The following is a 213614-nucleotide window of genomic DNA, read 5'->3' on the forward strand; positions in this document are numbered from 1 at the left end:
GAGTCGCGCAGCGAACAGACGGAGGCGAGCGGTGCCATCGCCGAGCGGCTCGCCATCCAGCCGGGCGACCGCGTGATGTGCACGAAGTACGTGTTCCGGGACGCGGGTGACGCGATGATGCTCTCCACCTCCTGGGAGCCGCTCGCCGTGACCGGCCGCACCCCCGTCATGCTTCCCGAGGAGGGGCCGCTCGGCGGCATGGGCGTCGTCGAGCGCATGGCGGCCATCGACGTGGTCGTGGACAACGTCACGGAGGAGGTCGGTGCCCGCCCCGGCCTCGCGGAGGAGCTGATGGCGCTGGGCGGTGTCCCCGGTCATGTGGTGCTGGTGATCCAGCGGACCTACTACGCCTCGGGCCGCCCGGTGGAAACGGCGGACGTGGTGGTGCCGGCGGACCGGTACCGGGTGGCGTATCACCTGCCGGTGAAGTAGCGGGACCGGGGCCTTCCTCCCCGGGAGTGGAGCGAGGCCGATCCTCCCTTCAACGACGCCTCGTCATAACGGACTTGTGCCGCATCTGCCGTCAAGGGCCGAGGCTTGAGGGTCAGGGCTGTGCGCGCGGTTGCAATCCGGCCGTTCTCCCGTCCGCCGTCCCGGTCGCCCTCTGCTCATCTGCGTGCGCCGGGGGCGTACTGAACGGTGCGTTCGACGGCGTGCGCCCCCTTCGGCATGGCCGGTTGCGTATCTCTTTGTGAAAAGTCGTATTCGCTGCGTGAAGGTTAGGCGTAGGCTCGGGCATATGCGCAGCGCGGTTTCCTTGGTGGGCGGGGCGGCGCGAGGGCCGGGGACAGGAAGTGGAGGGGCGCGATGAACGACAACACGGTCACTCTTCCCTGGCTCGTCATACGGCAGGACGACAACGGCAACCGCTACCGCGTGGGCAGGTACGCGACCCGAGCCGAGGCGCAGAAGATCGTGGACAGCCTCGACGACCGAGCCCACAAACAGCTCTACTGGGTCGAACGCGTCGGGCATCACGGAGGCAAGTGAGGGGGCCCGGACCCGGTGTGTGATCCGTCGTGTGCTCCCGTAGGCTCCGGCGCATGACGCAACCGATCGTGGTGGTCGGAGCGGCCGTGCTGAGCGGTGGCCGCCTCCTGGCCGCCCGCCGCAGTGCGCCCCCGGAGCTCGCCGGACGCTGGGAGCTGCCCGGCGGCAAGGTGGAACCCGGCGAGGCCCCCGAGCACGCGCTCGCGCGCGAGCTGCTCGAGGAGCTCGGCGTGACGGCCCAGCCCGTCGAGCGCGTACCGGGGGAGTGGCCCCTGAAGCCGGGATACGTCCTGCGGGTCTGGACCGTACGCCTCCTCGCCGGCACCCCCGAGCCCCTGGAGGACCACGACCGGCTGCGCTGGCTGACTCCCGATGAGATCTGGGACGTGGACTGGCTCGAGCAGGACGTTCCGGCGGTCAAGGCGCTGCTGGCCCTGGTGAAGCGGCTGTGACTCCTTTCCGGCGCCGTCCGGCTCGTTCCCGGCCGGGGAAGCCCGGTGGACGGCAGGGAATCCGACCGAGGCAGCCGAGCGGAATATACGGAATCCGACCGATCCGCGTGGAATGTACGGGATTCGGGCGAGTCGGCCGTGTGAAATGCATGGAATCGGTAAAAGCTGTGCGTGCGTTGTGAGCGGGGCTCGTGAGATCGCGTGCTGGATCACGCGTACGTCCCCCACCTCCGACGTGCGGGAAACGCGCCCATCGACGCTCCGGATCATGGTCCGGCTGCCTGGGTGAGACCTGGGGGCGGCGTGGCGCATGGTGTTCCAGGGGCTGGCGTCCCATACGCCGTTCGTGCCACAGTGCGCCCCAGTGCGCGGTAAGGCGCCATCGATATCGGGTATGTGCCCATTAACCCCACGAAACCAGACGTGGGTGGGCTTCTGGCCTGGGAAGTGATCGGCGTGCTCGACACCCAAGGCGAAAGCGCCGAGTGGACGTTCCCCGCTGACCCCGGTGCGGTCCGGACTGCCCGTGCCGTCGTCCGGGGCCAGCTGCGCAACTGGGGGCTCGAGGAGGTCGGGGACGTCACCGCACTGCTGGTCAGCGAGCTCGTGACCAACGCCCTGCGGCATGCCACGGGTCCCATCGGCGTCCGGCTCGTCCGCCCCGCGGGGCCCGCCACCTGTCTGCTCGTCGAGGTGTCCGACCCGAGTCCCGCCCCACCTCGTAAGCGCACCGCCCACTCCGAGGACGAGGACGGCCGTGGGCTCCAGTTGGTCGCCCACTCCTCGCGCCGCTGGGGGACCCGGCCGGCGAACTCCGGGAAGACGGTCTGGTTCGAGCTGGCGCTTCCCGGCTGACTGCGACTTCCCGGCTCGGCGACTTCGCGGCTCCGCAGCTCGGCGACTTCGCGGCTCCGCAGCTCGGCGACTTCGCGGCTCCGCAGCTCGGCGACTTCGCGACTCCCCGCCTCTGCTGCTCCGTCTTTCCTGGTCCGTGGCTCCGCGACTGCGCGGTTCATGGCGGAGACCCCGACGGGGCACGGCTCATGGGGGGCGCACGGTGACCGAATGGATCACGCCAGGGGTAACGGAAGCAGTCTTTGGTTCGACCGGGCATCACCTGGTTAGAAGACTGGGAGTATGACCCGGCCGGTCCGAAACACATCGGGACCGTGCTGTGATCGTGAACACCGTGTTGTGCGGCACCGTAGTGCTGGATACTGCGGGCAGCCGCCCCCGGTGACGGGTGCCGGACGCGGTGAGCTGGAGGGGACGGTTCGCGTGAGCGAGATACCAGCGAAGGCCACGGAGTCCGAGGACCCGTCGGGCGGCGCGAGGGCTGAGGCCGCGGTCGATTCCGACGCGGCCACCGACCCGCGTGATGCGGCGAGCGGCATGATGTGGCAGAGCAGTCCGCCCGGCTCCATCTACGACTACATCAAGGTCGCCTCGTTCTCCCTCGGCCCCGACGGGCACGTCGACCAGTGGAGCCTTCGCGCCGAACAGCTCTTCGGCCTCAGCGCCGAGCGGGCCGTGGGCATGGACCCCATCGAGGTGTTCGTCGCCCCGGAGTTGCGCGAGCGCGGCCAGCGCAAGATGGCCGAAATCCTCGACGGCCGGGAGTGGACGGGCGTCATTCCCTTCCGCAGGCCCGATGCCGAGCGGACCGACGGGCTCGCCGAGGTCTATGTGATGCCCACCACGACGGAGGACGGCGAACGGGCCGCCGTGTGCATCATCGTCGACGTCCGCACGCTGCGTAGCATCGAGACCGACCTCGCCGCCTCGCAGGCGATATTCGGTCAATCTCCTTTCGGCTTCCTGCTGATCGACGCCGACCTGCGGGTACGGCGCGCCAACCAGCGGTTCGCCTCCACGTTCGGCGGTACCCCCGACGACCACCGTGGCCGTTCGGTCCACGACTATCTGCAGTCCCCGGAGGCGGAACGCGTCGCCGCGACGCTGCGGCGCGTCCTGGAGACCGGCGAGTCGATCACGGACATGCACGTCACGGGCTTCATCCCCGACTGCGACGAGCGCAAGCACTGGTCCGTCAACCTCTACCGCGTGCACAGCGGCAGCGGCCGTCCCATCGGCATCGCGTGGCTGGGAACCGACATCACCTCCCGGCGCGCCGCCGCCCGCGAGGCTGCCGCCGCCCGCCGCAACCTCGCCCTCCTGAACGAGGCCGGCGCGCGCATAGGCAACTCGCTCGACCTGGAGACCACCGCGCGCGAACTCCTCGACGTGGTCGTCCCCGGCTTCTGCGACCTCGCCACCGTCGACCTCTACCAGGGACTCCTGGTCGGCGACGAGACCCCGCCGGGCCTGGCCGACGGCAGCGCCGAACTGCGCCGCGTCGCGTTCGCCAGCGCGATCTCGGACGCGCCCTTCGCCGGCGGACCCACGCCCGTCGCCGTGGGCGCCGTCCACCATTTCTCCTTCAACTCGCCCTGTGCGGACGCCCTGCGCACCGCCCGGCCCCGGCACATCCCCGCGGAGGACGGAGGCCTGATCCAGTCCACGCTCGCGGTGCCGATGGTCGCGCACGACACCGTGGTCGGCCTCGCCCAGTTCTCCCGGGCGAAGGGCAGCGAGCCGTTCGGGGAGCGCGACCGCGCGCTCGCCGTGGAACTGGCCGCGCGCGCCGCGGTCTGCATCGACAACGCGCGCCTGTACCGCCGCGAACACGAACGTGCGCTGATACTGCAACGATCCCTGCTGCCGCCGGGCGACCCGGAGGCCTCCGGCCTGGACATCGCCTGCCGCTATCTGCCGGGCAACGCGGCCACGGGGCGGCCGAGCGAGGTCGGCGGCGACTGGTTCGACGTCATCGAACTGCCCGGCCACCGCACGGCGTTGGTCGTGGGCGACGTCATGGGCCGGGGTCTGCGGGCCGCTGTCGCCATGGGTGAACTCCGCACGGCTGTACGGACGCTGGCGCAGCTCGACCTCGAACCGGCCGAAGTCCTCGCGCAATTGGACGAGATCGCGCGCGGCCTCGGTGCCCCCGGCGGCGTCCAGCAGGCCACCCGCGCCGCCCGTCGCCCCCGCGAGGCGGACCTGTCCGAGGTCTACCTCGCGACCTGTGTGTACGCGGTCTACGACTCGGTGACGCGTCGCTGCACCTTCGCCAACGCGGGGCATCTGCCGCCGGTGCTCGTCGAGCCGGGGGAGTCCGCGCTGATGCTGGACGTGCCGCCCGGGATGCCGCTCGGCGTGGGCGGGGAGCCGTTCGAGGAGGTGGAGGTCGAACTGCCGGAGGGCGCGCTGCTGGCGCTCTACACGGACGGCCTCGTCGAGTCCCGCGACCATCCCCTGGACGAGGGCCTGCAGGCGTTCGTCGGGGCGCTCACCGACCCCTCCCGGCCGCTGGAGGACGTCTGCGACCACGTGCTCAACACCCTCGACACCCACCATGGCGAGGACGACATCGCGTTGCTGATGGCACGTGTGCAGGGCCTCCCGGCCGGGTCCGTCGGCGACTGGACGCTGCCGCGCGAGCCGCGGAGCGTGGGCCGGGCCCGGGAGTTCGCGCGCGGCCAACTGCTCGCCTGGGATCTGGAACCGCTGGTGGACACGGCGGAGCTGCTGGTCAGCGAGCTGGTGACCAATGCCCTGCGGTACGGCGAGGGCGAGATCAGATTGCGGCTGCTGCTCGACCGGACGCTGGTGTGCGAGGTGTGGGACTCGGGGCTGGTCCAGCCGCGCCGCCGCCGCGCCCGGGACACGGACGAGGGAGGCCGCGGGCTGCAACTGGTCGGGCTGCTCTCCGCTGCCTGGGGGTCCCGCCGTACGCCGCGCGGCAAGACGGTGTGGTTCGAACTGCCGTTGCCCGGTGGGGAGAACGGGATCGCGGACCCGGCGGAAGCGTTGCTCAGCCTGTTCTAGCCGGGGGCTCCGGGCCCGCGCCCCGCGGTTCCTCCTGGGGCGGGCCCTGTCCCCGGGCCGGCCGGAACAGCCCGCCGCCGTCCCGCCGCCCCCGTGTGCCCGGTCCGCCGTAGCTCGCGGGGCCGCCGTCGCCCGGGTACCCGGGCGGGTCGCCGTGTCGGTGCGGGGCGTTCAGCAGGATGCCGCCGAGTACGGCGCCCCCCGTCCGCAGACCGTCGCCGTACGGCGTCCCGTACGCCCGTACGTCCCGCTCCGCGAGCTGCCGGGCCTGCCGGGCGAGCGCGTCGGCCTCCCGGGCGTCGGCGAGGGCCTCGGCCGGCGCCGGGACCGGGGCCGCGTCCGTGTTCTCGGCCTCGCGCAGCTGCCGCTCCGCCTCCGCGAGCCGCGTCCTGGCCTCACAGCCGACGGCTCCGCGGTGCGCCGTCACATACTCCGCGGTGGCACCGACGGTGCTGCGGGCGACGAGAACGGCCCGTTCGAGCCGCCGGAGCACACGCGGCCCGTCCGCCTCGTGCCACACCGCCCGGTCCAGCCCCACGGCCACCTGCTCGATCCGCCGCAGAGCGCCCACCGGATCACTCCGCCCGCCGATGCCCGCGGCAGTCGTCCCGCCGTCCTCCGATGCGCCCGCTCCTGCCCTCGTGTCCTCCTCCGTCCTCGTGTCCTCCGTCGCGCCGGTGGCCGCGGCAGCCGTCACGCCGTCGTCCGTCCCAGCGTCGTCCGTTCCGCCCGCTCCTGCCCTCGTGTCCTCCTCCGTGCCCGTGTCCTCCTCCGTGCCCGTGTCCTCCTCCGTGCCCGTGTCCTCCTCCGTCCCCTCGCCGCCCGTCTCCTTCCGTACCTGAGCCACCACCGACTCCCCGTAGGCGATCCGGCCCCGCAGATCTGCGCGGGCGGCCTCGGTGTCCAGCGGTTCACGGGCCTGTGCCAGGCCGGTCTCCGCGTCGGTCAAGGCCGCGGGGAGGTGGTCCGTCGCCGTGGCGAGGGCCGAGGCGAGGCGGGCGATGCCGGTGACGAGGAGCTCCGCCTGGCCGACGGCGGCCTCCGCTGCACGCAGCTGGACCACCGCGCCCGCCGTTTCGTCGCCGTCGACGGCCTGGCGTGCCCGGTTGAGACAGGTCGTGGCGAAGACCAGCCGGTCCCTGGCCTGCTCGTCATGGCCCGCCACCGGCAGATAAGCCGCCAGGGCGTACCGCGCGCGCAGCCCGGCGAGCGTGCCGTCCGCGTCCGCGACCCGTGCCGCCACCTCCCGGAACCGCGCCTCGGCACGCTCCACCGCGTCCCGCACCGTCTGCTCCAGCGCCCGTGCCTGGTCGAATCCGGCCGCCTCGGTGTCCAGCCGTCGCCCGGCCGCCCCGCACCGCGCCGCGACCTCCTCCAGCAGCACCCGTCGGCCGCCCTCCCCGTCGTCCAGCCGCTGCCTGATCCGGAACGCCGCCGCCAGCTCCGACGCGGCGAACTCCACGGCCTCCGCGTACTCCCGGACCGCCGCATCACCCAACTGTCCCGCAGCCCAGCCCAGTTCGTCCCGGCTCGTGCGCACGCAGTCGTCGGTCACGACGAGCAACCCCCTGGCCCGTCGGTCGAGTTCGTCCAGCGGGACGACCGTGGGCGCGCCGCCCGGAGTCGTGCGCGTGGTCACGCGTATCCTGCGCCGCACCGACGCGTACGCCGCCACGGCCACGGCGGCGACCACGGCGACCAGCGGCAGCACCAGGTCGCCGGTGGACGTCTGGCCGTGCCCGGCCGCCACCGCCGCCGCGACCGCCGGTACCAGCACCGCCCCGGCCGCGGCGGGGCCCCTCCGCACGGCTCGGTACGCGGCGGCCCGGTGCGGCCGGTCTGGACGGTGGGGCGGCGTCACATTTGGGAGCGTATGGCCGATGACACGGCCCCGCGACCGGTGAGCACCCGATACGGCATGCCTGCCGGTGGATCCACAGGAGAGGATGCATCTGCTCGTCCCCCGGGTCGGTGCCATGATCAACGCAGCACACGACGGAGGGTCTCCATGCACGTCATCTCGCTGGCCGCCGTGTCGGCGGTCCGGCGCGTCGGCCGCACCCCCGCACGACGCGTGCCCGGGCACCCCTCGCTCAGCCTCCCGGAGGACGTCTGCTGATCTTCGACCCCAGCCAGACCAGCGGGTCGTACTTGCGGTCGATCGCCCGTTCCTTCAACGGGATCAGCGCGTTGTCCGTGATCTTGATGTTCTCGGGGCACACCTCCGTGCAGCACTTGGTGATGTTGCAGTAGCCGAGGCCGTGGTCGTCCTGGGCGGTGCGTTTGCGGTCCAGGCCCGTCTCCTGCGCCGCGTCCAGGGGGTGCATGTCCAGTTCCGCCACCCGCATCAGGAACCGCGGACCCGCGAACACCTGCTTGTTCTCGTCGTGATCGCGCACGACATGGCAGGTGTTCTGGCACAGGAAGCACTCGATGCACTTGCGGAACTCCTGCGAGCGGTCCACGTCCTCCTGCTGCATGCGGTACTCGCCGGGGCCCAGGCCGGGCGGCGGCACGAAGGACGGGATCTCGCGTGCCTTGCGGTAGTTGAAGCCCACGTCCGTCACCAGATCCCGGATCACCGGGAAGGTCCGCAGGGGCGTCACCGTGATGGTCTCGTCCCGGCCGAACACCGACATCCGCGTCATGCACATCAGCCGCGGCCGCCCGTTGATCTCCGCCGAGCACGAACCGCACTTTCCGGCCTTGCAGTTCCAGCGCACGGCGAGGTCGGGCGCCTGCGTGGCCTGCAGACGGTGGATGATGTCCAGCACCACCTCGCCGTCGTTGACCTCGACCTTGAAGTCCTCGAGGCCGCCGCCTCCCACATCGCCCCGCCACACCTGGAAGCGGGCCTCGTAGCTGCTCACTCGTACAGCTCCTCTTCGGCCAGGTACTTGACCAGCTCCTCCTTCTCGAAGAGGGCGAGCAGGTCGGGGCGGATGGGTTCGGTGGTCTCCCGGCCGAGGGTGATCTGGCCGCGGACCGGGTCGGTCGCCGCGAGGCCGCCGGTGGGATCGGTGAGTCGGCACAGCAGATTGATCCGGCGCCATGCCCGGTCCATCGTCGGGTAGTCCTCGCGGGTGTGCCCGCCGCGTGACTCCGTGCGCTCCAGCGCGGCCCGCGCCACGCACTCGCTGACCAGCAGCATGTTCCGCAGGTCCAGGGCGAGGTGCCAGCCCGGGTTGAACTGCCGGTGCCCCTCGACGCCCGCCCGGCGCGCCCGTACCCGCAGCTCGGCCAGCTTCTTCAGCGCCTGCTGCATCTCCGGCTCACGGCGGATGATGCCCACCAGGTCGTTCATGGTCTGCTGGAGTTCCTGGTGGAGGGTGTACGGGTTCTCCGGCGGGTGGCTCTGCTCCTCGCCGTCCTCGCCGGGCGCCGGGCCCTCGGCCGAGAACGGGCGCAGGGCCTCCGCGGCCGCCGTGTCGACCTGGATGTCGTCCACCAGGGGGCGCTCGGCCAGGCCCGTCGCGTACTCGGCCGCGTGCAGCCCTGCCCGCCGTCCGAACACCAGCAGGTCGGAGAGCGAGTTGCCGCCCAGCCGGTTGGATCCGTGCATGCCGCCGGCCACCTCTCCGGCCGCGTACAGACCCGTGGCACCGCGGGCCGCCGCGGTGTCCGAGTCGACCGCGATGCCGCCCATCACGTAGTGGCAGGTCGGTCCGACCTCCATCGGCTCGGCGGTGATGTCCACGTCCGCCAGCTCCTTGAACTGGTGGTACATGGACGGCAGCCGGCGCCGGATGACCTCGGCCGGCATACGCGTGGACACGTCGAGGAAGACACCGCCGTGCGGGGAGCCACGGCCCGCCTTCACCTCGGCGTTGATCGCGCGCGCGACCTCGTCACGGGGGAGGAGCTCGGGCGGGCGCCGGTTGTTGTCCGGGTCGTCGTACCAGCGGTCGGCCTCCTCCTCCGACTGCGCGTACTTCTCCTTGAAGACGTCGGGGATGTAGTCGAACATGAACCGCTCGTCCTCGGAGTTCCTGAGGACACCGCCGTCGCCGCGCACCGACTCGGTGACGAGGATGCCCTTCACCGACGGCGGCCAGACCATGCCCGTAGGGTGGAACTGGACGAACTCCATGTTCAGCAGCGGAGCGCCGGCGAGCAGGGCCAGCGCGTGCCCGTCACCCGTGTACTCCCACGAGTTCGACGTCACCTTGAAGGACTTGCCGATGCCGCCGGTCGCGATCACGACCGCGGGCGCTTCGAGGACGAAGAACCGGCCGGTCTCGCGCTCGTACGCGAACACCCCCGACACCCGGTCCCGTTCCTTCAGGACCCGGGTGACGGTGCACTCCTGGAAGACCTTCAGCCGGGACTCGTACTCCCCGGTCTCCTTCTCGTCCTCCTGCTGGAGCGCGACCACCTTCTGCTGGAGCGTGCGGATCAGCTCGAGGCCCGTACGGTCGCCGACGTGCGCGAGGCGCGGGTACTCGTGGCCGCCGAAGTTGCGCTGCGAGATGCGCCCGTCCTTCGTACGGTCGAAGAGGGCGCCCCAGGTCTCCAGCTCCCAGACGCGGTCGGGCGCCTCGCGCGCGTGCAGCTCGGCCATCCGCCACTGGTTGAGGAACTTCCCGCCCCGCATGGTGTCCCGGAAGTGCACCTGCCAGTTGTCGTGCGGGTTGGCGTTGCCCATCGCCGCCGCGATGCCGCCCTCCGCCATCACCGTGTGCGCCTTGCCGAACAGCGACTTGCAGATCACGGCAGTTCGGGCACCCCGCTCGCGCGCCTCGATGGCGGCCCGCAGCCCGGCGCCCCCGGCGCCGACCACGACGACGTCCCACTCCTGTCGCTCCACCACGGTCATCAGAAGAACCTCGGATCGTCGAAGGCGCCGGACGCCACCAGGTACACGTAGAAGTCGGCGAGGGCCACGCTGAACAGCGACGCCCAGGCCAGCTGCATGTGGCGGGCGTTGAGTCTGCTGACGAACTGCCATGCCCGGTAGCGCACGGGATGCCTGGAGAAGTGCTTGAGCCGGCCGGCCACGATGTGCCGGCATGAGTGGCAGGAGATGGTGTACGCCCAGATCAGCACGATGTTCACCAGGAAGACCAGGGTGCCCAGACCCATGTGGCCCCAGTGGTAGTGCCGGTCGCGGAAGGCGAGCACGGTGTCGTAGGTGAGGACGCCCGCCACGAGGAGGGCCGCGTAGAAGAAATACCGGTGGATGTTCTGAAGGATCAGCGGGAAGCGGGTCTCGCCGGTGTACTTGCGGTGGGGCTCCGCCACCGCGCAGGCCGGGGGCGACAGCCAGAAACCGCGGTAGTAGGCCTTCCGGTAGTAGTAGCAGGTCAGCCGGAAGCCCAGCGGGAAGATCAGGATGATGATCGCCGGGGAGACGGCCCACCAGCTGCCGAAGAGGTCGGCGTTCGGGCCCGCGTGCATCCTTCTGCAGTTCTCCGCCAGACAGGGCGAGTAGAACGGCGAGACGTACGGCGCCGCGTAGTAGTCCGCGTTCGCGAAGGCACGCCACGTCGAGTACACGACGAAGGCCAGCAGTCCGGCCGCGGTGGCGGCCGGGGCCAGCCACCAGCGGTCGGTTCGCAGATGGGGGGCGGCGATCGCGGCGCGCGCACCGGTCCGCGCGCCGCCGGGAGGATGGGGTTCTGTGTCGGGAGGTTCCGTACCAGTGGCCAAGGAAAGCGCACCTCTCTGTCGTCGGCTCGTCCGCCTCCGGGACCTTCGGGGGTCAGGGGGCGTGCCGGTCGCGGGCGCCGAGACCCTCGTCGTCCGAGTCCGTCCACAGGCTGTTGTCGTACGGCGTGTCGGAGATCGTGACGAGCTCCGGCCGCCGGGTCGAGGCGGGAACGGCCGCCTCACGCAGCAGCGCCACGCTCTCACGCAGATGGTCGGCGTCGGTGCGGACACGGCGTATGTCGAGCCCGCCGCTGCCCATCTGCTGCTCCAGGCGTCCGACGGACCGGTACAGGTCGTCGAGGCACCGCTGAACTGACGTCAGTTCGTCGTATACGGACATGACGTGACCTCACTTCCACGGGCCCCAGGCCCAAGGTGGCAACGTTCACGCGCCTGCGAGTGTTGCGCGTCACACCTGCCGGTGTGAAGGGACATGCAGGGATTGGCCGACGCGTGTCGGTGTGTGCGGGTGCGTATTCGAATTCCCCGCCCCGGGGGCCGGGGCCGGTTGCGCCGCACGGGTGGCGTTCTCAGAGTCCGTCGCCGTGTCGTCGCATACCGCTGAAGTCCTTCCTCTTCAGTGGGCTCATACATTCCGATCAGCTCCAAATACCGACAAACCTGATCATAACCCCCCCGCCGATCCGCGGAGCGGCCCCCCGGAGGTAGACGTGATGTCCCATGACGGCGTCGGACCACGCGCGGTGCTGCGCTCGGTCGCATTCCTCACCGCGGGAACCCTCGCGGTGACCGCGCTCGCCGCCTGCAGCTCCGAAGAGAAGACCAGCAAACCGGTAGCCGCGCAGGACATCGCCCCGGCCGCCCGCACCCTCGTCGCCGACGGCGGCACCCTGCACTGGGCCGTCGACGCCGTGCCCGAGACCCTGAACACCTTCCAGGCCGACGCCGACGCCGCGACCACGCGTATCGCCGGCGCCGTGCTGCCCTCGATGTTCCGGCTCGACGCCAACGGCCGGCCGCAGCGCAACCCGGACTACCTGGAGTCCGCCAAAGTGGTGTCGACCGAGCCCAAACAGGTGGTCGTCTACCGCCTCAACCAGCAGGCCGTCTGGAGCGACGGCCGGGAGATCGGCGCCGACGACTTCGCCGCGCAGTGGCGCGCCCTCTCCGGCAGGTACAGCGCGTACTGGACCGCGCGCAACGCCGGCTACGACCGCATCGAGAAGGTCGAGCGCGGCGCGAACAACCTCGAGGTCAAGGTCACCTTCGGCAAGCCGTATGCCGACTGGAGGTCACTGTTCACGCCGCTGTACCCGAAGGACGTCACGGGCACCCCGGGCGGCTTCAACGACGCGGCGCGGCGCGGGCTGAAGGTCACGGCCGGCCCGTTCTCGCTCCAGCAGGTCGACCACAAGGAGGGCACCGTCACCCTCACCCGCAGTCCGCGCTGGTGGGGCCGTCCCGCCAAGCTCTCCGGGATCGTCCTCGTGGCCGTGCCGCGCGACCAGCGGGCCGGCGCGCTCGCCGCCGGGAAGATCGACATGGCGGAGGTCGACCCGGAGGAGGCCGGGCTGGTCACGCGCGCCGTCCGCGACAGGGGAGGCGTCCCCTTGCAGGGCGCCTCCGCCGACGCGGCGCAGGGCAGCTCGGCCGGCGCCCAGGGCGCGGCCGAGGGGCAGGCACTGAACGACTTCGTGATCCGCAAGTCTCTGGAACCCGCCTATACGCAGCTCGCCCTGAACGGCTCGAAGGGGCCGCTCGCCGACGAGCGCGTGCGCGGGGCCGTGGCCCGCGCCCTCGACCGCACCGAGCTGGCCGGGCTGGTCCTCAAGCCGTTCGGGCTGCCCGCCGTGCCGGTCGGCAGCCACCTGGCGCTCTCCGGCCAGGACGCGTACGCCGACGACAGCGGTGCACTCGGCAAACAGGACACCGCCCATGCACAGGCGCTGCTGAGCGAGGCGGGCTGGGTGCCCGGCGGACCGGTCAAGGAACAGAGGAAGGGCGCCGCCGGGCCCCAGAACCGGGAGCGGGCCGACGGGAACGGCTCGGGCGACGACGGTACGTACATCGTCGGCCAGGACAACAAGGCGGCCGCGCAGAAGGACCCCAGGGACCATTCGAACAAGCACAACGGACAGCTCACCGACGAGCACGCGGGCAAGCACATCGACGGCGAGGTCCAGCAGGAGCGCGGCCGGCCGGGCGGGGCGCCCGGTGCGTACGCGCCCAAGGGCACCGCCGCCCCGGCGGGTGCCGCGGCCAGGCCGCTGGCCAAGGACGGCAAACCGCTGCTGCTGCGGTTCGTGGTGCCCTCCGGGCCCGGCTCGCAGTCCCTGCGGACCGTCGCCGACCGCGTCTCCCGCATGCTGGAGAAGGTCGGGATCCGCACGGAGATCACCAAGGTCCCCGACGACAGCTTCTTCAAGGACCACATCGCGTCCGGGGCCTACGACCTGGCGCTGTACTCGTGGCCCGCGTCCGCGTTCCCCGCGACCGACGCCCGGCCGATCTTCGCCAAGCCGGTACCGGCCGCGGACGGCTCGCTGAGCGTCGGGCAGAACTACACGAGGGTCGGTACCGACCAGGTGGACCAGCTCTTCGACCAGGCGCTCGCCACGCTGGACGAGGACGAGGAGCGGGACCTGGTGCGCAAGGCGGACTCCCGTATCTGGGCCGCCGCGGCCTCGATCCCCCTCTATCAGCGCCCCCAGCTCACGGCCACCCGCACCGACCTGGCCAACGTGGGCTCGTTCGGCTTCCAGACCCCGGTCTACGAGGACATGGGGTTCCTGAAGAAGGGCGCACACCCCTCGGCTCGTCCGTCGTCGTAGGCGGAGCACCTGCTACAGCGCCTGGTACGCCCCAGCGGCGGCGCCCGGGATGTCGTAGCCGGAGAGTGCCTGGTGAGCGGGGTTGACCTGTACCGGGCAAGCTTGACCGGCGGCCTCCCTTTACCATGGGACGAGGCCGAGGCGTGTTCAGCCCGGCAGGCCGGCGCAGCGATCGCGCAGGCCGTCCTCACCACTCCGGGAGTACGCCACATCATGGCCACGCGCCACGACATCCGCAACGTCGCCATCGTCGCCCACGTCGACCACGGCAAGACGACCATCGTCGACGGCATGCTGAAGCAGGCGGGTGCCTTCGCCGCCCACCAGCTCGAGCAGGTCGACGACCGCGTCATGGACTCCAACGACCTGGAGCGTGAGAAGGGCATCACCATCCTCGCCAAGAACACCGCGGTGAAGTACCACCCGAAGGACGGCGGGGACCCGATCACCATCAACATCATCGACACCCCCGGCCACGCCGACTTCGGCGGCGAGGTCGAGCGCGGTCTGTCGATGGTCGACGGCGTCGTCCTGCTCGTCGATGCCTCCGAGGGCCCGCTCCCGCAGACCCGCTTCGTGCTCCGCAAGGCTCTCCAGGCCCGGCTGCCCGTCATCCTGTGCATCAACAAGACGGACCGGCCCGACGCGCGTATCGACGAGGTCGTGAACGAGGCGTACGACCTGTTCCTGGATCTCGACGCCGACGAGGACCAGATCGAGTTCCCGATCGTCTACGCCTGCGGTCGCGACGGCATCGCCTCCCTCACCAAGCCCGAGGACGGCACGGTCCCGGCCGACAGCGACAGCCTGGAGCCGTTCTTCTCCACGATCCTGGAGCACATCCCGGCCCCGACCTACGACGAGGGCGGCCCGCTCCAGGCGCACGTCACCAACCTGGACGCCGACAACTTCCTCGGCCGTATCGCGCTGCTCCGCGTCGAGCAGGGCGAGCTGCGCAAGGGCCAGACGGTCGCCTGGATCAAGCGCGACGGGTCGGTCAGCAACGTGCGCATCAGCGAGCTGATGATGACCGAGGCCCTCACCCGCAAGCCCGCCGAGAAGGCCGGCCCGGGTGACATCTGCGCCGTCGCCGGCATCCCCGACATCATGATCGGCGAGACCCTCGCGGACACCGAGAACCCGGTCGCGCTTCCGCTGATCACGGTCGACGAGCCCGCGATTTCCATGGTCATCGGCACCAACACCTCGCCGCTGGTGGGCAGGGGCGGCACCGGCAAGGGCGCCAACGTGAAGGCCACGGTCAAGGACCGCAAGGTCACCGCCCGCCAGGTCAAGGACCGCCTCGACCGCGAGCTGGTCGGCAACGTCAGCCTCCGCGTGCTGGACACCGAACGCCCGGACGCGTGGGAGGTCCAGGGCCGCGGCGAGCTGGCGCTGGCCATCCTGGTCGAGCAGATGCGCCGCGAGGGCTACGAGCTGACCGTCGGCAAGCCGCAGGTCGTCACCAAGGAGATCGACGGCAAGGTCCACGAACCCTTCGAGCGGATGACGATCGACGTGCCCGAGGAGCACATGGGCGCCGTCACCCAGCTCATGGGTGTCCGCAAGGGCCGCATGGACAACATGTCCAACCACGGTTCCGGCTGGGTCCGCATGGAGTTCGTGGTCCCCTCCCGCGGTCTCATCGGCTTCCGCACCGAGTTCCTGACCCAGACTCGCGGTACGGGCATCGGCCACTCCATCCACGAGGGCTTCGAGCCCTGGGCCGGCCCGCTCCAGACCCGTAACAACGGCTCCCTGGTGGCCGACCGCTCCGGCTCCGTCACGGCGTTCGCGATGACGAACCTCCAGGAGCGCGGCGTGCTCTTCGTCGAGCCGGGCACAGAGGTGTACGAGGGCATGATCGTCGGCGAGAACTCCCGCTCCGACGACATGGACGTCAACATCACCAAGGAGAAGAAGCTCACCAACATCCGGTCGGCCACGGCGGACATCGCAGAGTCCATCGTGCCGCCGCGCAAGCTGTCGCTCGAGCAGTCCCTGGAGTTCTGCCGTGACGACGAGTGCGTCGAGGTGACCCCGGAAGCCGTCCGTATCCGTAAGGTCGTCCTCGACCAGCGCGAGCGGGCCCGCGCCGCCAGCCGCGCCAAGCACGGCTGATCCAGGCGCTTTCACCGCGCACGGCCCGGGCGGCCCCGTCATGACGGGGCCGCCCGGGCCTTCGCATGTCCGCGTACGGCGCACCGCGTGACCGTTGTGGCGGGGCGTCCACGCGTGTGGGCGGCGTAGATCTAGCCGTTTCGTACGCTGCCCGCAACTGGTTTTTCGGCTCACCTGTCCGAAATGCGGAACCTGTCGACCGATACTCGTGTAATGCGTCCGCTTTGCAGCTTCTACCACAAATTGCTAATCCACATTTTGGGAAGAACTTCGGACGGGCTGTGATGGAACCGAGACCAAAAGACGGTGGTCGGCATCTGGCTCATGGCAGATAGTTGGGCGCAACGCTCGGGTCAATGGGTCAGACGCTGCGATGGCAGCGACGACTCGCGAGCACCAGTGGGGTGTTTGACCCTCCGTCAGGGGTGTCGGAGGGCCAGGCGTTCACCCCTCCTGTCCGTGCACTGGTTGAGTCAAGGAGACGGCCATGATGCCAACTACGCGTGTTCATCTGCGACTTGTCGCGTCCTGCCATCGATAGGCAGTCGTCTTTCCCGATCCGCATGGTCCAAGCCGTGGCCCGCCCGTACCCCCGTGGCGGCCGGCGGCTCGGCGTACCCATGAATTGGACGCATCATGACGAGTCCTCTCGAGACCGAGGGCGGCGGCACACCGCTCGTCGTGGACGACGAGAAGGAACCAGCGAGAGAGCCCGACACCGCACAGCTGGAGGGCCGGTCGCCCGGCCGGCTGATGTGGATCCGCTTCAAGCGCGACCGCACCGGAGTGATCTCCGCCTATGTCGTCGGTCTCTTCTTCCTGATCGGGCTGCTCGCCCCGCTGATCTCCAAGCTGTACGGAAAGAGCCCGTACACGGTGTACGCGGACGAGCGCCCCGAACTGTTCGACAGCGCAGGCGTACCTGTCCAGCCCAACGGCGGGATGAGCGGTGAGTTCTGGTTCGGACTCGAGCCCGGCAACGGGTACGACGTCTTCACCAAGCTCATCTACGGCATCCGCACCTCGCTGATGATCTCCCTCGTGGTCACCCTCGCGGTGGTCCTCACCGGCATCCTGCTGGGAGTCTCGGCGGGCTACCTCGGTGGCAGGGCCGACTTCGCCATCGGCCGGTTGATCGACTTCCTGCTCGCCATCCCGTCGCAGCTGTTCTTCATCGCGAGCATGCCGGTCGTGGTCTCCCTCTTCGTCAGCCCTCGGGACGAGACACCGACCTACGTTCGTGTGGTCGCGCTGATTCTGGTCCAGTGGGTGCTCGGCTGGATGAGTCTCGGCCGGATCCTGCGCGGGACCACGCTGGCGCTCAGGGAACGGGAGTTCATCGAGGCGGCCCGGGTGAGCGGTGCGTCGCCGTGGCGCATCATCCGCAGGGAGATACTCCCGAACGTGGTGACGCCGCTGCTGGTGCAGGCCACCTATCTGCTCCCCGGCTTCGTGACGATCGAGGCGGGCCTGTCGTACCTCGGCGTCGGAATCGTCGAACCGACGCCCGACTGGGGGCAGATGTTCTCCAAGGCGTCGACGGAGCTGGTGCTCCAGAACGACATCACCTACATGTTCTTCCCCGGCGTCTCGATGATCCTCTTCGTCGTCGCGTTCAACCTGCTCGGGGACTCGGTCAGGGACGCCTTCGACCCCAAGACGGCGCGCTGAACCGAAGGCCGTGGGCGCCCTCGCCCGGGTTCCGGACGGATCGCCACGGCAAGGTCCAGGCAGCTCCACGTACATCCGCGCACCTTCGGCAACTCCTCAACCGTCAGCAACTCCAACTCCTTTCAGATCCACGGGCATTTGAAACGCACTGGTGACACACAGAAGATAGGAAACTGAGTGATGAGAAGAGGCGGACTCCAGACATACGCCGCAATCTCGGTGCTCGCGGCCGGAGCTCTCGTGCTCACCGGTTGCAGCAAGGGCGGCAGCGGCAGCGGCGACAACGGCGAGCAGGACAATGCGAACGCCAAGCGCCAGCAGGCCTCCATCAAGTTCGGTGGCGCGGCGGACTCCACCGGCCCCGCCGCCCCGGTTCCCGGCGCCAAGAGCGGCGGCACGATGGAGGTGCTGCAGCGCGACAGCTACGCCCATCTCGACCCGGCGCAGATCTACGTCAACGACCAGGGGTCGCTGGCGCAGCTGATCCACAGAGGCCTCACCGGCTACAAGGCGACCAGCGACGACGGCAGCAAGCACGAGGTCGTCGGCGACCTTGCCACCGACTCCGGTACGACGACGGACGGCGGCAAGACCTGGAAGTACACCCTCAAGGACGGCATCAAGTTCCAGGACGGCACGCCGATCACGTCCAAGGACATCCGCCAGACCTTCGAGCGCCTCTTTGCGCCTTTCATCAACCAGGGCCCGACGTACATCCAGCAGTGGCTGGCCGGGACCAACGGCGCCGACTACCGCAAGTTGCTGAAGGACGGCCCGTACAAGGGCCAGCATCTGCCGAACAGCGTCCTGGAGACTCCGGACGGGAAAACGGTCGTCTTCCACTTCAACAAGCCGCGCCCCGACCTGCCGTACGCCCTGGCCATGGCGGGCTACGCGGTGGCGCAGGCGAAGGGCGACACCAAGGAGAAGTACGACAAGGCACCGGTGGCGACGGGCCCCTACGAGATCCAGTCGTTCAAGTCGGGCAAGTCGATGGTTCTGGTCAAGAACCCCAACTGGGACCCGAAGACGGACCCGATCCGCCACCAGTACGTGGACCAGTTCAACATCACCTTCAACCAGCAGTTCGAGGCGTCCACCAAGGCGCTCCTGGCGGACAGCGGCGCAGACCAGACCGGCGTCAGCTTCAACAACCAGGTCGACGCGGGCAACCTCTCCAAGGTCCTGGCCGACCCCAAGCTGAAGGCCCGGACGATCTCCGGCTTCCAGCCGTTCGTCGGCCAGATGAACATCAACATGAGCAAGCCCGAGATGAAGGACATCAGGGTCCGCGAGGCCATCGCCTACGCCTTGCCGATCACGCCGTTCGTGCGTGCCTTCGGCGGCAGCGCGGCGATGGAGATCGCCGGCGGCCTGATCAGCCCGACCGTCAGCGGCTACGACCCCGCCTTCGACCCGTACGGAAAGAAGAAGAAGCCCGCCGGTGACCCGGACAAGGCCAGGAAGCTGCTGCAGGAGGCCGGCAAGCTCGGCATGAAGCTGACCTTCGGCCACACCAGCACCCCCGAGGGCCAGCAGTACTCCACCGCCATGGCGGCGGGCCTGCAGAAGGCCGGCTTCAACGTCCAGCGCCAGGAGATCCCGGCCGAGACGTACTACGACCAGGTCAGCAAGCTCAACAACAACTACGACATCTTCCACACCGCGTGGGGCGCCGACTGGCCGTCCGCCTCGACCGTGCTCCCGCCGCTGTACGACGGCCGGCTGATCGCCGACGGCGCGCAGAACTACTCGCAGGTCAACGACTCGCACGTGAACAGCGAGATCGACCGCATCAACACCATCACCGACCCGGCGAAGGCCGCGGCCGCGTGGGAGAGCCTCGACAAGTACCTGCTCACGAAGGTCGTGAACGAGGTTCCGACCGGCTACTACAAGCAGGTCCAGATCGCCGGTTCCAAGGTCGGCGGCCTGGTCTACGACGACGTGATCGGCGGCGTCGACCCGCGCCGACTGTACGTCAAGTAACCCCGTCCCCCCGGTATCCGGTGCGTCCGTCGTCCCCCCGGCCGCACCGGCTACCGCCGGGCCCGCTGACGCCTGAGAGCTGCCCCTTCATGCTACGCTTCCTCATCCGCCGGACACTCGGCGCCGTCGTCATCCTCTTCCTGCTGAGCATCGTCACGTTCCTGCTGTTCTTCGGGATGCCGCGGGATCCGGGGCTGCTGATGTGCGGCAAGACGTGCACACCGGCCAACCTCGCGAACATCCACCATGTGCTCGGCCTCGACAAGCCGGTCCCCGAGCAGTACTGGATCTTCCTGCACAACCTGGTGCTCGGCAGCAACGGCTTCGAGCAGGGCCCGTGCCCGGCCCCCTGCTTCGGGTACTCGTACCACACCAACGAGCTGGTCTGGTCCACCCTGATGGACCGTCTGCCGACCACCGTCTCGCTGACCCTCGGCGCCTCGATCTGCTTCCTGCTGGTGGGCCTCGGCACCGGAATGCTCGCCGCCTGGAAGCGCGGCACGCTGATCGACAAGACGGTCACGGCGGGCTCGATGGTGCTCAGTTCGATGCAGATCTACTTCCTCGGACCGCTGGCTCTGGCGGCGCTCGTCTACCAGACCCACCTGTTCGGCAAGCCCTCCTACAACAACTTCACCGGCAACCCGGTCGCCTGGTTCACCGGACTCCTCATTCCCTGGGTGGTGCTGTCCACGATCTTCGCCGCGCAGTACACGCGTATGGCGCGCTCTTCGATGATCGAGCAGCTCCAGGAGGAGCATGTGCGCACCGCCCGCGCCAAGGGCATGTCCCGCCAGTACGTCTTCTTCCGCTACGCCTGGCGCGGTTCGCTGATCCCGCTCGTGACCATCTTCGGCATCGACCTCGGGTCCCTGCTCGGCGGCGCGGTCATCACCGAGTACACCTTCGGCCTGCCGGGGCTCGGCCAGCTCGCGGTGCAGTCGGTCTTCTTCAGCGACCTGCCGCTGCTGCTCGGCGTGATGCTGTTCTCCGCCGCCGTGATCCTGCTGTTCAACATCATCGTGGATGCCTGCTACGCGTTCATCGACCCGCGTGTGCGGCTCGCCTAGGAGCACTCGTGACCACTGTGACCAAGGAATCCGGCGCTCCTGCCCCCGCCGCGGAGGACGCCTTCCTCTCGGTGCGGGACCTGCACGTCAGCTTCCGGACGGAGGACGGCGTCGTCCGGGCCGTGGACGGGCTCTCCTTCGACCTCCGGCGGGGCCGGACCCTCGGCATCGTCGGGGAGTCGGGCTCGGGCAAGTCGGTGACCAACCTGACCATCCTCGGGCTGCACAACCCGATGTTCACCACGGTCGAAGGCGAGATCGTGCTGGACGGCCAGGAGCTGATCACGGCCCGGGAGCCCGAGCTCGAGAAGCTGCGCGGCAACAAGGTCGCGATGATCTTCCAGGACCCGCTGACCGCCCTGTCGCCGTACTACACGGTGGGCCGGCAGATCGCGGAGCCGTTCATGAAGCACACCGGGGCCTCGAAGAAGGCGGCCTGGGAGCGGGCGGTGGAGATGCTCGGCAAGGTCGGCATCCCCCACCCCAAGGAGCGGGCGAAGGACTATCCGCACCAGTTCTCCGGCGGTATGCGCCAGCGCGCGATGATCGCCATGGCACTGGTCTGCGACCCCGATCTGCTGATCGCCGACGAGCCGACCACGGCCCTGGACGTGACCGTCCAGGCCCAGATCCTCGATCTCCTCAAGGACCTCCAGCAGGAGTTCGGATCGGCGATCGTCTTCATCACGCACGACCTCGGTGTCATCGCCGACATGGCCGACGACATCATGGTGATGTACGCAGGCTCGGCGGTGGAGCGCGGTACGGTCGACGAGGTGCTGAGGTCGCCGCAACACCCTTACACCTGGGGCCTGTTGAACTCCATGCCGCGCCTCGACTCGGATCTCGGCACCCCGCTCACGCCGATTCCGGGGACGCCGCCGTCCCTGCTGACCCCGCCGTCCGGCTGCCGGTTCCATCCCCGGTGCGGCTTCCGGGGGGAGGTGGGTGGTACCCGGTGCGTGGACGAGCAGCCGCTGCTGCCACTCGGCCGCGGCGGGGCCTGTCACCTCACGGCCGAGCAGAAGCGGACCATCTTCATCGAGCAGATCAAGCCCCGGTTGCGGTAGGGAGAACACCGTCATGAAGGAAGAGGTCGTGGACGTCACGAAGGACGAGGCCACCCTGCCCGCTCCGCGCGACGCGGCCGCGGACGGGCCGGGGGAGCCGCTGCTGGTGGTGGAGCAGCTGGTCAAGCACTTCCCGGTCAAGGGCGGCTTTCCGATCCGGCGCACGATCGGCGCGGTACAGGCCGTGGACGGCATCGACCTGACCGTGCGCGTGGGCGAGAGCTTCGGTCTGGTCGGCGAGTCGGGCTGCGGCAAGTCGACGACGGGCCGGCTGATCACCAGGCTCCTGGAGCCGACCGGCGGCAAGATCTCCTACCGCGGCCAGGACATCACCCACGCGTCCCGTAAGCAGCTGGCGCCGATCAGGTCCGAGATCCAGATGATCTTCCAGGATCCGTACTCGTCGCTGAACCCGCGCCAGACGGTCGGAAAGATCATCTCCGGTCCCATGGAGATCAACGGGATCCAGCCGAGCGGCGGCCGGGAGGAGCGGGTCCGCGAACTGCTGGAGATCGTGGGTCTCAACCCCGAGCACTACAACCGCTTCCCGCACGAGTTCTCCGGCGGCCAGCGCCAGCGCATCGGAGTCGCCCGGGCCCTGGCCCTGGAACCCAAGCTGATCGTCGCCGACGAACCCGTCTCCGCCCTGGACGTCTCCATCCAGGCACAGGTCGTCAACCTGCTCCAGAAGGTGCAGAAGGAACTGGGCATCGCATTCCTGTTCATCGCCCACGACCTCGCCGTGGTACGCCACTTCTCGCACCGCGTCGCCGTGATGTACCTCGGCAAGATCATCGAGGTGGGCGACCGGGACTCGATCTACACGCGCCCGCGTCACCCCTACACCCATGCCCTGCTGTCCGCCGTGCCCGAGGTGAACCTGGACGGCACCGATGAGGCGCAGCGTGAGCGGATCCGCCTCGCGGGCGACGTGCCGTCGCCGATCTCACCCCCCTCGGGCTGTCGCTTCCGCACCCGGTGCTGGAAGGCACAGGACAAGTGCGCCACGCAGGAACCGCCGCTGGTGCAGATCTCCGGCAACCGGCCAGGTCATTTGACGGCCTGTCACTTCCCCGAGGAGCCCACCGTCGAGGCGCGGGAGGAGGACATCGTCCTGGACCCGGCGCTGGCGGCTCTCGAGGACACGCAGCCGAAGACGGGTGGTGCCGGGGACTGACTAACCGGAGGCTCGTGCCACGGTGACGATCTCGGGGCTGGCGGGGTGAGCGGACCTCGCCCCCAGTCCCCGTACTGCTCGACGGCCGCAAGCCCCGCCCCGGTCAGGAAGCGGGCCAGTGCGTCCGGCCCGAGGAACCGCAGGGTGCTGCGGCTCACCCGCGGCCGGGCCCAGCCGGTACCGTCGAAGGTCTCGGTGAACGTCACCCGGTCCCCGACCACCGGTTTCTCGGCCTCGTGCCGGACGCGTACGTACTCGCCGTTGCCGAACGGCACCTCGCGCACCCGGTCCGCGGTCCATGACTCCCAGGCGCGGGCACCCGGGTTCCGGGTGTCGAACACGAACCGTCCGCCGTCGGCGAGAGCCTCCCTCACGGCGACAAGACAGACCCTCAACTCCTCATCGGTCACCAGCACCTGAAAGGCGTGCCCGGTCATCACGACGAGGTCGAAGTCGCCCTGCCAGGACTGCGAGCGCAGATCGCCGAGCACCCACTCGACGCCGGGAGCGCGCCCGCGAGCCTGCACGAGCATCGCGGCGGCGGGGTCGAGCCCGCACAGCCGCCCGGGATGGCCCCGCTCCCGGGCCCGCGCGAGCAGGGCACCTGTTCCGCATCCGACGTCCAGCACCCGTCGCGCGGACATCACAAGTCCCAGATAGAAGTCATCACTTGGGCCCCACGGGTGGAAAGCGTCGTACAACCCGGCGAGGGTGGTATCGGAGAAGGCGCGGTCGACCATCGCGGCAGTCTTTCAGGTCCGGGCCGAGGCCGGGCGGACTGTATGCGACCTTTGTCGAAGGTGACCGTGACATGGCCGTGTTCGGTCCTTGTCCGGCCTTAACCGTTGGACTTCCGGCGGGCGGCCGAGGATGCTCCGATGCGATGACACGAACCGACACGCCTCCCGCCCGGGACGAGCGCACACAGCTGACCACCTTCCTGGACTACGTACGCGCGACCGCCCGCGCCAAGTGCGAGCAGGTCTCGCCCGAGAACGCCCGCAGGGCACCCCTGCCCGGCTCTCCGCTGATGACACTGTGCGGACTGGTCAACCACCTGCGCTGGGTCGAGTACTTCTGGTTCCAGGTGATGTTCCTCGGAGAGGAGGACGAGGGACCGTGGACGGACGAGGACCCCGATCGCGAGATGCGGATCGCGGTCGACGTCCCGCTCACCGACCTGCTCCGGGAGTACGAGGAACAGAGCGCCCGCCACCGGGGGTTGGTGGCCGAACACGACCTGGACGCCCTCGCCAGGCGCGCCAGGCGCGACGGCAGTCACCCCGACCTGCGCTGGATCCTTCTCCATCTGATCGAGGAGACGGCCCGCCACAACGGCCACCTGGACATCATGCGCGAACTCGTCGACGGCACTACGGGAGTGTGAGCGGGGCCGGTACGGAGAGACGGCCCCGCTCCACCCGGTCATCCACCGCAGGCCGCCCCGGGACTGCGGCCGTGCGCAGGAGGTGGACAGGGCCCTGGCCCTCGGCGCGCGGCTGCTCGGGGACCCACCCGCCCGGACGGTGGCTGCAGGGTCGTCCTCGCCGACCCCGAGGGCACCGAGTGCTGTGTGGCGCGGGGGGAGTCCGGTCGCCCCGGCACAGGGAGAAGGCCCGCACCCGGAGGGCACGGGCCTTTTTCCCCGGGAACCGGACGTTCGGGCTCGGGTCAATGGGCCGGTGACAGTCCGCTCCGGCGGCTGCGGCCGACGAAAAGGGGTGTGTCAGGCCGCCGCCTCGGGGTCCTTGGCGGCGCGCGGAGCCGGAACGGTCTCCTGCGTCTCCGGGTAGTGGCACGCCGTCAGATGGCCCGGCTTGTTGCCCTCGACCTGTACGAGCGGCGGCATCTCCGTGGCGCACTTCTCCGTCGCCTTCCAGCAGCGGGTGCGGAAGCGGCAGCCCGACGGCGGGTTCAGCGGGGAGGGCACGTCACCGGTCAGCCGGATGCGCTCGCGGGCCGGGGCATCCTCCTCCGCCGTGGCCTCGGGCACGGCGGACAGCAGTGCCCGGGTGTAGGGATGGCGGGGGTTGCCGTACAGGTCGTCGCGGTCGGCGACCTCGACGATCTTGCCGAGGTACATCACGGCGACGCGGTGCGAGAAGTGGCGTACCACGGCGAGGTCGTGGGCGATGAAGACGAACGCGATACCGAGGTCCTTCTGCACCTTCTGGAGCAGGTTGACGACCTGTGCCTGGATGGAGACGTCCAGGGCGGAGACGGGTTCGTCGGCGACGATCAGCTTGGGTTCCAGGGCCAGGGCCCGGGCGACTCCGATGCGCTGGCGCTGGCCGCCGGAGAACTCGTGCGGGAAGCGGTTGTAGTGCTCGGGGTTGAGGCCCACGATCTCCAGCAGTTCGCGGACCCGCTTCTCCCGGCCGCCGCTCGGCTGGATCCCGTTGATCTCCATGGGACCGGAGATGATCTTTCCGACCGTCTGGCGCGGGTTCAGCGACGCATACGGGTCCTGGAAGATCATCTGGATCTCGGAGCGGATCGGTACGAGGTCCTTGCGGCCGGCGTGGGTGATGTCCTGGCCGCGGTAGGAGATCTTGCCGCCGGTCGGCTCGAGTAGGCGGGTGATCAGCCGGCCCGTCGTCGACTTGCCGCAGCCCGACTCGCCGACCAGACCCAGGCTCTCGCCCTCGGACACCTGGAAGTCGAGTCCGTCGACCGCCTGCACGGCGCCGATCGTGCGCCGGATCGGGAAGCCGCCCTTGACCGGGAAGTGCTTGGTCAGACCGGTGACGTCCAGGAGGGGGGTGGTGTTGCTCATGGTGGTGAAGTCCCGTCTCTTGTACGTCAGTGGGTCCGGGCCGCGGTGAAGCCGTCGAAGATCTCGCGCTTCTGCTCCGGGGTCAGGTGGCACGCCGAGCCCCGTCCGTCCACGATCTCCAGTGTGGGCCGCTCGGTCGAGCAGAGCCCGCCGGCGACCTTCTCCGCGAAGGCGCACCGGGGGTGGAACCGGCAGCCGGACGGCGGGTTGAGGAGAGAGGGCGGCGAGCCGGGGATGGGGGACAGCGGCACATCGACCGGGCCGTCCAGGCTCGGCATGGAACTCAGCAGACCGAGCGTGTACGGGTGCTGCGGCGTCCGCAGCACCTCCTTCTTGGTGCCCCGCTCCACGCACCGGCCGCCGTACATCACCAGCACGTCGTCCGCGATGTCCGCGATGACGCCGAGGTCGTGCGTGATGAAGATGATCGCCGTGCCGAACTCCTGCTGGAGGTCCTTCAGCAGGTCCATGATCTGGGCCTGGACCGTCACGTCGAGCGCGGTCGTCGGCTCGTCCGCGATCAGCAGCTCCGGGTCGCAGACCAGCGCCATCGCGATCATCGCGCGCTGGCGCATACCGCCGGAGAACTGGTGCGGGTAGTCGTCCACACGGATGTCCGGCTGCGGGATGCCGACCCGGCGCAGCATCTCGACCGCACGCTCCCGCGCCTCCTTCTTGGAGGCGCCGGTGTGCTTGCGGTACGTCTCGCCGATCTGCGCGCCGATCGTGTGGTACGGCGACAGCGACGCCAGCGCGTCCTGGAAGATCATCGACATCGTGTTGCCGCGCAGCTCTTCCAGCTCGCGCTCGGTGGCGGTGATCAGCTCCTTGCCGTCGAGCAGGATCTCGCCGTCGAGTGCGGTGTTCCTGCGGTCGTGCAGGCCCAGGATCGCCATGTTGGTGACGGACTTGCCGGAGCCGGACTCGCCCACGATGCCGAGGGTCTTGCCCTTCTCCAGGTCGAAGGAGAGCCCGTCGACGGCCTTGACGACGCCGTCCTCGGTGGAGAAGTGGACGCGCAGGTCGCGGACGGAGAGGAAGGGGGTGCTCATGGTCTCTCTCCTTACGCGAGGCGAACGCGCGGGTCGATGAGGGCGTACACGGAGTCGACGATGATGTTGAAGACGACGATCGCCGCCGCGGCCACCAGGACGACGCCGAGCAGCATCGGCAGGTCGTTGGTGCTGACCGCCTTCACGGAGAGCAGACCGAGGCCCTGCAGGCTGAAGGTCGACTCGGTGATGATGGCACCGCCGAGCAGTGTGCCGAGGTCGAGGCCGAAGATGGTGACGATCGGGCCCATCGCGCCGCGCCAGGCGAAGCGGAAGAATACCGTCCGGCGGGAGAGGCCCTTGGCGCGGGCCGTGCGGACGTAGTCCTCGCTGAGCGTCTCGACCATCTGGGAGCGCGTCATACGGGTGTAGTTGGCGGTGAAGATCAGGGACAGCACCAGCCACGGCACCAGCAGACCCGCCGCCCACTTGGCCGGGTCCTCCGTGAACGGCGTGTAGTTCGCGCGGTCCAGCAGGTGCAACTGGTCGACCAGCAGGTAGGTGGCGAAGATGCCGACGACGTAGATCTGCATCGAGGAGGCGATCAGCGAGGCGGAGCTCGCGACCTTGTCCAGCGTCTTGCCCTGCTTGACGGCGGCCAGCATGCCGGTGCCGATACCGAAGATCAGGAAGACCACGGAGCTGCCGATGGCAAGCGAGATCGTGGTCGGGAAGCGGTCCAGGATGGTGGACAGCACCGGCTCGCGGTTCTGGAACGAATAACCGAGGCACGGCGCCGGGCAGTGCCCGAACGAGGTGTACTCACGCCCCACGAACAGGCCCTTGAGCCATTCCCAGTACTGCACGGGGAGCGGGTCGGCGATCCCCAGGTTCTTCCGCACCAGGGCCAGTGTCTCCGGGGTGCAGACCTTGCCGCACGCGATGCGGGCGGGGTCGCGCGGGGCGGCGTAGAACAGGACGAACACCAGGGCGCTGATGATCAGCATGATCACAGCGGCGCCGAGGGTCCGGCGGACAAGGAAGCGGAACATGGCAGTTGGGTTTTCCTGACGGATGCCGTAGGGGGTGAGAAGGCGGGGCGGCACCGGGGCCGCCCCGCCAGGAGGCCGTACGTCAGGCCTTCACGAAGGTCTTGTACAGCAGGGTCGCGGAGAAGTTCGGGTCGAACTGGGCACCGCCGACCTTCGAGCCGAACAGGTAGAAGCGGCGCTGGAAGGTCTCCGGGATGATCGGAGCCACTTCCTGCATGATCCGCTTGTCCAGGGCGGCCCAGGCCTTGCCCGCCTCCTGCTGGTCCGAGATGACGGCGTTCTTCTTGATCGCGTCGTTGATCCAGCTGATGTTGGTCTGCGAGACGTTGTTCTGGCCGTTGCCGATGGCCCCGCCGTCGAACAGCGGCTGGATCATCGTGAAGGCGGTCGGCCAGTCCGGGGACCAGCCGCCCCACATCACGTCGAAGCTGTTGTTGATCTGCTGGATCTGGTCGTAGTACGACGTCGAGTCGACCGGCTTGATGATCGGGGTGAAGCCGGCCGCCTTCAGCGCGTTCTCGATGACGACCTTGGTCTTGAGATAGGTCGGGTCCTGCGGGAAGGCATAGACGATCTTCATGCCCTCCTTGCCGGCCTCCTTCAGCAGCGCCTTGGCCTTGTCCGGGTCGCCCTGCGGCTTGGTCAGCTTGCCGTAGAGGTCGTACTTCTCGTACCCGATGATGTCGGGGCTGAGGATCGAGGTCGCGAAGTCACCGGCGGACGGACCGCCGTAGATCTGCCGGATCTGCTGCAGCGGCCAGGCGTGGATGAGCGCCTGACGGACCTTCAGGTCGGTGACGCGCTTGGTGTTGATCCAGTAGTAGTAGGAGCCGGTGAGCAGGCCGTTGAAGCTGCGCTTCTTCAGCTGCGGGTCGGTGAGCACCTTCTGGATGCGCTCGGCCGGGACGCCCTTGTAGATCGACACCGCGTACTGGTCGTTGCCCTGGTCCGCGATGAGACGGTCGGTGCCGGCCAACGTCTCGACGCCGAAGTCGAACTCGAAGCCGTCCGGGTAGGCGTTGCGGATCGAGTCGGTCGCCGGGTCCCAGTACTTGTTGCGGACCAGGACCATCGACTTGTCGGTGGTGTGGGCCTTGATCTTGTACGGACCGCAGGCCACCGGCTGCTTGTCGTACTTCTCCTTGGTGTCGAGCTTCACCGGCACGGCGGCGTAGGAGTGCATCGCCACCGTGAAGTTGAAGTCCGGCTTGGGCTCCGCCAGGTTGAAGGTGATCGTCTTCTTCGCCTTGTCGGTGACGATCGAGTCCAGGTGCTTGCCGCCGTACGGACCCGGGTAGGCGTCACGCCACTTGCCGCCCTTGCCGGTCAGCGCCGCCTGGGCGTAGGTGGCGCCCTCGGTGATGAACGGGGCCCAGGCGCGCTCGAAGCCGTGACGCACGTCGTCGACGGTCAGCTCGCTGCCGTCCTCCCACTTCAGACCGTCCTTCAGGGTGAAGGTCCAGGTCTTGTTGCCGTTGGAGGCGGTGCCGGTGTCGGTGGCCAGGTCGCCGACGAGCTTCTGCTTGCCGGAGGAGTCGATCTTGTAGCCGGTGAGGCTGCGGTGCAGAAGCAGCGCGACCGTCGAGTTGTACGCGAAGTAGATGCGCTGCGGGTCGAGGTGCGAGAAGTCGTCGGGCGCGATGCCGTAGATCGTGCCGCCCTTCTTCGCGCCCGGGATCTCCGGGGCGGGGCCGGTCGAGTCGGCTTTGGAGCCGACGGTGACCTTGGCACCCGTGTACTCGGTGGCGCCCGCGTTCGGGGTGCCGTTGCCGCCGCCCGCGTTACCGCTGCTGCACGCGGAGAGCAGCGTCGAGCCTGCGGCCGCGACAGTGGTGGCGATGACGAAGTTTCTGCGGGAAAGAGACATGGCTGACCCGTTCGTAGTGGAGGAGGGAGGTGGCGGATCCCCGGCCGGGCCCCGTCGCCCTGGCCGGGAGGAGAACTCAGCGCTTGGTCTTCGGGTCCAGTGCGTCACGGACCGAATCACCGAGGAGGTTGAAGGCCACGACGAAGATCACCATCGAGAGGCCCGGGAAGAGCATGAAGGTGATGTCGTCCTGGTAGTACTTGGCGCCGTTCTGGATCATCACGCCCCAGTCGGGGGTGGGGTCCTGAAGGCCGACGCCGAGGAAGGCGAGTGCCGCCTCGGTCGTGACGTAGGTCGGGAGCAGGAGCGTCGCCTGGATGAGGATCGGAGTCCAGAGGTTCGGCAGCAGCTCCTTGAAGATGATGCGCGCCGGGGACGCGCCGGTCACTTTGGCCGCCTCCACGAACTCGCGCTCCCGCAGGGCGAGTACCTCGCCGCGCAGCAGACGGGCGATGGAGGCCCAGCCGAAGGCGGTCATCACGAGGATGAGGCTGGTGACAGTGAGCCAGACCGGGGTGTTCTCCTCCGGCGACACGAAGATCGCCAGTACGACCGGCCAGAAGGCGATGAAGAACAGGGTCTGCGGGAAGGCCAGCAGGATGTCGATCACTCGCCCGACGAGGTAGTCCGTCTTGCCGCCCAGGTAGCCGGCGGTGATGCCGACCACGACGCCGAGCAGGGTCGTCAGCAGGGCGGCGGCGGCCGCGATCAGCAGCGAGTTGCGGATGCCGTAGAAGAGGAAGGTGAAGACGTCCCGCCCGAGCTGCGGTTCGATGCCGAACCAGAAGTCGGAGCTGATGCCGCCGTTGGGCTTCACCGGGAAGTTGAACTCGTTCAGCAGGCCCGGCGTGTTCATCCCGTACGTCGTGTACGGGTCCTTGCCGTACAGCTTGGCGATCAGCGGCGCTGCGATACCGAGGACGAAGAAGAGGACCACCACGTACGCGGATATGACGCCCGTCCGGTCCCGCTTGAAACGGCTCCAGGCGAGCCGTCCCGGCGAACGGCTCTCATTGCCTTTGGGGGCCGAGGACTTCGCCGGTGTCGCGCTGTCTTCGTCGGTCACCTCGAGAGGGGCGGCCGGGGAAGGGGTTGGGGGGGTCATGATGCTCCGGGCCTTGTGGGTCAAGGCTCCGCAGGGCGCTCCCTACGGGCTACGCCGGACTTTTTCAACGCAATTCATTCACGGTCAATAAATTCTCGGTCTACTTGGGCTTCTCTTTGCTTTCTTTGCCCGTGCTTGATCATTCTGTAGCTACGCGGGTAGCGCGTTGTGATCGTTCCGTGTCCTTGGCTGGATCAACAGGGCAAAACTGGCAATGAGTTCGATATACGGACAGGAGTGTGTCGAAATGTGCACATCGAGGGCACTCTAGCCAACGGTTCGGCATCGATGGGCGAAGATCCGTTGCTTTGCCCGGTCAAGATCCGTTTCCGGGTCCGATGAGGCGATGCCTCCGGTTGCCTGCCATCCGAATGATGTCTTGATCAAGCGGTGGCGTGAATGAGCGGTATTTCGGCCAAACACTGATATTGACCGATAACAAATAGCGTCCCGACGCCGAGCGGACCGCGCATTCCGAGGAGGCACGCCATGCGGGGAGCCAGGCACGCCGGATGGGCGGCGGCCGCGGCCGCGGGGGCCCTCGCGGCGGCGGCCTGCGGTGGGGGCGCGGCCGGTCCCGGCCCCGGAGTGCTCAGTTCCTCCTGGGGCGACCCGCAGAACCCGCTGGAACCGTCCAACACCAATGAGGTCCAGGGCGGCAAGGTCCTCGACATGATCTTCCGCGGGCTGAAGCGCTACAACCCCAGGACCGGCGCGGCCGAGAACATGCTCGCCGAAAGGATCGAGACCCCGGACTCGCGGAACTTCACCATCACGGTCAAGGACGGCTGGACGTTCAGCAACGGGGAGGCGGTGACCGCCCGGTCCTTCGTCGACGCCTGGAACTACGGCGCGAGTCTGAAGAACAACCAGAAGAACGCCTACTTCTTCGGATACATCCAGGGGTACGACAAGGTCCACCCGGAGACCGGCGCCCAGACCGCCGACACCCTCTCCGGGCTCAGGGTGACCGGCCCCCGTACCTTCACCGTCCGGCTCAACCAGAAGTTCTCGACGTTCCCCGACACCCTCGGCTACGTGGCCTTCTCCCCGCTGCCCAGGGCCTTCTTCGACCACCACACGGACTGGGTGAAGAAGCCGGTCGGCAACGGCCCGTACCTGGTGAGGTCCTACACCAGGGGCTTCCAGATGTCCCTCAGGAAGTGGGAGGGCTACCCCGGCGCGGACAGGGCCCGGAACAACGGAGTTGACCTGAAGGTCTACACCGACACCAACACCGCCTACACCGATCTGCTGGCCGGCAACCTCGACCTCGTCGACGACGTGCCCGCCCCGCAACTCAAGTTCGTCAAGGCCGACCTGGACGGCCGGTACATCAACGCCCCGGCCGGAATCATCCAGACCCTCGCCTTCCCGTACTACGACCCGAGGTGGGACAAGCCCGGGCTGGAGAAGGTCCGCACGGGCCTGTCCATGGCAATCAACCGGGACCAGATCACCGACACGATCTTCCACCGCACGCGCACCCCCGCCAGCGACTGGACCTCTCCGGTCCTCGGCACGGACGGCGGCTTCAAGGCGGGGTTGTGCGGCGCCGCCTGCACCTACGACCCCGGCCGGGCCAAGAAGCTGGTCCAGGAGGGCGGCGGGCTGCCCGGCGGCCAGGTCAGGATCACCTACAACGCGGACACGGGCTCGCACCGGGAATGGGTCGACGCCCTGTGCAACTCCATCAACAACGCCCTCGGCAACGACAAGGCCTGCGTCGGCAACCCGGTCGGCACATTCGCCGACTTCCGCAACCAGATCGGCCAGCACAAGATGCAGGGCCCGTTCCGGGCCGGCTGGCAGATGGACTACCCGCTCATCCAGAACTTCCTGCAGCCGCTTTACTACACCAACGCCTCCTCAAACGACGGCAAGTGGTCCAACAAGGGCTTCGACAAGCTCATCGACCGGGCGAACGCCGAGAGCGACAGGGTGCGGGCCGTGCGGCTGTTCCAGCAGGCCGAGGCGGTCGTGCGGGACAACATGGCCGCCATCCCGCTCTGGTACCAGAACGGCAGTGCGGGCTACACGCAGCGCCTGTCGCATGTGGCGCTCAACCCGTTCAGCGTCCCCGTCTACAACGAGATCAGGGTCGGCTGAGCCACCGGCTGCCCGCTACCCCCGGAGGCCCCATGGGACGGTACGTCGCCCGGCGTCTGCTGCAGATGATCCCGGTCTTCGTCGGCGCCACCCTGCTGATCTTCCTGATGGTGAACGTCATGGGCGACCCCATCGCGGGCCTGTGCGGCGAGCGGAGCTGCGACCCCGCCACGGCCGCCCAGCTGCGTCGGGAGTTCGGCCTCGACAAGCCCCTGTGGCAGCAATACGCGACCTACATGGGCAACGTCTTCACCGGTGACTTCGGCACCGCCTTCAACGGGCAGAAGGTCACCGAGCTGATGGCGACGGCCTTCCCCGTCACCATCCGGCTGACCGTCGTCGCGATCCTCTTCGAGATCGTCATCGGCATCGTGCTCGGTGTGGTCACCGGTCTGCGCCGCGGACGGCCCGTCGACACCGGGGTCCTGCTGCTCACCCTCGTCGTGATCTCGGTGCCGACCTTCGTCACCGGTCTGCTGCTCCAGCTGCTGCTCGGCGTCCAGTGGGACTGGATCAGACCGTCGGTCTCCCCGGACGCCACCTTCGGCGAGCTGATCGTGCCGGGCCTCGTCCTCGCGTCCGTCTCCCTCGCCTACGTCACCCGGCTGACCCGGACCACCATCGCCGAGAACAAGCGGTCCGACTACGTCCGCACCGCCCTCGCCAAGGGGCTCCCGCGCCGCCGTGTGATCACCCGGCATCTGCTGCGCAACTCGCTCATCCCCGTCGTCACCTTCATCGGCACCGACATCGGCGCCCTCATGGGAGGCGCGATCGTCACCGAGCGGATCTTCAACATCCACGGTGTCGGCTACCAGCTCTACCAGGGCATCCTCCGGCACAACACCCAGACGGTGGTCGGCTTCGTGACCGTCCTCGTCCTGGTCTTCCTGGTCGCCAACCTGCTCGTCGACCTCCTGTACGCCGTACTCGACCCGAGGATCCGCTATGCCTGAGCAGCCGCCGTACGAGCCCGAGGGCGCCGTCGCCGGGACCGGCATGGGCGGCGCCATGGACCTCGCCGCGAGCGAGGCGAGCACCCTGCAGAGGGCACCGGGCGGCCCCGTGGGGACCGGCCCGGCGGGCAGACCGCGCAGCCTGTGGTCCGACGCCTTGCGGGACCTGTGCCGCAACCCCGTCTTCATCATCTCCGGGCTGGTGATCCTCTTCCTCGTCGTCATCTCGATCCGGCCGTCCCTGATCACCTCCGGCAACCCCCTCACCTGCGAGCTGTCCAAGGCCCTGGAAGGCTCCCAGCCGGGCCATCCCTTCGGGTTCGACGGCCAGGGCTGCGACGTGTACACGCGGACCGTCTACGGCGCCCGAACGTCGGTCACGGTCGGCGTCTGTGCCACGCTCGGCGTCGCGCTCCTCGGCTCGGTCCTGGGCGGGCTCGCCGGCTTCTTCGGCGGAGGGTGGGACTCGATCCTGTCCCGGCTCACCGACGTCTTCTTCGCCATCCCGGTCGTGCTGGGCGGTCTGGTCCTCCTTTCCGTGGTGACCAGCAATACGGTCTGGCCGGTCGTCGGGTTCATCGTGCTGCTGGGGTGGCCGCAGATCTGCCGTATCGCCCGCGGCTCGGTCATCTCCGCCAAACAGCACGACTACGTCCAGGCCGCCCGCGCCCTCGGCGCCTCCAACTCCCGCATCCTGCTACGGCACATTGCCCCCAACGCCGTCGCGCCGGTGATCGTCGTGGCGACCATCGCGCTCGGCACCTACATCGCGCTGGAGGCGACCTTGTCGTACCTCGGTGTCGGGCTGAAGCCGCCGAGCGTCTCCTGGGGGATCGACATCTCCGCCGCCTCCCCGTACATCCGCAACGCCCCGCACGCGTTGCTGTGGCCCGCAGGTGCCCTCGCGATCACCGTGCTCGCGTTCATCATGCTCGGCGACGCGGTGCGCGACGCCCTCGACCCGAAGCTGAGGTGACGGCGGTGCTGCTCGAAGTGCGCGACCTGCACGTGGAGTTCCGGATGCGGGACGGGGTGGCCAAGGCCGTCAACGGGGTCGGTTTCGCGGTGGACGCGGGCGAGACGCTCGCCGTTCTCGGCGAGTCCGGCTCCGGAAAGTCGGTCACCGCACAGGCCGTCATGGGGATCCTCGACACACCGCCCGCCAGGATCACCGGCGGTGAGGTCCTCTTCCGGGGGCAGGACCTGCTCACCCTGAAGGAAGAGGAGCGGCGCAGGGTCCGCGGCGCCGGGATGGCCATGATCTTCCAGGACGCCCTGTCCGCCCTCAACCCCGTGCTCTCCGTGGGCGACCAGCTCGGCGAGATGTTCGTCGTGCACCGGGGAATGTCCAAGAAGGACGCCCGCGCCCGGGCCGTCGACCTGATGGACCGGGTACGGATCCCGGCCGCCGCGCAACGCGTGCGCGACTATCCGCACCAGTTCTCCGGCGGTATGCGCCAGCGCATCATGATCGCCATGGCGCTGGCGCTGGAGCCCGCGCTGATCATCGCGGACGAGCCCACCACCGCCCTGGACGTCACTGTCCAGGCCCAGGTCATGGATCTGCTCGCCGACCTCAGGCGCGAGTACCGCATGGGCCTCATCCTCATCACCCACGACCTCGGCGTCGTCGCGGACGTCGCCGACCGGATCGCCGTCATGTACGCGGGCCGGATCGTCGAGTCCGCACCCGTGCACGACATCTACAAGGCGCCCGCCCACCCGTACACCAGAGCCCTGCTCGACTCCATCCCCCGCCTCGACCACAGGGGCCGGCAGCTCTACGCCATCAAGGGCCTGCCGCCGAACCTCATGAACATCCCGCCGGGCTGCGCCTTCCACCCCCGCTGCCCGATGGCCCGGGACGTGTGCCGGACCGACGTACCGCCGCTCTACGAGGTCGTCGACGAAGGGGTGAGCGAGCGGGTGAGCGCGTGCCACTTCTGGAGGGAGTGCCTGCATGGCCGGTCCTGAGCCGATTCTGGAGGTGAGCGGGCTGGTGAAGCACTACCCGCTCACCCGGGGCATCCTCTTCAAGAAGCAGATCGGCGCGGTCAAGGCGGTCGACGGCGTCGACTTCGTCCTTGCCCGGGGCGAGACCCTCGGCATCGTCGGCGAGTCCGGCTGCGGCAAGTCCACGCTCGCCAGGCTGCTGGTCAACCTGGAGAAGCCGACCGCCGGTTCGATCCGGTTCAAGGGCGAGGACATCACCAGACTCTCCGGGCGGGCCCTCAAGTCCGTACGCCGCAACATCCAGATGGTGTTCCAGGACCCGTACACCTCCCTGAACCCCCGCATGACCGTGGGCGACATCGTCGGTGAGCCGTACGACATCCACCCCGAGGCAGCGCCCAAGGGCGAGCGGCGCCGCCGGGTGCAGGAGCTGCTCGACGTGGTGGGGCTCGACCCCGAGTACATCAACCGCTATCCGCACCAGTTCTCCGGTGGCCAGCGCCAGCGCATCGGCATCGCCCGGGGGCTGGCGCTGCGCCCCGAGATCATCGTCGCCGACGAGCCGGTCTCCGCGCTCGACGTGTCGGTGCAGGCCCAGGTGATCAACCTGCTGGCGAGTCTCCAGGACGAGTTCGGACTGTCGTACGTCTTCATCGCGCACGATCTGTCGATCGTGCGGCACATCTCCGACCGGGTCGGGGTGATGTATCTCGGGCGGATCGTGGAGATCGGCAGCGACGAGGAGATCTACGACCATCCCACGCACCCCTACACCCAGGCGCTGCTCTCGGCGGTGCCCGAGCCCGACCCGGAGGCGCGGGAGCGCAGGGAGCGGATCATCCTGAGCGGTGACGTGCCGTCACCCACGGACATCCCCTCCGGCTGCCGCTTCCGCACGCGCTGCTGGAAGGCCCGGGAGCGGTGCGCCCTGGAGGTACCGCCGCTCGCGGTTCCCGAGGAGTTCCGTCGGACGGCGGGGCCGGCCGCCCACGACTCGGCGTGCCACTTCGCGGAGGAGAGGAGCGTGGTGCCGGCCGAGAGTCCGCCGCTTCCGGGGGAGGAGCCGCGCGAGGAGCGAGCATAAGTACACAAATGCGCACGAACTTCGTTAACACGCAGGCAACTTGACCGACGCGATTCCGATATACGGACGCAGCAGAGTGAACAGCGTACGGCCGTGCGGGTGCCGTAAACGGGCCGGGGTGCGCCATGTCACTCCGGCCCGTTGCCGCGGGGTCAGCCCAGTTTCAGGGCACGCCGGAGGAAGTCCCGCTGGAGCAGCAGCAGGTTCTCGGCGACCGTTTCCTGGGGGGTCATGTGGGTCACCCCGGACAGGGGCAGCACCTCGTGCGGGCGGCCCGCGCCCAACAGGGCGGAGGACAGGCGCAGGGAGTGGGCCACCACCACGTTGTCGTCCGCGAGGCCATGGATGATCATCATCGGGCGGGCCGGTTCCACGGCGTCCACCAGGCCCGCGTCGTCGATCAGCGAGTTGCGCCGGTAGATCTCGGGCCGCTGGTCCGGATGCCCCAGATAGCGTTCCTCGTAGTGGGTGTCGTACAGCCGCAGATCGGTCACCGGCGCGCCGACCACGGCCGCGTGGAAGACGTCCGGGCGGCGCAGCACCGCGAGCCCGGCCAGATAGCCGCCGAAGGACCAGCCGCGGATCGCGACCCGGGTCAGATCGAGCGGGAAGTCGCCGGCCAGCGCGTGCAGCGCCTCGACCTGGTCCTGGAGCACGACCTCGGCCAGCTCGTCCTTCACGGCCTTCTCCCAGGCGGGGGAGCGGCCCGGGGTGCCCCGCCCGTCCGCGACGATCACGGCGAAGCCCTGGTCGGCGAACCACTGCGAGGTCAGATGCGCGTTGTGCGCGGCCACCACGCGCTGTCCGTGCGGGCCGCCGTAGGGGTCCATGAGGACGGGAAGCGAGGCCTCACCGGAGTAGTCCGTAGGCAAAAGCACGGCGCATGGGATTCGTCGTGCGCCCCCCTGCGTGAGCGTCACGCGCGGGGACATACCGGGATCTTCGGTATATGAGGTTACGGTCGCCACCTTCCCCCGGCCTCCGGACGGGGTTACCTCCATGCCTTCGCGCAGTACCTGTACCTGGGCGCCCGGACGGTCGAGAACCGAGGAGGCGAGTACGGTCAGGCCTCCGGCGCGCACCGCCGAGTGCACCCCGGGCTCCTTGGACACGCGCTCCACGCCGAGTTCGTTGACGCGGTACACATGGACTTCGCCCACCTCCGGCTCTGCGGCCCCCTCGCCCGCCGATGCCGACACCAGCACGTCGTCGTCCGACACGTCGAGTACCGCGCGGACGTGCAACTGCGGGCCCGTCAACGGCCGTTCACCCACGGCGAGCACCCGCGCGCCGCCCTCGTCGGCGATCCGCACCAGCTGCCCGGAGGGGCTCCAGCACGGCACCCCGGGGAAAAGTTCAAGCCAATCAGGATCTTCATCCGCGTGCACCATCCGGGTGGCCCCCGTGTCCGGATCCACGGCCAGGAAAAGCTGGCTGCACTGGTCGCGCGCCTGCACCAGAAGCAGCGGCGCAGCCGCCGCTGACCAGTGCACACGCGCCACATACGGGTAGGTCGCACGGTCCCAGACGACCTCCGTGCGCCTCCCGTCGAGGCCCAGCACGAACAGGCGCACGTCGGCGTTGTCGGTGCCCGCCGCCGGATAGGCGATGCGCTGCGGCTCCTGCTCCGGCCGTGCCGGATCGGAGATCCACCACCGGCGCACCGGCGTATCGTCCACGCGCGCCACGAGCAGCCTGTCGGACTCCGGGGACCACCAGAAGCCCCGCGAACGCCCCATCTCCTCCGCCGCGATGAACTCGGCCAGTCCGTAGGTGACCGACCCCGGCTCCGCCACGGGCTCCGGTTCCGCGAGCGCCCGGTCGCCCTCGCCCTCGGCACCGACCACCCGCAGGGCGCCCCTGGCGACGTAAGCGATGTGCCGCCCGTCGGGGGACGGGCGGGGGTCGATCACCGGTCCGGGCACGGGCAGTTCGCGTGCCGTGCCCGCGCGCAGCTCCGCCGTGAAAAGCCGCCCCGACAAGGCGAAAGACGCCAACTCCACGGCCGTGTCGGTGGCATAGCCGACGATGCCGGCACCGCCCTCGCGACTGCGTTCCCGTCGGGCGCGCTCCTCGGGCGGCAGGTGCTCGGCGGCGCCCCCGAGCAGCGTGCCCGGATCGGCCGCCGGGCGTTCGGTGCCGTCCGCCGTGTCGAGGACCCACAACCGGTGTGCGCGGTCCGTACCTGATGTCGAACGCAGGAACACGACGCGGGAACCGTCGGGCGCGACGGTGAACGCGCGCGGCGCACCGAGCGTGAACCGCTGGGTCCGCGCGTGCCGTCGTGGGAAGGAAGCAGCCTCGGTCGTCATGCCCCGACCATATTGGCCATGCGCCCCCTTGTGCGGCCGTGCGCCGACCGATGCGCGCGCCCGGATAGTTATGATCACTAGCGCATAGTGGGTATGAACCCGCTGGCGTCCAGGTGGATTTATCTGTGTGGACATCTCCGCCCGGATCCGTAGCCCCCATAGTCCGACCCCCGCGCCCCTGTGGATCTTTGGAGGTGAGCCGCCGTGGCACTCTCGATTTCGGCGGTGGTGCTGCTGGCGATCATCGTCTTCCTTCTGATCAAGAAGTCAGGGCTGAAGGCCGCCCACGCGATCGTGTGCATGCTGCTCGGGTTCTACCTCGCCTCGTCCACGGTCGCCCCGACGATCCACGACCTGACGACCAACATCGCGGGGATGATCGGGAGCATCAAGTTCTGACCTCCCTGACCTCGGCCTGGTAGGACGCGCGGCACCGGTCGCCTCGTAGGGTGGGTTCCATGACGGATCTGCCCGACCGGCGTCTGCTCCTGGTGCACGCGCACCCGGACGACGAGTCGATCAACAACGGCGCGACCATGGCCAGGTATGCGGCCGAGGGCGCCCGCGTGACGCTGGTGACCTGCACGCTCGGCGAGGAGGGCGAGGTCGTCCCGCCCGCGCTCGCGCATCTCGCGCCCGACCGCGAGGACGCGCTCGGCCCGCACCGCGCCGGCGAACTGGCCGCAGCCATGGCCGAGCTCGGCGTCACCGACCACCGCTTCCTCGGTGGCCCCGGCCGCTACCGCGACTCCGGGATGATGGGCGTCGAGCAGAACCACCGGCCCGGTGCCTTCTGGTCCGCCGGCCTCGACGAGGCTGCCGCCCACTTGGTCGCGGTCGTCCGGGAGGTACGCCCGCAGGTCCTCGTCGCCTACGACCCCAACGGCGGCTACGGCCACCCGGACCACATCCAGGCCCACCGCGTTGCCATGCGCGCCGCCGAACTGGCCGCCGAGCCGGACTTCCGGCCCGGCCTGGGCGCGCCCTGGAAGATCGCCAAGATCTACTGGAACCGGGTGCCGCGCTCCGTCGCCGAGACCGCGTTCGCGCAGCTCGGCGAGGCGCTCGACAAGACCCCCTTCGCCAAGGCCGCGTCCGTCGACGACGTCCCCGGCGTGGTCGACGACCCGTTGATCACCACGGAGATCGACGGCACCGCGTTCGCCGCCGCCAAGGCCGCCGCGATGCGGGCCCACGCCACGCAGATCGAGGTCGCCGAACCGTGGTTCGCGCTGTCCAACGCACTGGCGCAGCCCCTGTTCACCACCGAGTACTACGAATTGGTGCGCAGCGAGACGGGCATTTCCCCGGCCGGAGGCCGAGGGAGCACCGAGGCCCGGGAGACTGACCTGTTCCAAGGAGTGGCGCCATGACATCGACGGGCAAGCAGCCGAATGCGCTGGCACAGCCGCTGGAACCGCCCTCGGCCGGCCGGATCACCGCCTACCTGGGCCTCTTCGTGCTGGGCGCGGTGGTCGGTGTGGCGGGCGGCCTCGTGCAATCCGGCTGGTTCCCTGGCGGATTGCTGCTCGCACTCGCGGGCGCGGCCGGACTCTTCCTCGGCGGTGCGCAGGCCACGGGCGCCCGCGCGGGGGCCATCGCGCCCGCCGCCGGGTGGATGGTCGCGGTCGTCGTGCTCACCTCCAGCCGCCCCGAGGGGGACTTCCTCTTCGGCGCGGGCGTAGGCTCGTACCTCTTCCTGTTCGGTGGAATGGGCTGTGCTGTGATCTGCGCCACCCTTGCGCGGGGGCGGAGGCCAGGCGGCCCGGGTGCCCGACTTGGCAAGTGACGTACCACTTCGCCTCCGGGGGTCACGGGCGTGTCCCCCGGGAACCGCGGTGCCCTGGTGGGGGTCCCGTGGGGGTTTCCGTTGCGGGGGCCGTCTGCGGGCCACGGGCGGCCAGTATGGTGGTGCGCGCCGCCGAGCCTCCCCCAAGCTCTCGGCTTTGCTCGAGCAGGGGGACCCCCCACCTGTTGAGGTCGAAGCAGGCGGTGGAGCCAACCGGGAGAACCTGCCTTGAGTCGAGAAACTGACAGTTCGTCCGCCGGACCCAACGGTCGTGGCGGAGCCGCGTACCCGTCGGGGACGCCGCCGTACGGGACCCCCATGGCTTCCGAGGACGGTGTCGCCGCGAGCCGTTCGGCCGCGCAGCCCGAGGAACGCAGGACCGAGACCACGCTGACGACCCGGATCCGGATCAACATCCCCGGATCCCGGCCGATTCCGCCGGTCGTCGTGCGTACGCCCGTCGCGGACGCCGACCCCGCGGACGAATCGGACGCCGACACCGAGACGACGAGCACCATGAGCGCGCTCGGCACCGCCGAGGCGCCCGTGGAGCCCTCCGCGCCTGCCGAGGAGAAGTCGAGCGACTGGTTCGCGCCCCGCAAGCCCGCGGCGGGCAAGGGCCCGCAGGGCACCGGGTCGACCAATGGGGCCGGTCTGCCCGGCGGTTCTGGCATACAAGGAGCCAATGGGGCGTCGGGAGCGGGCGCGCGGGGTGCAAACGGCGCATCGAGCGCGCCGGGTGGCCCCGGCGCAGGCGGCGCGCGGACAGGTGGTCCGGGCGCGAACGGAATGGGTGGTGCACGCCCTGGTGCTTCCGGTGCGCCGGGCGTCCCCGGCGCACGGTCCGGAGGGAGCACGGGCGCCGTGGGTCCGCTCGGCGCACACCCCGGCGGGACGAAGGGCCAGGGGCTCCCGGGTGCCACCGGCGCGGGCCCCGTGGCACCGGGGCACGGCGGAGGCACCGGCTCCTTCGACGTGTCCGACGCGGTGGCGGCCAGCACCGCCTCCTTCCCGGTCATCGGCACCGAGGACGGCGACGAACCCCGCCGCGACGATCTGCCCTACTTCTCCGACAGCCGGGTCGGCCCGTCCGGGCCCACCGGCGGCCCGGTCACGGGCGACGGGCCGGTCATCCCGCCCGTGGGCCCCACCCCGGGCGTTCCCGGCCAGGGTGTCCCCGGTAGGAGCCCCGGCGGCCCCCGTGTCCCGGGTGCTCCCGGCACCGGTCCGGGCGGCCCCCTGGGTCCCGGCGCGCCCGGGGCCGCCATGGGCCAGGGCCTTCCCGGTGGCGGCCTCAGCGACGACACCGCGATCCTCACCCCGCAGAAGCCCGCCCCCGAGCCGGGCGCGCAGAGCTTCGGCGGTCCCGGCGACAACGTCTCCGGACACACCCTGACGAGCGGTATCCCGGTTGTTCCGCCGGGTGCGCAGAACGGGCCGTTCGGGATGGGCTCCCCCGCCGACGGACCGGGGCCGCACACGCCCCCGAAGCTGCCCGATCCGCCCAAGGCACAGAGTTCCACGGGCGCGAAGCCGGCCCGGAAGAAGGGCCGCAGCAAGCTGGTGCTCGTGGTCGGCGGCCTGTTCGCCGTCGCCGGTGTCGCCTACGGCGCCGGGCTGCTGATGAACCACTCCGACGTGCCCAAGGGCACCACCGTGCTCGGCGTCGACATCGGTGGCGGCACGCGCGACGAGGCGATCCAGAAGCTCGACGCCGCGCTGGGCAGCCGTTCGCACAAGCCGCTCCAGCTGTCGGTGGACGGCAGGACGCTCTCCCTCAGCCCCGACCAGTCGGGTCTCCAGCTCGACAGCAAGGCCACCGTCGCCGCTGCCGCGCAGAGCGACTACAACCCGGTGTCGGTGATCGGCTCGCTGTTCGGCGGGCACCGCGTCGTCCAGCCCGTGATGCCCGTCGACGAGGAGAAGCTGCAGGCCGCCCTCCAGCGCGCCGCGGGCGGCGCCGGTTCGATGACCGAGGGCACGATCAAGTTCGAGTCCGGCAAGGCCGTCGCCGTGTACGGCAAGACGGGCAAGGGCGCCGACGTCGCCGGTTCCACCAACGCCATCGAGCAGGCCTACCGCACCCAGGTCGAGACCGGTGCCGCCACCCCCGTGGCGGTGCCCACGACCACCCGGCAGCCCACGGTCTCGAACGCCGAGGTCGACCGGATGATGAAGGAGTTCGCCGAGCCCGCGATGTCGGCCCTCGTCACCGTGCGGACGGACGCCACGCACAGCGTGTCGTTCAGCCCGGCGCGCTCGATCTACAAGTTCCTGAGCGTCCAGGCGGTGAACGGGAAGCTGGTCGAGCACTACGACCTTGCCGTCCTGAAGCAGCTGTACGGAAGCGCCTTCGACGGGGTCACGATCGCCAAGGGCGACGGCAGCAAGAAGCCGGTGAGCCCGCAGGACGTCGCGTCCGCGCTCGGGCAGGCGCTGCGCGGCAAGACGGCCGCCCAGCGCGTCGTCACGATCTCGACGAATCCCCAGTGATCCGTACCGGCAATCCGTAGAGGCATGGCACAGGCACCCGGCAGGAGCCCGGTGCCTGTGCCATGCGCGCGGGCGCTGCCGCCCCCGCCGTATGACATCTGTCATGCAGGATCGGCGACATGCGGCACTGACCGGCGATGTCCCGCGCCGCGACGATGGATGCATGACGACAACAGTGGCGGCCACCGGTTCGGTGGTCGGGTTCGAGCAGGTGACGAAGACCTACGGTGACGTCCGGGCCGTGGACGGGCTGACGCTCGCACTGCATCCGGGCGAGACCGTGGCCCTGCTGGGCCCCAACGGCGCGGGCAAGTCGACCACGCTGGACCTTCTCCTCGGGCTCAAGCACGCGGACAGCGGCTCGGTCCGGGTGTTCGGGACCAGCCCGCGCGAGGCCATCGTCGCCGGGCGCGTGGGCGCCATGCTCCAGAGCGGCGGCCTGATGGAGGAGGTCACGGTCGCCGAGCTGGTCGGGCTCGCCTGTCATCTGCACCCGAAGCCGCACAAGGTGACCGATGTGCTCGCCCGCGCGGGCATCTCGGGGATCGCCGACCGCAAGGTCAACAAGCTCTCCGGGGGCCAGGCACAGCGCGTCCGCTTCGCCCTGGCCACGGCCGGCGCCAGCGATCTGATCGTGCTCGACGAGCCGACCACCGGCATGGACGTCTCGGCCCGCCAGGCCTTCTGGGCCACCATGCGCGAACAGGCCGACCAGGGGCGTACGGTCCTGTTCGCCACGCACTACCTCGAAGAGGCCGATGCGATCGCGGACCGTGTGCTCGTCCTGCACCGGGGGCGGCTCCTTGCCGACGGCACCGCCGCCGAGATCAAGGCGAAGGCCGGCGCGCGTCGCGTCTCCTTCGAGCTGGAGGGCTCGATCGACGACGCCCCGCTGCGCGCGCTGCCCTTCCTGACATCGATAGACATTTCCGGACAGACCGTCCGTATGCAGACCTCAGACGCCGACGCGACCGTTCACGCCCTGTACGGACTCGGCGTCTACCCCCGCAACCTCGAAGTCGCCGGGCTCGGGCTGGAGCAGGCGTTCGTCGCGATCACCGAGGCCGAGGAGGCCAAGCAGTCATGAACAGCCTGATCAAGCTGGAGCTCACCCGCGCCCTGCGCAACCGCAAGTTCCTGTTCTTCTCCGTGATCTACCCCTCGGCCCTGTTCCTGCTCATCTCGAGCACCAACGGCAGCACTGCCAAGGTCCCCGGAAGCGGCCTGACCCTCCCCACGTACATGATGGTCTCCATGGCGTCCTTCGGCGCCCTGACCGCCGTCCTGATGGGCAACAGCGAGCGCATCGCCAAGGAGCGCGAGAACGGCTGGGTACGGCAACTGCGGCTGACCACCCTGCCCGGCCGCGGCTACGTCCTGGCAAAGACCGCCAGCGCCGCCGTCGTCAGCCTGCCGTCCATCGTCGTCGTCTTCGTGGTCGCCGCCGCCCTGAAGGACGTACGGCTGGACGCCTGGCAGTGGCTCGCCCTCACCGGCGCCATTTGGGCCGGCAGCCTCGTCTTCGCCGCGCTCGGCGTCGCCATCGGCTACCTCGCCACCGGAGACGCGGTCCGTCCGATCACCATGATCACCTACTTCGGCCTGTCCATCCTGGGCGGCCTGTGGTGGCCGTCGGCGGTCTTCCCCGCCTGGCTGCAGGACATCGCCAAGTGGCTGCCCACGCACGCGTACTCTGCCCTCGGGCAGGCCATCGAACAGAGCCAGGCCCCGCACGCGAAGGACATCGCCATCCTCGTCGTCTTCTTCGCCCTGTTCGCGGGCGGCGCGGCATGGCTGTACCGGAAGGACACGCTGAAGGCGTGAGCGCCATGACGCAGGACCTGCGGTCCGACGAGGCCCGGATGGAGCGGCTGATGCGCATGGGCCAGTCGCCCCGCAACCGGCGCGAACTGCTGCGCAAGACCCTGTGGATCGGCGTCTGGCTCGTCTTCCTCAGCTCGCCGGTGCACGACCTGGCCTCCGGCAACCACACAACCGCGGGCACCATGGCCGGCTCGCTGGGCCTCGCGGCCTTCGTAGGGGTCTATCTCACGCTGGTCTTCCGGAACATGGGCAGGCCGCTGACCGGGAGGTTCGTCGGCGTCCTCCTCGTCGTCCTCGCCGCGCTCGCCGCCCTGCTGTGCTTCACGCTCGGCTCTTCCTGGACCGGCCTCTTCGTCTACGTCGCCGTCGCGTGCGGGGCGACCCTCCCGCTGCGGTTGGCCTACTGGGCGATCCCGGCGACGGCCGCCGAGATGCTGCTCGTCGGGCTGCACGTCGGCGAGGAGGAGCCGCGGAACCTGGTCCTGCTCGTGCTGCTCATCGGGTACGCGATGACGGGTGTCGGGCAACTGGTGCGCACGACGGTCGAGTTGCGCAAGGCCCGAGCGACCGTCGCGCAGCTCGCCGCCAACGAGGAGCGGCTGCGCATGGCCCGCGACCTGCACGACCTGCTCGGCCACTCGCTCTCCCTCATCACGCTGAAGAGCGAGCTCGCCGGCCGTATGCTCCCCGACCACCCCGACAAGGCGGCCCAGCAGGTCGCCGACATCGAACAGGTCAGCCGTCAGGCCCTCGTCGATGTGCGCGAGGCGGTCACCGGCTACCGCCGTCCGCGCCTGGCCGCCGAACTCGCGGGCACCCAGGTCGCCTTGACGGCGGCCGGGGTCACCGCGGACGTGCCCGCCGAGCCGGACCTCACGGACGTCCCGGAAGAGAGTGAGTCCGCCCTCGCCTGGGCGCTGCGCGAGGCGGTCACCAACGTCGTACGGCACAGCGGCGCGGGGCGCTGCACGGTGGAGGTGATCCGGCGACAGACCCTCGACGGGCCGATGCTGGAACTCTGCGTCGAGGACGACGGCTCGGGCGGCTCGGGCAAGGGCCCCGGCAACGGTCTGACGGGTCTGACCGAGCGACTGGAGAAGGCCGGCGGGACACTGGAGGCGGGTCGTGTGAAGCACGGCTTCCGGCTGGTCGCGCGCGTGCCTGTCGATGCCGCGGTGGACATAGGATCCGGGGCATGAGCCGCACGATCAAGGTCCTGCTCGCCGAGGACCAGTCGATGGTCCGGGAGGCGCTGGCCGCCCTGCTCGGCCTCGAGGAGGACATCGAGGTCGTCGCCCAGGTCGCCCGGGGAGACGCGGTGCTGTCGGCGGCGCGCGACCACGGGGTGGACGTGGCGCTGCTGGACATCGAGATGCCCGGTGCCACCGGGATCGAGGCGGCGGCCGAGCTGCACCGGGAGCTCCCGGCGCTCAAGGTGGTCGTCCTCACCACGTTCGGACGTCCCGGTTATCTGCGTTCCGCGATGGAGGCGGGTGCCGACGCGTTCCTGGTGAAGGATGCGCCGGCCTCCCAACTGGCCGAGGCGATACGGAAGGTGCTCGCGGGGGAGCGCGTCATCGACCCCTCGCTGGCGGCGGCCGCCCTGGCCGACGGCGCCAACCCGCTGACCGACCGGGAACGGGAGGTCCTGCGCGCTGCGGCGGACGGGTCGACCAACGCGGAACTGGCCGCGGCCCTGCATCTGTCCCAGGGCACGGTCCGCAACTACCTCTCCACGGCCATCCAGAAACTGGCCGTACGGAACAGGGCGGAGGCGGTCCGGATCGCAAGGGAAAAGGGCTGGTTGTGACCGCCCGGGGGGCGCGCCCGTAAGGGGGCTGCGACATGTCGCAGCCACGCCGCGTGGGCGCCGGCAACGGCGACGGATCCGCCTCCCGCGCAACGACCGGACTTCCCTTGGCGCGTGGGCGGATGGTCAGTTGAGCAGGGCTCGAGCCGCCCGGGCCTGCCGCCGCACGGCTTCCGCGGCCGTCTCGTCAACAGCGGAGACCAGCTCGGCATACGCGTCGAGCTCCGCAGCCCCCTGAACGAACTCCCCCCGTTGCACCAGGAGCTGCGCCCGCTCATAGCGCAATCGCGCCGAATGCGACGGCAGCAACAGCGACAGCTCGACCGCCCACAGGGCCACATCCGACCGCTCCGGCCGGGCGGCGGCCCACGCACGGACGTTGTTCAGCACCCGCAGCACCACGTCCAGCGGGTCCGCGGGCGCGAGCATCGACGGGTCGAGCGGTGCCCCCGTGGCCCCGGCCACCAGCATCTCGGCGTCACCGCCGGTCAGCACGCGACCCCCGTCGAAGGGGTCGGCCAGCACCTGGACGTCCGGCGGCCCGAACCCCACGACGAAATGTCCGGGCAGTGCGACGCCGTACACATGCGCCCCGGCCCTGCGGGCCACCTCCATCCACACCACCGACAGCAGGATCGGCAGCCCGCGACGGCGCCGCAGCACCTCGTGCAGCAGCGAGGACTCAAGGCGCTCGTAGTCCGCGGCCTGGCCGCGGAAACCGCAGCGCACGCCGAGGACGTCGGCCAGCGCCGCGGCCCAGGACCGCGGCTCGCCCGGCGCGTACGGCAGCTGCCCGGCAAGCCGGTCCAGCTCGATCTGCGCGGCGTCCATCCCGGCGTCGTCCAGCGTGCCGTCCGCCGCCGCGCCCACGAGCAGACAGAGGGCGGCAAGATCGGGTCGCGCGGAGCGGGCCTCGTCGCCGAACCGGCGCCGCACCTCGGCGGCCCGCTCCGGCTCCGGGGGACAGGGGTCACGCATGGCAGCCACGGAACCTCTCACACCATCGGGCCGGGCCCCGCGGCGGCCGGGCCGCCCGCGTCCGGTCCACGGGAGCCCTCCGGCTCCCGGTAGTGGTGGTATGCATGATGCGCCCCGAATCCGAGCCGCGCGTACAGGCCCCGCCCCTCCGCGTTGCCGGTCTCCACCTGCAGCCAGGCCGCGGAGGCGCCCTCGTCGAGGGCCTGCCGGGCCAGGGCCGCCATCACTGCGGTGGCCAGGCCCTGCCTGCGCCGCTCCGGATCGACCTCGACCGCCGCGAAACCGGCCCAGCGTCCGTCCACCACACACCGTCCGATCGCCGCCGGCGGCGCACCCTGCGCGCCCGGCACCGTCGCGAACCACACCGACGGGCCGCTGCCCAGCACCCTCAGCGCCACCTCGCTCAGCCCCTTGCGCTGGTAGCGGGCGAGCCATGCCTCGTCGGCGGCGCGCGAGAGCACGACCTCGGGCACCTCGCGGTCCGCCACCGGCGCCAGTGCGCCGGTCCACAGCTCGGCGGTCACCTCCCGCCGCCAGCCGCGGGCCTCCAGCTGGGCGCACAGCAGCTCCTGTGTGCCCTCTGCCCCGGTCGCGAGCTGAAGGTACGCGGGCAGCTCACGGTCCGCGTACCAACGTCGTACGACCGTCAGCGCCTCGTCCAGGGGCAGCCCCGGGTCGCCGAGCGGCAGGACCGAATTGGCCCGGCGCGTGAATCCGGCGGCGGCGCGCAGTTCCCACTCGCCGAGCCGCTCCCGCTCGACCGGCTGCCAGGCCCGGGCAGAGATCCGCGCCAGCTCCTCGTACGAGGCCGAGGGACCCCGCCGGCGGGCCGGGGCGGCGGGAACCACCCTGCCCGCGACCAGCGAGGATTCCGCGATCCGGACGCTCTGCCCGTCGCGCCGTGTGATCAGCAGCACACCGTTGTCCCATGATGTGAGAACGCCGACCGTATCGGTGAACTTCTCACCCTCGGCGGCATGTTCGTTCCACCGCCGTACTGATACGCGTTTTCCCACGTCAGCGGCGGTGATACGGACCTCCAGCCGTCCGCCCGCAGAGATTTCCACAGGTCGGTTCACCCCTCCTGTTCGGATCGTGCCCAGGAACGGAGATACTAGGTGCGGGCATCGACGACGCCGCGCTCCCGCGCGCCAGGCGGCGGAGCCTGAGGAGGCCCGCCAGCGCCCTACCGAGGAGGAACGACAGCGTGACCTACGTCATCGCAGAGCCTTGTGTCGACGTCAAGGACAAGGCGTGCATCGAGGAGTGCCCGGTCGACTGCATCTACGAGGGCCAGCGGTCCTTGTACATCCACCCGGACGAATGCGTCGACTGTGGAGCCTGTGAGCCGGTGTGCCCGGTCGAGGCCATCTTCTACGAGGATGACACTCCCGAGGAGTGGAAGGACTACTACAAGGCGAACGTCGAGTTCTTCGACGAGCTCGGCTCGCCCGGTGGCGCCAGCAAGCTGGGGCTGATCGAGCGCGACCACCCCTTCATCGCGGCGCTGCCCCCGATGAACCAGTAAGCGGCCCGCACATCCCTGCCGCCTCGGTCCCGTACGGTGCTCCCGCGCCGCACGGGACCGCGGCGTTTGGCGCCCGTACGCTCGTAGAGGGCGTCCGTCGTACCAGAAGAGGGCGTCCGTCGTACCAGAAAGTGAGCGCGATCCCGTGTCCGCAGTCTCCGACCCCTCTCCCGTCGCCCGTAGCCACCCTTCCGGGGAGTCGCTGCGCGACCGCCTGCCCGTCTTCCCCTGGGACAAGCTGGAGCCGTACAAGAAGACGGCCGCCGCGCACCCGGGAGGGATCGTCGACCTGTCCGTCGGCACCCCCGTCGACGCGGTCCCCGAGCTGATCCAGAAGGCGCTCGTCGCGGCGGCGGACTCCCCGGGCTATCCGACCGTCTGGGGCACGCCCGAGCTGCGGGACGCGATCACGGGATGGGCGGAGCGCCGCCTCGGCGCCCGCGGCCTGACCCACCGCCACGTACTGCCGGTCGTGGGCTCCAAGGAACTCGTCGCCTGGCTCCCGACCCAGCTGGGCCTCGGCCCCGGCGACCGGGTCGCCTACCCGCGCCTGGCCTACCCGACGTACGAGGTCGGCGCGCGCCTGGCCCGCGCGGACCACGAGGTCTACGCGGTGACACCGGGCGCTGACGTGCCGGGCCCGACGGAGCTGGACCCGGCGAACCTGAAGCTCCTGTGGCTCAACTCGCCGTCGAACCCGACGGGCCAGGTCCTCGGCAAGGACGAGCTGACGAGGATCGTCGCGTGGGCCCGGGAGCACGGCGTCCTGGTGTTCTCCGACGAGTGCTACCTCGAGCTCGGCTGGGAGGCCGACCCCGTCTCGGTCCTGCACCCGGACGTGTGCGGCGGCTCGTACGAAGGCATCGTCGCGGTCCACTCCCTGTCCAAGCGGTCGAACCTGGCGGGCTACCGGGCGGCGTTCCTCGTAGGCGACCCCGCGGTCCTGGGCCCGCTCCTGGAGATCCGCAAGCACGGCGGCATGATGACGTCGGCGCCGACGCAGGCGGCCGTGGTGGCCGCCCTGGGCGACGACACCCACGTCCGCGAGCAGCGCGAGCGCTACGCGGCCCGGCGCACGGCCCTGCGCGACGCCCTCGTGCGGCACGGCTTCCGCATCGAGCACAGCGAGGCGAGCCTGTACCTGTGGGCGACCCGTGACGAGTCCTGCTGGGAGACGGTGTCCCAGCTCGCCGCACGGGGCATCCTGGTTGCCCCCGGCGACTTCTACGGCCCGGCGGGCGAGAAGTTCGTGCGAGTGGCGCTGACGGCGACGGACGAGCGGGTCCGGGCGGCGGTGGAGCGCCTCGGCTAGGCGGTGTCCGACACCGCCTGGAGGCGCATCGAGCCCCGGTACACGCGGACGGAGGGGTCTCGGGCATTCCCTGGACCCCTCCGCCGTTGCGAGCCCGAGGCTCAGCCGCCCAGCGGCAGCCCCGGCAGCGACTGTCCCGGCAGCCCCGTCTTCGCCGTCTGACCGACCAGGCCGCCGGCCTGCCCCGTAGCGTCCCCGGCCGCCTTCTGCGCGACCGGCGTCGTGGTCCCGACGACCCTGCCGCCGGTCTTGGTCGCGGTCGGCACGGCCTTCTTGACCGCGGTGCTTCCGGTGTTGACCGCCTGGCCGCCGGTGTCACGCGCGACCCCGGTGACCTTCTGGGCCGCACCGTCGGCCTTGTGGGCCGCGCCGTCGACGGTCGTGCCGGCCTGTGCGCCGTCCAGCGCGGTCACCCCACCGAGGTTCGGGGTGGCCGACAGGTCGGTCGTCGCCGCGCTGGCGGAGCCGGCCGCACCGACCACGGGCGCCGCTCCCGCTGCGATCAGCAGCGCGGCACGGGCGATCCGGCGGGTCAGGGGGAGGGACATGATGCTCCTTAGACGGGAGAGAACGGTGAAGTGTCCGACCGTGCCCGCAAGTTCGGCCGCTCGGCGAGCGACCGGCCGCCCACGTCCGACAGGCTGTCGGCCGACGCGGCTGTTGATCGTTCGGGCTCGGACGCAGTGACTACCGCTCGAAGTCCGCGAAGGTTGCGGTGGTCCTCCGTAAAGAGTTGGCAATGTGTCGCATTATCGGTTGGGGATGAAATCGGGCAAACAGTAGTCGGCCGGAAAGCCTGCCGAATCCTTACAGCCCTTTGTCCTCAAGGGATTCCGGGTGTGCGGGAGTGGTTGCCCGAAAACGTGCGCGCCCCGTCGACGAGGCGCGCCGCGCATTACCCCGAAGGGTGAGGATCCGTACTGTTGCCCGGGCTATTCCCCGGTGACAATGCGGACTTCGGCGGTCGGAGACTTCCCGTCGGCGCCACCGGTCGTACGCCATTCGCTCGCAAAGCCTCCATGCGACCATTCATGGCCCGCGAAGGAAACGCGCGCGATGTGCAGCGCCGACGAGTTGGCCACCGCCCAGTGCGCCAGCTCCCAGCCGCGCTGACTGACGGTGCCCGAGGCCGTGGACCTCCGCGGCACCGGGATCGTCACCGCGTTCGCGGCCGGTGCCGCCATGGCCGTGGCGGTGGGCGACGGCGAAGGCCACGCCGTGCCCACCTCCTCGCCCGCCGTCTGCAGAACGTCGCGTCCGAAGTCCCGTACGAGCGCGGCCCGCACGGCGTCCGGGCCGCCGGTGCCGGTCTGGGCCGGGCGCCCCTGACAGGTCAGTGTGGCCTCCGTGCGCCCGGTGAGCGCTGCGGCGAGCAGTTCGGCGTCCGGCTCGTGCTTCGCGTACGCCTCCGGATAGCCGCTGCGCTGCACGCGCTGCGCGGCGACCGTCAGCGGCAGCTGGGCGTAGTCGGGCACCTTGGCCAGATGCTCGTAGAACACCCCCGCCGCGTACGTCGGGTCCATGATCTGTCTACTGGTGCCCCAGCCCTGCGACGGGCGCTGCTGGAACAGACCGACGGAGTCCCGGTCGCCGTGCTCGATGTTGCGCAGGCCCGACTCCTGGAGCGCGGTCGCGAGCGCGATCGTCACCGCGCGCTCGGGCATGCCGCGGGTGGTGCCGACGGCGGAGATCGTCGCCGCGTTGACCGCCTGCTCGGGCGTGAACTCGTACGACGCGGCGTCGCCCTTGCCCGAGACGACCCGGCATCTCGGTGCGGACGAGCCGGTCAGGTACTGGACGGCGAGGTAACCCGCCACGGCGAGCAGGACCGCGAAGGCCGCCCCGAAACGGAGGAGGCGGCCGCGGCGCTTGGGTTTGGGGGACGGCTCTGGCACGCGTACAAGGTACTGGAGGTGCCCGGGGACGCTCTCCGAGGCTGTGGACAACTCCTGTGACCAGCACCCTCGGTCCGGCGCGCTAGGGTCGACGTCATGGCCGATACCCCGCTTGACCTCACGCTGGATGCCGCGCGGCTGACCGCGCAGCTCGTCGACTTCCCCTCCGAGAGCGGCAGCGAGAAGTCCCTCGCGGACGCGATCGAGACCGCGCTGCGCACCCTCCCGCACCTGCGCGTCGACCGGTACGGCAACAACGTCGTGGCCCGGACGGACCTGGGCCGCGCCGAGCGCGTGATCCTGGCCGGGCACATCGACACGGTGCCCATCGCGGACAACGTCCCCTCACGGCTGGACGAGGACGGCGTGCTGTGGGGCTGCGGCACCTGCGACATGAAGTCCGGCGTCGCGGTCCAGCTCCGCATCGCGGCGACGGTCCCCGAGCCCCGTCGCGACCTCACGTTCGTCTTCTACGACAACGAGGAGGTCGACGCCCGTCTGAACGGTCTGAAGCATGTGGCCGAAGCCCATCCCGAGTGGCTGGAGGGCGACTTCGCGGTGCTGCTCGAACCCTCCGACGGCCAGGTCGAGGGAGGCTGCCAGGGCACGCTGCGGGTCCTGCTGAGGACGAAGGGCGAGCGGGCCCACTCCGCGCGAGGCTGGATGGGCGCGAACGCCATCCACGCGGCCGCCCCGATCCTGGCCCGCCTCGCCGCGTACGAACCGCGGTACCCGGTGATCGACGGCCTGCAGTACCGGGAGGGGCTCAACGCGGTCGGCATCTCGGGCGGGGTGGCCGGAAACGTGATCCCCGACGAGTGCGTCGTCACGGTCAACTTCCGGTATGCGCCGGACCGGACCGAGGAGGAGGCCGTCGCGCACGTCCGCGAGGTGTTCGCGGACTGCGGGGTGGAGGAGTTCGAGGTCGTCGACCACAGTGGCGGCGCGCTGCCCGGCCTCTCGCACCCGGCCGCCGCGGCGTTCATCGAGGCGGTCGGGGGCACCCCGCAGCCCAAGTACGGCTGGACGGACGTCTCCCGCTTCAGCGCACTCGGCGTTCCGGCCGTCAACTACGGCCCTGGCAACCCTCACTTGGCGCACAGGCGGGACGAGCGTGTGCAGACGGCGAAGATCCTCGCCGGGGAGGAGCGGCTGAGGGCCTGGCTGACGTCCTGACCTCCACGAGCCGTGGGGACTGCGGCCCATGCAGGACATGCGCATGTCCCCCCTCCGTAACCTGCGTGGATCTACGCTGGGGTGGAACGACCTTCCCCGAGCTCTCGGCCCGGCCCGAGCCGGGGAGGCCCCGAGGCGGAGGGAGCGCATATGCCTACCGGCAACCCCGAGGGCAAGAAGGTGCCCCCCGACGAGCAGCGGCTCGGCCCGGTGCTGCGCCGGCGGGCCCAGGTGATGAAGAGCACCACCGACCAGCGGCTGCTGGACGAGCGCGCCCCCACGGACTGGGTGCACACGGATCCGTGGCGGGTCCTGCGCATCCAGTCGGAGTTCGTCGAGGGGTTCGGCACGCTGGCCGAACTCCCGCCCGCGATCAGCGTGTTCGGCTCGGCGCGGACGCCCGTGGATTCCCCCGAGTACGAGGCGGGCGTACGGCTGGGGCGCGGCCTGGTGGAGGCGGGCTGGGCGGTGATCACGGGCGGTGGCCCGGGTGCGATGGAGGCGGCGAACAAGGGCGCCTGCGAGGCGAAGGGGATCTCGGTCGGCCTGGGCATCGAGCTGCCCTTCGAGCAGGGGCTGAACCCCTACGTCGACATCGGCCTGAACTTCCGCTACTTCTTCGTCCGCAAGATGATGTTCGTGAAGTACGCGCAGGGGTTCGTGGTCCTGCCGGGCGGCCTCGGCACGCTGGACGAGTTCTTCGAGGCCCTGACCCTGGTCCAGACCCAGAAGGTGACCCGCTTCCCGATCGTCCTGTACGGCACGTCGTACTGGGGCGGCCTGGTGGACTGGCTCAAGAACACCTTGGTGGCCCAGGGCAAGGCCTCGGACAAGGACCTCCTCCTGTTCCACATCACGGACGACGTGGACGAGGCGGTGGCACTGGTCTCCAAGGAGGCGGGACGCTAGGCGGTGCCCAGGCGCTCGTCCCGGGCCGATGCCGGGGGTGCCGCCCGCCCGACGGGACCGCCCCCTGGACCCCGGCCCGGCCGGAACGGCCTCGACCGCCGGAGGAGCTCACTTCCCATCCCCTCCGGTGTTCGAGAGCCCCAGTCCGGCTAGGCGAGGCCCCGGCGTGCCACCGCCGGGGGGCGGTGGCCGGCGATCGAGGCGACCATGTCCAGGACCTGACGGGTCTCTGCCACCTCGTGCACCCGGTACACCTGCGCCCCCAGCCACGCGGACACCGCGGTCGTCGCCAGAGTCCCGAGCACCCGTGCCTTGACCGGCTTGTCCAGCGTCTCGCCGACGAAGTCCTTGTTGGACAGCGACACCAGCACCGGCCACCCCGTGGCGACCATCTCGTCCAGCCGTCGCGTCGCCTCCAGGCTGTGCCGTGTGTTCTTCCCGAAGTCATGGCCCGGATCGATCAGCACCGACTCCTGCGGCACCCCCAGCGCCACCGCCCGTTCGGCCAGCCCCACGGTCACCTTCAGGATGTCGGCCATGACGTCGTCGTACGTCACCCGGTGCGGCCGGGTCCGCGGCTGCGATCCCCCCGCGTGCGTGCACACCAGCCCCACCCCGTACCGCGCCGCCACCTCCGCGAGCCGTGGATCGACCCCGCCCCACGCGTCGTTGAGCAGATCCGCCCCCGCCTCGCAGACCGCCTCGCCCACCTCGTGCCGCCAGGTGTCCACACTGATCACCACATCGGGGAAGCGACGCCGCACCTCGGCGACGAAGCCGACCGTCCGCCGGGCCTCCTCCTCGGCCGTGACCTCTTCCCCCGGACCGGCCTTCACCCCGCCGATGTCGATGATCGCGGCGCCCTCGGCCACGGCCTGCTCCACGCGCGCGAGGGCGGGTTCGTCGCGGAACGTGGCCCCCTGGTCGTAGAAGGAGTCCGGGGTCCGGTTCACGATCGCCATGATCACCGGCTCGTGTGCGCCGAATTCACGCCCGCCCAGTCTGAGCATCCGCTGTGACCTCTCCCCTTATGTCCTGTCGTCCGGCCGCCTGCGACCTTAATTGTCAGCGACACATGGCACGATCGGACCTGGAGACATTCGACATCGGCACTTCCACGTCGGCGCGCACCGCGCCGGCACCGAGCGTGGGGACCTCAGTGATGTACATGTTCTTGTTCCTGGTCGTCGCGCTCGCCGCCGTGGTCGCCGCGGTGACACTGGCCGTGGTGGGCGGCGGCGAGCGCGCCCCCCTCCAGGAGGCTGTGCCCGAGCGGTTCGACGACCCGCTGCCACCGGACCGGCCGGTCGGCCGTGCGGACGTGGAGGCCCTGCGTTTCCCGCTCGCCGTCCGCGGCTACCGCATGGCGGACGTGGACGACGTGCTCGGCCGTCTCGGCGCCGAGATCGCCGAGCGTGACACCCGCATCGCCGACCTGGAGGCCGCCCTCGCTGGCGCCCGCGCGGCCCGGGACGTCACGGACCGGCGCGCCGAGGGGGACCACCAGTGAGCGGCGCCGCCCTGGCGGGACCCGACGGCGTGCTGCGCTGCCCCTGGGCCCTGTCCACCGACGACTACGTGACGTACCACGACGAGGAGTGGGGCCGCCCGGTCCGCGGCGACGACGCGCTGTACGAGCGGCTGTGCCTGGAGGCCTTCCAGTCGGGCCTGTCGTGGATCACGATCCTGCGCCGCCGCGAGGGCTTCCGGGCCGCCTTCGCCGAATTCAGGATCGCCAAGGTGGCCGCCTTCACGGACTCCGACCAGGAGCGCCTGCTCGCCGACCCGGGCATCATCCGCAACCGCGCCAAGATCGAGGCGACCCTCGCCAACGCGCGCGTGCTGGCGGACTGGGCGCCGGGGGAGCTGGACGAGCTGATCTGGTCGTTCGCCCCCGACAGCGCGTCCCGGCCCGTCCCGAAGACCCTCGCGGACGTCCCGGCCGTCACCGCCGAGTCGACGGCCCTGTCCAAGGCACTCAAGAAGCGCGGCATCCGCTTCGTCGGCCCGACGACCGCCTACGCGCTGATGCAGGCGTGCGGGCTGGTGGACGACCACCTGGAGGCTTGCGCGGCCAGGAACGGCCCCTCCGGCGCGTGAGGACAGGACCGTCGGGGCGGGAACAGGGCGTGGGTCCCGGGCCGGTCCCACCCGGGACGCCGGGCCCGGCCGGGTCCCGGGTATGACCGGTCCGGCCGGGCCGACGTCATCGGCCCAGGTACTTGGGCCTCTCCTTGTTCACGAACGCCTGCACCGCGATCGCGTGGTCCTCCGAAGCCCCCGCCCGCGCCTGGAGCTCGTCCTCCTTCTCCAGCGTCTCCTCCAGGGAGTGCGTGAGGCCGTAAGCCACCGCCTCCTTGAGTGCCGAGTACGACACCGTCGGCCCCTCGGCGAGCGCCGTGGCCACCTTCTGCGCCTCGGCCCGCAGCTCCGCCGGGGGGACGACCCGGTTCGCGATCCCCAGCTCGTACGCCTCCTGAGCGCCGATGTTCCTCGGGAAGAGGAGCAGATCGGCGGCGCGGCCCGGCCCCACCACCCGAGGCAGCGTCCACGAGACGCCCGAGTCCGCGGTCAGCGCCACCCCCGCGAACGACGTGTTGAAGGCCGCGGTGTCCGCCACGATCCGGTAGTCCGCGGCCAGCGCGAAACCGAAACCGGCCCCCGCCGCGACCCCGTTCACCGCTGCCACCACCGGCTTGGGCGCACCCGCCAGCGCCCGGACGATCGGGTTGTAGTGCTCCCGCACCGTGCTCATCGTCTGCCCCGAGCCCGTCTCGCGGTCGGCGGCCAGCAGGCCGATGTGCTCCTTGAGGTCCTGTCCCACGCAGAACGCCCGGTCACCGGCGGCGGTGAGCAGGATCGCCCGTACGGCCTCGTCGGCCGCCGCGGACCGGACCGCGTCCCGGAGGGCGACCTTGGCCGCGATGTTCAGTGCGTTCATCGCCTCGGGGCGGTTCAGCGTGATCGTCGCCAGTCCGTCGCTCACCTCGTAGAGCACGGTGTCGGCCATGGTGGTCCCCTCCGGTGTCACGGCTCCGTCGTACCGGTCGGTACGCCTGCGTCCGAGGACAGCATGGCCGAGATCACCGGCCGTGGAACGGACCGGACGTGTGACCTGTGTCAAAGAATTTCCGTGGACATCCGCTCGGGGGAGGTCCGTGCGGGGGCGAAGTATCACAGTCACATCGCCGAATTGAGTGGTTTTGCTCGCGCGTGTTGCCCAAGCGATGCCGACTCATGTTGGTCATCGGGTCCTGAGATGCGGGATAATGGCTTGGAAGCAATGTGTTCGAGGCCGGTGTCGCGTGTCCTGCGAAGGACCGAGTGCCCTTCAAGGGGCCGTCGGCTGACGATGAGCTGGTTTCAGGAAGGGGAACGAGCATGGCGGCCATGAAGCCGCGGACGGGCGACGGCCCGCTCGAGGTGACCAAGGAGGGGCGGGGCATCGTCATGCGCGTTCCGCTCGAAGGCGGCGGTCGGCTCGTCGTCGAGCTGACCCCTGACGAGGCCGACGCGCTTGGCGACGCCCTCAAGAAGGTCGTCGGCTGACGCGCAAGCGACCCCAGGTTTCAGTTGCCCCGGCATCGTACGTGGTGCCGGGGCCGCTGTCTGTCGGGGTGCGGTCCTCACGTACCCCTCGGCGCGCTCCGACCTCGTCCGTCGCGCGTGTGATCAGCGCTTGAGCGCGCACAGCAGCCCGTCGCCCACGGGGAGCAGCGAGGGCACCAGGTCCGGGCTCTCCCGGACCGCGCGCAGCAGCTCCCGCAGGCGCAGGACCTCGGTGGGCTGCGGTCCGGAGTCGATGGTGCGGCCATTGGCGAAGGCGCCCTCGAAGACGACGAGCCCTCCGGGACGCAGCAGGCGCAACGATTCAGCGAGGTAGTCCAGGACCTCCAGTCGATCGCCGTCGCAGAAGACCAGGTCGTAGCCGGCGTCCGCGAGCCGGGGCAGCACGTCCAGGGCACGGCCGGGGATGAACCGGGCGCGGTTGCTGGCGAAGCCAGCGGCGCGGAAGGCCTGGCGGGCGAACTGCTGGTGCTCCGGCTCGGGGTCCACCGTGGTCAGGACGCCGTCCGGCCGCATGCCGTGCAGCAGATGGATCCCGGAGACTCCGCATCCGGTCCCGATCTCCGCCACCGCCTTGGCGTCCACGGTGGCGGCGAGCAACCGCAGCGCTGCGCCCGCGCCGGGCGACACCGAGCGCAGCCCTGCCTCACGGGCCCGGTCGCGGGCCCAGCGCAGCGCGTCGTCCTCGGCGACATAGGCGTCGGCGAACGCCCAGCTCGTCTGCCGGTTGCCGGTAATGGCCCTCTCCTGTCCCCGCGATTGCCTGGGCGTGACTGTATCCGTTGACCGCGGGAACCCGCAGATGGGACCGGGCGTTTAGAAGGGTGGGAAGAGCAGCGGGGGAAAGACGGGGGAAAGGGCATGGACCTGGGCATCGAGCAAGTGCTGACGCAGCAGCATCAGCGCCCATCAAATTCTCGTAAAACCGCTTATCCGGAGCTAACGGGCGAGGTGGCTATGGTAGGTGCTCCACTGGACACCACCAGAGCCGACAGGGGAGGTGCGGCTGCGCCTGTGGATCGGGGAGGAGTGCTGCGGCGCCTTCTCAGGTCATCGGGTGAGCCGAAATCCGTGACCGACATTGCTGACACCCACCACGTTGACACCGCGCAGACCGCGACCTTCGCCACCCACGCGGACTCGCAGGCGTGGACTCCGCCCACCTGGGAGGAGATCGTCAGCACCCACAGCGGCCGGGTCTACCGACTGGCGTACCGCCTGACCGGTAACCAGCACGACGCCGAGGACCTGACCCAGGAAGTCTTCGTCCGGGTCTTCCGTTCCCTGTCGACCTACACGCCCGGCACGTTCGAGGGCTGGCTGCACCGCATCACCACGAACCTCTTCCTGGACATGGTCCGGCGTAAGCAGCGCATCCGCTTCGACGCGCTCGGCGAGGACGCGGCCGAGCGGCTGGCCAGTCGCGAGCCGAACCCGCAGCAGGTCTTCAACGACGCGCACTTCGACGCTGACGTCCAGCAGGCCCTGGACACCCTGGCGCCCGAGTTCCGCGCGGCCGTGGTCCTCTGCGACATCGAAGGACTGTCGTACGAGGAGATCGCCGCGACCCTGGGTGTCAAGCTCGGCACGGTCCGCTCCCGCATCCACCGCGGCCGTTCGCAGCTGCGCAAGGCCTTGGCGCACCGTTCTCCCGAGGCCCGAGCCGAGCGGCGCTCCTTCATGGCCCGGGTGCCCGCGCTGGGGGGAGGAGGCGCGACCGCGTGAGTGGATCCCGTCGCCCCACACCGACAGAGCAGCACCTGGGAGACCGTCTTTCCGCCCTGGTGGACGGAGAGCTCGGTCATGAGACGCGCGAGCGCGTGCTGGCCCACCTGGCCACCTGCGCGAAGTGCAAGGCCGAGGCCGACGCACAGCGCCGACTGAAGAACGTCTTCGCGGAGGCGGCGCCGCCGCCCCCCTCAGAAAGCCTTCTGGCCCGCCTCCAGGGCCTGTCGTCGGGAGGTGACGTCGACGGCGGTGGCACGCCGCTCGGCGGAGGAGGGTTCGGCAGAAGGCTCCACGGGACCGGGGGGCTGCCCTCGGGCCCCGGCGTCTTCGGCGTGAGGGGCGAGCCTTTCTCGTACGTCCCGTCGGGGCCGCACGCCACGGCGCTGGCCCCGTCCGAGGACCGTGCCCTCTCCGGGGACCGGGGTTTCCGTATCCATCACGTGGGGCGCCCCGACCCCGAGCGCCCGTCCTCGCGCGGGCTGCGGTTCGCGTTCGTCGCCGCGGGCGCGGTGTCGCTGGCCGCGATCGCGCTCGGCGGGGTGTCGAGCGTCCCGACGGATACGGGCGTGGAGGCTCGCGGTGGTCCGGGCACCGGCAGCAATGTCGTCCCGACGCGTACGCCGGGCACGGGCGGTGCCACGGCCCCCGAGGTCCAGCGCCGACGCAGCACACCGGTGCTCGGGCAGGTCACCGTCGGCGGGGGACCCGTGGCGTCCACGGCGGCATCGGCCCCGCTGCTGCCCGGAATCGCCGCCCCGGTCCAGGACGCCTCGGAGATCCGTGCGCTGACCGCTCCCGTGGTGGCCGGAGCCGCGGTGATGTCCCCTCTCATACGTCCGCTCGCCGAGACCGGGCCGGTCACGACGACCTCCTGGCCGACTGCCCCGAGGCTCATGGCTCCCGGGCTGCGAACCGCGTCGCCGCCGGCTCCTTCCGCAACCTCCACGCTCCCGCCCTCCTCGCACACCGCCCAGTGAGCCGGACGTCTGCCTGCCGCTCCCGGAACCTGGTTGAATCCAGGGACTGCCGCGCCCGCGCAGGCGATCCGGGCGCGGAATCGATGATCAAGCGGTGACTGCCGGTGCCGCGCTGCCGCGGGCCGGGTGTGGGGAGAGCATGAACGAGGGGAAGCCGATCCCTGCCGGGGAGACCGAGATGGAGACATCTGCGGCACGCGACGGCGCGGGCGCCGGGACCGACCTGGGCTCCGGGGCACATGAAGGCCTCCAGGCGTCGGGGGGTGCCGGGGCGCGGGGCGTCGAGGGCTCGGCGGCAGGCGGTGAGGGGCGGGGCAGAGGTTCCGACGGCGACTATGAACTGAGTCGCCCCGCCGGTGCGCCCCTGCGAAGCGGAGCCGACACGAAGGGGGACTTCGAGCTGGAGTCCCCGGTTGCCTCGGAGCCGGGTGGGGCGGTGGCTGGTCGGGACGTCGAGTTGGAGTCCCCGCCTGCGGTGGAGCCCCCGGGTGGGGCGGTGGCAGCTCGGGATGGTGGGCTGGAGTCCTCGGCTGTGGTGGAGTCCGGGCCGGGCGGCGGTGAAGGGGACTTCGAACTGGAGCATCCGGTTTCGGTGCGGTCCGAGGGTGGGGTCGTGGATCAGGCGCCGTCCGAGGCGTCCGATGCGGTGCCCGTCGGGTTCGCCGCTGCGGGCGGCGTCGAGCAGGAATGTTCCGAGGGTGCGGCGGCACAGCCAGGGGGCGTTGCGCACGCCGCTCCCGCCGAGCGTCCCAAGCCGCTCCACGATCCCGACCCCTACGGGACCCCGCCGTACGGCGAACCCGGCCCCTGGGCCCCCGCCCCGCCGGTCCAGCACCCGGGGGTGACGTCCGCGCACGGCGCGGGACCCGTGCCGCTTCCGGCGCAGGAAGCTCCTCTCCCGCCGGGCTCGCCCGCACCGGCCCCTTCGGCACTCGTGCCGCCGGGAGCGCCGACCGCCCCGCCCACCACTCCCTGGCAGCACTACGACCCCTGGGCACCTCAGGCCCCCTTCCAGCAGAACGGCGCGCCCGTCGCCACCCAGGAGCAGCGGCGCAGGCGGACCAGGAAGGCGCTCGTGCTCGGGGCCGTCCTGATCGCGCTCGTGGCCGGTGGTATCGGCGGTGTCGTCGGCGCCGTCCTGGAGCGCGACGGAGGATTCGGGAGCGTCCAGTTGCCGCAGGCCGGGGAGGAACCCAAGGGACGGGCGCCGGACAGCACCGCCGGGATCGCCGCCCGTGCGCTGCCGAGCGTCGTGACCCTGCATGTCAAGGGCACCGACACCGAGGACACCGGCACCGGGTTCGTCCTCGACGGCGCCGGACACATCCTCACCAACAACCATGTCGTCCAGCCCGCGGGGTCCGGCGGCGAGATATCGGTGACCTTCAACGGCGGGCAGACCGCCAAGGCCACCGTCGTCGGCCGGGACACCGGCTATGACCTCGCCGTCGTCAAGGTCAGCGGCGTCCGGGGGCTGAGGCCCATGCCCCTCGGCAACTCCGACAATGTCCAGGTCGGCGACCAGGTCGTGGCCATCGGCGCGCCCTTCGACCTGGCAGGCACCGTCACCTCCGGGATCATCAGCGCCAAGGAACGGCCCATCACGGCCGGTGGCGACAAGGGCGACGGGAGCGATGTGTCGTACGTCGACGCCCTGCAGACCGATGCCCCGATCAACCCCGGCAACTCCGGCGGCCCCCTCCTCGACTCCAGGGGACGGGTCGTCGGCATCAACTCCGCCATCCGGTCGGCCGACAGCGGCTCCGGCGAGAGCGGCCAGGCCGGTTCCATCGGGCTCGGTTTCGCCATCCCCGTCAACCAGGCCAAGCGCGTCGCCGAGGAGCTGATCAACACCGGCAAGGCCACCCACCCGGTGATCGGTGTCACGCTCGACATGAACTACACGGGAGACGGGGCCCGCGTCGGCGCGAAGGGCGCCGGCGGCAGCCCCTCGGTCACCCGGGGCGGCCCCGGAGACAGGGCCGGCATCAAGCCCGGTGACGTCATCACCGAGGTCGACGGTGTACACGTCCGTTCGGGCGAGGAGCTCATTGTCAGGACCCGCGCCCACCGCCCCGGTGACCGCCTGGAACTGACCGTCGTCCGCGACGGCGCCGAACGGAGGCTCACCCTCGTCCTCGGGTCCGCGGACGGCAACTGACACCAACCTCACCCTCATACGGACGGTCCCGAAAATTGCCCTACAAGGCAAACATCCCGGAAAACCCGACGTGCGCACGCGCACGGGGCGCCGGGACGGTACCCGTCGGACAGGAACGACGGGTACCGTGGATTCGGCCCGGATCCACGGAAGACCCGCATCGACCACCGGGGCCGAGGACCGAGGACATCGCTAGGAGCTTCAGGTGTTCAATGACATAGGACCGCTCGAGCTGGTGACGATCGTCGTCATCGCTGTGCTCATCTTCGGTCCGGACAAGCTCCCGAAGGTGATCCAGGACGTCACGCGCACCATCCGCAAGATCCGGGAGTTCTCGGAGAGCGCCAAGCAGGACATCCGGAGTGAACTGGGGCCCGAGTTCAAGGACTTCGAGTTCGAGGACCTCAACCCCAAGACGTTCATCCGCAAGCAGCTGGAGAACGACGGCCTGGGGCTCCAGGAGATCCGCAACGGATTCGACCTGAAGAAGGAGATGGCCGAGGTCACGGACGCGGTGCACGGCCGCGACACTGAATCCCCGTCGTCCCCGTCGTCCCCGTCGCCCTCGTCGTCCTCCTCGCCCTCCTCCGATCGCGTCGACATGACGAAGAAGCCCGAAACGGCCGACCCCGGCGAGCGCCCGCCCTTCGACTCGGACGCCACCTGAGCCGTACGCGGACGCCGTCGGCGTTGTGGGACGCCGCGCGGTGACGTGACGCAGGCCATACGCCCATCGGCGTGCGCGCGGCCATTTTGCGACGTGCAAGCGGCCGTACGCGCCGGGCGTTTCCATGCTGCCCGGAGTGCTGTGGCTATGCTGCCCAGTTGTTGTGCGGACCGTTTTGGGAGCAAGGACGCCCGTGGGGGGCGGGCCGCCCGGGTCCGACGAGAGCGAGGAGGCGTCCGGGCAGATGGAGACGACGAGTCGGGTGGGCGCGCAGGCGCCGGACGCGGAGGGCGGGCAGCAGCTCCCCTTCGCCCGGCGCACGGTCGACGGCTACCTCAAGGCGTCCTTCCCGTGGTACGGCCTCGACGAGGCGTTCACGGGGCCGCGCTGGCTGATGCAGGTGGGTACCGCGGCCGACGGGGCCGTGGAGCACGGATCGACCGGACACGGTGACGAGCCCTCCGTGCGCAGCGAGTCCACCGAGGACAACGAGCGTTTCGCGGTCGTGGTCACCGTCGCGGCCAACCCCGTACGGCGCAGCGCCGACGGCACCGGCCTGCTGGAGGCCACGTCGGTCTCCTCGGCCGCCTGGCTCGCGGGCGTGGGGCTGCTGTCGTTCACCTGGCCCGGTCAGATGGACCACAGTCTGCGGGACGACTGGCTCGACCAGCAGACCGAGACGGCGTGGGCGCTGGCGGACGATCTGACCGGCCCCGACTGGTCCACCCTGTCCCTGCCCGTGGACGGTGTCCCCACGCCGTTCCACTACCGCGAGTCCGAGTTCGGCTGGGTACTCGCCGGGTCCACGCAGGCGGGCGTGCACGTGGGGGCGTACGGCAGGGGCATGAGCGCATATGGGCTCGGCTTCGCCGTGATCAAGGACATCGCGGCCTACGCATAGGACGAAAGGACGCATGGATCTCACTGGGGCAATGGGCCGCACAGGCCGAGGCGCCTATGCGTAGACCGAGGGGGCACCGTTGGTCACGGTGCCCCCTCGCCGCCAGTCATCCGGACATCGGTGGCTGCGGTTGTCCGTGGTTGCCCGGGGCGCCCTAGAACTTGTTCTTCGGCGTGATCCCCAGCGACAGGCCTGCCAGGCCCCGCTGCCGGCCCCCCAGCTTCCCCGCGATCGAGCGCAGGGCCGCGCCCGCGGGGGAGTCCGGGTCCGTCAGGACCACCGGCTTGCCCTCGTCGCCGCCCTCGCGCAGGCGGACGTCGATGGGGATGGAGCCGAGGACCGGCACCGTGGCGCCGGTCGTGCGCGTCAAGCCGTCGGCGACCACCTGACCGCCGCCCGTGCCGAAGACGTCGACCATCTCGTCACAGTGCGGGCAGGGCAGGCCGGACATGTTCTCGACCACGCCCACGATCTTCTGGTGGGTCTGGACGGCGATGGAGCCCGCCCGCTCGGCGACCTCCGCGGCCGCCTGCTGCGGGGTGGTCACCACCAGGATCTCCGCGTTCGGGACCAGCTGTGCCACGGAGATCGCGATGTCGCCCGTGCCCGGCGGCAGGTCCAGCAGCAGCACGTCCAGGTCACCCCAGAACACGTCGGCGAGGAACTGCTGGAGCGCGCGGTGCAGCATCGGGCCCCGCCAGACCACCGGCGCGTTGCCCGGGGTGAACATGCCGATCGAGATGACCTTCACGCCGTTCGCCTGCGGCGGCATGATCATGTTCTCGACCTGGGTCGGGCGGCCGTCCACACCCAGCATGCGCGGCACGCTGTGGCCGTAGATGTCGGCGTCCACGACACCGACCTTCAGGCCGTCGGCCGCCATCGCCGCCGCCAGATTCACCGTCACCGAGGACTTGCCGACGCCGCCCTTGCCGGAGGCCACCGCATACACACGGGTGAGCGAGCCCGGCTTGGCGAACGGGACCTCGCGCTCGGCCTGGCCGCCGCGCAGCGCGGTCGCCAGCTCGCGGCGCTGCTCGTCGCTCATCACCTCGAGCGTGACGTCGACCCGCGTGACACCCTCGACGCGGGAGACCGCCTCCGTCACGCGCTGCGTGATCGTGTCGCGCATGGGGCAGCCGGAGACCGTCAGATACACGGTGACCGCGACCGCACCGTCTGCGCCGATCTCCACCGATTTGACCATCCCCAGCTCGGTGATGGGTCGCTGGATCTCGGGGTCGTTCACCGTCGCCAGTGCCTCGCGCACCGCGTCTTCCGTAGCCATAACCACGATGGTACGGCGCCCTGCGGGGGCCTCGGAAAGCCCCGTCAGCGGTCGTCTACATCACGTCCGCGCGACCGTTCCGCCGGGAATACGACATGCCCGTCAGGACGCCGCCGTTCCTCGATGTCCTTCATGAAGTCCTGCAGCTCCGAGCGGATCCAGTCGCGCGTGGCGACCTCGCCGAGGCCCGTGCGCAGTGCTGCGACCTCCCGGGTCAGATACTCCGTGTCCGCGATCGACCGCTCGTTCTGCTTGCGGTCCTGCTCGAGGTTGACCCGGTCGCGGTCGTCCTGGCGGTTCTGTGCCAGCAGGATCAGCGGGGCCGCGTAGGAGGCCTGCAGAGACAGCATCAGGGTCAGGAAGATGAAGGGGTACGGGTCGAATCGCAGGTAGAGCGGGGCGGCGATGTTCCAGAGCAGCCACAGCACGATGACGACCGTCATCCAGACGATGAACCGGCCGGTGCCGAGGAAGCGCGCGATCCGTTCGGACATGCGCCCGAAGGCCTCCGGGTCCCACTCGGGCAGGACGCGGGTGCGCCGCGGCAGCGGCTGGTCGAGCCGGATGCGGGGGCGGGTGGCGGCGGTCGCGCCGGAGGGGTACTTCTCGCGCTCAGGCGCCATCGGCGGCCCCCTCGTCCTCCAGATGGAACTCCGTCTCGCGCCAGTCGTCCGGCAGCATGTGGTCGAGTACGTCGTCCACGGTCACCGCGCCGAGCAGTGAGCCGGACTCGTCGACAACGGGAGCGGCGACCATGTCGTAGGCCGCGAAGAACCCGGCCACCACGGGCAGCGGGGCGTCCGGGGCCAGCGGCTGCAGATCGTCGTCGAGGATCGAGCTGACGAGCGTGTACGGCGGGTCGCGCAGCAGCCGCTGGAAGTGCACGGTACCCAGGTACTTGCCGGTCGGCGTCTCGTCCGGCGGCCTGCAGACGTACACCTGGGCGGCGAGCGCGGGGGACAGGTCGGCGTTGCGTACCCGCGCGAGCGCGTCGGCGACGGTGGCGTCGGGCCGCAGCACGATCGGCTCGGTGGTCATCAGGCCGCCCGCTGTCTTCTCCTCGTATGCCATCAGACGGCGCATGTCGGCCGCGTCGGAGGGCTGCATCAGGCTCAGCAGCCGTTCCTTCTCGTCCTCCGGCAGCTCGGCGAGCAGGTCGGCGGCGTCATCGGGGTCCATCGCCTCCAGGACGTCCGCGGCGCGCTCCTCCTGGAGCTTGCCGAGGATCTCGATCTGGTCGTCCTCGGGCAGTTCCTCGAGTACATCGGCGAGCCGGTCGTCGTCGAGGGCGGCGGCGACCTCCGCGCGGCGCTTGGCGGAAAGGTGGTGCAGGACGTTGGCGAGGTCGGCGGGCCGGAGCTGTTCGAAGGTGGCCAGCAGGCTCTCGGCGCCCTGTCCGTGCTCCTCCAGGGAGAACCCGGTGACGGCGGACCACTCGACCAGCATCGTCTCGCCCTTGCGCCGAAAGGCCCCGCCCTTCCCCTTGCGTACGAGGATCCGGTCGACCTCCCAGTCCCGGCGGGCGGGCAGCTGCTGCACGGAGAGGTCCCGGACGGTGACCTCCTCGTCGGTCTCGACGAGCTTGACGCGCCGGTCGAGGAGTTCCCCGAAGACGAGCCGCTCGGTGGGCCGCTGTTCGAAGCGGCGGACGTTCAGCACGCCTGTGGTGATGACCTGGCCGGACTCGATGCCGGTCACCCGGGTCATGGGCAGGAAGATACGGCGGCGGGTGACGAGCTCGACGACCAGGCCGAGCAGTCGCGGGGGCCGACGCCCCACGCGCAGCATGACGACCAGGTCGCGCACGCGTCCCACCTGGTCGCCGTTGGGGTCGAAGACGGCGACGCCGGACAGGTGCGAGACGAAGATGCGAGGGGCGCTTGCCGCCATGCGCGCGCCTCCTGTTCCTACCGTTTTGTCCGCTCGCGTGGGCTTCAGGCTAGCCCGTCCTGGTGCGGTACGCCCTGGCGAGAAGCGCGGACGGACTGACTCCGGAAGGCCTCGTGTGCACCGGTACGCTGCCGTACGCCGATGAGGACACTCGCATGAGAGGCAGCCCCACTCGTGACTGCAATTCCCCAGGGCCGTACCCGCAGGGCCGCAGTGGTGAGCGCGATGTGCGCGCTGGTCGTGACGGGCGCGGGGCTGACGGGGTGCAGCAGCGGCGACCCGGACGCCGGGACGAACGGCTTGGCGAAGCTGCCGGCCGACAAGATCCAGAGCCGGACCCGTGAGGCGGCCAAGGCGGCGTCGGCGGTACATCTGTCCGGGACCGTCGTCAGCAACGGCGGCACGTACACCCTGGACATGCGGCTGAAGGGCGAGGGGGGCACCGGATCGGTGACCTCGAAGAACGGCACGTTCCGGCTGCTGCGGGTGGGGGAGCACCTGTTCCTGAAGGCCGACGCGGCGTTCTGGAACCAGCAGGACGGCAAGGCGAGCGGCGGGGGCTCGGCGGCCGCGGCGAGCAAGCTCGACGGGATGTATGTGAAGGTGCCGACGGGAGATCCGGCCTACAAGCGCTTCAGCGGCTTCACCGACAAGGATCTGCTGCTGGACGGTCTCCTGACGCTGCACGGCACGCTGGCGACGGACGGCCGAAACGAGCAGAACGGGGTCCGCACGGTCCGCATCACCGGCGACAAGGGCGCAGGCGGCATGCTGGACGTCTCCCTCGAGGGCGTCCCGTATCCGCTGCGTCTGGTCCGCGCCGGCAACGCGGGGACGCTCAGCCTGTCGGACTGGGGAAAGGACTTCACCCTGGCGGAGCCGTCGAAACAGGAGACGGTGGACTACGGCAAGCAGCTGCCGACCTCCTGAGGCGCGGGATCGGCCGGGGCGGCCCTTTGGCGGAGCCGGAAAAACTTGCGGAGTCGGACAACCTTTCGGCCGCAGCGGCGCCCAGTGACGCCGACGGCGCCCGGCGGTGCCGGACCGGCCGCACGCTCTGCCGGACCGCCGCAGGCTATCGGCGCTTGCGCCGCAGCAGCCGTGGCAGGGCCGCCGGGATCGGGTGACGCGTCGTGGCCGGGGTCGGTACCGGCGGGGCCGCGAGCGAGCCGTCCGGCAGCGGCACCGTCGTACCCCGCGGCTCCAGGCGCAGCACCCGGCACTCCCGGCGCCACCGCTCCGGCATCTCCTCGCCGTCGGGAGCGTTGAGCCGCTTGCCCTTCAGCTCGGCGACCGCGCCCTCCCACTCGGGCGACCCCGGCGGCAGTTCCGCCACCGTGGCGGGCCAGGTGACGATCCGGCCGCCTTTGTCCTTGCTGCGGACCGTGACGACCGCATCCCCGCCGTCGACCAGCCCGGGCAGCGGCTGTTCTCCGGGGCCGTCGCCCACCACGCAGGCGGCGCCCTCGTGCCACACATGCCACAGCGCCTGCGCGGGCACACCCTGGGCACCCGCGTCGGGGGACGGCCCGCCCTGGACCCAGATCAGCCCGGACTTCTTCGTGGCCTCCTCGACGAGGGCCCGGTCGAGCAGCTCGCTTGTCATGCGCCCAGCCTAGGTCCTGTCACAGCCACCCGTTGCGCTTGAGCATGCGGTGGATGCCCACGCAGATGCCCACCGTGATGCCCATGATCACCGGGTAGCCGTACTTCCAGTGCAGCTCGGGCATGTACGAGAAGTTCATGCCGTAGACCCCGCACACCATCGTCGGCACGGCGATGATCGCGGCCCATGCCGTGATCTTGCGCATGTCCTCGTTCTGCGCGACGGACGCCTGCGCCAGGTTGGCCTGGAGGATCGAGTTCAGCAGCTCGTCGAAGCCCATCACCTGCTCGTGCACCCGTGCGAGGTGGTCGGCGACATCACGGAAGTACTTCTGGATGTGCGGGTCGATCAGCCGCATCGGCCGCTCGCTCAGCAGCTGCATCGGCCGCAGCAGCGGTGCCACCGCCCGCTTGAACTCCAGCACTTCCCGCTTGAGCTGGTAGATGCGGCCCGCGTCCGTGCCCCGGGGCGTCCCCTTGCGGCCCGGCGAGAACACTTCGGTCTCCACCTCGTCGATGTCGTCCTGGACGGCGTCCGCCACTGCGATGTACCCGTCGACGACGTGGTCGGCGATCGCGTGCAGCACGGCCGACGGACCCTTGGCGAGCAGCTCGGGGTCGTCCTGCAGCCTGTGGCGCAGCGCCCGGAGCGAACCCTGCCCGCCGTGCCGGACGGTGATGAAGAAGTCCCGCCCGGTGAAGCACATGACCTCCCCGGTCTGGACGACCTCGCTGTTGGCGGTGAGCTCGTCGTGCTCGACATAGTGGATGGTCTTGAAGACGGTGAAGAGGGAGTCGTCGTAGCGCTCCAGCTTGGGGCGCTGGTGGGCCTGGACCGCGTCCTCGACGGCCAGCGGGTGCAGCCCGAACTCCCCGGCGATTCCGGCGAATTCGGCCTCGGTCGGCTCGTGCAGCCCGATCCACACGAAGCCGCCGTCGCGCCGCACCAGCCGCATCGCCTCGTGCGGGGACAGCGGGCTGCGGGTCTCGACGCGGGAGCCGTCGCGGTAGACGGCGCAGTCGACGACGGCGGACGGCGTCGCCGGGTCGCGCGTGGCGTCGTACGCGCCGCCGTCCCGCAGCGAGGGACGGGACGGGCGGACCACGGCGCGCAGGTCGCGGATCATCGACATGGCAGGCTCCTTCGCAGCGAGCAACGAAGGCGCCGACGAGGTCGGAACTGCCCGGAATGGGGACGTCCTGACGAGTCTTCCCGCCCTTCGGGGGAGGAAGGATGTTTGGCACGTCCACAAAGCGGGGAGCACCGCACCGTCGCGGTGGCGGACTTCGCTGCTGATTCAGATCAGGCAGATCAGGCAAAGCGAAACGAAGTGCTCTTCCGTGATGCGCGAATGCGGGAGGTGGCAGCCAGTGGGGAGCAGCTGCATCAGAAGCCGGAAGAGCGGGTGGTACTGCACGGTCGACTTCGGTCCATAGCAGCCCCACCTCCTCCGGCCGGCCCCCGTGGGGGAGTAGTCCTCGGTGTCGGGACCCGATCGCGACGCTTCGGCGTGCTGCCCCGAACCACCGGGCAAGACTATCAGCAGACCGAAGTGTCAAGGCGCTGCTTTGCCGGGGGCTGACGAGTTCTATGCTCGCCGCATGGCTGATGTTCTTCCTCTGGTGGAGGCCCGGTTGCGCACCGCGCTGGGCGAACCGGACGCGCGCGCCGCGGTCACCTTCCTGGGCACGGACCGCATCGAGGTGCTGCGCTTCCAGGAGGGGGATCTCGTCCGCTACGCCACGCTCGGCATGTCCGCCCTGCCGATGACGGACCCCACGGCGACGCTCGCCGACCCCGTCAAGGGGCCCCGCGCCGAGTTGGTCCTCTCCGTCCGCGGCGGCCTCGCCGACACCGACAAGGTGCTCCGCGCGCTCGCCGTCCTCGCCTCGTCCCCGCAGGTCGAGGGCGTGGTCGTGACCCCGGGAGCCTCGCTGGACGTGGGCGAACCCCTGTGGCCCGGTGCCCCGTTCACCTCGGTCCTGGTCGCTGAACCGGGCGGTCTGGTCGAGGACCTGGAACTGGACGAGCCCCTCGACCCGGTACGGTTCCTGCCGCTGCTGCCGATGACCCCGAACGAGGCCGCCTGGAAGCGGGTGCACGGTGCCCAGGCCCTCCAGGAGCGCTGGCTGACGAACGGGACGGACCTGCGGGATCCGACCCGCACATCCGTCCCGCTGGAGTGACCGATCTCCCCAACGCGTGGGTGAAGTCCCTCAGTTGGCGGAGATCGTGACGCCGTCCTCGGTCGCGTGCCGCGGCTGCAGTTCGCCGGCCGTGGGGGTCCCACCTGCTCGAGCGGAGTCGAGGGCTTGGGGGAGCGTGAGCGCCTTGCGCCGTACGGCGACCACGACCGCGCCGACCACCGCCGTGGCCGCGCCGACCACGAACGGCATGCGGATGTCGCTCCACTCCTCGATCTTGGGCGCGAGGTAGGGCGCGGCCGCGGCGGCGAACCAGCGCACGAAGTTGTAGCCCGCGCTGGCCACCGGGCGGGGCGCGTCCGAGACACCCAGGGCCAGCTCCGTGTAGACCGTGTTGTTCACGCCGATGAACGCACCGGACAGGATCGTGCAGACGACGGCGGTGGTGTGGTCGCCGTAGCCGAGCACGAGTACGTCGGCCGCGAGCAGGACCAGCGAGCCGCCGAGGACCTTCAGGGAGCCGAACCGCTCCTGCATGCGCGGTGCCACGACCACGGAGAAGACGGCGAGCAGCACACCCCAGGCGAAGAACACCGCACCCGACTTGTACGGAGTCATGTTCAGCACGAACGGCGTGAAGGCCAGCACGGTGAAGAACGTGTAGTTGTAGAAGAACGCGGAGACCGCCGCGGACGCCAGTCCGCCGTGGCCGAGCGCCCTGATCGGGTCCAGGAGCGAGGTCTTCCGTGCGGGCTTGGGCTGCTCCTTCAGGAACGCCGTGATGCACAGGAAGCCGACGGCCATCAGGAACGCGGTGCCGAAGAACGGGTAGCGCCAGCTGGCGTCACCGAGCAGGGCGCCCAGCAGCGGGCCGCAGGCCATGCCGAGGCCCAGGGCGGACTCGTACAGCAGGATCGCCGCGGCGCTGCCGCCGGCCGCCGCGCCGACGATGACGGCGAGGGCCGTGGAGACGAAGAGCGCGTTGCCCAGCCCCCAGCCGGCCCGGAAGCCGACCAGCTGGGCGACCGAGTCCGAGGTGCCCGCGAGGCCCGCGAAGACCACCACGAGGGCGAGGCCGAGAAGCAGTGTCGCGCGACCGCCGATACGGCTCGAGACGAAGCCGGTGACCAGCATCGCGACGGCGGTGATCAGGAAGTACGAGGTGAAGAGCAGGGAGACCTGGCTGGGCGTCGCCCGAAGTCCCTTGGCGATGGACGGCAGGATCGGGTCGACGAGCCCGATGCCCATGAACGCGACGACGGATGCCCCGGCGGTGGCCCACACGGCCCTCGGCTGGCGCAGGATGCCACCGGCACCCGCGCCGAACGGATCCGTCCCGGCCGCTGCTGTGGCGGGTCCTCCTGTACTGCTGCTCATGAGTGTCCTCGCTGTCCTCGAAGAGATCGTTGGCTTTTACACATATTAAGTTAGCTGTGCTAATTAGTGCAAGTGCCATCTAGTCTTCGCCCCGTGAAGCTGACCTGAGTGGCGCACGCCGGACGGGTGATCGTCCTTGACGCGGCGCGGGACGGGGAGGACCGTGGGGCCCTATGAGGGGCGAACCCAGTTGCCCGAAGTGTGGTGGCCGGGTCAGGGCTCCCGGACTCTTTGCCGACTCCTGGCAGTGCGATGTGCACGGGAACGTGCATCCGCTGCAGCCCGTGATCCCGCCCAGCGTCGAGGCCCTCAGCGTTGTGGTGCACCGTGCCCAGGTGCCGGTGTGGATGCCGTGGCCGCTGCCGGTCGGCTGGCTGTTCACGGGCGTGGCCTACGCGGGCGACGACCGCAGCGGAGGCCGTGCGACGGCCGTGGCCTGCTCGGGCCCCGGACCGCTCGGTGGTGTCGGGGAACTGATCCTCGTCGCAGAGGAGTTGGGGGTCGGCCTCGGTGCGCGCTACGCGGGAGTCGACGGCCCGGACCCCGGTCCGCATCTGAACGTCGAGAAGCCGCCCCAGGCGAAGGTGCTGGCCGTCGGCCGCCCCACTCCGCTGTGGCATCTCTCGGGCACTCCCGACGACCGCGCGGTGTTCGCGGGCGAGGCGCTCGGCATGTGGCTGTGGGCGGTCGTCTGGCCCGAGCAGTCGGGGCTGCTGATGTACGACGAGATGGTGCTGACGGATCTGCGGGACGCGGGCGCGGAGGTTGACCTGCTGCCGTGCGGGGCGCTGTCGCCGCGCCTGCTCGAGCCATGACGCGGCGGACGCGGTGCGAGTAGGGGGCGCACCCCTGCCTCGGGTGTGACAGGTGCCCCTGAACTCCGGCTATCCTTGAGCGTCCCCTCCCGTCCCGTCACCGCTTGGAGTCCGTGTCGTGCGCATCGATCTGCACACCCACTCCACCGCGTCCGACGGTACGGACACCCCGGCCGAGCTGGTGCTCGGCGCCGCTGCCGGCGGACTGGACGTCGTGGCGCTCACCGACCACGACACCACCCGCGGTCATGCGGAGGCGATCGACGCGCTGCCCGAGGGCCTGACCCTCGTCACCGGCGCCGAACTCTCCTGCCGACTGAACGGCATCAGCATGCACGTGCTGGCCTACCTCTTCGACCCCGAGGAGCCCGAACTGCTCGCCGAGCGCGAGCTGGTGCGGGACGACCGGGTGCCGCGGGCCCACGCCATGATCGCCAGGCTGCGGGGGCTGGGTGTGCCCGTCACCTGGGAGCAGGTGGCGCGCATCGCCGGCGAAGGCTCGGTCGGACGGCCGCACATCGCCACCGCCCTGGTCGAACTCGGCGTGGTGGACAGCGTCTCGGACGCGTTCACGCCCGAGTGGCTGGCCGACGGCGGGCGCGCGTACGTCGAGAAGCACGAGACCGATCCGTTCGAGGCGATCCGTCTGGTCAAGGCCGCGGGCGGAGTCACCGTCTTCGCGCACCCGGCCGCCGTCAAGCGCGGCCGGACCGTGCCGGAGTCCGCGATCGCGGAGCTGGCGGCCGCCGGACTCGACGGCATCGAGGTCGACCACATGGACCACGACCCGGCGGCCCGGGCGCGGCTGCGAGGTCTCGCGGACGAGCTCGGACTGCTGGTCACGGGCTCCTCCGACTACCACGGCAGCCGCAAGACGTGCGTGCTCGGGGAGTACACCACCGACCCCGAGGTGTACGGGGAGATCATCCGGCGGGCCACCGGGGCGTTCCCGGTGCCGGGGACCGGCGGACGCCGGAGCGCCTGACCCTGCCGTAGTTCCATCTGCCTGCATTTCCTTCTCCGGGGCATCCGGCGCTCGCCGCCGTGTCCCGCCGTCACTCGCCTCCCGGCGTGACGACCGTCCCCAGTGGCCGTGGCCCGCCCGTGGCCGCATGCCCGCCCGTATCTCTTCGCAAGGCCCCCATGTTCGACGTCGCCGTCTTCGGTTCCCTCTTCCTGACCCTCTTCGTGATCATGGATCCCCCCGGGATCACCCCGATCTTCCTCGCGCTCACCGCCGGGCGCCCCGCCAAGGTGCAGAAGCGGATGGCCTTCCAGGCCGTCTGTGTCGCGGGCGGTGTCATCGCCGTCTTCGGTGTGCTCGGCCACCAGATCCTGAACTACCTGCACGTCTCCGTGCCCGCGCTGATGATCGCGGGCGGGCTGCTGCTTCTGCTGATCGCCCTCGACCTGCTGACCGGCAAGACGGACGAGCCCAAGCAGACCAAGGACGTCAATGTGGCCCTCGTCCCGTTGGGCATGCCGCTGCTGGCCGGACCGGGTGCGATCGTCTCGGTGATCCTTGCGGTCCAGAAGGCCGACAGCTTGGCCGCCCAGGTGTCCGTGTGGTCGGCGATCCTGGCCATCCATGTCGTGCTCTGGGTGGTCATGCGCTACTCGCTGCTGATCATCAGGGTGATCAAGGACGGTGGGGTGGTCCTGGTGACCCGGCTCGCGGGCATGATGCTCTCCGCGATCGCCGTGCAGCAGATCATCAACGGGGTCATCCAGGTCGTCCACTCGAGCTGACCGCCCCCGGTGCGCGCGGAGCCCCGTACGGCCTGAGGCCGTACGGGGCTCCGAAGTCTTGAGAACGTCTGCGCCGCCGCCTGCCAGGCAGGTGTACGACGCGGATCTTTCGGTTACGACGCGGATGCGTCGGCCGGGCGGATCCAGAGACGCTGCCCGATGGCCGCGGCCTGCTGAACGATCTGCTTGACGGAGGCGGCGTCCACGACGGTGGTGTCCACGGGCGTACCGTCGACGTCGTCGAGTCGCATGATTTCGAAGCGCACAGGCTTCTCCCTTCGTCTGGTCATCCTCCTGAGGAGAACTACTGGTGAGTGGAGCGCGGGGCGACGTTGCCCCCGTTCCTGTCTGATTCAACGGGATGCGTGTTACAAACATTCCCTACGCTAAGGAAATTTTTCGAGTCTCTAATTACCGGTCGGTAGCGAGTCCGAACCTGGCGTGGAATGCATTCACGGTGCACTGACTGGGACCGGTTGTGTTCGCAGCGTGACCATCGGGACAATGGGAGGCATATGAACGACGACCTGGCGGCGCTCGGCGCCCGCATCGACCGCACGAACGAGTTGCTCCAGCGCATGCTCGCCGAGGTGGCGAAGACGCCCTCGACCCACGCGATCTTCGTCGACGCCGGCTATCTCTACGCGGCAGCGGGACGGCTCGTCGCCGGTACCGAGGACCGCCGGGCCTTCGACCTCGACGCCGAGGGCCTGATCGACGCCCTCATCGACAAGGCCCGCACGATCTTCGCGGACAGCCGGCTGCTGCGCGTGTACTGGTACGACGGCGCCAGACGCCGCATCCACACGGCCGAGCAGCAGTCCATCGCCGAGCTTCCCGACGTCAAGGTGCGGCTCGGCAACCTCAATGCCAACAACCAGCAGAAGGGCGTCGACTCCCTCATCAGGACCGACCTCGAGTCACTCGCCCGGCACCGCGCCATCAGCGACGCGGCGCTCATCGGTGGCGACGAGGACCTGGTGTCGGCGGTCGAGGCGGCACAGGGGTACGGGGCGCGGGTGCATCTGTGGGGCATCGAGGCGCCCGAGGGCCGCAATCAGGCGGAACCGTTGCTGTGGGAGGTCGACAGCCAGCGCACCCTCGAGCTCGAGTTCTTCAAGCCCTACGTCACCCGGCGGACCGCCGCGACCTACGAGCCGTCGTCCGCGGGCCGCCCCACGCGCGAGGACGTCCGTTTCGTGGGTGCCCAGATCGCGGCGAAGTGGCTGGTGGCACGGGGGCGTGAGGCAATGGCGGAGCTGCTCACCGGCCACCCGTATCTGCCCGGCTCCATCGACCAGGACCTGCTGGTGGAGGCGGAGGGCCTGCTGCAGTACTCGCTGCGCGGCCAGTCGGACCTGCGGCGTGCGTTGCGGGACGGCTTCTGGGAGCACCTCCAGGCGCAGTTCTAGGCCGCGCGGGAGGGCGTCGTCCCCTCAGCCCGGGAGGGATGTCGGAGGGCCGCGGCGGATGTCGGGCGGACCGCGTCGGATGTCCCCCTAGAGGAGCCGGTCCCAGAAGGCGGCCAGGGCGCGGGCCGTCGGTGCGGGCTGGTCCGTGTTGGGGGAGTGCTCGGCGTAAGGCACGACACTGCGGTGTGCGTCCAGCCGCGCGGCCATGTCGTCCAGGAGCGGGACGGGCCAGGTGTCGTCGCGGTCACCGGACAGCACGTGCACGGGCAGGCCGACGGCGGCCAGTTCGGCCACGCGGTCGGGCTCCTCGCACAACTGCCGGCCAGTGGCGCGGAGCTGGGCCGGGCTGTTGCAGAGCCAGCGGCGGCGCAGGTCCTCCCCGTCGGAGAGACCCTCGTCGAGTGCGCCGGTGTCGGTGTCCTCCGGCGTTTCCACGGACTGGATCGCGTCCCAGACCTGAGCCATGTCCATTACGGCGAGGGCGTCGCGCAGCAGCTTGACGCGCTGCTGCTGGGGGACGGAGATCTGGGCGGGCCCGGAGGCCATCAGGGTGAGCGAGACGAACGGAGAGGCGTCGAGGAGGACGGCTGCGCGGGCGATCTGACCGCCCAGTGAATGCCCGAGCAGATGCACGGGCGTACCGAAGGCCCCCGCCTGTGCGATCACGTCCCGGGCCAACTCGCTCTGCGCGTACGGGGCCTCGTCGTCCCGGGGCCCGGGTGACTCGTACTGCCCACGGCCGTCGACGGCCACGGTCCGGTACCCGGCCGCCGCAAGGAGCGGCTGCAGGACGATGAAGTCCTCCTTGCTCCCGGTGAAACCGGGCAGCAGCAGGACGGTTCCCCTGACCCGTGGTGTCACCGCCGGTGCCTCGAGCACGGCGAACTCCCCGCGCTCCGTCACGAGCCGATGGGCCCGGAGACCGGGGGGCGGGGTGAAGGTCGGGGGACGGCTCATGGGGTGAGGTTACCGGGCGGTTGGGGCGGGACGGGGTGGGGCCGGGTGACATCACGGTGTACAGAACCACGGGGCTCACCGAACCGTGGGGGGATCGCGGGAACACAGATGGCCCGCCTCCACCGAAGTGGGGGCGGGCCATCGAACAAGCGTCGCGTCAGCCCTCGGTGGCCTCGGCGGCCTTGCGCGTACGCCGGCGCGGCGTGGCCGGAGCCTCGTCCGTCTGGGACGGGATCTCCGACTCCGCTGCCACCGCCGTCTTGCGGGTGCGGCGCCGAGGCTTGACCTCGGGCTCCTCGGCCGCCTGCGCCGGAATCCCGGCCTCGGCGGCCACGGCTTTGCGGGTGCGGCGGCGGGGCTTGGCCTCCGCGGCTTCAGCGGTGTCCACAGCGGTTTCGGCGGCGGCCGGGGCCGTCTCCGTGGCCTTGCGGGTGCGGCGGCGGGGCTTGGCCTCCGCGGCCTCGACGGGCGCGGCCTCGGCCGTCTTTCGGGCCCGTCGCGGCGTGGCCGGAGCCTCCGCCTCGGCCACGGTGCCCTCGGCCGTCTCCACGGAGACGTCCGCGGCCTTGCGGGTACGGCGCCGCGGCTTCGCCGGGGCCTCGACCTCCGTCGCCTCGGCGGGAGTCCCCGCCGTCTTGCGGGTGCGGCGGCGGGGCTTGGCCTCCGTGGCTTCGGCGGTGTCGAGGGTGGTCTCGGCGGGAGCCGGAGTGGTCTCGGCGGGAGTCTCCGCCGTCTTGCGGGTGCGGCGGCGGGGCTTGGCCTCCGTGGCTTCGGCGGTGTCGAGGGTGGTCTCGGCGGGAGCCGGAGTGGTCTCGGCGGGAGTCTCCGCCGTCTTGCGGGTGCGGCGGCGCGGCTTGGCCTCAGTGGCCTCCACCGTGTCCACGGCGGTCTCCGGGGACGGCGCGGCCGGCTCCGTCGTTTCCGTCACCGTCGCCACCGGCTCGGCGGGCACCCCGCCGCGCATCCGGCGACGGCGGCGCGGCGTGCGCGGTTCCACCGCCTCGCCGGTTTCGCCGTCCCCGCTGTCCACGTTCTCCGTGGCGACCGGCGCCTGCAGCGAAGCCCCGCTCCGTGTACGACGACGACGCCGCGGCGTACGCGCCGGACGCTCGCGCTCCTCGGACGGGCCGGAGGAACGGCGCCCGCGCGGCCCACGGCCGCCCGTCTCGCCGAGGTCCTCCAGTTCCTCCGCCGCGAGCCCGGCGCGCGTGCGCTCGGAGCGAGGCAGGACACCCTTGGTGCCCTCGGGGATGCCGAGGTCCGCGAAGAGGTGCGGGGAGGTGGAGTACGTCTCCACCGGGTCGTTGAAGTCCAGCTCCAGCGCCTTGTTGATCAGCTGCCAGCGCGGGATGTCGTCCCAGTCGACGAACGTGATCGCCGTACCCGACGCGCCCGCGCGGCCCGTACGGCCGATGCGGTGCAGGTAGGTCTTCTCGTCCTCGGGGGACTGGTAGTTGACGACGTGCGTGACGCCCTCGACGTCGATGCCGCGCGCGGCCACGTCGGTGCAGACGAGGACGTCCACCTTGCCGTTGCGGAAGGCCCGCAGGGCCTGCTCGCGCGCGCCCTGGCCCAGGTCGCCGTGGACCGCGCCCGACGCGAAGCCGCGCCGCTGCAGCTGCTCGGCGATGTCGGCCGCCGTGCGCTTGGTACGGCAGAAGATCATCGCCAGTCCGCGGCCGTCGGCCTGCAGGATGCGCGCGACCATCTCCGGCTTGTCCATGGAGTGCGCGCGGTAGACGAACTGCGCGATGTTCGCGACGGTCGCGCCCTCATCGTCCGGCGCGGTGGCGCGGATGTGCGTCGGCTGCGACATGTAGCGGCGGGCCAGCCCGATGACCGCGCCCGGCATGGTCGCCGAGAACAGCATGGTCTGGCGCTTGGCCGGAAGCATGTCGATGATCTTCTCGACGTCGGGCAGGAAGCCCAGGTCGAGCATCTCGTCGGCCTCGTCGAGCACGAGGCACTTCACGTGCTTCAGGTTCAGCTTCTTCTGGCCGGCGAGGTCCAGGAGCCGGCCCGGGGTTCCGACGATCACGTCGACGCCCTTCTTGAGGGCCTCGACCTGGGGTTCGTACGCCCGGCCGCCGTAGATCGCCGTGACGCGTACGTTGCGTACCTTGCCCGCTGTGAGCAGGTCGTTGGTGACCTGGGTGCACAGCTCGCGGGTGGGGACGACGACGAGCGCCTGGGGGGCGTCGGTCAGGGCCTCGGGCTTGGCCCGGCCCGCCTCGACGTCCGCGGGGACGGTGACGCGCTCGAGGAGCGGAAGGCCGAAGCCCAGCGTCTTGCCGGTGCCGGTCTTGGCCTGGCCGATGACGTCGGTGCCGGAAAGGGCAACGGGGAGCGTCATCTCCTGGATGGGGAAGGGGTTGATGATGCCGACGGCTTCCAGGGCCTCGGCCGTCTCGGAAAGGATCCCGAGTTCTCGAAAAGTCGTAGTCAGGGTGCTGCCTCTTCTGTGTGCGCGATGCGAGGCGAGCGCGGCGGTCCTGACCGTGCCGATGTCGTCGGCCTGCTTGGGGGACGGGCCTGTGGCACGGGACCACGCCGACGCTCCAGCGCTCGTACCGCTGAGGGTCCCTCCGGATGCCGTACGCACAGTGCCGTACGGGCAATGAGGGCTGTCGGGTCGGAGCCGATCGGGCCACCGACCGGGCATCCTCATGCATGCAGCCTGTCGAGATACGTCGAAGTACTCAGCAGGCGCATTACCACCATACCCCGGATTCGCGCACTCGCGATGGCCGATTCGGTCACGTAGCCGTCGTCACACTGATTGACCAGGGACTTCCGTGGGGCGGGGAGCGGACTATTGTGCGCTTCATGACGACGCCTGACAACGCCCCCGACGCACCTGCCGAACCCACCTCGGTCGCCGCCCAGGACTGGACGAAGGCCTCCGTCGACCCCCAGTACCGTGCCGCGGTCGTGGACCTGCTCGGCGCACTCGCCTACGGAGAGCTGGCGGCGTTCGAACGGCTCGCGGAGGACGCGAAGCTCGCTCCCACGCTCACGGACAAGGCGGAGCTGGCGAAGATGGCGTCCGCCGAGTTCCACCACTTCGAGAGGATCCGGGACCGGCTCACCGAGATCGGCTTCGAACCGACGGAGGCCATGGAGCCGTTCGTTGCGGCGTACGACAGCTTCCACAAGCAGACGGCGCCCTCGGACTGGCTGGAGGGGCTGGTCAAGGCGTACGTGGGCGACTCGATCGCCAGCGACTTCTACCGTGAGGTCGCGGCCCGTCTCGACGCCGACACTCGTGGGCTCGTGCTCGCCGTGCTCGACGACACCGGGCACGCCACCTTCGCCGTCGAGAAGGTGCGCGCCGCGATCGACGCCGAGCCGCGCGTGGGCGGACGGCTCGCGCTGTGGGCGCGGCGGCTGATGGGCGAGGCCCTGTCCCAGTCGCAGCGCGTGGTCGCGGAGCGGGACGCTCTGTCCACCATGCTCGTCGGCGGTGTCGCGGACGGCTTCGATCTCGCCGAGGTCGGCAGGATGTTCTCGCGCATCACCGAGGCGCACACCAAGCGGATGGCAGCCCTCGGGCTCGCCGCCTGACCCGTCTCACGGCGGCCTGGTGATCACGGCGGTCCGGTGATCACCAGGCCGCCGTACGCCCTTGCGGCGCCGTACGGCATCACGCGCGCCGTACGTCTTCGCATGCGTCGAATGGCATCGCCCGGGTCATATGTCTTCGCGTGCGCTGCATGGCATCACTTGCATCAACGTCTTCGCGTGCTCTGAACGGCATCACATGCGTCAAATGTCTTCGTGAACGCTGCACGGCATCACTCGCGCCATATGTCTTCGCGGGCGCTGCATGGCGTATCGCGTCTGCGGGCCGCCCTACGCTTCGGAGCCGTCGTGCGTCTTGACGGCCGCCGACGGCCGACGTGCGAGTCGAACCGGTACCCCGGTCATGTCCCAGGTCACCGTGTCCGACGTGTGCGCCACCGTAGCCGCCTCCCCGGATGCCACCGTCGTGGTGCCCGGGGCGTCTGCTCAGTGCTGCTCGGGCCGTCGTGGGTCCCGGCGCCCGGCCTCAGGCCGTCGCCGAGTGGCGGCGATATCTTTCCGCCGGGCGCAGCAGCAACGACAGTGAGGCGGCGGAGACGACCAGCGCGCCGATGAGGATCACCAGGAGACTTGCCGAGGCCAGCGCGCTGTGGGTGATGAACGCGCCGAAGAGGGCGCCCGCCACCCCCGTCGGCAGCACGAGAGCACGGGCAGGCAGCCGGTGCGGCAGCCGGTGTGCGGCGGCCCATGCCAGGACGAACCCGAGGACGGCGGAGCCGAGCGCTTCAAAGAGCATGTCGAGGTTCCCTCCCGCACGGCTGCTGCATGGGCAAATCGGTCGTAGCCGGTCCTACCCGTAGCGCGCGGAACACAATCATCCTCTGTGTGGGGATGTGCTCCGTCTGTGCGTGCCATTCGGGAAGGACAGCGGCCGGGACGCAGCAACGGGAGGGGCCCGATGGCACTCGCCACCGGGCCCCTCCCGTTGCTCCATCCGGAACTAGAGCGTGCCGAAGCCCACCTTGCGGGGCGCCGGCTCGCCGATCTCCACGTACGCGAGACGGTCGGCCGGGACCAGGAGCTTGCGGCCGTGCTCGTCCACGAGGCTCAGCAGTGGCGACTTGCCGGCCAGTGCCTCGGCCACGACGCGCTCGACCTCCTCGGCAGTCTGACCGCTCTCCAGAACGATCTCGCGGGGCGCGTGCTGCACGCCGATCTTGACCTCCACGGCTTTGTCCCTCCGACGGTCAGTGATGTGCGCGTCCGTCCGCGCCGTACCAGCACACATTAGCCCGGTGAGGGGACGTACACGCTCCGCTCCGGAACGCCAGGAGCGAACAGACGACGGGAACAAAAGCGCCGTGCGGCCCCACCAACTGATGGAGCCGCACGGCTTCGCTCGGTGCGCCGGACCCGGCGCCGCTCAGTGGTGCTGTTCGCTGCCGTGCAGCGGGAAGCCCGCGATACCTCGCCAGGCCAGCGACGTCAGCAGCTGGACCGCCTGGTCGCGCGGCACGCTGCGGTCGCTGTGCAGCCAGGAGCGGGCCACCACCTGGGCGAGACCGCCGAGACCCGAGGCCAGCAGCATCGACTCGGCCCGCGACAGGCCGGTGTCCTCGGCGATGACGTCGCAGATGGCCTCAGCGCACTCGATCGTGACCTTGTCGACGCGCTCGCGCACGGCGGGCTCGTTCGTCAGATCCGACTCGAAGACCAGCCGGAACGCTCCGCCGTCGTCCTCCACGTACGCGAAGTACGCGTCCATCGTTGCCCGTACCCGCTGCTTGTTGTCGGTCGTCGACGCGAGCGCCGTCCGCACCGCCTGCAGCAGGGCCTCGCAGTGCTGGTCCAGCAGGGCCAGATAGAGGTCGAGCTTGCCCGGGAAGTGCTGATAGAGCACCGGCTTGCTGACGCCGGCGCGTTCGGCGATGTCGTCCATCGCAGCCGCGTGGTAGCCCTGCGCCACGAAGACTTCCTGCGCGGCGCCCAGCAGCTGGTTCCGTCGGGCACGGCGCGGCAGGCGCGTGCCCCGCGGGCGTGCCGCCTCTGTCTGCTCGATGGCTGTCACGCCGCCTCCCAAAATCGTCCACATGCGGTGTGCGCCGCGCGGCCATCGTACTTTTCGGTAACCGTGCTGTGCGCGGTGCGAACGCAGAATTTCACGGACCGGACAGCGGCGAAAGTGGCGCGGAACGCGCCGAACGGGGTCGGTGCGGGTCAATCGGCGCTCTTGCGCCGGGTCGCGACATGCGTTCCACCGTCTCGCGCACCTGTCCTTTTATCTGTTGGGTACCTGGTTGTCTGTTGGGTACCTGCTGCGCCCGTCTTACCAGATGCGCACGTCCCACCTGACGTGATCGTCCTCGTACCTCACCGATAGTCGTCGTCGTCGAGGGTGACGACGCGCTTCTGCTCCACGAGGTCCGCCTCGTTGGCGCGCAGGATTTCCTCTTCCGTCAGGGGCTCGTCCCGCGGCGGCGGGGCGACCTCCGTGTGCTGTGCCGCGGCGTCGTTCTCCGGGGCCTCCACGTCGAGGTCGACGGCATCGTCCTCGATGTCCTCGAGGTCTTCGACGTCCTCGATATCCTCGAAGTCCTTGAACGTCGCGGGATCGGTGGGGTCTACGGTCATGGTCGGGCTCCCTTCCTAGAACTCCTGGAACGTCCCTGAAGAGGCAGGGTCCCCACCCGGGTGCCCTGCTATGAGCCTAGGAGACACCCGATCGGGACGCTATGCGTGCCGAAAACCGGCCGCCGTGCGTGTTGGACGGGAGCGTCGCGCGACCCGTTCGGAGCGTGTGCCACACCTCTGCCGTCTGTGACGGCGAACACATGAGCCACTACGTGATCGTCTCGTAACATTGCCGCATGTCTTCGACCGAGTCGCCGTCCGTCCCGGCCGCCAATGTGCTTCCGAAGGTGGCGCCCGTCCGGGTCGCGGAGGGCGAGAGACTCAGGTCGGTGGCGCTGCCGGGGGTCACACTGACGGTGCGGTCGAGGCCGCCGGAGTGCGACGGACTGCCGCCCGCGCTGTACGTCCACGGACTCGGCGGTTCCTCCCAGAACTGGTCGGCGTTCATGGCGCTGCTCGACGGGCTCGTCCACGGCGAGGCCCTCGACCTGCCCGGCTTCGGCGACTCGCCGCCGCCGGACGACGGCGATTACTCGGTCACCGGCCATGCGCGCGCGGTCATCCGCTATCTCGACGCGGCCGAGCGCGGGCCCGTGCACCTGTTCGGCAACTCGATGGGCGGAGCCGTCGCGACGCGCGTGGCGGCCGTACGACCCGATCTCGTCCGTACTCTCACGCTCGTCTCGCCCGCCCTTCCGGAGATCTTCGTGCAGCGCGGCGCGATCCCGACGGGGCTGCTCGCCGTGCCGGGGATCGCCGCCCTGTTCACCCGGTACACCAGGCAGTGGACGGCCGAACAGCGCGTCCGCGGGGTCATGGCGCTGTGCTACGGCGACCCCGGGCGGGTCACGCCGGAGGGCTTCCGGTACGCGGTGGAGGAGATGGAGCGGCGACTGCGGTTGCCGTACTTCTGGGACGCGATGGCGCGCTCGGCGCGCGGGATCGTGAACGCATACACGCTGGGCGGGCAGCACGGGCTGTGGCGCCAGGCGGAGCGGGTCCTCGCGCCGACGCTGCTGGTGTACGGCGGCCGGGACCAGCTGGTGTCCTTCCGCATGGCCCAGCGTGCGGCGCGCGCCTTCCGCGACTCCCGGCTGCTGACCCTGCCGGAGGCGGGGCACGTCGCGATGATGGAGTACCCGGATCTGGTGGCCGCGTCGTTCCGTGAACTGCTCGCGGAGGCGGGCGAGTTGCCCGCGCTTGCGGACGGGTCCGGCGACGGGAGCGGCGAGTACGGCGCCACGGGTGCGGGGAGCTGAGGGGCGGCGTGGGACGGCACAGCCGCAAGGGGCGGGGCGACAGGACACCCAAGGACACGGGGGCGGCGCCGGACACCCCGTCACGGGGTGCGGGTTCCGCCACGAACCAGCCGATACGTGGCGCGGAGGGGTCCGGGGGCCGGGGGCCTGCGACTCCGGCGGACCGCCCGACGCTGGGCTCGGCACCGCAGGCTTGGGGCGCGGCGGCTCCCGCGGATCCGTCGGCGCGCGGCCCGCGGACGCCCGGGGCAGTCCCGCCGGATGCGGTCGTCGGCCAACGCGCTCCGATGACCGGCACCGCACCGCGAAGCGCTTCACGGGACACCGACGGGGTGCCTGCGCGTGGCGTGCCCCGTTTCCCGGACGGGACGCCTGCGCGTGGCGTGCCCCGTTTCCCGGACGGGACGCCTGTGCGTGGCGTGCCCCGTTTCCCGGACGGGACGCCTGTGCAGGGGGTGCCGCGTTTTCCGGACGGCACCCCCGCGCACGGCACCCACCAAGTCCGCGGCGGTCATCCCGAGCATCATGAAGCCGGTGGTGGCTGGGGCGAGTTCCGGGGCGTAGCCGCGCCCACGGCGGCGCCCCAGGCGGCACCGCCCGGAGGCCCGGTGCCGCCCCGTATTCCGCGTCAGCGGTCGCGGTCCGGCCCCCGCCAGGAGTATCTCGACGCCTTCGGCGAGGACGACGACGTCTTCGCGCCCCGCCGCACCGGAACCACCGCCGACGCACTCCTCCAGCCTGCTCCCGTCCTGGTCCCCGCCCCAGCTCCCGAACCGGCGACCGACGCCGACGAGGCACCCCCCACGGGCGGAGCCAAGGCGCGTACCTTCACCGGCATAGCGGCCGCCGCCGTCACCACCGTGCTCGCGGTCGTCGTCGCCGGTCAGGTCGTCGGCGGACAGAACGGCACCGCCGCGCCGTCCCGGGCCGCCACCGACCGTGCCCCTGACTCCCGCGGAGACCCCGGCGCGACCCCCTCCGCCTCGCCCTACGGAACGGCGCCGACGTACGAGCAGGCCATGGACATCAAGTACCCGCTCAGTGCCACGCTGAAGGGGTCCGGGACGTTCGAGGCGGTCCCGGGCTTCGCCAAGGCGCCCGGCAAGGGGCAGAAGTACACCTACCGCGTCGACGTGGAGAAGGGGCTCGGCCTCGACGGCGAACTCTTCGCGCAGGCCGTCCAGAAGACCCTCAACGACGACCGCAGCTGGGCCCACCACGGCGCCCGCACCTTCGAGCGCATCTACACCGGCAAGCCCGACTTCGTGATCACGCTCGCCAGCCCCGGCACCACCGCCGCCTGGTGCGCCAAGTCCGGTCTCGACACGGCCGAGGACAACGTCTCGTGCGACTCGGCGTCCACCGATCGCGTCATGATCAACGCCTATCGATGGGCCCAGGGCTCGACGACATACGGTGACAACATTCACGCCTACCGCCAGATGCTGATCAACCACGAGATCGGTCACCGCCTCGGCTACGGTCACGTCACCTGCGACAAGAACGGCGCGCTGGCCCCGGTCATGCAGCAGCAGACCAAGTTCCTCGACCACGACGGAATCCACTGCCTCCCCAACCCCTGGCCGTACCCGGGAAGTTGACGGACGCCGTTCTCGCCGCATCGACACGCGCAGAAAGATCGTTCATGTCGTGCCTCCGGAGCCCGACGGCACGTGTGCTCTCCTGGCGAACCGTGCTCTCCTGGCGGTGATCTCCTAGCGGGACCGAACGCGGTCCGTGCAGGAAAGTTACTGCCGTTCACCCCTTTTGGTGGCGTGATGGACAACCGTCCGTCGCGCCACCGTCATGTCCGCATACGTTCGTCCCGCTGCGAGCCGCCGGGGCAAAGGCGGCTCCCCAGACGGGAGATCGGGGGTGCACTCGTGCGCATCGGATTGCTTACGGAGGGTGGTTATCCGTATGTGAGCGGTGACGCCAGGCTCTGGTGCGACCGGCTCGTGCGCGGACTCGGGCAGCACGAGTTCGACATCTACGCGTTCAGCCGCAGCGAACGGCAGGAGGACGGGGGCTGGACCCCGCTGCCGTCGCAAGTCAGCCGGGTGCGAACGGCACCCCTGTGGACCGTGGAGGACGACGGACCCGTCCATGGTCGCCGGGCGCGGCGGCGGTTCGCCGAGGCCTACGGGGAGCTCGCCGTCGCGCTCTGCACCGCGCCGGAGCCAGGGTCGCCCCGGTCCGCGCCCGGACCCGCGGGCCCCGAGGCGGACCGTTTCGGCAGCGCTCTGTGCGCACTCGCCGAACTCGCCCGCGACACGGGCGGGCTGGTGGGCTCCCTGCGCTCCGAGACCGCGGTGCGAGCACTGGAGAGGGCCTGCCGCGGCCCGCGCGCGCTGCGCATGGCGCGGGCGGCCCGCGTCCCCGAACTGCTCGACGTGGCCGCACACATCGAATGCGCTCTGCGCCCCCTGTCCCTCGACTGGTACGAGGACGACGGGCTCGGCTCGGTCGACCTCTGCCACGCCACGACGGGCGGCGCCGCGGCCCTGGCCGGACTGCTCGCCGGGTACTTCAACGGAGTCCCGCTGCTGGTCACCGAGTACGGCGTACAACTGCGGGCGCACTACCTTCAGGCGCCGGACGGGGCGCCTTCCGTACGTGCGCTACTTGCCTCCTTGCACCGCCGGCTGGCCGCCGAGGTGTACCGGCGGGCCGCCTGCATCACGCCGGGCAACGCCCACGCCCGCCGCTGGCAGGAGCGGTGCGGTGCCGACCGGTCCAAGCTGCGCACGGTCTACCCCGGCATGGACGCGTCCCGCTTCACGGACGTGGGCGAGTCGGCCGACTGCGCGGACCCCCGCACACTGGTCTGGGTCGGTCGCGTCGAACCCTCCAAGGACCTGATCTCCCTGCTCCACGCCTTCGCGGAGATCCGCAAGGAGGAGCCGAAGGCGCGGCTGCGGATCGTGGGTGCCGCGGAGGGCGCCGACGGCACCGTCTATCTCGGCCACTGCAGGGCGCTCGCCGCGCAGCTCTTCCCGGACGAGGCGGAGGGCGTGCACGACGTCGGCGACAACCCGGTGTCCTTCGAGGAGATCGGCGGCCCCGAGATGCCCGATCTGGCGGAGGCGTACGCGGCCGGGGCGGTCGTCGTCCTGTCGAGCGTCGTCGAAGGTCTTCCGATCAGCCTGGTGGAGGCGATGTTCTGCGGCCGTGCGACGGTGTCCACGGACGTGGGCGCGGTGGTGGAGGTCATCGGCGGAACGGGGCTCGTGGTGCCGCCCCGCAACCCGCGGGCGCTCGCGGAGGCGTGCATCGCACTGCTGCGCGACCCCAAGCGCCGTGAGCGCCTCGGCGCGGCCGCCCGCGCCCGAGCCCTCGAACTGTTCACCGTCGAGCAGAACGTCGCGGCATTTCACGGCATTTACCTGGAGGTCGTCTCCCACACGCCGGTACGGCGTGTGCTCGTGGACGACGCGGGCGAACCGCTGCCCTTCGGGACACCGGCGGAGGCCCACCTGCCCGGCCGCTGGACCGAAGTGCGGACCACGGCCGGAAGACCGCGCTGGGCTTCGCCCCCGGGCGGCGGTACGGCACCCGTACGCGCCACCGGTCCCGTCAAGGAACCGGTGCCGACGGCGGAGGGCGCGCGATGAGCGAGCTGGGAGAACTGGACCGCCCCGGCACCCCGGGCAGCCCCGGCGCCTGGGACGCCCGGTCGGAGGCGTGGCTCGTGGGAGCGGGGCGGGCCGGCAGGGGGGCGGACGGGCCCGCCGGGACGGACACGTGCGCGGGAGCTGCGACGGACGGATGCGGGGGAGCTGCGACGGACGGATGCGGGGGAGCTGCGACGGACGCATGCGCGGGAGCACGTGAGGACGGCTCACCGGCAACCGGTACGTGGGCTGCCGGGGCGTGCGCCGAGCACGATGCGCCGACGGGGTCACGGGACACACCGTGGGGTGGGTTCGACGCAGACGAAGCCGGAAGGCTCGGGGTGTCCGGAGCCGGAATGGTCGAGGGAGTTCACGGCGAGGCGTTCGGCGCGGCGGGCGGGGATCCGCGTGGCGACTCGGGTACGGCGGAGGACGCGAATGGGGCGCAGGGCGGAGATCACGGCGCCCGTGGAGAACAACACGGCTCGCGCGGCGTCTCCCGCGCCGAGACGTCCGTGGACTCCACTGCGCCGGTGCGCGCGCCCCGTTCGCACGGCGCCCCGAGTGCCCCGAGTGCCACGAGCGCCGCGCCCGCCGAGAGCGCGACCCCGGTCGGCAGGCCCGTCGCCCGCCGGGGGGCCGTCGACCCCGTCAAGGCCCTCATGCATCGGCATCACGACCTGTGTGAGCAGGCCGTCGACCCTCTGGAGATCGCGGCCGCTCTGGAGGTCCACGGACTGACCGACCGGGCCGCCGCCCGCTTCCGCCACCGGGACGTCTTCTCGCTCGCCGAGGAGATGTACGCGCGCGTCCCACGCGACGGCGACCGGCTCCCACCGCCGCCCAACTCCTCGGCTCCCCTGCGTGAGCACTGGGCATGGGCCGCCTTCGCCCTGCTCCCGGGGGTACTGTGCGCGGCTGCCGTCATGGGGCTGCGGTCCACCGAAGGCAGCCCCCGCCTCGCCGTCGCCGCGGTGGGCGCCCTCGCCGTCGCGCTCGCTCTCCGCATGGCGCTCGGCCGAGGTCCGCTGCGGACCCCCGCCCGCACCACGCCGACCGGCAACCCTGTGTGGACCTGCTGGCTGCTCGCCTACGCCGTCCTCGGCGACGGCCTGCTGCGCGCCGCGCTGGAAGGCGGCCCCGACGGCCCTTGGCCGATGGCCACCGGGTCCGCTCTGGCCCTCGCCCTGGCCTTCGGCCCGGCCGTCTGGTGCGCCCGCCTCTTCGCCACAGGCGCCCGCCGCAGACTCGCCGCCAGCCGGGGCCTCGAGGAGTTCGCGTCCTCCGTCACCCCACTGCTCCTCGGCTTGATCGGACTCTTCCTGTCCTTCCTGGGCGCGCTGCTCGCCCTGTGCGGAGGGCTGCTCGGCGAACCCGCGCCGTACGCCGGGACCGGCTCCCTGGGTGGCCTCCTGCTTGTTGCCCGGCTGCTCACGGCGCACGGTTTCGGCCGCACCCCCGCCGTCGTCCTCGGCATCGCGGCCGCCGCGGAGGCAACCGCCCTGGCCACGGTCTTCGCCGGCCGCCTCCCCTGCTGCGCGTTCCTGGCCACACCGGTGGAGGCCCTGGTCGACGCCGGGGGCGCGAACGCCGTCCCGGCCCTCGTCTGCGCCCCCGCCGCCCTGATCCTGCTGATCCACGCGATCCGCACCCTGACCCGGGCCTCGGCCCATGCCCATCCGCCCGGATCACCCTGAGCCCGGCCCATGCCCCCCACATTCGACGCAATGAGCCGCAACCGCTGCCCGGGACCCGCTCCCCGGCACGCCCTCCCCGCGGGGCCGACACCGCGGACCCCTCTCATCCCATGGCATCACCCTGAAGGAGAACGCCAGATGATCACCTCCCGAACCGGAGAATCCGCCGCGGGAGCCGCCCGATGAGGGTCCTGCTGATCGGAGCCAACGGATACCTGGGCCGCTTCGTCGCCGACCGCCTGCTGGCCGACCCGGCCGTACAGCTGACCGCGCTGGGCCGCGGCGACGACGCCGATGTACGGTTCGACCTCGCGTCCGGCAGCCCCGGCGCACTCACCCGATTCCTGGACGCCGTGCACCCCGGGGTCGTCATCAACTGCGCCGGCGCCATCCGCGGCGGCGCCCGCGAGCTCGCCCGGCACAACACCGTCGCCGTCGCCACCGTCTGCGAGGCCCTGCGCCGCAGCGGCTGCGGGGCCCGCCTGGTGCAGATCGGCTGCGGCGCCGAATACGGCCCCAGCCAGCCCGGCTCCTCCACGGCAGAGGACGCGGTCCCGCGCCCCGGCGGGCCCTACGGGGTCAGCAAGCTCGCCGCCACCGAACTGGTCCTCGGCTCGGGTCTCGACGCCGTGGTGCTCCGTGTGTTCTCGCCCGCCGGGCCAGGCACTCCCGCCGGATCGCCCCTCGGCCGCCTCGCCGAGGCCCTGCGCCGCGCCATGCAGTCCGGCGACGGCGAACTCAAGCTCGGGGGCCTCGGCGTCCAGCGTGACTTCGTCGACGTACGCGACGTCGCCCGCGCTGTCCACGCCGCGTCCCTCTCCGCCGCCCAAGGCGTGATCAACATCGGCTCGGGGCGTGCCGTACGCCTCCGTGACGCGGCCGCCGTCCTCGCCCGCGTCGCCGGCTACGGCGGCGCCCTGCACGAACTCGACGGACCTCCCGGCCCGGTGCGCCCGGTCATCGGCCACCCCCGCCAGGAGTCCGAGCACGCCGCCCCCATCGCCTACCCCTACCCCGACGGCTGCGGCAGTTGGCAGCAGGCGGATGTCCGCACCGCACGGGACCGGCTCGGCTGGCGGCCACGGATCAATCTCGAGGAGTCCCTCGCCGACATCTGGATGGAGGCGGCATGCCGCATCTGACCAGCGCCACAGCGGGCACCGCGAGTACCGACCTGGGGCCGGGCCTCGGCATCCCCGGCTATGCCCACCCCCTTCTCGCCCCCCTGGAGTGGAACGAGCTGACACGCCCGGGCACCCCGGTGCACTGGGCCGTACTCAATGTGAGCGGCGGTCCCGGCGTCCGGCCCGATCCGCACTGCCTGGAGGCCGCGGGGCGGCTGCACAACGCGGGCGTCCGCGTACTCGGCCACCTCGACGTCACCTACGGCGCGCGCGCCTTCGGCGAGCTGATCACCGAGGCCCAGCGGTATCTCGACTGGTACCGGGTGGACGGCTTCCTCCTGGACCGCTGTCCGACCGAAAGCGCCGTGCTCCCCGAGACTCGCTGCACGGTCACCGCGCTCCGCACGCTGCTCGACCATGGGCACATCGTCCTGGGGCACGGCACCCATCCCCACCCCGGATACGCCGAGCTGGCCGACCAGTTGGTCACCTTCTCCGGCTCCTGGGGCGACTACCGCTGGTCGCAGGTGGCCGAGTGGACCGCTGACCTCCCGCCCGAGCGGTTCTGCCACTTCGTGCACGGCGTGCCTCGCGGCCACCTGGAGGAGGCGCTGCGCATCGCCCGCTGGCAGGGCGCCTCGACGATCTGGTTCACCGACCGCACGGACCTGGGCGGCCGCGCCGACCCGTGGGAGTGCCTGCCCGGCTACTGGGACGAAATCGTCTCGCGGATCGGACCAGGTGTCTCGGAATGAAGAAGGGCGTGGCAGTGTTACGAGGAGAACAACCGTAGTGATTGACCGACCAACGGAGCCCCCGTGTCGCTGCCACCCCTGGTCGAGCCGGCTGCCGAGCTCACCGTAGACGAGGTCCGCAGGTACTCCCGCCATCTGATCATCCCCGACGTCGGGATGGACGGGCAGAAGCGGCTGAAGAACGCCAAGGTGCTCTGTGTGGGCGCCGGCGGTCTGGGCTCGCCGGCGCTGATGTACCTGGCCGCGGCGGGCGTGGGAACGCTCGGCATCGTGGAGTTCGACGAGGTCGACGAGTCGAACCTGCAGCGGCAGATCATCCACAGCCAGTCCGACATCGGCCGTTCCAAGGCCGAGTCCGCACGCGACTCCGTCAAGGGCATCAACCCGTACGTGAACGTGATCCTTCACGAGGAGCGGCTCGAGGCCGACAACGTGATGGACATCTTCAGCCAGTACGACCTGATCGTCGACGGCACGGACAACTTCGCGACCCGCTACCTGGTCAACGACGCGTGCGTGCTGCTGAACAAGCCGTACGTGTGGGGTTCGATCTACCGCTTCGACGGCCAGGCCTCCGTCTTCTGGTCGGAGCACGGTCCCTGCTACCGCTGCCTGTACCCGGAGCCCCCGCCGCCGGGCATGGTCCCGTCCTGTGCCGAGGGCGGCGTCCTCGGCGTGCTGTGCGCGTCGATCGGCTCCATCCAGGTCACCGAGGCGATCAAGGTCCTCACCGGCACGGGCGAGCCGCTCGTCGGCCGACTGATGATCTACGACGCCCTGGAGATGCAGTATCGCCAGGTCAAGGTCCGCAAGGACCCGAACTGCGCGGTCTGCGGCGAGAACCCCACCGTCACCGAGCTCATCGACTACGAGGCCTTCTGCGGCGTCGTCTCCGAGGAGGCCCAGGCGGCGGCCGCCGACTCGACGATCACTCCCAAGCAGCTCAAGGAGTGGATCGACGAGGGTGAGAACATCGAGATCATCGACGTCCGTGAGCCGAACGAGTACGAGATCGTCTCCATCCCGGGCGCCAGGCTGATCCCGAAGAACGAGTTCCTCATGGGCACCGCCCTGGGGGGCCTCCCGCAGGACAAGAAGATCGTCCTGCACTGCAAGACGGGTGTCCGCAGTGCGGAAGTCCTCGCCGTCCTGAAGTCCGCGGGCTTCGCGGACGCGGTCCACGTGGGCGGCGGCGTGATCGGCTGGGTCAACCAGATCGAGCCGCACAAGCCGGTGTACTGATCACTGGTCTGCCTGACCAGCGAGGCTGAAGAAGCCCACGGCTCTGACCAGTTCAGATGCCGTGGGCTTCTGTCGTCGTCGGTCGGCGTCGGCTGACCTCGTACGGCCCAGAGACGGCCCGAGAGGTGATCGGCGTACCAGATGACCTCGCCTGTCGACGGGGGCTCGGCGTTGGAAAGAAGCACGGCCAAATGCCTAGGGGTGAGCACGCCTCAGGGACCTGGCGAGCACGTCTTTCTACTTCTGCGACAAGCTGCCGCGCACCGTCGCCCGTCCCCTTTTGGCAGAGCCTTTATCACGGGCGACGATACCTCTGCAAGTCCTCGTCCGGTGGGGCCAGCAGGGCTGCATAATTATCCCGGCGCTCCACCCAGGAGGGCCGACGAATGGCCCCACAAGCGAGAAGCTCTCGACTGGCCCGCCGTCCCGGCCGAGGGTTTCATATTGAAGGAACCGTCAGAACGATCCGTCAGGGCCGAGACGGTTGAGCATGTGTTCCCCGTCCCCTCACGCGTAAGGGATAAGGGCACGCGTTCGGCCCCTTCGGCGTGCCCGTTGGACGGCAATGCACAACTTCACAATTGCTGGATCAGCGGTGGAAATCGCTGCATCCTTCCTCTGGGACAACGTCCTGGGGAACTACCTCTCGGCCGTGTTGGCAGCCGCAACCGTGTGGCTGGCGCGCAAGCTCTATGCACGTCGCCAGCGAAGCGACGAAGGCCGACAGGAAAGGGCAGAGGAGTAGGCAGGGTGATGAGGGCCAGTGCAAAGGCATCTGGCCCTCATCACGCATTCGAGATCGGCCTCGGGCACTGGGCACTGCCATGCCCCTGTACCGAGTGCATCACTGAGCTGAGCGGAAGTGGGACTGGGGCTATTTGTAAGGGCTCACGTCTTCGTTCACCCCTTCCACTCGCTGAGGTGTTCCGGCGTCCGGCCTGATTCTGAGCCTGCTGAATCCGCGGTGTTCGGCCTCCTCGATATCAGCAGCGTTCCGCCGGCGCTCGGATGCCAAGTCCGTTAGACCACGCGGATCCGTAGCCCAGTACCGTCACTTCCAACCGAGACGGCCTGGTGCGGGCCGCTCCTCGCACTTGCCCCTCTGACGACCGGAGCCCAGGCATCGCGAAGTTGGTGGGCTCTTCGGAGGTAGGCGCTGATTCTTCCCTCATGTAGATTCTCATACATCCCCTTCTCAACCCCTCTGAAGATTTCGAGCGAGGCACCGTCGGGGAGTGGCATAGAGTAATTGACGCCGACGAACCGGTGTGAAGCAAAGCTGGACTCGGCGCTAACGGTGAAGCTTTGCCAGTCCGGAGCTGGATCGTCTAGGGGTAGACGCTGAAGGTCAGCGGTTCTTGGTGACGTGAATTGCGATGCAGAAGTATTGTCGCCGGCGAACCGTAGGACAGAGTGAGCTGCGTTTCTCGCCAGAATGCGAAACAGCCACTGCTTTCCATCCTCAGGCACTTGAAAGATAACGGGAAGCTCGTCCAAGCTCGCCTCGTAGGCAGCATGTGCGGACCGCAACTCTGCATCGCTGGTCTGAAATGCTTGAGATCCGAGAAGCTCCCGCTGCCGTGCATGGAACTGCTCGAAAGTAGGCTTTCCCGACGTCCACCGTTGGGGGCCTGGATCCTCGGACAGCAGTGAATCAAGTTCTCCAGGGGTGCCTTCCCATAGGTCATCGTCCCCGGGCGGGTCGAGTACGTCGATAGAGACGCCTGCAGTGGACAGGCGAGACGCGACCATTAGGCTCGGCAGAGTTCTGGCCCCTACTTCAATGGAACCTACTTGAAGAGAAGCTGTGGCCAGCTGCTTCCTCGAATGATAGGCATTACCGTGCGTGCCCTTGCATTCCAAGACGTATACCTTGCACCCTGAACTCCTGGATCCGGCACGACGGCCGACCAGAAAATAATCAGGGCGCATCGTTGCCTTATTCTTCTGCCGGACTAGGCCGACTCCGTCAAGGAAGCCAGCTGCGAGAGCAACATCTACGTCAACACTAGAGAATAGCCAGCCGGGGTATTTTCGCTCAAGAATCCGTTTGGCCACCACGAGGGCCAAACCAACACCCAGCTGTTCTGACTGCGCTACCTTGTGATGGTGAACTATGTCGGACCCCGCCGGAGTTAGGGCCAGTACCTGCTTTTGATTGCTCTTAAGGGTGGCGCAGTACCGTACATGCGCCCAATGGCGTGCTATGTCGGCGAAAGGTGAAGCAGTAACGAATGTGGTAGCCAATCCCAGCTCGCGCAACACTTCTGCCGGGCTGGATTCGATGCCGGTAAATAAGTCAGGAGGAATTGAGTATACGGGTTTACGGTAAAGATTCGAAGCACCGCGTTTCGGGCCGACGCGCTCTCGAGCTTCTTTCTCGACCTCTTCCGCCAGTTCCGGCGTTGAACTAACAAGGAGCTTCGAAGGAGTCCCCAGCTCTCGCACTAAGGCACTGAAGTCAAGATGCACGCTTCCCCCAGGTGCGTAGCACTGCTTGAGCAGCTCGACCGTAGATGCCAAGGCAGGCTGCCACAAGACCACCTGTCGCGTTGTCGGGGTGCGCCGGCGCCGTGGGTGCCGCGTCGACGGGTGAACTGCTTGCGCGGTCTCGGGTCGGGCGGCCAAGCGAGTATGAGGCCACGGGGTTGACCGACCGGGATGGGCGAGGCGACGGGCACTGCACACCACACTGATCACCACGGTCATGACCCGTGGCCACCTAATCGATCAATGCTCTGACCCGTTACCGAGTCGTCGGCGGTCAGCCGGTGAGCTGCGAGAATGCACGAGATGCGGACCCCCCGGTGGAGGCTAGGTAGGCCTCTCATTCCCCGCATATCCCGCTCGATGTTGCGGCCTCTGAGGTGCAGTGCCGTCGCAGCCACTCCTCCTGGGCGGCCCACCTCACATCCCTGACCCGGAGTGCCAAGTTTGAGTCACTCAGTGTCATTTTGATCTTTAGTGTGACAACTGACCTGCTATGGCAACATACTTGAACCCCTCGACCATCCAACACAGATGCCAGCATGCGGGAGTTGTGCGTGAACGCGAGCCCAGGTCTGCACCTGCTAGAGCAACTCATTTTCCCTGCTCGGTACGAGGCCCTTTCGGCGCAGCTGGGAACGGATCTCGCCTCACTGCTCGTGACACCAGAGATGGAGACCCAGAACCTCCTTGAGGATGCGGCGCGCGGGCTGATGGCACGCGGGGAAGGCCTTTTTCTTCCCATCTACGCCCCGTCGGGAACGGGAAAAACAACCCTCGCCAACAATCTTGATAAGTTTCTCCCTGGCCTATTCCTGCCGACGATCCTGTTTTCTGGAAACGTTAATTCGGATTCCCTGCAGCGTGAAACTGTGCACCATTTGGGTAAGTTTGCGGTTAACGATAGGCGTATCGTTCCAATCAACATCGATCACCGAGAGGGGAGCCCTCCGACGAGTGAGGAACTCGCCGAGATTAAGCGCTTCCTGCGTCACCCTGAAGGTGGATCGAAGGCTCTGATCCTGTGGCCAGATACCCAGAAGGAAATCTCTGAATCCATGTCTCGGGCCTACGCAGATATCGCGGGAAATCCTCCCATCGATCTGCCCGTGGCCATCTCGGGGCCGCCGAGGGAAACTTGGCGAGAGATCGCTAAAACAACCCTTCGGTTGGTAAATTCCATCGATTCTCTTGAGGATCTGGGAGTCGAGCCTAACAATTACGATCCGAATGCTTTCGCGTCGCTTGGAGGTTTCCTTCGGGAAATCTCGGACGACTTCGCCAAGCTTGTCACAAGCATGCGCAGGGAGATGCGGAAGGCGCTACGACTCGTGATCGTCTTCGCTAGTGAGAGTTCCGACGCGGGTATTTTGACGCACTTGACCAGCAGCAATCAGTTTGGACTGCTTGATGGCAGCGCCCTCTTGGACTCGTCACCCGACAGTGAGGTAGGGAAATGGTGGAAAGCGCGCAGGGGGCTCCTTACCAGCACCATTGTCAGGTTGGACGCAAGGGCCTTCAGTCTCCCGCCGAGTGCGTCGGTCGGTATCCTGCGACGGTATGGGGCGGACGACGTAAAGGCAAACCTAGGGCAACTGGGGGTGCGACTTCCGGGCGAGTTGGAAGTGAAGCGCAACATTGAGCGGTGCGACCTCGGTAAGTATCTACTCGGTCAGTCCAAGGCCATCTTGGAAACCAAGGGAACGCCGACCACGACTTCACTTCTAGCATTCCAGTATCTTGCCGAATCCGGTTTCACTGCCGGTCGTGACAAAGCCTTGAACTATGCTATGGCTGACGCCTTGTCTGCGTTCGCCTCTGCTCTCGATCTGGGTTATACGACCATGGCGGAAAAGCAGCTCGACTTCTGCCCTCTAATTCCGGATAACTCGCTCAACTTCGAGAAAGAAGCTATCTGCTTGGAGTACACTTGGCGAGCGAGCGAATATATGGTCGCTAAGAATCGTGGGAATATCGCCGCCTATTGCCTAAAGAAGCTTCGGAACTATAGTCGAGAGCTGGGTTGGGCACCCGAATAGAGGCGCGATTTAGAGCCCGAGGTGCGTGGCCGTTGGAGATGAGGGCGGTGGAGCGGCTTTGGGCTGGAGCTGATTTGGCGCGAGTGATCATGGCCCCGTAAGCTTCCGGCGCGTCGGGCAGTCTGTGGACCTGCCCGGTAAAGCACGACGTTGGGGCCATGATCTTCGAGGCTCGCGCCAAATTGGCTGCCTAAAGCCGTGGAGCCGACCGGCCTCAGCCACAGAGGGTTTCTCTACGTCCGCCCGCTTGCACGCAGCGCGCCGCCGGGCGCGGCCAGCCGGGGCGGAGACAGGAGGCAGGCCGCGCCGCAGAGGCGGCGCGCGCCCGCGCTGTGCGCGGGCCTTGATGAATGTAGGGAAAATCCTATCCCGCTGGGATGAGGCGTCTGCCGTTGTGGCTCCGTACCTGTGGGCCTGTACCTTCCAAGGCATCCAGGACTCTGACCGCGAAGACCTCGGACATGCGGTTGCGTACTTCGTCGGGCGTGAGCCACTCGACGGCGTCTGACTCACTGGATGTGCGCTCGGTGCCGGCCACTGGCCTACAGCGAAAGACCAGGGCCACGATGCCCAGTTTCATGTTCTTGTAGACGCCGGTCAGTTGAAGGACGTCGACCTTGATGCCGGTCTCCTCGAAGACCTCGCGCACGACGCCATCCTGTGGTTCCTCGTCCAGTTCCAGCACGCCACCGGGTGGCTCCCAGCTGCCGTTGTCTGCTCGACGGATAGCGAGGCCCCTGCCGTCTTTGCGCACGGTGATCCCCGCCACCGACACCGAGTGTCGTGGGCTCGCGGCTTGCATTCGCCGTGCTCTCGTTACGCCGCTACGTCGCCCGGTGCCTGGCCGTGCTCGAGGTAGATCGGGGCGCTCTCGGCGCGGGCCTCGATCGCTGCGAGGATCCGGCGGGCCAATCGCGGGATGGTGCGGTCTGCGATCTCGTGCGGGTGGACGAACCGGACTGCCTTCAGCTCACCGACCTGCGGCCGGATCCCCGTGACGGCCTCGGGGGCGAGCTGGCCCCCGTCGAACAGGTACAGGACCTTGTCGCCCTCGATGGCATTGGGCGCCCAGTCGACGGCCAGGAGACGGCCGAGCGCAAGCGTGACCCCAAGCTCTTCTCGTACTTCCCGGCTGGCAGCCTGGAGCGGTGATTCTCCGGTCTCGACGTAGCCACCAGGGATGTCCCAGTAGTCCTTGTAGGTGGGTTCGACCATGAGGACGCGTCCATCGGCATCAAAGAAGAGCGCACCCGCCGCCATGCGCGGATGCGCCATCTTCGCTTCGTGCTCGTTCACTGCCATGCAGCCGAGCGTACCCACCTAGACCACGTGCAGCCGATCGGCCAGTCCCGCCATGGCTCGGCTGGGCTGACCACGCTGATTGCGCACCCATGTGAGGACCAGCTCGCGAGCGAGGTAGTGGCTCCGTACTTGCTCAGGGGCCCAGGACTCCGCTTCAAGGATCATCGCCAAGGCGTCATCGATGCGGTTGTGGGCGCTGAGGGCGCGGGCAACCTCGATGTTGTGGCGCGTCCGCCGTTCCGTCGGGAGGCGGCTGGTGTCGATCTGCGGGCCGAGGTCGACAGCAATCTGCATGTCGCCCAGCTCGGCGGCGGTGGCTACTCGGTGGATGGCGACGTTTGTCGGCCCGAATGCGGTCCACATGTGGTTGGCGTCCCGCCCGAGCCGGTGGGCTGCCCGGTCGGCTTCGGTAAGGAATTCGCGCACGGTCGAGCGGTCGTCTGACCGGGCGGCCGCCATGGAGCCAGCGAGGAAGAGAGTGCCGTAGATCGACAGGAAGTCCGCGTCGGCGCTGTTGAGTCCTGGGCGAAGGTAATCGGCTGCGTCGCCTACGAGCTGGACAGCTGCGTCGAAGCGGCCGGTCGACAGGAGGCAGTGGGCTACTGATCGGAAGAGGGATCCTGTCACCGCCGGGTTGCCGGACTGCTGGGCTGCGCCGAGTCCGCGGTCGGCCGCAATCCATGCGAGGTCTTCCTCGCCCACCTTGCCCAGCACCATGGCGGCGCTCTGATACGTCATCGCCAACAACTCGTTGGCCTGGGCGCGGTGGGCACCCTCGTACGAATGGGCCGCAATGAGCGCGTCGGCCAGTACCAGGGGCAGGCGGCGGGTGGCGAAGCCGTAGCGGGATGCCTGGTAGGCGTCCAAGACCTCAGCAACGCTGCTCCGCAGCTCTTCCAGCGACGCGGGTTCGCCCTCGGTCGGCAATCCCAACAGGGGCGTGAGCTGACGGTAGTTCATGAGCGCCGAGCGAAGCGCCGGCACCGTGCGGGTGCCGCTGTCGGCAGTCCAGTCCATGAGGGAGGGTTCGGCGAGCAGATCGCCGAGTGACACGTCGAGCGCGTCGGCCAGAGCCTTGATAACCGACAGCCTGTCCAGCTCCAGGCGGTTGTTCTCGGCCTTGCTCAGCCAGTCGACCGTGCGGCCGACCCGCCCGGCCAAGACCTCCTGGGACATGCCGCGTCTACGGCGGTACCAAGCGACTCGCTCACCGATCGTCAGGTTCGTCGTCATTCCTCGCATGGGAAGAGCGTCCACCCGTCTCTCTCTACGGCCCCGGAGAGTTTTTCCGGGGTGGTGAGTCCGACCGGTCCTAGCGTTGCTGACAGGCCAAGGGGCTGTCAGACCGAATGGGCAACGGAAGGGTTGTGACCGTGCTGACCCCGGCAGAGAAGCGAGAACTGATCAAGCAGTTAAGAGGACTTGGTGAGGAGCTGGCGGAGATCGCGCGTCGAGCTAACGCCTTGGTCATCGCCCTTGCGCCTGCTGCCGAACCAGGTCCTCCAACTGGTCCATCCGCTCAGCAAGACGGCGTACGTCCCGACGGACCTCCGAGAGGTACTCAGTGATCTGCTCGAACTCCGGGCTGCGCTTGGCGGATCTGCCTTCGCTCGGCAACGCGGCGAAGCTGCCCTTGCCCTGGTGAGAGATCGCGTAGCCATCCTCGCGGAGACGCGCGATGGCTTGCCGGGCGACGGTGCGCGATACGGAATGTTCCGCCATCAACTCTGTCTCTGACGGCAGCTTCTCTCCCGGTGCGAGTTCTCCGTCGCGGATCCGGCGCTTGAACTCGTCGGCGATCTGCAAGTACGCGGCCCGCCCGGCAGTGAAGTCGGCCATAGCCCCTCTCCATGGTTGTCGTACCTAGTGCAGCACATCGCGCCGACAGACGTCGAGACAGTCACTTGACACACCAAGTAGCACAGGTTCATGCTCTACTCCAAGATGACGTACTAAGTACGTCAAGTTGATCGATTCGAGGAGCGCTTCATGCGTCAGATTCCCGTCGACACCTCTGCCGCGACCGTGATGGTCGCCAAGACCCCGCAGCCCAAGGTCAAGGACCGCCGTACGGGCGAGATCGCGACCGACGCCGAGACCGGCGCGAAGCTGATGACCGTGGACGTGATGTTCGCGGCGAACGACCAAGTCGAGATCCTTTCCATCGCCGTCCCCGAACCCGGCATCTCCGGTGAGCTGTCCATGGGCACTCCGGTCGCGCTCACCGGCCTGATCGCCCGGCCCTGGGAGAACGACTTCAACGGCCAGAAGCGACATGGCATCGCGTTCCGCGCGGTCGCTGTCACCTCGCTCGCCGCCGGTGCCGCGAAGCCCAAGGCGGCCTGACCATGACCGCCTTCACAGTCGCGCTCGTGCTGGTCGTCGCCACTGCGGGTCTCCTGCGGTGGCGGCGCCCCGCCTGGTACTGGATGACCTTCGGGGTCACCGTCGCCACGGTGCGGGTCCTGGTCCGCTACGCCTCGGTCATGGATGCCTGTGGGCTGACCGTCCCGCCCGCGCGCTGGCGCCTGGCCTTAGCCCGGGCGACCAATCGGCCCGTTCCGGAGTCTCGCCCGCCGCGCATCCTGCGGCTTCGACCGACCCGGACCGGCTTGGGCCTTCGGCTCAAGCTCCGGCCCGGCCAGGACGCCTTCGACGTCGCCGCCGCCACTGACCGGCTGCGGCACTCCTTCGGGATGTACGGCGTCACCTCGCGTGAGCTGCGCTCGGGCGTGGTCGAGGTGCGGATGACCGGCTACGACGTGCTCAAGCGGGTGCAGATGCCCGCCAACACCGACACGCGCCTGATGCGGGTCCCGGTCGCCCTGCGCGAGGACGGCTCGATCCACTACCGGGACTACCAGGCGATACCCCACGCGCTCACCCTGGGCGCCACCGAGTCCGGCAAATCCGTCTACCAGCGCAACCTGGTCGCCGGGCTGGCCCCGATGGATGTCGCCCTCGTGGGCATCGACTGCAAACAGGGGGTGGAACTGTTCCCACTGGCTCGCCGGTTCTCCGCACTCGCTGACAATCCCGATACCGCCGCCGAACTCCTCGACGCGCTCGTTACCCGCATGGAGGGCGTGTACCAGCTCATCCGCGCCGAGCAGCGCATCACCTCCGGCGTCCCCGACGCGGAGATCGCCGCTGACATCTGGGACCTGCCCGAGGATTTGCGCCCCACTCCGATAGTGGTCCTGGTCGACGAGGTCGCCGAACTCGCGCTGAGCACGAAGAAGAACGACCCGCGCCGTGACCGGATCATTAGGGCGCTGGTCCGTCTCGCCCAGCTCGGCCGCGCCGCTGGCATCTACCTCGAAATCTGCGGGCAGCGCTTCGGCTCCGAACTCGGCGACGGCATCACCATGCTCCGTGCCCAGCTCACCGGCCGGACCGCCCACCGCGTCAACGACGAAACCTCCGCCAAGATGGCTTTCGGCGATATCTCCGCGGACGCCGTCCTGGCTGCGATCCAGATCCCCGCGGAGATGCGCGGCGTCGCCATCGCGGGCGACTCTACCGGCGGCTGGCACCGCATCCGCGCCCCGCACACCTCGCTCCGCCAGGCCGTCAACACCTGCAACCGGCACGCCGACCTGACCCCGGACCTGCCCGAACTGGCACCGTTCCGGCCCGCGCTGACCGGTACTCCTGCGGCCCCGGTGCCGCTGTCCAAGACAGCTCCCGTCAGGGCCTGACCATCCCCTCCTTCGGTTGGCGTGACCGCCTTCGCGCCAAGTCCCTACCCCACCCATGCCTGATCACAGGAAGGACCCGGATGTTCTGCGAGCACTGCGGCGATCTCGATGGCGCCGAGACCGGCATCGATCACGACGAACGCGACTGCCCCTGGTACCAGGCCGAAGCCGACGACACCGACAACCGGGAGGACTGACCCGCCATGTGCCCCAACTGCGAGGACTTCGCCCGCACCGTGCTCCTGCTCGGCCAACTCGCCCTCTACGCCGACATGACCGGCGCAGACCTCGACTTCGTGGACGCCATCAGCCCCTCCTTGGCCGCCTCGCTGCCCGAGCCCCCGCCCGGCACGTTCCCGCCCGGCTACGACCCCAACGACGGCCCCGACTACCCCGCCGTGGGCTCCTGATGGCCCGCGCCGCCCTCCGCGTGGACGCCGTCCTGGTCCAGGCCATCATCGCCGGAGCCCTCTCCTTCGCCCACCTACACGACCTCGCCGCCGCTGCCGGGCAAGACGGATGGAAGGCATGGGCCTACCCGGTCAGCGTCGACCTGCTCCTGGTCGCCGCCTGGCGACGCCTCCGCAGCGACGGCCCGTCCCGGCTCGCCTGGTCCTGGTTCCTGATCGCTCTGTTCGCCTCCCTCGGCGCGAACATCGCCACCGCCGGATTCCTCGACCTGGCCAACCCGCCCGGCCTGCTCCGCCTCGGCATCGCCGGATGGCCCGCCCTCGCCTTCCTCGGCGGCACCCTCCTCGCACACTCGGCCAAGCACCCCGCGCCGGTTCCGCCGACACCCGCCCCGAGCCAGGGAGCCGACACCGTCACCGAGCCGGCGCCGCAGACGGAACCCGAACCGGCGCCAGAGACCGAGACCACATCGGCCCCGGCAGACGAAACCCCCGCCGCTCCTGCCGCCGTCTGTGTCCCGGCTCCGGCCCCGGCGCCTGCGGTTCCGGCGGTGCTGGTCGACCACGCCCGCAAAGTCGCCGACGAATACCGCACCCGAACCGGCTCCCCGATCGACACCGACACCCTGCGCACCCGCCTCGGCGTCCCGCCCCACCTCGCCGACGCCATCGCCGCCCACCTCGCCTGACCTGAAAGGAGACCACCGGCCATGCCCTCCCGCGAGCACTTCCACTCCGTGATGCAGATCGGCCCGGTGCAGATCGGCACCCACCGCGACCGCAACGGCCAGACCAAACACGCCGCCGTGTGCACCGCCGATCGCTGCGGCTGGTCCGCCGACTTCTCAAGCCAGTCCGCCGCGCAGCTCGCCGCCCGCACCCACCGCTGCCGCGTCCGCTAGGAGACCACCCGCCATGCAGGTCCCCCTCTGGCTCGCCCTGATCGTCGTCGGCTACCTCGGCGTCAAGCTCATCCGCCCGCCCTGGTGGCTCGTCGCCGTCCTGCTTCTGGGCGGCTACCTCCTCGCCGACAGCATCTTCGCCCCCGTGATCAACACCGCCGTCAAGTAACCACCCCAAGAAGGGAGATCGACAATGCTCCGGCCCAAAGTCCCGACGATGCCCACACCGACCGGCATCGTCACACCGCCCGCCGTCATCGAGCCGACCACCGTGGTGAAGCCATCAACGGCTCCCTCGCCCGCTCCCGTCGCCCCGGCCCCTAAGCGACCCACCATCCAGCTCACCCCCGGCGCCGTGCTCGCCCTCGCGGGCGGCGGCACGGCCGTGGTCCTGGTCGTCGGTACCGTCCTGGTCTCCATGCTCCTCGCGGTCGCCATCACCGCCGCCTCGGTCGCCGTCTGCGCCCTGGTCCTCCGCTCGCTCATGTCCTCGCAGCACCGCCGCTGAACGGTCTCAGAAGCGACGCACAAGCCGCCAGCACGCCGCCGCCCCTGAGACCGGTATCGGCAAGCCAACCGCCATCGCCAAAGGGAGAACGTCATGGACCTGCACATAGCCACGACCGTGGCGCCGTTACTCGGCTGGGCCGTGCACGGCAGCATCCTCGCCCACCGCCTCGCCTCCGCCCGCCGCGACCCACTCACCGGCCTGCACACCCGCGCCGGATGGACCGCCCGCGCCGAACACTGCATCCGCCGGCACCCGCACGCCGCCGTCCTCCTGGTCGACCTCGACCACTTCAAGACCCTGAACGACACCCACGGCCACGCCGCCGGGGACGCCGCCCTGGTCGAGACCGCCGACCGGCTGCGCACCTGGTGCGGACGCAACGGCACCGCTGGCCGCTTGGGCGGAGACGAGTTCGTCGCCGTGGTCCCGGACCTGGCCGCCGCCGATATCGACGCGCTCACCGCCACACTTCACCGGCCACTGCCCTACGACGGCGCATCTCTGCCGCTGGCCGCCTCCGTCGGCTCCTGCGCCCTCGCCGATCTGCCAGTGCGCACCCTGACCGACGCGCTCGCCGCCGCCGACGCAGCCATGTACGCGACCAAAGGCCGTAGCCGCCGGAGCTCCCGGATCTCCCGCTGACCGGCCACCGGGTGGCGCACAAGCCGCCAAGCACGCCGCCACCCGGGGCCGTTCCTTCCAACCGCAATCGAAAGGAACCACCATCATGGCCCACCGAATCCCGCCCACAGCGAGGATCTGCCCGGCCTGCGACGGCTTCGCCTCCGTCGCCATCACCCTCGGTGGCCGCGACACCCACGGCCATCTCCGCACCATCACCGCCCACTGCCCGGCCTGCCACGGCACCGGCACGGCCCGTCGCGTACGGCTGCAGGAGGTGAACTCCTGATGCCTCGACGCTGGAGCCGCGGAGTCGACCGCATCCTGTCCGACGGACTGGACGGCGAGTACGACCGCTTGAAGAAGACCGCCAAAGCCCACCAGGTGCACGACACTCAGCGAACGGCAAAGCCCGCCCGCAGTGGCCGCACCCCCAACAACGGGTCCGCCCCCGCCAGCAACAACGCCAACACCCCGCAGAAGCGAGGATGGCGCCGTTGATCCCCGAGACACTCAGGGACCCCGCCACCCTCGGCGACCTGCTGAGGGTGGCTTCGGCTCCCGACTTCCACCGCTGGGAAGACCAGATCCGCCGCACCGGAGGCTGCGCCAACCCCATCCGCCTGCGTGGCTGGACACTTCACAAGGACAAGGTCAGCGGCGAGACCCTGCACCACTACAACACCGAGAACGAGCCCGGCGGATGCCTGCGCATTGCCTGCGGCAACCGCCGTGCCTCCCGCTGCCCTTCCTGCGCCTTCACCTACGCGGGCGACACCTACCACCTCATCCGCGCGGGCCTGGCCGGAGACGACCGCCGGGAGATCCCCACCACCGTCCGCGACCACCCCCGCGTCTTCGCCACCCTCACCGCCCCATCCTTCGGCCAGGTCCACAACCGTCCCGACCGAGGCAACTGCCGCTGCGGGACCCGGCACCCCGCCGACGATCCCGCCCTCGGCACCGCCCTCGACCCGGAGACATACGACTACGCGGGCGCCGTCCTCTTCAACAACCACGCGGGCGATCTCTGGCAGCGCTTCACCACCCGACTGCGTCGCGAGATCGCTGCCCGCGCTGGGCTCACCCGCCGCGAGCTTGCCGAGCACCTGCGGGTCTCGTACGGCAAGGTCGCCGAGTTCCAGAAGCGCGGTGCCCTCCACTTCCATGCCGTGATCCGCCTCGACGGCCCAGAAGGACCGAACAGCCCGCCCCCGGCCTGGGCGACGATCGATCTCCTCGCCGACGCGATCCGAGCAGCTGCCGCGCACTCGTACACATCGGTCTCGGTCCCGGCCGCCGAGGACCAACCGGCCCGTACGTTCCGCTGGGGCGCCCAACTCGACGTCCGGCCCGTGAAGGCCTTCGGCGACGGCTCCGAGATCACGGAACAGGCCGTCGCGTCCTACGTCGCCAAATACGCCACCAAGGCCGCCGAGAACACCGGCAGCCTGGACCGCCGCATCGGCGAACTCTCCGAACTCGACCGCCATCAGGTCCCCGACCACACCCGGCGCCTCATCGAGGCCTGCAAGATGCTCGACCCGCTGTACCCGGAGCGCCGCCTGTGGGCCTGGGCGCACATGCTCGGCTTCCGCGGCCACTTCTCCACCAAGTCCCGCCAGTACTCGACCACCCTCGGCGCCCTCCGCCAGGAACGCGCCGACTACCGCGCCGCCCAGGAACGGCAAGCGCTCGGCCTGGACGACTGCGAGCCGGACACCGTCCTGGTCCTGGCCGACTGGCAGTACGCCGGACACGGCCACACCCCCGGTGAATCCGCGCTCGCCGCCACCATCGCCCGTGACGTCCAGCTCAACCGCGAGACCGCTCGCGAGGCCCTACGCGACCGACTCACCGACGAAAGGGAGTGCTGACCATGGCCTCAGAGCTGCCGAACCGGTTCCTGACCCCTGAGGACCTGGTCGAGATGTTCGAGCTCCCCAGCGTCGAGACGGTCTACCAGTGGCGCCGGAAGCACAGCGGCCCGCGCGGCTTCCGGGTCGGCCGGCACCTGCGCTTCGACCCGGAGGACGTACGGGCCTGGGTGGACGCCCAGCTTGGGGAGGCTGCCTGATGGCTGGGCACATCCAAGACCGCTGGTACAAGACCGAGCCTGGACCCAACGGCAAGGCTGTCAAGGTCAAGACCGAGCGATACGGCGTCGGCCTGCGCTACCGCGCCCGCTACATCGGCCCCGACGGCACCGAGAAGTCCAAGAGCTTCCCCGACCGTCAGAAGCGGCTCGCTGAGCAGTGGCTCGCGCAGATCGAGGCGGACATGACGCGCGGGCAGTTCATCGACCCGCAAGCCGGTCGCCTCACAGTTCGACAGCATGCCGAACGCTGGTTGGCGTCGCTCACCATGGACCCCGGCACGTTCGTGGGCACCGAGCAGCGCATCCGCCTGCACGTCCTCCCGTACCTGGGCAGTCGCACGCTGGGCTCGCTCCGGCCGACGCACATCCGTGAGTGGCTGCGGAAGCTGCAGGACGGGGGAGTGGCGCCCGCCTATCAGCGGGTGATCTTCGCGAATCTCTCGACCATGCTCACGGCGGCTGTCGACGACCGGCTGATACCCGAGAACCCCTGCCGTTCCTCGTCCGTGCGTGCGCCGAAGCTCGACCCTCGCCGGGTTGTTCCATGGCCGCGTGAGCGCGTGTTCGCGGTTCGCTCGGCCCTGCCGGAGCGGTACCGGGCCATGGTGGATTTGGCTGGCGGTTGCGGTCTGCGTCAGGGCGAGGTCCTGGGCCTGGCGGTCGAAGACATCGACTTCATCGAGGGCGTGATTCATGTGGTCCGCCAGGTCAAGCTCATCCGTAACCGCCCGGTGTTCGCGCCGCCCAAGGGCACCAGGACCCGCACGGTCCCGCTGCCTGAGAGCGTCGCTCGATCGCTCGAGGAGCGCGTCAGCCAGCATCCGCCCGCGGCTGTAACGCTGCCATGGCGGGCGGTCGACGGTGCGCCGGTCACGGCTTCACTGCTCTTCCACAGGGATCAGGGCCGCCCGGTCAACCGTAACGACTTCAACCGCTGGACCTGGCACCCGGCTCTTGCTGCGGCGGGCGTCCCTCGCGGCCGGGCAAGCGGGATGCACGCGTTGAGGCACTTCTACGCCTCGGTACTGCTGGACGCGGGGGAGAGCATCAAGGCTGTGTCCCAGTACCTGGGGCACCACGACCCGGGCTTCACGCTGCGCACGTACACGCACCTGATGCCCAGCAGCGAGAAGCGGACCCGAGAGGCAGTGAACCGGGCCTTCGCGGACGGCCCGGACACCGAGGACGGCCCCACGACGGCCCAGGAGGGTTGAGGAGGGAGGAAACGCGCAGGTCAGCCGGTACACGTCCTGACTTGCCGGTGTACTGATCACTGGTCTGCCTGACCAGCGAGGCTGAAGAAGCCCACGGCTCTGACCAGTTCAGATGCCGTGGGCCTCTTTGTGCCCCTTACTGTGGTCAGGGTCGCTGCGCCGCAGCGCCGAGGTCTCTCCCGTCCAGAACCTCGATACCCACGACGACCGTTGCGGTCGGAACCCACGACGACCGTTGCGGTCGGATCGAGACCGAGCCAGATCACGGGCTCATCGCCCTCTTCCAGCTCGCAGAGGTAGGGCGTGTGTGAACCCTGTGGCGCGGTGAGGAGATTGCGGCAGGCGGGCGTGCAGGTGCACACGCCGTGGTAACGCAAGGTCGGGACCTGCTCGATCAGGGCCGTGTCATCAGGGTCGAGCAAGCGCAGGATGTCGGCGGTGATCTCCGGAAAGACGTCCGCGAACAGCGGTGGACCTCCGGCGATCATGGCGCCGTGGGGGTTGCGCGCTCCCGAGTGGGGTCGAAGCCCGGCAGCAGGGCCGGAGCCTCCGGGCGCCGGGCAGGTAGCGGAAGTGCCGGACCGGATTCTGCGGTGTCCGAAGCCCTCGCCGTCGTCATGAGCACACCGTGCCGTCCTTCGGAACCGTCCCGTCCAGGACATACGCGTTGACCGTGGAGTCCACGCAGTCGCTCCCGCTTCCGTACGCCCCATGACCCTCGCCCTTCCAGGTGAGTTCGACGCCGATGCCCTTGCCCAGTCCGTCGGCCATCCTGCGGGCGCCTTCGTACGGCGTCGCCGGATCGCCGGTGTTGCCCACCACCAGCATGGGCGCCGCTCCCGCCGCGCTGACCTCCGGGTGGTCGAACTGCCCGGCCACCGGCCAGTCGTGACACCAGCCGGCCGTGTCCCAGCCGAGGAAGTCACCGAACACGGGTGAGATCTTCTCGAACTCCGGCAGCAGCTTCTTGATCGCATCGGGCGTCGGCCGCTGTCTGTCGTCGAGGCAGGATATGACTCGTTGCGCATGCGTCGTCGTGCCGTAGTGACCCGAGGAATCCCGCTCGTTGTACTCGTCGGCCAGCCGCAGCAGTTCCGTACCGTCGCCGGTCTCGGCCGAGCGGAGCGCGCTGGTGAGCAGGGGCCAGCCCGCCTTGCTGTAGAGCGGTAGCACGATGCCGGTCAGGGCCAGGGTCTGGGTGAGTTTGCGGCCGGACGACGTCGGCAGTGGCTTGGCGTCGATCCGCTTCAGCAGGTCCGCGATCTTCTGTGAACCCTGCTTCGGATCCTGTCCGGTCGACTTGAGGTAGTCGTCCAGCGCGCGCTGGAAGCCACGGGTCTGGTTCTTTGCGTGGCCCACACTGTCGGCGGTCGGGTCGACGACGGCGTCCAGCACCAGGCGCCCGACGTTCTTCGGGAACAAGTGTGCGTACACACCGCCCAGTTCGGTGCCGTAGGAGATGCCGAAGTAGTGCATCGTCCGGTCGCCCAGGACCTGGCGCATCAGGTCCATGTCGCGTGCGGTGTCGGTCGTCGAGACGTGCGAGAGCAGCGGCCCGGCCGCCTTGGCGCAGCCCTTGCCGAAGGCGGCGGCGTCGCCGAGGTAGGTCTTCTCCTCGGCGGAGTCGTCAGGTGTCGCGTCGATGCTCTCGGCTGCCTGGATCTCCTTGTCGCCGCGGCAGCGGATCCCCTTGCTGGCACCCACCCCGCGCGGATCCCAGCTCACCAGGTCGTAACGCTCATGGAGCTTGGCGAAGGTACTCGCATAGGAAGGCATCATCGAGACCCCTGAGCCGCCCGGGCCGCCGAAGTTGAACAGGAGCGAGCCGATGCGTCCGCCGCCGCTCGCCCTGGAACGGATCAGTGCCAGACCGATCGTCTCGCCGCCCGGCTTGGCCCAGTCCAGCGGCACCTTCAGTGTCGCGCACTCCCAGTCGCCGCTCGGGGCCGCGGTGCCCCGGCAGCGGCTCCAGCCGAGCTTCTGCGAGGTGAGCGAGGCGGGCAGCCCCGGGGAAGTGGCCGACCGCGACGCCGCCGACGGACCGTCCCCGCCCTTCCCGTCGTCTCCGCCGGACGGACCGCTGCCGCAGCCGGTCAGAAGGACCGCGGCGGCGGCTGCGGCCGTCCACCGTACGAAACGTGACATGCGCACCCCCCTCACGAGCTCTCCGCACGGACTCGCGGGGAGCACTCCGGCCATAGTAGGCGGACCGAGCCAAGCCCATGGCGATCTGTGGATAACCGCCTGACCTGGTTCTTTGCCGTACCTGTCCCCGCCGGGCGGCTCCCGGCGGGGACGAGGGACAGGCGGGTCTAGGAGCAGACGGTGCCGGCCGCAGGAACCCTTCCGTTCAGCAAATAGCTGTTCACGGTGCCCTGCACGCATGTGCTCCCGCTGTCGTACGAGCCGTGGCCCTGGCCCTTGTAGGTCAGCTCGACACCGACACCGTTGCCCAGTGCCTGCACCATCTTCTTCGCGCCCTCGTACGGTGTGGCCGGGTCGCCGGTGTTGCCGACCACGAGGATCGGCGCGGCACCGGGCGCGCTCACCTCCGGGTGACCCGCGGCTCCTGCCACCGGCCAGTCGGTGCAGCTGAGGATGGACCAGGCCAGGAAGTCGCCGAACACCCGGGAGGCGGCCCGGAACTGCGGCAGCTTCGCCTTCACGTCGGCCGGGGTGTACCGCTGCTTCTCGTCCGCACAGTTGATGGAGACGTTCGCTGGGATGAGATTGCTGTACTGGCCGTTCTCGTTGCGTCCGTTCATCGAGTCCGACAGCAGCATCAGCACCTTGCCGTCGCCGGCGTACGCCTGCTGCAGGCCCGTCGTGAGGTACCCCCAGAACTCCTTGGAGTACAGCGCCTGGGCGATGCCGTTGGCAGCGGCGGTCTGGGTCAGCCGACGGGGGAAGATACCGGAGATCGGCTTGCGCTCGAGGTCCCTCAGCAGCTTGACGATCCGGTTCTCGACGTCCTGCGGGGTTTTGCCGACCGGGCACGCGGTGCCCTTAGAGGTGCAGTCCCGGGCGTAGTTGTCGAGAGCGAGCTGGAACCCTTTGGCCTGGCCCAGTGAGCTCTGTGCAGGGTTCAGCGTCGGGTCGACGACGGCGTCCAGCACGGCCCGTCCGACGTTCTTGGGGAACAGGTGCGCGTAGACACCGCCGAGTTCGGTGCCGTACGAGATGCCGAAGTAGTTCAGCTTGGCGTCGCCGAGCACCTTGCGCAGCAGATCCATGTCGCGGGCCGCGTCAGTGGTGCGCACATAGGGCAGTACCGCCCGGGAGTTCTGCCTGCAGGCGTTGTTGAACTGCCTGGTGTTGTTCAGGTACGCCTTCTGCTCGGCCGCGTTGTCCGGGATCGCGTCCTGCTGGAAGTACACGTCGAGCTGTTGGTCGTCCTCGCACTTGACGCCCGCGCTGCCGCCGACCCCGCGGGGGTCGAAGCTCACCAGGTCGTAACGGGTGCGCAGGGTCCCGTAGTCCTGGGCGAAAGCGGGCAGGGTGCTGACTCCGGAGCCGCCGGGACCCCCGAAGTTGAAGATGAGCGATCCGATCCGATTGCTCGGCGGGCCGCTGGCCTTCACCCTGATCAGCGCGATGTCGATCGTGCTGCCGCTTGGACTCTTCCAGTTCAGGGGCGCCTTCATGGTCGCACACTGCCAGCGGCCGCCGTCCGGCAGCGGTGCGGGGGCGCTGCCGCCACCCTCCGCCGCGGAAGGCGCAGGGCAATCCTTCCAGTTCAGCTTCTGACTGGAGAGGTCGCCGTTGGCGGGCAGGGCCCCGTAGGCGGGGCCGGTGGCGCCTCCCGTCAGGAGAGCGGACAGGATGACGGCTGCGGTGGTCAGGGCAGTTGCGCTGATCCTGTGACGATTGGGCATGCTCCCATCGTGGGGCCGCACCGGGCGGTCCGCTCGGGGCGTGGGCCGTGCGGGTGACTGCCGTCTCCGAGGGCCGCGCCGGCGTGGGGCGTCACGCGCGCGTACACGGTCGTTGCCGTGTGCACGGCCTCAGAGCGCCCCCTTGCGCGTCAGATGGTTGAAGAACAGCCATCCCGGCAGTACCGGCAGCCACAGCGTCAGCAGGCGGTACAGCAGGACCGCGGGCGCCGCGACCTCCTTGGGCAGTCCGACGGCGATGAGGCCGACCGTCAGGGTCGCCTCGACCGCGCCCACGCCGCCCGGCGTCGGGGCGGCCGAACCGAGCGCGTTGCCCGCGAGGAAGACGACCGCGACGCTGGCCAGGCTCAGCGTGGTCTTCTCCTCGTGCCCGAACGCCCGGATCGAGGCGTCCAGGCACATCACGAACGACGCGGTCAGCAGCAGCATGCCGCCGATGCCGGTGACCAGCTTCTGCGGTCGCTGCAGCACGTCGAGCATGCGCGGTACGACACCCGCGAACAGAGACCTCACGCGTGTGACGACGAATTTCCGCAGGAACGGCACCGACGTGACGACCAGGACGAGCACCGCGACCGTCAGCAGACCGGCGATGACCGTGCGGGACGGCGACAGGGACGGCGTCTTCTCGGTGCCCGTGAGGTAGCCGAACGAGAGCAGCATCAGGATGTGGCAGCCCAGTCCGAACAGCTGCGAGGCGCCGACGCTCGCCACCGCCAGCCCCGGCCGGACCCCCGCGCGCTGCAGGAAGCGCGTGTTGAGCGCGACACCGCCGACCGCCGCGGGCGCCACGATCTTCACGAACGACCCGGCGACCTGCGCTGCCACGGCCCGCAGGAACGGCACCCGCTCGGGCACGAAGCCCAGCAGTGCCATCGCGGCCGCCAAGTAGCTCAGCGCCGAGAAGAGCACGGCCGCCGCCACCCAGCGCCAGTCCGCGTTGGCGAAGAGAGTGCCGAACTGGATGTGGGTGAGCTGCGTCAGCAGGAAATATGCGCCGATGGCCCCGGCCATGAAGCTGATCAGCGTACGGGGTCGCACACGCTCCAGACGGGCCGGTTCGACCGGCGCCTGGGGCCGGATCCGCAGGACCTGGTGGCGGATCTGCGTGAGCAGGTCCTCCTCGCGTGCCTCCTCCAGCGCCTCGTCGATCGCTCGCTTCTCGGCCCGGTGCGCGGCGCGTTCGGCCTTCTTGTCGGGCTTGTCCAGGGTGACTTTTGCCCCGTCGCCGCCCTCGTCCGGATGGTCCGGCCCGGCCTGCCGGGACGCGTCCAGAACTGCTTCCCGCTCCCGGTGGGCGCGCTCGCGGGCCAGTCTTCTGAGCGTCGCGCGCGTGGAGCGCGTCAGCGCGATCGGCTGCAGCATGGGCAGACAGTCGGCGACCGCGTCCGGGCCGAGCACGCCGACCGCGGACGCCACCGCCCGCTCGGCACCGACCCGCAGCCCGAGCGTGGCCAGCAGCTGAGCGATGTCCATCCGCAGTACCAGGTCGCCGGCCGCGATCTCCCCGCCGCGCAGATCCGTCAGGATCACGGTGCCGGAACGATCCACCACGATGGCGTCGCCGGCGAGCCTGCGGTGTGCGATGCGTCGTGACTGCAGTGCCCGCACCTGGTGCCAGGTGTCGTGCAGCAGTTCGTCGGTGATCTCCTCGTCGGCCAGCTGGTCGAGCGCGCGGCCACCGGTGTGCTCGTAGACGAGCATCACCGCGTCGGGCCCCAGCTCGGAGGTTGCGATCAGCTTGGGCGCGTTGGCTCCGGCTGCGATGGCCGCATACGCGAGGAGCGCCTCCTGCTCGAGGGCCTGGCGCAGCGACTGCAGGCTGCGCCGGGTGGTGATGCCGCGCAGCGTCATTCGCCGCCATACGCGGTAGAAGAAGCCCTGGGCCTGCTGCTCGCGGTCGACGACGGTGACGTCGAGGGGCGGGCCGTCCTCCAGGGTGACGAAGTAGCGCCGGCCGCGGTCGCCGTTGTCCCCGGCGTCGGGCATCTCCTCGCGCGCCGCACTCACGGGCCGGAAGCCCACGGTGCGCAGACCCGCCATCAGGGTCCGCCCGGTGGGCCGTACGTTCGGAGAGCCGACGGCGTACAGCGTCCCGGCCGCGACACTCCAGCCGATCAGCACCGTCAGGACGATCGAGAACGGTGTCGTGTAGCCCGTGACCAGCATCGAGAAGGCGTCGAGCAGCAGCACCACCCACAGCACGGCGCGCCAGCGCGGTCTGCGTGACATGCCCACGGCCGTCATATAGGCGATGACGGGTGCGAGATAGCCGTGCACCGGGTCGGTCAGGGCATGGATGTCGCTGGGGGAGGGTTGGGTGAGCGCCTCCTGGATGGACGGCGGGGCGGCCCTGGCGACCCATAGGTCCGTGGCGAGCGTCACCCCGTGGGCGAGGACCGCCGCGAGGACGCCGTCGGCGATGCGCAGCCCGTCCCGCTTGATCAGCCGTTCGATCGCGAAGGCGACCGGCACCAGGAGGATCGCGATGCTCGACGCCAGACCCGCGATCTTGATCAGCAGATCGGGTGCCTGCCCCGTGCCCTTGTTGATGTCCTGTTCGAGTCCGGAGGTGGTGCCGTGCGCGAACGCGGCGACGGCCAGCAGCACCGCGATCGCGAGCACGCCCACCAGGAGCCGCATCAGATCGGAAGGGCGGTGCACGCGCGCGGGGAGCAGCGGCTCGTCGCCCTCCACCTCATCGGTGTGGTCGCCGTCCGGCCCCGCGGGCTGCTGCGGGTCCCTTACCCGCGGCTCGTCCACCTGAGGTTCGTCATGGGCACGCGCCTTGTCATGCATGGTTTCGCCGACGTGCGCCTTCTCGGGCGCCCCGTCGTCTGTGTTCCGGTCGGAGGCGTTCTCACCCGCACTGTTCCGGTCCGCGGTGCTGTCATCCGCGGTGTCGCGGTCCGCGGTGCTGTCACGCGCGGTGTTTCGGTTCGTGTTGTTCCCGTCCGCGGTGCTGTCACCCGTGGCGTTCCGGTCCGCGGTGTTCCCGTCCGCGGTGCTGTCACCCGTGGCGGCGGTTTCCGGGCGCGACGAATCCTCAGAGGTGCCCGCCGCGCCATCGGGGTGCACGCCCTGCTGCTTCATCGTCTCTTCTTGATCTCGTATCACCAGTCACCGCCCGCACGATGGTGGCATGCCCACCCGACACAGAGGGGCATCAGGGTGCAAATGCGGGGGCGCACAGTCTGCCCGAAGCACCGCGCCGGGGCGAGGGCCACGCTCGGCAGCTCTCACATCACATTGTCGGTGGGGTGCGGCAGGATGGTGCGGATGAGTGAGGAGAGCCTTCCGGCGGACGCCCTGCCGGAATACGCGGAACGGGTCCTTGACCTGGCCGAACATATTCCGCCGGGGCGTGTGATGACCTACGGCGACATGGCCGAGTGGCTGGAGGAGGGCGGCCCGCGCCAGGTGGGCCGCGTCATGGCCCTTTACGGGGGAGCGGTCCCCTGGTGGCGCGTCATCCGCGCGGACGGCGTGCTGCTCCCGGGGCACGAACTGGAGGCCCTGGGCCACTACCGCCAGGAGGGCACCCCGCTGCGCGAGGCCGGCCGCGCGTCCGAGGGCCATATGCCGCGGGTCGACATGAGGCGAGCGAGATGGGACGGCGACGAACGCGCGGAGGGTCACACCTGACAGCTTCGGGCATCGGACGGGCCGAACGGGAACGCGTGGCCCGTTCGGGGGAAGCACGGCACGTCCGTGACATGCCGTACGTTCGTGCAGCGGGGGACACGCGTGACCCGACGGACCCATGGGAACAAGGGGAAGCGATGCCTCCGCGGCACGCGCGGGCGTAGCGTCAAGGGCGCGCGTCACCCTCATCCCTCGGCCACCGCTCTCCTCGCGCGGCCGTCCTCCCACCCGTCTCCCGACCACCGCCTCTCGACGACGGCGCCCGGCGCCGACAGTGACAGCCCCGAGTACGACCACCAGGACCGGCGAACCACGTGAGCTCCTCTTCCTCCACCAGGCGCCTGCCGCACCCCCAGGTGCGGCAGGGCAGTCGTGGCGCTTACCGGCTGGTGCGTACCCCGCCTGCCAGGGTGGCTCCTCCTCGACTGGACGCCGCACAGCGGGCGGTGGTTGACCATGAGGCCGGTCCGCTGCTCGTCCTCGCGGGCCCGGGCACCGGCAAGACGACCACGCTCGTCGAGTCCGTGGCCGCAAGGATCGCCCGCGGGGGCGACCCGGAGCGCATCCTGGTGCTGACATTCAGCCGCAAGGCCGCCGTCGACCTGCGCGACCGGATGGCGCTGCGGATCGGGGCGGCACACGCCCCGCAGGCCTCCACGTTCCACTCGTTCTGCTACGCCCTGATCCGCGCCCACCAGGACACCGACCTATTCGTCGAGCCCCTGCGCCTGCTGTCCGGTCCCGAGCAGGACGTGACGGTGCGCGAACTGCTTGCCGGCCAGCCCGACCTCGAGCGCCTGGGCCTCGCGCACGTGCGCTGGCCCGACGAGTTGCGTGCCTGTCTGACCACGCGCGGCTTCGCCGACGAAGTTCGCGCCGTGCTGGCCCGCAGCCGCGAACTCGGCCTCGGCCCGGACGCCCTCCGCCGCTTCGCCGCGCGCATCGGCCGCCCCGACTGGGAGGCCGCGTCCGCCTTCCTCGCCGAGTACCTGGACGTCCTCGACCTCCAGGGAGTGATCGACTACGCGGAGCTGGTCCACCGCGCGGTGCTGCTGGCCCGCCGTCCCCGGATCGCCGAGCGGCTGGCCGGGCAGTACGACGCCGTCTACGTGGACGAGTACCAGGACACCGATCCGGCGCAGGTACGCCTTCTGCGCGCTCTTGCGGGCGGCGGCCGGACCCTGGTGGCCCTCGGCGATCCCGACCAGTCGATCTACGCTTTCCGGGGGGCCGACGTGGGCGGCATCCTCGACTTCCCGTACGCCTTCCCGCGCGCCGACGGCGCACCGGCACCCGTGGAGGTCCTCAGGACGTCCCGCCGCTCCGGCACCGCCCTCCTGTCCGCCACCCGCCTGCTGACCCGGCGCATGCCGCTGACCCGCCTTCCGGCGGAGAAGGTGCGCGCCCACCGGGAACTCGCCGCGGTGCATGACGGGGGGCGCGTCGAGGTCTACACGTATCCCACCCCCGGCACGGAGCTGGACAACATCGCCGACATCCTGCGGCGAGCGCACCTGGAGGACGGTGTCCCGTGGGGCGAGATGGCCGTCCTGGTGCGCGCCGGAGCCCGCACGCTCCCGACGGTGCGCCGCGTCCTCACAGCCGCCGGGGTTCCCCTGGACATCGACGGCGACGACCTGCCGCTGCGCCACGAACCCGCGGTGACGCCTCTGCTGACGGCCCTGCGCGCGGTGGCGCGGGCAGAGGCGTCGGGCAGGGACGACGGCGTGCACGCGCGTGCGCACACCTCGGCGGAAGACGTACGCGTGCGTGCGCACACCTCGGCGGAAGACGGCGTACGCGCGCGTGCGCACGACCCGGACGAGGAGGACGGGGCAGGAACCCGTGCGCACGCCCCGAACGTGGACGACGAGGTAGGGGCCCGTGCCTGCGCTCCTGACGAGGACGGCGTGGCATGCGAGAGTGCGTGCGCTCCTGACGCGGGTGCGGACAGCGAGGTACGCGCGCCTGCGGACGCCCGGTCCAAGGACGACGGGGTACGCGCGGGTGCCTTCGCCCCGGGCGAGGACTCCGAAGCGACTGCCGACACCCCGGACGCGGAAACGGATGCCGCGGTTCAGGCGGACGTCGCCGACGACGAGGCGGGCGCCGAGGCGTGCTGGCTCGACACCGAGACCGCGCTCACCCTCCTCACCTCCCCGCTCGCAGGCATGGACACCGCGGACCTGCGTCGCCTGGGCCGTGCCCTGCGCGAGGAGGAGCGGGCCGCGGGCAACCCCGTTCCGCCGCCCTCCGACGAACTGCTCGCGCGGGCGCTGGCCGAGCCCGAACGCCTGGTGGCGCACGACCCGGCGTATGCGCGGGGGGCCCAGCGCCTCGGCGCACTGCTCCGGAAGGCGCGTGAGCGGCTGGCGGGCGGCGGCACGGCGGAGGAGGCCCTGTGGGAGCTGTGGGACGGCACACCCTGGCCGAGACGCCTGGAGAGTGCCTCCCGGCGCGGCGGCGCGGCCGGGCGCAACGCGGACCGCGATCTCGACGCCGTGTGCGCCCTGTTCGCGACCGCCGCGCGGGCCGAGGAGCGCACCGGCGGGCGCGGCGCCCTCAACTTCCTGGAGGAGATCGAGGCCCAGGACATCGCCGCCGACACGCTCACCCGCCGGGCCGTCCGCCCCGACGCCGTACGCCTGATGACCGCGCACCGCTCCAAGGGCCTGCAGTGGCGCCTGGTCGTCGTCGCGGGCGTCCAGGAAGGCCTGTGGCCCGACCTGCGCCGCCGTGGCTCCCTGCTGGAGGCCGACCGCATCGGCCGTGACGGCCTCGCCGAACCCCTCACTCCTGGCGCCCTGCTGGCCGAGGAACGACGACTGTTCTACGTGGCGTGCACGCGAGCGCGTGAACGCCTGGTCGCCACCGCCGTGAAGGCCCCCGCGGACGACGGCGACCAGCCGTCCCGCTTCCTCGCCGAACTCGGCGTCGAGCCAAGGGACGTCACCGGCCGTCCGCGCCGTCCGCTGTCCGTGGCCGCGCTCGTCGCCGAGCTGCGCGCCACGACCGTCGACCCGCGCGCCTCGGCCGCCTTCAGGGAGGCCGCCGCGCGCCGACTGGCCCGGCTCGCCGCGCTCGCCGACGAGGACGGCCGTCCCCTGGTTCCGTCCGCGCACCCCTACCGCTGGTGGGGTATGTGGGACCCGACCGAGAGCAAGGTGCCGCTGCGCGATCGCGACCAGCCCGTCGTGCTCTCCGGAAGCGCCCTGGACCAGCTCGCCAACACCTGTGCCCTGCAGTGGTTCCTGGGGCGCGAGGTGAAGGCCGACGCGCCGGCGACCGCCGCCCAGGGCATCGGCAACGTGGTGCACGTCCTCGCCGACGAGGTGGCGTCCGGACGCACCCCCGCGGACCTCGCCGTGCTCATGGAGCGCCTCGACTCGGTGTGGAACGCGCTCGCCTTCGACGCGCCGTGGAAGTCCGCGCAGGAGAAGGAGAACGCGCGCGTGGCGCTCGAACGCTTCCTGAGGTGGCACGTGGATTCCAACGGCGTCCGTGACGGCCGCACCCCGGTGGCCAGCGAGCACGACTTCGACGTCACCCTCGAGTCGGGCGACTACCAGGTGCGCATCCGCGGATCCATGGACCGCGTCGAGGCGGACGGCGAAGGTCGCGCCTATGTGGTCGACTTCAAGACCGGCAAGCAGGCACCCAGCGCCGCCGAGGTGGCCCGCCATCCGCAGCTCGCCGTCTACCAGCTCGCCGTGCGCGAGGGCGCCGTCGACGAGGCCTTCGACGGCAGACGCCCGGAGCCGGGCGGTGCCGAACTCGTCCAGCTGAGGCAGGGCGCCGCCAAGAAGGACGGCGGCGAGGGTCTGCCCAAGGTGCAGGCTCAGGAGCCCCTGGCGGGAGAGTGGGTGGGCGAGCTGCTGGCCTCCGCCGCGGGCAAGGTCCTCGACGAGCGCTTCTCGCCGACGACGGGGCAACACTGCACGCACTGCGCGTTCCGGGCCTCGTGCAGCGCGCGGCCGGAGGGCCGTCACGTCGTGGAATGAGGCCGCGTGGAGTGAGGTCGCGTGGGGTGAGGTCGCGTGGGATGAGGCCGCGTGGGGTGAGGCCGCGTGGGGTGAGGCCGCGTGGGGTGAGGCCGCGTGGAATGACGACAGTCGTGGTTTGAGAACGTCTGTGTGATGGATCGCACCACACCTGCCGACCAGCGTTTCTCCGGCTCCGGCAAGCGGTCCGGCATCCGCTGTCAGTGGCCGCCGCTAGCCTCTCGGACGTGCCCGTTCGTATCACCGACCCCGATGAGCTCAAGGAGCTCCTCGGCATCCCGTTCACCCGGGAGCAGATGGCCTGCATCACCGCGCCGCCCGCCCCGCAGGTGATCGTGGCAGGTGCCGGGTCGGGCAAGACCACGGTGATGGCGGCCCGCGTGGTGTGGCTCGCCGGCACCGGACAGGTCGCGCCGGAACAGGTCCTCGGCCTGACGTTCACCAACAAGGCCGCCGGTGAACTCGCCGAGCGCGTCCGCAAAGCACTCGTCAGGGCGGGCGTCACCGACCCGGACGTGATCGACCCGGACAACCCGCCCGGCGAGCCCGTGATCTCCACCTACCACGCGTTCGCGGGCCGTCTGCTGGCCGATCACGGGCTGCGCATCGGACTCGAGCCGACCTCGCGCCTGCTCGCCGACGCCACCCGCTACCAGCTCGCCGCGCGTGTGCTGCGCGAGGCCCACGGCCCCTACCCGGCGCTGACCCGCTCCTTCCCGGACCTCGTCAGCGATCTCCTCGCCCTCGACTCCGAGCTGGCCGAACACCTCGTACGACCGGAGGACCTGCGGGCGTACGACGCCGGTCTGCTGCGCACCCTGGACGGCGTCCGCCTCAGCAACGCCGACCTGCGCAAGGTTCCGGAGACGGCCACCGCCCGCCGTGAACTGGCCGAGCTGGTCGGCCGCTACCGCGCGGCCAAGCGGGAGCGCGACCTCCTCGACTTCGGCGACCAGATCGCCCTCTCGGCGAACCTGGCGGGCCTTCCCGAGGTGGGGCGCGTGCTGCGCGACGAGTTCCGTGTGGTGCTGCTCGACGAGTACCAGGACACGTCGGTGGCTCAACGCGTCCTGCTCGCCGGGCTGTTCGGCGGGGGCACCGGCCACCCCGTCACCGCCGTGGGCGACCCCTGCCAGGCGATCTACGGCTGGCGCGGCGCGTCCGTCGCCAACCTGGACGACTTCCCCGAGCACTTCCCGCACGCCGACGGCCGCCCGGCAACCCGCCAGGCGCTCGGCGAGAACCGCCGCAGCGGCGGCCGCCTCCTCGATCTCGCCAACGGCCTCGCGGAGCCGCTGCGCGCGATGCACGCGGGCGTGCAGGCCCTCCGCCCCGCCCCCGGCGCCGAACGCGACGGACGGGTCCGCTGCGCGCTGCTGCGCACCCATGCCGAGGAGATCGACTGGATCGCCGACACCATCGCCCACCTCGTGCACACCGGTACGGCGCCCGGCGAGATCGCGGTCCTGTGCCGCACGGCGTCCGACTTCGCCGAGATCCAGGGCGCCCTCGTCGACCGCGACATCCCGGTGGAGGTCGTGGGTCTGTCCGGGCTGCTGCACCTGCCCGAGATCGCCGACCTTGTCGCCGTCTGCGAGGTCCTCCAGGACCCCGGCGCCAACGCCTCCCTGGTCCGCCTGCTCACCGGTCCGCGCTGGCGCATCGGCGCCCGCGACCTCGCCCTCCTGGGCCGGCGCGCCCGGCTGCTCGTGTCCCACGCGCGCGTGGACGCCGCCGACGACCCGGAGCGCCGGCTCGCCGCGGCCGTCGAGGGCGTCGACCCGTCCGAGGTGACATCGCTCGCCGACGCCCTCGACACGTTTCTCGAGCTGCCGATGCAGGCCGAGCGGGACCACGACGGGCTGCCCTTCTCGCCCGACGCGCGCGTGCGGTTCGCGCGCCTCGCCGCAGAACTGCGCGAGCTGCGCCGCTCCCTCGCCGACCCGCTGATGGACGTGCTGCACAGGGTGCTCGCCGTCACCGGCCTGGAGGTGGAGCTGTCCGCGTCGCCGCACGCGCTGGCCGCCCGCCGCCGCGAAACCCTGTCGAACTTCCTGGACATCGCCGCGTCCTTCGCCGCCAACGAACCGGACGCCACCCTCCTGGCCTTCCTCGGCTTCCTGCGCACCGCAGCCCAGTACGAGAAGGGCCTCGACAACGCCCTGCCGGGCGGTGAGAACACCGTCAAGGTGCTCACCGCGCACAAGTCCAAGGGCCTGGAATGGGACGTCGTGGCCGTCCCCGGACTGGTCACCGGTACCTTCCCGAGCACCCAGGGCCGTGAGAAGTGGACCGCCCAGGGCAAGGTCCTGCCGCACGCGCTGCGCGGCGACGCCGACACCCTGCCCGACGTCGAGACGTGGGACTCGCGGGGCCTGAAGGACTTCCACGAGGCCATGAAGGAGCACCAGCACACCGAGGAGCTCCGCCTCGGCTACGTCACCTTCACCCGCCCCCGCTCCCTGCTCCTCGGCTCCGGGCACTGGTGGGGACCCACCCAGAAGCGCCCCCGGGGACCCTCGGACTTCCTCCGGGCCCTCTACGACCACTGCGCCGCCGGGTTCGGCGAGATCGAGGCCTGGGCCGAGGAGCCCGCCGAGGACGAGGAGAACCCGGCTCTGCGCGAGGACATCGCCGACCATGCCTGGCCGCTCCCGCTGGACGAGGCGGCCCTCGCCCGCCGCCGGGCCGCCGCCGAGACCGTGCTGGCCCATCTGGACCGGGTCGCGACGCACGACGCCGTCCACCCCGCGGCCGCCCATGTCCCCTCCGCGTACGACGACCCGGAATGGCCGCCTCCACCGCACGACGACGACCTCTACGGGGGCGAAGGCCCCCGCGACGACCTGCACGACGACCACCCCGACGATCACCGCGACGACTTCCCTCAGGAGGAAGCCTCCGACTGGGACTCCTGGACGACGGACCGCCCGGCGGACCCGCCCCGCGCACCCCACGCGCGCGTACCCGGCGGCGACGGCGCCCCGACCGTCCCGCACGCCCGCCGGCACCCGGCCGAGGATCAACCCGCGCTCACACCGGAGGAGGTGCGCGCCGTCGCCTCCTGGGACCGCGACCTGGACGCCCTCGCCGGGGAGCTGGTGCGCGCCCGCGCGGGCGTCACCGACGTACCCCTGCCGCCGTCGCTGACCGCGTCCCAGGTGCTGCGCCTGGTCGCCGACCCGGACGGGCTCGCCCGGGAGCTCGCGCGTCCCGTGCCGCGCCCCCCGCAACCCGCCGCGCGTCGTGGCACCCGCTTCCACGCCTGGGTCGAGGCCCGCTTCGAGGAGCTGCGGCTGCCCATGCTGGAGCCCGAGGAGCTGCCCGGCGGCGAGGCCGAGATCGCCGACGAGCAAGACCTCGAGGCCCTCAAGGAGGCCTTCGAACGCACGCCCTTCGCGCACCGCACCCCGTACCGCGTCGAGGCACCCTTCCAGCTCTCCATCGGCGGACGCGTGGTGCGGGGCCGCATCGACGCCGTCTATCGCACGGACGACGTCGACGGGACGGCGTACGAGATCGTCGACTGGAAGACCGGCCGTGCCCGCACCGGCGACCCGCTCCAGCTCGCCCTGTACCGGCTCGCCTGGGCCGAGCAGCAGGGCGTGCCCCTGGAAGCCGTCAAGGCCGTGTTCGTGTACGTACGCAGCGGCGAGGTCGTACGACCCGACGGCCTCCCGGACCGGGCCGCGCTGGAGCGGCTGCTGCTGTCCGACCCTCGCAGCGAGGAACCGGCGGATCTGGATGTCGGCGGGGGCGGATAGGCTCGTGGCCATGAGCGAGACCCCGGACAGCGCCGTCCGCACGTACATCGACCGCCACCGCGCCGCCTTCCTCGACGACCTCGCGGAGTGGCTGCGCATCCCGTCGGTCTCCGCCCAGCCCGAGCACGCGGCGGACGTGCGGCACAGCGCCGAGTGGCTCGCCGCCAAGCTCCGGGAAACCGGCTTCCCCACCACCGAGGTGTGGCCGACGGACGGCGCCCCCGCCGTCTTCGCCGAATGGCCCTGCGACGACCCGCAGGCGCCCACCGTCCTGGTCTACGGCCATCACGACGTACAGCCCGCCGCCCGCGAGGACGGCTGGGACAGCGACCCCTTCGAGCCGGTGATCCGCGAGAACCGTCTCCATGCGCGCGGTGCCGCCGACGACAAGGGGCAGGTGTTCTTCCACACACTCGGGGTCCGCGCCCACCTCGCCGCCACCGGGCGCACCGCCCCGGCGGTCCACCTGAAGCTGCTGATCGAGGGCGAGGAGGAGTCCGGCTCGCCGAACTTCCGCACCCTCGTCGAGCGGCACGCGGACCGGCTGGCCGCCCACGCAGTGATCGTCTCCGACACCGGCATGTGGTCCTCGGACACCCCCACCCTGTGCACGGGCATGCGCGGGCTCGCCGAGTGCGAGATCACACTGCACGGCCCCGAGCAGGACATCCACTCCGGCTCCTTCGGCGGCGCCGTGCCCAACCCCGCCACCGCGGCCGCCCGCCTGGTCGCCGCCCTGCACGACGAGCACGCGCGCGTGGCGGTACCCGGGTTCTACGACGGTGTCACCGAACTCACCGACCGCGAACGCGAGCTGTTCGCCGAACTGCCCTTCGACGAGGAGCAGTGGCTGCGCACCGCCAGGTCGACCGCCACGTACGGCGAGGCCGGACACACCACCCTGGAGCGCATATGGGCCCGCCCCACCGCCGAGGTCAACGGCATCGGCGGCGGTTACCAGGGCCCCGGCAGCAAGACGATCATCCCGTCCTCGGCCATGGTCAAACTCTCCTTCCGGCTCGTCGCCGGCCAGGATCCCGACCACATCGAGAAGGCCGTCCGCACCTGGGCCGCCGACCAGCTGCCCGCCGGGATCCGGCACGAGATCACCTTCAGCGGGGCCACCCGCCCCTGCCTGACGCCCCTGGACCACCCCGCTCTGCAGTCCGTCGCGCGAGCCATGGGCCGTGCCTTCGGGCAGCCGGTCCGCTACACCCGCGAAGGTGGCTCGGGACCAGCCGCGGATCTCCAGGACGTCCTCGGCGCACCCGTGCTGTTCCTCGGTATCTCGGTCCCGTCCGACGGCTGGCACGCCCCGAACGAGAAGGTCGAACTCGATCTGCTTCTCAAAGGCGTCGAGACCGCCGCATATCTGTGGGGCGACCTGGGGGAGAACTGGCGCGATGCGGACTGACCATCCCAGTGGGCGGAAGCCCGGCCGGACGGACCGCGGGACACGGCACACTGAAAGGGCCGCCCCGCATGCCCAAGGCCCGCCGGACCCGGTCCGTTCCGGCCGTACGTACCGCTGAACCGCCCGCCGAAACATCCGTTCCACCGGGGGAGTTGGAAGCACCCGTGACCACCTGGACCGACCACACCGCCGACCGGCCCATCTCGCTCACCGCCCCGAGCGGCATCGACCGGGCCGCCCACCACCGGCTCGACGAGGCCTGGCTCGCCGCGGCGTGGAGCCACCCCACCACCCGCTGCTTCGTGGTCTCCGGCGGTCAGGTCCTCATCGACGAGACGCCCGACGGCCGTACCGAACTGGTCATGACCCCCTCCTTCGAGGCACCCCTCACGGAGGCCCACCGCTACTTCCTGGGCACCGACGAGGACGGCGTCAGCTACTTCGCCCTCCAGAAGGACGCCCTCCCGGGCCGCATCGACCAGTCCGCGCGCCCGGCCGGCCTGCGCGAGGCCGGACTGCTGCTGTCCCCGCGCGAGGCGGGACTGATGGTGCACGCGGTCGCCCTGGAGAACTGGCAGCGCATGCACCGATTCTGCTCGCGCTGCGGCGAACGCACGGTCATCGCGGCCGCCGGTCACATCCGCCGCTGCCCTGCCTGTGGCGCCGAGCACTACCCGCGCACCGACCCCGCGGTGATCATGGCCGTCACCGACGAGGAGGACCGCATCCTGCTGGGCCGCCAGGTGCACTGGCCCGAGGGCCGTTTCTCGACCCTCGCGGGCTTCGTCGAACCGGGCGAGTCCATCGAGCAGTCGGTGCGCCGCGAGGTCTTCGAAGAAGCGGGCATCACCGTCGGCGAGGTCGAGTACGTCGCCAGCCAGCCCTGGCCCTTCCCGTCCAGCCTGATGCTCGGCTTCCTCGCCCGCGCCACCTCCACTGAGATCAACGTCGACGGCGACGAGATCCACGAGGCGCGCTGGTTCTCCCGCGAAGAACTGCGGGCCGCCTTCGAGTCCGGAGAGGTGCTGCCCCCGTACGGCATCTCCATCGCCGCCCGCCTGATCGAACTCTGGTACGGCAAGCCGCTGCCGACGAGGAGCGTCTGACCTGGCGGTCCGATGAGCGACCCGTACTGGAACCACAACGTCCACTACCACCCCGTGGTGCTCGCCGCCGTCCCCGAGGGCTGCCGCAGGGCCCTCGACATCGGCTGCGGCGACGGACTGCTCGCCCGTAAGCTCGCCGCCAGGGCCGGGTCCGTGACGGGCGTGGACCGCTCGCCGGAGATGATCCGGCTGGCGCGCGATGACGTGCCCCGGAACGTCACGTTCCTGGAAGGGGACTACCTCGACGGGGCGTCCCTGCGGGAAGGCACGTACGACTTCATCAGCGCCGTCGCCGTCGTCCACCACACGGCCTTCGAGGACGGGGTGGCCCCTCTCGTGCGGTTGCTCTCGCCCGGCGGCCGGCTGATGATCGTCGGGCTGGCGAACAACAGGACGCTTCTGGACTGGGTGGTCAGCGGATGCGGCGTGCCCGCGAGCCGGTTCCACGCCCTGCTGAGGGGCGGGAAGGGCGGCCCCGTCGGCATGCCCATCGAGGACTCGACCATGCACTGGGGCCAGGTCCGGGAGACCGCCAGGCGCCTGTTGCCAGGCTGCCGGTTCCGGCGTCGGCTCCTGTGGCGCTACACGCTGGTGTGGGACAAACCACACGAAGGCGGTCGCTGAGACACCTCAGGGACCGCCTTCGTCACAGCCCCGGCCGCGGAGCGGTCAGGCACCGATCTTCTGCTTGACCTGTGCCAGCGACGGGTTCGTGAGGGTCGAACCGTCCGGGAACAGCACGGTCGGAACCGTCTGGTTTCCGCCATTCGCCTTCTCCACGAACGCCGCGGAGTCCGGGTCCTGCTCGATGTTGATCTCGTTGTACGCGATGCCCTCCCGGTCCAGCTGGCTCTTCAGCCGATGGCAGTAGCCACACCACGAGGTGCTGTACATCGTCACAGTGCCCGGCATATCTGTCGCGCTCCTTTGCGGCTTGGGATGCGTACTCGCTGACAAGGCAACATACGTGAACGTTCCACCATTCCCGCCCCTGCGGTAACCGGACCTTTTGTCCTTCCCGGGGTGTGGGCCTGCCGCATGAAAGCGCGGCCGCTGCCGCATGAGCAAGCGCGCGTCTGCCGCGTCGGCAAGCGCGCGCCTGCACATCAGCCGTATTAGTACGACTGCAGCCGTCTCCCTGTGGACAACCGCCGCACCCGTCTCGGCCGACCTGGCAGCATGGCGGGGTGACAGCAGCAACGCACTCCACCCCCTTCCCGCAGGTCCCCGGCAGCGGCCAATATTCCGCTCTGCCGAGTGGGGCCGACGCGGTACTCGAAGGGCTCGACCCCGAGCAGCGCGAGGTCGCGACCGCGCTGCACGGCCCGGTGTGCGTGCTGGCAGGCGCCGGCACCGGCAAGACACGAGCCATCACCCACCGCATCGCCTACGGGGTGCGCGCCGGCATCCTCCAGCCCTCCAGTGTGCTCGCCGTCACTTTCACCAACCGCGCAGCCGGTGAGATGCGCGGCCGCCTCCGCCAGCTCGGGGCCGCCGGCGTCCAGGCCCGCACCTTCCACTCCGCCGCCCTGCGTCAACTCCAGTACTTCTGGCCGAAAGCAGTCGGTGGCGGCATCCCGAAAATCGTGGATCGCAAGATCCAGATCGTCGCGGACGCGGCCGCCGCCTGCCGAATCCGCCTCGACCGCAACGAACTCCGGGACGTGACCGCCGAAATCGAGTGGTCCAAGGTCACCCAGACCGTCCCCGCCGACTACGCCGCCGCGGCTGCCAAGACAGCCCGTGAGGCCCCCCGCGACCCCGCCGAGATCGCCCAGCTCTACGCCACCTACGAAAACCTCAAGCGGGAGCGAGCCGTCATCGACTTCGAGGACGTCCTCCTCCTGACCGTCGGCATCCTCCAGGACCGGCACGACATCGCGGACGAGGTCCGCGCCCAGTACCAGCACTTCGTGGTCGACGAGTACCAGGACGTCAGCCCACTCCAGCAGCGGCTGCTGGAGCTGTGGCTCGGCGACCGCGACAGCCTGTGTGTCGTCGGCGACGCCAGCCAGACCATCTACTCCTTCACGGGCGCCACGCCCGACCACCTTCTCGACTTCCGCGTCCGTCACCCCGGAGCCACCGTCGTCAAACTGGTCCGTGACTACCGCTCCTCACCCCAGGTCGTCCATCTGGCCAACGGCCTCCTCGCCCAGGCCCGCGGCCGTGCCGCTGACCACCGGCTCGAGCTGATCTCCCAGCGCGCCCCGGGCCCCGAACCCGTCTACACCGAGTACGCAGACGAGCCCGCCGAGGCCGAGGGCGCGGCCCGGCGCATCCGTGACCTGCTCGCCTCCGGGATCCCCCCGGCCGAGATCGCGATCCTGTTCCGCACCAACTCCCAGTCAGAGATCTACGAACAGGCCCTCGCGGACGCCGGGGTTCCCTATCAGCTGCGTGGCGCCGAGCGGTTCTTCGACCGCCCCGAGGTGCGCAAGGCGGGCATCGCCCTGCGCGGCGCCGCCCGTTTCGGCGCCAACGACTCCCTCTTGGACAACGCGGTCGACCTGCCCTCCCAGGTGCGTGCCGTCCTCTCGGGCGAAGGCTGGACTCCCACGCCTCCGGCGGGCTCCGGAGCGGTCAGAGAGCGATGGGAGTCCCTGGCCGCGCTCGTGAACCTCGCCCAGGACTTCGCCGCGGCCAAGCCCGATGCCACCCTCGCCGAGCTCGTGGCGGAGCTCGACGAGCGCGCGAACGCCCAGCACGCGCCGACCGTGCAGGGAGTCACCCTCGCCTCCCTGCACTCCGCCAAGGGCCTGGAATGGGACGCCGTCTTCCTCGTCGGTGTCGCCGAGGGAATGATGCCGATCACCTACGCCAGGACCGACGAGCAGATCGAAGAGGAACGCCGCCTCCTCTATGTAGGGGTCACCCGCGCCCGAGAACACCTCCATCTCTCCTGGGCCCTGTCCCGCTCGCCCGGCGGCCGCCCCAGCCGAGGGCCCAGCCGTTTCCTCGACGGACTGCGCCGCGGCACGTCCGCCGGTGCCGGCCGCACCGTCGCCGGTGGCAGCGGAGGCATCGAACGCGGCTTCCGCGGCTTGAACACCGGTGGTACGACGGTCGCTCCGCGGCGCACGAGCAGAACCCCGGCCCGATGCCGGGTGTGCGGGCGCACATTGTCGGACGCCGGTGAGATGAAGCTGATGCGCTGCGACGGTTGCCCCTCCGACATGGACGAGGGTCTCTACGAGAGGCTGCGCGAGTGGCGGGCGGTACAGGCCAGGCGCAGCGGACAGCCGGCGTTCTGCGTCTTCACCGACAAGACCCTGATCGCGATCGCCGAAGCGGTCCCCGACGACGAGCGCGAGTTGGCACGCATCCCGGGAGTCGGCGTCCGCAAGCTCAACCGCTACGGAGCCGACGTGCTGGCCATCTGCGCAGGCGGGGATACCGCTGAACAGGACAACGGGGACTGATACGAACTCGTCGAAAAAATAGTTTGCGCATGCCCCAGCAATCCCCATAGGTTCTTAGGCACGGGGACGGCGGCCTTCTCGGAGGCCCCGATTCCGTGGTGTACTTGTCTATCCGTCGGACCGGCTCAAGCTCGGTCCCCCGAGACGCCGAGAGGAGGCGATTGAAGTGATCAGCATCAAGACCAGCTCCGTCAGCACCGCCAAACTGACCGATCGCTCGGTCGTCTCCACGTGCATGCTCGGCGTTTCCGGCCGGGGCACCGGTCTGTCCGGCATCCGTGCCGTGCGTCCGGAGTCCTCCCTGTCTCTCGCGGGTCTTCCCATCCGTGAGCGCAATGAGCGACCGACCAAGGCACTGGATGCAGTAGCGGCACAGGCCCAGGCCTATGCCTTCGCGGCGACCGGTGCCGGATTCCGGAAGCAGACGACGCACCACCACCAGATGTGGGCCTTCCGTGGGCCAGAACCCTGGAGTGATCCAGCCTGATACCGATCAGGCCGGCGCCTTCAGGGCCGCGGAACCCCATCCGGGATCCGCGGCCCTTCTGTTTTCCCCGAACGGGGACAGCAGGCCGAAGGGGCCTCGGGACAAGAAAAGAACCCGGTACCAAGCCGCCACCCGGTCCCACAGGGCCGGAACGACCAGACGAGGAAGACGAACCGTGCAACTCGAAGCGCACGCCCCGTCCGTACCGCTTTCACAAACGCTCCCCCCGCCCGGCCTCACGGAGGACTCCACCTTGACCCCGCTCACCGCGCTCACCGCGCTCGACGACGCCATCGAGAACCTCGGCGTGCCCGTCCCCTGCCGCTCCTACGACCCGGAGGTCTTCTTCGCCGAGTCGCCGGCCGACGTCGAGTACGCCAAGTCCCTCTGCCGCACCTGCCCGCTGATCGAGGCCTGCCTCGCCGGCGCCAAGGAGCGGCGTGAGCCCTGGGGCGTCTGGGGTGGCGAGCTCTTCGTCCAAGGTGTCGTCGTCGCCCGGAAGCGGCCGCGTGGCCGCCCGCGCAAGAACCCGGTCACGGCATGAACACCCCAGGAACAATCGACCGTCCCCTCACGCACGACCCCAAGAAGCAGGCCCCGATGAAGCCGTCCCCCAGCGAGCCCGCAGGCTCCGTGATCCCAGACTTCACCACCTCGAGCGCGAACACCTTGCGTCAGAACAGGACCCGAGAGATGCAACTCATCCCAGAAGCCATGGCTCGTGCGCATATGCGCGAGCGACTGCACGAGGCCGAGCGGGAACGCCGGGCCGTGCGCCTGGCGATGGCCCGCCGGATGCAGCGCCGGGCCGAGCGCGCCTCGCTGCGCGCCCGCCGCGCGCTCGCCATGGCCGTCATGCAGTAGCCGACGTCGTTCGGAGTCGGAAGGAATGACCCTCGCGGGGGCCGGTCCGAAGGGACTGGCCCCCGCGGTGCGTTGTGTGCGCCGAACCAGCCCGACGGCGATATCGTCACGGGGGTGACAAGTCTTCCCGGAGACAGTGACAACCGTGGCTCCGTGCGGCCGCCCGGCACCGCACCAGCTCCGGACCCCGTGTGCGCCCGCTGCGGCGCCCCGGCCGACGGCCCCCGCCCCACCTGGACCTGCTCCGTGGAGAACGGCCTGCGCCGCTACTTCTGCGACAACTGCGCCCGCGACAACATCAGGGCGATCGAGGGGCGACTGGACTCGGCCTGGTGGTAGGTGCGCTCACGCCTCCGCCGCCGGTTCCTCCTCCGGCACGAAGCCCGGTAGCCACTCCTCCAGTTCGTCGCGCAGACGGACCGTCGCGCCCAGCTGGCACAGCACACCGATCGTGCTCAGTGTCACCCGGTGTATGAGGAGGTACGCCGGGGGCAGGTTCAGCTGTTTGCCCAGCTGGTAGGCCGGTGAGCGCGGGTCGGCGATGCGGGCCGCCTGGCGGCGCATCCAGCCGCGGGTGAAGGTGAACTCGTCGGCCTGGGCCGGTTCGATGATCGGGAGGAGATAGTCGAGCACCGCGTCGGGGTCGAGCTCGATGGACTCCTTGACGAAGCCTTCCTCACAGAGCAGTTCGTAGACCGACTGGGCGTCGCCCTCCAGGGTCATCCGGAGGGAGTGACCGATCGGGGTCGGCAGGCCGCCCGGCAGACGGTCGACCGTGCCGAAGTCCAGGACGCCCAGACGCCAGCTTTCCTTCCCGCCGGAGCTGTCGCAGCTGCCGGAGCCGTCGGAGCCGGGCAGGAGACGGAAGTTGCCCGGATGCGGGTCGGCGTGGAGCAGCCCGGTACGCACCGGGCCCGAGAACAGGAACCGGGCCAGCAACTGGCCCGCGCGGTCTCGCTGCTCCTGGCTGCCGTCGGCGATCACCTCCGACAGCGGTATGCCGTCGATCCACTCGGTCACCAGGACCTGCTCGCACTGGTGCACCACCGCCGGCACCCTGACGTCCGGGTCGTCCGCGAACTCCTCCGCATGGGCTCGCTGCGCCTGGGCCTCCAGGCCGTAGTCCAGTTCCTCGGAGACCCGGTCGCGCAGCTCCGCGATCAGCGGTTTGATGTCCATGCCCGGGATCAGGGGACCCAGCAGCCGTGCGAAACGGCTGAGTTGGTTCAGGTCGGACAGCAGTGCCTCGCCCGCGCCCGGGTACTGCACCTTGACCGCGACCCCACGACCGTCGTGCCACACCCCGCGGTGCACCTGGCCGATCGAGGCCGCCGCCGACGGTTTGTCCTCGAACTCCAGGAACAGCTCGCGCCAGTCCTCGCCGAGACGCTCCTTCAGGACCGCGTGCACCGTGCGCGTCGGCATCGGCGGGGCCGCCTCCTGAAGCTTCGTCAGAGCGGCGCGATAGGGCCCGGCGACCTCCTCGGGCAGCGCCGACTCGAAGACGGACAGGGCCTGCCCGAACTTCATGGCGCCTCCCTTCAGCTCGCCGAGGACGCGGAACAACTGCTCCGCCGTGCGCTGTTGGAGTTCGCGGCCGACGATCTCCGCGGATTCACCGACGATCCGTTTGCCGAGTCCCCAGGTCGCCCGTCCGGCGAAGCCGAGCGGGAGCGCGGCGAGCTTGGCGGTACGGGTGACCGCCTTCCGGGGAAGATCAGACATGCGCCCTCCAAGTCCCAGACAGCCGTGCCGCGCGTGTCTTGTGGGACAGGTTTCTCAACGGCCGTTGCTCCGCCATTGTCTCGTGCGGCTCCCCGTCCTTTGAGGTGTGTTCCTCTGAGGTGTGTTCCTCCTTACCTTTCTCCGCCGCGCCACACCGGCATGCGGGATGCGCCCACACCGGTCGTGCGTGCCAGTCGAATCGGGGCACCGAGGCCTCCCAGCGTGCGCCCGCGCTGGAGGGCATGTCGCCGTCCAGAAAGGCGAGCGCGTGCCCGGCGGCGACTCCTGCGACGGCGGTCGCCAGGGCGAGGTCGCATGCCTGGACGTGCCGCGGCCGTCCGGAGCGCCACTGGGCGACCAGCCGTGGCCAGGTCTCGTCGCGGTCGGTGCGCCCACGGTCGAGACAGCCTGCGCAACCGGTCTCGCCCGGCAGGACGAACGGGCCGACGATTCCCGTGCCTTCCACGACTCCGGCATAGAGATGGGGGGTGCCGGAGGCGATCAGCGGTTCGGCGGCGAACGGGTCGGGCGCGTGGATGTCGAGGCCGTCCCGTGGGGCGACGATCACCAGGGAGAAGCCGGTTCGCGGGTCGTCGTGCGGGGAACGCCGAGATGCGCGCTCCCGGCGCGGCGGGCGATCCGGGGCGGCTGCCCGTACCGCGCGGCGGGCCGCTTCCTCCCGGCGCTCGCCGATCGCATCCGCGGGCAGGCCGCCCGGTGCCACGTCCCACGGCTCGACGCAGCCCGTGTCGCGGACGTCCACCTCCCCGACGCCCGCGCCCGTCAGCAGCGAGGCGAGGACGGCCCCGACGCGGCCCGCGCCCCGGACCTGGACGCGAAGGGAGCGCCGGGCGGCCAGGCGCCGGGTCGGCTCGCCCGGCGCGCGGGCGACCAGTGACAGGGATGCCAGGTCGGGACGGAGACGGTCCAGCACGGCCGCCTTCGCGCGGAGTGCGTCGGCCGCCGCGCCGCCGCCCGTCGCGTCGTCGAGCAGGCCCGAGCCGAAGAGGCTGTCCACCAGCGCGTCGACATGGCCGTCGGGCAGACCCATACGCCGGGCCTCCTCGTACAGCAGTGGCAGCCCGCGGGTGCCGTCGAGCAGGGCGAGGAAGCTGCCCGTCGCGGTGTCCACCGGCCCCAGCACCATCGCGTGCGCGGGTGCCATCCCGAACTGCACAGTGTTCAGATCGCGCCAGCCGCGCCGCAGCGCGGGTTTCACCATCGGATGCATGACCGGCCCCCGTTGTCTCTGGTTGTGCCTGGTAGTCCCTGGTATGTCGTCCTTCATCGGCGATGTCCCGGTCAGCCGACGCATGCCAGCATGCCGGGACAGGGTGGCGCCGTGCCGAAAGTTGTCCACAGGCAGGGGTGTTCGTCGTACAAATCAAGCGCTCGGGGTGGGGATCGGCACGGAACCGTCCGGAGGCGGGACTTCTCCCGTGTGCAGCGGGTAACGTCGGGGCGTGCCCGCCGACCCACTGCAAAGCGCCGGACAGCCACAGCGCAGCACGACGAGCCAGCCGCCGAGCGGCTCGGGGGCGAGCGCGATCGAGGTTCGTAGGAGCGCGCGACGCCGCAGAACAGTCTCCGCCTACCGCGAGGGCGATCGCACTGTCGTGCTCATCCCCGCCCGGATGTCCGAGGCGGAGGAGCAACGCTGGGTGAGCGTCATGCTCGACAAGCTGGCCGCCCAGGAGAGCAAACGGCTGATCGGCGACGCCGAACTGGGCGAGCGCGCCGAGCGCCTGTCGGTGCAGTACTTCGACGGGCGGGCGCGGCCCACCTCGGTCCGCTGGGTCACCAACCAGAACACACGCTGGGGCTCGTGCACCCCCTCCGAGGGCAGCATCCGGCTGTCGCACCGGTTGCAGGGCATGCCCGAGTACGTCGTCGACTATGTCCTCCTGCATGAGCTCGCGCACCTGCTCGTACCGGGACACGGGCCGCGATTCTGGCGGTTGCTGGAGGCGTATCCACGCACCGAGCGCGCCCGCGGCTACCTCGAAGGGGTGGTGGCGGCCGGTCGGCTGCCGCACCGGCCCGCCGCGGACGCGGATTAGACGGGCTCGAGCCGCGCCGGACGCCCTGCGCGCCGAGCAGAGACCGCCCTCGGCTGCAGGGGGCCGTCCGGTGCGCGGAGCAGTACCGCCCTCGGCGTGCAGGCCGTCCCGCGTGGCGAACTGGGAGCGTTGTCGGCGTGTAAGCCGCCCCGCGTGGCGGACTTGGATCCCATGCCGGCGCGCAGGCCGTCCCGCGCCCGACATACGCCGCAGGAGCTCGCGTAGCGCCGGTTGTGTACCGGGTCTGTACCGGCGTCGTCCGTTTCGCGCGTTTGCCGTTAGCCTGGCGCGACGCACTCACATTGGATGGGGGACGGTCGTTACGCATGGCCAGGGAATTCCAACGCGGCCACAAGGCCAGGATCAGTGACCTCACCGCGGGCACCGATCTGTACGTAGGCGTGCAGATCTCCGCGCCCGGACTGAACTTCGACATCAGCTGCTTCGGTCTGGACGCCCAGGAACGGCTCTCTGACGACCGGTACTTCGTCTTCTTCAACCAGCCGAAGTCGCCGGAGGAGGCCATCCAGCTCCTCGGTCCCCAGGCCGGTGACACGGAGTCCTTCCGGGTCACGCTCGACCGGATCCCGCCGCACATCCAGAAGCTGTCCTTCACGGCCACGATCGACGGCGCCGGGCAGATGTCCCAGATCGTCCCCGGACATCTGCGCATTGTCGCGGGCGGCGAGGAAGTGGCCCGCTACCCCTTCAACGGCTCGGAGTTCACCACCGAACGCGCCGTCATGCTGGGCGACTTCTACCTGAAGGACGTCTGGCGGTTCGCGGCAGTCGGCCAGGGCTTCGACGGCGGGCTCGAGGCGCTGCTGAAGAACTTCGGCGGCGAGGTCCTCGAGGAGGAGACGCCCGCCCCGCCCGCCCCGCAGCAGCAGTCCGGTGCCGCCCCGGCGTTCGCCCCGCCCGCACAGACCTCGGCCCCGCCCGCGTTCGCCGCCCCGGCCCCTGCTCCGGTCCCCGCCCCCGCGCAGCAGCAGCAGCCGCAGCAGCCGGCCCCGCAGGGCTTCGCGCCGTCTCAGGGAGCCACGCCGCCCGCCCCGGCACCGGCGCCCTCGGTGCACGCCGCGCCCACGATCGTTGCCCCCCTGCACACCCCGCCGGGCGGAACCGTGCCGCCGCCGGGTCCCGCGCCCTATGCCCAGCCGCCCGGTCGGCCGGGCCCGCCACCGGGATACGGCGGGCAGCCGCCCGCTCCGATGCCGCCCGGCCACCAGGCCGCGTCCGCTCCGATGCCGCCCGGGTACGGCCATCAGGCCCCGCCCCCACCCCCCGGACCCGGCCTGCACGCTCCGCCCCCGCCTCCCGGATACGGTCAGCAGCCGCCGTACGGACAGGTTCCCGGCCAGTACGCCGGTCAGCCCGGAGCTCCCGCCCCGTACGGTGTTCCCCAGGGCGCCCCGCAGGGCGTCGCCGGTGTGACCGCGGCGCTGGCCGCCTTCAAGGAGACCCCCACCGGGCAGCGGTGGACGCAGCAGAACAAGAAGCTCGTCCGTGTGGACCTCGGCATCGGCGGCCAGCCCGTGCTGGCCCGGCAGGGCAGCATGGTGCTCTACCAGGGCAAGGTCGACTTCAGCTACAAGGGCGCGGGCTTCGCCGGGCGGATCGTGGGCAATGCGACCGGCCAGGAGCTTCAGCTGATGCGCTGCACGGGCCACGGCCAGGTGTTCCTCGCCGAGAACGCCACCCATCTGCACCCGATCGAGCTTCAGGGCGACGCGATCTGTGTTTCCGCGGAGAACGTCCTCGCCTTCGACGAGTCCCTCCAGTACGAGGTCCGGCGCATCGAGGGCCACGGCATCCCCGGGGGCGCGCTGTTCACGATGCAGTTCCAGGGGACGGGCACGATCGTGGTGAAGACGCACGGCGCGCCGGTGGTGCTGCCCGTCACCCCGACGACGTTCGCCGACTGCAACGCCGTCGTGGCCTGGTCGGCCGCCGCACAGGTGATCGTCTCCAGCCAGGTCCGTATGCGCCGCAACGCCTATCCCGGGGACACCGGGGAGAGCGTGAACCTGCAGTTCCGCGCAGCGCCCGGCAATTTCGTCGTCGTCCAGCCGTACGAGGTCTGAGGGAGCCCGTCATGAACCAGCCGCTCGCGGGCTTCGCTCCCGCACCCGTCGGTGCCCGTATGGAGAACCACGGCAGCCATATGCTGAAGGTCGCCATGCAGACCGGGAACGACCTCCTCGCGCGCGTGGGGTCGATGGTCGCCTACGAGGGGTTCGTCCAGTACGAGCCCAACCCGCCCGCCGTACGCCAGATCGCGCGGGACTGGATCACCGGCGAGGGTGCGCCCCTCATGAAGTGCTCCGGCGACGGTCTGCTCTACCTCGCCGACTACGGGGCGAACGTCGTCGTCATCAACCTGGGCGGGGACTCGATCTCCGTCAACGCCACGAATCTGCTCGCCTTCGACGCGAACCTGCAGTGGGGTGTCGAACGTGTCAAGGGGCTCGCCAAGTTCGCCGGGCAGGGCCTGTGGAACACGAGGATCTCGGGTCAGGGCTGGGTCGCCCTGACCTCCCGGGGCACGCCGATCGTCGTCGACTGCGGCGGCGGCGAGGACGAGACGTACGTCGACCCGGACGCCCTCGTCGCCTGGTCCCCGAACCTGAAGGTGAAGGGCAAACGCAGCTTCAAGGCGCAGTCGCTCATCGGGCGCGGCAGCGGCGAGGCGTACCAGATGGCGTTCTCCGGGCAGGGCATCGTGGTCGTCCAGCCCAGCGAGGACAGCACCGACCGCCTCCGGATCCGGGGCTGAGGGGGACCGCACACCATGCAGAGCACGCTTTTCGGCTACAACGAGCAGCAGACCCAGGAGCGCTACAGCCTGCAGAACCCGCAGATGCTGCGCGTCCTGCTGGAGGGCCACGACGACATCCTGGCCCGCAAGGGCAGCATGGTCGCCTACCAGGGGCTCATCGAGTTCGACGCCGAGTACCAGAGCCATGGCCAGCAGCGCGCGCGGGCGTACACCGGCGAGGGACTGGACCTGATGCGCTGTCACGGACAGGGCACCGTCTACCTCGCCAATCTTGCCCAGCATGTGCACATCATGGACGTCGAACAGGACGGGCTCACCGTCGACAGCGGTTACGTCCTGGCGATGGACTCCTCGCTGCACCACGAGGTCATCGCGGTGGACAGCCAGTACGGCATCGCGGGCTCCGGCAAGTACCAGCTCAACATCACCGGCCGCGGCAAGGTCGCGCTGATGACGTCCGGCGCGCCCCTGCTGATGCAGGTCACGCCGGACAAGTACGTCAACTGCGACGCCGATGCGATCGTCGCCTGGTCCACCGGTCTGCGCGTCCAGATGCAGGCCCAGACGCACTCCTCGGGGGTGTGGCGCCGCCGCGGCAACACCGGTGAGGGCTGGGAGCTCAGCTTCATGGGCAGCGGCTTCGCGCTCGTCCAGCCCAGCGAACTGCTGCCGCCGCAGAACGCGGTGATCGGCCAGGGGCTGCGCGCCCAGTACGGCATGGGCGAGTACGGGGCGCGGGGACAGAACCAGGGCAACGTCTGGAGCTGAGCGCAGGTAAGGGGTGCCCGCCCAGGCGGCCACCCCTTACGCGCCTTCACGGCGGTCACCCCTTACCGCCTTCAGAGCCTGGAACGTGTCGCCTGCAGCAGTCGTACGACCGAGTCGTCCGCCACGTCCGCCACCTCGTCGTACGCGAACCAGCGCAGGTCCAGGGACTCGTCGCTGATCGCAGCCACGGCTCCGGCGGGGGTGAGCGCCGCGTACTGGACGTCGAGGTGCCAGGCGCACGGCGTGTGATGGCGGTCCAGACGGACGGGCCCGCCGGGCAGCAGGGTCAGATCCCCGATGCCCGACTCCTCGGTGGCCTCGCGCAGGGCGGCCGCGGCCAGCGTCTCGTCGGCCGCCTCGCAGTGGCCGCCCATCTGCAGCCACATCTGCAGCTTTCCGTGGAGGGTCAGCAGCACCCGCCCGCGCGCGGGGTCGATCACCAGGGTGCTCGCCGTCAGGTGCCCGTCCGCGCAGGCCCTCCACATGCCGTCCGGATGCACCGCCAAGTGGTCCAGATAGATCTGGCGCAGCTCTTCCTGGTCCTCGTACCCCTTCAGGGTGAGGACCGCGTCGTCGTGGAGGCTCACTCGGCGTCGTCGCCCTTGTCGCCCTCGTCGCCCTTGTCGGCGTTGTCGCTCTCGTCCTTCTTCAGGTCCGGCTTCCCGGCCGAGCCGCCCGCCGCCTCGCCGAGCATCTTGTCCAGCTCGGAGAAGTCCAGGTGCTCGCGGTGCACGAAGCCGTCCGGGTCGTCCAGGTCGGACGCCGTCGGAAGCATGTCCGGGTGGGCCCACAGGCCGTCGCGGCCGTCCACACCTCGCGCGTCCGTGAGCGACGCCCACAGACGCGAGGCGTCCCGCAGACGGCGCGGCCGCAGCTCCAGACCGATCAGCGTCGCGAACGTCTGCTCGGCCGGGCCGCCCGAGGCGCGGCGGCGGCGCAGGGTCTCGCGCAGCGCATCCGCGGAGGTCAGGCGCGGCTTCGCGGCGGCGTGCACCACCGCGTCGACCCAGCCCTCGACAAGTGCCAGCGCCGTCTCCAGCCGGGCCAGGGCCGCCTTCTGCTCCGGCGTGTCCTCCGGCTGGAACATGCCCTGCTGGAGCGCCTGCTGCAGCTCCTCCGGGTTCTGCGGGTCGAACTGGCCGACCACGTCCTCGAGCTTCGCGGTGTCGACCTTGATCCCGCGCGCATAGCCCTCGACCGCGCCGAACAGATGCGAACGCAGCCACGGCACATGAGTGAAGAGGCGCTGGTGGGCGGCCTCGCGCAGCGCGAGATACAGCCGCACCTCCTCCTTGGGCACGCCAAGGTCCTTGCCGAACACCTCGATGTTCAGCGGCAGCAGCGCGGCCTTCCCGGCCGGGCCGAGCGGCAGGCCGATGTCGGTCGAGCCGACGACCTCGCCCGCGAGCACGCCGACGGCCTGCCCGATCTGCGTACCGAACATGGCGCCGCCCATCGAGCGCATCATGCCGATCAGCGGGCCCGCCATGGCCTGCATCTCCTCGGGCAGGACGTCGCCCATGGCCGCGCCGACGCGCTCGGCGACCGGGTCGACGAGCTCCTTCCACACCGGCAGGGTCGCCTCGACCCACTCCGCACGGCTCCAGGCCACGGCGGAGCCCGCGCCGGACGGCAGGGACGTCGCGTCGTCGAGCCACAGGTCGGCCAGGCGGACGGCCTCCTCGATCGCGGACCGCTCGCCGGGGCTCACGCTCGCGTCCTTCGTGCCGTCCGCGGTGCCCTGTGAGACGGTCTGACGGGCGATCTGCTTGGCCATGTCCCAGTTCACGGGGCCGCCCTCGTACGAGAGCATCTGGCCCAGCTGCTGGAAGGCGGCGCCCAGGTCGGTGGGGTTCAGGGAACCGAACATCGCGGCGAGCGGGTTGTCGGCGCCGGCGCCGCCGGCTCCGGTCAGCCCGAAACCGAACGGGTTGGCCGGTCCCTGACCACCGCCGCTCTCCTGGTCCTTCTTCTTGCCCTCGTCGCCGTTCTCCGGCTCCTCCGGCGGAAGGCCGAATCCGAATGGGGTGTCACTCACGGGATTCCTCGGCTGGTAAGGCCACCGGCTCTTTCCGGCGGCTGGCTGCCCGACAACACCACCCAGCGTAGACACCCGGGCCCGATCGGGCCTGGGTGCTTCGCCGACACCGGGCCTGCGGCAGGATGGATGCCACCTGGTACGGACGCGTGCAGCGCGTTCGTACTGAAGACAACCGCTGGAGACGCCCGGTGAGTTCCCCAGATCCGCAGGTTCGCGCAGCGCGAAACCTTTCAACCCGTTCGTCGGTCGACCAGCGCCCCCGGGCGGCGGCGCTGCGCACCGGCGAGTCCTCCGCCGTCCGCGGGCCCGTGGTCGCGGTCACCGGTGCCGCGTCGGGCGTCGGCGCGCTGCTCACGGAGCGGCTCGCCGCGTCCGGCGAGGTCAAGCAGGTCGTGGCCATCGACGAGCGGCGCGGGGAGTGCGCGGCCGCGCAGTGGCACATCCTGGACGTGCGGGATCCGGCGATCGCGGACAAGCTGCGGGGCGCGGACGTGGTGGTGCACCTGGCCCTCGATCTCGATCTCGAGACGGACGCGGCGGCACGTACGGCGTACAACGTCCGGGGGACCCAGACCGTGCTGACGGCCGCGGCGGCGGCGGGGGTGCACCGGGTGGTGCTGTGCACGTCCGCGATGGTCTACGGGGCGCTGCCGGACAACGAGCTGCCGCTCTCCGAGGATGCCGAGCTGCGGGCGACGGCGGAGGCGACCGGGGTCGGGGACCTGCTGGAGATCGAGCGGCTCGCGCGGCGGGCGCCGCGGGCCCATCCCGGACTTAATGTCACCGTCGTACGGCCGGCGGTGCTCGTCGGGGGTACGGACACTGCGCTGACCAGGTACTTCGAGTCTCCGCGGCTGCTCGTGGTGGCGGGGTCGCGGCCGGCCTGGCAGTTCTGCCACGTCGAGGACCTGTGCAGTGCCCTGGAGTACGCCGTTCTGGAGAAGGTGGACGGGGAACTGGCCGTCGGGTGCGACGGGTGGCTGGAGCAGGAGGAGGTCGAGGAGCTCAGCGGGATCCGGCGCATGGAGCTGCCGTCCGCGGTCGCCCTGGGCGCGGCGGCCCGGCTGCACCGGATCGGGCTGACGCCCTCACCCGCCGGGGACCTCGCGTACACGATGTACCCCTGGGTGGTCAGCGGGAGCCGGCTGCACGATGCGGGGTGGCGACCGCGGTGGACCAATGAGGAGGTCCTCGCGGAACTGCTGGAGGAGGTCTCCGGGCGGCACACCGTGGTGGGCCGGCGGCTCGGGCGCAAGGACGCGACGGCGGCGGGCGCTGCCGGTGCGACCGTGGCGCTGCTGGGCGCGGCGGCGGTGGTCCGGCGGGCGCGGAAGGCCCGGCGGCGGATCTGAGGGGGTGCGGGCGCGTCGTGGCCGGTCCTCGTCTCCTCGTCTCCTCGTCTCCGCGCCCCCGCCGCCCTCACCCGCCCCACCCACCGGGGCCCCGGCCGGGGACCGCGTCCCGCGATCCCCGGCTCGCGGGCTGTCCCCTCGGCATTTCTGCCCAGTGGCCCCCATCTCTGCCAGGTCCCCGCACGTCTGCCCGGGGGCTTCCCCCGCGCCCCTGCCCGAAGGCTGCTCCCGCGCTCCTCGCCCGTGGCTGCCCCCTCCGTCCCCCTGCGGCCCCAGCGGCGTACCCGGGTACTCAGTCCTCGACCGCCGTACCGTCCGGCACTGTCCGGGCCGGGCTGCGAGCCGGGGCCTCAGGGGGAGAGCAGGCAGTCGTGCGGTGCCACGTGCCCGGTGTCCGTCACTCCTCTCTGGTAGGACGCTCCAAAGCCCCGCGCGCGCGTGCCGGGGGAACCTTCTGTTCCCGCGTGTCGGAGGTGTGCGGCACGATGGGGGCATGGCACCCAACAGCGACCACCCCGGTGAGCGGGCGGCGGACGATCCCATCAGGCTGCTCGCCATCCGTGACACGCCGCTCTCCCTCGACGAGGTCTTCCGGGCTGTCGGGGACGACGCCGCCGGGGGCACGGCGCTGTTCATCGGGACGGTGCGGAATCACGACGGCGGGGCCGACGTCGACGCACTGGGGTATTCCTGCCATCCGAGCGCCGAGGCCGAGATGCGGCGGATCGCCGAGAAGGTCGTCGCGGAGTACCCCGTACGGGCCCTCGCGGCCGTGCACCGCGTGGGGGACCTGCGCGTCGGTGACCTCGCGGTCGTTGTGGCCGTGGCGTGTCCCCACCGGGGGGAGGCCTTCGACGCCTGCCGGAAGCTGATCGACGACCTCAAGCACGAAGTGCCCATCTGGAAGCACCAGAAGTTCTCCGACGGGACGGAGGAATGGGTCGGCGCCTGCTGAACCCGGCCGGCCCCGTGGGGCCCGCGATACCTTTCCCGGTGTTAACCAACCTCTCACCCCGCCTCCGGTTGCGTAACCGCACCCCTGGCGTGAGCGTTGACATGGCAGATGATTAATCTGCTGATCAGTCAGTTGCGGTCGCTCATGGGGTTGGGAGGTCGGCATGGCGGCGCTCGCCTGGTTGCTGATTCCGCTTTTGGCTGCGATCGGTGCCGGACTGTGGGGCAGTTGGGCCGGCCGTAACCGCAGGACCGCGGGGGACGGCTCCGAGCTCGCGGGATACGCACGTTTCCGCGAGGCCATGGAGAAGTCCCACACGGGCGGCTGAGGCCCTGGTCACCAGGGGCCGTCCGCTCGTACGGACGGCCCCGCCGGTGCACTGACAGAACTGTCCCGTACTGTCGTTCCATGCCACGCCGCACCGCGACGATGCTCGCCTCGACTCTGATGCTGATCGCGCTCCTGTGCGCGGGAGTGTTCATCAACGTGCCGTACGCGGAGATGTCTCCGGGTCCCACGGTGAACACCCTCGCCGAGCACGACGGCGAGCCGGTGCTGCAGATCTCCGGGCGAAAGACCTATCCGACGAGCGGCCATCTGAACATGACCACCGTCCGGGTCACCAGCGCCGACTACCGGATGAATCTGGTGGAGGCCATCTACGGGTGGCTTGCGCATGACAGCAAGGTCGTCCCGCACGACACGCTCTACCCGGACGGCAAGACCGAGCAGCAGTCCACCCAGGAGAACGCCGAGGAGTTCAGCCAGTCCCAGGAGAGCGCCAAGGTTGCCGCGCTGAAGCAGCTGGGCGTCCCCGTCACCTCCTGGGTGATCGTCTCCACCGTCCTCAAGGCGTCGCCCGCCGAGGGCAGGCTGCACGCCGGCGATGTCATCAAGGCCGTCGACGGGACGGCCGTGAAGGCGCCCGACGACGTCGCCAAGCTGGTCACCAAGCACAAGCCCGGCGAGAACGTCGTCTTCACGATCGTGCCCGCCAAGGACCAGGCCTCCGCCGTGAAGGCGCACAAGACGGCCACCAGGACCCATGATGTGACGATCACCACGGCGAAGTCCCACGACAGTGGCCCGGAGCGGGCCATCGTCGGGATCTCCGCCGGAACCGATCACACGTTCCCGTTCACCATCGACATCAAGCTCGCGGACGTCGGCGGACCGAGCGCCGGTCTGATGTTCGCGCTCGGCATCGTCGACAAGCTCACCCCGGACGACCTCACCGGCGGCAAGTTCGTGGCCGGCACCGGCACCATCGACGACGACGGCAACGTCGGGCCGATCGGCGGTGTGGAGTTGAAGACCGTCGGCGCGCGCAGCCAGGGCGCCCAGTACTTCCTGACGCCCAAGGACAACTGCGCTGCCGCGGCGAAGGACGCGCCCAGCGGCCTCACGCTCGTCAGGGTCAACACCATCAAGGACGCCCTGGGCGCCCTCAAGGACATCCGCATCGGCAGGACCGCCGACCTGCCGAAGTGCACGGCCAAGGGCTGACAGGCAGCGCCTGCGCGTGACTGGGGCGCCCGGAAACCCCGGGCGCCCCCAGCGGCCTACCCGGGCGCTCAGTCCTCGAACGTCGCGAACAGCGCCTCGGCAAGCCCAGGCACCAGGTCCGGCCCCGTCAGCACCTCCGTCGGGGAGTCCTTCTCCCGCAGCCGCAGCGCCGACTCGCGCCCACCGTCCCGCAGGACCGCCACCGTCATCCGCACCTCCTGGCGGTCCGGGTGCTCGGCCACCCACTGTGCCAGCTTCTTCTCGCTCAGCCCCTCCGGAACCCCGCCCTCCGCGGACGGCGGCAGCATCAGCCGCTCCACCGTGAGCGCGCAGCCCACCACCGCGTCGGGCCAGGCGATGGTGCCGAGGAAGTCGTCCAGCGGCCTGTCGGCAGGGATCTCCTCCTGCTCGATCGGCGTGAGACCGGCGGTCGCGGACTCGTCCTCCAGGCCGAGCTGGGCCGCGAGTGAGGGTTCCTGGACCCGCAGTCGTGCGGTGTCGACGAGGGCGAAGAGGCGAGCGGGCTGGTCCCAGCCGAGGCCGGAGGCGTACTCGTCGATCTCGAGCACGGCCCGGGTGAGCGGGTTCGCTGCCATGGGAGTGTTGGACATGGTCACAATCCTGCCTCGTTCCCACCCGGAAGCGGGAACCGAGTAAAGCGCCAGTAAGTTGCATAGGTGGGGCTCCGTGATCGTGGAGCCTCGTTCATGGTCCGCGTTCACGGGGGCCTGTCCGACCCAACAGCGAACTTCGAGGTGCGCACCTTGGCTTTCCAGATGCCGGACCGCGGCGGAGGCCCGACGGGGCCGCGGATCAGAGTGGGCCGCCCGTCCCGACGAGCCCGGACCCTGCTCATGACCCTGGGGGTCCTCGCAGTCCTCGGCATGGCGTTCGTCATGTTCGCCGGCTTCTGGACGGACTGGCTCTGGTACCGGTCGGTCAAGTACTCGTCCGTCTTCACCATCACGCTCTGGACCAAGATCGGGCTCTTCTTCGTCTTCGGCCTGCTGATGGCCGCCGCGGTCGGCCTGAACATCTGGCTGGCGCACCGGCTGCGTCCGCCGCTGAGCGCCATGTCCATGGAGCAGCAGAGCCTCGACCGCTACCGGATGGGGATCGCTCCCTACAAGACGTGGCTGCTCCTCGGTATCACCGCCCTGGTGGGCCTGATCGCGGGCGCGTCCGCGGCCGGCCAGTGGCGGACCTGGCTGCTGTGGGTGAACGGCGTGCCCTTCCACAAGGTGGACCCACAGTTCCACCTGGACGTCGCCTTCTACGCCTTCGACCTGCCCTGGTACCGATTCCTGCTCGGCTTCGGCTTCGCCGCCACGGTGCTCTCGCTGATCGCAGCCGCGCTCACCCACTACCTGTACGGCGGCCTCAGGATCACCTCTCCCGGAGCGCGCGCCACCGCCGCCGCGACCGGTCACCTGTCGGTGCTGCTCGGGGTCTTCGTCGCCCTGAAGGCGGTCGCCTACTGGCTCGACCGGTACGGGCTCGCGGTCAAGTCCAGCGACTTCAAGGCGACCGGCGACTGGACGGGACTCCGTTACGTCGACGCCAACGCCTACCTGCCGGCCAAGACGATCCTCTTCTGCATCGCCGTCATCTGCGCACTGCTCTTCTTCGCCACCCTGTGGCGACGCACCTGGCAGCTGCCGGTCATCGGCTTCGGCCTGATGGTGCTATCGGCGATCCTCATCGGCGGGCTGTACCCGGCGATCGTCCAGAAGTTCCAGGTCCAGCCGAACGAGCAGGCCAAGGAAGCGCCCTACGTCGAGAAGAACCTCAAGGCGACCCGCGAGGCGTACGGCATCGACGGCGCCCAGGTCACCGAGTACCCGGGCAGGACCGACACCAAGGACAAGACCGCGCTGCGCGACGACGCCGACGCCACGGCGAGTGTCCGGCTACTGGACCCGAACATCGTCTCCCCGACGTTCCAGCAGCTCCAGCAGATGAAGAACTACTACGCGTTCCCGACCAACCTGGACGTCGACCGTTACAGCAAGAACGGCAGGAACGCCGGAGATCAGGACACAGTCATCGGTCTGCGCGAGCTGAACCTCGAGGGCATCCCGAAGCAGAACTGGATCAACGACCACTTCCGGTACACCCATGGATACGGGGTGGTCTCCGCCAAGGGCACCACCGCCGACGCCAACGGCCAGCCCGTCTTCACCGAGTCCGACCTGCCGTCGACCGGTGACCTCGGCACGTACCAGCAGCGGATCTACTACGGCGAGAAGACCACCACGTACTCGATCGTCGGCGGTCCACAGAAGGAGATCGACTACTCCGACGACAATGGCGAGAAGACCACCAGCTACGACGGCAAGAGCGGGGTCAGCCTCTCCAACCCGGTGAACCGGGCCGCGTACGCGGTGGCCTTCAGCGAGCCGCAGATCCTCTACTCAGGAGCCATCGGCAAGGGCTCGCGGATCCTGTACAACCGCACGCCCAAGGAGCGCGTGGAGGCGGTCGCGCCCTGGCTCACCATCGACGGCGACGCCTACCCGGCGGTCGTCGACGGCCACATCCAGTGGATCGTCGACGCGTACACGACGTCGAACGGCTATCCCTACGCCTCCCGTACGACACTCGGTGACACGACGGCCGACTCGCTGACCGCGGGCAACAACCAGCGCGCGGTGATGGCCCAGCAGAACCAGGTCAACTACATCCGCAACTCGGTGAAGGCGACCGTCGACGCGTACACCGGCGAGGTCAGGCTCTACCAGTGGGACACCGAGGACCCGGTCCTGAAGACCTGGATGAAGGCGTTCCCGGGCACCGTGAAGCCCAGGACCGACATCTCGCCGTCGCTGATGTCCCATCTGCGGTACCCGCAGGACCTGTTCAAGGTTCAGCGCGAACTGCTGACCCGCTACCACGTCAAGGACGCCCAGACCTTCCTCAGCGGCAGCGAGGTGTGGCAGGTGCCGGACGACCCGACCAACAAGTCGGGCAACGCGGTGCCGCCGTACTACCTGAGCATGAAGATGCCCGACCAGAAGGCGCAGGCATTCTCCCTGACCACGACGTTCACGCCGAACGGCCGCGACAACCTGAGTGCCTTCATGTCGGTGAACGCCGAGGCGGGCAGCAGTGACTACGGCAGGATCAGGATCCTGAAGCTGCCGACGAGCAGAACGGTCGACGGGCCGAAGCAGGTCCAGAGCCAGTTCAACTCCGAGCAGAGCATCGCCGAGTCGATCAGGCTGCTGAAGGGCGGCGACTCCGACATCGAGTACGGCAATCTGCTGACCGTGCCGCTCGACGGCGGGTTGCTCTATGTGGAGCCCGTCTACGTCAGAGGCGGCGGGCTCAAGTACCCGCTGCTGCGCAAGGTGTTGGTGACGTACGGCGGCAACACCGCGTTCGAGGACACGCTCGACCAGGCGCTCAACAAGGTCTTCGGGGCGGAGAGTTCCACTTCGCCGCCGAACACCGGTACCGGCAATCCGCCGACGCCGAGCAACCCGACGGTCCAACAGGCGCTCAGTGACGCCCAGAAGGCCTTCACCGCGGGCCAGGACGCCCTCGCGAGGCACGACTGGGGGGCGTACGGCCAGGCGCAGAAGGACCTCGAGGCCGCGCTGAAGCGGGCGGAGGAGGCGCAGTCCAGGACCGGCGGCGGCAAGAGCGGCAGCACCCCCTCTCCCGCTCCGAGTGGTTCGCCGAGCGGCCGTCCCAGCGGTTCGCCCAGCAGTTCGAGTGGAGGCTGACGAAGGACCCCTCCCGTGCCGTGGTACTGTTGCCCGACAACGGCGCGGGGTGGAGCAGCTCGGTAGCTCGCTGGGCTCATAACCCAGAGGTCGCAGGTTCAAATCCTGTCCCCGCTACTGAAGTCGAGGGCCCGGATCCTGATCAGGATCCGGGCCCTCGACGTGCGTGCGACACGACGAGGCGTACGGCGTGACCTGGCGACTTGCGTGAAGTGCGGCTCCTTGCGGGGGGAGTTGGCCGCTCTGTGTTTGACTTGTCTCTCTGTGGGCATGTCGACAAAACGCTGTAGTGACCTCAATGGCTGCGGTATACCAGGTGTACCCAGGTTGCAGGTGGTGCGACGATGGACGTTATGGGGGACAAGGCAACTCTGTTCGAGACAGGGCGATTTGTGCAGCCCGCCGAGCGGGACGAAGCGGGCGAGACGGCCGAGATCACCGGGATCACGGGGATCACCGAGGCCGCCGAAGCCACCGAGGACACCGAGGCCGCCGAAGAGGCGCGCCGGCGCGTCGCCGCCGAAGCAGGCGACGTCGAGGCGATGAGTGTCCTCGGGGCCATGCTGCTGCGCCGCGGTGATCTCGACGGAGCCGAGCCCCAGTTGCGTGCCGCCACCGCCGCGGGTGACCGCGCGGCCGCCAACAACCTGGGTGTCCTTCTGCATCAGCGCGGGTATCCCGACGAGGCCGCCGGCTGGTGGCGGATCGCTGCCGTCGCCGGGTCCGCCGCTGCCGCGCACGCGCTCGGTCGGCTCCACCGCGAGCGTGGCGACGAGCCCGCCGCCGAGTACTGGCTGCGCCAGTCCGCCGAACAGGGGCACACCCTCGGGGCGTACGCGCTCGCCGATCTGCTGGAGCACCGCGGCGACGAGAGCGCGAAGCGATGGATGCGCGCCGCCGCCGAGCGCGGGCACCGCGAGGCCGCCTACCGGCTCGCCCGGGCGCTCGATCGCAAGGCCCTGCACGAGCAGGAGGCCGACGGTGACAACGGTGTCGAGCCGTCCGCGCTCGAGGAGGCCGAGCAGTGGTACCGGCAGGCCGCCGCGCGCGGGCACCGGCGGGCCGCACTGCACCTCGGGGCGATCCTGGAGAGGCGGGGCGACCTCAAGGAGGCCGGCCGCTGGTATCTGACGAGCGCCAAGGACGGCGAGGCGCGGGCGGCGTGTGCGCTCGGCTTCCTGCTGCGGGACGCGGGCGACACCGAGAGCGCCGCCGTCTGGTGGCTGCGTGCCGCGCAGGAAGGGGACGGCAACGCGGCCAACGCGCTGGGCGCACTGCACGCCGAGCGGGGCGAGACGCAGACCGCCGAGCGGTGGTACCGGGCGGCGCTGGACGCCGGTGACGTCAACGGCGCGTACAACCTCGGGTTGCTCTGCGCGGAGCAGGGACGGACCGCGCAGGCCGACCAGTGGTACCGGCGGGCGGCGTACGCCGGGCACCGGGAGGCCGCCAATGCGCTCGCCATCCTGCTGCTGCAGGGCGGGGACGCGGAGGGTGCCGAACCGTGGTTCTCCAAGGCCGCGGAGGCGGGGAGCGTGGACGCCGCGTTCAACCTCGGGATCCTCTACGCGGGGCGCGGCGAGGAGGAGACCGCGCTGGGGTGGTACGAGCGCGCGGCGGCCGCCGGGCACAGCGAGGCGGCGCTCCAAGTCGGTATCGCGCGGCTGCGGGAGGGTGACGAGCAGACGGCCGAGCGGCATCTGCGGTGCGCCGCCGGCGGCGGCAGCGCCGAGGCCGCCTACCGGCTGGCGACCCTGCTGGACGCGCGCCGGCCGCCGGAGCCCGCGCATGAGCTGGGCGAGCCGTCGCAGGAGAAGAGCGAGTGCGAGGAGTGGTACGACCGGGCGGCGTCGCAGGGGCATCGGCGCGCGCAGGTGCGGGTCGGGATGCTGGCCGCCGCGCGGGGCGATGTGGTGGAGGCGGCGCGGTGGTACCGGGAGGCGGCGGAGGGCGGATCGCGGAACGGGGCCTTCAACCTCGGGCTGCTGCTGGCACGGGAGGGGAGCGAGCCGGAGGCGGCGCTGTGGTGGACGCGGGCGGCTGACGCCGGGCACGGGCGGGCCGCCCTGAGACTGGCCCTCGTCTATGCGCGCCGGGGGGAGCTGGCGGATGGGCAGCGGTGGGCCGACCGTGCCGTGTCCCTGGGGCCGGCCGAGGTGTCCGAGCGGGCGGCTCGCCTGCGGGACGCGTTGCGGGAGGAGCTGTCGGCATGACGGTGACCGTTGCGGGCCTGCCGGGCTCCGAACGTGGGGTGCGGAAGCGATTTGCCTCTGTCCGCTTCGTTGACGTAATGTTGCGTTCACCGACGCGGGGTGGAGCAGCTCGGTAGCTCGCTGGGCTCATAACCCAGAGGTCGCAGGTTCAAATCCTGTCCCCGCTACTGAAGGCCCGGGGCCGGAATCCATGAGGATTCCGGCCCCGGCGCTTTTTTGCCCCCCGGCGCGTCTTACCCCGCGGTGCGGAACGCGCCGACATCGCGGAACAGGGCCGACATCGCGGAACGGGCCGACATCGTACGCAGCGGAAAGCCCCGGCATCAGCGGAGCCGGGGCTTCAGGGGTGTCGCGGTCCGGCGGTCAGGCGGCCGCGCAGTCCGGGCACAGCCCGCGGTACGTCACCTCGACGTCCGAGACCGTGAAGCCGAAGCGCTCCGAGGACGGGAGGTCGGCCAGCGGGTTGCCCGTCGGGTGGACGTCGCGGATCGCGCCGCAGTGGGCGCACACCAGGTGGTGGTGCGGCCGGTGCGCGTTCGGGTCGTACCGCTTGGCGCGCTTGTCCGTGGTGACCTCGAGCACCTCGCCCAGGGAAACCAGCTCGCCCAGCGTGTTGTAGACGGTCGCCCGGGAGATCTCGGGCAGCTTGGCGACGGCCCTCGCATGCACCTCGTCGGCTGTCAGATGGACGTGCTCGCCGTCGAGGACCTCGGCCACGACGCGCCGCTGCGCGGTCATCCGCCATCCGCGTCCGCGCAGCCGTTCCAACAGGTCACTCATGAGCACCAGCCTAGCAGGAAGAGGGACCAGGTTCCGAACTGGTGTGAATTTGGAGTTCGACTTGACTTAGACATTGTCCAATGTAGGATCAAAGTGAGCTTTGGCCAGGTACCAGATTGGTCGGAAATGACGCAGGAGGCGCACGTGACGCAGGGACCGCTTACGACGGAGGCCGGTGCTCCGGTGGCCGACAACCAGAACAGCGAGACCGCAGGCGTCGGTGGCCCCGTTCTCGTTCAGGACCAGCTCCTTCTGGAGAAGCTGGCCCGCTTCAACCGCGAGCGCATCCCGGAGCGTGTCGTGCACGCCCGTGGCGCGGGCGCCTACGGCACCTTCACGGTCACCGCCGATGTCACCCGGTACACGCGCGCCAAGTTCCTCTCCGAGGTCGGCAAGCAGACCGAGACGTTCCTGCGCTTCTCGACCGTGGCCGGCAACCTGGGTGCCCCGGACGCCGTTCGCGACCCCCGTGGATTCGCGCTGAAGTTCTACACCGAAGAGGGAAACTACGACCTCGTCGGCAACAACACCCCTGTGTTCTTCATCAAGGACGCCATCAAGTTCCCCGACTTCATCCACACCCAGAAGCGCGACCCGTACACCGGCTCGCAGGAGCCGGACAGCGTCTGGGACTTCTGGGGTCTGTCGCCCGAGTCCACCCACCAGGTGACCTGGCTGTTCGGCGACCGTGGCATCCCGGCGTCGTACCGCCACATGGACGGCTTCGGTTCTCACACCTTCCAGTGGAACAACGAGGCCGGCGAGGTCTTCTGGGTCAAGTACCACTTCAAGACCGACCAGGGCATCAAGACGCTGACCACCGGGGAAGCCGCCGGGCTGGCCGGCGAGGACCCCGACTCCCACCAGCGCGATCTGCGCGAGGCCATCGAGCGCGGCGACTTCCCGACCTGGACCGTCCACGTCCAGATCATGCCCGCGGCCGACGCGGCGACGTACCGCTTCAACCCGTTCGACCTGACCAAGGTCTGGCCGCACGCGGACTACCCGCGCATCGAGATCGGCAAGCTGGAGCTCAACCGCAACCCGGAGAACATCTTTGCCGAGGTCGAGCAGTCGATCTTCAGCCCCGCGCACTTCGTGCCGGGCATCGGTCCCTCCCCGGACAAGATGCTCCAGGGCCGTCTCTTCGCGTACGGCGACGCCCACCGCTACCGCGTCGGCATCAACGCCGACCACCTGCCGGTGAACCGCCCGCACGCCACCGAGGCGCGCACCAACTCCCGTGACGGCTTTCTGTACGACGGCCGCCACAAGGGCGCGAGGAACTACGAGCCGAACAGCTTCGGCGGCCCGTTCCAGACGGACAGGCCGCTGTGGCAGTCGACGCCGGTCACCGGCGCCACGGGCAACCACGAGGCCCCGGTCCACGCCGAGGACGACGACTTCGTGCAGGCGGGCAACCTCTACCGGCTGATGACGGACCAGGAGAAGGAGCGTCTGATCGCCAACCTCGCGGGTTCCCTCGCACAGGTCTCGCGCGACGACATCGCCGAGCGTGCGATCAGCAACTTCCGTCAGGCCGACGGAGACTTTGGCAAGCGCCTGGAGGCCGCGGTCCAAAGCCTGCGCGGCTGACCCGGGTTGGACCGCTTGCCGTAGGGGACGGGCCGGAACCCCTGTGGGGACCCCGGCCCGCCCGCGTGTGCGCGGTCAGCCGGTGGTGGCCGGGACGCGCTCCCGGGCCGGCGCCCAGCAGCGGATGATGTCGCGGACCGAGACGACACCGACCGGCTCGTCGCGGTCCAGGACGATCAGATGCCGGAAGCCGCCGTGTGCCATGGCGCGGGCGGCCTCTTCGAGGGTCCAGGTGGGAGCGGCGAACACCACGTCCGTGGTGGTGTGGGCGTGGGCCCGCTCGGTGTCGGGGCACTGGCCCAGACCGACGGAGTTGAGGATGTCGCGTTCGGTGAGGATGCCGATACCTCCGGCATCCGGATCGAGCACGACGGCCGCGCCGACACGGCGGGCGGACATCAGTGCTGCGGCCTGGCGGAGGGTGTGGGTTGGGCCGATGGTGAGGACGACTGTGCTCATGGCGTCGCTGACGTGCATGGTGGGGAGCCACCTCCTGGAGAATGCACGGGAATGCACTGGCTCAGCGCTCCGGATCCATTGGATGCCGCCCGCCGGAGACGCCTGTTCCCCACTTCACAAGTTCACAAGTGGGGGAACTTTCAGGGTCTCAGGCAAAGGGCGAGTCAACAAGGGGGCGTGCGACGTGAGTTCAGGGGCGCACGCGGTGCACGTATAGATCCGTACACCTCTGTGGGAGCGGTACGGATCTGTGGTTGCTAGTACCGGTCGTTGAGATGGTCGAGCAGTGCGTCGTGGAGGAGCCCGTTGGAGGCGGCTGCGTTGCCGCTGTGCGGACCCGGGCGGCCGTCGAGACCGGTGAAGGAGCCGCCGGCCTCCGTCACGATGATCGCGTTCGCCGCCATGTCCCACAGGGACAGCTCGGGCTCGGCGCAGATGTCGACCGAGCCCTCGGCGACCATCATGTACGGCCAGAAGTCGCCGTACCCGCGGGTGCGCCACACCGCGCGTGTCAGGTCCAGGAAGCCGCCCAGCCGGCCCTGCTCCTCCCAGCCGGAGAGCGAGGAGTACGCGAAGGACGCGTCGGACAGCTTCGAGACGCGCGAGACCTGCAGCCGGGAGGCCGAGGACAGGCTGCGGCCGGTGAAGGCGCCGTGCCCCTTCGCGGCCCACCAGCGGCGGCCCAGCGCGGGGGCCGAGACGACTCCTACGACGGGCTGGTAACCGCCCCCGCTCTCGGCTCCGCCCGAGCGGGAGGGCCCCGCCTCCATGAGGGAGATCAGGGTGGCCCACACCGGCACACCGCGCACGTAGTTCTTGGTGCCGTCGATCGGGTCCACGACCCAGCGGCGCGGTCCCGTGCCCTCGATGCCGTACTCCTCGCCGAGGACCGCGTCCCGCGGCCGGGCACGCTGCAGCTGGCCGCGGATCAGCTCCTCGGCGCCCTTGTCCGCCTCGCTCACCGGCGTCATGTCCGGCTTGGTCTCGACCTTGAGGTCGAGGGCCTTGAACCGGGCCATGGTCGCGGCGTCGGCCGCGTCCGCGAGCACATGGGCGAGCCGCAGGTCATCGAGATAGTCGGGCATGACCGAACCGTATCTGCCCCATCCGGCGAACGGCCAGGCGCCCCACGGGATCCTCGCCCCTGTCGCCGTCGTGTGATCACGGCGTGCGATGGCCGGTGCACGCCCCCCGATGCCGCCGCGAACCCTTGACAGTGCTTGTGCACGCGTCAAGTCTGTGCGTCAGAGCCGCCGACCCCGAGGGAGGCGATGATGCCTGCAGCGCGGGAATCCCTACTGGACGCCGCCTATACGGCGCTCCTGCGCCGCCCGTGGTCCGCCGTGCGCATGGTGGACGTGGCGGCAGCGGCCGGTGTCTCGCGCCAGACGCTGTACAACGAGTTCGGCAGCAAGGAGGGGCTCGCCCGGGCACTGGTGCGCCGGGAGGCCGACAGCTATCTCGCCGGTGTGGAGCGCACGCTCGCCCTTCCCGCGGACACCCGTGACCGGCTGGCCGCAACCGCCGAGTGGACCGCGTCGGCCGCCCGCGACAACGCGCTCGTCCGCGCCATGCTCACCGGCTGCTGGGGCGAGCGCCTGCCCGCGCCGTCGCTCTCGGCCGTGCCGTCCACCTCCGCAGTGCCCGCGCAGCGCCGGGCCGACGGGCCGCTGCCGTCCCCGGCGGACTTCGTGGGCCTGGTCCGGGATCGCGCGGTCGCGGCAGTGGCCGGGCCCGGGGCGGGCAAGGCGGATGCGGGGGAGCTGGCACGAGGGTGTGAGCTGGTCGTTCGGCTGGCTCTGTCGTGTGTGGTGGCTCCGCCGGGGAAGAGCGGCGTGGGGGATCTGGTGCGGGCCGCCTGGCCGCGGTGACCGTTGGCGGGTTCGCCCGGTGAGGTGTGCCGGGTGGCCGCGAACCGGCAGCGGCTTGTCGCGCCCACGCGGCGGAGCCGCGGACCGGCACCCCGCGCCCCCGAAGGGGCGCTCTCAGTGGGCCGAGCCCGACAGCTGCAGCCCCATGACGCCCACGATCACCAGCGTGATCGAGACGATCTTCAGGGTGGAGACCAGGTCGCCCAGGAAGATCATGCCGTAGATCGCGGTTCCGGCCGCGCCGATGCCCGTCCACACCGCGTACGCGGGGCCCACGTCGAGCTTCCGCAGGGAGAGGGTGAGAAGGCCGAAGCTGCCGAGGGCGAAGCAGCAGAACGCGACCGTGGGCCAGAGCCGGGTGAAACCGTGCGAGAGCTTCAGACAGACGGCGAAACCGGTCTCCAGAAGCCCGGCCACGATGACCAGCAGCCACGCCATGTCTTCTCCTCCCGCATCCCCACGTCGACTGCTTCGTCTGGTCGGATCTGGCCGGTGCGAGTAAGCATTTACCGGCGCGGGAGGGGCGCAAACACCGCGGAGGTCAGTCGCGTCAGTCGCCTTCCCTCCGCTCCCGCGTGGCCAGCAGCCTGCGCAGGGAGTACAGCCGCGCCGGGTCCGCGTGTCCCTCGGCCACCCAGGCGTCCAGGGCACAGTCCGGTTCGTCGTGACTGCACGCCCGGGGACAGCCCTCGGTACCTGGCTCCAGGTCCGGGAAGGCGTGGATCACCCGGGAGGGGTCGATGTGCGCCAGACCGAAGGACCGTACGCCTGGGGTGTCGATCACCCAGCTGTCGCTCTGACGCAGCGGCAGCGCCAGCGCCGAGGTCGTGGTGTGCCGGCCGCGGCCGGTCACCGCGTTGACATGGCCCGTCGTCCGCCGCCGTTCCTCCGGCACCAACGCGTTGACGAGTGTCGTCTTGCCCACTCCGGAGTGCCCGACGAACGCGGTGATCCTGCCGTCCAGAAACTCGCGCACCCGGTCCGCGGCGGCGCCGTCCTCCAGCTCCTCGCGACTGGTGACGACATACGGGATGTCCAGCGCCCCGTAAAGCTCCAGCAGCTTGTCGGCCGGGGCGAGGTCCGACTTGGTCATCACCAGGAGTGGCTCCAGGCCGCCGTCGTACGCCGCCACCAGACAGCGGTCGATCAGACGGGGGCGCGGCTCGGGGTCGGCCAGGGCCGTGACGATGGCGAGCTGGTCGGCGTTTGCGACGACCACGCGCTCGTACGGATCGTCGTCGTCGGCGGTGCGGCGCAGGAGGGATGAGCGTTCCTCGATGCGGACGATACGGGCGAGCGTGTCCTTGTTGCCGGACAGATCGCCGACGAGCGCGACGCGGTCGCCGACCACCGCCGCCTTGCGGCCCAGCTCGCGGGCCTTCATCGCCATGACCGTACGGTCGTCGACGAGGCAGGTCAGACGGCCGCGGTCGACGGTGAGGACCATGCCCTCGGCCGCGTCCTCGTGTTTGGGCCGGATGTTGGTACGGGGCCGGTTGCCCTTGCGGTTCGGGCGGGTGCGGATGTCGTCCTCGTCGGTGTGCTTGCCGTAGCGGCGCATGGTTCCAGTCCGCCCGTCAGTCCCCGAGCATCCCGGCCCACAGCTCGGGGAAGTCCGGCAGCGTCTTGGCCGTCGTCGCCACGTTCTCGATCTGCACGCCGTCGACCGCGAGGCCGATGATCGCGCCCGCGGTGGCCATGCGGTGGTCGTCGTAGGTGTGGAAGACCCCGCCGTGCAGCGGGCGCGGACGGATCTCCAGGCCGTCGGCGGTCTCGGTGACATCGCCGCCCAGCTCGTTGATCTCCTTGGTGAGCGCGGCCAGGCGGTCCGTCTCGTGCAGCCGCAGGTGGGCCACGCCGCGCAGGGTCGACGGGGAGTCCGCGAGGGCCGCGAGCGCCGCGATGCCGGGCGTCAGCTCGCCGACCTCGCCCAGGTCCACGTCGATGCCGTGGATGGCACCCGATCCGGTGAACTCCAGGCCGCGCTCGGTCAGCGCGCAGGATCCGCCCATCTCGGTGAAGATCTCGCGCAGCCGGTCGCCGGGCTGGGTCGTACGGGCCGGCCAGTCGGGGATGACGACCTTGCCGCCGGTGACCAGGGCGGCGGCGAGGAACGGCTGGGCGTTGGACAGGTCGGGCTCGACGGTCAGGTCGCGGCCGAGCAGGGCGCCCGGCGTGACCCGCCAGACGTTGGCCTCGCCGCCCGACTCGGGGGTGTCCACCTGGGCGCCGACCGCGCGCAGCATGTCGACGGTCATCCGGATGTGCGGCAGCGAGGGCAGCGTCGAGCCGGTGTGGCGGACCTCGACGCCCTGGTTGAAGCGCGGGGCGGACAGCAGCAGGGCGCTCACGAACTGGGAGGACGAGGAAGCGTCGATCGACACAGGGCCGCCGTCCAGCGCGCCGCCGCCGTGCACGGTCAGCGGCAGCGCGCCGCGGCCGTCGTCGTCGATGCGGGCGCCGAGGGCGCGCAGGGCGTCGATCACGCCGTTGAGGGGGCGTTCGTACGAGCGCGGGTCGCCGTCGAACCGGATCGGGCCGTCGGCGAGCGCCGCCACCGGCGGCAGGAAGCGCATCACGGTGCCGGCGTTGCCGACGTCGACCGTGGCGGGGCCGTGCAGCGCGGCGGGGATCACCCGCCAGGTCTCGCCGGAGCCGTCGGGGCCGACCCCCTCCTCGATGCCGACACCCATGGCGCGCAGGGCGGCCGCCATCAGCAGGGTGTCGCGGGAGCGCAGCGGGCGCCGCACCCAGCCGGGCTCTGAGGCGAGGGCGGCCAGGACGAGGGCGCGGTTGGTGACCGACTTGGACCCGGGCACGTGGACCGTCGCGTCGACGGCTCCGCTCGCGTGCGGGGCGGTCCAGAGGGCGGAGTGCGGCGGGTTCACGGTCATGCGCCCCACTGTAGTGGTTGGCCCAGTCCATAGATCTTGATCAAAAGCGGCGAAATATGAACGAAACCGTTGTCTGATATCCGAGCGGAATGTGCGGTGCATATATGCACCGTGACCTGGAGTCACACCGCGGGCGCCCGGCGCCGTCGTACGCCGTCAGAGCCGCAGCAGCCACTGTCCGCCGCCCATCAGCGAGCACAGCGACACCACGTGGAACAGGAAGAGCCACAGGCCCGCCGGTACATGGGTGAGCCGGGACAGCTGGTCCGCGTCCGAGTCCCGGGCGCCGCCGCGCGACCGCTTGGCCTGCAGCTCGAAGGCCGGGCGTACGCCGCCGACCAGCAGGAACCACACCACGGTGTACGCGAACGCCGCCTGCACCTGTGGACCGGCCAGCCATGACACCAGCAGGAACGTGCTGCCGGCGAGGACCACGGTCAGCGCGCCGTACGCGTTGCGGATCATCACCAGCATCGCCACGAGCAGCGCCGTCGCCAGCCACAGCAGCAGCGTGATGTGCCCGGCGGCCAGCAGCGCCGCGCCGCCGAGACCGAGGAGCGGGGGAGCGGTGTAGCCCGCAGCGGCCGTGAGGATCATGCCGACGCCGTAGGGTTTGCCGCGGCTGACGGTGAGGCCACTGGTGTCGGAGTGGAGCCGGATGCCCGTGAGTGTGCGGCCCGTGAGCAGCGCGATCAGTCCGTGGCCGCCCTCGTGCGCGATGGTGATGGCATTGCGGGATATGCGCCACACGCCGTGCGGGACGACCACGGCGAGCGCGGCGACCGCGGTGGCGATCACCACCCACAGGGCGGGGTCGGGCTGGATGCCGAAGACCCGGTCCCACAGGTCGGGCAGCGAGCTCAGGGCGGTCGAGGCGAGGCTGTCCATTGCTTGTGAAGACTCCCGGGGATCGATGGGGACGGGCCGGCGGGCGGCACTGTCGTCGAGGGTGGTGGTCGGGTGACGGGTCGGCCTGGCAGTGTGGCACGTATGTGCGGACGGTATGCAGCGAGTCGGGGGCCCGAGGATCTCGCAGGAATCTTCGACATCGAGAAGTGGGATCCCGAGGAGACCCTGGCGCCCGACTACAACGTGGCTCCGACAAAGGAGGTCTACGCGGTCCTGGACCGTCCTGTGAAGGACGCCGAAGACCAGCGGCCGGTTCGCCAGCTGCGCAGACTCAAGTGGGGCCTCGTACCGTCCTGGGCCAAGTCGCCCGAGGGCGGCGCTCGGATGATCAACGCCCGCGCGGAGACGGTGCACGAGAAGCCCTCCTACCGCCGCGCGTTCACGGCCCGCCGCTGCATCCTGCCCGCCGACGGCTACTTCGAGTGGGTCACCGGCACACAGGAGCGGGACCTGGAGGTCGAGGGCAGGAAGAAGCGGCCGCGCAAGCAGCCGTACTTCGTGCTGCCCGCCGACGGCTCGGTCTTCGCGATGGCGGGCCTGTACGAGTTCTGGCGGGACAGGACCCTGCCCGACGACCATCCCGGGGCCTGGTGGGTGACCTGCTCGGTGATCACGACGGAGGCGGAGGCGACGCCGCTGGCCGTGGCCCCGGCCGAGGGCCCCTCCTCCCTGTCCGACATCCATCCGCGTATGCCGCTGATGCTCACCCCGGACCGCTGGGACGCCTGGCTCGACCACTCCCGCACCGACGTCGACGACCTGCGCTCCCTGCTGGACGCGCCGCCGGCCGGACTGATGCGCGCCTTTCCGGTCTCCACGGCGGTCAGCAACGTCCGCAACAACGGCCCGGAGCTCCTGAAGGAGCTCGCAGCGCCCGAAGAGGGCACACTGTTCTGACGTGACCGATGTGACAGAGAGCGTGCAGACCGACGCCGGTACGGCCCGTGTCACCTGGCACCGGGCGCGGGAGGCGAAGCTCGTGCTCGCCGTCGGGCACGGTGCCGGTGGCGGCGTCGAGGCGCGCGACCTCAGGGCCCTGGCCCAGGTGCTGCCCGCGCACGGCGTGAGCGTCGCCCTGGTGGAGCAGCCCTGGCGTGTCGCCGGGAAGAAGGTGGCGCCCGCGCCCAGGACGCTGGACACGGGCTGGCACGGGGTCTGGCCCGCCCTGGCGAAGCCCGGACTTCCGGTGGTCGCCGGCGGCCGCAGCGCCGGGGCCCGGGTCGCCTGCCGCACGGCCGCCGGCCTCGGTGCCGCCGCGGTCCTCGCACTGAGCTTCCCCCTCCACCCGCCGGGCAGGCCGGAGAAGTCGCGTGCCGAGGAGCTGCTCGGCACGGGGGTGCCCACGCTGGTCGTACAGGGCGGAAACGACCCGTTCGGCAGGCCGGCGGAGTTCCCGCAGGGGTCCTACGAACTCGTCGAGGTGCCCTGCGGCGATCATGGCTTCGCCGTCCCCAAGCACGCGGAGATCACCCAGGATCAGGCGTTGGAGATCGTCACCGACGCCGTGGTGAAGTGGACCGCGTCACTCGGGTGACGCCCGGGAATGCCGCGGAGCGGACCACTGTTGTGGGGATCAGACAGCACGAGGCGTGCTGCACCGTAGGTACGAGAGGAAGTCCGCCGCATGGGTTCGACCATCTGCCCGAACCGCAGCAGCAGCGCTGACCTGGACTGGACGGTGCTGCACGCGACGAAGACCGCCCCTATTCGGGCGGCGGCGGGCAAGGATGTTCGTCTATCCTCCGATTCCAGTGGGACCGCTTTCGGTTCTGCCATATCGCTGGAGGAGGTGGGTCCGGTCGCTGGGACCGACGCAGGGACCGAACACGGCCAGGCGGAGCAGCCCGAGGGCCGGGGCACGGGCGCGGAGTCGTCCGCCGAGCGCAGCGCGCGCTTCGAGCGGGACGCGCTCGAATTCCTCGACCAGATGTATTCGGCCGCACTGCGGATGACGCGCAACCCGGCGGACGCCGAGGACCTGGTGCAGGAGACCTACGCGAAGGCGTACGCGTCCTTCCACCAGTTCCGCGAGGGCACCAACCTCAAGGCGTGGCTGTACCGGATCCTCACCAACACCTTCATCAACTCGTACCGCAAGAAGCAGCGCGAACCCCAGCGCAGCGCGGCCGAGGAGATCGAGGACTGGCAGCTCGCCCGCGCGGAGTCGCACATGTCGACCGGTCTGCGCTCCGCCGAGTCGCAGGCCCTCGACCACCTGCCCGACTCGGACGTCAAGGAAGCGCTGCAGGCGATTCCCGAGGAATTCCGCATCGCCGTCTATCTCGCGGACGTCGAGGGCTTTGCGTACAAGGAGATCGCCGACATCATGGGGACACCCATCGGCACGGTGATGTCCCGGCTGCACCGGGGCCGCCGTCAACTGCGCGGCATGCTCGAGGACTACGCCCGCGAGCGCGGACTGGTCCCGGCCGGCGCCGGAGAGTCGAACGAAGCGAAAGGCTCGGGCTCATGAGCTGCGGAGATCCGCACGAGACGGACTGCAGTGAGGTCCTCGATCATCTCTACGAGTTCCTCGACAGCGAGATGCCGGACGTCGACCGCACCAAGTTCCAGCACCACTTCGAGGAATGCTCGCCGTGCCTGGAGAAGTACGGGCTCGAGGAGGCCGTGAAGAAGCTGGTCAAGCGGTGCTGCGGGCATGACGACGTACCGAGCGACCTCCGTGCGAAGGTCATGGGCCGTATCGAGCTGATCCGGTCGGGACAGACGGTGCCCGAGCACGACGTGACCGCGTCACCGCAGGAGTCCTGAACTCCAGTTCGGAGTCGGTGGTCAAACCGCAACGGCTTGTCACCCGAATGTACTAATCCGCGGGTCAGGGGCCCGCGGATTCCCCCAATGCCGCCCCCACACGCGGGCCTCCCCTCTAGGCTCCGGAGCCTGAAAGGGGCATGACCGGGCCCGCCCGGCTTCGGGACCGGGCGCGGGTTTCGGGGGGAGGTGCGTCATGGGGCCCGTTCGGCCATGGGCACGCGTCTACGTCGGCTGTGCCGTCCTCGGCGCCCTGCTGTGCGTGTCGCCCGTACCGGACGTCCGAGCCCCCATGTGGGTGGTCGCCCTGCTCGCCGCGCTCTACGCCCTCTGTGAGCAGGTCCCCAGGTTCCGTCACGGCGGCCGCAGGCCCCCCGAGGGCATGGGCACCTTCTTTCCCGTGCTGCTCGCAGGGGCCTTTCTGCTGCCGCCCCCCGCCGCCGCGCTCGTGCCGCTGCCGGGTGCCCTGCTCGCCCGTGTCGCGCAGCGGCCGCGATGGCTGCGGCGGAGCTGGCAGGCCGCGCAGCTCGGCCTCGCCGTGTGCGCCGCCTCGCGTGTCCACTGGGCGCTGGGCGGGCGTGACGCCGTCGTCGGTCCCCGCTTCCCGTACGCGCTCGTGCCCGCCGGGGCCGCCGTAGTGGCGTTCTGCCTGGTGCTGACCGCACTCGACATGGGGATCCGGGCACTGGCCGAGGGGGTTCCGGTGCGGTGGGGGCGCTCCTTGCTCGAGCGAAGCCGGGAGTTCGGGGGAGCCTGGTGCGGGCTGTTCCTGCGCTCCCTCGGGCCCATCACCGTGCACGGGCTCGCCGGACTGATGATGGCCGTGCTGTGGCGCAGCCCGTACGGGCCGGTCGCCGCCCTGCTGGTGCTGCTGCCCATGTACGTGTCCTGCTGGGTCTTCGCCCAGTACCACCGGGAGCGGGCAGCCCACCAGGCGACGATCCGTGCGCTCGTCCAGGCCGTCGACATCAAGGACGGGTACACCCGCGGGCACAGCGAGCGGGTCGGGCAGGCGTCGATGATGATCGCGCGCGAACTCGGCATGGACGACGACCGCGTCGAGGTGCTGCGGTTCGCCGGGATCCTGCACGACGTCGGCAAACTCGGCGTGCCCACGAGGCTGTTGCGCAAGGACGGTCCGCTCACCCCGCACGAGCGGCGGATCATCGAGCTGCACCCCGAGTACGGCCATGAGATGGTCCGCGGCATCGGGTTCCTCGGTGAGGCGCGGTCCGCGATCCTGCACCATCACGAGCGGTTGGACGGCAGCGGATACCCGTACGGGCTGACGGGCCCTCAGATCCCCGAGTTCGCCCGGGTCGTGGCGGTCGCCGACGCCTTCGACGCGATGACCTCGACCCGCTCCTACCGGCGCGCCCGTCCCGTCGCGGCGGCGTTGGAGGAACTGGAGCGGTGCGCCGGGTCCCAGTTCGACCCGGCGATGGTACGCGCGCTCATAGGCGCGCTGGACCGGCACGGCTGGCACCCGGCGGTGACCTCGGACGAGGTACGCGGAAACGTACCGCCTCCGGCTCTGCCCTCAGCGGGCCGGCCGACGGTGCAGCCGCACGGCGGGGGCCGCACATGACGGCGTGCCGCCTGCCCCTCGTCCTCGCCCACGGGTCGGCCGCGTTCCTGGCCGCCGGCTCCCTGGCCCTCACGCTCTGGCGCGGCCTGGAGGAACCGGCCGTCGCCCTCGCCTTCGGGCTGCTCGTCGCGGCGGGGGAGCTGTCCCGGTGGAGCGGCAGCGACGAGCGGGAGCCCGCGCCCCTCGGGGCCGCCGGGGCGCTGTCCTACGCCCTGCTCGGGCAGAACGCCGGGCAGCCCACCCACCACGGGGTGCCGCAGGTCGTCACCGTGGTCCTCGCGGCCGCACTCGTCGGGTGCGTCCCGCACGTGGCCCGTGGCCGCGGATCCACCGCCGACCACCTCACCCGACGCCTCCTCACCGTCGCCTTCGCCGCGGTCTGCTTCCAACCCGTCTACCACCGGGGCGAGTCGCATGCCTGGGACGGCCCCGCCAGCGCCCTGCTCGTCGTCACCCTGCTGGTGCTCACCGCGCTGTGCGACGCGGTGCTGGCCGCCGCCCTGGCGCACTCCCGGACGCGCTGGCCGTTCGGGCCGCTGCTGTGCGACGAGTTGCGCGGCAGGCTCGGCATCGGCTCGGCCGTGTGCGCCACCGGCGCCGTGATGTCGCCGGCCGTCGCCGTCGTGGGCCTGTGGGCGCTGCCCGTCTTCTCGCTGCCGCTGGTGCTCACCCAGCTCTCCTACCGGCGCTACGCGGCCGTGCGCACCACCTACCGGCAGACCATCGCCTCCCTGGCACGCGCCACCGAGATCGCCGGGTACACGCCGGCCGGGCACGCCCGCCGCGTGGCCACGCTCAGCCGGGCCGTGGGGCGCGACCTGGGCCTGACCGAGCCCGAGCTGACCGTGCTGGAGTACGCGGCCCTCATGCACGACATCGGGCAGCTCAGCCTCGTCGACCCGGTGCCCGCCGGCGCCACCTCCACGCTGCCCGCCGAGGAACAGCGGCGGATCGCTCTGCTCGGCGGCGCGGTCGTACGCCAGACCGGGGTGGAGGCCGAGGTGGCGGTCGTCGTGGAGCGCCAGGCGGATCCGTACCGCGAACAGCCGGTCAGCGCCAGAATCGTCCGGGCCGTGAACGCGTACGAGGAGATGGTGCGGGAAGAAGCGGGGCCGGGAGGACCGCTGAGCGCGCTGGAGCGGCTGCGGCTCGCCTGCGCGCGTGACTTCGAGCCCGAGGTCGTGGAGTCACTCGCCAGGGTGTTGCAGAGAGACGGTCTGACCTTGCCCGCAGTGGGGTAACCCATGGGTAATGAGCGCCCGTCCGGCCGTACGTGGTTGGATGCGAGGAGAGGGTGTTCGGGGGCACAGCTCGGCCCGTGGCCCCCGCGGACGTCAAGGAATCGGCAGGCGGGAATCGCAAGGGACTGGCAGGCGGGAATCGTGAGGATCTTCGGGAAGGGACGGCACCGGCCCTCCGCCTCCTGGCGGCAGGCCACGGACCGCGCGTTCACGCTGATCGGTGACGGCCGGTACGAGGACGCGGGAGCACTGCTGACCCGGGCCGCGGATCTGGAGCCATGGTTGTCGGAGTCCTGGTTCAACCTCGCCCTGCTGCACAAGTTCCGCCACGACTGGGAGCAGGCCCGCACCGCCGGCCTGCGTGCCGTGGCTCTGCTCGACCGGGAGACCGGCGCGCCCGACTGGTGGAACGTGGGCATCGCCGCCACCGCCCTGCAGGACTGGCCGCTCGCCCGCCGCGCCTGGCAGGCGTACGGCCTCCGGGTGCCGGGGGGCGCCGCCGTCTCCGGCGAGCCCACCGGGATGGAGCTGGGCAGCGCGGCCGTTCGGCTGTCACCGGAGGGCGAGGCCGAGGTCGTGTGGGGGCGCAGGCTGGACCCCGCCCGGATCGAGGTGCTCTCCATCCCGCTGCCGTCCTCGGGGCGCCGCTGGGGCGAGGTCGTGCTGCACGACGGCGTACCGCATGGAGAGCGCACGACGGCCGCCGGGCACGCGTACCCCGTCTTCGACGAGATCGAGCTGTGGGCGCCCTCGCCGGTACCGACCTGGGTCGTCCTGCTGGAGGCCGCGACCGAGGAGGACCGGGACGCGCTGGAGCAGCTGGCCGCCGACGCCGGCTTCGCCGCCGAGGACTGGTCCTCGTCCGTGCGGCTGCTGTGCCGTATGTGCTCGGAGTCCCGGATGCCGTCGGACGAGGGCGACGGCGAGCACCTCGACCCCCACGACCACAGCGAGCCCGGGCATCCGGGACCGCTGGGGCACCGCACCGACGGGCAGCTGTGGGTGCCCGAGCGCGAGTGCGGCATCGCGGCGCCCGCCTCGCTGGTGCGCGGGCTGCTTGACGGCTGGGTCGCGGACAGCCCGGACTCGCGGGACTGGCGGGATCTCGAAGAGGTCTGCTGACGGGGTCCGTGCGCCCATGGATCCCGGGGAGGACACCCGGGGGCGCCCCGTAGGCTGTACTCGCAGGTTTAACCCATGGTTGCAGGAAGGCGTACGTCGGTCATGGCGCAGCAGGACACCGATCAGCAGCACGCGGGCGTGCTCCCCGTGGACGACGAGGGCTTCGTCATCGACACCGAGGACGCGGAGGAGCGTGAGACCGCCTGGCGCGAGCGCGGCACCTCGCGGCCGATCACGGTGGTCGGGAACCCGGTGCTGCACAAGGAGTGCAAGGACGTCACCGAGTTCGACGAGGAGCTCCAGCAACTGGTCGCCGACATGTTCGCCAGCCAGCGCACCGCCGAGGGCGTGGGCCTCGCGGCCAACCAGATCGGCGTCGACCTGAAGGTCTTCGTCTACGACTGCCAGGACGACGAGGGCGTACGGCACGTCGGTGTCGTCTGCAACCCGAGGCTGGTCGACCTGCCCGCCGACCGGCGCCGTCTCGACGACAGCAACGAGGGCTGTCTGTCCGTCCCGGCCGCGTACGCGCCGCTCGCGCGCCCCGACTACGCCGAGGTGACCGGACAGGACGAGAAGGGCAACCCGGTCAAGGTGCGCGGCACCGGCTATTTCGCCCGGTGTTTGCAGCACGAGACGGATCATCTGTACGGCTACCTCTACATCGACCGGCTGTCCAAGCGCGAGCGCAAGGACGCCCTGCGGCAGATGGCCGAGAACGAGCCCCGCTACCCCGTGGTGGCCAACGACTGAGAGCCCTTGATGACGACGCCTGGCCGGGGTCCTCTCCCGGCCAGGCGTCGTTCATATGTGCGTCGTACATGCGATCCCTTGTACACCTGAACTGATCCATATTCAGTCAAATGGGCGAGATTCTCGGCACTGTCGGTGAGAGGGTGGACCAAATCCGTTCCCAGACCGGTCAGTTGTGGTGCTGAATGGAAAGCGCGGGGATACGCAACGGCGTGCGCCCGGCACGGCGGGAGGGGCGTGTCGCCAACCGGCGGCTGAGAGGGGTTTGTTCGTGCCAGCTATCCCACACAGCACTTCATCGACGGCGACCGCGGTCGCGGTTCCACCGGCGCTGTCCCTACCGGTGATCGAGACCGCGTTTCCCCGTCGGCTGCACCCGTATTGGCCCTGCATGCAGGAGAAGACGCGTTGCTGGCTGCTGGAAAAGCGGCTCATGCCGGCTGACAAGGTCGAAGAGTATGCCGACGGGCTGTGCTACACCGACCTCATGGCGGGTTACTACATCGGGGCCCCCGACGAGGTACTGCAGGCGATAGGGGACTACAGCGCGTGGTTCTTCGTCTGGGACGACCGCCACGACCGTGACATCGTCCACCGGCGCCCGGCCGCCTGGCGGAGGCTCAGGACCCAGCTGCACGCGGCGCTGGAGGCCCCGCGGAACCATGTGCACCACCCGGACCCCCTGGTCGCGGGGTTCGCGGACAGCGTGGTGCGGCTGTACTCGTTCCTCGGCGCCACATGGAACGCGCGCTTCGCCCGGCACTTCCACGCGGTGATCGAGGCGTACGACCGGGAGTTCCGCAACCGCACCTCCGGCTGCGTCCCGACGGTGGACGCGTACCTCGAGCTCCGGCGGCTCACCTTCGCGCACTGGATCTGGACCGACCTGCTGGAGCCGAGCGCGGGACGGGAACTGCCCGACGCCGTGCGGAAACATCCCCCGTATCGGCGTGCGGCGCTGTTGAGCCAGGAATTCGCGGCCTGGTACAACGATCTGTGCTCGCTCCCCAAGGAAATAGCGGGCGACGAGGTCCACAATCTCGGGATCAGTCTCATCCATCACCAGGGACTGACGCTCGAAGAAGCCGTAAAGGAAATGCGGCGGCGAGTGGAGGAATGCATATCCGAATTCTTGGTCGCCGAAAAGGAGGCACTACGGTTCGCCGAAAGCCTCGCGGACGGTACCGTGCGCGGCCGGGAATTGAGCGCCGCTGTGCAGGCGATCGTCGGGAATATGCGGAACTGGTTCAGTGCCGTGTACTGGTTCCACCACGAATCAGGTCGCTACATGGTCGACAGCTGGGACGACCGCTCTACACCCCCGTACGTCAACAACGAAGCGGCAGGTGAGTAATGACCCTGGAATCCGTCCGGCCCCAGGCCCCCGTGGAACCGCGTGTTCCGCTGCTGGCCGCGGGCGGCGTCCCCGTCCTGGGACACGGCTGGAAACTGGCCCGTGACCCCCTGGGCTTCCTCTCCCGGCTGCGGGACGACGGCGACGTCGTACGGCTGAAGCTGGGCCCGAAGACCGTGTACGCCGTCACCACCCCGGAACTCACCGGGGCCCTCGCCCTCAGCCCCGACTACAAGATCGGCGGCCCGCTGTGGGAGTCCCTGGAAAGCCTGCTGGGCAAGCAGGGGGTCGCCACCTCCAACGGGCCGTTGCACCGGCGGCAGCGACGGGCGATCCAGCCCGCCTTCCGGCTGGAGGCCGTCCCCGCCTACGGGCCGATCATGGCGGAGGAGGCGCAGAGGCTCGTGGAGCGCTGGCGCTCCGGCAGGACCATCGACGTCATGGCGGAGTCCTTCCGCGTGGCCGTCCGGGTCGCCGCCCGCTGCCTGATGCGAGGCAGCTACATGGACGAGCGGTCCGATCGGGTATGTGCGGCTCTCGCCACGCTGTTCAGTGGCATGTATCAGCGCATGGTGGTGCCGCTCGGACCGTTGTATCGCCTTCCGCTTCCGGCCAACCGTGAATTCAATCGGGCCTTGGCCGATTTGCATCTCCTGATCGACGAGATCGTCGCCGCCCGCCGGGCCTCCAGTCAAAAGCCGGACGATTTGCTGACGGCTTTGCTCGAGGCGAAGGACGAGAATGGCGAGCCCATTGGGGAACAGGAGATCCACGATCAGGTCGTTGCCATCGTCACCGCCGGCAGCGAAACAGTCGGGTCCATGGTCATGTCGCTCCTTCAGGTCCTCACGGATCATCCGGATCATGCGGACAAGATCCGCGACGAGGTGAAAAGCGTCGTGGGTGAGCGGCCGGTTTCATTCGGCGATGTCCGAAAGCTGACGCACACCGCGAATGTCATCGTCGAGACAATGCGCTTACGCCCCGCCGTATGGATATTGACGCGGCGTGCGGTGGCCGACACCGAGCTCGGCGGGTATCACATACCGGCCGGGGCCGATGTCGTGTACAGCCCGTATGCGATCCAGCGCGATCCGCGGTCGTACGAGCGGCATGCGCAGTTCGACCCCGACCGCTGGCTTCCGGGACGCGCCAAGGAAGTCCCCAAGTACGCGATGAGCCCGTTCGGCGTGGGCAACCGGAAGTGTCCCGGCGACCACTTCTCGATGGCCGAACTCACGCTCATCCTGGCGACGGTGGCGTCCGCCTACCGCTTCGAGCAGGTGCCCGGGTCCGACCCCAGCCCCCGAATCGGCATCACGCTCCGCCCGCGCCGGCTGCTGCTGAGGGCCCTTCCCCGATGACCCTCGCCCTCCTGGTCCTGCCCACCCTGATCGGCATCGCGCACGACCGGCGCGTCGACCGACGGATCAGGCAGGCCCAGGAGGCAAGGAGGCAGGATGCGGCTCAGAAGTCCTCGTCCAGGTCGACGGTGCCCTCCACCGCGACCTGGTAGGCGGACGGGCGCCGCTCGAAGAAGTTGGTCAGCTCCTGAACGCCCTGCAGCTCCATGAAGGAGAAGGGGTTCTCGGAGCCGTACACCGGGGCGAAGCCGAGGCGCGTGAGGCGCTGGTCGGCGACACACTCCAGGTACTGCCGCATCGACTCGGTGTTCATGCCCGGGAGGCCGTCACCGCACAGGTCGCGGGCGAACTGCAGCTCGGCCTCGACGGCCTCCCCGAGCATGTCGGTGACCTGCTGCTGCAACGCGTCGTCGAAGAGGTCCGGCTCTTCCTTGCGCACGGTGTCGACGACGTCGAAGGCGAAGCTCATGTGCATCGTCTCGTCACGGAACACCCAGTTGGTGCCGGTGGCGAGACCGTGCAGCAGACCCCTGCTGCGGAACCAGTAGACGTACGCGAAGGCGCCGTAGAAGAACAGGCCCTCGATGCACGCGGCGAAGCAGATGAGGTTGAGCAGGAAGCGTCGGCGATCCGCCTTGGTCTCCAGCCGGTCGATCTTCTCCACCGAGTCCATCCACCGGAAGCAGAACCCGGCCTTCTCACGGATGGAGGGGATGTTCTCGACGGCCGCGAAGGCGGCGGCGCGGTCGTCCGGGTCGGGCAGGTAGGTGTCCAGGAGCGTCAGATAGAACTGGACATGGACCGCTTCCTCGAAGAGCTGACGCGACAGATACAGCCGCGCCTCGGGCGAGTTGATGTGCTTGTAGAGGGTCAGCACCAGGTTGTTCGCGACGATCGAGTCGCCCGTCGCGAAGAACGCGACCAGCCGGCCGATCAGGTGCTGCTCGCCGGGCGTGAGCTTGGCCAGGTCGGCCACGTCCGAGTGGAGGTCGACCTCCTCCACGGTCCAGGTGTTCTTGATGGCGTCCCGGTAGCGCTCGTAGAAGTCGGGGTAGCGCATGGGGCGAAGGGTCAGCTCGAAGCCCGGGTCGAGGAGGTTGGTGTTACGGGTGGTGGCGGTCATTACTGGCAGGCCTCGCAGGACTCGGGGTTCTCAAGGGAGCAGGCGACGGCGTCGGGGTCGGCGACCTGCTGCAGGGGGATGGACTGAGCGGTCTGCGCCTGGCCCTGGGCGGCGCGGGCGATGCGCGTCGCCGGGCGCGAGCGCAGGTAGTACGTCGTCTTCAGGCCCTGCTTCCAGGCGTACGCGTACATCGAGGAGAGCTTGCCGATGGTCGGCGTCTCCATGAACAGGTTCAGGGACTGGGCCTGGTCCAGGAACGGGGTGCGCGCGGCGGCCATGTCGATCAGCCCGCGCTGCGGGATCTCCCACGCCGTGCGGTACAGCATCCGTACGTCCTCGGGGATCCAGACGAAGTCCTGCACCGAGCCGCCCGACTCGCGCAGCGCCTCACGGGTGCGGGCGTCCCAGACGCCGAGGTCCTTGAGGTCCTTCACCAGGTAGGAGTTGACCTGCAGGAACTCCCCGGAGAGCGTCTCGCGCTTGAACAGGTTGGAGACCTGCGGCTCGATGCACTCGTACGCGCCCGCGATGGACGCGATGGTGGCGGTCGGCGCGATGGCGAGCAACAGCGAGTTGCGCATGCCGACGACGGCGATACGTTCCCGCAGCGCCGCCCAGCGCTCGGGCCAGGTCAGCTGTGCGTCGTAGTGGTCGGGGTGCAGCACGCCCCGGGCGGTGCGGGTCCTCTCCCAGGCCGGCAGGGGGCCGTTGCGCTCGGCGAGGCCGACGGAGGCCTCGTACGCGGCGAGCATGACGCGCTCGGCGATCCGGGTGGACAGCCGCCCGGCCTCCGGGGAGTCGAAGGGCAGCCGCAGTTTGAAGAAGACGTCCTGGAGGCCCATGGCGCCGAGGCCGACGGGGCGCCACTTGGCGTTGGAACGGCCCGCCTGCTCGGTCGGGTAGAAGTTGATGTCGACCACGCGGTCGAGGAAGGTGACGGCCGTGCGGACGGTGGCGTCCAGCCGCTCCCAGTCGAGGTCACCGGCCGCCGGGTCGACGAACGCGCCGAGGTTGACGGACCCCAGGTTGCAGACCGCCGTCTCGCCGTCGTCCGTGACCTCCAGGATCTCCGTGCAGAGGTTGGAGGAGTGGATGACGTGACCCGGCTCGGCCGTCTGGTTGGCGGTGCGGTTGGCCGCGTCCTTGAAGGTCATCCAGCCGTTGCCGGTCTGCGCGAGGGTGCGCATCATGCGGCCGTACAGATCGCGGGCGGGGATCGTCTTCTTCGCCAGGCCCGCGGCCTCCGCCTTGCGGTACGCGGTGTCGAACTCCGCGCCCCACAGGTCCACCAGCTCCGGCACGTCCGACGGGGAGAACAGCGACCACTGCTCGTCGGCGTTGACCCGGCGCATGAACTCGTCCGGAACCCAGTGCGCCAGGTTGAGATTGTGCGTACGGCGCGCGTCCTCACCGGTGTTGTCGCGCAGCTCCAGGAACTCCTCGATGTCGGAGTGCCAGGTCTCCAGGTAGACGGCTGCTGCGCCCTTGCGGCGGCCGCCCTGGTTCACCGCGGCGACCGAGGCGTCAAGGGTCTTGAGGAACGGAACGATGCCGTTGGAGTGCCCGTTGGTGCCGCGGATGAGGGACCCGCGGGAGCGGATGCGGGAGTACGAGAGCCCGATGCCGCCGGCGTGCTTGGAAAGACGCGCGACCTGGTGGTAGCGGTCGTAGATGGAGTCCAGCTCGTCCATCGGGGAGTCGAGGAGATAGCAGGACGACATCTGCGGGTGCCGGGTACCGGAGTTGAAGAGCGTGGGAGAGGAGGGCAGGTAGTCGAGCCTGCTCATGAGCCCGTAGAGCGCGGCGACCTCGTCGAGGGAGCGGGCGGTGTCGTCCTCGGCGAGTCCGGCGGCGACGCGCAGCATGAAGTGCTGGGGCGTCTCGACGACCTTGCGGGTGATCGGGTGGCGCAGGAGGTAGCGGCTGTGCAGGGTGCGCAGGCCGAAGTAGCCGAAGCGGTCGTCGGCGTCCGGGTCGATCAGGGCGTCGAGTCGGGCGGCGTGGACGCGTACGAACTCGGCGGTCCCGTCGGCGATGAGACCTTCCCGGTGGCCTACGGCGACGGACTCGGTGAAGGACGTGACGCCCTGGGAGGCGGCTTCGGCGCGGATGCCGATCGTCAGCAGCCGGGCGGCGAGCCTCGAGTAGGCGGGGTCCTCGGAGATGAGACCGGCGGCCGCCTCCGTGGCCAGCTCGCGCAGCTCCGACTCGTCCGCATGCGCCGACCGGCCGCGCAGCGCGGCGGCGGCGACCCGGCCGGGGTCGGCGTCGGGGAGGTCGGCGGTCAGCTCGGTCAGGGTCCGCAACAGCGCGGTACCGGGGCCCTCGTCCGCCGGGGACGCCTCGGCTGTTGAAACCGGGTCGGCTGGCGCGATGGTCACGTGGGACTCTCCCTCGCTCGGCACGGGGCCTGGCGGAGGGCAGGGGGCGGCTCACGAGCGCACGAGGCGTCGCGTCCACCGGCCCACTCCACGAGGCCCGGACGTCAGGCGCCCGGGCCGGAATGGCCGGGCGCACTGTCGGCAGGTCCTCGGACTGACGCTCGGACGTGTCCGACCCGGGGACGGACACGCACAAGTACACCGTTGCGGGACAGTTCCGGATTCGCACCGGATTCCCCTGCGGTGACAGCGAGCATGAGCATACATCTTGTGCCGGGGCGCGATGCCACCCCCAGATGTTGTGCCGTGTCGGCTTCGGAGAGTGTCAAAGTGCCAACTCATGGGTGAGGAGGGTGAGGTCGTCGAGCTGGGGGAGGGGTTCCAGTCCCGCTCCGGGGTGCGGACGAAGCCCGGACGTTCGCAGATGCGGTGGGCGGCGCGCATCGCGCGCTGGGCCGACAGGACGACGCGTACGGGTGCGGCAACGGGGGTGCGGGGAGGGTACGGGCCGCCGTTTGATGACGGCGGGCCGCGGGTACGGCAGCGGGCCGTCGGATAGTGTCCGACGGCCCGTTGGTCCGTTCTGCCTAGTGGGACGCCCCCGCCGTGGCCGGCGGAAGCTCCACCTGGACCCCGGGGTCGCCCGCGTCCGCCGTGTAGTCCTCCGGCTTCGTCTCGTCGACGCCCTCCGGGGCCTTCACCGCCTTCAGGACGAGGGTCAGGACCACCGTGACCACGACGTTCAGCACGAACGCCGTCAGGCCGATGTAGCCGATCTCGCCGATACCCGGGATCTCCTTCGCCGAGCCGCCGAAGTGCTTCTGGGTCGGGGACGCGACGCCGTACGCCGCGAGCGTGCCGTACGCCATGCCGACCGCCCAGCCCGCGAGCAGCGCCCAGCGGTGGAACCAGCGCGTGAACAGGCCGCCGACCAGGGCCGGGAAGGTCTGCAGGATCCAGATGCCGCCGAGGAGCTGGAAGTTGATCGCCACCGTCTTGTCCATGGTCAGGACGAAGACCAGCGCGCCCACCTTCACCAGCAGGGACACTGTCTTGGAGACCCGGGTCTCCTGCTGCGCCGTGGCGTCGGGCTTGAGGAACTCCTTGTAGATGTTGCGCGTGAAGAGGTTCGCCGCCGCGATGGACATGATCGCCGCCGGGACCAGCGCGCCGATGCCGATCGCGGCGAACGCCACGCCCGCGAACCAGTCGGGGAACATGTTCTCGAACAGCTGCGGAATCGCCAGTTGCCCGTTCTGCACCTTCACACCGGCCGCGGTCGCCATGAAGCCGAGCAGCGCAAGCAGACCCAGCATCAGCGAGTACAGCGGCAGGATCGTGGTGTTGCGGCGGATCACCTCACGGCTGCGCGAGGACAGCGTGGCCGTGACCGAGTGCGGGTACATGAACAGCGCGAGCGCCGAACCCAGCGCGAGCGTCGCGTACGTCCACTGACCCGCCTGCGGCGGTACGAGGGCGCCGCGCGGCTTCCCCGTCAACGGGCTCGTCTGCGCGAGCGCATGGCTCGCCTTCGTGAAGATCTCGTCGAAGCCGCCCAGCTTGATCGGGATGTAGATGATCGCCACCGCGATGACGATGTAGATCAGCGTGTCCTTCACGAACGCGATCAGGGCGGGGGCCCGCAGACCCGACGAATACGTGTAGGCGGCCAGCACGCCGAAGGCGATCAGCAGCGGCAGATCCTTCACGAACCAGTTCGTGTTCTCCCCTCCGCCGACGCCCATCACGTCCAGCACGGCCTGGATGCCGACGAGTTGGAGCGCGATGTACGGCATCGTCGCCAGGATGCCCGTCACGGCCACCGCCAGTGACAGGCCCTTCGAGCCGAAACGGCCCCGCACGAAGTCCGACGTCGTCACGTACCCGTGCCGGTGCGAGACCGACCACAGACGCGGCAGGAACGTGAAGATCAGCGGATAGACCAGGATGGTGTACGGCACCGCGAAGAAGCCGGCCGCGCCCGCCGCGTAGATCGCCGCCGGGACGGCCACGAACGTGTAAGCCGTGTACAGGTCGCCGCCGAGCAGGAACCAGGTGACCCAGGTGCCGAACGACCGTCCGCCCAGGCCCCATTCGTCGAGGCTGTGCTCGTTCTCGGCCTTGCGCCAGCGCGCCGCCAGGAAGCCCACGACGGTGACGGCCAGGAAGAAGAAGATGAAGACGCCGAGCGCGACGCCGTTGACGCCGTTCTTCATTCCGACGCACCGCCCTTCTTGCCGGCCCGGGCGCGCTGGTCACGCTGCCACAGCTTGTACGCGGTCATCGTCAGAGCCGTGGAGATCAGGACCCACAGCATCTGGTACCAGTAGAAGAATGGGATGCCGATGAAGGCGGGGTCCGGCTTGGCGTAGGAGCCGACCCACAGCATCGCGACGAAGGGTGCTACGAGACAGAGGGCGATGACGACGCGTACGGGCGTCACCAACGCATCTCCGGTCACATCCGACTGATTTGACATCTGGCGGCTCCGTCCCCTCACTGTTCACCTGTGTAATGCGCAGGCAATGTAGGTGACTGCGTCACGAAAGCGGAAGCCCTCGTCCGTACATCGGTCCTGAGCAGCGGCAAAGTCCCTGCCGGGGCCACCGCTCGCAACGGTTCGCAGGCATGACGGGAGGACCGTAGAGCAGCTTCGGGGCCGGCGCCACACCGTGCGCACCACCCCGGGCGGCCAATTCCTGTTATTCCTGCGGCCGCTTGAGCCGGGCCACGAACTTGTAGCGGTCACCGCGGTAGACGGACCGCACCCACTCCACCGGCTTGCCCTGCCGGTCCAGGGAGTGCCGGGAGAGCATCAGCATCGGCAGGCCCACGTCCGTGCCGAGCAGGCCGGCCTCGCGCGGGGTGGCCAGCGAGGTCTCGATGGTCTCCTCGGCCTCCGCGAGATGGACGTCGTACACCTCGGCGAGCGCCGTGTAGAGCGAGGTGTACTTGACCAGGGATCGGCGCAGCGCCGGGAAGCGCTTGGCGGACAGGTGGGTCGTCTCGATAGCCATCGGTTCGCCGCTGGCCAGCCGTAGCCGCTCGATGCGCAGCACCCGGCCGCCGGCCGTGATGTCGAGGAGGCCGGCGAGCGTGTCGTCGGCGGTGATGTAGCCGATGTCCAGCAGTTGCGAGGTCGGCTCGAGGCCCTGGGCGCGCATGTCCTCGGTGTACGAGGTGAGTTGCAGCGCCTGCGAGACCTTGGGCTTGGCCACGAACGTGCCCTTGCCCTGGATGCGCTCGAGGCGCCCCTCGACGACCAGTTCCTGCAGCGCCTGGCGCACGGTCGTCCGCGAGGTGTCGAACTCCGCGGCCAGGGTGCGCTCGGGCGGCACCGGAGTACCGGGCGGCAGGGTCTGCGTCATGTCGAGAAGGTGCTTCTTGAGGCGGTAGTACTTGGGCACGCGCGCGGTGCGGACGGTCGCCCCGCCCTCGTTCTCCGCACTGCTGACGTCGGTGCTCATGCTCTGCCTTCCCGGCTCCGGATGCCGAAGCGACCGAGGGACCGTCGGTCACGGCTCACATCGTGGCACGGCTTCGGGGGAGGGATCCCCCCGCACGCTCCGTGATCCCCGCCATGCGGCCGGGGATCCCCTCTGTATACCGTCGGCAACCTTGCTGGTCTAGTCCACCGCGCTCAAGTGGTCCAGCCGGCGGCGAGGGAAGACGTCCGCCCGTTTTCGCTGGGTTCCTACTTAAAGGCCCTTTCATATGTAGGTCCCATAACGAAGGCCCTGAGCGGGGCGAACACCCTTGACGCGCCTATTGGTCTGGGCCAAGCTCCCCCGTACTGGTCTACACCATTGGTCCAGTTCCCGGCCCCACGGGCGGTACTCGTCGTCAGTCGCCGCGGGGACAAGGGGGGTTTGTGGCATCCCTGAGGAGGGTGGCGTGAAGCGCAAGCTGATAGCCGCGATCGGTATCGCGGGCATGGTGGTCTCCATCGCGGCGTGCGGGGGCGGCGGCGGCAAGTCCGGGGGATCGGACAAGGGAGCGGACGCCAAGGAGCTCACCGTCTGGCTGACGGTCGACGCCCAGAACAACTGGCCCGCCCTGGTGAAGGCCGCCGACGACGCGGTGCTGAAGAAGCACCCGGGCGTCAAGATCAAGCACGAGTACTACGGCTGGCCGGACAAGAACCCCAAGCTCGACGCGGTCCTCGCCACCGACAAGGCGCCCGACGTGGTCGAGATGGGCAACACCGAGATGCTCGGCTACATGGTCAAGGGCGCCTTCGCGCCCGTCGACCCGGCCAAGTTCGACAACTCCGGCCAGTGGCTGGACGGCCTCAAGGCCTCGGTGACCTACGAGGGCCAGACGTACGGCGTCCCCTACTACGCCGGCGGTCGCGTGGCCAACTGGCGCAAGGACATCGCCGCCTCCGTCGGCGTCAAGACGCCCCCGAAGACGTACCAGGAGCTGACCGCCGACCTGGACAAGATCCAGAAGAAGGAGGGAGCCACGTTCAGCGCCTGGTACCAGCCGACACGCGACTGGTACGCGGCCATGTCCTTCGTCTACGACGCGGGCGGCTCCATCGCCAAGCAGGAGGGCGGCCAGTGGAAGGCCAACCTCTCCTCGCCCGAGTCCCTCAAGGGCCTGGGCGAGTTCAAGACGATCGTCGACTCGTACATGCACGGCGACAAGACCAAGGACGAGTCCGACCGTTACATCGTCTACGGCCAGGGCAAGTCCGCCATGATCTTCGGTGCCGCCTGGGAGGGCGCGACGGCGGCCGACCCGAAGAACGACAAGACGGGCAAGCTGAAGGACAACCTCGAGAACTTCGTGATGCCCGGCCCGTCCGGCAAGAACATCCCGGTCTTCCTGGGCGGTTCCGACCTCGCGATCCCGGTCAAGTCCAAGGCGCAGGCCCTGGCCGCCGAGTGGGTCAACGCCTTCACCGGCTCGCAGGGCCAGAAGGGCCTGATGGCCAAGGGCAACCTGCCCAACAACAAGACCGACCTCGCCACGCTGAAGAATGACCCGGCGACGGCGGTCCCGGCCACCGCGGCCGAGTCCAACTGGTTCGTGCCGATGGCGCCGGGCTGGGGTCAGGTGGAGAAGGCGCAGATCCTGCAGACCATGCTGCAGGACATCGGCACCGGCAAGAAGTCCGTCGAGGCCGCCGCCAAGGACGCGGACGCCGCGATCGACAAGGTCATCAACACCAAGTGACCCGAGTGCAGGGCCCCATGGACCCCGGTGGCGACCACCGGGGCGGGGCCCTGCCTCACGCACGACCGCGCGGGGGCGTCGTCCGCGTGCGGTCGTGCGGCTTCGCCTTCGTACGACGGTGCGGGGTTTCGCCCTCGTACGACCTGAGGGACCGCTGAGGAGCGCGCGATGAGTGCCGCACACACGACCACCCCCGCCAAGGTGCCGCCACCGCGGCCGGCGCCGCCGCCGAGCGTTCCCGTCAGGCCACGCGGACGACGCACATCGGGCGGGGGCGCCGTCCCCTGGGCACTGCTCGCTCCCTGTCTGCTCATTCTCGCCCTGGTGATGGGCTATCCGCTGGTCCGTCTGGTCACCCTCTCGTTCCAGAAGTTCGGCCAGTCCCAGCTCTGGGGCTTCAAGCCCGCCGAGTCGGTCGGCTTCGCCAACTTCACCACCGTGCTCGGGGACGGTGAGTTCTGGGCGGTCGTCCTGCGCACGATTCTCTTCGCCGCCGGTTCGGTGATCTTCACCATGGTCGCGGGCATGCTGATCGCGCTGCTGCTCCAACGGGTCTCCGGCTGGGTGAGAACACTCGTCAACATCGCACTGGTGGCCAGCTGGGGCATGCCGATCATCGTCGCGACCACGGTCTTCAAGTGGCTGTTCGACTCGGACTACGGCATCTTCAACGCACTGCTGAGCAAGCTGCCGGGCGTCGACATGATCGGTCACAACTGGTTCGCGAGCGGTCCCCAGGGCCTGGCCGTGATCATGCTCCTGGTGGTCTGGGGCGCCGTCCCCTTCGTGGTCATCACGCTCGGCGCGGGTCTCACACAGGTGCCCAGGGAGCTGGAGGAGGCCGCCCGCCTCGACGGCGCGGGTTCCTGGGGGGTCTTCCGGTATGTGACCCTGCCGATCCTCAAGCCGATCGTCGTGATGCTCACGACCCTCTCCGTCATTTGGGACATGGGCGTCTTCCCACAGGTCTTCGTGATGCGCGGCGGCCACCCCGAGGCCGAGTTCCAGCTGCTCACCACGTACTCGTACGACAAGGCGTTCGTGGTCAACGACTACGGACAGGGCTCCGCGATCGCACTGATCACCGTGCTGTTGCTGCTCGGTGTCGTCGCCGTCTACATGCGTCAGATGCTGAAGATCGGAGAGGTGGAATGAGCGCGACGGCCCTTTCCGGCGGCCCCGCGAGCCGCCGCCGGAGGTCCAGGCTCGGCTGGAACCTCCTCGGCCTGCTTGTCTTCGTCACCGCGGGCTTCCCCGTCTACTGGATGGTCGACACCGCCTTCAAGCCCGCGAAGGACGCCATCGACCCGAACCCGAGCCTGCTGCCCACGGGTGTGACGCTGGCCAACTTTCGCCGGGCGCTGGACATCGCCGACTTCTGGGGACCGGTCGGCCGCAGCCTGATCGTGTCGCTGTCGGTGGTGGCGATCGGCATCGCCGTCGGCATGCTGGCCGCACTCGCCATCTCCCGCTTCGCCTTCCGCGGCCGGAAGATCGTGATCGTGGGCATCCTGGCGGTCCAGATGATCCCGCTGGTCGCCATGATCATCCCGGTGTTCCTGCTCCTCAACGACCTGGGCCAGTACGACAAGCTGTCGGGACTGATCATCACCTATCTGACCTTCATCCTCCCGTTCACGGTGTGGACGCTGCGCGGTTTCATCGTCAACATCCCGCGCGAGCTGGAGGAGGCGGCGATGGTGGACGGCTGCTCGCGGACCGGCGCGTTCCTGCGCGTGGTCTTCCCGCTGCTCGCCCCCGGCCTGGTCGCCACCTCGGTCTACGGCTTCATCCAGGCGTGGAACGAATATCTGTACGCGCTGATGCTGATGAGCCAGGAGAACCAGACCGCGACCGTCTGGCTCGGCAACTTCACCACGAAGCACGGCACCGAGTACGCCCCCATGATGGCCGGCTCCACGATGATGGCGGTGCCGATCGTCGTTCTCTTCCTCCTCGTCCAGCGCAAGATGGCCGCGGGCCTCACCGCGGGCGCCGTGAAGGGATAAACCCACCCGATGACGACATTCGCCAGCGGTACCGACACGCTCACACGCGACGCGCTGACGGTCCTCCAGCCCGGCTTCACCGGCACCACGGCCCCCGACTGGCTGCTGCGCCGCCTCGGCGAAGGCCTGGCGTCCGTGGGCCTGTTCGGGCGGAACATCGCCTCGCCGGAACAACTCGCCGCCTTGACCGCCCAGTTGCGTGCCGAGCGTGACGACGTGCTCGTCGCCATCGACGAGGAGGGGGGCGACGTCACACGTCTGGAGGTGGGGACGGGCTCCTCGTTCCCGGGCAATCACGCGCTCGGCGCGGTGGACGACGTCGAACTGACGCGTCAGGTGGCGCAGGAACTCGGCCGACGGCTCGCGGAGTGCGGGGTGAACCTCAACTGGGCGCCCTCGGCCGACGTGAACTCCAACCCCGCGAACCCGGTGATCGGCGTACGGTCCTTCGGCGCCGACACGGAGCTGGTGGCCCGGCATACCGCGGCGTATGTCACCGGCCTCCAGTCCGCCGGTGTCGCCGCCTGTACCAAGCACTTTCCGGGACACGGGGACACGGCGGTCGACTCCCATCACGCGCTGCCGCGCATCGACGCGGAGCCCTCGGTGCTCCAGGAGCGCGAACTCGCACCCTTCCGCGCCGCGATCGCCGCCGGCACACGCGCGGTGATGAGTGCACACATCATCGTCCCGGCCCTGGACCCGGACCGCCCGGCAACACTGTCCCGCCCTGTCCTGACCGACCTGCTGCGCGGCGAACTCGGCTATGACGGCCTGATCGTCACCGACGGCATGGAGATGCGCGCGATCTCCGGGACGTACGGCATCGAGCACGGCAGCGTCCTCGCCGTCGCGGCCGGAGCGGACGCCATCTGCGTGGGCGGCGGCCTCGCGGACGACGAGACGGTACGGCGTCTGCGGGACGCCCTGGTCTCGGCGGTGCGCTCGGGTGAACTGGCCGAGGAGCGGCTCGCCGAGGCAGCCGAGCGTGTCCGGACGCTGGCGCAGTGGACGGCGTCGGCGGCCCTGGAGGGCGTCGTCCGGCGGTCGGCCAACGGCACCGACATCGGCCTGCTCGCGGCCCGTCGCGCCCTGACCGTCACCGGCGCCGACCGCTTCACCCCGCTCACCGATCCGCCCTACGTCGCCGCCCTCATCCCGGTCGCCAACATCGCGGTGGGCGACGAGACCCCCTGGGGCGTGGCCGCGGAACTGCTCCGTCTGCTGCCGGGCACACGGACCGGCGCGTTCGCGGGGGAGACGGCGGGCCCGGCGGCGCTGGAAGCCGCCGGAGCGCGGCGGATCGTGGCCGTGGTCCGCGACGAACACCGCCACCCGTGGATGGCCGGGGCCCTCGACAAGCTCCTCGCCGAGCGCCCCGACACGATCGTGGTCGAGATGGGCGTCCCCCAGGCCGCTCCGCGTGGCGCCCTGCACATCGCCACGCACGGGGCGGCCCGCGTGTGCGGGCGGGCGGCGGCGGAGGTCATCGCGGGCGCGTAGCCGTGCGACGAGGGTGCCGGCCGCCCCCTTGCGGGCAGCCGGCACCTGGCGACGCGCGCGGCCCCCCGGGGGGCTCAGATGCCCTGCCAGTCCGGCTTGTTGGCGTAGGTGTGCCGGAAGTAGCCGGCGAGCTTCAGCTTGGAGGCGGCGGCCTCGTCGACGACGACCGTCGCGTGCGGGTGGAGCTGGAGGGCGGAGGCGGGGCAGACCGCAGCCACCGGGCCCTCGACGGTCGCGCCGACCGCGTCCGCCTTGCCCTCGCCGGTCGCGAGGAGCACGAGGTGCCGCGCCTCCAGGATCGTCCCTATGCCCTGGGTGATCACGTGATGCGGCACCTGGTCGATGTCGCCGTCGAAGAAGCGCGCGTTGTCGATCCTGGTCTGCTCGGTGAGCGTCTTGATCCGGGTGCGTGAGGCGAGTGAGGAGCACGGCTCGTTGAACCCGATGTGACCGTCGGTGCCGATGCCCAGCAGCTGCAGATCCACGCCGCCGGCCGCGGAGAGCGCCCTGTCGTACGCCCCGCACGCCGCCGGTATGTCCGCGGCGGTGCCGTCCGGCCCCATGAACGCGTCCATCGCGATCCCGAGCGGCTCCAGCACCTCGCGCCGAAGCACCGAACGGTACGACTCCGGATGCTCGGCCGGCAGCCCCACGTATTCGTCGAGCTGCGCGACGCGGGCACGCGAGGTGTCGACGGCACCGGAGCGCACCTTGGCCGCCAGCGCCTCGTAGACGGGCAGCGGCGTCGACCCGGTGGCCACGCCGAGCAGTGCGTCGGGCTTGCGTCGGAGCAGCTGCGCCATGGCCTTGGCGATGAGCTCGCCACCCGCCTTGGCGTCCGGAACGATGACAACTTCCACGCTGGGCCTGCCGATCTGGAGAGGGGCTCGCCTGGGAACCTGAAGGACGCATGTGGTATAGACCAATCTAGCAGAAGTGCCCTTTCCGGGGGCGCTCCGATGCCCCGGACTCCCCTGCTCGTCGTACAGGGGGCGCCCACCGGATGCACGGTCCCCGGGGCGGAGGAGTGAAATGGAAGCAGCCGGTGTCGTCCGTCTGGCCGGTGGTCGCGGTCGTGACGGACGGCAAGGGCGGCGCCGCGCTCCAGCCGGTGCTCGACCGACTGCGCGATGTCCACCCCCTCCCTACTTCCCTAGCGGTCGATACAGAAAGGACGCTACTACCGCCCTCTGACATTTCTCTAGTACCCGCTATAAAATCCACCCCATGGTGAACAGCCGGGAGAAGGACGTGCCGGGCGAGCGCAGTCCGGCGGCAGGGGGCCGGGCCGCGAACCGCCCGGTGCCCACACCGGAGACCGCCCCCGACCGGCCCGCGGCACGGCCGCGCGGCCGACCCCGTTCCTTCGACCGTGCGACCGTCCTGGAGAAGGCCGTCCTCGCCTTCTGGGAGCACGGATACGAGGCCACGTCCGTCTCCGACCTCACCAGGGTCATGGGCATCGGCGCGCCGAGTCTGTACGCGGCGTTCGGTGACAAGCGGTCGCTGTTCGAGGAGGCCGTCGGCGTCTACGGCGACCGGTACGGGTCCTTCGGCGACCGGGCCCTCGCCGAAGAGCCCACGACCCGGGCCGCCTTCCACCGGATGCTCCACGAGGCCGCCGACGTCTACACCGCTCCCGGTCATCCGCGCGGCTGCCTGGTCATCCACGCCGCCACCAACTGCACGACACCCGAGGTCGAGGAGTCCCTGCGGGCGCGGCGCAAGGCGGACCTCGCCGCCTTCGAGAGCCGCATCAAGGAGGGCGTCGCCGCCGGTGAACTGCCCGCCGACACCGACACCGGCGCACTCGCCCGGTACGCCGGCGCGATCATTCAGGGCATGTCCCAACAGGCGCGTGACGGAGCGAGCCGGGAGGAATTGGAGGCACTGGCCGACATCGCCATGACGATCTGGCCACACGCGGGAGCCCAAGGAGGCTACGCTGCGAGTGGACAGTTCATGGATGTCCGATAAGCAGTCCACGGATGTCCTATAAAGAGACAACGACAAACATCCTCCAACGCATGGACATGCGCGCCCGGACGCAGGAACATGGTCCACGGCCCGTGGTCTAGTCCACACGCCCCAGCGGACTGGGTAAAGTAAGTAAAGAGTCCTCGTCGCAGCGTGGCGAGAGGACGTGACACGAACCTCCGTCTTCCCCGCACAGGAAGACGGATCGAGGAACCGGCGCTCTCTGCCCTGACTGCCCCGGCTCCTCAACCATCGGCCGATCGGGACCGCACACCCCGCGGCCGTTGCTGCTCCGGGCTGCGGTGCCGGGAGGGTTGAGGGTCCCTCCCAGGCGCCGCGGCCCGCGGGTGTTTCCGGGCCCCGCCTCCGGCCGCCTTCGCCCTGGCTGTTTTCGAGCGATGTCCGAATGCCCGGGTACCCTCGCACACGTGCCCTCCATGAACGAGCTGGTCCGCCAGCACACCGCCCTCAGCGACTCCGACCTGGAGTGGCTGCACCTGCTGGTGTCGGAGTGGCAGCTGCTGTCCGACCTCTCCTTCGCCGACCTTGTCCTGTGGGTGCCGACCAGCGACGGCACGCGCTATGTGTCCGTGGCCCAGATGCGTCCCAACACGGGCCCCACCTCGTACCAGGACGACATGGTCGGCCACCTCGTCCCGCGGGGTCGACGCCCGATGCTGGACGCGGCCCTGGACGAGGGCCGGATCGTGCGCGAGGGCGACCCGGAGTGGCGAGAGGAGGTCCCGGTCCGGGTCGAGTCCATTCCCGTACGACGCGAGGGGCGCGTTCTCGGCGTCATCGCGCGCAACACCAACCTGCTGACCGTGCGAACCCCGAGCCGCCTCGAGCTGACCTATCTGCAGAGCGCCTCCGACCTCGCCCAGATGATCGCGGCCGGCGCCTTCCCGTTCCCCGACCAGCAGGTCGACATGGACGCCTCACCCCGCGTCGGCGACGGGCTGATCAGACTGGACGCGGACGGCATAGTCCAGTACGCCTCGCCGAACGCGCTGTCCGCGTACCACCGTCTGGGCCTCGCCGCCGACCTCGTCGGCCACCATCTCGGCAGGACCACGGCCGAACTCGCCCCGACCAGGGGCCCCGTGGACGAGGCGCTAGTCAAGGTTGCCAGCGGCTGGGCTCCGCGCGAGTTCGAGATCGAGGCGAACGACGGGGTGATCCAGTTCCGCGCGATCCCCCTCAAGCCCAAGGGGACCCGCATCGGTTCGCTCGTCCTGCTCCGCGACGTCACCGAACTGCGGCGCCGTGAGCGCGAGTTGATCACCAAGGACGCGACCATCCGGGAGATCCACCACCGGGTGAAGAACAACCTCCAGACGGTGGCCGCCCTGCTCCGACTCCAGGCCCGCCGCATCGATTCCGAGCGGGGGCGGGAAGCCCTCGAGGAGGCCGTGCGAAGGGTGGGCTCGATCGCCATCGTGCATGAGACGCTGTCCCAAAACCTGGACGAGCGCGTGGAGTTCGACGAGATCGCGGACCGGGTGCTGGCCATGGTCGCCGAGATCTCGCCCGGAAAGGTCACGGGCCGGCGCACCGGCCGCTTCGGCATCCTGGACGCCGAGGTCGCGACCCCGCTGTCCATGGTGCTGACCGAGATTCTGCAGAACGCTCTGGAGCACGGCTTCCGCCAGGGGGACACCGGCACGGTCGAGGTCTCGGCGGTCCGCGGTGGCACGACGAAGGAGGCGCGCCTCCTGGTGACCGTCCAGGACGACGGGGTCGGCCTGCCCGAGGGCTTCGACCCGCACACCGCCGGCAACCTCGGCCTGCAGATCGTGCGGACGCTGGTCGAGGGCGAGTTGGGGGGCACGTTCGACATGGTCCCGGCCCCCGAGCGCGGCACACGGGTGATCCTGGACATCCCGGTGCGGACGCAGAAGTGACCCCGCCGCCCCTCTGAAGGACCCCGGACAGCAATGAGCCCCGGACCACAAGTGGTCCGGGGCCAAAAGCTCGTTGCCCGCTAGTGCGATGGGGTCCCCCTGCTCGAGCGAAGTCGAGAGTTTGGGGGAGCATCGGGGGTACTGCGCGCTGCGGCTCGGGAGCGGGAGATGCGTACTCGCTGTACGCGCCGCCAAGCTCAGGCTCGTACGGGGTGGGTATGTCAGGCGGAGGCCTGACGGGCCCGGTTGCGAGCGGCACGGCGCTTCATGGCGCGGCGCTCGTCCTCGCTGAGACCACCCCAGACGCCGGAGTCCTGACCGGACTCGAGCGCCCACTGCAGGCACTGCTCGATAACCGGGCAGCGACGGCAGACGGCCTTGGCTTCCTCGATCTGCAGCAGCGCAGGACCGGTGTTGCCGATGGGGAAGAAGAGCTCGGGGTCTTCCTCGCGGCAAACGGCGTTGTGACGCCAGTCCATGGCTGCTACCTCTCTTGATATAACGTGCTTGTGAATGTGAACGCTTTCACGAATCCCTCAACAAGTGAAGGGCCGATCGTCAGACTCACTGACGTGGTCCTGTGGTTTGAGGAGGGGTTCGGGCTCTCGATGGGTGCCGATCGTGCGGGCTGTCCCGAGCGCCACGTAGAGACTCGCAAACCTCAGCGGCGGATACAACCCCTTCCGAAAAGTTTTTTTTGATTCCTTGGTGTCGACTAGGTCACAGCCGTACTTCCAAGGGGTGGATCCTGGCCTAAACGTTCGAGTGAAAGGACTTTGGCCCCTTCTGCTCACACAATCACACGCAGTGCACGGCGTACACCTGTGAACGTCACGCTCGTACGCACTCCGAGGTGGTCGCCGTCCATCTGCAGGGGCAGCGGCACCTTCGAATGCAAGGTGAACTCACCCAGGTCGTGCATCGAGACCACATGCCTGCCGCGAGGCCCGTGCTCGGGGGACGAAGTGAGCAACTGGGTGGCATACCGGGCAACCGAGGCAGTCGACATGCGGCTGAGAGCGAGCACATCGAGCCCTGTATCGAACGAGGCCTTAGGCGACGCGTACACCGGGCGATTGCCGAGAAACGTCCACGGCGCGGTATTGCAGATTATGGACAGGACGAGACCGGTGACCGGGTCCTCACCCGCACGCTCGAGGGTGATCGTTCCATGCCTGCGGTGGGGTTCGTCCAAAAACTGACGCACCATTTGGCGTAGATACAACGCGTGCGTGGAGCGCCTGCCCTGCTCCCGCTGCTGCTCGACGCGGCCGACCACGCCCGCGTCGAAGCCGAGACCGGCGTTGAAGGTGAACCACCGGGGGGGTGACGCCTCGTCCCTCGTGCCCGGGGTGCCCTCGGCGAGACCCAGGCCGACCGTGCGCTCGCGGTCCTCGCGCAGGGCGTCGAGGATGGCGCCGGTGGCCTCCACGGCGTCGTTGGGCAGTCCGAGGGCGCGGGCGAAGACGTTGGTCGACCCGCCCGGGACGACCGCGAGGCGAGGGAGGCGGTCCGGGTCGGGGCCGTGGCGCAGCAGGCCGTTCACGACCTCGTTGACCGTGCCGTCGCCACCGAGGACCACGACCAGCTCGATGTCCTCGCTCTCCGCGGCCTGGCGGCCGAGGTCGCGTGCGTGGCCCCGGTACTCGGTGGTGACCACCTCGAGTTTCATCTCACTCGCCAGCGCGTGGATCAGGACGTCCCGGGTACGCGCGCTTGTGGTTGTTGCCGCCGGATTGACCACGAGAAGTCCACGCATGGGGTGCAGCGTACCTACTGGCAGGTACCGGGCCCACATCGAGGTAGGGATCGGGTAAGAGGCCGGGGAGTGGTCTTGGTGACAGGGAGCGGTCTTGGGTGAAGAGGTGGCGGACACGCCACGCGGCGGGCGCCGGCCCGACGGCTACCCTTCAGGGGTGAGCGCTGAGCAGAACCCCACCCCGCAGACCTCCGCAGCCGAGCCCCGACCCGCGCGGCTGACCGCCGCCGCGGCACTGGCCGGGCTGGAGGCGCTCGCCCTGATCGGGGGCGGCGTCTGGATGCTCGTCCTGGGCCTCACGGGTTCGCCGGACGATCGTCAGCAGGCCGTCACCGGCGGCATCACCCTGATCGTGCTTGCGCTGCTGCCGCTACTGGCCGCGCGTGGTCTGCTGCTGCGACGCAGCTGGAGCCGGGGGCCCGCCGTCATCACCCAGATCATGGCGCTGCCGGTGGCGTACAACCTGCTCCAGGCCGACAGCATCGCGATCCCGGGCGGCATCGCGCTCGCCGTCGTCGCGGTGGCGGCGCTGGTGCTCCTGGTGAACCCGGCGACCACGCGGGCACTGGGCATCCGGGGGCCCGGCAACGCGACGGACCGGAAGTAAACGCGACGGACCGGAAGTAACGGACCGGAAGTAGACGAGCGGGCGGCGCGGACGCCGACGGCGGAGCACTCATGGGGCGACCGGACATCCGGTCGCCCTTCGTCACTCCTCGACGAGCAACTTCTCCCGCAGCTGCGCCAGCGTCCGGGCCAGCAGACGCGAGACGTGCATCTGCGAGATGCCGACCTCCTGCGCGATCTGCGACTGCGTCATATTGCCAAAGAAGCGGAGAAGCAGGATCCGCTTCTCGCGTGGGGGAAGGTCCTCGAGCAGCGGCTTCAGCGACTCGCGGTACTCGACGCCCTCCAGCGCCTCGTCCTCCGCCCCGAGGGTGTCCGCGACCGCCGGGGACTCGTCATCCGTGTCGGGAACGTCCAGGGACAGCGTCGAGTACGCGTTGGCGGACTCCAGGCCCTCCAGGACCTCCTCCTCCGAGATGGCCAGCTTCTCCGCCAGCTCGTGGACCGTCGGGGAACGGCCGTGCAGCTGGGACAGCTCGGCCGTGGCCGTCGTCAGTGCCAGGCGCAGCTCCTGCAGACGGCGCGGTACCCGCACCGCCCAGCCCTTGTCACGGAAGTGGCGCTTGATCTCGCCGACCACCGTCGGGGTCGCGTACGTCGAGAACTCGACGCCGCGCTCCGGGTCGAAGCGGTCGACCGACTTGATCAGGCCGATGGTGGCGACCTGGGTCAGGTCGTCGAGCGGCTCACCACGATTGCGGAAGCGGCGCGCGAGGTGCTCGACGAGCGGCAGGTGCATCCGGACCAGCTGATTGCGCAGCTCCGCGTACTCGGGGCTGCCGTCCCTCAGCTTGCGCAGCTCGACGAACATGGCCCGCGCTCCGCCACGGTCCTGTGGGTCGTGCTGTGCGCCGCCCGGCACACCGTGCTCAGCGTTTCGCTCGTGCTCGCTCATCGTCCCGCCCGTCACCCTTCCCCGCGCTCTCGACTCCGCTCGAGCAGGGGAGGCCCCATGTCCTCCGGAGGACGCGCTCCGCGTGGCACTGTCCGGATCCCCTCGTCCGTCGCTCCGGCCGGAGAACGCCTCGTCCGCGTCGGCCTGCCCCGCCTGCGCAGGTGCAACGACCGCCGAGACCTCGTCCTCCGGGTGCGGGCGGGCCTGCTCCGGGATGCCGTCCACGCCGCCCGCAACGCGCCGCGACCCGCCCGCGCCTCCGGCGTTCCCGGCGGAAAGATCCCGTGTGCCGCGCTCTTCGTCCCGCACCGGCCCGTCCCCGTTCGTCACGCCGGCCCGGGTCCCGCGCCGCGCTGTTTGTAGAGGCTGATGGACACGGTCTTGTCGTCGGCGACCGCGGAAGAGACCTTGCCGGCCAGGGCCGACAGGACGGTCCAGGCGAAGGTGTCCCGCGAGGGGGCGTGACCGTCCGTGGTCGGGGCTGCGACCGTGACCTCCAGCGAGTCGTCGATGAGTCGGAAGACACAGCTGAGCACCGAGCCGGGCACGGCCTGCTGCAGCAGGATCGCGCAGGCCTCGTCGACCGCGATGCGCAGGTCCTCGATCTCGTCGAGGGTGAAGTCCAAACGGGCCGCGAGACCGGCCGTGGCCGTGCGCAGCACCGACAGGTAGGCACCCGCTGCCGGCAGCCGGACTTCCACGAAGTCCTGGGTCGCGGGCTCGCCTGCGATCTGGGACACCCTCACCTCCAAGGTGGTACAAGCTCTTTCGGGGGCCGAGGGTCGCCCCTCGGGGTAACGCCCTACGTGGTTCAGCGGTGACGCTATCGCGCTCTCAGCTTCTCTGTCCCCAGGACCCCGCCCCCTTACTGTCACTCATAGTAAACCTATGGATACACACAGTGGCTAGGGGTCTGCGGGCCCAAATGGGAAGAGCGCGCGCCGGTTTGACGTACCCAGGCGTCAGACCGTCGAACCGTCCGGATCCAGAGTCACACGAGTACGGATCCGGAGTCACGCGAGTACATGGTCGACGAAGCACCAGCGCCAGTTCTCGCCGGGTTCGAAGGTGCGCATCACCGGGTGGCCGCTCTCCTCGTGGTGCGCCGTGGCGTGTCGCAGGGGCGAGGAGTCGCAGCAGCCCACGTGTCCGCACTCCAGGCACAGCCGCAGTTGCACCGGGTGCGCGCCGGCGGCGAGGCACTCCAGGCACGTTTCGCTCTGGGGGTCGGGTTCGGGGTGCGGCAGCGCGTCGGCGTGCGTGCACTGTTTCATGATTGCCAGGTTACGACGGGTCCATGGGAAGCGGCGCGGAAAACGAGGGCGGGCGGAAGACGATGAACGTGTTGCCACTGCTGTTGCTGGTCGCCGGCAGCGCGTCCGTCGCCGGTGCGGCGCGCCGCACCCCGGTGCCCGCGCCGCTGCTGCTCGTGGCGGTGGGCCTCGCGCTCTCGTACGTGCCCGGGGTGCCCCACTACGTCCTCGCCCCCGGTGTGGTCCTGCCGCTGGTGCTGCCCCCGCTGCTGTACACGGCGGCCACCGAGAGCTCGTACCTGGACCTGCGGGCGCAGATGCGGCCCGTGGCACTGCTGTCCGTCGGCTATGTGCTGTTCGCGACGCTCGTCGTGGGATGGGCGGCTTATCTGATCATCCCGGGGCTGCCGCCGACCGCGGCGCTGGTGCTGGGCGCGGTGGTCGCTCCGCCGGACGCGGTCGCGGCCACGGCGGTCGCCCGGCGGGTGGGGCTGCCGTCGCGGATCACCACGATCCTGCAGGGGGAGTCGCTGGTGAACGACGCGACCGCGATCACCGCGTACAAGGTGGCGCTCGCGGCGGCGGTCGGGGAGGGTGCGACCTGGGCGGGTGGGGTGCGGGAGTTCCTGCTGGCGGCGGTCGGCGGGGTCGTGGTCGGTCTGCTGCTGATGGTGCCGATCCACTGGCTGCGCACGCACCTGAAGGAGGCGCTGCTGCAGAACACCCTCTCCCTGCTGATCCCGTACGTGGCGTACGGGACCGCGGAGTGGGTGCACGCGTCGGGGGTGCTCGCCGTGGTCGTCGTGGCCCTCTACCTCGGTTACCACAACTGGACAGTCGACTTCGCCACCCGGCTCCAGGAGGAGGCGGTGTGGAAGATGGTCGCCTTCGTCCTGGAGTCGGCGGTGTTCGCGCTCATCGGACTGCAACTGCCCGTCGTCCTGAAGGGACTCGGCCGGTACGAGGGCACGCGCGCGGCCTGGTACGCGGTGGCCGTGTTCCTCGTGGTCGTCGTGTCACGGTTCGTATGGGTGTATCCGGCGACCTTCCTGCCGCGCATGCTGTTCGCGCGCATCCGGGAGCGCGAGGAGAACCCCAGCTGGAAGGCGCCGTTCATCGTCGGCTGGGCGGGGATGAGAGGCGTCGTCTCGCTCGCCATCGCCTTCTCGATCCCGCGGACCGTGCACGGGGGCGGCCCCTTCCCCGACCGCAACCTGATCCTGTTCCTGACCTTCACGACGGTGATCGGCACGCTGGTGGTGCAGGGCCTGACGCTGCCCCCGCTCATCCGGCTGCTGCGACTGCCCGCGCGCGACACGCAGGCGGAGACCCTCGCCGAGGCGAACGCCCAGGCGCAGGCGTCCCGCGCCGCCGAGCAGCGTCTCGACGAGCTCCTCGACGACGAGCGCAACGCGCTGCCGCCCCCGCTGGCCGACCGCCTCCGCACGGTCCTGGAGCGCCGTCGCAACGCGGTCTGGGAGCGGCTGGGCTCGGTGAACCCGGTGACCGGCGAAACGGTCGACGGCACCTACCGCCGTCTGTCCCGCGAGATGATCGGCGCGGAACGCGAGGTCTTCGTCAAGCTCCGCAACCACCGCTACATCGACGACGAGATGCTCCGCACGCTGCTGCGCCGGCTGGACCTGGAGGAGGCGGCGGCCTACCGGGAGACGACGTGAGCGGTCCCGTGACCCGGAGACCTTTCGCCTGGCCCTTCCTGGCTCTTCTGGCCTTTCCCGGCTCTCCTGGTCTTTCCTGGTCTCTAGGGGAAAGGCCTCCCGGTGATCACGGCGGCCAGTGTCGTCCCCGCGGGGAACGCGCCCTCCTCGGCCAGGGCGACAAGTCCGTACAACAGCTTGGCGACATAGAGACGTTCCACCGGGAGGGCGTGACGCGAGGCGAAGTCGTCGGCGAAGGCCTCGAGTTCGTCCGGTATGCGGGCGTAGCCACCGAAGTGGAAGCGGCTGTCCAGGGACCAGGTACCGCGGCGGCCGCCGAAGGCCCGCCTCTGCAGGGCGGCCGTCTCGGCGGCCAGGAAGTCGCCCTTGAGGACCGGTACCCCGAGGGCCCGCTGGCCGGGGGCGAGGCCCGCGGCCAGGCCGGCCAGCGTGCCACCGGTGCCGCACGCCACGGCGACCACGTCCGCCAGGCCGCGCAACTCCTGCCCGAGCGCACGGCAGCCGTGCACGGCGAGGGCGTTGCTGCCGCCCTCCGGCACCACGTACGCCTCCTCGGCCTGCGCCGCGCGCAGGATGCCGACCATGGTCTTCGGTTCCGACTTGCGGCGGTAAGTCGATCTGTCGATGAAGTGCAGCCGCATGCCGTCGGCCGCGCAGCAGGCCAGGGAGGGGTTGAGGGGGCGGTCCGCCAGCTCCTGACCACGGACGACGCCGATCGTCTCCAGCCCGAGGAGGCGGCCCGCCGCGGCCGTGGCCCGCAGATGGTTGGAGTACGCGCCGCCGAAGGTGAGCACGCGACGGCCGGCCGCGGCCCGCAGGTTCGGGGCGAGCTTGCGCCATTTGTTGCCGACCAGGTCCGAGTGGATCAGGTCGTCCCGCTTGAGCAGGAGCCGCACGCCGTGGCGTGTGAAACGCTCGTCGGCGATCTCGTACAGCGGTGACGGCAGCCGTGGGTGCAGCACGGCCGGGTCGACTGGTTCCGGGTGCGGTGCAGCGGTGCTGGTCACCCCCACATTGTCGGACACTCGTCCGGGACCGCACGCCGCGCCCGGAAGTGGCCGGCGTCATGCCAGGCGGTCGCGGAGGCGCCGGTCACGGAGGCGGCGGTCGCCGTCTGCGGTTGTGCTCCCGGTCGCCGACCTCGACGACGGTCAGGCCCTCGGCCCTCAGGCGCTGGAGGAACGTTCCCTCCTGCTCCTCCTCCCTGCTCCTCCTCCGGCCAACGGAGGATTCATCGGTGATCACGCCGCTCGACGGCGCCTCAGTGTGCCCCGCCCGACGTTGATCCATTCCCGCTCTTTTGGGTAATGGTCTGGACACTCTCCGTGCTGAGAGGCTTCTTCCCGCAGATCAGTGCATGATCGGGAGGGGCATTTCACATGTCGGTAGGCGAAGAGGTCCGTGCGGAGGAGAACAGGCCGCAGCAGAGCCTTGGCCCAGCGGCCGCGCGGAACCTGGCCACCACCACCAAGTCCGCGCCCCAGATGCAGGAGATCAGCTCACGATGGCTGCTGCGCATGCTGCCGTGGGTGAACGTGCAGGGCGGTACGTACCGGGTCAATCGCCGTCTCACCTACTCCGTGGGCGACGGCCGCGTGACATTTGTGAAGACGGGCGACCATGTCGCGGTCATCCCCGCGGAACTGGGCGAGCTGCCGCCCCTGCGCACATATGACGACCAGGACGTGCTCGCCGAAGTCGCCCAGCGGTGCCAGCAGCGCAGATTCGCGCCCGGGGACGTGCTCGCGGAGTTCGGCAGCCAGGCCGACGAGGTGTTCCTGCTCGCGCACGGCAAGGTCGAGAAGATCGGCACCGGCCCCTACGGGGGCGATGCGGTTCTGGGCGTCCTCGCCGACGGCGCCTACTTCGGCGAACAGGCGCTGCTGGACCCGGACGCCATCTGGGAGTACACGGCCCGCGCGGTCACCGCCTGCACGGTGCTCGCCCTGCCCCGCCGGGACGTCGAACAGATCGCGGAGCGTGCCGAGTCGCTGGGCGAGCACCTTCGGCAGCAGCGCTCGATCCCCGAGCAGCACACCAACAAGTACGGCGAGAAGAACATCGACCTCGCCGCGGGCCACAGTGGCGAGCCGGACATCCCGCACACCTTCGTCGACTACGAGGCCGCGCCCCGCGAGTACGAACTGAGCATCGCCCAGACCGTCCTGCGCATCCACACCCGCGTGGCCGACCTCTACAACCAGCCGATGAACCAGACCGAACACCAGCTGCGGCTCACGGTCGAGGCACTGAAGGAGCGCCAGGAGCACGAGCTCGTCAACAACCCCGACTTCGGACTGCTCCACAACTGCGAGTACGACCAGCGGCTGCAGCCGCACGACGGCGTCCCGAGCCCCGACGACATGGACGAGCTGCTCAGCAGGCGGCGCGGCACCAGGCTGTTCCTCGCCCACCCGCGCGCGATCGCCGCGTTCGGGCGTGAACTCAACAAGCGCGGACTGGTCCCGGAGAGCATCGACATCGGGGGCAACCGCATCCCCACCTGGCGCGGAGTGCCGATCTTCCCGTGCAACAAGATCCCGGTCAGCGAGGCGCGTACGACATCGATCATCGCCATGCGTACCGGAGAGGAGGAGCAGGGAGTCGTCGGTCTGAGGCAGTCCGGCCTCCCCGACGAGATCGAGCCCAGCCTGTCGGTGCGCTTCATGGGCATCAACGAGCAGGCGATCATCAAGTACCTGGTGACGGCCTACTACTCGGCCGCCGTCCTGGTGCCCGATGCGCTGGGCGTCCTGGAGAGCGTAGAGATCGGCCGCTGGAGGTGACCCTGCGCACAAGCGGCATGCCGTGTTCCTGCCCATCCGGGTGGGTACACCCTCGGGGTGCGCGACCGGGGGCGGCACAGACGTCACCGTCCGCAGACCCTTCGAGGCGGTCCCATGGGTGAGTTCATGACGGAGCCGAAGCAGAGCCCGACCCTCGCAAGGCCGAGCCCGACCCGCCCCGGAGGGCGGCACGAACCGCTGCCGGGCCCGGCGGTACCGCCCGACGGGCAGGAGGCCGAGGCGATCCTGGAGCGGGCCCGGGCATCGGTCGACCCGGAGCTGCGCAGGGCCGTCGACTCGCTGCCCGGCTCGATGCGCCGGATCGCGCGCTACCACTTCGGCTGGGAACACGCGGACGGCACCCCGGCGGCCGGAAACGCGGGCAAGGCGATACGCCCCGCGCTGGTCCTGACCGCGGCCCGGGCGCTCGGCGGGCGGGGGGCCGCCGCCGTACGGGCCGCCGCGGCCGTCGAGCTGGTGCACAACTTCACGTTGCTGCACGACGACGTGATGGACCGGGACACCACCCGCAGGCACCGCCCCACCGCCTGGACCGTGTTCGGCGACGCCGACGCGATCCTCGCCGGGGACGCCCTGCAGGCCCTGGCCCAGCGGCTGCTCGCCGAGGACCCGCATCCGGCATCCGGGGCCGCCGCCGCGCGGCTCGCGGCCTGCGTCGTCGAACTGTGCGCCGGGCAGCACGCGGACACGGCCATGGAGCGGCGCGGCCCGCGCGAGGTCACCCTCGACGAGGTGCTCGCCATGGCCGAGGCGAAGACGGGCGCACTGCTCGGCTGCGCCTGCGCGCTCGGTGCGCTGTACGCGGGGGCCGACGAAGACGACGTCGAGGCGCTGGACGCGTTCGGCCGCGAGGCCGGACTCGCCTTCCAGCTCATCGACGACGTGATCGGGATCTGGGGGGACCCGAGCCGTACCGGCAAGCCGGCCGGGGCGGACCTCATGGCCCGCAAGAAGTCGCTTCCCGTGGTGGCCGCGCTCGCCTCGGGCACCCCGGCGGCGGCAGAACTGGCCGAGCTGTACCAAGGACCGTTCCAAGAAGGGGAGTTGGAGCGCACCGTCCTCGCTGTCGAGCAGGCGGGCGGCCGCGACTGGGCGCAGGTGGAGGCGGCCGACCGGATGGCCCGGGCGGTGCAGGAGCTGTCCCGCGCCGTCCCCGACCCGCAGGCGGCAGACGGCCTGCTGGCCCTGGCCGAGTTCGTGACACGGCGCACCTCCTGACCGCGCATGAGGAGAGACCCCGGAGACCCGGGTGCCGAGCGGCTCCTGACCCCGCCCGGCACCCGGCGCCTCCGGCCGGGGCGGGCCCCGCACATCCCCACGGTGTGCGGGGCCCGCGCCTTGCGCACCCGCGCCACCCGCCGCCCCCGGCCCCGGGGCCGGGAGGATTCCGGTTAGGCTGCAACAGCCAAACGGGCAAGGCGAGTTGAGGCGAAGGGGTGGGCAGATGGGCGTGGCGATCCGCGCGGCGGACGAGGGCGATCGCGAGTTGGTCGTCCGGCTGTTGGACGAGGCGTTCCAGGACGACCCGGTCAGCACCTGGGTCTTTCCGGGCGAGGACCATCGTCGTACGGCGCACTCCAGGCTGATGGCCGCGTTCACCGACATCGTGCTCGCCGAAGGGCGCATCGACGTGACCGAGGACGGCACCGCGTGTGCGCTGTGGCTGTCCCTGCCGGCCGTTGATCACTCCGACGACAAGGGCGCGGAGGAGGACGAGGCCACGCGGCTCCGGGAGACGGTCGACCCGGACAACGAGCGCGTGGAGCGGATCGCGCGGCTGATGGCCGAGTCGCACCCCGCGGACCGTGCCCACGAATACCTGTGGATGATCGCCGTGGCACCGCGGCTCCAGGGCCGGGGCCTCGGCACCGCGCTCATCCGGCATGTCCTCCACCGCTGCGATGGCGAGCGCCTGCCCGCCTATCTGGAGGCGAGCAGCGCCCGCAGCACCAGGCTGTACGAACGGCTCGGCTTCGCCCTCACCGACCGCACGATCGACCTCCCGGACGGCCCCCGGATGTGGCCGATGTGGCGTGAGCCGCGCTGAATCCGCCGCGTGGGAGGCGCCGGGCCGTGGGCCCGCCCTACCCTGAGGGCATGGGCAGCGATGACCGTACCTGTCCGTCGTGCGGGCAGCCCGTCGCCACGGTCGTACGGCGCCACAAGACGCTGGGCGCCTTCGTTCCGGTATGGCGGCCCGGGCCCTGCCGCAATCCGGAGTGCCCGGCGTATGTGCGGCAGGATCCGGACGAGCCGCACCCGCACGAGCCGGGCGGCAGAACCAAGGCCTTAGGTTGACGGTATGTCCGAACCTCTTGTGCACCTCACTCAGCGCTCCCTGTGGGAGGCGGCCCGCGCGACCGGCACCTACGAGATGTCCACCCGCGGCCGCACCCTCCAGGAGGAGGGCTTCATCCACTGCTCACTGCGGCACCAGGTCCCGTCCGTGGCCCGCTTCCTGTACGGGGCGTACGACGGGCCGGACGAACTGGTGCTGCTGGTCATCGATCCGGAGCGGCTTACGGCCCCCCTGCGCTACGAGGCCGCGACGCCCGGCGGCGAGGAGTTCCCGCACGTGTACGGGCCGATACCGGTGTCCGCCGTGGTGGATGTGGAGGTCTGGGACGGCGGGGCGGCGGCGCAGTCGTGACCGCGGCGGGGGGACCACGCCGGGTGTGGCGCTGGTCGGTCGGCGTCTGGGCGGCGCTGGTGGTGACGGGCGGGGGCCTCACGCTGTGGCTGCAGCACGCGGACCAGCCGACACCTCGCGCCCGGTGGGAGCAGGCGCCGACTCCGTTGCTGTCGGCCGATGCGGGCGGGACGGGGTGCCCGATCCGGGCGTACACCGCGAGGCCGACGCAGGTGATCTGCGTACACGTCCGGGCGCGGGCCCGCCGGTGACCGCCCTGTCTGCGGCCCGTCAGCCGGTCGGGCTGCCCGTCCAGGGGTCGCGGCCCGTCAGACAGTAGGTTCCGCCCGCCGGGTCACGCATCACCGTCCAGTGGGCGCCGCGGGCGACGGACGCGGCGCCGAGCGCCTCGTGCCGGGCGCGGACCGTCTCGATGTCCGCGCACGCCAGGTCGAGGTGGGCGGAGGCGGGCCGGGTGGTGCCGAGACGTTGCAGCAGGATGCGAACGGGCAGGCCCGCGGGCGGCCCGACCACGTGGAACTCGGGCTGGGAGCCGGGGAACGACTCCCAGCCGGTGAGATCGCTCCAGAAGGCGACTTCCGCCTCGAACGCATCCGGTGCGAGATCGAGGCAGACCTGGTCGAGCCGGGACGCCTCGCCGCCGGGCCCCTCGACCACGGGCGGCCGCACCGATTCGCCGTGCCAGGGCACGGCGCAGAACGACAGACCGCCCGGGGATCGGAGCACCGCCCACCCGGCGTGGTCGGCGGCGACGTCCGCGCCCAGCCGCCGGGCCGCCGCGACCAGCGCGGGCACATCCTCGACGGCGAGATCGAGATGGGCGCCACCGTCCGCGTGGACGGCCTGCAGCTTCACGTATGCGTCGCCCGACTCCGGCACCAGCGTCATGAACTCCTGCCGCTCGCCCCGGGGTTCGGACAGCCTGGACCCCGTGACGGCGGTCCAGAAGTCGCGGGCAGTTGCGAACTCCTCGCCGGGGCGGTCGACGAAGGCGTACGTCCAGCGGACGGGTTCGCGCATACGGAGCTCCTCGGCAGGCGGTACACGGCGCCCGTACCGTCTCCTGCCCGGTCGGATCACGCAACGGTGTTTCCCGCTCGGACCGCCGGGCCGCCGGGCCGCGTCGGCCCCGTCAGCCGCCGCGGCGTTCCGTGAAGCGCAGCATATTGCCCGCCGGGTCGCGGAAGGCGCAGTCCCGTACACCGTACGGCTGGTCCATGGGTTCCTGGAGCACCTCGGCGCCGGACGCCTCGACGCGGGCGAAGAGGGCGTCGCAGTCCTCGGTGGAGAAGATGACGCCCCGCAGGATTCCCTTGGCGAGCAGCTCGGCCATCGCCTGGCGGTCCGCGGGAGACGTGTCCGGGTTCGCCGCCGGGGGTTCCAGGACGATCTCCACGTCCGGCTGGAGCGGTGAACCGACCGTCACCCAGCGCATCCCCTCGAAGCCGACGTCGTTGCGGACCTCAAGGCCCAGGACGTCCCGGTAGAAGGCGAGCGCCTTGTCGTGGTCGTCCACGGCGATGAAGCACTGGGAGAGTTTCAGGTCCATGACCCCACGCTAGAGCTGCGCGCGCGGATCCGCGCGGGTATCGCCCGGCCGGCCCCGGCGCGGGCGGGTCAGACCCTTCGCCACGCACGGCGGTATCGCCGCCCCCTGTTCGTGCGACCGCGCCCGGTACGCGCTCGGCGTCTCGCCCACCAGCTCCGTGAAGCGCGAGCTGAACGACCCGAGCGAGGTACACCCCACGGCCAGGCAGACCTCCGTCACGGACAGATCGCCGCGCCGCAGCAGCGCCTTGGCCCGCTCGATGCGACGGGTCATCAGATAGCTGTACGGCGTCTCCCCGTAGGCCGCGCGGAAGCTGCGCTGGAAGTGCCCCGGCGACATCAGCGCGGTGCGCGCGAGCGCGGTCATGTCCAGCGGCTGCGCGTACTCACGGTCCATCCGGTCACGCGCGCGCCGCAGCCGGACCAGGTCGTCGACGTCCACGCGGTCAGCATCGCACGCCCCACCGACAACGGGCGGCCTCTAACCTACTCGGGTGACGACCGAGCTGACCTTCCTCACCCAAGTGTCCCATCGTGGCCGGGAGATCAGCGGACCCCGGTTGCGCGGACTGCTCGCGCTGCTCGCCGACGAGCCGCGCGCGGGGTGCAGCGCCGCCCGGCTGGTCGACGGACTGTGGCCCGACGAGCAGCCCGAGAAACCCACCAAGGCGCTCCAGGTCCTCGTCTCGCGCGCCCGTTCCCAGCTCGGCGCCGAGACCATCGCCGCCACCGCCACCGGCTACCGGCTCACCCTGGACGCCGAGGCCATCGACACCTCTGCCGTCCTGCTCGCCGGCACCCGGGCCGCCCGTGCCGCACGCGACGGCGACCACACGGCGGCCCTCGCGCACGCCGAGGCCGGGCTCGCCCACTGGGACGGGCCGCCCGGCGACGACGCCCCCGACGACCCGGTCTCCGCACTGCGGGCGGCGCGCGCGACGACGTACACCGCCCTGGCGCGGGCCCGCGCGCTCGCCCTCGGGCGCCTCGGCCGGCACGTCGAGGCGGTCGAACCGCTCACCGCGCTCGCCGCCGGGCATCCGCGCGACGAGGAGATCCTCGCCGAACTGCTGCGCTGCGAGGCGGCGACCTCCGGACCCGCCGCCGCACTGGCCCGCTACGACGCCTACCGCCGGGCCCTGCGCGAGGACCTCGGCGCCGACCCGGGTCCCGCCCTGCGCACGGTCCACCAGGAACTGCTGCGCGACGAGGCGCCGAGCGTGCGCCGCGGCATACCGCACGAGCCGAACCCACTGCTCGGGCGCGCCGACGACATAGCCGCCGTCGGCGGGCTGCTGCGCACCTCGCGGGTGGTCTCGATCGTCGGTGCGGGCGGCCTCGGCAAGACCCGCCTGGCGCAGGTGGTAGGCCGCGAGGCCGAGCAGAAAGCCGTGCACTTCGTGCCGCTCGCCGGGGTGACGGGGGACAACGACGTCGTGGGCGAGGTCGCCGGAGTCCTCGGGGTCGGCGACACCGTGACCCCGGACCTGCTCACCGGTATCGCCGGCGCCCTCGGCCCCGGACCCGCCCTGCTCGTCCTCGACAACTGCGAACAGGTGGTGCGCGGCGTCGCCGACCTCGTCCGTGTGCTGGTCTCCCTCACCCGCGACCTGCGCGTGCTCACCACCAGCCGCGCCCCCCTCGGGCTCAGCTCCGAATCGGTCTACCTGCTGCCGGAACTGAGCCTCACGACCACCGTCGAGCTGTTCGGGCAGCGGGCCCGTGCCGCACGGCCCGGCGTCGAACTGCCGCCGGCAGCCGTCGAGGAGCTGTGCCGCCGCCTCGACGGGCTGCCCCTGGCCGCCGAACTGGCCGCGGCCCGCGTGCGCGTCATGTCCGTCACCGAGATCGCCCGCCGCCTCGACGACCGCTTCGCCCTGCTGCGCGGCGGGCTCCGGGACGCGCCGGAACGCCACCGCACCCTGCTCGCCGTCGTCGACTGGAGCTGGCACCTCCTCGACGCGGCCGGACAGCGGGCCCTGCGTGCCCTGTCCGTCTTCCCGGACGGCTTCACCGCGGACGCGGCCGGGCAACTCCTCGGCGACGGAGACGTGCTGGAAGACCTCGTCGACCAGTCGCTGCTCAAGGTCATGGACACCCCGTGCGGGGCCCGTTTCCGCATGCTGGAGACCGTGCGGCAGTTCAGTACCGCCTGCCGCGAGGAGGCCGGCGAGACGGAGCAGGTGACGAGGCAGTTCCTGACGTGGGCACGGGAGTTCGGTCTCGCCCACCACGCCTGCGCGCCGGAGGCGGACTCCTCGGTCGACCTCGACCCGGTCCGCGCCGAACAGGACAACCTGCTGCACGCCCTGCGTCTGGCGCTCGCCCGCGACGACGCGCCCACGGTCGTGGCGTGCGCCGCCGTGCTGGCAGGCCTGTGGAACATGGAGCCCCGCTACACCCGTGTGGCCGCGCTGATCCAGGAGACCGGCCACCTCATCAGCCACTTCCGGCCCGGGCCCGCGTTCGTGGAGGCCACCCGGACCGCCGCCGCGCTGTTCGCCTGCGACCTCTTCCTGTTCGAGGGCGACGGCACCCGTGCCCTGCGATTCGTGTCCGTGCTGCGCCGACTGTCGCCCGCCCCGCCGGACACCCTGCCGCGCGCCATCGCGGCCGTCCTCGCCGGCACCCCCGCGGTGTTCCGCCCCGATCACGCGGTGCCCCCGGGCACCGCGCCCCTGGCCGCCGCGGTTTCCGAGGCCGTCACGGGCTATGTGCGGGAGGCGCGGGGTGACATCGACGGAGCCCTCGCCGCCACCGACCGCATGCTCGACGCCCTCAAGGACGACGGCCGGCCCGTTCCCCTGCTCCTTGCCCACTCCCGCGTCAGCGAGCTGAGTCTGCAGATGGAGCAGGGTGAGCGCGCCCGGCACCATCTGCGGGTCGCACTCCATCTCCAGGAGCGGCTCCTTGGCCCCGGGGCCGAGGAGGTCGGGATCCGCTGGGGGCTGGTCATGGCGTCCCTGCTGCTCGGTGAGGTCGACGAGGCCCAGTATTGGCTGGAGCAGTCGACGGGGCAGTACACCCAGGACACCGACGACACCTACGGCCAGGCGACTTTCCAGCGCGGGGTGCGCGCCGAGATCCTGCTCGCCCGGGGCGAGACCGAGGCGGGGCTGCGCATGTGGCGAAGGGCCGCCGAACCCTCCCCGGTGGTCGAGCGGCCGTTCTTCCACACCGAGCCGCCCGGTCTGGAGGCGTGGGTCCTGGAGACCCAGGGTGCCGCGGTCATCGCCCACGCCCAGCACGGCCGTCTCGACCGGGTGGCCGATCTCGTCCGCGAACTCCCGCGCAAGCTGCGGACGGTGCTGTCCGGACCCGCCGTCGACCGGCCCGCCTACGCGGCCCACCTCGCCGTCTGCGGTGTGCTGCTGCTCGCGCTCGCCCTGGTGGAACTCGATCGCGGCGCCCCCGCCCCCGCGTCCCGGCTGATCGCCCTCGCGGAGCGCTGCCGTCTGCTGCGCAGCTTCCAGCCGACGATGTCCTCCGCCCGCGTGCGGGAGGCGCTGGAGCGCGCCGACAGGGCGGCGTACGAGGACGCGATGTCCCGGTACGCCGCCCTGGGGCGCGAGGAGTTGCGGGCGCAGGCGCTGGAGCTGCTCGACGCCCTCGAGGACCGTGAGCGGCTGCTCTGATCCAGTTTGCCGTTCACGCCTTGTCGTAGGCCGAGCGCGCCCTGAAGTAGCCGAGGACGGTGAGGCCGAGGCACCACGCGACCGCGATGATCCCGCTGTTGCCGATCTCCGTGCCCATCAGCAGGCCCCGCAGGGTGTCGGTGATCGGGGTGAAGGGCTGGTACTCGGCGAACCAGCGGACCGCCGTGGGCATGGAGTCCGTCGGGACGATCGCGCTGCCGAGGAAGGGCAGGAAGGTCAGCGGGAAGGGCGCGTTGCTGGCCGCCTCCACGGTCTTGGCCCGCAGGCCCATGGCCGCCGCGAGCCACGTCAGCGCGACGACGACCAGGGTCAGCAGGCCGGCCGTGGCGAGCCAGTCGAGGGCTGTGGCGTGCGGGCGGAATCCGGTGAGCAGGGCGGCGCCGACGACCAGGACGACGCTCAGCAGGGTCTGGATGACACCGCCGAGGACATGGCCGTTCAGGACGGCGGCGCGGGAGATCGACAGCGTACGGAAGCGGTTGACGATGCCCTCGGTCATGTCGGCGCAGACGGACACCGCGACCGAGATGGATCCGTAGGTCGTCGCCATGAGGATGATGCCGGGCGCCACGTAGTCGACGTAGTGACCGTGGGCGCCGGGGCCGACGCCGGCGCCGAGGGCGTTCCCGAAGACGTACACGAACAGCAGCAGCATGACGACCGGGATCGCGACGACGGGGATGGTCATCGACGGGTAGCGCACCGCGTGCTTGAGGTTGCGGCGCAGCATGGTCGCCGAGTCGGCGACGGCATAGGAGAAGGTGCTCATCGGAGGGTCGCTTTCTGTGCGGCGGAGGCTTCGGCGGAGTGCGGTGCGCCGGAGGGTTCGGTCGTGAGGGCGAAGAACACGTCGTCGAGGTCCGGGGTGTGCACGGTCAGGCGCTCCGCCTCGATCGACTCGACCTCGAGCCAGTCGAGGAGAGCCTTCAGCTCCCGGGTGCTGCCGTCGCTGGGGATCTGCAGCGTGAGCGCCTCGTCGTCGTGGGTCATGCCGGTGAGCGCGCGGGTGGCGCGTTCGTAGGCGGCCGGGTCCTCGAAGCGCAGGCGCACATGGCCGCCGGGCACGAGCCGCTTGAGCTCGTCGGCGGTGCCCTCCGCGACGAGCCGCCCCTCGTTGAGGACGCCGATGCGGTCGGCGAGCTGGTCGGCCTCCTCCAGGTACTGGGTGGAGAGAAAGACGGTGACCCCGTCGGCGACCAGCTCGCGCACGATCTGCCACATCGCGTGGCGGCTGCGCGGATCCAGGCCCGTCGTCGGCTCGTCGAGGAAGATGATGCGGGGCTCGCCGACCAGGGTCATGGCGAGGTCGAGGCGCCGCCGCATACCGCCGGAGTAGGCCGAGGGGAGCTTCGAGGCCGCGTCGGTGAGGCCGAACCGTTCGAGCAGCTCGGTGGTGCGGCGGCGCCCCTCCCGCTTGCCGAGGTGGTGGAGGTCGGCCATGAGGAGCAGGTTCTCCTCACCGGTGAGCTTCCCGTCGACGGCCGCGAACTGTCCCGTGACACCGATCTGCGCGCGCACGGCGCGGGGATCGCGGACGGGGTCGTGCCCGCCGACCCTGATGTCTCCGGTGTCGGCGGCGGAGAGCGTCGACAGGATCTGCACGGTGGTGGTCTTTCCGGCGCCGTTGGGGCCGAGGAGCGCGTAGACGGTGCCCTCGGCGACGGCCAGGTCGAGCCCGTCGAGGACGACGTGGGCGCCGTATGCCTTCCGCAGCCCGCTCGCTGTGATCGCGTGTCGTGTCGTGGTCATGGGGAGAGCGTGCGGGCGGGCGCCTTCTGCGCGGTTTCGCCTCGGTTTCACGGGGGTGGTGAGCATGCCGACGAGAAGAAACCGGCTGGTCGAAGGCGCGTGCAGATCCGAAAAGCGCGAGGCGGACCGGTGGCCGCCGCTGGCACCATGCCCCGCATGGACCTTCAGCCGCCGCCCCGCTCACCGACTTGCTGGACGATCTGGCCGATGCCGACGACCGCCATGAGCAACTTGCCGTCGCGGACCAGGTGCTGGCCTCGGCGGCCGCCCTGCTGATGGGCCACCGGCGCGCCTGGCGGGGCGGCGGCAAGTGGCTCCCGCGTCGTCCGACGGCCGCCGACCCGGTTCTGGGCCGCGCCCTCCTCGACGCCCGCCTTTCCGTCGCCGAGGACGCGGACCCGGCCCCGCTGTGCGCCGCGGCGTACGAGGTCCTCGACCTCCTGGGCGGTCCCCTCGGGGAGGGGTACTGCCGTGTCTGGAGGGGCGCGCGGAAAGGGGCATGACGAGGGCACGCCGGGCATTGACGGCAGTGAGCTGCTTGAACCACACGGAAATAGGCGGCCTGCCGGTAATGGTCCGGTGCCAGGTCGTCAGGTCTGCTTCTCTCCAAGGGCTTTGCGCAACCAGTCCAGAGACCCGGTCGCCAGCACGGCATCGGCGAGTTCGCCGGCCGACTTCGTGATGAGTCGGCCGCGGCTGTTGTCGATCCACCGCTGTGCGTTCTCGTAGCCCTGGGCCTTGTACTCGATGCCCTGGATCATGCATTCCAGTTTGTCGGCGTCCCGCGCACAGATCGCCTCGGCGGATTCCTTCGCCTCGTACTCGGCGACGAGTTCCCGCAGGGCCGAGGCCAGGATCTCGGGCATACCGGCGACCTGGTCGGCGGTGACCGCTTGAGGGTCCGCCTGCTGGGCGTACTTCTTGCCCAGGTGGTTCACGTCACCGGTTCGGGTCTCCTGCGAGTCGTGCCACACCGCGAGATATGCGGCCCGTGCGGGATCGGCGCCTTCGAGCTTCGCAATGATCGTCGCAAGGAGAGCGGTGCGCCAGGAGTGCTCCGCCACCGACTCCGGGTCGCGTACGCCGGCCATCCACCAGCCGGTTCGCCTGGTCTGCTTCAGCGTCCCCGCCTCGTACAGGAAGCGCGCCACCGCGGACAGGTCTTCAGCCACCGTCGGACTCCTCTCACGCCTCGGCGAGGCGGATCGCGTACGGGATGCTCTCCAGCTCGTCCTCGGCCCAGCTCGTCCTCGGCCACGCGTCCGCCGCCATCACGCCGCGGATCTACGCCCACGTGTGGCCGGGCAAAGCCGCGGATCCACGCCCACCTGTGGCCGGGCAAAGAAGACCGCACCCGGACCGCCAGGGACGCCGTTCTCGGCGGCCCGCGGACCGGGTGCGGACAAGTAGACCAAGCGACCGAAGAAATCGCAGGTCAAGCAGCATGATCGAAGATCAGGCCTTCTTGGTCTCCCAGAAGATCTTGTCGATCTGGGCGATGTAGTCCAGCGCCTTCTGGCCCGTCGCCGGGTCCGTCGACGCCTTGGCGGCCGAAAGGGCCTTCAGGGTGTCATTGACCAACTGGTGCAGCTCCGGGTACTTCTCGAAGTGCGGGGCCTTGAAGTAGTCGCTCCACAGCACCGAGACGTGGTGCTTGGCGAGCTCGGCGCGCTGCTCCTTGATGACGGTGGCGCGAGCCTGGAAGTGCGGGTCGTCATTGGCGGCCATCTTCTCCTGCACGGCCTTCACCGACTCCGCCTCGATGCGGGCCTGGGCCGGGTCGTAGACGCCACAGGGCAGGTCGCAGTGGGCGCTGACCTTGACCTTGGGGGCAAACAGGCGGGAGAGCATGAAGCTGTCCTTCCTCGTGATCGTCTTCTCAGGTGGGACATTACTCCGTGGGGGAGGGGTTTTCGCGAGTGCCCCCATGGGCTTACGTCAAAAGTCCGGGGTGAGACTGGGACTGGTGGAGGATCGGACCGGGGAGGTGCCGGTGATGCCGGAGCTGTCGCAGGAGACCGAGCGCACGAAGGCCTTGCTGCCGTTCGGGGCAGCGGAGGTGACGGGGCCGTCCATGGTGCCCACGCTGCACCACGGGGACCGGCTGCTCGTCCAGTACGGGGCGCGCGTTCGGCCGGGCGACGTCATCGTCCTGCGGCACCCCTTCCAGCAGGACCTGCTGGTCGTCAAGCGTGCCGTGGAGCTGCGCGAGGGCGGCTGGTGGGTGCTCGGTGACAATCCGTACGCGGGCGGGGACAGCACCGACTACGGCACCGTCCCCGACGAGCTCGTCCTCGGGAAGGTGTGGCTGCGCTACCGGCCGCTCAAGGAGGGTCAGCGCTCGCCCTTCGCGCTGGTGCGCTGGGCGCTGGCCGCCGCCCGTCCCGTGCTCACCGACCGGTCCGCCTCGAGGCGCTTGCGGGCACGGTAGGCGGCCACGTTCGCGCGCGTGGCGCAGCGGTCCGAGCAGTAGCGCCGGGAGCGGTTCGTCGAGGTGTCGAGATAGGCGTTGCGGCAGGGCGCCGCCTCGCACAGGCCGAGGCGGTCCACGCCGTATTCCGTGAGGTGGAAGGCGAGCCCCATCGCGGCGATCGCCGCGTAGCCCGCGGTCGCGTTCGACGGATGATCCGCGAGGTGCATGTGCCACAGCGGGCGGCCGTCATCGTCCCGGTGGTCGTGCCCGGAGATCTGCGGGCTCACCGGAAACTCCAGGAGCAGGGAGTTCAGCAGGTCCACCGCGAGCGTCTCGTCGTCCGTGTCCGCCGCCTCGAAGACCGAGCGCAGCCGGGCCCGGACCGAGCGGAACCGCGTCACGTCGGCGTCGGTGGCGCGCCGCGCCGCCGACTGGTTGCCCCCGAAGAGGTCGCGGACGGCCTCCACCGAGGTGAGCGAGTCCTTGCCCCGGGCCGGTTCCTCGCTGTTCACGAGACGTACGGCGTAATCCGAGTAATAGGCCAGTTCCACTTGTAGTCCTTACGGGGGCGCTCTATCGTCGGGGTGCGGTTACGTAACAGATGACTGTGCTTACAGGGTATTACGCGGTGCAGTGAAGAAGGGGGCTTTGAATGACCACCACGACCGGATCCGCGGCGGGCACCGACTGGAGGGCCTGGCAGGAGAGCTGGGACCGGCAGCAGGAGTGGTACATGCCGGACCGCGAGGACCGCTTCCGGATCATGCTCGACATGGTCGAGGCTCTCGTCGGGCCCGAACCGCGCGTGCTCGACCTCGCCTGTGGCACCGGCACCATCACGGCCCGGCTCCTCACCCGCCTGCCCAAGGCCACCTGCACCGGCGTCGACCTCGACCCCGCGCTGCTCACCATCGCCCGGGGCACCTTCCAGGCCGACGACCGCGTCTCGTTCGTCACCGCAGACCTGAAGGATCCCGACTGGTTCACGCGGCTGCCGTACGAGTCCTACGACGCCGTCCTGACGGCCACGGCCCTGCACTGGCTGCACAGCGAACCCCTCGCGGCCCTCTACGGTCGGGTCGCGGAACTCGTCCGCGACGGCGGTGTCTTCATGAACGCGGACCACATGATCGACGAGTCCACGCCCCGGATCAACGCGGCCGAGCGCGCCCGGCGTCACGCCCGTATGGATCAGGCCAGGGCCAACGGCGCCGTCGACTGGGCCGAGTGGTGGCAGCTCGCCGCCCAGGACCCGGTCCTCGCCGAGCCGACGGCGCGCCGCTTCGAGATCTACGGCGAGCACGCCGACGGCGACATGCCCTCCGCCCAGTGGCACGCGCGTGTGCTGCGCGAGAAGGGCTTTGCCGAGGCCCGCCCGGTGTGGTGTTCACCCTCGGACACACTGCTGCTCGCGCTCAAGTAGCACCGCGGGCGGCGACGGAAGCGGCGTGGGCCCCATGTCCGAGGACATGGGGCCCACGCTCTGCTGCCCGAGGCAATACAGAACCACAGAACGGCAGAGCTACAGTTCTGCAGAGCTACAGTTCTGCAGAACTACAGAACCTTTGACAGAAACGACTTGGTGCGCTCGTGCTGGGGGTTCGTCAGCACCTCGCGCGGATGGCCGGACTCGACCACCACACCGCCGTCCATGAAGACGAGCGAGTCGCCCACCTCACGGGCGAAGCCCATCTCGTGGGTGACGACGACCATCGTCATGCCGGACTCGGCAAGGTCGCGCATGACGTCGAGGACGTCGCCGACCAGTTCCGGGTCGAGGGCCGAGGTCGGCTCGTCGAACAGCATCAGCTTCGGATCCATCGCGAGAGCGCGGGCGATGGCGACGCGCTGCTGCTGGCCGCCGGAGAGCTGCGAGGGGTAGCTGCCCGCCTTGTCGGCCAGGCCCACGCGCTCCAGGAGCTGTATCGCCCGCTCCTTGGACTGCGCCCTGCTCGCCCCCTTCACCTGGACCGGCGCCTCCATGACGTTCTCGACGGCCGTCATGTGCGGGAACAGGTTGAAGCGCTGGAAGACCATGCCGATGTCACGGCGCTTCAGGGCGACTTCGCGGTCGCGCAGCTCGTAGAGCTTGTCGCCGTGCTGCCGGTAGCCGACCAGCTCGCCGTCGACGTAGAGCCGCCCGGCGTTGATCTTCTCGAGGTGGTTGATGCACCGCAGGAAGGTCGACTTGCCGGAGCCGGAGGGACCGATGAGGCAGAACACCTCGCCGGCCTTCACCTCCAGGTCGATGCCCTTGAGCACCTGGACCGGGCCGAAGGACTTGTGGACGCCCTCCGCCTTCACCATGAGCGTGCCGGAGCCATTGTCCTTGACGGTCTTCTCGGTCATGCCGTGACCCCCTTCCGGCCCGACAGGGAGAGCACGTTCGCCCTGACCTTCTGCCACGGGGTGGGCGGCAGCTGGCGGCTGGAGCCCCGGGCGTAGTAGCGCTCGAGGTAGAACTGACCGACGCTGAAGACCGAGGTCAGCAGCAGGTACCAGGCGGCGGCGAGGAAGAGCATCTCCGCCGGGGCACCGGAGGTCTGGCCGATGTCCTGGGCGACGCGGAACAGTTCCGAGTACTGGACGACGGAGACCAGCGAGGTCGTCTTCAGCATGTTGATGACCTCGTTGCCCGTCGGCGGCACGATCACGCGCATCGCCTGCGGGATGATGATCCGGCGCAGGGTCTTGCCGTGGCTCATGCCCAGCGCGTGGGCTGCCTCGGTCTGGCCCTCGTCGACCGAGAGCAGACCGGCGCGGCAGATCTCGGCCATGTACGCGGCCTCGTTCAGGCCGAGGCCCAGCAGCGCCGTGAGCAGCGGCGTCATGAAGCTGGACCAGTAGTCCTTGTAGATCGGACCCAGGTCGATGTACGTGAAGACCAGGCCGAGGTTGAACCAGACCACCAGCTGCACGAGGACCGGGGTGCCGCGGAAGAACCAGATGTAGAACCACGCGATGGACGAGGTCACCGGGTTCTTCGACAGGCGCATCACCGCGAGCAGGATGCCGCCGACGACACCGATCAGCATCGACAGCACCGTCAGCATGAGGGTCTTGCCGACGCCCTGGAGGACGCGGTCGTCGAAGAAGTAGTCGGGGATCGCGCCCCAGTTGATCTTGCCTTGGGAGAACGCGTAGACGATCGCGACCAGGAGGGCGATCGCGACGACTGCCGAGACCCACCGCCCGTAGTGCCGGACCGGGATGGCCCTGATGGCCTCCGGTCCGGCCGGGGGCACATCCGCCGGGCCTGCCGTCTTGTCGATGTCAACAGTCACAGCTGGTGCCTTTCAGTGCCCGCAGCCCGCGGTCACTTGCCGCCGTTGATGGAGGCGGCCGTCACGGCGCCGGCATCGACGCCCCACTTCTTCACGATCTTGTCGTACTCGCCGCTCTTGATGATCGCGTTGAGAGCGGCCTGAAGGGCGTCCCGCAGCTGCGTGTTGGACTTGGCGACCGCGATGCCGTACGGGGCCGCCTGGACCTGCTCGCCGACGAGCTGGAAGTCCTTGCCGCCGCCCGAGGTCTTCACCGCGTACGCGGCGACCGGGAAGTCGGACGAACCGGCGTCGGCACCGCCCGCCCGCAGACGGGTCTGGGCCTGCTGGTCGTTGTCGAAGGACTCCATCGAGATCGTCTTGCCGCCCGTGCACTTCTTCGACTCGGACTTGGCGAGGTCCTCGGAGACGGTGCCGCGCTGCACCACGATCTTCTTGCCGCACAGGTCCGACCAGGTCTTGATGCCCTGGTCCTTGCCCTTCGGGGTGTAGATCGAGACACCGGCGGTGAAGTAGTCGACGAAGTCGACGCCCTCGCCGACCTTCTTGCCGGTGGTCGAGTCGATGCCCTGCTGGCGGTCCTTGGTGTCGGTCATGGCGGACATCGCGATGTCGTACCGCTTGGAACGCAGACCGGTGATCAGGGTGTCGAAGGTGCCGTTCTGGAAGTCGAACTTCACCCCGAGCTCCTTGCCCAGGGCGGCCGCGATGTCCGGGTCGACACCGACCGTCGCGCCCGAGCCGTCCTTGAATTCGACCGGCGCGTAGGCGATGTCCGAACCGACCTTGATGACGCCGGCCTGGCGGATGGACGCCGGCAGCTTGTCCGCCAGCGGGGCGGCTGCGGCGCTGCCGGAGCCGTTGCTGTTGTTCTTCGTCTGGTCACCACAGCCGGTGAGCAGCAGGGTGCCCGCGACCGCGACGGCGCCGACCGCGGCTATCCGGGAGCGCATGGCGGTCGTGCGACGGGTGGAGCGTGCGGTCATGATGGGTTCCTCCGGCGAATGAGTTGTGCCGATGGGTCGACGAGAACACACACCATCGGGTGTGGCGGCCTCGTGTGATTGAGGCATCTTGCCATTCGGACTCAGGCATTCAGGGGACTTGCTATGTCAAAATCGGATAACGGGTAACCCCCGAACCGCTCCGAACCGCCTCGGATGGCCGATCAAGGCCGGACCTTGTGCGGGAAGCATTCCTTCCGACCGGAAGATCTTCGGTGCACCTCACGATGTGGTTGATCGCACTGTGGTCCGCGTGACCGGGAGAGGGCCTCTTGGGGACTTGTCCCCATTTTCGACCATGAGTCATCTCACCGGCGTGTGACCTTCGTGTTATGGACTCGTCCCGGACACCATCCGTCCGGTAAGAAGGTTCCTTAACCCCTCATCCGGGGCTCAGGGCGCGTGTGCGGCGCGCCCGTCGCGTATGTGCCCGTACGCATCAGTTCATCAGGGCCATGCGCGGTGCCCGCCCACCCCTCAACCAGGAGTGGTCACCCTCAACCTATGAATACCTAAGGGGTACAACACAGTGGCAGCGGAGATCGTCAATCCTCGCAGCGACAGCAGTACGGATCAGGACGGCGGGGTCGAGCCCCACGATTCCTTCGATCCGGCGTTTGCGCTGCACCGCGGCGGCAAGATGGCCGTGCAGGCCACCGTGCCGGTCCGCGACAAGGACGACCTGTCCCTTGCGTACACGCCCGGCGTCGCCCGGGTGTGCACCGCCATCGCGGAGCAGCCGGAGCTGGTGCACGACTACACATGGAAGTCGTCGGTCGTCGCCGTGGTGACGGACGGCACGGCAGTGCTCGGACTCGGCGACATCGGCCCCGAGGCCTCCCTCCCGGTGATGGAGGGCAAGGCGATCCTGTTCAAGCAGTTCGGCGGGGTGGACGCGGTCCCGATCGCCCTGGACTGCACGGACGTGGACGAGATCGTGGAGACCGTGGTCCGGCTCGCGCCCTCCTTCGGCGGCGTCAACCTGGAGGACATCTCGGCGCCGCGGTGCTTCGAGATCGAGCGCAGGCTCCAGGAGCGGCTGGACATCCCGGTCTTCCACGACGACCAGCACGGTACGGCCGTGGTGACGCTGGCGGCCCTGCGCAATGCCGCGCGGCTGACCGGCAGGGGCCTCGGCGACCTGCGGGCGGTCATCTCGGGCGCCGGCGCTGCCGGGGTGGCGATCGCGAAGATGCTGGTGGAAGCCGGCATCGGCGATGTCGCGGTCGCGGACCGCAAGGGCATCGTGTCGGGCGACCGGGACGATCTGACGCCGGTCAAGCGGGAAGTCGCCGGGTTCACGAACAAGGCGGGACTGAGCGGCTCGCTGGAGCACGCCCTCGCGGGCGCCGACGTCTTCATCGGTGTCTCCGGCGGTACGGTGCCGGAGAAGGCCGTGGCGTCGATGGCGGAGGGTGCCTTCGTCTTCGCGATGGCCAACCCGAACCCCGAGGTGCACCCGGACGTCGCGCACAAGTACGCGTCCGTGGTGGCGACCGGGCGCTCCGACTTCCCGAACCAGATCAACAACGTGCTGGCCTTCCCCGGGATCTTCGCGGGCGCGCTGCAGGTGCGGGCCTCCCGGATCACGGAGGGGATGAAGATCGCGGCGGCCGAGGCGCTCGCGGCGGTCGTCGGGGACGACCTGGCGGCCGACTATGTGATCCCGTCCCCCTTCGACGAGCGGGTGGCACCCGCGGTGACGGCCGCCGTCGCGGCCGCGGCGCGGGCCGAAGGGGTTGCGCGCCGATAACTCCTCCGGGCGGGCGGGGTTTCGTTTCGCGCCCGCCCGCGTGGTCTTCAGGGCACCGGTCTTCAGGGCACCGGTGCCCTGCGGCGTTTGAGGCACCCGGTGTCCCACTTCGGGCAGCGTCCGGCGCCTCGCTTCGGGTATCACCGGGCCGTGTTTCGGGTAGGTCCGGGGCCATGCTGCGGGTAGCGCCCGGCGCCTCACTCGGGGCAGCGTCCGGCGTGGCGCTCCGGGTAGCACTGGGCGCCTCGTCCTGGGCAGCGTCCGGCGTGGCGCTCCGGGTAGCACTGGGCGCCTCGTCCTGGGCAGCGTCCGGCGTGGCGCTTCGGGCGGTAGTGCATTTCGGTCTTCTGGCAGCGCTCGCGCGGTGTGCGGCACCGCTTCCCCGGGCAGCACGTGGTGGACCGCCCGGCATTCTGCCCTCGGGGGGCGCGTGGTGGATCGCCCGGCATTCTGCCCTCGGGCGGCACCGGGCGCCTCACTTCGGGCAACACCCGGTGCCGTGCCGTGCCCCCGCATCGCCCGGCTCCGTGCTCCCGGGCAGCATGGCGACGCATCCGGCACCGTACCCCCGCGCAGCATCTGGCACCGCGCCCGCACAGCATCCGGCGTGAACCCCACGCAGCACTCGGTGGGGCGCCGTGCGCCACCCTGCGCGGGCGCCCCGCACAGCACCTGGCAGGACACTCCACGCAGAACCCGGCGGGTGCCGTGCGCCGCACCTGGCGGGACACTGCGCGCGGCACTGGGCGGGTGCCGCACGCCGGGCGGGGCCCTGCGCGGCACTGGGCGGGTGCCGTGCGCCGCACCTGGCGGGACACTGCGCGCGGCACTGGGCGGGTGCCGCACGCCGGGCGGGGCCCTGCGCGGCACTGGGCG

Annotated in this window: 193 protein-coding genes, 2 tRNA genes, 1 pseudogene and 1 riboswitch (1 of these 197 only partly in view); of the genes and pseudogenes, 119 read left to right on the forward strand and 77 right to left on the reverse strand. The window is 70.2% G+C overall.

Annotated elements, in window-relative coordinates:
• The 5 genes from AAW14_RS08605 to AAW14_RS08625 all read left to right on the forward strand — a co-directional run.
• A protein-coding gene (locus AAW14_RS08605; RefSeq protein ID WP_265561586.1) for a GntR family transcriptional regulator crosses the window boundary here: on the forward strand, positions 1-432 show its 3' portion. 321 nt of this gene lie to the left of the window's left edge; 432 of the gene's 753 nt are visible here — the last part of the coding sequence; its start codon lies off the left edge, out of view; its stop codon occupies positions 430-432.
• A 375-nt stretch (positions 433-807) separates the two neighbouring features.
• The gene (locus AAW14_RS08610; RefSeq protein ID WP_265561588.1) at positions 808-990 is read left to right on the forward strand and encodes an SPOR domain-containing protein; all 183 of its coding nucleotides are present in this window, start codon (positions 808-810) and stop codon (positions 988-990) included.
• A 53-nt stretch (positions 991-1043) separates the two neighbouring features.
• Entirely contained in the window at positions 1044-1442 is a 399-nt protein-coding gene (locus AAW14_RS08615; RefSeq protein WP_265561589.1) for a (deoxy)nucleoside triphosphate pyrophosphohydrolase, read from the forward strand.
• Positions 1443-1889: 447 nt separating this feature from the next.
• Complete coding sequence (locus AAW14_RS08620; RefSeq protein WP_265561992.1) at positions 1890-2297, forward strand: ATP-binding protein; 408 nt, start codon at positions 1890-1892, stop codon at positions 2295-2297.
• A gap of 423 nt (positions 2298-2720) precedes the next feature.
• Positions 2721-5330 carry a SpoIIE family protein phosphatase gene (locus AAW14_RS08625; RefSeq protein ID WP_265561591.1) on the forward strand — a complete coding sequence of 870 codons (2610 nt, stop codon included), beginning with the start codon at positions 2721-2723 and terminating at the stop codon, positions 5328-5330.
• Here the strand turns inward: AAW14_RS08625 and AAW14_RS08630 are convergent.
• The 5 genes from AAW14_RS08630 to AAW14_RS08650 form a co-directional block, all read right to left on the reverse strand.
• Positions 5317-7191 carry a TPM domain-containing protein gene (locus AAW14_RS08630; protein WP_265561592.1) on the reverse strand — a complete coding sequence of 625 codons (1875 nt, stop codon included), beginning with the start codon at positions 7189-7191 and terminating at the stop codon, positions 5317-5319. The two genes, AAW14_RS08625 and AAW14_RS08630, sit on opposite strands and share 14 nt — an antisense overlap.
• Before the next feature lie 232 nt (positions 7192-7423).
• Positions 7424-8200, reverse strand: coding sequence for a succinate dehydrogenase/fumarate reductase iron-sulfur subunit (locus AAW14_RS08635; RefSeq protein WP_265561594.1), 777 nt, complete (start codon positions 8198-8200; stop codon positions 7424-7426).
• Positions 8197-10146: a fumarate reductase/succinate dehydrogenase flavoprotein subunit gene (locus tag AAW14_RS08640; protein ID WP_265561596.1), complete on the reverse strand. Its 1950-nt coding sequence runs from the start codon at positions 10144-10146 to the stop codon at positions 8197-8199. Before AAW14_RS08640 ends, AAW14_RS08635 begins: the two co-directional genes overlap by 4 nt.
• A complete protein-coding gene (locus AAW14_RS08645; RefSeq protein WP_265561598.1) occupies positions 10146-10979 on the reverse strand; it encodes a hypothetical protein in 834 nt (277 codons plus the stop codon). The genes AAW14_RS08640 and AAW14_RS08645 overlap by 1 nt, the downstream gene beginning before the upstream one ends.
• A 52-nt stretch (positions 10980-11031) precedes the next feature.
• Positions 11032-11319, reverse strand: a complete 288-nt coding sequence (locus AAW14_RS08650) for a hypothetical protein (RefSeq protein ID WP_265561601.1) — start codon at positions 11317-11319, stop codon at positions 11032-11034.
• 334 nt (positions 11320-11653) lie between these two features.
• On the opposite strand from AAW14_RS08650, the gene AAW14_RS08655 reads away from it, so the two are divergent.
• The 7 genes from AAW14_RS08655 to AAW14_RS08685 all read left to right on the forward strand — a co-directional run bounded on the left by AAW14_RS08655 (position 11654) and on the right by AAW14_RS08685 (position 22869).
• Positions 11654-13771, forward strand: a complete 2118-nt coding sequence (locus AAW14_RS08655; protein WP_265561603.1) for an ABC transporter family substrate-binding protein — start codon at positions 11654-11656, stop codon at positions 13769-13771.
• A 213-nt stretch (positions 13772-13984) separates the two neighbouring features.
• Positions 13985-15892: a translational GTPase TypA gene (gene typA / locus AAW14_RS08660; protein ID WP_265561605.1), complete on the forward strand. Its 1908-nt coding sequence runs from the start codon at positions 13985-13987 to the stop codon at positions 15890-15892.
• 636 nt (positions 15893-16528) lie between these two features.
• Positions 16529-17563: an ABC transporter permease gene (locus tag AAW14_RS08665; protein ID WP_265561606.1), complete on the forward strand. Its 1035-nt coding sequence runs from the start codon at positions 16529-16531 to the stop codon at positions 17561-17563.
• Positions 17564-17743: 180 nt separating this feature from the next.
• Entirely contained in the window at positions 17744-19552 is a 1809-nt protein-coding gene (locus AAW14_RS08670) for an ABC transporter substrate-binding protein (protein WP_265561607.1), read from the forward strand.
• A gap of 89 nt (positions 19553-19641) precedes the next feature.
• Entirely contained in the window at positions 19642-20622 is a 981-nt protein-coding gene (locus AAW14_RS08675) for an ABC transporter permease (RefSeq protein ID WP_265561608.1), read from the forward strand.
• 8 nt (positions 20623-20630) lie between these two features.
• Complete coding sequence (locus AAW14_RS08680; RefSeq protein WP_265561609.1) at positions 20631-21692, forward strand: ABC transporter ATP-binding protein; 1062 nt, start codon at positions 20631-20633, stop codon at positions 21690-21692.
• 13 nt (positions 21693-21705) lie between these two features.
• Entirely contained in the window at positions 21706-22869 is a 1164-nt protein-coding gene (locus tag AAW14_RS08685) for an ABC transporter ATP-binding protein (RefSeq protein ID WP_265561610.1), read from the forward strand.
• On the opposite strand, the pseudogene AAW14_RS08690 reads toward AAW14_RS08685, so the two are convergent.
• Positions 22870-23609, reverse strand: a pseudogene (locus AAW14_RS08690) (class I SAM-dependent methyltransferase).
• A 143-nt stretch (positions 23610-23752) separates the two neighbouring features.
• On the opposite strand from AAW14_RS08690, the gene AAW14_RS08695 reads away from it, so the two are divergent.
• Entirely contained in the window at positions 23753-24256 is a 504-nt protein-coding gene (locus AAW14_RS08695) for a DinB family protein (protein WP_265561611.1), read from the forward strand.
• A 339-nt stretch (positions 24257-24595) separates the two neighbouring features.
• On the opposite strand, the gene AAW14_RS08700 is transcribed toward AAW14_RS08695, so the two are convergent.
• From AAW14_RS08700 to AAW14_RS08720, 5 genes are all read right to left on the reverse strand, one after another.
• Positions 24596-25645: an ABC transporter ATP-binding protein gene (locus AAW14_RS08700; RefSeq protein WP_265561612.1), complete on the reverse strand. Its 1050-nt coding sequence runs from the start codon at positions 25643-25645 to the stop codon at positions 24596-24598.
• Positions 25646-25671: 26 nt separating this feature from the next.
• Positions 25672-26697 (reverse strand): ABC transporter ATP-binding protein, encoded by a 1026-nt coding sequence (locus tag AAW14_RS08705; RefSeq protein ID WP_265561613.1) that lies wholly within the window; start codon positions 26695-26697, stop codon positions 25672-25674.
• A gap of 11 nt (positions 26698-26708) precedes the next feature.
• A complete protein-coding gene (locus tag AAW14_RS08710; RefSeq protein WP_265561614.1) occupies positions 26709-27689 on the reverse strand; it encodes an ABC transporter permease in 981 nt (326 codons plus the stop codon).
• Positions 27690-27771: 82 nt separating this feature from the next.
• Positions 27772-29556: an ABC transporter substrate-binding protein gene (locus AAW14_RS08715; RefSeq protein WP_265561615.1), complete on the reverse strand. Its 1785-nt coding sequence runs from the start codon at positions 29554-29556 to the stop codon at positions 27772-27774.
• Positions 29557-29632: 76 nt separating this feature from the next.
• The gene (locus tag AAW14_RS08720; RefSeq protein WP_265561616.1) at positions 29633-30661 is read right to left on the reverse strand and encodes an ABC transporter permease; all 1029 of its coding nucleotides are present in this window, start codon (positions 30659-30661) and stop codon (positions 29633-29635) included.
• Positions 30662-31150: 489 nt separating this feature from the next.
• Between AAW14_RS08720 and AAW14_RS08725 the strand changes: the two genes are divergently transcribed.
• Genes AAW14_RS08725 through AAW14_RS08745 form a run of 5 tightly spaced genes read left to right on the forward strand, consistent with a single transcriptional unit; the run spans position 31151 to position 36763 of the window.
• Positions 31151-32770 (forward strand): peptide ABC transporter substrate-binding protein, encoded by a 1620-nt coding sequence (locus AAW14_RS08725; protein WP_265561617.1) that lies wholly within the window; start codon positions 31151-31153, stop codon positions 32768-32770.
• Between the two features lie 32 nt (positions 32771-32802).
• Complete coding sequence (locus AAW14_RS08730) at positions 32803-33726, forward strand: ABC transporter permease (protein ID WP_265561618.1); 924 nt, start codon at positions 32803-32805, stop codon at positions 33724-33726.
• Positions 33719-34702, forward strand: coding sequence for an ABC transporter permease (locus AAW14_RS08735; RefSeq protein ID WP_265561619.1), 984 nt, complete (start codon positions 33719-33721; stop codon positions 34700-34702). The genes AAW14_RS08730 and AAW14_RS08735 overlap by 8 nt, the downstream gene beginning before the upstream one ends.
• 5 nt (positions 34703-34707) lie before the next feature.
• Positions 34708-35700 carry an ABC transporter ATP-binding protein gene (locus AAW14_RS08740; protein ID WP_265561620.1) on the forward strand — a complete coding sequence of 331 codons (993 nt, stop codon included), beginning with the start codon at positions 34708-34710 and terminating at the stop codon, positions 35698-35700.
• Positions 35687-36763: an ABC transporter ATP-binding protein gene (locus tag AAW14_RS08745; RefSeq protein WP_265561621.1), complete on the forward strand. Its 1077-nt coding sequence runs from the start codon at positions 35687-35689 to the stop codon at positions 36761-36763. Before AAW14_RS08740 ends, AAW14_RS08745 begins: the two co-directional genes overlap by 14 nt.
• A 152-nt stretch (positions 36764-36915) precedes the next feature.
• On the opposite strand, the gene AAW14_RS08750 is transcribed toward AAW14_RS08745, so the two are convergent.
• The gene (locus AAW14_RS08750; protein ID WP_265561622.1) at positions 36916-39075 is read right to left on the reverse strand and encodes a S9 family peptidase; all 2160 of its coding nucleotides are present in this window, start codon (positions 39073-39075) and stop codon (positions 36916-36918) included.
• Between the two features lie 204 nt (positions 39076-39279).
• Here AAW14_RS08750 and AAW14_RS08755 point away from each other — a divergent pair, with 204 nt between their 5' ends.
• The 8 genes from AAW14_RS08755 to AAW14_RS08790 all read left to right on the forward strand — a co-directional run bounded on the left by AAW14_RS08755 (position 39280) and on the right by AAW14_RS08790 (position 46991).
• A complete protein-coding gene (locus AAW14_RS08755) occupies positions 39280-39474 on the forward strand; it encodes a hypothetical protein (RefSeq protein ID WP_265561623.1) in 195 nt (64 codons plus the stop codon).
• Positions 39475-39533: 59 nt separating this feature from the next.
• A complete protein-coding gene (mshB, locus tag AAW14_RS08760) occupies positions 39534-40448 on the forward strand; it encodes an N-acetyl-1-D-myo-inositol-2-amino-2-deoxy-alpha-D-glucopyranoside deacetylase (RefSeq protein WP_265561624.1) in 915 nt (304 codons plus the stop codon).
• Positions 40445-40864, forward strand: coding sequence for a DUF6113 family protein (locus tag AAW14_RS08765; protein WP_265561625.1), 420 nt, complete (start codon positions 40445-40447; stop codon positions 40862-40864). The genes mshB and AAW14_RS08765 overlap by 4 nt, the downstream gene beginning before the upstream one ends.
• Positions 40865-41092: 228 nt before the next feature.
• Positions 41093-43357 carry a hypothetical protein gene (locus tag AAW14_RS08770; RefSeq protein WP_265561626.1) on the forward strand — a complete coding sequence of 755 codons (2265 nt, stop codon included), beginning with the start codon at positions 41093-41095 and terminating at the stop codon, positions 43355-43357.
• A gap of 163 nt (positions 43358-43520) precedes the next feature.
• Entirely contained in the window at positions 43521-44444 is a 924-nt protein-coding gene (locus AAW14_RS08775; RefSeq protein WP_265561627.1) for an ABC transporter ATP-binding protein, read from the forward strand.
• Positions 44441-45181: an ABC transporter permease gene (locus AAW14_RS08780; protein ID WP_265561628.1), complete on the forward strand. Its 741-nt coding sequence runs from the start codon at positions 44441-44443 to the stop codon at positions 45179-45181. Before AAW14_RS08775 ends, AAW14_RS08780 begins: the two co-directional genes overlap by 4 nt.
• Positions 45178-46380 (forward strand): sensor histidine kinase, encoded by a 1203-nt coding sequence (locus AAW14_RS08785; RefSeq protein ID WP_416223276.1) that lies wholly within the window; start codon positions 45178-45180, stop codon positions 46378-46380. Before AAW14_RS08780 ends, AAW14_RS08785 begins: the two co-directional genes overlap by 4 nt.
• On the forward strand, positions 46377-46991 hold the full coding sequence (locus tag AAW14_RS08790; protein ID WP_265561629.1) for a response regulator transcription factor: 615 nt from the start codon (positions 46377-46379) through the stop codon (positions 46989-46991). The genes AAW14_RS08785 and AAW14_RS08790 overlap by 4 nt, the downstream gene beginning before the upstream one ends.
• 126 nt (positions 46992-47117) lie before the next feature.
• Here AAW14_RS08790 and AAW14_RS08795 read toward each other — a convergent pair whose 3' ends face one another.
• Positions 47118-47969, reverse strand: a complete 852-nt coding sequence (locus AAW14_RS08795; RefSeq protein WP_265561630.1) for a transglutaminase-like domain-containing protein — start codon at positions 47967-47969, stop codon at positions 47118-47120.
• A 17-nt stretch (positions 47970-47986) separates the two neighbouring features.
• The gene (locus AAW14_RS08800; protein ID WP_265561631.1) at positions 47987-49036 is read right to left on the reverse strand and encodes a GNAT family N-acetyltransferase; all 1050 of its coding nucleotides are present in this window, start codon (positions 49034-49036) and stop codon (positions 47987-47989) included.
• Between the two features lie 140 nt (positions 49037-49176).
• Between AAW14_RS08800 and fdxA the strand changes: the two genes are divergently transcribed.
• Positions 49177-49497: a ferredoxin gene (gene fdxA / locus AAW14_RS08805; protein ID WP_043443616.1), complete on the forward strand. Its 321-nt coding sequence runs from the start codon at positions 49177-49179 to the stop codon at positions 49495-49497.
• 145 nt (positions 49498-49642) lie between these two features.
• Positions 49643-50809, forward strand: a complete 1167-nt coding sequence (locus AAW14_RS08810; RefSeq protein WP_322741027.1) for a bifunctional succinyldiaminopimelate transaminase/glutamate-prephenate aminotransferase — start codon at positions 49643-49645, stop codon at positions 50807-50809.
• 101 nt (positions 50810-50910) lie between these two features.
• On the opposite strand, the gene AAW14_RS08815 is transcribed toward AAW14_RS08810, so the two are convergent.
• Positions 50911-51357 (reverse strand): ATP-binding protein, encoded by a 447-nt coding sequence (locus AAW14_RS08815; protein ID WP_265561632.1) that lies wholly within the window; start codon positions 51355-51357, stop codon positions 50911-50913.
• Positions 51358-51741: 384 nt separating this feature from the next.
• The gene (locus AAW14_RS08820) at positions 51742-52704 is read right to left on the reverse strand and encodes a heavy metal transporter (RefSeq protein WP_265561633.1); all 963 of its coding nucleotides are present in this window, start codon (positions 52702-52704) and stop codon (positions 51742-51744) included.
• A gap of 96 nt (positions 52705-52800) precedes the next feature.
• Here AAW14_RS08820 and dapE point away from each other — a divergent pair, with 96 nt between their 5' ends.
• Together dapE and AAW14_RS08830 are read left to right on the forward strand one after the other, a co-directional pair.
• Positions 52801-53880 (forward strand): succinyl-diaminopimelate desuccinylase, encoded by a 1080-nt coding sequence (dapE, locus tag AAW14_RS08825; protein ID WP_265561634.1) that lies wholly within the window; start codon positions 52801-52803, stop codon positions 53878-53880.
• A gap of 150 nt (positions 53881-54030) precedes the next feature.
• A complete protein-coding gene (locus tag AAW14_RS08830) occupies positions 54031-54789 on the forward strand; it encodes a TIGR00730 family Rossman fold protein (RefSeq protein WP_265561635.1) in 759 nt (252 codons plus the stop codon).
• A 149-nt stretch (positions 54790-54938) separates the two neighbouring features.
• On the opposite strand, the gene folP is transcribed toward AAW14_RS08830, so the two are convergent.
• Positions 54939-55799, reverse strand: coding sequence for a dihydropteroate synthase (gene folP / locus AAW14_RS08835; RefSeq protein WP_265561636.1), 861 nt, complete (start codon positions 55797-55799; stop codon positions 54939-54941).
• Between the two features lie 152 nt (positions 55800-55951).
• Between folP and AAW14_RS08840 the strand changes: the two genes are divergently transcribed.
• Both AAW14_RS08840 and AAW14_RS08845 read left to right on the forward strand, forming a co-directional pair.
• On the forward strand, positions 55952-56299 hold the full coding sequence (locus AAW14_RS08840; protein ID WP_265561999.1) for a DivIVA domain-containing protein: 348 nt from the start codon (positions 55952-55954) through the stop codon (positions 56297-56299).
• A complete protein-coding gene (locus AAW14_RS08845) occupies positions 56296-56889 on the forward strand; it encodes a DNA-3-methyladenine glycosylase I (protein ID WP_322741028.1) in 594 nt (197 codons plus the stop codon). The genes AAW14_RS08840 and AAW14_RS08845 overlap by 4 nt, the downstream gene beginning before the upstream one ends.
• A gap of 106 nt (positions 56890-56995) precedes the next feature.
• Here the strand turns inward: AAW14_RS08845 and AAW14_RS08850 are convergent, their stop codons facing one another.
• Entirely contained in the window at positions 56996-57799 is an 804-nt protein-coding gene (locus AAW14_RS08850) for an enoyl-CoA hydratase/isomerase family protein (RefSeq protein ID WP_265561637.1), read from the reverse strand.
• A gap of 371 nt (positions 57800-58170) precedes the next feature.
• Between AAW14_RS08850 and AAW14_RS08855 the strand changes: the two genes are divergently transcribed.
• Positions 58171-58338 carry a DUF3117 domain-containing protein gene (locus AAW14_RS08855; RefSeq protein ID WP_003966491.1) on the forward strand — a complete coding sequence of 56 codons (168 nt, stop codon included), beginning with the start codon at positions 58171-58173 and terminating at the stop codon, positions 58336-58338.
• A gap of 123 nt (positions 58339-58461) precedes the next feature.
• On the opposite strand, the gene AAW14_RS08860 is transcribed toward AAW14_RS08855, so the two are convergent.
• Positions 58462-59160, reverse strand: a complete 699-nt coding sequence (locus AAW14_RS08860) for an O-methyltransferase (RefSeq protein ID WP_322741037.1) — start codon at positions 59158-59160, stop codon at positions 58462-58464.
• Between the two features lie 225 nt (positions 59161-59385).
• Between AAW14_RS08860 and sigE the strand changes: the two genes are divergently transcribed.
• The 5 genes from sigE (at position 59386) to AAW14_RS08885 (ending at position 64790) form a co-directional block, all read left to right on the forward strand.
• Positions 59386-60081: an RNA polymerase sigma factor SigE gene (sigE, locus tag AAW14_RS08865; RefSeq protein ID WP_265562005.1), complete on the forward strand. Its 696-nt coding sequence runs from the start codon at positions 59386-59388 to the stop codon at positions 60079-60081.
• On the forward strand, positions 60078-61061 hold the full coding sequence (locus AAW14_RS08870; RefSeq protein ID WP_265561737.1) for a zf-HC2 domain-containing protein: 984 nt from the start codon (positions 60078-60080) through the stop codon (positions 61059-61061). The genes sigE and AAW14_RS08870 overlap by 4 nt, the downstream gene beginning before the upstream one ends.
• A 139-nt stretch (positions 61062-61200) precedes the next feature.
• On the forward strand, positions 61201-63222 hold the full coding sequence (locus tag AAW14_RS08875; RefSeq protein ID WP_322741029.1) for a S1C family serine protease: 2022 nt from the start codon (positions 61201-61203) through the stop codon (positions 63220-63222).
• Positions 63223-63427: 205 nt separating this feature from the next.
• Positions 63428-63889, forward strand: a complete 462-nt coding sequence (locus AAW14_RS08880) for a sec-independent translocase (RefSeq protein ID WP_265561739.1) — start codon at positions 63428-63430, stop codon at positions 63887-63889.
• 244 nt (positions 63890-64133) lie between these two features.
• Positions 64134-64790 carry a hypothetical protein gene (locus tag AAW14_RS08885; protein WP_265561741.1) on the forward strand — a complete coding sequence of 219 codons (657 nt, stop codon included), beginning with the start codon at positions 64134-64136 and terminating at the stop codon, positions 64788-64790.
• A gap of 154 nt (positions 64791-64944) precedes the next feature.
• Here the strand turns inward: AAW14_RS08885 and AAW14_RS08890 are convergent, their stop codons facing one another.
• From AAW14_RS08890 to AAW14_RS08900, 3 genes are read right to left on the reverse strand one after another with little or no spacing between them, the layout of a single operon-like run.
• Positions 64945-66078: an Mrp/NBP35 family ATP-binding protein gene (locus tag AAW14_RS08890; protein ID WP_265561743.1), complete on the reverse strand. Its 1134-nt coding sequence runs from the start codon at positions 66076-66078 to the stop codon at positions 64945-64947.
• A gap of 44 nt (positions 66079-66122) precedes the next feature.
• Complete coding sequence (locus tag AAW14_RS08895; RefSeq protein ID WP_265561745.1) at positions 66123-66701, reverse strand: DUF1003 domain-containing protein; 579 nt, start codon at positions 66699-66701, stop codon at positions 66123-66125.
• Positions 66691-67968: a magnesium transporter MgtE N-terminal domain-containing protein gene (locus AAW14_RS08900; RefSeq protein ID WP_265561747.1), complete on the reverse strand. Its 1278-nt coding sequence runs from the start codon at positions 67966-67968 to the stop codon at positions 66691-66693. The genes AAW14_RS08895 and AAW14_RS08900 overlap by 11 nt, the downstream gene beginning before the upstream one ends.
• A 174-nt stretch (positions 67969-68142) precedes the next feature.
• Between AAW14_RS08900 and AAW14_RS08905 the strand changes: the two genes are divergently transcribed.
• Positions 68143-68898, forward strand: a complete 756-nt coding sequence (locus AAW14_RS08905; protein WP_265561749.1) for a hypothetical protein — start codon at positions 68143-68145, stop codon at positions 68896-68898.
• Positions 68899-69043: 145 nt separating this feature from the next.
• On the opposite strand, the gene AAW14_RS08910 is transcribed toward AAW14_RS08905, so the two are convergent.
• Together AAW14_RS08910 and AAW14_RS08915 are read right to left on the reverse strand one after the other, a co-directional pair.
• Entirely contained in the window at positions 69044-69574 is a 531-nt protein-coding gene (locus AAW14_RS08910) for a hypothetical protein (RefSeq protein ID WP_265561751.1), read from the reverse strand.
• 19 nt (positions 69575-69593) lie between these two features.
• Entirely contained in the window at positions 69594-70706 is a 1113-nt protein-coding gene (locus tag AAW14_RS08915) for a magnesium and cobalt transport protein CorA (RefSeq protein WP_265561753.1), read from the reverse strand.
• A 469-nt stretch (positions 70707-71175) separates the two neighbouring features.
• Here AAW14_RS08915 and AAW14_RS08920 point away from each other — a divergent pair, with 469 nt between their 5' ends.
• Entirely contained in the window at positions 71176-71760 is a 585-nt protein-coding gene (locus AAW14_RS08920) for a suppressor of fused domain protein (RefSeq protein WP_265561755.1), read from the forward strand.
• Positions 71761-71790: 30 nt separating this feature from the next.
• Here the strand turns inward: AAW14_RS08920 and AAW14_RS08925 are convergent, their stop codons facing one another.
• Positions 71791-73095, reverse strand: a complete 1305-nt coding sequence (locus AAW14_RS08925; RefSeq protein WP_265561757.1) for an MFS transporter — start codon at positions 73093-73095, stop codon at positions 71791-71793.
• Between the two features lie 173 nt (positions 73096-73268).
• Here AAW14_RS08925 and AAW14_RS08930 point away from each other — a divergent pair, with 173 nt between their 5' ends.
• From AAW14_RS08930 to AAW14_RS08940, 3 genes are all read left to right on the forward strand, one after another.
• The gene (locus tag AAW14_RS08930; RefSeq protein ID WP_265561758.1) at positions 73269-73910 is read left to right on the forward strand and encodes a DUF6758 family protein; all 642 of its coding nucleotides are present in this window, start codon (positions 73269-73271) and stop codon (positions 73908-73910) included.
• Positions 73911-74028: 118 nt separating this feature from the next.
• Entirely contained in the window at positions 74029-74895 is an 867-nt protein-coding gene (locus AAW14_RS08935; RefSeq protein ID WP_265561759.1) for a PHP domain-containing protein, read from the forward strand.
• A 158-nt stretch (positions 74896-75053) separates the two neighbouring features.
• Positions 75054-75659 (forward strand): MarC family protein, encoded by a 606-nt coding sequence (locus tag AAW14_RS08940; protein ID WP_265561761.1) that lies wholly within the window; start codon positions 75054-75056, stop codon positions 75657-75659.
• A gap of 113 nt (positions 75660-75772) precedes the next feature.
• On the opposite strand, the gene AAW14_RS08945 is transcribed toward AAW14_RS08940, so the two are convergent.
• The gene (locus AAW14_RS08945) at positions 75773-75925 is read right to left on the reverse strand and encodes a hypothetical protein (protein WP_265561763.1); all 153 of its coding nucleotides are present in this window, start codon (positions 75923-75925) and stop codon (positions 75773-75775) included.
• A 249-nt stretch (positions 75926-76174) separates the two neighbouring features.
• Between AAW14_RS08945 and AAW14_RS08950 the strand changes: the two genes are divergently transcribed.
• The gene (locus AAW14_RS08950) at positions 76175-77071 is read left to right on the forward strand and encodes an NYN domain-containing protein (protein WP_265561765.1); all 897 of its coding nucleotides are present in this window, start codon (positions 76175-76177) and stop codon (positions 77069-77071) included.
• Positions 77072-77158: 87 nt separating this feature from the next.
• Here AAW14_RS08950 and AAW14_RS08955 read toward each other — a convergent pair whose 3' ends face one another.
• Both AAW14_RS08955 and AAW14_RS08960 read right to left on the reverse strand, forming a co-directional pair.
• Positions 77159-78028 carry an alpha/beta fold hydrolase gene (locus AAW14_RS08955; protein WP_265561767.1) on the reverse strand — a complete coding sequence of 290 codons (870 nt, stop codon included), beginning with the start codon at positions 78026-78028 and terminating at the stop codon, positions 77159-77161.
• A 157-nt stretch (positions 78029-78185) separates the two neighbouring features.
• Positions 78186-80381, reverse strand: coding sequence for a DEAD/DEAH box helicase (locus tag AAW14_RS08960; protein ID WP_265561769.1), 2196 nt, complete (start codon positions 80379-80381; stop codon positions 78186-78188).
• A 473-nt stretch (positions 80382-80854) separates the two neighbouring features.
• On the opposite strand from AAW14_RS08960, the gene AAW14_RS08965 reads away from it, so the two are divergent.
• Positions 80855-81592 (forward strand): ferritin-like fold-containing protein, encoded by a 738-nt coding sequence (locus AAW14_RS08965; RefSeq protein ID WP_265561771.1) that lies wholly within the window; start codon positions 80855-80857, stop codon positions 81590-81592.
• A gap of 484 nt (positions 81593-82076) precedes the next feature.
• Here the strand turns inward: AAW14_RS08965 and AAW14_RS08970 are convergent, their stop codons facing one another.
• The 4 genes from AAW14_RS08970 to AAW14_RS08985 form a co-directional block, all read right to left on the reverse strand.
• Complete coding sequence (locus AAW14_RS08970; RefSeq protein WP_265561772.1) at positions 82077-82346, reverse strand: hypothetical protein; 270 nt, start codon at positions 82344-82346, stop codon at positions 82077-82079.
• 204 nt (positions 82347-82550) lie between these two features.
• Positions 82551-82778: a DUF3107 domain-containing protein gene (locus tag AAW14_RS08975; RefSeq protein WP_265561773.1), complete on the reverse strand. Its 228-nt coding sequence runs from the start codon at positions 82776-82778 to the stop codon at positions 82551-82553.
• 195 nt (positions 82779-82973) lie between these two features.
• On the reverse strand, positions 82974-83618 hold the full coding sequence (locus AAW14_RS08980; protein WP_265561775.1) for a TetR/AcrR family transcriptional regulator: 645 nt from the start codon (positions 83616-83618) through the stop codon (positions 82974-82976).
• A 302-nt stretch (positions 83619-83920) separates the two neighbouring features.
• Positions 83921-84181, reverse strand: coding sequence for a hypothetical protein (locus tag AAW14_RS08985; RefSeq protein ID WP_265561776.1), 261 nt, complete (start codon positions 84179-84181; stop codon positions 83921-83923).
• Between the two features lie 236 nt (positions 84182-84417).
• Between AAW14_RS08985 and AAW14_RS08990 the strand changes: the two genes are divergently transcribed.
• The 7 genes from AAW14_RS08990 to moeZ all read left to right on the forward strand — a co-directional run bounded on the left by AAW14_RS08990 (position 84418) and on the right by moeZ (position 93872).
• Positions 84418-85440 carry an alpha/beta fold hydrolase gene (locus tag AAW14_RS08990; protein WP_265561777.1) on the forward strand — a complete coding sequence of 341 codons (1023 nt, stop codon included), beginning with the start codon at positions 84418-84420 and terminating at the stop codon, positions 85438-85440.
• A gap of 8 nt (positions 85441-85448) precedes the next feature.
• A complete protein-coding gene (locus AAW14_RS08995) occupies positions 85449-87041 on the forward strand; it encodes a DUF3152 domain-containing protein (RefSeq protein WP_416223277.1) in 1593 nt (530 codons plus the stop codon).
• Between the two features lie 282 nt (positions 87042-87323).
• Positions 87324-89054 carry a DUF3492 domain-containing protein gene (locus AAW14_RS09000; RefSeq protein WP_265561779.1) on the forward strand — a complete coding sequence of 577 codons (1731 nt, stop codon included), beginning with the start codon at positions 87324-87326 and terminating at the stop codon, positions 89052-89054.
• A 356-nt stretch (positions 89055-89410) separates the two neighbouring features.
• A complete protein-coding gene (locus AAW14_RS09005; RefSeq protein ID WP_265561780.1) occupies positions 89411-90751 on the forward strand; it encodes a hypothetical protein in 1341 nt (446 codons plus the stop codon).
• Positions 90752-90933: 182 nt separating this feature from the next.
• Positions 90934-91893: an NAD-dependent epimerase/dehydratase family protein gene (locus AAW14_RS09010; protein WP_265561782.1), complete on the forward strand. Its 960-nt coding sequence runs from the start codon at positions 90934-90936 to the stop codon at positions 91891-91893.
• Positions 91881-92630, forward strand: coding sequence for a spherulation-specific family 4 protein (locus AAW14_RS09015; RefSeq protein WP_265561784.1), 750 nt, complete (start codon positions 91881-91883; stop codon positions 92628-92630). Before AAW14_RS09010 ends, AAW14_RS09015 begins: the two co-directional genes overlap by 13 nt.
• A 63-nt stretch (positions 92631-92693) precedes the next feature.
• Positions 92694-93872, forward strand: coding sequence for an adenylyltransferase/sulfurtransferase MoeZ (gene moeZ, locus AAW14_RS09020; protein ID WP_265561785.1), 1179 nt, complete (start codon positions 92694-92696; stop codon positions 93870-93872).
• 1020 nt (positions 93873-94892) lie between these two features.
• On the opposite strand, the gene AAW14_RS09025 is transcribed toward moeZ, so the two are convergent.
• The gene (locus AAW14_RS09025; protein ID WP_265561787.1) at positions 94893-96344 is read right to left on the reverse strand and encodes a hypothetical protein; all 1452 of its coding nucleotides are present in this window, start codon (positions 96342-96344) and stop codon (positions 94893-94895) included.
• Positions 96345-96916: 572 nt separating this feature from the next.
• Between AAW14_RS09025 and AAW14_RS09030 the strand changes: the two genes are divergently transcribed.
• Positions 96917-98398 carry a hypothetical protein gene (locus tag AAW14_RS09030; protein ID WP_265561789.1) on the forward strand — a complete coding sequence of 494 codons (1482 nt, stop codon included), beginning with the start codon at positions 96917-96919 and terminating at the stop codon, positions 98396-98398.
• Positions 98399-98762: 364 nt separating this feature from the next.
• Here the strand turns inward: AAW14_RS09030 and AAW14_RS09035 are convergent, their stop codons facing one another.
• The 4 genes from AAW14_RS09035 to AAW14_RS09050 form a co-directional block, all read right to left on the reverse strand.
• Positions 98763-99200 carry an NUDIX hydrolase gene (locus AAW14_RS09035; protein WP_265561791.1) on the reverse strand — a complete coding sequence of 146 codons (438 nt, stop codon included), beginning with the start codon at positions 99198-99200 and terminating at the stop codon, positions 98763-98765.
• 14 nt (positions 99201-99214) lie between these two features.
• A complete protein-coding gene (locus tag AAW14_RS09040; protein ID WP_265561793.1) occupies positions 99215-99700 on the reverse strand; it encodes an NUDIX domain-containing protein in 486 nt (161 codons plus the stop codon).
• A gap of 18 nt (positions 99701-99718) precedes the next feature.
• Positions 99719-100933, reverse strand: a complete 1215-nt coding sequence (locus tag AAW14_RS09045) for a helix-turn-helix domain-containing protein (protein ID WP_265561795.1) — start codon at positions 100931-100933, stop codon at positions 99719-99721.
• 234 nt (positions 100934-101167) lie between these two features.
• Complete coding sequence (locus AAW14_RS09050; protein WP_265561797.1) at positions 101168-101539, reverse strand: winged helix-turn-helix domain-containing protein; 372 nt, start codon at positions 101537-101539, stop codon at positions 101168-101170.
• A gap of 150 nt (positions 101540-101689) precedes the next feature.
• Between AAW14_RS09050 and AAW14_RS09055 the strand changes: the two genes are divergently transcribed.
• From AAW14_RS09055 to AAW14_RS09115, 13 genes are all read left to right on the forward strand, one after another.
• Positions 101690-102046 (forward strand): hypothetical protein, encoded by a 357-nt coding sequence (locus AAW14_RS09055; protein ID WP_265561799.1) that lies wholly within the window; start codon positions 101690-101692, stop codon positions 102044-102046.
• 2 nt (positions 102047-102048) lie between these two features.
• Positions 102049-103401 carry an FtsK/SpoIIIE domain-containing protein gene (locus AAW14_RS09060; RefSeq protein WP_265561801.1) on the forward strand — a complete coding sequence of 451 codons (1353 nt, stop codon included), beginning with the start codon at positions 102049-102051 and terminating at the stop codon, positions 103399-103401.
• Between the two features lie 203 nt (positions 103402-103604).
• The gene (locus AAW14_RS09065) at positions 103605-103811 is read left to right on the forward strand and encodes a hypothetical protein (RefSeq protein WP_265561803.1); all 207 of its coding nucleotides are present in this window, start codon (positions 103605-103607) and stop codon (positions 103809-103811) included.
• Entirely contained in the window at positions 103811-104500 is a 690-nt protein-coding gene (locus AAW14_RS09070; RefSeq protein ID WP_265561805.1) for a DUF2637 domain-containing protein, read from the forward strand. Before AAW14_RS09065 ends, AAW14_RS09070 begins: the two co-directional genes overlap by 1 nt.
• A gap of 21 nt (positions 104501-104521) precedes the next feature.
• Entirely contained in the window at positions 104522-104713 is a 192-nt protein-coding gene (locus tag AAW14_RS09075) for a mobile element transfer protein (RefSeq protein ID WP_265561807.1), read from the forward strand.
• Between the two features lie 13 nt (positions 104714-104726).
• Entirely contained in the window at positions 104727-104882 is a 156-nt protein-coding gene (locus AAW14_RS09080; protein ID WP_265561809.1) for a hypothetical protein, read from the forward strand.
• 24 nt (positions 104883-104906) lie between these two features.
• A complete protein-coding gene (locus AAW14_RS09085) occupies positions 104907-105221 on the forward strand; it encodes a SpdD-like protein (RefSeq protein WP_265561811.1) in 315 nt (104 codons plus the stop codon).
• A gap of 93 nt (positions 105222-105314) precedes the next feature.
• On the forward strand, positions 105315-105866 hold the full coding sequence (locus AAW14_RS09090; RefSeq protein WP_265561813.1) for a GGDEF domain-containing protein: 552 nt from the start codon (positions 105315-105317) through the stop codon (positions 105864-105866).
• A gap of 85 nt (positions 105867-105951) precedes the next feature.
• A complete protein-coding gene (locus tag AAW14_RS09095) occupies positions 105952-106134 on the forward strand; it encodes a hypothetical protein (protein WP_265561815.1) in 183 nt (60 codons plus the stop codon).
• Positions 106134-106346 (forward strand): hypothetical protein, encoded by a 213-nt coding sequence (locus AAW14_RS09100; protein WP_265561817.1) that lies wholly within the window; start codon positions 106134-106136, stop codon positions 106344-106346. The genes AAW14_RS09095 and AAW14_RS09100 overlap by 1 nt, the downstream gene beginning before the upstream one ends.
• The gene (gene repSA, locus AAW14_RS09105) at positions 106346-107722 is read left to right on the forward strand and encodes a replication initiator protein RepSA (protein WP_265562009.1); all 1377 of its coding nucleotides are present in this window, start codon (positions 106346-106348) and stop codon (positions 107720-107722) included. Before AAW14_RS09100 ends, repSA begins: the two co-directional genes overlap by 1 nt.
• Before the next feature lie 2 nt (positions 107723-107724).
• On the forward strand, positions 107725-107922 hold the full coding sequence (locus AAW14_RS09110; protein WP_265561819.1) for a helix-turn-helix transcriptional regulator: 198 nt from the start codon (positions 107725-107727) through the stop codon (positions 107920-107922).
• Positions 107922-109157, forward strand: coding sequence for a tyrosine-type recombinase/integrase (locus AAW14_RS09115; protein WP_265561821.1), 1236 nt, complete (start codon positions 107922-107924; stop codon positions 109155-109157). The genes AAW14_RS09110 and AAW14_RS09115 overlap by 1 nt, the downstream gene beginning before the upstream one ends.
• A gap of 56 nt (positions 109158-109213) precedes the next feature.
• Here the strand turns inward: AAW14_RS09115 and AAW14_RS09120 are convergent, their stop codons facing one another.
• The 4 genes from AAW14_RS09120 to AAW14_RS09135 form a co-directional block, all read right to left on the reverse strand.
• Positions 109214-109645 carry a hypothetical protein gene (locus AAW14_RS09120; protein WP_265561823.1) on the reverse strand — a complete coding sequence of 144 codons (432 nt, stop codon included), beginning with the start codon at positions 109643-109645 and terminating at the stop codon, positions 109214-109216.
• A 127-nt stretch (positions 109646-109772) separates the two neighbouring features.
• Complete coding sequence (locus tag AAW14_RS09125; protein ID WP_265561825.1) at positions 109773-111302, reverse strand: alpha/beta hydrolase; 1530 nt, start codon at positions 111300-111302, stop codon at positions 109773-109775.
• Positions 111303-111469: 167 nt separating this feature from the next.
• Positions 111470-113032: an alpha/beta hydrolase gene (locus AAW14_RS09130; RefSeq protein ID WP_265561827.1), complete on the reverse strand. Its 1563-nt coding sequence runs from the start codon at positions 113030-113032 to the stop codon at positions 111470-111472.
• A gap of 129 nt (positions 113033-113161) precedes the next feature.
• On the reverse strand, positions 113162-116143 hold the full coding sequence (locus tag AAW14_RS09135) for a lysylphosphatidylglycerol synthase domain-containing protein (RefSeq protein ID WP_265561829.1): 2982 nt from the start codon (positions 116141-116143) through the stop codon (positions 113162-113164).
• Between the two features lie 186 nt (positions 116144-116329).
• On the opposite strand from AAW14_RS09135, the gene AAW14_RS09140 reads away from it, so the two are divergent.
• The 6 genes from AAW14_RS09140 (at position 116330) to AAW14_RS09165 (ending at position 127604) form a co-directional block, all read left to right on the forward strand.
• On the forward strand, positions 116330-116695 hold the full coding sequence (locus AAW14_RS09140) for an MGMT family protein (protein ID WP_322741031.1): 366 nt from the start codon (positions 116330-116332) through the stop codon (positions 116693-116695).
• A 314-nt stretch (positions 116696-117009) separates the two neighbouring features.
• A complete protein-coding gene (locus tag AAW14_RS09145; RefSeq protein ID WP_416223278.1) occupies positions 117010-120696 on the forward strand; it encodes an ATP-dependent helicase in 3687 nt (1228 codons plus the stop codon).
• Positions 120697-120923: 227 nt separating this feature from the next.
• Entirely contained in the window at positions 120924-124460 is a 3537-nt protein-coding gene (locus AAW14_RS09150) for a UvrD-helicase domain-containing protein (RefSeq protein ID WP_265561835.1), read from the forward strand.
• A 10-nt stretch (positions 124461-124470) separates the two neighbouring features.
• Positions 124471-125874 (forward strand): dipeptidase, encoded by a 1404-nt coding sequence (locus AAW14_RS09155; protein ID WP_265561837.1) that lies wholly within the window; start codon positions 124471-124473, stop codon positions 125872-125874.
• 164 nt (positions 125875-126038) lie between these two features.
• A complete protein-coding gene (nudC, locus tag AAW14_RS09160) occupies positions 126039-126980 on the forward strand; it encodes an NAD(+) diphosphatase (RefSeq protein WP_265561839.1) in 942 nt (313 codons plus the stop codon).
• A gap of 12 nt (positions 126981-126992) precedes the next feature.
• Positions 126993-127604 (forward strand): class I SAM-dependent methyltransferase, encoded by a 612-nt coding sequence (locus AAW14_RS09165; protein ID WP_265561841.1) that lies wholly within the window; start codon positions 126993-126995, stop codon positions 127602-127604.
• Positions 127605-127649: 45 nt separating this feature from the next.
• On the opposite strand, the gene AAW14_RS09170 is transcribed toward AAW14_RS09165, so the two are convergent.
• Entirely contained in the window at positions 127650-127892 is a 243-nt protein-coding gene (locus tag AAW14_RS09170) for a mycoredoxin (protein WP_265561843.1), read from the reverse strand.
• Between the two features lie 275 nt (positions 127893-128167).
• Between AAW14_RS09170 and AAW14_RS09175 the strand changes: the two genes are divergently transcribed.
• The 5 genes from AAW14_RS09175 (at position 128168) to AAW14_RS09195 (ending at position 132092) form a co-directional block, all read left to right on the forward strand.
• The gene (locus AAW14_RS09175; protein ID WP_322741032.1) at positions 128168-130402 is read left to right on the forward strand and encodes an ATP-dependent DNA helicase UvrD2; all 2235 of its coding nucleotides are present in this window, start codon (positions 128168-128170) and stop codon (positions 130400-130402) included.
• 166 nt (positions 130403-130568) lie between these two features.
• A complete protein-coding gene (locus tag AAW14_RS09180) occupies positions 130569-130889 on the forward strand; it encodes a hypothetical protein (protein WP_265561846.1) in 321 nt (106 codons plus the stop codon).
• Between the two features lie 175 nt (positions 130890-131064).
• Positions 131065-131433, forward strand: coding sequence for a WhiB family transcriptional regulator (locus tag AAW14_RS09185; RefSeq protein WP_265561848.1), 369 nt, complete (start codon positions 131065-131067; stop codon positions 131431-131433).
• Positions 131430-131753, forward strand: a complete 324-nt coding sequence (locus tag AAW14_RS09190; protein WP_265561850.1) for a hypothetical protein — start codon at positions 131430-131432, stop codon at positions 131751-131753. The genes AAW14_RS09185 and AAW14_RS09190 overlap by 4 nt, the downstream gene beginning before the upstream one ends.
• A gap of 114 nt (positions 131754-131867) precedes the next feature.
• On the forward strand, positions 131868-132092 hold the full coding sequence (locus AAW14_RS09195) for a hypothetical protein (protein ID WP_265561852.1): 225 nt from the start codon (positions 131868-131870) through the stop codon (positions 132090-132092).
• 6 nt (positions 132093-132098) lie between these two features.
• Here the strand turns inward: AAW14_RS09195 and AAW14_RS09200 are convergent, their stop codons facing one another.
• Together AAW14_RS09200 and AAW14_RS09205 are read right to left on the reverse strand one after the other, a co-directional pair.
• On the reverse strand, positions 132099-133478 hold the full coding sequence (locus AAW14_RS09200; RefSeq protein WP_265561856.1) for an ABC1 kinase family protein: 1380 nt from the start codon (positions 133476-133478) through the stop codon (positions 132099-132101).
• A complete protein-coding gene (locus tag AAW14_RS09205; RefSeq protein ID WP_265561857.1) occupies positions 133471-134709 on the reverse strand; it encodes a TOMM precursor leader peptide-binding protein in 1239 nt (412 codons plus the stop codon). The genes AAW14_RS09200 and AAW14_RS09205 overlap by 8 nt, the downstream gene beginning before the upstream one ends.
• Positions 134710-134941: 232 nt before the next feature.
• Between AAW14_RS09205 and AAW14_RS09210 the strand changes: the two genes are divergently transcribed.
• The 4 genes from AAW14_RS09210 (at position 134942) to AAW14_RS09225 (ending at position 139085) form a co-directional block, all read left to right on the forward strand.
• Positions 134942-135538, forward strand: a complete 597-nt coding sequence (locus AAW14_RS09210) for a M48 family metallopeptidase (protein ID WP_265561859.1) — start codon at positions 134942-134944, stop codon at positions 135536-135538.
• 326 nt (positions 135539-135864) lie between these two features.
• Entirely contained in the window at positions 135865-137622 is a 1758-nt protein-coding gene (locus AAW14_RS09215; RefSeq protein ID WP_265561861.1) for a TerD family protein, read from the forward strand.
• Positions 137623-137633: 11 nt separating this feature from the next.
• On the forward strand, positions 137634-138314 hold the full coding sequence (locus AAW14_RS09220) for an AIM24 family protein (protein WP_265561862.1): 681 nt from the start codon (positions 137634-137636) through the stop codon (positions 138312-138314).
• Between the two features lie 15 nt (positions 138315-138329).
• Positions 138330-139085, forward strand: coding sequence for an AIM24 family protein (locus AAW14_RS09225; protein WP_265561865.1), 756 nt, complete (start codon positions 138330-138332; stop codon positions 139083-139085).
• A 71-nt stretch (positions 139086-139156) separates the two neighbouring features.
• On the opposite strand, the gene AAW14_RS09230 is transcribed toward AAW14_RS09225, so the two are convergent.
• Positions 139157-139672 (reverse strand): NUDIX hydrolase, encoded by a 516-nt coding sequence (locus AAW14_RS09230; RefSeq protein WP_265561867.1) that lies wholly within the window; start codon positions 139670-139672, stop codon positions 139157-139159.
• Entirely contained in the window at positions 139669-141123 is a 1455-nt protein-coding gene (locus tag AAW14_RS09235) for a zinc-dependent metalloprotease (protein ID WP_265561871.1), read from the reverse strand. The genes AAW14_RS09230 and AAW14_RS09235 overlap by 4 nt, the downstream gene beginning before the upstream one ends.
• Positions 141124-141314: 191 nt before the next feature.
• Here AAW14_RS09235 and AAW14_RS09240 point away from each other — a divergent pair, with 191 nt between their 5' ends.
• From AAW14_RS09240 to AAW14_RS09255, 4 genes are all read left to right on the forward strand, one after another.
• Positions 141315-142478 carry an SDR family oxidoreductase gene (locus AAW14_RS09240; RefSeq protein ID WP_265561873.1) on the forward strand — a complete coding sequence of 388 codons (1164 nt, stop codon included), beginning with the start codon at positions 141315-141317 and terminating at the stop codon, positions 142476-142478.
• Between the two features lie 493 nt (positions 142479-142971).
• Entirely contained in the window at positions 142972-143433 is a 462-nt protein-coding gene (locus AAW14_RS09245; RefSeq protein ID WP_265561875.1) for a molybdenum cofactor biosynthesis protein MoaE, read from the forward strand.
• Positions 143434-143596: 163 nt separating this feature from the next.
• Complete coding sequence (locus AAW14_RS09250) at positions 143597-143761, forward strand: hypothetical protein (protein WP_265561878.1); 165 nt, start codon at positions 143597-143599, stop codon at positions 143759-143761.
• A gap of 80 nt (positions 143762-143841) precedes the next feature.
• Positions 143842-144939, forward strand: coding sequence for a PDZ domain-containing protein (locus AAW14_RS09255; RefSeq protein ID WP_265561880.1), 1098 nt, complete (start codon positions 143842-143844; stop codon positions 144937-144939).
• Positions 144940-145007: 68 nt separating this feature from the next.
• Here the strand turns inward: AAW14_RS09255 and AAW14_RS09260 are convergent, their stop codons facing one another.
• A complete protein-coding gene (locus AAW14_RS09260; RefSeq protein WP_265561882.1) occupies positions 145008-145550 on the reverse strand; it encodes a PPA1309 family protein in 543 nt (180 codons plus the stop codon).
• A 165-nt stretch (positions 145551-145715) separates the two neighbouring features.
• Here AAW14_RS09260 and AAW14_RS09265 point away from each other — a divergent pair, with 165 nt between their 5' ends.
• The 4 genes from AAW14_RS09265 (at position 145716) to AAW14_RS09280 (ending at position 151047) form a co-directional block, all read left to right on the forward strand.
• Positions 145716-148667: a UPF0182 family protein gene (locus AAW14_RS09265; protein WP_416223280.1), complete on the forward strand. Its 2952-nt coding sequence runs from the start codon at positions 145716-145718 to the stop codon at positions 148665-148667.
• A 43-nt stretch (positions 148668-148710) separates the two neighbouring features.
• Positions 148711-148784 (forward strand) — tRNA-Met (locus tag AAW14_RS09270).
• A 227-nt stretch (positions 148785-149011) separates the two neighbouring features.
• On the forward strand, positions 149012-150880 hold the full coding sequence (locus AAW14_RS09275; RefSeq protein ID WP_265561884.1) for a tetratricopeptide repeat protein: 1869 nt from the start codon (positions 149012-149014) through the stop codon (positions 150878-150880).
• Between the two features lie 93 nt (positions 150881-150973).
• Positions 150974-151047, forward strand: a tRNA-Met gene (locus AAW14_RS09280).
• Between the two features lie 196 nt (positions 151048-151243).
• Here AAW14_RS09280 and AAW14_RS09285 read toward each other — a convergent pair.
• Positions 151244-151660, reverse strand: coding sequence for a Fur family transcriptional regulator (locus AAW14_RS09285; RefSeq protein WP_265561886.1), 417 nt, complete (start codon positions 151658-151660; stop codon positions 151244-151246).
• A gap of 144 nt (positions 151661-151804) precedes the next feature.
• Between AAW14_RS09285 and AAW14_RS09290 the strand changes: the two genes are divergently transcribed.
• Positions 151805-153256 carry a catalase gene (locus tag AAW14_RS09290; protein WP_265561888.1) on the forward strand — a complete coding sequence of 484 codons (1452 nt, stop codon included), beginning with the start codon at positions 151805-151807 and terminating at the stop codon, positions 153254-153256.
• 75 nt (positions 153257-153331) lie between these two features.
• Here the strand turns inward: AAW14_RS09290 and AAW14_RS09295 are convergent, their stop codons facing one another.
• On the reverse strand, positions 153332-153733 hold the full coding sequence (locus AAW14_RS09295) for a cyclic nucleotide-binding/CBS domain-containing protein (protein ID WP_265561890.1): 402 nt from the start codon (positions 153731-153733) through the stop codon (positions 153332-153334).
• Positions 153734-153972: 239 nt separating this feature from the next.
• On the reverse strand, positions 153973-154800 hold the full coding sequence (hisN, locus tag AAW14_RS09300) for a histidinol-phosphatase (RefSeq protein ID WP_265561892.1): 828 nt from the start codon (positions 154798-154800) through the stop codon (positions 153973-153975).
• Positions 154801-154989: 189 nt separating this feature from the next.
• Here hisN and AAW14_RS09305 point away from each other — a divergent pair, with 189 nt between their 5' ends.
• Complete coding sequence (locus AAW14_RS09305) at positions 154990-155586, forward strand: TetR/AcrR family transcriptional regulator (protein ID WP_416223279.1); 597 nt, start codon at positions 154990-154992, stop codon at positions 155584-155586.
• Between the two features lie 114 nt (positions 155587-155700).
• On the opposite strand, the gene AAW14_RS09310 is transcribed toward AAW14_RS09305, so the two are convergent.
• From AAW14_RS09310 to AAW14_RS09325, 4 genes are all read right to left on the reverse strand, one after another.
• Positions 155701-156024, reverse strand: a complete 324-nt coding sequence (locus AAW14_RS09310) for a DMT family transporter (protein ID WP_265561896.1) — start codon at positions 156022-156024, stop codon at positions 155701-155703.
• Between the two features lie 112 nt (positions 156025-156136).
• Entirely contained in the window at positions 156137-157147 is a 1011-nt protein-coding gene (gene rsgA, locus AAW14_RS09315; RefSeq protein WP_265561897.1) for a ribosome small subunit-dependent GTPase A, read from the reverse strand.
• A 16-nt stretch (positions 157148-157163) separates the two neighbouring features.
• A complete protein-coding gene (aroA, locus tag AAW14_RS09320) occupies positions 157164-158480 on the reverse strand; it encodes a 3-phosphoshikimate 1-carboxyvinyltransferase (protein ID WP_265561899.1) in 1317 nt (438 codons plus the stop codon).
• A gap of 156 nt (positions 158481-158636) precedes the next feature.
• Positions 158637-159368 (reverse strand): M50 family metallopeptidase, encoded by a 732-nt coding sequence (locus AAW14_RS09325; protein ID WP_265561902.1) that lies wholly within the window; start codon positions 159366-159368, stop codon positions 158637-158639.
• 102 nt (positions 159369-159470) lie between these two features.
• On the opposite strand from AAW14_RS09325, the gene AAW14_RS09330 reads away from it, so the two are divergent.
• The 10 genes from AAW14_RS09330 to AAW14_RS09375 all read left to right on the forward strand — a co-directional run bounded on the left by AAW14_RS09330 (position 159471) and on the right by AAW14_RS09375 (position 169583).
• A complete protein-coding gene (locus tag AAW14_RS09330) occupies positions 159471-160286 on the forward strand; it encodes an SOS response-associated peptidase (protein ID WP_265561904.1) in 816 nt (271 codons plus the stop codon).
• Between the two features lie 10 nt (positions 160287-160296).
• On the forward strand, positions 160297-160923 hold the full coding sequence (locus tag AAW14_RS09335; RefSeq protein ID WP_265562015.1) for an alpha/beta family hydrolase: 627 nt from the start codon (positions 160297-160299) through the stop codon (positions 160921-160923).
• Positions 160924-161178: 255 nt separating this feature from the next.
• Positions 161179-161862 (forward strand): RNA polymerase sigma factor SigR, encoded by a 684-nt coding sequence (gene sigR / locus AAW14_RS09340; RefSeq protein WP_265562017.1) that lies wholly within the window; start codon positions 161179-161181, stop codon positions 161860-161862.
• A complete protein-coding gene (rsrA, locus tag AAW14_RS09345) occupies positions 161859-162161 on the forward strand; it encodes a mycothiol system anti-sigma-R factor (protein ID WP_265561906.1) in 303 nt (100 codons plus the stop codon). Before sigR ends, rsrA begins: the two co-directional genes overlap by 4 nt.
• Before the next feature lie 196 nt (positions 162162-162357).
• A complete protein-coding gene (locus AAW14_RS09350) occupies positions 162358-163749 on the forward strand; it encodes an HD-GYP domain-containing protein (RefSeq protein ID WP_265561908.1) in 1392 nt (463 codons plus the stop codon).
• Complete coding sequence (locus AAW14_RS09355) at positions 163746-164990, forward strand: HD-GYP domain-containing protein (protein ID WP_265561910.1); 1245 nt, start codon at positions 163746-163748, stop codon at positions 164988-164990. Before AAW14_RS09350 ends, AAW14_RS09355 begins: the two co-directional genes overlap by 4 nt.
• Positions 164991-165131: 141 nt before the next feature.
• Positions 165132-166112: a tetratricopeptide repeat protein gene (locus AAW14_RS09360; protein WP_265561912.1), complete on the forward strand. Its 981-nt coding sequence runs from the start codon at positions 165132-165134 to the stop codon at positions 166110-166112.
• Between the two features lie 102 nt (positions 166113-166214).
• Positions 166215-166865, forward strand: a complete 651-nt coding sequence (gene def, locus AAW14_RS09365; RefSeq protein WP_265562019.1) for a peptide deformylase — start codon at positions 166215-166217, stop codon at positions 166863-166865.
• 271 nt (positions 166866-167136) lie between these two features.
• The gene (gene cyc1, locus AAW14_RS09370; protein ID WP_265561914.1) at positions 167137-168219 is read left to right on the forward strand and encodes an epi-isozizaene synthase; all 1083 of its coding nucleotides are present in this window, start codon (positions 167137-167139) and stop codon (positions 168217-168219) included.
• The gene (locus tag AAW14_RS09375; protein WP_265561916.1) at positions 168219-169583 is read left to right on the forward strand and encodes a cytochrome P450; all 1365 of its coding nucleotides are present in this window, start codon (positions 168219-168221) and stop codon (positions 169581-169583) included. Before cyc1 ends, AAW14_RS09375 begins: the two co-directional genes overlap by 1 nt.
• A gap of 103 nt (positions 169584-169686) precedes the next feature.
• Here the strand turns inward: AAW14_RS09375 and AAW14_RS09380 are convergent, their stop codons facing one another.
• The 5 genes from AAW14_RS09380 to AAW14_RS09405 all read right to left on the reverse strand — a co-directional run bounded on the left by AAW14_RS09380 (position 169687) and on the right by AAW14_RS09405 (position 176554).
• Complete coding sequence (locus AAW14_RS09380; RefSeq protein WP_265561918.1) at positions 169687-170706, reverse strand: ribonucleotide-diphosphate reductase subunit beta; 1020 nt, start codon at positions 170704-170706, stop codon at positions 169687-169689.
• Positions 170706-173087: a ribonucleoside-diphosphate reductase subunit alpha gene (locus AAW14_RS09385; RefSeq protein ID WP_265561920.1), complete on the reverse strand. Its 2382-nt coding sequence runs from the start codon at positions 173085-173087 to the stop codon at positions 170706-170708. The genes AAW14_RS09380 and AAW14_RS09385 overlap by 1 nt, the downstream gene beginning before the upstream one ends.
• A gap of 144 nt (positions 173088-173231) precedes the next feature.
• A riboswitch (cobalamin riboswitch) is annotated at positions 173232-173325 on the reverse strand.
• 349 nt (positions 173326-173674) lie between these two features.
• Positions 173675-175303 (reverse strand): monocarboxylate uptake permease MctP, encoded by a 1629-nt coding sequence (mctP, locus tag AAW14_RS09395; protein ID WP_265561923.1) that lies wholly within the window; start codon positions 175301-175303, stop codon positions 173675-173677.
• Positions 175300-175566 carry a DUF3311 domain-containing protein gene (locus AAW14_RS09400; protein WP_265561925.1) on the reverse strand — a complete coding sequence of 89 codons (267 nt, stop codon included), beginning with the start codon at positions 175564-175566 and terminating at the stop codon, positions 175300-175302. The genes mctP and AAW14_RS09400 overlap by 4 nt, the downstream gene beginning before the upstream one ends.
• Before the next feature lie 223 nt (positions 175567-175789).
• Positions 175790-176554 carry a GntR family transcriptional regulator gene (locus AAW14_RS09405; RefSeq protein ID WP_265561926.1) on the reverse strand — a complete coding sequence of 255 codons (765 nt, stop codon included), beginning with the start codon at positions 176552-176554 and terminating at the stop codon, positions 175790-175792.
• Between the two features lie 427 nt (positions 176555-176981).
• Here AAW14_RS09405 and AAW14_RS09410 point away from each other — a divergent pair, with 427 nt between their 5' ends.
• From AAW14_RS09410 to AAW14_RS09425, 4 genes are all read left to right on the forward strand, one after another.
• Entirely contained in the window at positions 176982-178268 is a 1287-nt protein-coding gene (locus AAW14_RS09410; RefSeq protein WP_265561928.1) for an extracellular solute-binding protein, read from the forward strand.
• Between the two features lie 168 nt (positions 178269-178436).
• On the forward strand, positions 178437-179423 hold the full coding sequence (locus AAW14_RS09415) for a carbohydrate ABC transporter permease (protein ID WP_265561930.1): 987 nt from the start codon (positions 178437-178439) through the stop codon (positions 179421-179423).
• The gene (locus AAW14_RS09420) at positions 179420-180277 is read left to right on the forward strand and encodes a carbohydrate ABC transporter permease (protein ID WP_265561932.1); all 858 of its coding nucleotides are present in this window, start codon (positions 179420-179422) and stop codon (positions 180275-180277) included. Before AAW14_RS09415 ends, AAW14_RS09420 begins: the two co-directional genes overlap by 4 nt.
• A 9-nt stretch (positions 180278-180286) precedes the next feature.
• Complete coding sequence (locus tag AAW14_RS09425; protein WP_265561935.1) at positions 180287-181780, forward strand: glycoside hydrolase family 3 protein; 1494 nt, start codon at positions 180287-180289, stop codon at positions 181778-181780.
• A 74-nt stretch (positions 181781-181854) separates the two neighbouring features.
• Here the strand turns inward: AAW14_RS09425 and nagB are convergent, their stop codons facing one another.
• A complete protein-coding gene (gene nagB / locus AAW14_RS09430) occupies positions 181855-182640 on the reverse strand; it encodes a glucosamine-6-phosphate deaminase (protein ID WP_265561936.1) in 786 nt (261 codons plus the stop codon).
• A 367-nt stretch (positions 182641-183007) separates the two neighbouring features.
• On the opposite strand from nagB, the gene AAW14_RS09435 reads away from it, so the two are divergent.
• Both AAW14_RS09435 and AAW14_RS09440 read left to right on the forward strand, forming a co-directional pair.
• Positions 183008-183757 (forward strand): TetR/AcrR family transcriptional regulator, encoded by a 750-nt coding sequence (locus AAW14_RS09435; RefSeq protein ID WP_265561938.1) that lies wholly within the window; start codon positions 183008-183010, stop codon positions 183755-183757.
• Positions 183758-184194: 437 nt separating this feature from the next.
• The gene (locus tag AAW14_RS09440; protein WP_265562021.1) at positions 184195-185661 is read left to right on the forward strand and encodes a sensor histidine kinase; all 1467 of its coding nucleotides are present in this window, start codon (positions 184195-184197) and stop codon (positions 185659-185661) included.
• Positions 185662-185882: 221 nt separating this feature from the next.
• On the opposite strand, the gene AAW14_RS09445 is transcribed toward AAW14_RS09440, so the two are convergent.
• Together AAW14_RS09445 and AAW14_RS09450 are read right to left on the reverse strand one after the other, a co-directional pair.
• Positions 185883-186140 (reverse strand): WhiB family transcriptional regulator, encoded by a 258-nt coding sequence (locus AAW14_RS09445; protein WP_003992873.1) that lies wholly within the window; start codon positions 186138-186140, stop codon positions 185883-185885.
• Positions 186141-186451: 311 nt separating this feature from the next.
• Positions 186452-187420: a diacylglycerol/lipid kinase family protein gene (locus AAW14_RS09450; protein ID WP_265561940.1), complete on the reverse strand. Its 969-nt coding sequence runs from the start codon at positions 187418-187420 to the stop codon at positions 186452-186454.
• A 157-nt stretch (positions 187421-187577) separates the two neighbouring features.
• Between AAW14_RS09450 and AAW14_RS09455 the strand changes: the two genes are divergently transcribed.
• Positions 187578-188027 (forward strand): hypothetical protein, encoded by a 450-nt coding sequence (locus AAW14_RS09455; RefSeq protein ID WP_265561943.1) that lies wholly within the window; start codon positions 187578-187580, stop codon positions 188025-188027.
• A gap of 102 nt (positions 188028-188129) precedes the next feature.
• Here AAW14_RS09455 and AAW14_RS09460 read toward each other — a convergent pair whose 3' ends face one another.
• From AAW14_RS09460 to AAW14_RS09470, 3 genes are all read right to left on the reverse strand, one after another.
• Positions 188130-189272, reverse strand: a complete 1143-nt coding sequence (locus AAW14_RS09460) for an RNA polymerase sigma factor SigF (protein WP_265561945.1) — start codon at positions 189270-189272, stop codon at positions 188130-188132.
• On the reverse strand, positions 189269-189682 hold the full coding sequence (locus AAW14_RS09465; protein ID WP_055492491.1) for an anti-sigma regulatory factor: 414 nt from the start codon (positions 189680-189682) through the stop codon (positions 189269-189271). The genes AAW14_RS09460 and AAW14_RS09465 overlap by 4 nt, the downstream gene beginning before the upstream one ends.
• A 273-nt stretch (positions 189683-189955) precedes the next feature.
• The gene (locus AAW14_RS09470) at positions 189956-190216 is read right to left on the reverse strand and encodes a UBP-type zinc finger domain-containing protein (RefSeq protein WP_265561948.1); all 261 of its coding nucleotides are present in this window, start codon (positions 190214-190216) and stop codon (positions 189956-189958) included.
• Positions 190217-190278: 62 nt separating this feature from the next.
• On the opposite strand from AAW14_RS09470, the gene AAW14_RS09475 reads away from it, so the two are divergent.
• Positions 190279-191874: a Na+/H+ antiporter gene (locus AAW14_RS09475; RefSeq protein WP_265562023.1), complete on the forward strand. Its 1596-nt coding sequence runs from the start codon at positions 190279-190281 to the stop codon at positions 191872-191874.
• Positions 191875-191957: 83 nt separating this feature from the next.
• On the opposite strand, the gene AAW14_RS09480 is transcribed toward AAW14_RS09475, so the two are convergent.
• Complete coding sequence (locus tag AAW14_RS09480) at positions 191958-192881, reverse strand: 1-aminocyclopropane-1-carboxylate deaminase/D-cysteine desulfhydrase (RefSeq protein WP_265561950.1); 924 nt, start codon at positions 192879-192881, stop codon at positions 191958-191960.
• A gap of 372 nt (positions 192882-193253) precedes the next feature.
• On the opposite strand from AAW14_RS09480, the gene AAW14_RS09485 reads away from it, so the two are divergent.
• The 5 genes from AAW14_RS09485 to AAW14_RS09505 all read left to right on the forward strand — a co-directional run bounded on the left by AAW14_RS09485 (position 193254) and on the right by AAW14_RS09505 (position 197331).
• Positions 193254-194660, forward strand: a complete 1407-nt coding sequence (locus AAW14_RS09485) for a family 2B encapsulin nanocompartment shell protein (protein WP_265561951.1) — start codon at positions 193254-193256, stop codon at positions 194658-194660.
• Positions 194661-194774: 114 nt separating this feature from the next.
• Complete coding sequence (locus AAW14_RS09490) at positions 194775-195899, forward strand: family 2 encapsulin nanocompartment cargo protein polyprenyl transferase (protein ID WP_265561953.1); 1125 nt, start codon at positions 194775-194777, stop codon at positions 195897-195899.
• A gap of 226 nt (positions 195900-196125) precedes the next feature.
• On the forward strand, positions 196126-196728 hold the full coding sequence (locus AAW14_RS09495; protein ID WP_265561955.1) for a GNAT family N-acetyltransferase: 603 nt from the start codon (positions 196126-196128) through the stop codon (positions 196726-196728).
• A gap of 50 nt (positions 196729-196778) precedes the next feature.
• The gene (locus tag AAW14_RS09500) at positions 196779-196979 is read left to right on the forward strand and encodes a hypothetical protein (protein WP_265561956.1); all 201 of its coding nucleotides are present in this window, start codon (positions 196779-196781) and stop codon (positions 196977-196979) included.
• Positions 196980-196983: 4 nt separating this feature from the next.
• On the forward strand, positions 196984-197331 hold the full coding sequence (locus AAW14_RS09505; RefSeq protein ID WP_265561958.1) for a DUF952 domain-containing protein: 348 nt from the start codon (positions 196984-196986) through the stop codon (positions 197329-197331).
• A gap of 270 nt (positions 197332-197601) precedes the next feature.
• Here the strand turns inward: AAW14_RS09505 and AAW14_RS09510 are convergent, their stop codons facing one another.
• The 3 genes from AAW14_RS09510 to AAW14_RS09520 form a co-directional block, all read right to left on the reverse strand.
• Complete coding sequence (locus AAW14_RS09510) at positions 197602-198351, reverse strand: VOC family protein (RefSeq protein ID WP_265561960.1); 750 nt, start codon at positions 198349-198351, stop codon at positions 197602-197604.
• A gap of 112 nt (positions 198352-198463) precedes the next feature.
• On the reverse strand, positions 198464-198880 hold the full coding sequence (locus AAW14_RS09515; protein WP_265561961.1) for a VOC family protein: 417 nt from the start codon (positions 198878-198880) through the stop codon (positions 198464-198466).
• A 9-nt stretch (positions 198881-198889) separates the two neighbouring features.
• A complete protein-coding gene (locus AAW14_RS09520) occupies positions 198890-199321 on the reverse strand; it encodes a helix-turn-helix transcriptional regulator (RefSeq protein WP_265561963.1) in 432 nt (143 codons plus the stop codon).
• 52 nt (positions 199322-199373) lie between these two features.
• Between AAW14_RS09520 and AAW14_RS09525 the strand changes: the two genes are divergently transcribed.
• A complete protein-coding gene (locus AAW14_RS09525) occupies positions 199374-202514 on the forward strand; it encodes an ATP-binding protein (RefSeq protein ID WP_265561965.1) in 3141 nt (1046 codons plus the stop codon).
• Between the two features lie 13 nt (positions 202515-202527).
• Here AAW14_RS09525 and AAW14_RS09530 read toward each other — a convergent pair whose 3' ends face one another.
• Positions 202528-203304, reverse strand: coding sequence for an ABC transporter permease (locus tag AAW14_RS09530; protein WP_265561968.1), 777 nt, complete (start codon positions 203302-203304; stop codon positions 202528-202530).
• Positions 203301-204284, reverse strand: coding sequence for an ABC transporter ATP-binding protein (locus AAW14_RS09535; protein ID WP_265561970.1), 984 nt, complete (start codon positions 204282-204284; stop codon positions 203301-203303). Before AAW14_RS09535 ends, AAW14_RS09530 begins: the two co-directional genes overlap by 4 nt.
• A gap of 188 nt (positions 204285-204472) precedes the next feature.
• Between AAW14_RS09535 and AAW14_RS09540 the strand changes: the two genes are divergently transcribed.
• Entirely contained in the window at positions 204473-204787 is a 315-nt protein-coding gene (locus tag AAW14_RS09540) for a hypothetical protein (RefSeq protein ID WP_322741036.1), read from the forward strand.
• 87 nt (positions 204788-204874) lie between these two features.
• Here AAW14_RS09540 and AAW14_RS09545 read toward each other — a convergent pair whose 3' ends face one another.
• The gene (locus AAW14_RS09545; RefSeq protein ID WP_265561971.1) at positions 204875-205456 is read right to left on the reverse strand and encodes an HD domain-containing protein; all 582 of its coding nucleotides are present in this window, start codon (positions 205454-205456) and stop codon (positions 204875-204877) included.
• Between the two features lie 283 nt (positions 205457-205739).
• Positions 205740-206135 carry a superoxide dismutase, Ni gene (gene sodN / locus AAW14_RS09550; protein ID WP_100828187.1) on the reverse strand — a complete coding sequence of 132 codons (396 nt, stop codon included), beginning with the start codon at positions 206133-206135 and terminating at the stop codon, positions 205740-205742.
• A 145-nt stretch (positions 206136-206280) separates the two neighbouring features.
• Between sodN and sodX the strand changes: the two genes are divergently transcribed.
• On the forward strand, positions 206281-206715 hold the full coding sequence (gene sodX / locus AAW14_RS09555; protein WP_265562026.1) for a nickel-type superoxide dismutase maturation protease: 435 nt from the start codon (positions 206281-206283) through the stop codon (positions 206713-206715).
• Here sodX and AAW14_RS09560 read toward each other — a convergent pair.
• Positions 206619-207248, reverse strand: a complete 630-nt coding sequence (locus tag AAW14_RS09560) for a CGNR zinc finger domain-containing protein (RefSeq protein WP_265561974.1) — start codon at positions 207246-207248, stop codon at positions 206619-206621. The genes sodX and AAW14_RS09560 overlap by 97 nt on opposite strands.
• Positions 207249-207349: 101 nt before the next feature.
• On the opposite strand from AAW14_RS09560, the gene AAW14_RS09565 reads away from it, so the two are divergent.
• The gene (locus tag AAW14_RS09565) at positions 207350-208120 is read left to right on the forward strand and encodes a class I SAM-dependent methyltransferase (protein ID WP_265561976.1); all 771 of its coding nucleotides are present in this window, start codon (positions 207350-207352) and stop codon (positions 208118-208120) included.
• A 131-nt stretch (positions 208121-208251) separates the two neighbouring features.
• Here the strand turns inward: AAW14_RS09565 and AAW14_RS09570 are convergent, their stop codons facing one another.
• The 3 genes from AAW14_RS09570 to AAW14_RS09580 are packed head-to-tail and all read right to left on the reverse strand — an operon-like array spanning position 208252 to position 210967.
• The gene (locus tag AAW14_RS09570) at positions 208252-209004 is read right to left on the reverse strand and encodes an amino acid ABC transporter ATP-binding protein (protein ID WP_265562028.1); all 753 of its coding nucleotides are present in this window, start codon (positions 209002-209004) and stop codon (positions 208252-208254) included.
• Between the two features lie 38 nt (positions 209005-209042).
• Positions 209043-209981 (reverse strand): amino acid ABC transporter permease, encoded by a 939-nt coding sequence (locus AAW14_RS09575; protein ID WP_265561978.1) that lies wholly within the window; start codon positions 209979-209981, stop codon positions 209043-209045.
• A gap of 32 nt (positions 209982-210013) precedes the next feature.
• Positions 210014-210967, reverse strand: coding sequence for an ABC transporter substrate-binding protein (locus AAW14_RS09580; RefSeq protein ID WP_265561980.1), 954 nt, complete (start codon positions 210965-210967; stop codon positions 210014-210016).
• Positions 210968-211514: 547 nt separating this feature from the next.
• Between AAW14_RS09580 and AAW14_RS09585 the strand changes: the two genes are divergently transcribed.
• A complete protein-coding gene (locus tag AAW14_RS09585) occupies positions 211515-212738 on the forward strand; it encodes an NAD(P)-dependent malic enzyme (RefSeq protein WP_265561982.1) in 1224 nt (407 codons plus the stop codon).
• Positions 212739-213614: the final 876 nt, after the last annotated feature.

The sequence above is a fragment of the Streptomyces hygroscopicus genome (assembly GCF_026168105.1).
In the GTDB taxonomy this organism is placed as follows: Bacteria; Actinomycetota; Actinomycetes; order Streptomycetales; family Streptomycetaceae; genus Streptomyces; species Streptomyces hygroscopicus_D.

What these genes read in the sequence shown, in the direction of transcription:
- AAW14_RS08610 (WP_265561588.1), top strand. Translation starts at nt 808, where the DNA reads ATGAACGACAACACGGTCACTCTTCCCTGGCTCGTCATACGGCAGGAC.
- AAW14_RS08615 (WP_265561589.1), top strand. Translation starts at nt 1,044, where the DNA reads ATGACGCAACCGATCGTGGTGGTCGGAGCGGCCGTGCTGAGCGGTGGC.
- AAW14_RS08640 (WP_265561596.1), bottom strand. Translation starts at nt 10,146, where the DNA reads ATGACCGTGGTGGAGCGACAGGAGTGGGACGTCGTCGTGGTCGGCGCC.
- AAW14_RS08650 (WP_265561601.1), bottom strand. Translation starts at nt 11,319, where the DNA reads ATGTCCGTATACGACGAACTGACGTCAGTTCAGCGGTGCCTCGACGAC.
- AAW14_RS08655 (WP_265561603.1), top strand. Translation starts at nt 11,654, where the DNA reads ATGTCCCATGACGGCGTCGGACCACGCGCGGTGCTGCGCTCGGTCGCA.
- typA (WP_265561605.1), top strand. Translation starts at nt 13,985, where the DNA reads ATGGCCACGCGCCACGACATCCGCAACGTCGCCATCGTCGCCCACGTC.
- AAW14_RS08665 (WP_265561606.1), top strand. Translation starts at nt 16,529, where the DNA reads ATGACGAGTCCTCTCGAGACCGAGGGCGGCGGCACACCGCTCGTCGTG.
- AAW14_RS08670 (WP_265561607.1), top strand. Translation starts at nt 17,744, where the DNA reads ATGAGAAGAGGCGGACTCCAGACATACGCCGCAATCTCGGTGCTCGCG.
- AAW14_RS08675 (WP_265561608.1), top strand. Translation starts at nt 19,642, where the DNA reads ATGCTACGCTTCCTCATCCGCCGGACACTCGGCGCCGTCGTCATCCTC.
- AAW14_RS08685 (WP_265561610.1), top strand. Translation starts at nt 21,706, where the DNA reads ATGAAGGAAGAGGTCGTGGACGTCACGAAGGACGAGGCCACCCTGCCC.
- AAW14_RS08695 (WP_265561611.1), top strand. Translation starts at nt 23,753, where the DNA reads ATGACACGAACCGACACGCCTCCCGCCCGGGACGAGCGCACACAGCTG.
- AAW14_RS08700 (WP_265561612.1), bottom strand. Translation starts at nt 25,645, where the DNA reads ATGAGCAACACCACCCCCCTCCTGGACGTCACCGGTCTGACCAAGCAC.
- AAW14_RS08705 (WP_265561613.1), bottom strand. Translation starts at nt 26,697, where the DNA reads ATGAGCACCCCCTTCCTCTCCGTCCGCGACCTGCGCGTCCACTTCTCC.
- AAW14_RS08710 (WP_265561614.1), bottom strand. Translation starts at nt 27,689, where the DNA reads ATGTTCCGCTTCCTTGTCCGCCGGACCCTCGGCGCCGCTGTGATCATG.
- AAW14_RS08715 (WP_265561615.1), bottom strand. Translation starts at nt 29,556, where the DNA reads ATGTCTCTTTCCCGCAGAAACTTCGTCATCGCCACCACTGTCGCGGCC.
- AAW14_RS08720 (WP_265561616.1), bottom strand. Translation starts at nt 30,661, where the DNA reads ATGACCCCCCCAACCCCTTCCCCGGCCGCCCCTCTCGAGGTGACCGAC.
- AAW14_RS08725 (WP_265561617.1), top strand. Translation starts at nt 31,151, where the DNA reads ATGCGGGGAGCCAGGCACGCCGGATGGGCGGCGGCCGCGGCCGCGGGG.
- AAW14_RS08730 (WP_265561618.1), top strand. Translation starts at nt 32,803, where the DNA reads ATGGGACGGTACGTCGCCCGGCGTCTGCTGCAGATGATCCCGGTCTTC.
- AAW14_RS08735 (WP_265561619.1), top strand. Translation starts at nt 33,719, where the DNA reads ATGCCTGAGCAGCCGCCGTACGAGCCCGAGGGCGCCGTCGCCGGGACC.
- AAW14_RS08745 (WP_265561621.1), top strand. Translation starts at nt 35,687, where the DNA reads ATGGCCGGTCCTGAGCCGATTCTGGAGGTGAGCGGGCTGGTGAAGCAC.
- AAW14_RS08750 (WP_265561622.1), bottom strand. Translation starts at nt 39,075, where the DNA reads ATGACGACCGAGGCTGCTTCCTTCCCACGACGGCACGCGCGGACCCAG.
- mshB (WP_265561624.1), top strand. Translation starts at nt 39,534, where the DNA reads ATGACGGATCTGCCCGACCGGCGTCTGCTCCTGGTGCACGCGCACCCG.
- AAW14_RS08765 (WP_265561625.1), top strand. Translation starts at nt 40,445, where the DNA reads ATGACATCGACGGGCAAGCAGCCGAATGCGCTGGCACAGCCGCTGGAA.
- AAW14_RS08775 (WP_265561627.1), top strand. Translation starts at nt 43,521, where the DNA reads ATGACGACAACAGTGGCGGCCACCGGTTCGGTGGTCGGGTTCGAGCAG.
- AAW14_RS08780 (WP_265561628.1), top strand. Translation starts at nt 44,441, where the DNA reads ATGAACAGCCTGATCAAGCTGGAGCTCACCCGCGCCCTGCGCAACCGC.
- AAW14_RS08790 (WP_265561629.1), top strand. Translation starts at nt 46,377, where the DNA reads ATGAGCCGCACGATCAAGGTCCTGCTCGCCGAGGACCAGTCGATGGTC.
- AAW14_RS08795 (WP_265561630.1), bottom strand. Translation starts at nt 47,969, where the DNA reads ATGCGTGACCCCTGTCCCCCGGAGCCGGAGCGGGCCGCCGAGGTGCGG.
- AAW14_RS08815 (WP_265561632.1), bottom strand. Translation starts at nt 51,357, where the DNA reads ATGTCCCTCCCCCTGACCCGCCGGATCGCCCGTGCCGCGCTGCTGATC.
- dapE (WP_265561634.1), top strand. Translation starts at nt 52,801, where the DNA reads ATGGCCGATACCCCGCTTGACCTCACGCTGGATGCCGCGCGGCTGACC.
- AAW14_RS08830 (WP_265561635.1), top strand. Translation starts at nt 54,031, where the DNA reads ATGCCTACCGGCAACCCCGAGGGCAAGAAGGTGCCCCCCGACGAGCAG.
- folP (WP_265561636.1), bottom strand. Translation starts at nt 55,799, where the DNA reads ATGCTCAGACTGGGCGGGCGTGAATTCGGCGCACACGAGCCGGTGATC.
- AAW14_RS08840 (WP_265561999.1), top strand. Translation starts at nt 55,952, where the DNA reads ATGTACATGTTCTTGTTCCTGGTCGTCGCGCTCGCCGCCGTGGTCGCC.
- AAW14_RS08850 (WP_265561637.1), bottom strand. Translation starts at nt 57,799, where the DNA reads ATGGCCGACACCGTGCTCTACGAGGTGAGCGACGGACTGGCGACGATC.
- AAW14_RS08855 (WP_003966491.1), top strand. Translation starts at nt 58,171, where the DNA reads ATGGCGGCCATGAAGCCGCGGACGGGCGACGGCCCGCTCGAGGTGACC.
- AAW14_RS08875 (WP_322741029.1), top strand. Translation starts at nt 61,201, where the DNA reads ATGAACGAGGGGAAGCCGATCCCTGCCGGGGAGACCGAGATGGAGACA.
- AAW14_RS08885 (WP_265561741.1), top strand. Translation starts at nt 64,134, where the DNA reads ATGGAGACGACGAGTCGGGTGGGCGCGCAGGCGCCGGACGCGGAGGGC.
- AAW14_RS08890 (WP_265561743.1), bottom strand. Translation starts at nt 66,078, where the DNA reads ATGGCTACGGAAGACGCGGTGCGCGAGGCACTGGCGACGGTGAACGAC.
- AAW14_RS08895 (WP_265561745.1), bottom strand. Translation starts at nt 66,701, where the DNA reads ATGGCGCCTGAGCGCGAGAAGTACCCCTCCGGCGCGACCGCCGCCACC.
- AAW14_RS08900 (WP_265561747.1), bottom strand. Translation starts at nt 67,968, where the DNA reads ATGGCGGCAAGCGCCCCTCGCATCTTCGTCTCGCACCTGTCCGGCGTC.
- AAW14_RS08910 (WP_265561751.1), bottom strand. Translation starts at nt 69,574, where the DNA reads ATGACAAGCGAGCTGCTCGACCGGGCCCTCGTCGAGGAGGCCACGAAG.
- AAW14_RS08915 (WP_265561753.1), bottom strand. Translation starts at nt 70,706, where the DNA reads ATGTCGATGATCCGCGACCTGCGCGCCGTGGTCCGCCCGTCCCGTCCC.
- AAW14_RS08920 (WP_265561755.1), top strand. Translation starts at nt 71,176, where the DNA reads ATGGCTGATGTTCTTCCTCTGGTGGAGGCCCGGTTGCGCACCGCGCTG.
- AAW14_RS08925 (WP_265561757.1), bottom strand. Translation starts at nt 73,095, where the DNA reads ATGAGCAGCAGTACAGGAGGACCCGCCACAGCAGCGGCCGGGACGGAT.
- AAW14_RS08930 (WP_265561758.1), top strand. Translation starts at nt 73,269, where the DNA reads ATGAGGGGCGAACCCAGTTGCCCGAAGTGTGGTGGCCGGGTCAGGGCT.
- AAW14_RS08940 (WP_265561761.1), top strand. Translation starts at nt 75,054, where the DNA reads ATGTTCGACGTCGCCGTCTTCGGTTCCCTCTTCCTGACCCTCTTCGTG.
- AAW14_RS08950 (WP_265561765.1), top strand. Translation starts at nt 76,175, where the DNA reads ATGAACGACGACCTGGCGGCGCTCGGCGCCCGCATCGACCGCACGAAC.
- AAW14_RS08955 (WP_265561767.1), bottom strand. Translation starts at nt 78,028, where the DNA reads ATGAGCCGTCCCCCGACCTTCACCCCGCCCCCCGGTCTCCGGGCCCAT.
- AAW14_RS08960 (WP_265561769.1), bottom strand. Translation starts at nt 80,381, where the DNA reads ATGACGCTCCCCGTTGCCCTTTCCGGCACCGACGTCATCGGCCAGGCC.
- AAW14_RS08965 (WP_265561771.1), top strand. Translation starts at nt 80,855, where the DNA reads ATGACGACGCCTGACAACGCCCCCGACGCACCTGCCGAACCCACCTCG.
- AAW14_RS08970 (WP_265561772.1), bottom strand. Translation starts at nt 82,346, where the DNA reads ATGCTCTTTGAAGCGCTCGGCTCCGCCGTCCTCGGGTTCGTCCTGGCA.
- AAW14_RS08985 (WP_265561776.1), bottom strand. Translation starts at nt 84,181, where the DNA reads ATGACCGTAGACCCCACCGATCCCGCGACGTTCAAGGACTTCGAGGAT.
- AAW14_RS08990 (WP_265561777.1), top strand. Translation starts at nt 84,418, where the DNA reads ATGTCTTCGACCGAGTCGCCGTCCGTCCCGGCCGCCAATGTGCTTCCG.
- AAW14_RS09005 (WP_265561780.1), top strand. Translation starts at nt 89,411, where the DNA reads ATGGTCGAGGGAGTTCACGGCGAGGCGTTCGGCGCGGCGGGCGGGGAT.
- AAW14_RS09010 (WP_265561782.1), top strand. Translation starts at nt 90,934, where the DNA reads ATGAGGGTCCTGCTGATCGGAGCCAACGGATACCTGGGCCGCTTCGTC.
- AAW14_RS09015 (WP_265561784.1), top strand. Translation starts at nt 91,881, where the DNA reads ATGCCGCATCTGACCAGCGCCACAGCGGGCACCGCGAGTACCGACCTG.
- AAW14_RS09035 (WP_265561791.1), bottom strand. Translation starts at nt 99,200, where the DNA reads ATGCAAGCCGCGAGCCCACGACACTCGGTGTCGGTGGCGGGGATCACC.
- AAW14_RS09040 (WP_265561793.1), bottom strand. Translation starts at nt 99,700, where the DNA reads ATGGCAGTGAACGAGCACGAAGCGAAGATGGCGCATCCGCGCATGGCG.
- AAW14_RS09045 (WP_265561795.1), bottom strand. Translation starts at nt 100,933, where the DNA reads ATGACGACGAACCTGACGATCGGTGAGCGAGTCGCTTGGTACCGCCGT.
- AAW14_RS09050 (WP_265561797.1), bottom strand. Translation starts at nt 101,539, where the DNA reads ATGGCCGACTTCACTGCCGGGCGGGCCGCGTACTTGCAGATCGCCGAC.
- AAW14_RS09055 (WP_265561799.1), top strand. Translation starts at nt 101,690, where the DNA reads ATGCGTCAGATTCCCGTCGACACCTCTGCCGCGACCGTGATGGTCGCC.
- AAW14_RS09060 (WP_265561801.1), top strand. Translation starts at nt 102,049, where the DNA reads ATGACCGCCTTCACAGTCGCGCTCGTGCTGGTCGTCGCCACTGCGGGT.
- AAW14_RS09065 (WP_265561803.1), top strand. Translation starts at nt 103,605, where the DNA reads ATGTGCCCCAACTGCGAGGACTTCGCCCGCACCGTGCTCCTGCTCGGC.
- AAW14_RS09070 (WP_265561805.1), top strand. Translation starts at nt 103,811, where the DNA reads ATGGCCCGCGCCGCCCTCCGCGTGGACGCCGTCCTGGTCCAGGCCATC.
- AAW14_RS09075 (WP_265561807.1), top strand. Translation starts at nt 104,522, where the DNA reads ATGCCCTCCCGCGAGCACTTCCACTCCGTGATGCAGATCGGCCCGGTG.
- AAW14_RS09080 (WP_265561809.1), top strand. Translation starts at nt 104,727, where the DNA reads ATGCAGGTCCCCCTCTGGCTCGCCCTGATCGTCGTCGGCTACCTCGGC.
- AAW14_RS09085 (WP_265561811.1), top strand. Translation starts at nt 104,907, where the DNA reads ATGCTCCGGCCCAAAGTCCCGACGATGCCCACACCGACCGGCATCGTC.
- AAW14_RS09090 (WP_265561813.1), top strand. Translation starts at nt 105,315, where the DNA reads ATGGACCTGCACATAGCCACGACCGTGGCGCCGTTACTCGGCTGGGCC.
- AAW14_RS09095 (WP_265561815.1), top strand. Translation starts at nt 105,952, where the DNA reads ATGGCCCACCGAATCCCGCCCACAGCGAGGATCTGCCCGGCCTGCGAC.
- AAW14_RS09100 (WP_265561817.1), top strand. Translation starts at nt 106,134, where the DNA reads ATGCCTCGACGCTGGAGCCGCGGAGTCGACCGCATCCTGTCCGACGGA.
- AAW14_RS09110 (WP_265561819.1), top strand. Translation starts at nt 107,725, where the DNA reads ATGGCCTCAGAGCTGCCGAACCGGTTCCTGACCCCTGAGGACCTGGTC.
- AAW14_RS09115 (WP_265561821.1), top strand. Translation starts at nt 107,922, where the DNA reads ATGGCTGGGCACATCCAAGACCGCTGGTACAAGACCGAGCCTGGACCC.
- AAW14_RS09120 (WP_265561823.1), bottom strand. Translation starts at nt 109,645, where the DNA reads ATGATCGCCGGAGGTCCACCGCTGTTCGCGGACGTCTTTCCGGAGATC.
- AAW14_RS09125 (WP_265561825.1), bottom strand. Translation starts at nt 111,302, where the DNA reads ATGTCACGTTTCGTACGGTGGACGGCCGCAGCCGCCGCCGCGGTCCTT.
- AAW14_RS09130 (WP_265561827.1), bottom strand. Translation starts at nt 113,032, where the DNA reads ATGCCCAATCGTCACAGGATCAGCGCAACTGCCCTGACCACCGCAGCC.
- AAW14_RS09135 (WP_265561829.1), bottom strand. Translation starts at nt 116,143, where the DNA reads ATGAAGCAGCAGGGCGTGCACCCCGATGGCGCGGCGGGCACCTCTGAG.
- AAW14_RS09140 (WP_322741031.1), top strand. Translation starts at nt 116,330, where the DNA reads ATGAGTGAGGAGAGCCTTCCGGCGGACGCCCTGCCGGAATACGCGGAA.
- AAW14_RS09155 (WP_265561837.1), top strand. Translation starts at nt 124,471, where the DNA reads ATGAGCGAGACCCCGGACAGCGCCGTCCGCACGTACATCGACCGCCAC.
- AAW14_RS09165 (WP_265561841.1), top strand. Translation starts at nt 126,993, where the DNA reads ATGAGCGACCCGTACTGGAACCACAACGTCCACTACCACCCCGTGGTG.
- AAW14_RS09170 (WP_265561843.1), bottom strand. Translation starts at nt 127,892, where the DNA reads ATGCCGGGCACTGTGACGATGTACAGCACCTCGTGGTGTGGCTACTGC.
- AAW14_RS09190 (WP_265561850.1), top strand. Translation starts at nt 131,430, where the DNA reads ATGAACACCCCAGGAACAATCGACCGTCCCCTCACGCACGACCCCAAG.
- AAW14_RS09200 (WP_265561856.1), bottom strand. Translation starts at nt 133,478, where the DNA reads ATGTCTGATCTTCCCCGGAAGGCGGTCACCCGTACCGCCAAGCTCGCC.
- AAW14_RS09205 (WP_265561857.1), bottom strand. Translation starts at nt 134,709, where the DNA reads ATGCATCCGATGGTGAAACCCGCGCTGCGGCGCGGCTGGCGCGATCTG.
- AAW14_RS09215 (WP_265561861.1), top strand. Translation starts at nt 135,865, where the DNA reads ATGGCCAGGGAATTCCAACGCGGCCACAAGGCCAGGATCAGTGACCTC.
- AAW14_RS09220 (WP_265561862.1), top strand. Translation starts at nt 137,634, where the DNA reads ATGAACCAGCCGCTCGCGGGCTTCGCTCCCGCACCCGTCGGTGCCCGT.
- AAW14_RS09225 (WP_265561865.1), top strand. Translation starts at nt 138,330, where the DNA reads ATGCAGAGCACGCTTTTCGGCTACAACGAGCAGCAGACCCAGGAGCGC.
- AAW14_RS09245 (WP_265561875.1), top strand. Translation starts at nt 142,972, where the DNA reads ATGGCACCCAACAGCGACCACCCCGGTGAGCGGGCGGCGGACGATCCC.
- AAW14_RS09250 (WP_265561878.1), top strand. Translation starts at nt 143,597, where the DNA reads ATGGCGGCGCTCGCCTGGTTGCTGATTCCGCTTTTGGCTGCGATCGGT.
- AAW14_RS09255 (WP_265561880.1), top strand. Translation starts at nt 143,842, where the DNA reads ATGCCACGCCGCACCGCGACGATGCTCGCCTCGACTCTGATGCTGATC.
- AAW14_RS09260 (WP_265561882.1), bottom strand. Translation starts at nt 145,550, where the DNA reads ATGTCCAACACTCCCATGGCAGCGAACCCGCTCACCCGGGCCGTGCTC.
- AAW14_RS09265 (WP_416223280.1), top strand. Translation starts at nt 145,716, where the DNA reads ATGCCGGACCGCGGCGGAGGCCCGACGGGGCCGCGGATCAGAGTGGGC.
- AAW14_RS09275 (WP_265561884.1), top strand. Translation starts at nt 149,012, where the DNA reads ATGGACGTTATGGGGGACAAGGCAACTCTGTTCGAGACAGGGCGATTT.
- AAW14_RS09285 (WP_265561886.1), bottom strand. Translation starts at nt 151,660, where the DNA reads ATGAGTGACCTGTTGGAACGGCTGCGCGGACGCGGATGGCGGATGACC.
- AAW14_RS09295 (WP_265561890.1), bottom strand. Translation starts at nt 153,733, where the DNA reads ATGCACGTCAGCGACGCCATGAGCACAGTCGTCCTCACCATCGGCCCA.
- hisN (WP_265561892.1), bottom strand. Translation starts at nt 154,800, where the DNA reads ATGCCCGACTATCTCGATGACCTGCGGCTCGCCCATGTGCTCGCGGAC.
- AAW14_RS09305 (WP_416223279.1), top strand. Translation starts at nt 154,990, where the DNA reads ATGCCTGCAGCGCGGGAATCCCTACTGGACGCCGCCTATACGGCGCTC.
- AAW14_RS09310 (WP_265561896.1), bottom strand. Translation starts at nt 156,024, where the DNA reads ATGGCGTGGCTGCTGGTCATCGTGGCCGGGCTTCTGGAGACCGGTTTC.
- rsgA (WP_265561897.1), bottom strand. Translation starts at nt 157,147, where the DNA reads ATGCGCCGCTACGGCAAGCACACCGACGAGGACGACATCCGCACCCGC.
- aroA (WP_265561899.1), bottom strand. Translation starts at nt 158,480, where the DNA reads ATGACCGTGAACCCGCCGCACTCCGCCCTCTGGACCGCCCCGCACGCG.
- AAW14_RS09325 (WP_265561902.1), bottom strand. Translation starts at nt 159,368, where the DNA reads ATGGACAGCCTCGCCTCGACCGCCCTGAGCTCGCTGCCCGACCTGTGG.
- AAW14_RS09330 (WP_265561904.1), top strand. Translation starts at nt 159,471, where the DNA reads ATGTGCGGACGGTATGCAGCGAGTCGGGGGCCCGAGGATCTCGCAGGA.
- rsrA (WP_265561906.1), top strand. Translation starts at nt 161,859, where the DNA reads ATGAGCTGCGGAGATCCGCACGAGACGGACTGCAGTGAGGTCCTCGAT.
- AAW14_RS09350 (WP_265561908.1), top strand. Translation starts at nt 162,358, where the DNA reads ATGGGGCCCGTTCGGCCATGGGCACGCGTCTACGTCGGCTGTGCCGTC.
- AAW14_RS09355 (WP_265561910.1), top strand. Translation starts at nt 163,746, where the DNA reads ATGACGGCGTGCCGCCTGCCCCTCGTCCTCGCCCACGGGTCGGCCGCG.
- def (WP_265562019.1), top strand. Translation starts at nt 166,215, where the DNA reads ATGGCGCAGCAGGACACCGATCAGCAGCACGCGGGCGTGCTCCCCGTG.
- AAW14_RS09375 (WP_265561916.1), top strand. Translation starts at nt 168,219, where the DNA reads ATGACCCTGGAATCCGTCCGGCCCCAGGCCCCCGTGGAACCGCGTGTT.
- AAW14_RS09380 (WP_265561918.1), bottom strand. Translation starts at nt 170,706, where the DNA reads ATGACCGCCACCACCCGTAACACCAACCTCCTCGACCCGGGCTTCGAG.
- mctP (WP_265561923.1), bottom strand. Translation starts at nt 175,303, where the DNA reads ATGAAGAACGGCGTCAACGGCGTCGCGCTCGGCGTCTTCATCTTCTTC.
- AAW14_RS09400 (WP_265561925.1), bottom strand. Translation starts at nt 175,566, where the DNA reads ATGTCAAATCAGTCGGATGTGACCGGAGATGCGTTGGTGACGCCCGTA.
- AAW14_RS09405 (WP_265561926.1), bottom strand. Translation starts at nt 176,554, where the DNA reads ATGAGCACCGACGTCAGCAGTGCGGAGAACGAGGGCGGGGCGACCGTC.
- AAW14_RS09415 (WP_265561930.1), top strand. Translation starts at nt 178,437, where the DNA reads ATGAGTGCCGCACACACGACCACCCCCGCCAAGGTGCCGCCACCGCGG.
- AAW14_RS09420 (WP_265561932.1), top strand. Translation starts at nt 179,420, where the DNA reads ATGAGCGCGACGGCCCTTTCCGGCGGCCCCGCGAGCCGCCGCCGGAGG.
- AAW14_RS09425 (WP_265561935.1), top strand. Translation starts at nt 180,287, where the DNA reads ATGACGACATTCGCCAGCGGTACCGACACGCTCACACGCGACGCGCTG.
- AAW14_RS09435 (WP_265561938.1), top strand. Translation starts at nt 183,008, where the DNA reads ATGGTGAACAGCCGGGAGAAGGACGTGCCGGGCGAGCGCAGTCCGGCG.
- AAW14_RS09440 (WP_265562021.1), top strand. Translation starts at nt 184,195, where the DNA reads ATGAACGAGCTGGTCCGCCAGCACACCGCCCTCAGCGACTCCGACCTG.
- AAW14_RS09445 (WP_003992873.1), bottom strand. Translation starts at nt 186,140, where the DNA reads ATGGACTGGCGTCACAACGCCGTTTGCCGCGAGGAAGACCCCGAGCTC.
- AAW14_RS09450 (WP_265561940.1), bottom strand. Translation starts at nt 187,420, where the DNA reads ATGCGTGGACTTCTCGTGGTCAATCCGGCGGCAACAACCACAAGCGCG.
- AAW14_RS09470 (WP_265561948.1), bottom strand. Translation starts at nt 190,216, where the DNA reads ATGAAACAGTGCACGCACGCCGACGCGCTGCCGCACCCCGAACCCGAC.
- AAW14_RS09475 (WP_265562023.1), top strand. Translation starts at nt 190,279, where the DNA reads ATGAACGTGTTGCCACTGCTGTTGCTGGTCGCCGGCAGCGCGTCCGTC.
- AAW14_RS09485 (WP_265561951.1), top strand. Translation starts at nt 193,254, where the DNA reads ATGTCGGTAGGCGAAGAGGTCCGTGCGGAGGAGAACAGGCCGCAGCAG.
- AAW14_RS09490 (WP_265561953.1), top strand. Translation starts at nt 194,775, where the DNA reads ATGGGTGAGTTCATGACGGAGCCGAAGCAGAGCCCGACCCTCGCAAGG.
- AAW14_RS09495 (WP_265561955.1), top strand. Translation starts at nt 196,126, where the DNA reads ATGGGCGTGGCGATCCGCGCGGCGGACGAGGGCGATCGCGAGTTGGTC.
- AAW14_RS09500 (WP_265561956.1), top strand. Translation starts at nt 196,779, where the DNA reads ATGGGCAGCGATGACCGTACCTGTCCGTCGTGCGGGCAGCCCGTCGCC.
- AAW14_RS09505 (WP_265561958.1), top strand. Translation starts at nt 196,984, where the DNA reads ATGTCCGAACCTCTTGTGCACCTCACTCAGCGCTCCCTGTGGGAGGCG.
- AAW14_RS09510 (WP_265561960.1), bottom strand. Translation starts at nt 198,351, where the DNA reads ATGCGCGAACCCGTCCGCTGGACGTACGCCTTCGTCGACCGCCCCGGC.
- AAW14_RS09515 (WP_265561961.1), bottom strand. Translation starts at nt 198,880, where the DNA reads ATGGACCTGAAACTCTCCCAGTGCTTCATCGCCGTGGACGACCACGAC.
- AAW14_RS09530 (WP_265561968.1), bottom strand. Translation starts at nt 203,304, where the DNA reads ATGAGCACCTTCTCCTATGCCGTCGCCGACTCGGCGACCATGCTGCGC.
- AAW14_RS09535 (WP_265561970.1), bottom strand. Translation starts at nt 204,284, where the DNA reads ATGACCACGACACGACACGCGATCACAGCGAGCGGGCTGCGGAAGGCA.
- sodN (WP_100828187.1), bottom strand. Translation starts at nt 206,135, where the DNA reads ATGCTCTCCCGCCTGTTTGCCCCCAAGGTCAAGGTCAGCGCCCACTGC.
- sodX (WP_265562026.1), top strand. Translation starts at nt 206,281, where the DNA reads ATGCCGGAGCTGTCGCAGGAGACCGAGCGCACGAAGGCCTTGCTGCCG.
- AAW14_RS09565 (WP_265561976.1), top strand. Translation starts at nt 207,350, where the DNA reads ATGACCACCACGACCGGATCCGCGGCGGGCACCGACTGGAGGGCCTGG.
- AAW14_RS09570 (WP_265562028.1), bottom strand. Translation starts at nt 209,004, where the DNA reads ATGGTGAAGGCGGAGGGCGTCCACAAGTCCTTCGGCCCGGTCCAGGTG.
- AAW14_RS09580 (WP_265561980.1), bottom strand. Translation starts at nt 210,967, where the DNA reads ATGACCGCACGCTCCACCCGTCGCACGACCGCCATGCGCTCCCGGATA.